Annotated in this window: 230 protein-coding genes, 6 tRNA genes and 4 pseudogenes (2 of these 240 cut by a window edge); 104 read left to right on the forward strand and 136 right to left on the reverse strand. The window is 68.4% G+C overall.

From position 1 onward, the window contains the following. Window positions 1–462, forward strand: partial view of an SAM-dependent methyltransferase gene (locus OG876_RS42495; RefSeq protein WP_442914208.1) — the 3' portion only. It extends 276 nt beyond the left edge of the window; the window shows 462 of its 738 coding nt (coding positions 277–738); its start codon lies off the left edge, out of view; the stop codon is at window positions 460–462. Window positions 463–617: 155 nt separating this feature from the next. Here OG876_RS42495 and OG876_RS42500 read toward each other — a convergent pair whose 3' ends face one another. Then, on the reverse strand, window positions 618–1,097 hold the full coding sequence (locus OG876_RS42500) for a VOC family protein (RefSeq protein ID WP_328522415.1): 480 nt from the start codon (window positions 1,095–1,097) through the stop codon (window positions 618–620). A 438-nt stretch (window positions 1,098–1,535) separates the two neighbouring features. On the opposite strand from OG876_RS42500, the gene OG876_RS42505 reads away from it, so the two are divergent. Further along, a complete protein-coding gene (locus OG876_RS42505) occupies window positions 1,536–2,462 on the forward strand; it encodes a patatin-like phospholipase family protein (protein WP_328522416.1) in 927 nt (308 codons plus the stop codon). Between the two features lie 79 nt (window positions 2,463–2,541). On the opposite strand, the gene OG876_RS42510 is transcribed toward OG876_RS42505, so the two are convergent. The 3 genes from OG876_RS42510 to OG876_RS42520 form a co-directional block, all read right to left on the reverse strand. Further along, complete coding sequence (locus tag OG876_RS42510; RefSeq protein WP_328522417.1) at window positions 2,542–3,495, reverse strand: cyclase family protein; 954 nt, start codon at window positions 3,493–3,495, stop codon at window positions 2,542–2,544. Between the two features lie 159 nt (window positions 3,496–3,654). Continuing rightward, on the reverse strand, window positions 3,655–4,326 hold the full coding sequence (locus tag OG876_RS42515) for a DUF998 domain-containing protein (protein WP_328522418.1): 672 nt from the start codon (window positions 4,324–4,326) through the stop codon (window positions 3,655–3,657). A 155-nt stretch (window positions 4,327–4,481) separates the two neighbouring features. Further along, window positions 4,482–4,865 carry a VOC family protein gene (locus OG876_RS42520; RefSeq protein WP_328522419.1) on the reverse strand — a complete coding sequence of 128 codons (384 nt, stop codon included), beginning with the start codon at window positions 4,863–4,865 and terminating at the stop codon, window positions 4,482–4,484. 288 nt (window positions 4,866–5,153) lie between these two features. On the opposite strand from OG876_RS42520, the gene OG876_RS42525 reads away from it, so the two are divergent. The 3 genes from OG876_RS42525 to OG876_RS42535 all read left to right on the forward strand — a co-directional run bounded on the left by OG876_RS42525 (window position 5,154) and on the right by OG876_RS42535 (window position 6,751). Continuing rightward, window positions 5,154–6,110 carry an NAD(P)-dependent alcohol dehydrogenase gene (locus OG876_RS42525; RefSeq protein ID WP_328522420.1) on the forward strand — a complete coding sequence of 319 codons (957 nt, stop codon included), beginning with the start codon at window positions 5,154–5,156 and terminating at the stop codon, window positions 6,108–6,110. A 131-nt stretch (window positions 6,111–6,241) separates the two neighbouring features. Further along, window positions 6,242–6,439 (forward strand): WapI family immunity protein, encoded by a 198-nt coding sequence (locus tag OG876_RS42530; protein ID WP_328522421.1) that lies wholly within the window; start codon window positions 6,242–6,244, stop codon window positions 6,437–6,439. Window positions 6,440–6,448: 9 nt separating this feature from the next. After that, window positions 6,449–6,751 carry a MafI family immunity protein gene (locus OG876_RS42535; protein WP_328522422.1) on the forward strand — a complete coding sequence of 101 codons (303 nt, stop codon included), beginning with the start codon at window positions 6,449–6,451 and terminating at the stop codon, window positions 6,749–6,751. Between the two features lie 466 nt (window positions 6,752–7,217). Here OG876_RS42535 and OG876_RS42540 read toward each other — a convergent pair whose 3' ends face one another. The 3 genes from OG876_RS42540 to OG876_RS42550 form a co-directional block, all read right to left on the reverse strand. Then, window positions 7,218–7,886, reverse strand: a complete 669-nt coding sequence (locus tag OG876_RS42540; RefSeq protein WP_328522423.1) for a Type 1 glutamine amidotransferase-like domain-containing protein — start codon at window positions 7,884–7,886, stop codon at window positions 7,218–7,220. Window positions 7,887–8,285: 399 nt separating this feature from the next. Then, window positions 8,286–8,855 carry a GNAT family N-acetyltransferase gene (locus tag OG876_RS42545; protein WP_328522424.1) on the reverse strand — a complete coding sequence of 190 codons (570 nt, stop codon included), beginning with the start codon at window positions 8,853–8,855 and terminating at the stop codon, window positions 8,286–8,288. Window positions 8,856–9,095: 240 nt separating this feature from the next. Beyond that, the gene (locus OG876_RS42550) at window positions 9,096–9,635 is read right to left on the reverse strand and encodes an AAA family ATPase (protein WP_328522425.1); all 540 of its coding nucleotides are present in this window, start codon (window positions 9,633–9,635) and stop codon (window positions 9,096–9,098) included. A gap of 1,399 nt (window positions 9,636–11,034) precedes the next feature. On the opposite strand from OG876_RS42550, the gene OG876_RS42555 reads away from it, so the two are divergent. Beyond that, window positions 11,035–11,376 (forward strand): hypothetical protein, encoded by a 342-nt coding sequence (locus OG876_RS42555; RefSeq protein WP_328522426.1) that lies wholly within the window; start codon window positions 11,035–11,037, stop codon window positions 11,374–11,376. 693 nt (window positions 11,377–12,069) lie between these two features. On the opposite strand, the gene OG876_RS42560 is transcribed toward OG876_RS42555, so the two are convergent. Continuing rightward, entirely contained in the window at window positions 12,070–12,783 is a 714-nt protein-coding gene (locus OG876_RS42560; RefSeq protein ID WP_328522427.1) for a hypothetical protein, read from the reverse strand. Between the two features lie 625 nt (window positions 12,784–13,408). On the opposite strand from OG876_RS42560, the gene OG876_RS42565 reads away from it, so the two are divergent. Further along, window positions 13,409–15,208 carry an IS481 family transposase gene (locus OG876_RS42565; protein ID WP_328522428.1) on the forward strand — a complete coding sequence of 600 codons (1,800 nt, stop codon included), beginning with the start codon at window positions 13,409–13,411 and terminating at the stop codon, window positions 15,206–15,208. A gap of 109 nt (window positions 15,209–15,317) precedes the next feature. Here the strand turns inward: OG876_RS42565 and OG876_RS42570 are convergent, their stop codons facing one another. The 3 genes and pseudogenes from OG876_RS42570 to OG876_RS42580 all read right to left on the reverse strand — a co-directional run bounded on the left by OG876_RS42570 (window position 15,318) and on the right by OG876_RS42580 (window position 16,844). Beyond that, window positions 15,318–16,022, reverse strand: a complete 705-nt coding sequence (locus tag OG876_RS42570) for a TIGR02391 family protein (protein ID WP_328522429.1) — start codon at window positions 16,020–16,022, stop codon at window positions 15,318–15,320. Between the two features lie 60 nt (window positions 16,023–16,082). Further along, window positions 16,083–16,493 (reverse strand): annotated as a pseudogene (locus OG876_RS42575) (GntR family transcriptional regulator); the annotation flags it as partial. Between the two features lie 87 nt (window positions 16,494–16,580). Continuing rightward, window positions 16,581–16,844, reverse strand: a complete 264-nt coding sequence (locus OG876_RS42580) for a GntR family transcriptional regulator (protein WP_328527028.1) — start codon at window positions 16,842–16,844, stop codon at window positions 16,581–16,583. Between the two features lie 272 nt (window positions 16,845–17,116). On the opposite strand from OG876_RS42580, the pseudogene OG876_RS42585 reads away from it, so the two are divergent. Then, window positions 17,117–17,692: pseudogene (locus OG876_RS42585) on the forward strand (tyrosine-type recombinase/integrase); the annotation flags it as partial. 14 nt (window positions 17,693–17,706) lie between these two features. Here OG876_RS42585 and OG876_RS42590 read toward each other — a convergent pair. The 6 genes from OG876_RS42590 to OG876_RS42615 all read right to left on the reverse strand — a co-directional run bounded on the left by OG876_RS42590 (window position 17,707) and on the right by OG876_RS42615 (window position 20,401). Then, a tRNA-Ala gene (locus OG876_RS42590) sits at window positions 17,707–17,782 on the reverse strand. A gap of 578 nt (window positions 17,783–18,360) precedes the next feature. Continuing rightward, on the reverse strand, window positions 18,361–19,005 hold the full coding sequence (locus OG876_RS42595) for a histidine phosphatase family protein (protein ID WP_328522430.1): 645 nt from the start codon (window positions 19,003–19,005) through the stop codon (window positions 18,361–18,363). Further along, window positions 19,002–19,385, reverse strand: coding sequence for a ribosome silencing factor (gene rsfS, locus OG876_RS42600; RefSeq protein WP_328522431.1), 384 nt, complete (start codon window positions 19,383–19,385; stop codon window positions 19,002–19,004). Before rsfS ends, OG876_RS42595 begins: the two co-directional genes overlap by 4 nt. A gap of 7 nt (window positions 19,386–19,392) precedes the next feature. After that, window positions 19,393–20,004, reverse strand: coding sequence for a nicotinate-nucleotide adenylyltransferase (nadD, locus tag OG876_RS42605; RefSeq protein ID WP_405065322.1), 612 nt, complete (start codon window positions 20,002–20,004; stop codon window positions 19,393–19,395). A gap of 20 nt (window positions 20,005–20,024) precedes the next feature. Continuing rightward, window positions 20,025–20,183, reverse strand: a complete 159-nt coding sequence (locus tag OG876_RS42610) for a hypothetical protein (RefSeq protein ID WP_328522432.1) — start codon at window positions 20,181–20,183, stop codon at window positions 20,025–20,027. Window positions 20,184–20,272: 89 nt separating this feature from the next. Next, on the reverse strand, window positions 20,273–20,401 hold the full coding sequence (locus OG876_RS42615) for a hypothetical protein (RefSeq protein WP_328522433.1): 129 nt from the start codon (window positions 20,399–20,401) through the stop codon (window positions 20,273–20,275). 144 nt (window positions 20,402–20,545) lie between these two features. Between OG876_RS42615 and OG876_RS42620 the strand changes: the two genes are divergently transcribed. Continuing rightward, the gene (locus OG876_RS42620) at window positions 20,546–20,995 is read left to right on the forward strand and encodes an Lrp/AsnC family transcriptional regulator (protein ID WP_328522434.1); all 450 of its coding nucleotides are present in this window, start codon (window positions 20,546–20,548) and stop codon (window positions 20,993–20,995) included. Here the strand turns inward: OG876_RS42620 and OG876_RS42625 are convergent. Then, window positions 20,928–22,127, reverse strand: coding sequence for an MFS transporter (locus OG876_RS42625; RefSeq protein ID WP_328522435.1), 1,200 nt, complete (start codon window positions 22,125–22,127; stop codon window positions 20,928–20,930). The genes OG876_RS42620 and OG876_RS42625 overlap by 68 nt on opposite strands. A gap of 82 nt (window positions 22,128–22,209) precedes the next feature. Between OG876_RS42625 and OG876_RS42630 the strand changes: the two genes are divergently transcribed. Beyond that, window positions 22,210–23,073, forward strand: a complete 864-nt coding sequence (locus tag OG876_RS42630; protein WP_328522436.1) for a winged helix-turn-helix transcriptional regulator — start codon at window positions 22,210–22,212, stop codon at window positions 23,071–23,073. On the opposite strand, the gene OG876_RS42635 is transcribed toward OG876_RS42630, so the two are convergent. Next, complete coding sequence (locus tag OG876_RS42635; protein WP_328522437.1) at window positions 23,060–23,947, reverse strand: alpha/beta fold hydrolase; 888 nt, start codon at window positions 23,945–23,947, stop codon at window positions 23,060–23,062. The genes OG876_RS42630 and OG876_RS42635 overlap by 14 nt on opposite strands. Before the next feature lie 67 nt (window positions 23,948–24,014). On the opposite strand from OG876_RS42635, the gene OG876_RS42640 reads away from it, so the two are divergent. Both OG876_RS42640 and OG876_RS42645 read left to right on the forward strand, forming a co-directional pair. Further along, window positions 24,015–24,587, forward strand: a complete 573-nt coding sequence (locus tag OG876_RS42640) for a PadR family transcriptional regulator (protein ID WP_328522438.1) — start codon at window positions 24,015–24,017, stop codon at window positions 24,585–24,587. Continuing rightward, a complete protein-coding gene (locus tag OG876_RS42645; protein WP_328522439.1) occupies window positions 24,584–25,264 on the forward strand; it encodes a 4'-phosphopantetheinyl transferase family protein in 681 nt (226 codons plus the stop codon). Before OG876_RS42640 ends, OG876_RS42645 begins: the two co-directional genes overlap by 4 nt. Here the strand turns inward: OG876_RS42645 and OG876_RS42650 are convergent. The 12 genes from OG876_RS42650 to OG876_RS42705 form a co-directional block, all read right to left on the reverse strand. After that, window positions 25,249–26,493, reverse strand: coding sequence for a glutamate-5-semialdehyde dehydrogenase (locus OG876_RS42650; protein ID WP_328522440.1), 1,245 nt, complete (start codon window positions 26,491–26,493; stop codon window positions 25,249–25,251). The genes OG876_RS42645 and OG876_RS42650 overlap by 16 nt on opposite strands. Next, window positions 26,490–26,930, reverse strand: coding sequence for a spore germination protein GerW family protein (locus tag OG876_RS42655; RefSeq protein ID WP_328522441.1), 441 nt, complete (start codon window positions 26,928–26,930; stop codon window positions 26,490–26,492). Before OG876_RS42655 ends, OG876_RS42650 begins: the two co-directional genes overlap by 4 nt. A gap of 29 nt (window positions 26,931–26,959) precedes the next feature. Beyond that, window positions 26,960–27,145 (reverse strand): hypothetical protein, encoded by a 186-nt coding sequence (locus OG876_RS42660; protein ID WP_328522442.1) that lies wholly within the window; start codon window positions 27,143–27,145, stop codon window positions 26,960–26,962. A gap of 71 nt (window positions 27,146–27,216) precedes the next feature. Beyond that, complete coding sequence (proB, locus tag OG876_RS42665) at window positions 27,217–28,329, reverse strand: glutamate 5-kinase (protein ID WP_328522443.1); 1,113 nt, start codon at window positions 28,327–28,329, stop codon at window positions 27,217–27,219. Further along, window positions 28,329–29,900, reverse strand: a complete 1,572-nt coding sequence (gene obgE, locus OG876_RS42670; protein WP_328522444.1) for a GTPase ObgE — start codon at window positions 29,898–29,900, stop codon at window positions 28,329–28,331. Before obgE ends, proB begins: the two co-directional genes overlap by 1 nt. A gap of 108 nt (window positions 29,901–30,008) precedes the next feature. Further along, the gene (gene rpmA, locus OG876_RS42675) at window positions 30,009–30,269 is read right to left on the reverse strand and encodes a 50S ribosomal protein L27 (RefSeq protein WP_328522445.1); all 261 of its coding nucleotides are present in this window, start codon (window positions 30,267–30,269) and stop codon (window positions 30,009–30,011) included. 11 nt (window positions 30,270–30,280) lie between these two features. Continuing rightward, window positions 30,281–30,598: a 50S ribosomal protein L21 gene (gene rplU / locus OG876_RS42680; protein WP_328527031.1), complete on the reverse strand. Its 318-nt coding sequence runs from the start codon at window positions 30,596–30,598 to the stop codon at window positions 30,281–30,283. A 174-nt stretch (window positions 30,599–30,772) separates the two neighbouring features. Further along, window positions 30,773–34,312, reverse strand: a complete 3,540-nt coding sequence (locus OG876_RS42685) for an Rne/Rng family ribonuclease (RefSeq protein WP_328522446.1) — start codon at window positions 34,310–34,312, stop codon at window positions 30,773–30,775. 148 nt (window positions 34,313–34,460) lie between these two features. Further along, window positions 34,461–35,288 (reverse strand): TIGR03936 family radical SAM-associated protein, encoded by an 828-nt coding sequence (locus tag OG876_RS42690; RefSeq protein WP_328522447.1) that lies wholly within the window; start codon window positions 35,286–35,288, stop codon window positions 34,461–34,463. Between the two features lie 12 nt (window positions 35,289–35,300). After that, complete coding sequence (locus tag OG876_RS42695) at window positions 35,301–35,795, reverse strand: anthrone oxygenase family protein (protein ID WP_328522448.1); 495 nt, start codon at window positions 35,793–35,795, stop codon at window positions 35,301–35,303. Window positions 35,796–35,896: 101 nt separating this feature from the next. Next, window positions 35,897–36,307 carry a hypothetical protein gene (locus tag OG876_RS42700; protein ID WP_328522449.1) on the reverse strand — a complete coding sequence of 137 codons (411 nt, stop codon included), beginning with the start codon at window positions 36,305–36,307 and terminating at the stop codon, window positions 35,897–35,899. Then, entirely contained in the window at window positions 36,304–38,037 is a 1,734-nt protein-coding gene (locus OG876_RS42705; RefSeq protein ID WP_328522450.1) for a M64 family metallopeptidase, read from the reverse strand. Before OG876_RS42705 ends, OG876_RS42700 begins: the two co-directional genes overlap by 4 nt. Before the next feature lie 147 nt (window positions 38,038–38,184). Between OG876_RS42705 and OG876_RS42710 the strand changes: the two genes are divergently transcribed. The 7 genes from OG876_RS42710 (at window position 38,185) to OG876_RS42740 (ending at window position 46,654) form a co-directional block, all read left to right on the forward strand. Further along, window positions 38,185–38,988: a lysophospholipid acyltransferase family protein gene (locus OG876_RS42710; RefSeq protein ID WP_328522451.1), complete on the forward strand. Its 804-nt coding sequence runs from the start codon at window positions 38,185–38,187 to the stop codon at window positions 38,986–38,988. Between the two features lie 38 nt (window positions 38,989–39,026). Beyond that, window positions 39,027–39,905: a prephenate dehydratase gene (locus tag OG876_RS42715; protein ID WP_328522452.1), complete on the forward strand. Its 879-nt coding sequence runs from the start codon at window positions 39,027–39,029 to the stop codon at window positions 39,903–39,905. A gap of 57 nt (window positions 39,906–39,962) precedes the next feature. Next, complete coding sequence (locus OG876_RS42720; protein ID WP_328522453.1) at window positions 39,963–41,303, forward strand: GNAT family N-acetyltransferase; 1,341 nt, start codon at window positions 39,963–39,965, stop codon at window positions 41,301–41,303. Continuing rightward, window positions 41,260–43,581 (forward strand): M43 family zinc metalloprotease, encoded by a 2,322-nt coding sequence (locus OG876_RS42725; protein ID WP_328522454.1) that lies wholly within the window; start codon window positions 41,260–41,262, stop codon window positions 43,579–43,581. Before OG876_RS42720 ends, OG876_RS42725 begins: the two co-directional genes overlap by 44 nt. Window positions 43,582–43,691: 110 nt before the next feature. Beyond that, on the forward strand, window positions 43,692–43,868 hold the full coding sequence (locus OG876_RS42730; RefSeq protein WP_328522455.1) for a hypothetical protein: 177 nt from the start codon (window positions 43,692–43,694) through the stop codon (window positions 43,866–43,868). A 123-nt stretch (window positions 43,869–43,991) separates the two neighbouring features. Further along, a complete protein-coding gene (locus tag OG876_RS42735; protein WP_328522456.1) occupies window positions 43,992–45,314 on the forward strand; it encodes a M28 family metallopeptidase in 1,323 nt (440 codons plus the stop codon). A gap of 5 nt (window positions 45,315–45,319) precedes the next feature. After that, window positions 45,320–46,654, forward strand: coding sequence for an HAD-IA family hydrolase (locus OG876_RS42740; protein WP_328522457.1), 1,335 nt, complete (start codon window positions 45,320–45,322; stop codon window positions 46,652–46,654). Window positions 46,655–46,796: 142 nt separating this feature from the next. On the opposite strand, the gene OG876_RS42745 is transcribed toward OG876_RS42740, so the two are convergent. Next, a complete protein-coding gene (locus OG876_RS42745) occupies window positions 46,797–48,728 on the reverse strand; it encodes a TIGR03960 family B12-binding radical SAM protein (protein ID WP_328522458.1) in 1,932 nt (643 codons plus the stop codon). 73 nt (window positions 48,729–48,801) lie between these two features. Next, entirely contained in the window at window positions 48,802–49,545 is a 744-nt protein-coding gene (gene pcaD / locus OG876_RS42750; protein WP_328522459.1) for a 3-oxoadipate enol-lactonase, read from the reverse strand. Window positions 49,546–49,628: 83 nt separating this feature from the next. Between pcaD and OG876_RS42755 the strand changes: the two genes are divergently transcribed. Then, the gene (locus OG876_RS42755; RefSeq protein WP_328522460.1) at window positions 49,629–50,567 is read left to right on the forward strand and encodes an LLM class F420-dependent oxidoreductase; all 939 of its coding nucleotides are present in this window, start codon (window positions 49,629–49,631) and stop codon (window positions 50,565–50,567) included. Window positions 50,568–50,581: 14 nt separating this feature from the next. On the opposite strand, the gene OG876_RS42760 is transcribed toward OG876_RS42755, so the two are convergent. Next, window positions 50,582–50,992 (reverse strand): DUF2000 domain-containing protein, encoded by a 411-nt coding sequence (locus tag OG876_RS42760; RefSeq protein WP_328522461.1) that lies wholly within the window; start codon window positions 50,990–50,992, stop codon window positions 50,582–50,584. Between the two features lie 79 nt (window positions 50,993–51,071). Here OG876_RS42760 and OG876_RS42765 point away from each other — a divergent pair, with 79 nt between their 5' ends. Next, window positions 51,072–51,530, forward strand: coding sequence for an Lrp/AsnC family transcriptional regulator (locus OG876_RS42765; protein ID WP_328522462.1), 459 nt, complete (start codon window positions 51,072–51,074; stop codon window positions 51,528–51,530). Between the two features lie 34 nt (window positions 51,531–51,564). Here OG876_RS42765 and OG876_RS42770 read toward each other — a convergent pair whose 3' ends face one another. From OG876_RS42770 to OG876_RS42810, 9 genes are all read right to left on the reverse strand, one after another. Further along, window positions 51,565–52,305, reverse strand: coding sequence for a hypothetical protein (locus OG876_RS42770; RefSeq protein WP_328522463.1), 741 nt, complete (start codon window positions 52,303–52,305; stop codon window positions 51,565–51,567). Window positions 52,306–52,399: 94 nt separating this feature from the next. Continuing rightward, window positions 52,400–53,566 (reverse strand): rod shape-determining protein RodA, encoded by a 1,167-nt coding sequence (rodA, locus tag OG876_RS42775; protein ID WP_328522464.1) that lies wholly within the window; start codon window positions 53,564–53,566, stop codon window positions 52,400–52,402. Window positions 53,567–53,575: 9 nt separating this feature from the next. Beyond that, window positions 53,576–55,630, reverse strand: coding sequence for a penicillin-binding protein 2 (gene mrdA, locus OG876_RS42780; RefSeq protein WP_328522465.1), 2,055 nt, complete (start codon window positions 55,628–55,630; stop codon window positions 53,576–53,578). Then, window positions 55,627–56,163, reverse strand: a complete 537-nt coding sequence (gene mreD, locus OG876_RS42785; protein ID WP_328522466.1) for a rod shape-determining protein MreD — start codon at window positions 56,161–56,163, stop codon at window positions 55,627–55,629. The genes mrdA and mreD overlap by 4 nt, the downstream gene beginning before the upstream one ends. Window position 56,164: 1 nt before the next feature. After that, entirely contained in the window at window positions 56,165–57,112 is a 948-nt protein-coding gene (mreC, locus tag OG876_RS42790; RefSeq protein ID WP_328522467.1) for a rod shape-determining protein MreC, read from the reverse strand. A gap of 10 nt (window positions 57,113–57,122) precedes the next feature. After that, on the reverse strand, window positions 57,123–58,151 hold the full coding sequence (locus OG876_RS42795; RefSeq protein ID WP_442914065.1) for a rod shape-determining protein: 1,029 nt from the start codon (window positions 58,149–58,151) through the stop codon (window positions 57,123–57,125). Between the two features lie 140 nt (window positions 58,152–58,291). Continuing rightward, complete coding sequence (ndk, locus tag OG876_RS42800) at window positions 58,292–58,702, reverse strand: nucleoside-diphosphate kinase (RefSeq protein ID WP_328522468.1); 411 nt, start codon at window positions 58,700–58,702, stop codon at window positions 58,292–58,294. Between the two features lie 38 nt (window positions 58,703–58,740). Next, entirely contained in the window at window positions 58,741–59,076 is a 336-nt protein-coding gene (locus OG876_RS42805; protein WP_328522469.1) for a DUF4233 domain-containing protein, read from the reverse strand. After that, entirely contained in the window at window positions 59,073–60,434 is a 1,362-nt protein-coding gene (locus OG876_RS42810; RefSeq protein WP_328522470.1) for a bifunctional folylpolyglutamate synthase/dihydrofolate synthase, read from the reverse strand. The genes OG876_RS42805 and OG876_RS42810 overlap by 4 nt, the downstream gene beginning before the upstream one ends. Before the next feature lie 74 nt (window positions 60,435–60,508). Here OG876_RS42810 and valS point away from each other — a divergent pair, with 74 nt between their 5' ends. Both valS and OG876_RS42820 read left to right on the forward strand, forming a co-directional pair. Beyond that, window positions 60,509–63,049, forward strand: a complete 2,541-nt coding sequence (gene valS, locus OG876_RS42815; RefSeq protein WP_328522471.1) for a valine--tRNA ligase — start codon at window positions 60,509–60,511, stop codon at window positions 63,047–63,049. A 211-nt stretch (window positions 63,050–63,260) separates the two neighbouring features. Continuing rightward, window positions 63,261–64,121, forward strand: coding sequence for a hypothetical protein (locus OG876_RS42820; protein ID WP_328522472.1), 861 nt, complete (start codon window positions 63,261–63,263; stop codon window positions 64,119–64,121). 1 nt (window position 64,122) lies between these two features. On the opposite strand, the gene OG876_RS42825 is transcribed toward OG876_RS42820, so the two are convergent. After that, window positions 64,123–65,049, reverse strand: a complete 927-nt coding sequence (locus OG876_RS42825) for an AEC family transporter (RefSeq protein WP_328522473.1) — start codon at window positions 65,047–65,049, stop codon at window positions 64,123–64,125. Between the two features lie 85 nt (window positions 65,050–65,134). After that, window positions 65,135–65,662 (reverse strand): MarR family winged helix-turn-helix transcriptional regulator, encoded by a 528-nt coding sequence (locus tag OG876_RS42830; RefSeq protein WP_328522474.1) that lies wholly within the window; start codon window positions 65,660–65,662, stop codon window positions 65,135–65,137. A 72-nt stretch (window positions 65,663–65,734) separates the two neighbouring features. On the opposite strand from OG876_RS42830, the gene OG876_RS42835 reads away from it, so the two are divergent. The 4 genes from OG876_RS42835 to OG876_RS42850 are packed head-to-tail and all read left to right on the forward strand — an operon-like array spanning window position 65,735 to window position 68,553. Continuing rightward, window positions 65,735–66,163 (forward strand): PPOX class F420-dependent oxidoreductase, encoded by a 429-nt coding sequence (locus OG876_RS42835; RefSeq protein WP_328522475.1) that lies wholly within the window; start codon window positions 65,735–65,737, stop codon window positions 66,161–66,163. Beyond that, entirely contained in the window at window positions 66,160–66,618 is a 459-nt protein-coding gene (locus OG876_RS42840) for a nitroreductase/quinone reductase family protein (RefSeq protein ID WP_328522476.1), read from the forward strand. The genes OG876_RS42835 and OG876_RS42840 overlap by 4 nt, the downstream gene beginning before the upstream one ends. A 15-nt stretch (window positions 66,619–66,633) precedes the next feature. Next, window positions 66,634–67,998: a phosphodiester glycosidase family protein gene (locus OG876_RS42845; RefSeq protein ID WP_328522477.1), complete on the forward strand. Its 1,365-nt coding sequence runs from the start codon at window positions 66,634–66,636 to the stop codon at window positions 67,996–67,998. 18 nt (window positions 67,999–68,016) lie between these two features. Then, complete coding sequence (locus tag OG876_RS42850; RefSeq protein WP_328522478.1) at window positions 68,017–68,553, forward strand: YbhB/YbcL family Raf kinase inhibitor-like protein; 537 nt, start codon at window positions 68,017–68,019, stop codon at window positions 68,551–68,553. On the opposite strand, the gene OG876_RS42855 is transcribed toward OG876_RS42850, so the two are convergent. Continuing rightward, the gene (locus tag OG876_RS42855; protein ID WP_328522479.1) at window positions 68,550–69,059 is read right to left on the reverse strand and encodes a hypothetical protein; all 510 of its coding nucleotides are present in this window, start codon (window positions 69,057–69,059) and stop codon (window positions 68,550–68,552) included. The genes OG876_RS42850 and OG876_RS42855 overlap by 4 nt on opposite strands. 90 nt (window positions 69,060–69,149) lie before the next feature. Here OG876_RS42855 and OG876_RS42860 point away from each other — a divergent pair, with 90 nt between their 5' ends. After that, entirely contained in the window at window positions 69,150–69,653 is a 504-nt protein-coding gene (locus tag OG876_RS42860; RefSeq protein ID WP_328522480.1) for a sigma-70 family RNA polymerase sigma factor, read from the forward strand. Then, window positions 69,650–70,255 (forward strand): anti-sigma factor family protein, encoded by a 606-nt coding sequence (locus OG876_RS42865; RefSeq protein WP_328522481.1) that lies wholly within the window; start codon window positions 69,650–69,652, stop codon window positions 70,253–70,255. Before OG876_RS42860 ends, OG876_RS42865 begins: the two co-directional genes overlap by 4 nt. A gap of 1 nt (window position 70,256) precedes the next feature. On the opposite strand, the gene OG876_RS42870 is transcribed toward OG876_RS42865, so the two are convergent. From OG876_RS42870 to OG876_RS42885, 4 genes are all read right to left on the reverse strand, one after another. Continuing rightward, entirely contained in the window at window positions 70,257–71,513 is a 1,257-nt protein-coding gene (locus OG876_RS42870) for a hypothetical protein (RefSeq protein WP_328522482.1), read from the reverse strand. Window positions 71,514–71,517: 4 nt separating this feature from the next. After that, window positions 71,518–73,053 carry an alkaline phosphatase D family protein gene (locus tag OG876_RS42875; protein ID WP_328522483.1) on the reverse strand — a complete coding sequence of 512 codons (1,536 nt, stop codon included), beginning with the start codon at window positions 73,051–73,053 and terminating at the stop codon, window positions 71,518–71,520. Window positions 73,054–73,200: 147 nt separating this feature from the next. Continuing rightward, window positions 73,201–73,575, reverse strand: coding sequence for a DUF1304 family protein (locus OG876_RS42880; RefSeq protein ID WP_328522484.1), 375 nt, complete (start codon window positions 73,573–73,575; stop codon window positions 73,201–73,203). Beyond that, the gene (locus tag OG876_RS42885; RefSeq protein ID WP_328522485.1) at window positions 73,572–73,949 is read right to left on the reverse strand and encodes a cupin domain-containing protein; all 378 of its coding nucleotides are present in this window, start codon (window positions 73,947–73,949) and stop codon (window positions 73,572–73,574) included. Before OG876_RS42885 ends, OG876_RS42880 begins: the two co-directional genes overlap by 4 nt. Window positions 73,950–74,096: 147 nt before the next feature. On the opposite strand from OG876_RS42885, the gene OG876_RS42890 reads away from it, so the two are divergent. Then, window positions 74,097–75,140: a helix-turn-helix transcriptional regulator gene (locus OG876_RS42890; protein WP_328522486.1), complete on the forward strand. Its 1,044-nt coding sequence runs from the start codon at window positions 74,097–74,099 to the stop codon at window positions 75,138–75,140. Here the strand turns inward: OG876_RS42890 and OG876_RS42895 are convergent. Next, window positions 75,133–76,032, reverse strand: a complete 900-nt coding sequence (locus tag OG876_RS42895) for an AraC family transcriptional regulator (RefSeq protein WP_328522487.1) — start codon at window positions 76,030–76,032, stop codon at window positions 75,133–75,135. The two genes, OG876_RS42890 and OG876_RS42895, sit on opposite strands and share 8 nt — an antisense overlap. Window positions 76,033–76,154: 122 nt before the next feature. On the opposite strand from OG876_RS42895, the gene OG876_RS42900 reads away from it, so the two are divergent. Then, on the forward strand, window positions 76,155–77,006 hold the full coding sequence (locus tag OG876_RS42900) for an SDR family oxidoreductase (RefSeq protein ID WP_328522488.1): 852 nt from the start codon (window positions 76,155–76,157) through the stop codon (window positions 77,004–77,006). 4 nt (window positions 77,007–77,010) lie between these two features. On the opposite strand, the gene OG876_RS42905 is transcribed toward OG876_RS42900, so the two are convergent. The 8 genes from OG876_RS42905 to OG876_RS42940 all read right to left on the reverse strand — a co-directional run bounded on the left by OG876_RS42905 (window position 77,011) and on the right by OG876_RS42940 (window position 84,444). Continuing rightward, the gene (locus tag OG876_RS42905) at window positions 77,011–78,165 is read right to left on the reverse strand and encodes an N-acetylglucosamine-6-phosphate deacetylase (RefSeq protein WP_328522489.1); all 1,155 of its coding nucleotides are present in this window, start codon (window positions 78,163–78,165) and stop codon (window positions 77,011–77,013) included. A 48-nt stretch (window positions 78,166–78,213) separates the two neighbouring features. After that, window positions 78,214–78,954: a 6-phosphogluconolactonase gene (locus OG876_RS42910; RefSeq protein WP_328522490.1), complete on the reverse strand. Its 741-nt coding sequence runs from the start codon at window positions 78,952–78,954 to the stop codon at window positions 78,214–78,216. Further along, window positions 78,954–79,775 (reverse strand): fumarylacetoacetate hydrolase family protein, encoded by an 822-nt coding sequence (locus tag OG876_RS42915; RefSeq protein WP_328522491.1) that lies wholly within the window; start codon window positions 79,773–79,775, stop codon window positions 78,954–78,956. Before OG876_RS42915 ends, OG876_RS42910 begins: the two co-directional genes overlap by 1 nt. Window positions 79,776–79,882: 107 nt before the next feature. After that, window positions 79,883–81,178: an ATP-dependent Clp protease ATP-binding subunit ClpX gene (clpX, locus tag OG876_RS42920; RefSeq protein WP_328522492.1), complete on the reverse strand. Its 1,296-nt coding sequence runs from the start codon at window positions 81,176–81,178 to the stop codon at window positions 79,883–79,885. 225 nt (window positions 81,179–81,403) lie between these two features. After that, entirely contained in the window at window positions 81,404–82,015 is a 612-nt protein-coding gene (locus tag OG876_RS42925) for an ATP-dependent Clp protease proteolytic subunit (protein ID WP_328522493.1), read from the reverse strand. Window positions 82,016–82,046: 31 nt separating this feature from the next. Next, a complete protein-coding gene (locus OG876_RS42930) occupies window positions 82,047–82,670 on the reverse strand; it encodes a ClpP family protease (protein WP_131349683.1) in 624 nt (207 codons plus the stop codon). A gap of 235 nt (window positions 82,671–82,905) precedes the next feature. Then, a complete protein-coding gene (gene tig / locus OG876_RS42935; protein WP_328522494.1) occupies window positions 82,906–84,294 on the reverse strand; it encodes a trigger factor in 1,389 nt (462 codons plus the stop codon). A 77-nt stretch (window positions 84,295–84,371) separates the two neighbouring features. Further along, window positions 84,372–84,444 (reverse strand) — tRNA-Pro (locus OG876_RS42940). Window positions 84,445–84,551: 107 nt separating this feature from the next. On the opposite strand from OG876_RS42940, the gene OG876_RS42945 reads away from it, so the two are divergent. The 3 genes from OG876_RS42945 (at window position 84,552) to OG876_RS42955 (ending at window position 86,055) form a co-directional block, all read left to right on the forward strand. After that, window positions 84,552–84,622: transfer RNA gene (locus OG876_RS42945), tRNA-Gly, on the forward strand. Between the two features lie 174 nt (window positions 84,623–84,796). After that, window positions 84,797–85,204 (forward strand): helix-turn-helix domain-containing protein, encoded by a 408-nt coding sequence (locus OG876_RS42950; protein WP_328522495.1) that lies wholly within the window; start codon window positions 84,797–84,799, stop codon window positions 85,202–85,204. Continuing rightward, window positions 85,201–86,055, forward strand: a complete 855-nt coding sequence (locus tag OG876_RS42955; RefSeq protein ID WP_328522496.1) for an IS3 family transposase — start codon at window positions 85,201–85,203, stop codon at window positions 86,053–86,055. The genes OG876_RS42950 and OG876_RS42955 overlap by 4 nt, the downstream gene beginning before the upstream one ends. Window positions 86,056–86,172: 117 nt before the next feature. On the opposite strand, the gene OG876_RS42960 is transcribed toward OG876_RS42955, so the two are convergent. The 4 genes from OG876_RS42960 to OG876_RS42975 form a co-directional block, all read right to left on the reverse strand. Next, a complete protein-coding gene (locus tag OG876_RS42960) occupies window positions 86,173–86,547 on the reverse strand; it encodes a YciI family protein (RefSeq protein WP_328522497.1) in 375 nt (124 codons plus the stop codon). A gap of 105 nt (window positions 86,548–86,652) precedes the next feature. After that, window positions 86,653–87,246 (reverse strand): nucleotidyltransferase domain-containing protein, encoded by a 594-nt coding sequence (locus OG876_RS42965; protein WP_328522498.1) that lies wholly within the window; start codon window positions 87,244–87,246, stop codon window positions 86,653–86,655. Between the two features lie 166 nt (window positions 87,247–87,412). Next, a complete protein-coding gene (locus tag OG876_RS42970; protein WP_328522499.1) occupies window positions 87,413–87,694 on the reverse strand; it encodes a hypothetical protein in 282 nt (93 codons plus the stop codon). A 12-nt stretch (window positions 87,695–87,706) separates the two neighbouring features. Next, window positions 87,707–89,584: a hypothetical protein gene (locus OG876_RS42975; RefSeq protein ID WP_328522500.1), complete on the reverse strand. Its 1,878-nt coding sequence runs from the start codon at window positions 89,582–89,584 to the stop codon at window positions 87,707–87,709. A gap of 141 nt (window positions 89,585–89,725) precedes the next feature. Here OG876_RS42975 and OG876_RS42980 point away from each other — a divergent pair, with 141 nt between their 5' ends. The 6 genes from OG876_RS42980 (at window position 89,726) to OG876_RS43005 (ending at window position 99,098) form a co-directional block, all read left to right on the forward strand. Beyond that, the gene (locus OG876_RS42980) at window positions 89,726–90,787 is read left to right on the forward strand and encodes an ATP-binding protein (protein WP_328522501.1); all 1,062 of its coding nucleotides are present in this window, start codon (window positions 89,726–89,728) and stop codon (window positions 90,785–90,787) included. Continuing rightward, window positions 90,780–92,564, forward strand: a complete 1,785-nt coding sequence (locus OG876_RS42985) for a vWA domain-containing protein (protein WP_328522502.1) — start codon at window positions 90,780–90,782, stop codon at window positions 92,562–92,564. The genes OG876_RS42980 and OG876_RS42985 overlap by 8 nt, the downstream gene beginning before the upstream one ends. A 64-nt stretch (window positions 92,565–92,628) precedes the next feature. After that, window positions 92,629–93,858 (forward strand): MFS transporter, encoded by a 1,230-nt coding sequence (locus OG876_RS42990; protein WP_328522503.1) that lies wholly within the window; start codon window positions 92,629–92,631, stop codon window positions 93,856–93,858. Window positions 93,859–94,177: 319 nt separating this feature from the next. Continuing rightward, window positions 94,178–95,842: an ABC transporter ATP-binding protein gene (locus OG876_RS42995; RefSeq protein WP_328522504.1), complete on the forward strand. Its 1,665-nt coding sequence runs from the start codon at window positions 94,178–94,180 to the stop codon at window positions 95,840–95,842. Between the two features lie 124 nt (window positions 95,843–95,966). Continuing rightward, entirely contained in the window at window positions 95,967–97,844 is a 1,878-nt protein-coding gene (locus OG876_RS43000) for an ABC transporter ATP-binding protein (protein ID WP_328522505.1), read from the forward strand. An 84-nt stretch (window positions 97,845–97,928) separates the two neighbouring features. Further along, the gene (locus tag OG876_RS43005) at window positions 97,929–99,098 is read left to right on the forward strand and encodes an AAA family ATPase (protein WP_328522506.1); all 1,170 of its coding nucleotides are present in this window, start codon (window positions 97,929–97,931) and stop codon (window positions 99,096–99,098) included. A gap of 2 nt (window positions 99,099–99,100) precedes the next feature. On the opposite strand, the gene OG876_RS43010 is transcribed toward OG876_RS43005, so the two are convergent. The 8 genes from OG876_RS43010 to OG876_RS43045 all read right to left on the reverse strand — a co-directional run bounded on the left by OG876_RS43010 (window position 99,101) and on the right by OG876_RS43045 (window position 104,691). Continuing rightward, window positions 99,101–99,949, reverse strand: coding sequence for a hypothetical protein (locus OG876_RS43010; RefSeq protein ID WP_328522507.1), 849 nt, complete (start codon window positions 99,947–99,949; stop codon window positions 99,101–99,103). Further along, complete coding sequence (locus OG876_RS43015) at window positions 99,950–100,678, reverse strand: CDP-alcohol phosphatidyltransferase family protein (RefSeq protein WP_328522508.1); 729 nt, start codon at window positions 100,676–100,678, stop codon at window positions 99,950–99,952. Window positions 100,679–100,858: 180 nt separating this feature from the next. Next, window positions 100,859–101,299 carry a nitroreductase family deazaflavin-dependent oxidoreductase gene (locus OG876_RS43020; protein WP_328522509.1) on the reverse strand — a complete coding sequence of 147 codons (441 nt, stop codon included), beginning with the start codon at window positions 101,297–101,299 and terminating at the stop codon, window positions 100,859–100,861. Window positions 101,300–101,337: 38 nt separating this feature from the next. Next, complete coding sequence (locus OG876_RS43025; RefSeq protein WP_328522510.1) at window positions 101,338–101,706, reverse strand: ArsR/SmtB family transcription factor; 369 nt, start codon at window positions 101,704–101,706, stop codon at window positions 101,338–101,340. Beyond that, a complete protein-coding gene (locus OG876_RS43030) occupies window positions 101,703–102,137 on the reverse strand; it encodes an SRPBCC domain-containing protein (RefSeq protein ID WP_328522511.1) in 435 nt (144 codons plus the stop codon). Before OG876_RS43030 ends, OG876_RS43025 begins: the two co-directional genes overlap by 4 nt. Before the next feature lie 51 nt (window positions 102,138–102,188). Continuing rightward, entirely contained in the window at window positions 102,189–102,668 is a 480-nt protein-coding gene (locus OG876_RS43035; RefSeq protein ID WP_328522512.1) for a hypothetical protein, read from the reverse strand. Between the two features lie 37 nt (window positions 102,669–102,705). Beyond that, window positions 102,706–103,800: a PP2C family protein-serine/threonine phosphatase gene (locus OG876_RS43040; protein ID WP_328522513.1), complete on the reverse strand. Its 1,095-nt coding sequence runs from the start codon at window positions 103,798–103,800 to the stop codon at window positions 102,706–102,708. 63 nt (window positions 103,801–103,863) lie between these two features. Continuing rightward, window positions 103,864–104,691: an Fpg/Nei family DNA glycosylase gene (locus OG876_RS43045; protein WP_328522514.1), complete on the reverse strand. Its 828-nt coding sequence runs from the start codon at window positions 104,689–104,691 to the stop codon at window positions 103,864–103,866. 10 nt (window positions 104,692–104,701) lie between these two features. Between OG876_RS43045 and OG876_RS43050 the strand changes: the two genes are divergently transcribed. Beyond that, on the forward strand, window positions 104,702–104,902 hold the full coding sequence (locus OG876_RS43050) for a hypothetical protein (RefSeq protein ID WP_328522515.1): 201 nt from the start codon (window positions 104,702–104,704) through the stop codon (window positions 104,900–104,902). Here the strand turns inward: OG876_RS43050 and OG876_RS43055 are convergent. Genes OG876_RS43055 through OG876_RS43065 form a run of 3 tightly spaced genes read right to left on the reverse strand, consistent with a single transcriptional unit; the run spans window position 104,866 to window position 106,788 of the window. Next, window positions 104,866–105,333, reverse strand: coding sequence for a ribose-5-phosphate isomerase (locus OG876_RS43055; RefSeq protein WP_328522516.1), 468 nt, complete (start codon window positions 105,331–105,333; stop codon window positions 104,866–104,868). The genes OG876_RS43050 and OG876_RS43055 overlap by 37 nt on opposite strands. Window positions 105,334–105,353: 20 nt before the next feature. Then, window positions 105,354–106,154 (reverse strand): hypothetical protein, encoded by an 801-nt coding sequence (locus OG876_RS43060; protein WP_328522517.1) that lies wholly within the window; start codon window positions 106,152–106,154, stop codon window positions 105,354–105,356. Window positions 106,155–106,173: 19 nt separating this feature from the next. Then, entirely contained in the window at window positions 106,174–106,788 is a 615-nt protein-coding gene (locus OG876_RS43065) for a mycothiol-dependent nitroreductase Rv2466c family protein (RefSeq protein WP_328522518.1), read from the reverse strand. A gap of 111 nt (window positions 106,789–106,899) precedes the next feature. Between OG876_RS43065 and pepN the strand changes: the two genes are divergently transcribed. Both pepN and OG876_RS43075 read left to right on the forward strand, forming a co-directional pair. Continuing rightward, window positions 106,900–109,473, forward strand: coding sequence for an aminopeptidase N (pepN, locus tag OG876_RS43070; RefSeq protein WP_328522519.1), 2,574 nt, complete (start codon window positions 106,900–106,902; stop codon window positions 109,471–109,473). An 81-nt stretch (window positions 109,474–109,554) separates the two neighbouring features. Continuing rightward, complete coding sequence (locus tag OG876_RS43075; protein ID WP_328522520.1) at window positions 109,555–110,085, forward strand: hypothetical protein; 531 nt, start codon at window positions 109,555–109,557, stop codon at window positions 110,083–110,085. Here OG876_RS43075 and OG876_RS43080 read toward each other — a convergent pair. Next, window positions 110,082–111,077: an aldo/keto reductase gene (locus OG876_RS43080; RefSeq protein WP_328522521.1), complete on the reverse strand. Its 996-nt coding sequence runs from the start codon at window positions 111,075–111,077 to the stop codon at window positions 110,082–110,084. The genes OG876_RS43075 and OG876_RS43080 overlap by 4 nt on opposite strands. A gap of 252 nt (window positions 111,078–111,329) precedes the next feature. Between OG876_RS43080 and OG876_RS43085 the strand changes: the two genes are divergently transcribed. Beyond that, window positions 111,330–112,034 (forward strand): hypothetical protein, encoded by a 705-nt coding sequence (locus OG876_RS43085; RefSeq protein WP_328522522.1) that lies wholly within the window; start codon window positions 111,330–111,332, stop codon window positions 112,032–112,034. On the opposite strand, the gene OG876_RS43090 is transcribed toward OG876_RS43085, so the two are convergent. From OG876_RS43090 to OG876_RS43105, 4 genes are all read right to left on the reverse strand, one after another. Next, entirely contained in the window at window positions 112,007–112,600 is a 594-nt protein-coding gene (locus OG876_RS43090; RefSeq protein ID WP_328522523.1) for a GNAT family N-acetyltransferase, read from the reverse strand. The genes OG876_RS43085 and OG876_RS43090 overlap by 28 nt on opposite strands. Next, window positions 112,597–112,995 carry a DUF5130 family protein gene (locus OG876_RS43095; protein ID WP_328522524.1) on the reverse strand — a complete coding sequence of 133 codons (399 nt, stop codon included), beginning with the start codon at window positions 112,993–112,995 and terminating at the stop codon, window positions 112,597–112,599. The genes OG876_RS43090 and OG876_RS43095 overlap by 4 nt, the downstream gene beginning before the upstream one ends. Then, window positions 112,982–113,263 carry an aa3-type cytochrome oxidase subunit CtaJ gene (ctaJ, locus tag OG876_RS43100; RefSeq protein WP_328522525.1) on the reverse strand — a complete coding sequence of 94 codons (282 nt, stop codon included), beginning with the start codon at window positions 113,261–113,263 and terminating at the stop codon, window positions 112,982–112,984. Before ctaJ ends, OG876_RS43095 begins: the two co-directional genes overlap by 14 nt. A gap of 75 nt (window positions 113,264–113,338) precedes the next feature. Further along, a complete protein-coding gene (locus tag OG876_RS43105) occupies window positions 113,339–113,842 on the reverse strand; it encodes a hypothetical protein (RefSeq protein WP_328522526.1) in 504 nt (167 codons plus the stop codon). A 236-nt stretch (window positions 113,843–114,078) separates the two neighbouring features. On the opposite strand from OG876_RS43105, the pseudogene OG876_RS43110 reads away from it, so the two are divergent. Continuing rightward, window positions 114,079–115,049 (forward strand): annotated as a pseudogene (locus OG876_RS43110) (IS481 family transposase). Here the strand turns inward: OG876_RS43110 and malQ are convergent. Further along, complete coding sequence (gene malQ, locus OG876_RS43115; RefSeq protein WP_328522527.1) at window positions 115,046–117,163, reverse strand: 4-alpha-glucanotransferase; 2,118 nt, start codon at window positions 117,161–117,163, stop codon at window positions 115,046–115,048. The pseudogene OG876_RS43110 and the gene malQ overlap by 4 nt on opposite strands. A 52-nt stretch (window positions 117,164–117,215) precedes the next feature. Beyond that, complete coding sequence (locus OG876_RS43120; RefSeq protein ID WP_328522528.1) at window positions 117,216–118,217, reverse strand: hypothetical protein; 1,002 nt, start codon at window positions 118,215–118,217, stop codon at window positions 117,216–117,218. 128 nt (window positions 118,218–118,345) lie between these two features. Here OG876_RS43120 and OG876_RS43125 point away from each other — a divergent pair, with 128 nt between their 5' ends. Further along, window positions 118,346–119,038, forward strand: coding sequence for a mechanosensitive ion channel family protein (locus tag OG876_RS43125; protein WP_328522529.1), 693 nt, complete (start codon window positions 118,346–118,348; stop codon window positions 119,036–119,038). Here the strand turns inward: OG876_RS43125 and OG876_RS43130 are convergent. The 5 genes from OG876_RS43130 to OG876_RS43150 form a co-directional block, all read right to left on the reverse strand. Further along, window positions 118,986–119,720 (reverse strand): GNAT family N-acetyltransferase, encoded by a 735-nt coding sequence (locus OG876_RS43130; RefSeq protein ID WP_328522530.1) that lies wholly within the window; start codon window positions 119,718–119,720, stop codon window positions 118,986–118,988. The genes OG876_RS43125 and OG876_RS43130 overlap by 53 nt on opposite strands. A gap of 88 nt (window positions 119,721–119,808) precedes the next feature. Then, entirely contained in the window at window positions 119,809–120,237 is a 429-nt protein-coding gene (locus OG876_RS43135) for an OsmC family protein (protein WP_328522531.1), read from the reverse strand. A 27-nt stretch (window positions 120,238–120,264) separates the two neighbouring features. After that, window positions 120,265–120,684, reverse strand: a complete 420-nt coding sequence (locus tag OG876_RS43140) for a globin (RefSeq protein ID WP_328522532.1) — start codon at window positions 120,682–120,684, stop codon at window positions 120,265–120,267. Between the two features lie 15 nt (window positions 120,685–120,699). Further along, a complete protein-coding gene (locus OG876_RS43145) occupies window positions 120,700–121,119 on the reverse strand; it encodes an acyl-CoA thioesterase (protein WP_328522533.1) in 420 nt (139 codons plus the stop codon). After that, window positions 121,116–121,541, reverse strand: coding sequence for an acyl-CoA thioesterase (locus OG876_RS43150; protein ID WP_328522534.1), 426 nt, complete (start codon window positions 121,539–121,541; stop codon window positions 121,116–121,118). The genes OG876_RS43145 and OG876_RS43150 overlap by 4 nt, the downstream gene beginning before the upstream one ends. Window positions 121,542–121,712: 171 nt before the next feature. Between OG876_RS43150 and fabG the strand changes: the two genes are divergently transcribed. Beyond that, window positions 121,713–122,468 carry a 3-oxoacyl-ACP reductase FabG gene (gene fabG / locus OG876_RS43155; protein ID WP_328522535.1) on the forward strand — a complete coding sequence of 252 codons (756 nt, stop codon included), beginning with the start codon at window positions 121,713–121,715 and terminating at the stop codon, window positions 122,466–122,468. A gap of 10 nt (window positions 122,469–122,478) precedes the next feature. Further along, complete coding sequence (locus OG876_RS43160) at window positions 122,479–122,934, forward strand: MaoC family dehydratase (RefSeq protein ID WP_328522536.1); 456 nt, start codon at window positions 122,479–122,481, stop codon at window positions 122,932–122,934. Here OG876_RS43160 and OG876_RS43165 read toward each other — a convergent pair. From OG876_RS43165 to OG876_RS43175, 3 genes are all read right to left on the reverse strand, one after another. Beyond that, on the reverse strand, window positions 122,931–123,815 hold the full coding sequence (locus OG876_RS43165; protein ID WP_328522537.1) for a GNAT family N-acetyltransferase: 885 nt from the start codon (window positions 123,813–123,815) through the stop codon (window positions 122,931–122,933). The two genes, OG876_RS43160 and OG876_RS43165, sit on opposite strands and share 4 nt — an antisense overlap. Before the next feature lie 99 nt (window positions 123,816–123,914). Then, the gene (locus tag OG876_RS43170; RefSeq protein WP_328522538.1) at window positions 123,915–124,673 is read right to left on the reverse strand and encodes a retropepsin-like aspartic protease; all 759 of its coding nucleotides are present in this window, start codon (window positions 124,671–124,673) and stop codon (window positions 123,915–123,917) included. Next, complete coding sequence (locus tag OG876_RS43175) at window positions 124,674–125,582, reverse strand: GNAT family N-acetyltransferase (RefSeq protein WP_328522539.1); 909 nt, start codon at window positions 125,580–125,582, stop codon at window positions 124,674–124,676. A 244-nt stretch (window positions 125,583–125,826) separates the two neighbouring features. Between OG876_RS43175 and OG876_RS43180 the strand changes: the two genes are divergently transcribed. Then, window positions 125,827–126,357 carry a hypothetical protein gene (locus OG876_RS43180; RefSeq protein WP_328522540.1) on the forward strand — a complete coding sequence of 177 codons (531 nt, stop codon included), beginning with the start codon at window positions 125,827–125,829 and terminating at the stop codon, window positions 126,355–126,357. Here OG876_RS43180 and OG876_RS43185 read toward each other — a convergent pair. Further along, window positions 126,348–127,319, reverse strand: coding sequence for a helix-turn-helix transcriptional regulator (locus tag OG876_RS43185; protein ID WP_328522541.1), 972 nt, complete (start codon window positions 127,317–127,319; stop codon window positions 126,348–126,350). The two genes, OG876_RS43180 and OG876_RS43185, sit on opposite strands and share 10 nt — an antisense overlap. Before the next feature lie 54 nt (window positions 127,320–127,373). Between OG876_RS43185 and OG876_RS43190 the strand changes: the two genes are divergently transcribed. Next, on the forward strand, window positions 127,374–127,949 hold the full coding sequence (locus OG876_RS43190) for a TIGR03086 family metal-binding protein (RefSeq protein WP_328522542.1): 576 nt from the start codon (window positions 127,374–127,376) through the stop codon (window positions 127,947–127,949). Here OG876_RS43190 and OG876_RS43195 read toward each other — a convergent pair. From OG876_RS43195 to OG876_RS43205, 3 genes are read right to left on the reverse strand one after another with little or no spacing between them, the layout of a single operon-like run. Further along, window positions 127,946–128,698, reverse strand: a complete 753-nt coding sequence (locus OG876_RS43195; RefSeq protein WP_328522543.1) for an SDR family oxidoreductase — start codon at window positions 128,696–128,698, stop codon at window positions 127,946–127,948. The two genes, OG876_RS43190 and OG876_RS43195, sit on opposite strands and share 4 nt — an antisense overlap. Then, complete coding sequence (locus OG876_RS43200) at window positions 128,698–129,918, reverse strand: acetyl-CoA C-acetyltransferase (protein ID WP_328522544.1); 1,221 nt, start codon at window positions 129,916–129,918, stop codon at window positions 128,698–128,700. Before OG876_RS43200 ends, OG876_RS43195 begins: the two co-directional genes overlap by 1 nt. A 13-nt stretch (window positions 129,919–129,931) precedes the next feature. Beyond that, window positions 129,932–131,077, reverse strand: coding sequence for an acyl-CoA dehydrogenase family protein (locus tag OG876_RS43205; protein ID WP_328522545.1), 1,146 nt, complete (start codon window positions 131,075–131,077; stop codon window positions 129,932–129,934). 96 nt (window positions 131,078–131,173) lie between these two features. On the opposite strand from OG876_RS43205, the gene OG876_RS43210 reads away from it, so the two are divergent. Next, window positions 131,174–131,773, forward strand: a complete 600-nt coding sequence (locus OG876_RS43210; protein ID WP_328522546.1) for a TetR/AcrR family transcriptional regulator — start codon at window positions 131,174–131,176, stop codon at window positions 131,771–131,773. A gap of 45 nt (window positions 131,774–131,818) precedes the next feature. Here the strand turns inward: OG876_RS43210 and OG876_RS43215 are convergent, their stop codons facing one another. Beyond that, entirely contained in the window at window positions 131,819–132,394 is a 576-nt protein-coding gene (locus OG876_RS43215; RefSeq protein ID WP_328522547.1) for a YceI family protein, read from the reverse strand. A 143-nt stretch (window positions 132,395–132,537) separates the two neighbouring features. Between OG876_RS43215 and OG876_RS43220 the strand changes: the two genes are divergently transcribed. Next, window positions 132,538–132,996, forward strand: a complete 459-nt coding sequence (locus OG876_RS43220; protein WP_328527033.1) for a MarR family winged helix-turn-helix transcriptional regulator — start codon at window positions 132,538–132,540, stop codon at window positions 132,994–132,996. A 33-nt stretch (window positions 132,997–133,029) separates the two neighbouring features. On the opposite strand, the gene OG876_RS43225 is transcribed toward OG876_RS43220, so the two are convergent. Beyond that, the gene (locus OG876_RS43225; protein WP_328522548.1) at window positions 133,030–134,397 is read right to left on the reverse strand and encodes an FAD-dependent oxidoreductase; all 1,368 of its coding nucleotides are present in this window, start codon (window positions 134,395–134,397) and stop codon (window positions 133,030–133,032) included. Window positions 134,398–134,490: 93 nt separating this feature from the next. Here OG876_RS43225 and OG876_RS43230 point away from each other — a divergent pair, with 93 nt between their 5' ends. From OG876_RS43230 to OG876_RS43270, 9 genes are all read left to right on the forward strand, one after another. Then, entirely contained in the window at window positions 134,491–134,937 is a 447-nt protein-coding gene (locus OG876_RS43230) for a MarR family winged helix-turn-helix transcriptional regulator (RefSeq protein WP_328522549.1), read from the forward strand. 124 nt (window positions 134,938–135,061) lie between these two features. Beyond that, complete coding sequence (locus OG876_RS43235) at window positions 135,062–135,991, forward strand: ABC transporter ATP-binding protein (RefSeq protein ID WP_328522550.1); 930 nt, start codon at window positions 135,062–135,064, stop codon at window positions 135,989–135,991. Then, on the forward strand, window positions 135,988–136,833 hold the full coding sequence (locus OG876_RS43240; RefSeq protein ID WP_328522551.1) for an ABC transporter permease: 846 nt from the start codon (window positions 135,988–135,990) through the stop codon (window positions 136,831–136,833). Before OG876_RS43235 ends, OG876_RS43240 begins: the two co-directional genes overlap by 4 nt. A gap of 70 nt (window positions 136,834–136,903) precedes the next feature. Then, window positions 136,904–138,211: a sensor histidine kinase gene (locus OG876_RS43245; RefSeq protein ID WP_328522552.1), complete on the forward strand. Its 1,308-nt coding sequence runs from the start codon at window positions 136,904–136,906 to the stop codon at window positions 138,209–138,211. After that, complete coding sequence (locus tag OG876_RS43250) at window positions 138,208–138,882, forward strand: response regulator transcription factor (protein ID WP_328522553.1); 675 nt, start codon at window positions 138,208–138,210, stop codon at window positions 138,880–138,882. The genes OG876_RS43245 and OG876_RS43250 overlap by 4 nt, the downstream gene beginning before the upstream one ends. Before the next feature lie 52 nt (window positions 138,883–138,934). Further along, on the forward strand, window positions 138,935–139,804 hold the full coding sequence (locus tag OG876_RS43255; RefSeq protein WP_328522554.1) for an aminoglycoside phosphotransferase family protein: 870 nt from the start codon (window positions 138,935–138,937) through the stop codon (window positions 139,802–139,804). 99 nt (window positions 139,805–139,903) lie between these two features. Then, a complete protein-coding gene (locus OG876_RS43260) occupies window positions 139,904–140,143 on the forward strand; it encodes a hypothetical protein (protein WP_328522555.1) in 240 nt (79 codons plus the stop codon). A 3-nt stretch (window positions 140,144–140,146) separates the two neighbouring features. Continuing rightward, a complete protein-coding gene (locus OG876_RS43265; protein WP_442914209.1) occupies window positions 140,147–140,416 on the forward strand; it encodes a sodium-independent anion transporter in 270 nt (89 codons plus the stop codon). Window positions 140,417–140,657: 241 nt separating this feature from the next. Continuing rightward, window positions 140,658–141,119 carry a DUF7144 family membrane protein gene (locus OG876_RS43270; protein WP_328522557.1) on the forward strand — a complete coding sequence of 154 codons (462 nt, stop codon included), beginning with the start codon at window positions 140,658–140,660 and terminating at the stop codon, window positions 141,117–141,119. A gap of 90 nt (window positions 141,120–141,209) precedes the next feature. On the opposite strand, the gene OG876_RS43275 is transcribed toward OG876_RS43270, so the two are convergent. Together OG876_RS43275 and ettA are read right to left on the reverse strand one after the other, a co-directional pair. After that, on the reverse strand, window positions 141,210–141,704 hold the full coding sequence (locus OG876_RS43275; protein ID WP_328522558.1) for a DUF1269 domain-containing protein: 495 nt from the start codon (window positions 141,702–141,704) through the stop codon (window positions 141,210–141,212). 192 nt (window positions 141,705–141,896) lie between these two features. Next, window positions 141,897–143,579, reverse strand: coding sequence for an energy-dependent translational throttle protein EttA (gene ettA / locus OG876_RS43280; protein WP_328522559.1), 1,683 nt, complete (start codon window positions 143,577–143,579; stop codon window positions 141,897–141,899). A 146-nt stretch (window positions 143,580–143,725) separates the two neighbouring features. On the opposite strand from ettA, the gene OG876_RS43285 reads away from it, so the two are divergent. Beyond that, window positions 143,726–144,244 carry a single-stranded DNA-binding protein gene (locus tag OG876_RS43285; protein WP_328522560.1) on the forward strand — a complete coding sequence of 173 codons (519 nt, stop codon included), beginning with the start codon at window positions 143,726–143,728 and terminating at the stop codon, window positions 144,242–144,244. Window positions 144,245–144,325: 81 nt separating this feature from the next. Further along, window positions 144,326–144,943, forward strand: a complete 618-nt coding sequence (locus OG876_RS43290) for an SRPBCC family protein (RefSeq protein WP_328522561.1) — start codon at window positions 144,326–144,328, stop codon at window positions 144,941–144,943. Window positions 144,944–145,008: 65 nt separating this feature from the next. On the opposite strand, the gene OG876_RS43295 is transcribed toward OG876_RS43290, so the two are convergent. From OG876_RS43295 to OG876_RS43305, 3 genes are all read right to left on the reverse strand, one after another. Continuing rightward, window positions 145,009–146,688: a GTPase gene (locus OG876_RS43295; protein ID WP_328522562.1), complete on the reverse strand. Its 1,680-nt coding sequence runs from the start codon at window positions 146,686–146,688 to the stop codon at window positions 145,009–145,011. Continuing rightward, window positions 146,685–150,794: an AAA family ATPase gene (locus OG876_RS43300; RefSeq protein ID WP_328522563.1), complete on the reverse strand. Its 4,110-nt coding sequence runs from the start codon at window positions 150,792–150,794 to the stop codon at window positions 146,685–146,687. The genes OG876_RS43295 and OG876_RS43300 overlap by 4 nt, the downstream gene beginning before the upstream one ends. 89 nt (window positions 150,795–150,883) lie before the next feature. Next, window positions 150,884–152,389 carry a PrsW family intramembrane metalloprotease gene (locus OG876_RS43305; protein WP_328522564.1) on the reverse strand — a complete coding sequence of 502 codons (1,506 nt, stop codon included), beginning with the start codon at window positions 152,387–152,389 and terminating at the stop codon, window positions 150,884–150,886. 172 nt (window positions 152,390–152,561) lie between these two features. Here OG876_RS43305 and OG876_RS43310 point away from each other — a divergent pair. Together OG876_RS43310 and OG876_RS43315 are read left to right on the forward strand one after the other, a co-directional pair. Further along, a tRNA-Arg gene (locus tag OG876_RS43310) sits at window positions 152,562–152,635 on the forward strand. A gap of 62 nt (window positions 152,636–152,697) precedes the next feature. Beyond that, entirely contained in the window at window positions 152,698–153,102 is a 405-nt protein-coding gene (locus tag OG876_RS43315; protein ID WP_328522565.1) for a nitroreductase family deazaflavin-dependent oxidoreductase, read from the forward strand. Between the two features lie 22 nt (window positions 153,103–153,124). Here OG876_RS43315 and OG876_RS43320 read toward each other — a convergent pair whose 3' ends face one another. The 9 genes and pseudogenes from OG876_RS43320 to OG876_RS43345 form a co-directional block, all read right to left on the reverse strand. Then, complete coding sequence (locus OG876_RS43320) at window positions 153,125–154,036, reverse strand: cyclase family protein (RefSeq protein WP_328522566.1); 912 nt, start codon at window positions 154,034–154,036, stop codon at window positions 153,125–153,127. Window positions 154,037–154,153: 117 nt separating this feature from the next. After that, window positions 154,154–154,246 (reverse strand): Lsr2 family DNA-binding protein, encoded by a 93-nt coding sequence (locus OG876_RS44205; protein ID WP_442914066.1) that lies wholly within the window; start codon window positions 154,244–154,246, stop codon window positions 154,154–154,156. Between the two features lie 48 nt (window positions 154,247–154,294). After that, a complete protein-coding gene (locus tag OG876_RS43325) occupies window positions 154,295–155,185 on the reverse strand; it encodes a methyltransferase domain-containing protein (RefSeq protein ID WP_328522567.1) in 891 nt (296 codons plus the stop codon). A gap of 528 nt (window positions 155,186–155,713) precedes the next feature. Further along, window positions 155,714–156,343 (reverse strand): hypothetical protein, encoded by a 630-nt coding sequence (locus tag OG876_RS43330; RefSeq protein WP_328522568.1) that lies wholly within the window; start codon window positions 156,341–156,343, stop codon window positions 155,714–155,716. A 7-nt stretch (window positions 156,344–156,350) separates the two neighbouring features. Next, window positions 156,351–156,698, reverse strand: a pseudogene (locus tag OG876_RS44210) (class I SAM-dependent methyltransferase); the annotation flags it as partial. 6 nt (window positions 156,699–156,704) lie between these two features. Then, window positions 156,705–156,890 carry a VOC family protein gene (locus tag OG876_RS44215; protein ID WP_442914067.1) on the reverse strand — a complete coding sequence of 62 codons (186 nt, stop codon included), beginning with the start codon at window positions 156,888–156,890 and terminating at the stop codon, window positions 156,705–156,707. Further along, the gene (locus tag OG876_RS44220; RefSeq protein ID WP_442914068.1) at window positions 156,835–157,122 is read right to left on the reverse strand and encodes a VOC family protein; all 288 of its coding nucleotides are present in this window, start codon (window positions 157,120–157,122) and stop codon (window positions 156,835–156,837) included. The genes OG876_RS44215 and OG876_RS44220 overlap by 56 nt, the downstream gene beginning before the upstream one ends. A 98-nt stretch (window positions 157,123–157,220) precedes the next feature. Next, a complete protein-coding gene (locus OG876_RS43340) occupies window positions 157,221–157,787 on the reverse strand; it encodes a GNAT family N-acetyltransferase (RefSeq protein ID WP_328522570.1) in 567 nt (188 codons plus the stop codon). 83 nt (window positions 157,788–157,870) lie between these two features. Further along, complete coding sequence (locus OG876_RS43345; protein WP_328522571.1) at window positions 157,871–158,701, reverse strand: alpha/beta hydrolase; 831 nt, start codon at window positions 158,699–158,701, stop codon at window positions 157,871–157,873. Between the two features lie 798 nt (window positions 158,702–159,499). Here OG876_RS43345 and OG876_RS43350 point away from each other — a divergent pair. Continuing rightward, window positions 159,500–160,699, forward strand: a complete 1,200-nt coding sequence (locus OG876_RS43350; protein WP_328522572.1) for a M28 family metallopeptidase — start codon at window positions 159,500–159,502, stop codon at window positions 160,697–160,699. Window positions 160,700–160,887: 188 nt separating this feature from the next. Here the strand turns inward: OG876_RS43350 and OG876_RS43355 are convergent, their stop codons facing one another. Beyond that, window positions 160,888–161,337: a MarR family winged helix-turn-helix transcriptional regulator gene (locus tag OG876_RS43355; RefSeq protein ID WP_328522573.1), complete on the reverse strand. Its 450-nt coding sequence runs from the start codon at window positions 161,335–161,337 to the stop codon at window positions 160,888–160,890. A gap of 68 nt (window positions 161,338–161,405) precedes the next feature. On the opposite strand from OG876_RS43355, the gene OG876_RS43360 reads away from it, so the two are divergent. Continuing rightward, window positions 161,406–161,843 carry a MarR family winged helix-turn-helix transcriptional regulator gene (locus OG876_RS43360; RefSeq protein WP_328522574.1) on the forward strand — a complete coding sequence of 146 codons (438 nt, stop codon included), beginning with the start codon at window positions 161,406–161,408 and terminating at the stop codon, window positions 161,841–161,843. Window positions 161,844–162,178: 335 nt separating this feature from the next. Beyond that, window positions 162,179–163,087 carry an NADP-dependent oxidoreductase gene (locus OG876_RS43365; protein ID WP_328522575.1) on the forward strand — a complete coding sequence of 303 codons (909 nt, stop codon included), beginning with the start codon at window positions 162,179–162,181 and terminating at the stop codon, window positions 163,085–163,087. Between the two features lie 581 nt (window positions 163,088–163,668). Here the strand turns inward: OG876_RS43365 and OG876_RS43370 are convergent. Beyond that, the gene (locus OG876_RS43370) at window positions 163,669–164,925 is read right to left on the reverse strand and encodes a hypothetical protein (protein WP_328522576.1); all 1,257 of its coding nucleotides are present in this window, start codon (window positions 164,923–164,925) and stop codon (window positions 163,669–163,671) included. 300 nt (window positions 164,926–165,225) lie between these two features. On the opposite strand from OG876_RS43370, the gene OG876_RS43375 reads away from it, so the two are divergent. The 9 genes from OG876_RS43375 (at window position 165,226) to OG876_RS43415 (ending at window position 172,553) form a co-directional block, all read left to right on the forward strand. After that, window positions 165,226–165,735, forward strand: a complete 510-nt coding sequence (locus OG876_RS43375) for an RNA polymerase sigma factor (protein WP_328522577.1) — start codon at window positions 165,226–165,228, stop codon at window positions 165,733–165,735. Continuing rightward, complete coding sequence (locus OG876_RS43380) at window positions 165,728–166,903, forward strand: WD40/YVTN/BNR-like repeat-containing protein (protein ID WP_328522578.1); 1,176 nt, start codon at window positions 165,728–165,730, stop codon at window positions 166,901–166,903. The genes OG876_RS43375 and OG876_RS43380 overlap by 8 nt, the downstream gene beginning before the upstream one ends. Window positions 166,904–167,064: 161 nt before the next feature. Continuing rightward, window positions 167,065–167,499 carry an ester cyclase gene (locus tag OG876_RS43385; protein WP_328522579.1) on the forward strand — a complete coding sequence of 145 codons (435 nt, stop codon included), beginning with the start codon at window positions 167,065–167,067 and terminating at the stop codon, window positions 167,497–167,499. Continuing rightward, entirely contained in the window at window positions 167,496–168,167 is a 672-nt protein-coding gene (locus OG876_RS43390) for a TetR/AcrR family transcriptional regulator (protein WP_328522580.1), read from the forward strand. Before OG876_RS43385 ends, OG876_RS43390 begins: the two co-directional genes overlap by 4 nt. Before the next feature lie 2 nt (window positions 168,168–168,169). Beyond that, complete coding sequence (locus tag OG876_RS43395) at window positions 168,170–168,634, forward strand: hypothetical protein (protein ID WP_328522581.1); 465 nt, start codon at window positions 168,170–168,172, stop codon at window positions 168,632–168,634. A 190-nt stretch (window positions 168,635–168,824) separates the two neighbouring features. Further along, window positions 168,825–169,409, forward strand: coding sequence for a dihydrofolate reductase family protein (locus tag OG876_RS43400; RefSeq protein WP_442914069.1), 585 nt, complete (start codon window positions 168,825–168,827; stop codon window positions 169,407–169,409). Window positions 169,410–169,482: 73 nt separating this feature from the next. Beyond that, complete coding sequence (locus tag OG876_RS43405) at window positions 169,483–170,157, forward strand: HAD family hydrolase (RefSeq protein ID WP_328522583.1); 675 nt, start codon at window positions 169,483–169,485, stop codon at window positions 170,155–170,157. A gap of 147 nt (window positions 170,158–170,304) precedes the next feature. Next, window positions 170,305–171,810 carry a CHAD domain-containing protein gene (locus tag OG876_RS43410; protein ID WP_328522584.1) on the forward strand — a complete coding sequence of 502 codons (1,506 nt, stop codon included), beginning with the start codon at window positions 170,305–170,307 and terminating at the stop codon, window positions 171,808–171,810. Then, the gene (locus OG876_RS43415; RefSeq protein ID WP_328522585.1) at window positions 171,807–172,553 is read left to right on the forward strand and encodes a ParA family protein; all 747 of its coding nucleotides are present in this window, start codon (window positions 171,807–171,809) and stop codon (window positions 172,551–172,553) included. Before OG876_RS43410 ends, OG876_RS43415 begins: the two co-directional genes overlap by 4 nt. Window positions 172,554–172,636: 83 nt before the next feature. Here the strand turns inward: OG876_RS43415 and OG876_RS43420 are convergent, their stop codons facing one another. The 4 genes from OG876_RS43420 to OG876_RS43435 are packed head-to-tail and all read right to left on the reverse strand — an operon-like array spanning window position 172,637 to window position 175,131. Next, complete coding sequence (locus tag OG876_RS43420; RefSeq protein ID WP_328522586.1) at window positions 172,637–173,350, reverse strand: phosphatase PAP2 family protein; 714 nt, start codon at window positions 173,348–173,350, stop codon at window positions 172,637–172,639. Further along, a complete protein-coding gene (locus tag OG876_RS43425) occupies window positions 173,287–173,994 on the reverse strand; it encodes a phosphatase PAP2 family protein (protein WP_328522587.1) in 708 nt (235 codons plus the stop codon). Before OG876_RS43425 ends, OG876_RS43420 begins: the two co-directional genes overlap by 64 nt. A 45-nt stretch (window positions 173,995–174,039) precedes the next feature. Further along, the gene (locus tag OG876_RS43430; protein WP_328522588.1) at window positions 174,040–174,474 is read right to left on the reverse strand and encodes a VOC family protein; all 435 of its coding nucleotides are present in this window, start codon (window positions 174,472–174,474) and stop codon (window positions 174,040–174,042) included. A 54-nt stretch (window positions 174,475–174,528) separates the two neighbouring features. After that, the gene (locus OG876_RS43435; RefSeq protein ID WP_328522589.1) at window positions 174,529–175,131 is read right to left on the reverse strand and encodes a muconolactone Delta-isomerase family protein; all 603 of its coding nucleotides are present in this window, start codon (window positions 175,129–175,131) and stop codon (window positions 174,529–174,531) included. Between the two features lie 144 nt (window positions 175,132–175,275). Between OG876_RS43435 and OG876_RS43440 the strand changes: the two genes are divergently transcribed. The 3 genes from OG876_RS43440 (at window position 175,276) to dnaN (ending at window position 178,108) form a co-directional block, all read left to right on the forward strand. After that, window positions 175,276–175,884, forward strand: a complete 609-nt coding sequence (locus OG876_RS43440; RefSeq protein ID WP_328522590.1) for an AAA family ATPase — start codon at window positions 175,276–175,278, stop codon at window positions 175,882–175,884. A 125-nt stretch (window positions 175,885–176,009) separates the two neighbouring features. Next, window positions 176,010–176,867, forward strand: a complete 858-nt coding sequence (locus OG876_RS43445; protein WP_328522591.1) for a S1 family peptidase — start codon at window positions 176,010–176,012, stop codon at window positions 176,865–176,867. A 107-nt stretch (window positions 176,868–176,974) separates the two neighbouring features. Further along, window positions 176,975–178,108, forward strand: coding sequence for a DNA polymerase III subunit beta (gene dnaN / locus OG876_RS43450; RefSeq protein ID WP_328522592.1), 1,134 nt, complete (start codon window positions 176,975–176,977; stop codon window positions 178,106–178,108). A 29-nt stretch (window positions 178,109–178,137) separates the two neighbouring features. Here the strand turns inward: dnaN and OG876_RS43455 are convergent, their stop codons facing one another. Beyond that, complete coding sequence (locus OG876_RS43455; protein ID WP_328522593.1) at window positions 178,138–178,905, reverse strand: alpha/beta fold hydrolase; 768 nt, start codon at window positions 178,903–178,905, stop codon at window positions 178,138–178,140. Between the two features lie 262 nt (window positions 178,906–179,167). On the opposite strand from OG876_RS43455, the gene OG876_RS43460 reads away from it, so the two are divergent. From OG876_RS43460 to OG876_RS43470, 3 genes are all read left to right on the forward strand, one after another. Continuing rightward, window positions 179,168–179,923 carry a GntR family transcriptional regulator gene (locus OG876_RS43460; RefSeq protein WP_328522594.1) on the forward strand — a complete coding sequence of 252 codons (756 nt, stop codon included), beginning with the start codon at window positions 179,168–179,170 and terminating at the stop codon, window positions 179,921–179,923. A gap of 160 nt (window positions 179,924–180,083) precedes the next feature. Then, window positions 180,084–181,493 carry a glucose-6-phosphate dehydrogenase gene (gene zwf, locus OG876_RS43465; protein ID WP_328522595.1) on the forward strand — a complete coding sequence of 470 codons (1,410 nt, stop codon included), beginning with the start codon at window positions 180,084–180,086 and terminating at the stop codon, window positions 181,491–181,493. A 202-nt stretch (window positions 181,494–181,695) separates the two neighbouring features. After that, entirely contained in the window at window positions 181,696–183,810 is a 2,115-nt protein-coding gene (locus OG876_RS43470) for a LuxR C-terminal-related transcriptional regulator (protein ID WP_328522596.1), read from the forward strand. 3 nt (window positions 183,811–183,813) lie between these two features. On the opposite strand, the gene OG876_RS43475 is transcribed toward OG876_RS43470, so the two are convergent. The 9 genes from OG876_RS43475 to OG876_RS43515 all read right to left on the reverse strand — a co-directional run bounded on the left by OG876_RS43475 (window position 183,814) and on the right by OG876_RS43515 (window position 196,598). Beyond that, a complete protein-coding gene (locus OG876_RS43475) occupies window positions 183,814–185,367 on the reverse strand; it encodes a GMC family oxidoreductase (protein WP_328522597.1) in 1,554 nt (517 codons plus the stop codon). 10 nt (window positions 185,368–185,377) lie between these two features. Continuing rightward, on the reverse strand, window positions 185,378–186,712 hold the full coding sequence (locus OG876_RS43480) for an NAD(P)/FAD-dependent oxidoreductase (RefSeq protein ID WP_328522598.1): 1,335 nt from the start codon (window positions 186,710–186,712) through the stop codon (window positions 185,378–185,380). Further along, on the reverse strand, window positions 186,709–188,568 hold the full coding sequence (locus OG876_RS43485) for a glycoside hydrolase family 15 protein (RefSeq protein ID WP_328522599.1): 1,860 nt from the start codon (window positions 188,566–188,568) through the stop codon (window positions 186,709–186,711). The genes OG876_RS43480 and OG876_RS43485 overlap by 4 nt, the downstream gene beginning before the upstream one ends. A gap of 61 nt (window positions 188,569–188,629) precedes the next feature. Then, the gene (locus OG876_RS43490) at window positions 188,630–189,670 is read right to left on the reverse strand and encodes a cytochrome d ubiquinol oxidase subunit II (RefSeq protein WP_328522600.1); all 1,041 of its coding nucleotides are present in this window, start codon (window positions 189,668–189,670) and stop codon (window positions 188,630–188,632) included. Next, entirely contained in the window at window positions 189,667–191,124 is a 1,458-nt protein-coding gene (locus tag OG876_RS43495; protein WP_328522601.1) for a cytochrome ubiquinol oxidase subunit I, read from the reverse strand. Before OG876_RS43495 ends, OG876_RS43490 begins: the two co-directional genes overlap by 4 nt. A gap of 9 nt (window positions 191,125–191,133) precedes the next feature. After that, entirely contained in the window at window positions 191,134–193,479 is a 2,346-nt protein-coding gene (locus tag OG876_RS43500; protein WP_328522602.1) for a LuxR C-terminal-related transcriptional regulator, read from the reverse strand. Between the two features lie 230 nt (window positions 193,480–193,709). Further along, the gene (locus tag OG876_RS43505; RefSeq protein ID WP_328522603.1) at window positions 193,710–194,555 is read right to left on the reverse strand and encodes a Gfo/Idh/MocA family protein; all 846 of its coding nucleotides are present in this window, start codon (window positions 194,553–194,555) and stop codon (window positions 193,710–193,712) included. Window position 194,556: 1 nt separating this feature from the next. Further along, window positions 194,557–195,603 (reverse strand): Gfo/Idh/MocA family protein, encoded by a 1,047-nt coding sequence (locus OG876_RS43510; protein WP_328522604.1) that lies wholly within the window; start codon window positions 195,601–195,603, stop codon window positions 194,557–194,559. Then, the gene (locus OG876_RS43515) at window positions 195,600–196,598 is read right to left on the reverse strand and encodes a Gfo/Idh/MocA family protein (RefSeq protein ID WP_328522605.1); all 999 of its coding nucleotides are present in this window, start codon (window positions 196,596–196,598) and stop codon (window positions 195,600–195,602) included. The genes OG876_RS43510 and OG876_RS43515 overlap by 4 nt, the downstream gene beginning before the upstream one ends. Here OG876_RS43515 and OG876_RS43520 point away from each other — a divergent pair. Continuing rightward, complete coding sequence (locus tag OG876_RS43520) at window positions 196,597–196,767, forward strand: hypothetical protein (RefSeq protein WP_328527040.1); 171 nt, start codon at window positions 196,597–196,599, stop codon at window positions 196,765–196,767. The genes OG876_RS43515 and OG876_RS43520 overlap by 2 nt on opposite strands. On the opposite strand, the gene OG876_RS43525 is transcribed toward OG876_RS43520, so the two are convergent. Continuing rightward, a complete protein-coding gene (locus OG876_RS43525) occupies window positions 196,764–197,792 on the reverse strand; it encodes a LacI family DNA-binding transcriptional regulator (RefSeq protein ID WP_328522606.1) in 1,029 nt (342 codons plus the stop codon). The two genes, OG876_RS43520 and OG876_RS43525, sit on opposite strands and share 4 nt — an antisense overlap. 140 nt (window positions 197,793–197,932) lie before the next feature. Between OG876_RS43525 and OG876_RS43530 the strand changes: the two genes are divergently transcribed. The 4 genes from OG876_RS43530 to OG876_RS43545 are packed head-to-tail and all read left to right on the forward strand — an operon-like array spanning window position 197,933 to window position 202,901. After that, entirely contained in the window at window positions 197,933–198,865 is a 933-nt protein-coding gene (locus tag OG876_RS43530; protein WP_328522607.1) for a carbohydrate ABC transporter permease, read from the forward strand. Continuing rightward, complete coding sequence (locus OG876_RS43535; protein ID WP_328522608.1) at window positions 198,862–199,776, forward strand: carbohydrate ABC transporter permease; 915 nt, start codon at window positions 198,862–198,864, stop codon at window positions 199,774–199,776. The genes OG876_RS43530 and OG876_RS43535 overlap by 4 nt, the downstream gene beginning before the upstream one ends. Before the next feature lie 11 nt (window positions 199,777–199,787). After that, a complete protein-coding gene (locus OG876_RS43540; protein ID WP_328522609.1) occupies window positions 199,788–201,137 on the forward strand; it encodes an ABC transporter substrate-binding protein in 1,350 nt (449 codons plus the stop codon). Window positions 201,138–201,140: 3 nt separating this feature from the next. After that, window positions 201,141–202,901, forward strand: a complete 1,761-nt coding sequence (locus tag OG876_RS43545) for a glycoside hydrolase family 35 protein (protein ID WP_328522610.1) — start codon at window positions 201,141–201,143, stop codon at window positions 202,899–202,901. A gap of 45 nt (window positions 202,902–202,946) precedes the next feature. On the opposite strand, the gene OG876_RS43550 is transcribed toward OG876_RS43545, so the two are convergent. Next, window positions 202,947–203,963: a 2-dehydropantoate 2-reductase gene (locus OG876_RS43550; protein ID WP_328522611.1), complete on the reverse strand. Its 1,017-nt coding sequence runs from the start codon at window positions 203,961–203,963 to the stop codon at window positions 202,947–202,949. 205 nt (window positions 203,964–204,168) lie between these two features. Between OG876_RS43550 and OG876_RS43555 the strand changes: the two genes are divergently transcribed. Continuing rightward, window positions 204,169–204,741 (forward strand): dihydrofolate reductase family protein, encoded by a 573-nt coding sequence (locus OG876_RS43555; RefSeq protein WP_328522612.1) that lies wholly within the window; start codon window positions 204,169–204,171, stop codon window positions 204,739–204,741. Here the strand turns inward: OG876_RS43555 and OG876_RS43560 are convergent. Further along, a complete protein-coding gene (locus OG876_RS43560) occupies window positions 204,724–204,900 on the reverse strand; it encodes a hypothetical protein (RefSeq protein WP_328522613.1) in 177 nt (58 codons plus the stop codon). The two genes, OG876_RS43555 and OG876_RS43560, sit on opposite strands and share 18 nt — an antisense overlap. A gap of 117 nt (window positions 204,901–205,017) precedes the next feature. Here OG876_RS43560 and OG876_RS43565 point away from each other — a divergent pair, with 117 nt between their 5' ends. Both OG876_RS43565 and OG876_RS43570 read left to right on the forward strand, forming a co-directional pair. Then, window positions 205,018–205,806, forward strand: coding sequence for a hypothetical protein (locus OG876_RS43565; RefSeq protein ID WP_328522614.1), 789 nt, complete (start codon window positions 205,018–205,020; stop codon window positions 205,804–205,806). Between the two features lie 181 nt (window positions 205,807–205,987). Continuing rightward, on the forward strand, window positions 205,988–206,191 hold the full coding sequence (locus OG876_RS43570; RefSeq protein ID WP_132152442.1) for a cold-shock protein: 204 nt from the start codon (window positions 205,988–205,990) through the stop codon (window positions 206,189–206,191). A gap of 45 nt (window positions 206,192–206,236) precedes the next feature. Here OG876_RS43570 and OG876_RS43575 read toward each other — a convergent pair whose 3' ends face one another. Both OG876_RS43575 and OG876_RS43580 read right to left on the reverse strand, forming a co-directional pair. Next, window positions 206,237–206,746 (reverse strand): GNAT family N-acetyltransferase, encoded by a 510-nt coding sequence (locus OG876_RS43575; RefSeq protein WP_328522615.1) that lies wholly within the window; start codon window positions 206,744–206,746, stop codon window positions 206,237–206,239. Continuing rightward, window positions 206,740–208,011: a BTAD domain-containing putative transcriptional regulator gene (locus OG876_RS43580; protein WP_328522616.1), complete on the reverse strand. Its 1,272-nt coding sequence runs from the start codon at window positions 208,009–208,011 to the stop codon at window positions 206,740–206,742. Before OG876_RS43580 ends, OG876_RS43575 begins: the two co-directional genes overlap by 7 nt. A 291-nt stretch (window positions 208,012–208,302) precedes the next feature. Here OG876_RS43580 and OG876_RS43585 point away from each other — a divergent pair, with 291 nt between their 5' ends. The 5 genes from OG876_RS43585 to OG876_RS43605 all read left to right on the forward strand — a co-directional run bounded on the left by OG876_RS43585 (window position 208,303) and on the right by OG876_RS43605 (window position 211,889). Further along, window positions 208,303–209,208, forward strand: a complete 906-nt coding sequence (locus OG876_RS43585; protein ID WP_328522617.1) for a class I SAM-dependent methyltransferase — start codon at window positions 208,303–208,305, stop codon at window positions 209,206–209,208. Window positions 209,209–209,312: 104 nt separating this feature from the next. Next, window positions 209,313–209,927: an oligoribonuclease gene (gene orn / locus OG876_RS43590; protein WP_328522618.1), complete on the forward strand. Its 615-nt coding sequence runs from the start codon at window positions 209,313–209,315 to the stop codon at window positions 209,925–209,927. A gap of 81 nt (window positions 209,928–210,008) precedes the next feature. Continuing rightward, window positions 210,009–210,081 (forward strand) — tRNA-His (locus OG876_RS43595). A 515-nt stretch (window positions 210,082–210,596) separates the two neighbouring features. Continuing rightward, a complete protein-coding gene (locus tag OG876_RS43600) occupies window positions 210,597–211,085 on the forward strand; it encodes a SigE family RNA polymerase sigma factor (RefSeq protein WP_328522619.1) in 489 nt (162 codons plus the stop codon). Between the two features lie 15 nt (window positions 211,086–211,100). Further along, window positions 211,101–211,889 carry a hypothetical protein gene (locus tag OG876_RS43605; protein WP_328522620.1) on the forward strand — a complete coding sequence of 263 codons (789 nt, stop codon included), beginning with the start codon at window positions 211,101–211,103 and terminating at the stop codon, window positions 211,887–211,889. A gap of 68 nt (window positions 211,890–211,957) precedes the next feature. Here OG876_RS43605 and OG876_RS43610 read toward each other — a convergent pair whose 3' ends face one another. From OG876_RS43610 to OG876_RS43625, 4 genes are all read right to left on the reverse strand, one after another. Next, window positions 211,958–212,944: a cation diffusion facilitator family transporter gene (locus tag OG876_RS43610; RefSeq protein ID WP_328522621.1), complete on the reverse strand. Its 987-nt coding sequence runs from the start codon at window positions 212,942–212,944 to the stop codon at window positions 211,958–211,960. A gap of 46 nt (window positions 212,945–212,990) precedes the next feature. Next, window positions 212,991–214,070, reverse strand: a complete 1,080-nt coding sequence (locus OG876_RS43615; protein WP_328522622.1) for a hypothetical protein — start codon at window positions 214,068–214,070, stop codon at window positions 212,991–212,993. 141 nt (window positions 214,071–214,211) lie between these two features. Continuing rightward, window positions 214,212–214,832 carry a response regulator transcription factor gene (locus tag OG876_RS43620; protein WP_328522623.1) on the reverse strand — a complete coding sequence of 207 codons (621 nt, stop codon included), beginning with the start codon at window positions 214,830–214,832 and terminating at the stop codon, window positions 214,212–214,214. Then, entirely contained in the window at window positions 214,829–216,013 is a 1,185-nt protein-coding gene (locus tag OG876_RS43625) for a sensor histidine kinase (RefSeq protein WP_328522624.1), read from the reverse strand. Before OG876_RS43625 ends, OG876_RS43620 begins: the two co-directional genes overlap by 4 nt. A gap of 144 nt (window positions 216,014–216,157) precedes the next feature. Between OG876_RS43625 and OG876_RS43630 the strand changes: the two genes are divergently transcribed. Both OG876_RS43630 and OG876_RS43635 read left to right on the forward strand, forming a co-directional pair. After that, window positions 216,158–217,111 (forward strand): SMP-30/gluconolactonase/LRE family protein, encoded by a 954-nt coding sequence (locus OG876_RS43630; RefSeq protein ID WP_328522625.1) that lies wholly within the window; start codon window positions 216,158–216,160, stop codon window positions 217,109–217,111. A 95-nt stretch (window positions 217,112–217,206) separates the two neighbouring features. After that, window positions 217,207–218,304 carry an ankyrin repeat domain-containing protein gene (locus OG876_RS43635; protein WP_328522626.1) on the forward strand — a complete coding sequence of 366 codons (1,098 nt, stop codon included), beginning with the start codon at window positions 217,207–217,209 and terminating at the stop codon, window positions 218,302–218,304. Here the strand turns inward: OG876_RS43635 and OG876_RS43640 are convergent. Then, complete coding sequence (locus OG876_RS43640; RefSeq protein WP_328522627.1) at window positions 218,301–218,993, reverse strand: DUF429 domain-containing protein; 693 nt, start codon at window positions 218,991–218,993, stop codon at window positions 218,301–218,303. The genes OG876_RS43635 and OG876_RS43640 overlap by 4 nt on opposite strands. 56 nt (window positions 218,994–219,049) lie before the next feature. Between OG876_RS43640 and OG876_RS43645 the strand changes: the two genes are divergently transcribed. After that, entirely contained in the window at window positions 219,050–219,781 is a 732-nt protein-coding gene (locus OG876_RS43645; protein ID WP_328522628.1) for a lipoate--protein ligase family protein, read from the forward strand. 1 nt (window position 219,782) lies between these two features. Here the strand turns inward: OG876_RS43645 and OG876_RS43650 are convergent, their stop codons facing one another. Beyond that, window positions 219,783–221,495, reverse strand: a complete 1,713-nt coding sequence (locus OG876_RS43650; protein ID WP_328522629.1) for an aminotransferase class V-fold PLP-dependent enzyme — start codon at window positions 221,493–221,495, stop codon at window positions 219,783–219,785. 92 nt (window positions 221,496–221,587) lie between these two features. Between OG876_RS43650 and tenA the strand changes: the two genes are divergently transcribed. The 5 genes from tenA to OG876_RS43675 all read left to right on the forward strand — a co-directional run. After that, entirely contained in the window at window positions 221,588–222,250 is a 663-nt protein-coding gene (gene tenA, locus OG876_RS43655) for a thiaminase II (RefSeq protein WP_328522630.1), read from the forward strand. After that, window positions 222,247–223,794, forward strand: a complete 1,548-nt coding sequence (locus OG876_RS43660) for a phytoene desaturase family protein (RefSeq protein WP_328522631.1) — start codon at window positions 222,247–222,249, stop codon at window positions 223,792–223,794. Before tenA ends, OG876_RS43660 begins: the two co-directional genes overlap by 4 nt. Before the next feature lie 59 nt (window positions 223,795–223,853). Next, window positions 223,854–223,926, forward strand: a tRNA-Lys gene (locus OG876_RS43665). Between the two features lie 244 nt (window positions 223,927–224,170). Further along, window positions 224,171–225,601, forward strand: a complete 1,431-nt coding sequence (locus tag OG876_RS43670) for a helix-turn-helix domain-containing protein (RefSeq protein ID WP_328522632.1) — start codon at window positions 224,171–224,173, stop codon at window positions 225,599–225,601. 29 nt (window positions 225,602–225,630) lie between these two features. Then, on the forward strand, window positions 225,631–226,417 hold the 5' portion of the coding sequence (locus OG876_RS43675) for a hypothetical protein (RefSeq protein ID WP_328522633.1). 350 nt of this gene lie beyond the right edge of the window; only the first 787 of its 1,137 coding nucleotides appear in the window; it begins with the start codon at window positions 225,631–225,633; its stop codon lies off the right edge, out of view.

Raw genomic sequence — 226,417 nt, forward strand, 5'->3', positions numbered from 1 at the left:
CAAGTTCACCCGATTCATGCCGAAGCCCATGCCCTGCCCTTCGCCGAGGACTTCTTCGACGCGCTCATCAGCATCGGCGCGTACCACTACTTCGGCACCGACGACCTCTATCTCGGCTACTACTCACGCTTCGTGAAACGCGGCGGCCAGATCGGCATCGTCCAACCCGGCCTCGCCGAGGAGCACGAGACGCTTCCCCCACCACACCTAGAGCCCTACTGGGAATGGGACTTCTGCGCCTGGCACAGCCCCGCCTGGTGGCAGCGGCACTGGGAGAAGACCGGCCTGGTCACCGTCGAGGTCGCTGATCGGCTACCCGACGGGTGGCGAGACTGGTTGCAGTGGAACGACGCTTGCGACCACGACAGTGGTACGCCGGGACGAGAAGAAGCGCAGATGCTTCGCACCGACGGCGGCCGAACGCTCGGCCTCTCCCGAGTCATTGCCCGCCGCAACATCTAGGCTCCGCGGGCTGCCTCACGACCTCACCGGGCGCCTTTCGATATCCCCAAGCCAGACCCCACAGCGCAGAACTTCACGCCAGCCGAGACGAGAAACTCACCGTCCGCGGCCGCTGAGGAGGATCGCCGTACGACGCCGTGTGGGGTGAGACCAGGTCAGCCCGGGAGATCCTCGGGTCGTTTTGCGGCGAGCTCGCCGTGCAGTAGTCCAGTGGACTGACCGACCTCGATCAGGTATCCGTCCGGGTCCCGCATGTAGCAGCGGATCTCTGCTCCGCGGTCGATCGGTGGCGTGACAAACTCTGCGCCCTTGGCCTTCCACTCCTCGTAGCGGGCCTGGATATCTGCGACCCGCAGGTTGAGGAAGATCGAGGTCGTATCGCCGGGCTCGTAGTCGACCACCGAGATACCTGGCTTGTCGGGGGTGGGCGGTCCGCCGGGGTTCATGATGATCCACGAGTTGGCCAGCTTGACCATGCACGGATTCTCCTCCAGGACGACGGTGCCGCCGAGGACCCGCGAGTAGAAGTCCCGGGACCGCGCGACCTTGCGGACCGTGATGAACAACGTCATCACGATGCCCTCGTCTGGCGCGGGGAGATTGGCGAAGTCGATCCGGTCCGCGGGGTCCGTCATGATTCCTCCATTCCGGCGCCATTGAGTTGCCGAACGCCGGTCCTGATCACAACCCTCCCCTTGATGATCGCTGAGGCTGCCGGGTTTCGGTATCTCCCCGCCCTTCCCAGGTTCTAGCCGACATGCTCCCCTCGCGCGGTGTAGCCTTCGACAGACACGTGGCAACCGGCTTGATGTCGATTGCCCGCCGCGCCGCGATCATCCCGGTGATCGTGCTCGAACGGCAGGAGGTGGGACCCATGTACGCAGTACCCGTAATGGGTGCTCCCCTGCGAGGCACGATCGCGCGACTGCGGTAGTCGCAGTTGGGAGCGCCCGCCAGGCAACCGGCGAAAGGCGACTTCCATGAACACAACACCCTCTTCGACTCAGCGCAGTACGACGACCACGTCCGATGGCATCGTGGTGACGCGGACGCCACTGCAGGGGAATTGGCCCATGCCCGACCAGCAGGTCGACGCCACAAGACGGGCGGGCAACTCGGACAAGCGAGCCTTGGTTCTCGCCGGCGGCGGAGCGGCAGGCAATGCGTGGGAGCTCGGTCTCATCGCGGGCCTGTCCGATGCCGGTGTCGATGTCACCTCGGCCGATCTCATCATCGGTACGTCGGCAGGATCGACGGTGGCTGCCCAGATCACCAGCGGGACACGGCCGGCCGAACTCTATGCCGCCATCCTCTCCGAGGTGCCTCAGCCACACGCTGGATCGGACCGGGGACGTGCTCCGAATCTGTCGGCGCTGAACTACCTGGAGTGGTCGAACGGAATCATCGCTTCTGCCGAGGATGCCTCCGACATGCGCCGCAGGATGGGCGCCTCCGCGCTCGAAATGGACACTTCCGACGGCTCCACCCAGACGCGCTGGCGCGACATCGTCGCGGCTCGGCTTCCCAGCCGGCACTGGCCGCAGCAGCTTGTGATCATCGCGGCTGTCGATGCGCATACCGGCGAACCAGTCGTGTTCGACCGCCACAGCGGGATCGATCTGATCGACGCCGTCGCCGCCAGCACCAGCAACGGCTTCGGTGCCGTCCCTCCCTATCGCATCGGCGAGAACCGATACATCAACGGCGGCTATCGACGTAGTGAGAACGCCGACCTCGCGGCTGGATACGGGCGGGTGCTCGTGCTGTCACCATTCGGCGGCAGGTCGCGGATGCCGCTGGAGTGGGGCATGGATCTCGCAACCCAAGTCGACGAACTGCGCGCAGGCGGCAGCAGGGTCGAGACCGTCTTTCCGGATGGCGGCGCGGGTGACGTGTTCGACGCCAAGGCGATGGATCCGTCGACGCGCCCGCAAGCCGCACGAGGAGGCTACGCCCAAGGCCAAGCCCTCGCCGAGCAGCTCTCTGAGCTCTGGCGCTGACAGTCGACTCGGTCGTGCAAGAGGCCGCGTTGGTGGACCGCGACCCTCTACGTGGTGCGCTCGGGTGCCAGGGCCACGGTCAGAAGGTGGCGATCGGGTTGACCGGGCTGCCGGACGTACCGGCGAAGCGGACCGGCGCGACTGCGAGCTGGAAGTCCCACTGGCCGAGCTCGGCGGCTGTCGTCGCGCACACCTCCAGGTCACAGTTGTCGAGCAGCCATAGACCCATCGCGACGAGGCTCACGGCGTGAACCGGCATCAACACGTCGTCGTACCCCGACGGCTGAAGGTCCTGGGGGGTGTCAGCGCCGATCAGCGCGACTCCTCGTTCATGCAGCCACGGCAGGCAGGACGCATGCCAGCCGGCCTGCGTGAAACCGCCGGCCACACCAGCCTCATGCCGAGCGCGGCCATAGCCGGTCCGCAGCAGTACCGCATCGCCGGATCGCACCTGCACACCCTGGCGACGCTCGGCCTCCTCGAGATCCTCGGGGAACACACCCTCACCCGGTTCCAGCCACGGCACGTCGCGGACCCTCGCAATGTCCAGCAGGACGCCCCGCGTGAGGATCCCGTTCGCCGCCGCCGTGACGGCCGCCCATGCCGATCCGGTCGCGGCGTCGACCAACGTGTGCGACCGCCCGTTGTACATCTTGCCGTCCCAGAAGAGGTGGCACGGCGAGTCGATGTGGGTGATCGTGTTGCCGTGGAAGAAGATGCCGAGCCGCTCGTTCGAAAAGCCCCAGCGCCGGTCGTTGTGGAAGGGCGCCGGCATGTTCTCGGCACCCGGCATGTCGGCGGCGCACGGGCACGCCGTCGTCGACCGCTCCATTTCTTCCGGTACGGCGACCTCCCATCCGCACGACACACTCCTGCCGTGGCGCACGGCCCGCGCCGCTGCCAGCCGGACGTCGTCGGTGATGTGGTTCAGAGTGCCGAGCTCGTCGTCGTCGCCCCACCGTCCCCAGTTCGACAGCGTGTCGAAGTACCCGAGCACGTCGTCCTGTGTGGGCATCGGTCGCCCTGCCGTCATCCCAGCATCGACTCCTCCGGTCACGCGGTTCAAGGCACCGCGGGCTGGGCATCCCGCCCTCCCCCTTGACATGCCACGGCCTGCTGAACGGGCATGACACTACTTCAGTGAGCCAGCAGTCGGCAGCGGACCGGGCCGACATCGCGCTTCTTCGGGGGATCAGGTTGCGGGCTCGGCTGACTGGGTCCGGGAGAGTCGGATCAGGCGGGCGCCGAGAACTGCGATCCAGAGGAACAGCACCGTCACGAACACCCGCTGCAGCAGTCCGTTCCACGAGCCGGCGACACCGGTGATGAACAGAACCAGCAACACGAGACCCAGTACCCCGGTGATGAGGGAGTAGGCACGCAGGTCGCGCCACGACTGGTCGCCGCGGAAGGCACGGGCGAACACCAGTGCTGCGGACACAAGGGCGAGGAACACCACGAGGCTGACCAGGTCGTGGGTGACGTGATGCCAAGACACTTCGCCGGCGTCGACGCGGTCGGCGCACGCCTCTAGCTGGCTGCTGCAATCGTTGCGGGCCAGGCCGGCGACGATGATGCCGACGCCGGCGACGGCAACGAGGATCGAGCCGACCGTCGCGGGCCTGCCGTTCAACGCTCCTGCAAGTCCGGCCGCCAGCGCGACGATCCCGACGCCGAGCAGCAGAAAACCCGTGACCATGATCCATGCGTTCTGGGCGTCGAAAGCCGCTAGCGCGCTGATGTCCTCCCGCCGGAGGCTGTATTCGTCCTGCACTACAGCGCCAACTATCCACGCGATGGTGAAAGCGATCGGGCCTATCACGGCAAGCCGCCCCAACAACAGACGCGTACCCGCACTCCTCATGCACCGAACGCTACGCGCCTGGCATCCCCCGTCGCCCTATTGTCCGTGGCAGATCCGGCTAACCGCGGGGGGCGCATCGGACGGAATGTCGCAGGTGATCCAGGCCGTGCCGCGGTATCCGTGTGGTTGGCCGAGGGGTACGCGGCGGCTCGGGATCAGCCGTTGCCGCCGTACGGACGGGTGATGATCTCCAGCCAGTGCCCGTCGGGGCCTTCCCAGTAGAGGCCGCGGCCACCGTCGCCGTGATTGATTTCTTGCGGTTGGCGCTTGAAGGGGTCGGCCCACCACTGGCGGCCGTCGTCCCGCAAGCGACCGAGGATGAGGTCGAACTCCTCCTCACTGACAAGGAAGGCGTAGTGCTGGCCGTGGATCTCGCCCTCGGTGTCCATGAAGTCCAGGCTGGCCCCGTTGTCCAACTTCAGCTCGGCGAACGGGCCGTACGCTCCTGCCTCCGGCAGACCGAGTACCTCGCCGACATCGCGAGCAGCAGCCCATCGGTCCTTCACGTGCACGATCGTGTGGTTCAGCTCGATACTCATCGGGCTCTCCTGGGGTACCTGTCCTCAGCTGGCGCGTGCTCACCACTCTGCACCCCGAAACCAGTTCTCGTGAAGACCTCCGCGTTCCACGCCTCGGCAGGAGCCTTGGCCCTGCCACATCGAGCGAAACTCCCCAGGACGTGTGGGGCGACAATGGTCTGCGGAGAACGGTAGGTGATCCGGGGCTCCGTCACTGGCTGGAATCCGAGATCCGGGCGACAGGTCGTGTCGGTCGAGCGTCCGGGCTTGCTACGTTGCCGCCATGACCAGGTGGGCCGCGGGGCAGGCGTGAAGGCGGTCGTCTACGACCGGTACGGGTCCCCCGACGTGCTGCGGGTCGAGGACGTCCCGGTACCCTCGCCCATCGCTGGCCAGGTGCGGGTGAAGATCGCCGCGACCTCGGTCAACCTCAGCGACTGGGAGTGCCTGCGCGGCTCGCCCGCGTACGCACGGATCGGCGGGCTGCGTTCCCCGGCTCGCCGTACGCTCGGATCGGACATCGCCGGCCTGGTCGACGACGTCGGTGAAGGAGTGACTCGGTTCCGACCCGGAGACGAGGTGTACGGCGATAACCTCGGGCTGAAGGGTGGCTTCGCGGAGTACGCGCTCGCGCCGGAGTCCGCGCTCGCCCACAAGCCGGCCCAGCTCACGTTCGCTGAGGCGTCGACCATCCCGCAGGCGGGCGCGATCGCCCTGCAGGGCACGGTTAGGGCCGCGCCGGGTCGCCGGGTGCTGATCAACGGCGCCGGCGGAGGGTCAGGATCCTTCGCGATCCAGCTCGCCAAGCGGCTCGGTGCCCACGTCACCGGGGTCGACAACGCCGCCAAGCTGGACTTCATGCGGGCGGTCGGCGCGGACGACGTGATCGACTACCACCGCGACGACTTCACCCGGACCACCCAGCCGTACGACCTGATCCTCGACCTGGTCGCGCACCGGTCGGTGTTCGCCTACCGGCGTGCGCTGGCACCCGGCGGCACCTATCGGTGCGTGGGCGGGTCGGTGCCGACGCTGCTACGCGTGCTCACCGCCGGCTGGCTGGTGGGGCGGCTCACCAGGCGCGCAATCGGGATCCTCGCCGTCAAGGAGGGTCCGGCCCATTTCGAGCCGCTGGCCGCCCTCTGCGCCACCGGGGACATAAGGATCCACATCCACCGCACCTTCACGCTCGAAGAGGTTCCCGCAGCGCTTGCTCACGTCGGCGAGGGACGCGCCCTCGGCAAAGTGGTCGTCGCCCTCTCCTGACGCAATTCGACGCGTCCGTGCCCCGGCGCCTCGCCCGCTCACCCGGCATGGTCGCGATTCACCGGCAGCGGCAAATGAGTGCGTCGCAATCGACGACCCAGCGACGCTCGTTCTGACCTAACATCGACCACTTGAGACTCGAATCCCTGAACGGCCACTACGTCGACCTGGCTGTGACCGGCTACCAGTTCGCTCGCGGCCAGTCGAGGTCGGAGCAGGCCAACTGGGACGCCAATTGGCTGATGATCCGCGGCGAGGTCTGGGACGGTGACCAATCGTGGGAGTTCCACGACCCGTGCATGAGCGGACGTTGGACGCGACCGCGATAGCCTCCACTCGTGGACGGCGACACCGTGCAACGCCTGAGGATGCTGGCGCACTCGCTATGGGGGCGGGCCACTCATGACAGCGAGGCTGCAATGGGTGACTCCTTCGACGTGCGACTCGCAGACTCTCTCGATCTGGCGACCAACGGCGAACCCGGAGTTGCTTTCGAGAACCTGGCCCAGAACGTGTACGAGTTCGACGTGCCACTCACGGAGTCGGAGTATCGGGCGTTCGCGGAGGTTGGATGGTCGCTCAGGCTCAACCCAAATGCGTGGGCGTTCCTTCGCGACCTGGTGACCCAGGTCGATCGCTGACGTCGGCGGTGTGTCGTCAACATCCGGCACATCGCATAACCGCGCGATCAGCGGCAGATGAGTGCATTGATCACGTCTCGAGGCGGCGCTCGAACTGCACGGGCGGCGTGACGATGAGCACTCCTTGGGATCACGTCCTCGACGGCGTCACCGAGCCGTCCGTATTCATCGTCGAACCCACCCCAGAATCGTCCGGCTTCATCAACCAAGATGGTCATGTGCGAGTGGCCACCGACCGGCACCAGGGGCAGGCCAAGTTCACCGGAGTAGGCCATGCACCAAGCAACGTCCGACTCGGCCGCGGCTCCTTGTGCCGCTGATCCACAGGCTCCTGTCGCCTGAGGCCGAGACCACAACGAGATCCGCGTACCTCCGGCGAGCTGCGAGCGCTGGAACAGGCCGGACACCCGCCCCCTCCGCGCTGCCCGCGGAGGTTCTCACCGAGTACTCCGATAGCAGTCGGCGGCTATGCGGGGAAAACCTTCCAGTGCCCTTCGGAGATGACCTCGACAGTGCCGTCGGTCACCTTGATAGCGGTCTGATCGTCGATGGCGTACGCCGGACCTGCGATGTCGGCAGCCCATCTCTCCGCGTCGACCAGGGTGTTCTCCGGCATCTGCTCGTGGTCCAGGTGCGGGAAGATCGAGAAGTCGACGACCCCGAGCGTGCGGTCGTCCGGCGCAGAAGGCCAGTTGACGAAGTCGTCGCCGATCCGCGGTGTCATCACCATGCTGCCGGCGCTCAGCCCCACCCAGACCGTCTCGGGCAGCGACGACATGACCTCCAACAGCCCCGACTGCCGCATCCAATGGCACAGGTACGACGCGTCGCCACCATCCACCAGCAGCACGTCGGCCTCTCGGACCCACGGCACCCACCGCTCCTCGCCGATGCTGGGCAGCGCGGTGAGCTCGAGCACGCCCAAGGACGCCCAGCCCAGGCTGGTCATCATGTGCCACGGAGGCTCGCCGGCGACGAAGCTTCGCACCGAGGCGGGCCCGAGCATCGGGTGGCCCCACTGCGCCGTGGGGATGCAGAGCGCACGGGACTCGGAGATCGGCTTGCCCAGCAGATCGACCAGCGCATCGCGGATGCTCTCGTTCGTAACGCCTCCGGATGTGAGAAGGAGCTTCACAACACCTCCGACGGATTCATGTGGCCTACAAACCGCAGACGCGTCATCGCCTGACTCCTTGTCTCGCCCGGTCTTGGCGCCTCGAGTGTTCGCCATTCACCTGTTCCACGAACGCTGCGCTCCGGATCCGACACCCTACTGCCGGATAGGTGTCGCGAATCTGTCGGCAGATCACAGGAGCCACAGACTGGACCCACACCTCGGCCCGTTAACCGGCACCGCTGAACTGGCAAGGCGCTGGCCCGGGCAGCCGTCCTGGGCAGAGCCCACCGAGGCTCCCGTCCGGGCTGTGGTGACGAGTCGCGGAACCTTATGGCCCTCCGGTCTCCGCGACCCGATGCAGGACACCGGCCAAAGCCTCACGGTCCTTCACGGTGACCGTCCGGTCCGGGCTCAGACCTACCACTCCTCTGCGATCCACAAGGGTGACCGGAGGAAACTCTCTCGGCCGCGCTGTCCCTTGTCAGTGACGAAACGCATCAGCATCACGTCCGTCGACTCTGCTGCCTTCGTCGGCTCGGGCCCGACCACTGTGCGTGCTCCAGGCATGGACGTCCATCCGCAGCTTGCGTAGAAGCCTTCGAGGTCGGGGTTGCAATAGACAATTCCGAGATCGGCGTCGCTTGCGTCAATGCGGCGGACAGCCTCGGTCACGAGCTTCTTGGCCCAGCCTTCCCCCCGGAATGATGGGTAGGTCAGCACAGTGGTTGGGCTGCGGACCTCGTAGGAGACGCCCTCATGTTCGACGGTCACGCGGACGAGTTCCAGATGACTGACGACCAGGCCATGCGCCACATACAGAAGGTGGTACGGCGTCAGGTCCGATCTCGTGATCCAATCTCGATAGCGGAGTTCCCCGGTGAAGCCCTCTGGCCACTGCAAACGGAGGAACGACAGAACCTGGCACCTCAGCAGTTCCGGAAGTGCGGCGTCATCGAACTCAACGAACTCGATCTCTCGGGTGTCCATGTCCCCAGCCTCAGGCAGGTCCCGGCGGCGGCGCCAATCAGTTTTGCACGAGCCCGGTCTTGTGTGCCCCTGACGAGCCCCAAAACTGCCCTCCATGACCACACTCACCTGCGCACAAGAACCCCACTCGTAATGCGTCGCTCCTCGCTAACGCAATTGCTAACAGGAGCGCTGGACAACCATGGACGCCACCCGACCAGTCCGGGCCGACCGAGGCCGACCGGCCGGGACGGCGCGTGTTCACACCCAGCCAGTCGCGGTGGCCACGGCCTTTGCTACGTCGGCCACCGGGCGATCGGTGGTCACCGTGAAGTCCTCCACCCCGGCCAGGTCGAGGATCTGCTCGAGTTCCCGCGAGCGCCGCAGGTGCCATCGGAGGCCGTCGTCGTCCGCACTCCCGTGCCGCTGGATGAGCCGCTGCCGGATGACCGCCAGATCCGCGCTCAACCTGCACACGGCGAGATCAACGCCGATCGCTTCGGCATACCGCTCCCGACCAGCTCGGTTCTCGACAACGCCGGCCAGCACCAGGCAGTCCGCGCCCGCGTCGAGGTAGTTGCGTGCCAAACTCCGAAGGTTGCGCAACTCCAAGGCGAAGTTGAACGGGTCATCCGTCGGGCTGGGCCAGTAACAGGCCAGCCAGTCGAGGTCGATGACAGCGTGCGGAATCGCGGCTCCAGCAAGCAAATCCCCCACAGCCTCAGCCACCGAGGTCTTGCCCACCCCCACAGGGCCGGTGATGAGCAATGCCCGATGCGAACGATCCCCGTCAGCGCCCATAGGACGATCCTTGTTCATCGTTTTGTAGACGACAAGTCACGCCCGCATCGGCGTCGCATCGGCCAGTCACATCGCATCTGAGGTCGGCACTCAGCTTGACGCGGCCAACGTACGGCGGCCGTTCCGCAAGGTCGCAAAGGCGGCCGGACTGGCTGCTGAGGACTAGACGCCCCGAGAGCTGCGACACAGCTTCGTATCGCTGCTGTCGAGCAGCCGCGTGCCGATCGAGGACATCGCTGCGCTGGCTGGCCACATGAGCACGGTCGTAACGGAGAAGGTCTACCGGCACGAGCTGCCGCCGGTGCTCCGAACTGGGGCCAAGAAGATGGACGAGATCTCCCCCGATCTGCAGCTCACGGAGACTTAGCCTTCCGTTTGCCTCCCAGGTCATGCAAGAGGCCGGTCTCCCGAGCGGGAAACCGGCCTGTGACCTGCGGTGGAGCTTAGGGGATTCGAACCCCTGACCTCTTCCATGCCATGGGCGGGGGTCGCATCTCCTTCGGCGGCGGTTCGAGCCGGATCCTCCATAGCTACAAGGATTCAAGCCTGTCGGATTGATGCGCGTTCCAACCCGTTCGCGGGCGTTGATTCGCGCCCTTGGCTCCCAATTCTCTCCCAGCCGGTCAGCCTAGAGTCGCCCATGCCGACCGCGGCCGCCTCGCAGATACAGCCGCCACAAGACAGTCAGCGGCACTGTCAGAGTAACGACGATGCCGGCCCCGGCCAGCCACCAAATCCATGTGACTGCCGCACCGTCGGCAGCGCCGGCGATGAGCGCTCCGACCACGATCGCGCCGCCGCCCACCACCAAGTACCTGGGCCCATCACGCCAATCCCCCAAGCTGACATGGCATTCATGGTGTCATCCCTCAGCAGCAGGGCGCTGGAGGTTTACGTTCGCCCATCCCCCATCGGCTGGTGTCCGTGCTGGTTCGCCTCAGACTCCTGCTCCGGGTGTCACACCGCGGCGTACCCGGCGAATCCGGATGAACTGCGCCTACGCTGCAACTACCTGCGCCTCGTTGCGAAATCGAGTCATGCCGACCGGACAAGCCCAGTCAGGCGTACTGGGTGTGGCAAGTGCCTCGCGGTCGATGCAGGATGGTCCTCGTTGCTGTGCCTCGTTGCTGACCTGACGGCTCTGGATGTGCCGTGTGGATGGTCCGGTGGACTTCCGACGCGGGGCCTGGTGCACCCGCTCGCCCCAGTTCTGCTCTGGTTCCCTCGGCCCGGCGCGAGTAACGTGACAACCGCTCGGCGCACATAGCACCGCAGGCAAGGGGGGTATGGAGTGTCGCAGCCGGTGATCACGATGCCTGGCACGTGGAACTTCGCGACCACCACGAAGCCGTCCTCGATGGTCTGGTATGCGAGCTAGATTGCCTGAGAGGAAGCAAACATGAATCGCATTGTATCTGGGCTGATCACCTGGCTGATCAACGTGCCGGTGCTGCTGCTCGCGATGCACGAAGCACATCTGGCGAACGAGGAGTACAGAGCTGATCCGCCGGCCTTTCATCCTCACTCGTTATACGCGCTCGGCAGCTGGGCGCTAGTCCTCATCCTGGCCGTACTCGGCGCAGCCCTGATCTGCATCGGGATATACGAGATATTTGAGCGACGCCTGCGCAAATCCTCGTCGGGGAAAGGCAGCTACTACGGCATCCACGGCCACTCCTTCGGAGCTCCGCACGACACCGGATGCAACGGAGGCGACGCGGGACCAGGAGGTATGGTCTAATCGCGGCGACGGCTTGTCACGGGTCCAGGGCCCTCTGATGCTCCGGCGGTACGCGAGCCCTACGTAGACGATCGAGCTGATCGAGAGCCTCGCAGGCCTTCTGCACCTGAGGCGCTGCCCCACCTACGCTGTGTGCGTGCTAGCCACCGACGCGACCATAGTCCGTGCCGCCTGCGCGGGCACGCTTCTTGCGAACCGTTCGCCTTGGCCATACAACCGATTCCATGCGCTCTTGTGTCCACGAAGCGTGTCATGACACTAGATCCATGCACACCCGAGCCGGTCTGATGATCCCCCTCTGACCTGTTTCCACAGGTTAGAGGCCACTATCAGGTAGTCCCTCTGGTAGGCCCGTGGGACGCGAACCCACAACCCGCGGATTGGGGATCCACGCTTGTCGTCGACTCTCACGAGTCGCCGAAATGGGCGCCTGACCTGGGAAGTCTCACTAAGCGTAGTCGCCGAACGTTGCCATCGTTTTGCGGCGCTTCGCGCTCAAAGAGGTGGGGAAAGGGGTGGCTCCAGGACATCAACCATGTCATGGGCGGGGGCGTGTCGATGGTTGATGTGTCGCCAGGCTCAATCCCTTTACTGCAAAGGATTCTCGCACTCCTGGTTGATCTGGAGGGTTGTAGATGGCGCTGTGCCGGCCATTGCGCGGGGCGCAGTTGTGGGATGCGGAAGCGAAATGCGCTAAGGTCGTCGCCACAAGACCCTCGCCGCGTCTTTGCTGGCCATCAGTATCTCTCTGAATGGTTCGGCAAAGATTACGGCGATTTGCTTAATCATGATCACAAGCACTGCGGCGATTTCCGGGATGATCCCTTTTGCGGGTCCCTTCTGGACAGCGAGCGCAGCCTTTGCGGCCTCTTGGAGGATCTCGAATGGTTGGCTGGCCATCAGGACCGTACTGCCCGTCGGGGCCTTGACGATACCGAGTTCAACTCGCATCTCGTCGAGCAGTCGTATCCGTCCATCTCGAACGACGTTGCGTTGTTCCTGCTGAAGCTGAACAGCCTCAACGTCAGCATCAGCCATCATCTCCGTGTTTGCCCAGAGCGCCATCGCGTCGTAGTACAGGTCTGCTACAAGTTGAACCGTCTTTCCGGCGCCCAGGAGCTCAATCTCGTTGTAGCTTTTCTCGCAGGTTCCGAGCAAATCGGCATGCTCCTTTCGATCAATGAATTGTGGAGCAGACGCAGCAACTTCGATTTCACGAACCGCACCGAGAAAGTCCGCGTAGAGGCGCCGTCGGTCATCATGCCAACGTCGCTGATCGGACATGCGCTCCGCGCGCCTAGCACTGTAGAGTCCAACACCCTGAGCCAGAAGGACGCCGACAAACGCGAAGACGCCAGCGACGATTGGACTGCCCCACCAGGGCGCATCTGTAGCTAACGAAGTCATCCGAGCCCCACCCCAATCTGAGAGCAACATCTTGCCGGACGCGTGACACGTAGGTGTCAAGACGCGCGGCAGCCCTCCCGCATCGCCCCGATAGCTGCCGACCTTAGGTTCGGTGCGGTGCGGGTCAAGGGTCGAAGATCCCGGAGGGACGCCGCAGGCGCCCTTGAAGCGTGCCGTGCCGGACCGCACTCCCCGATGATTGCTAGCGGGGCGATGCGGGAAGCCCACCGACATATGGACGTACAGAACGGCCGAGGACGGCGGCTGGCCGGCCGGTTGGCGAGGGACCACATAGCAGGGTGTCCATCGTGGATGGCGAGTTCTGCTGTCTTCGACTCGGCACCCTGTTGGCACGTGCGCGCCAAGCCAAGGGCCGCGCCCAGAGCGGAGCGCTAGCGGAGTGGCGGGCAGGCGGCCCGTCCTGTGGTGGCGGCGCGCTTTCGGGCCCTGGAGGGGCCCGTCTTGAAGACGTAGAGAAACTTGTCAGGAGGGGATGGAGTCATCGGCTGTCCTGTGCCGGGTGATGCTTGACAGTCGTGTGCCACCTGATGGTTGACGCTCGCCTTTGTTCGGTCAGTCTGTGTTCGACGTTTCCGTGGGGCGTCGGTGACTCAGGAGGCCGGGATTGGCGCTGGTTGCGTTGTCGGTGGTCGAGCAGCGGTTGGACGTGGTGCGGGCGGTTCTGGCGGGTGCGCGGGTGACGGAGGTGGCGGCCTCGGTGGGGGTGTCGCGGCAGACGGTGCACTCCTGGATGACCCGGTATCTGGTCGAGGGTGTGGCCGGGTTGGCGGATCGGTCGCATCGTCCGGTGTCGTGTCCGCATCAGGCGCCGGTTGAGGTTGAGGTGCGGGTCGCGGAGATGCGCCGGACGCATCCGAGGTGGGGCGCGAAGCGGATTCGGCTGGAGCTGCTGCGCAACCGCTCTGAGCTGGCGGTGCCCTCGGAGCGGACGATCAACCGGATCCTTGCCCGGCAGGGGTTGCTGGTCGAGCGACCACGGAAGAGGAGCCGGGACGCGTATCGGCGCTGGGAACGGCCTGGTCCGATGCAGCTGTGGGGGATCGACATCGTCGGTGGGGTGATGATCGTGAACCCGGTGACTGGTGAGGTCCGGGAGGCCAAGGTGGTGACCGGCGTGGACGATCACTCCCGGTTTTGTGTGATCGCGGCGGTGGTGGAGCGGGCAACCGGTCGGGCGGTGTGTTTGGCGTTCGCCCAGTCCCTGCAGCGTTTCGGGGTTCCCGACGAGGTGCTGACCGATAACGGCAAGCAGTTCACCGGCCGGTTCGGCAAGGGCGGTGAGGTGTTGTTCGACAAGATCTGCCGCAAGAACGCGATCACGCACCGACTGACCGCGCCGGCCTCACCGAATCAGAACGGCAAGGTGGAGAGGTTCCACCTGACGCTGCGCCGCGAACTGCTCGACGATCACCAGCCCTATCTGTCGGTGGCGGCCGCACAGGCCGCGGTGGATGGGTTCGTTGCCCGATACAACACCGACCGGCCGCACCAGGCCCTCGACGAGCGAGCGCCGGTGATGCCGGCCGACCGATTCCGCCCGGCTCCGCAGGATCAACGCGAGCTGCTGGAGCTGTGGCTCCCACCGCACCTCGCACCGGCAGAGCCCAGCGATCACGAGGTCGTCACCGACGATGCCGAGGTGCTGCCGGTGAGGCAGTCGTGGGCCGGTGGCCCGATCGAGTTCGACCGGATCGTGCCACCAAGTGGGAACCTGCAGGTCGCCGGGAAACAGTTCTGGCTCGGGCCACAGCGGGCCGGGCAGACGCTGCGGTTCTGGGTCGACGTGAACCTGATCCACCTGCTCGTGGGCGGTGCCCGGATCAAGACCGTCCGCTCACACCTGACCGTGAACGACCTGGCGAGACTGGTCGCCGACGGCGCCACCAACGCCGGGCCATCGCCGCTGCCGCAGATCGAGGGCAGCGACGCGATCGAGGTGGAGCGGATCGTCGCCCGCGGCGGCACCGTGTCCCTGGCCGGACACGTCCTGGTCGCGGCAGAACTCCTGGGCGGTCGCCGAGTCGGGATCCGCATCGAACCATCAACGCTGATGTTCTACGACCTCGACACCCGCGAACTACTCCGGGTCCGACCCAACCCGCTGACCATGGACCAGGCCCGCCGACTGCGCGGCAGCCGGCCCGCCGGACCACCCCCACGCCCATCGGTCGAACCCGTCCGGGTCCAGCGCCGCGCATCCAACTCCGGCGTGATCATGGTCTGCGGCCAAAAGGTCTCCCTCGGCCGCGCCCACAAGCATCAGACCCTGACCATCTGGGTCTCCGACACCACCCTGGCGATCGAGCTCGACGACGAAGAACCCCGCGTGGTCCGCCGCACCACCACCCTGCCGATCCGTAACATCAAGGCAGACCGGCCCCGGACGGTCCCCTCAATTTCCTAGGCGAGGCGTCAACCATCAACTGGCACGAAATCGTCAGGCATCAGGTGGCACACGACAGATCAGCCCACGACAGATCAGCCCGCGACAGCTGGACGCACGAAGGCCTGACCTACGAGGGGTTAAGGACTTCGGTCTCTTCCGTCCAGCGAGCTACGACTGAGAGCACGGCTAGGTACTCCAAGGCTTGCTGTTCGGACCAGTTCGGCGCAGGCGAGTGCGCGGCCACGTTTCGAATCCCCGCGTAGGCACCGATCGAGAGGTTGTAGAGGCCATCCTGTCTCGACCTCCACATCTTAGTCTCGCGATCGCCAGGTAACCACAGCCGCGTCCGGCCGTTGTTCGGCTTGGATGGAAACACATCGGTGACAAGTTCACGGTCGACCAAGTTCGACTGAGCCTTCTGCTGGATCTCAAATGTTAGCCACTTCGCAGCGGACTCAACTGCGGCCACAAGATGACTGGTCGCCCACAATTGTGCAGCAGCCTCCCAGATCAACGGATGGAAGCGATCGCCAGCAAGCGTTGGAGGCTCGGGAGCGAGTCTGGTAGCCCATTCATCGCGGTCACGAAGTATCCCAAGCCCTTGTTTGACCCAGCGAGGAGTCTCATTCGATCCGCGATACGAAGGAGGGCGAAGGTCGGCATCAGGCATGGCGTCGAGCGCCGTCAATATCCGCTCGACTGTTGGCAATAGCGTCGTCGCCTCGTCATTGAGCGCCTGCGCCTCGCTCGACACCGATTCATAGGCTGCCTCGTGCAACGCGGCGTCGTACGCGTCAGCCAGGCGCAGATACTCTGTCAGCTTCCCTTGCATCCATGCACCGTCCACAATTCGAACGGTACACGCCAACGATGCGTCGGCCCCCTGCGATGTTTAGCGTCCCGGAATCGGCAAGCGATATGAGAGGACGTAACGCTCGGACGAGACGACGATGTCCGCTGTCTCCACAGGGCGGTCGCGCTCGTAGTAGGTCCGTTCGATGACGAGCACTGGCACCCCAGCTGGAACGACCAGGGTCTCTGCCTCGTACGGGCGTGCAGCGCGGCCCGTGACGTCCTCTCCGACGTGGGTGATGTCGACTCCAATGCTGTCCATTCTGGGGATGACGCCTGTGATCGAGCCACCCTCTGGGTTCTCGATCGGCGTGCCTCGTGTGAGCGCCAAAGGCTCGAAAGAGGTGGAGAGCATCACCGGCTCGCCGTCAGCCAGGAAGCGGTAGCTCGTGCGCATCACTGGGTCGCCTTGCGCGATGTTTAGTCGGTCAGCGATCGCTTTGGACGCGGTCGTGCGGCGACTCTGGAAGTCCCACTCTGGGACCTGGCCGCCGGCCGACGCAGCAGCCGCGAAAGGGGACGATGTTGGGCGCTCAGACTAGAGGCTGCCTAACACTCGACGCTTCGGGGGTTGCAGCGCCCGCACGAACGAGCCTCTCCCCTGCTGCTTGACGATCAGACCTTCAGAACGCAGTACATCTAGTGCTTGCCGGACCACAATTCGAGAGACACCGTAGTCGGCCATAAATCCTGGCTCGCTCGGCAGTTGGTCTCCAGCCTGGAGAGTGCCCTCGAGGATCTGGCTGCGGATGTCGTCTGCGATCTGCAGGTGCTTCGAGCGAGCATGCGGCTCTACGAGAATGAGCTTGGACTGAGCGGCCTCCTACTTGGGTTGCTCGACGGCTATACAGGTGGACGCTGGGGAGAGATAGCCGGCCAAACGCTTCCCGAGTACGACGAGGTCAGGCAGGCGATTGCGGTCTTCGAACCGCTCAAAGAGATTGATGGCAGACTGTTCAAGAGCGGAGCCGATGTCACCGAGCAAACTGATCTGCAGCCGCTCGGCAATGGCCGTCGCTCGCGGCGGACGAGGCGGAACGCCGGACGAAGTCACCGGCCAGCGAACGTTGGGTTCAGCTTCCTGCGAGCATTGCGGCGATCTACGAACTCTTCCTGGCGACCCGGCCCGCAGGGCACTCGTTCGTGTTCACGTCACTCCAGGGCATGCCCTGGTATCGGTCGAACTTCCGGCAGCGGTTCTGGCGCCCTGCGTGGGATGGCGTTGACTCTGACAAGCCGCTCTCGACCAGGCACACGCCAGCCATCTTGTCCGGCTTCCGGTTCCACGAGGGGCGGCACACTCACGCGACGTGGCTGACTGAGGACGGCATCTCGGAAGTCGCTCGCCGCGCTCGGCTCGGACACAAGATGAAGGGCATGGGGCGTGTCTACGACCACGTGACGCCGGAGTTGGAGCGCCAGGTCCTGAGGGCTCTGGAGGAGCGCTGGGTTGCCTCGGTGCTCGCACTGGAAGAGGACGAGCGACAGAAGCTCCTTGCCTGGGTGCCCGTGATCACAGACACCATCGAGAAGGCCCAGCAAGAGGCCGAGGTGCTTGCTGCCAAGCTGGTGGGAGGCGAGCGGTTCTCCCAAATCTCTCCCACTGACCGCTCTAGCGAAAGCAGGTCAGGGGGCAGAAGTGCCTCCTGACCTGCGGTTACTGCTGGTGGAGCTTAGGGGATTCGAACCCCTGACCTCTTCCATGCCATGGAAGCGCGCTACCAACTGCGCCAAAGCCCCGCGGTGTCTTGCGACTCCGGAAGTTTAGCGGATGAGTGGCATCGAAGAAAAATCGGGTGGGGTACGTCGGTAGCAGCCGCCGAGGAGGCCTGGTAGGCGGCTGGACACGCCTGCAGTCACCGTCGTCCAGCCTGCCCATCCCGCCCCAACGCACACTCCCATCCCAAGCACTTCAACCACAGCAAAGCCGGACAGCGATCCGCGGCAGGCGCCGAAGAATGCCGAGAGGACAGCCATCGCGGAGCGGTGTCGTTTGCGCACCCGACCACTCTCCATCCCGCGCCGCCCACAGCACACCGGACGAGGCTCCGCGGCAACCGCCGAAGGCGGCCAACACGCAGCCGCCGCGAAGCGGTGACCTTCGGTCCCACCACACCGCTCCGCGCCAAACACAGCACGCCCGACAGCGGTCCGCGGCAACCGCGGGAGGCGGCCAACAGACAGCCACCGCGAAGCGGTGACCTTTCATCCCAACCACACGTCTCCGCGCCAAGCACAGGACGCCCGATAGCCCCTGCAGCCGCCGGAGGCGGCCGACAAGGCAGCCGCCGCGAAGCGGTGTCCATTGGGGTGTCCGCTCAGCGTTGGGGGTCGTCGCTCATTACTGGTTCGGGGAGGGAGCCGGCGTTCCATTCTTCGATTCGCCAGCCGCGGCGGCCGGGGAGCAGGGAGACCCAGTTGCAGTTGGCGAGGCCGCCGAAGGCGGGCCAGTGGGCTTGGGGGATGCCGAGGAAGAGGCAGATGCCCACGCGGGCGGCGAGGCCGTGGGTGGCGATGACGATGGTGTCTTCCGCGGTGCCTTCGGCGGCGACCCGGCCCAGGGCGTCGGAGAAGCGTTGGGCGACTTCTTCGACGGTTTCGCCGGCGGTGCCGCGGCGTTGGGGTTCGCCGGAGCGGATGCGGGCGGCCGCTTCGGGGTTGATGGCGGCGAGTTCGGCCATGGTGAGGCCGGCCCAGTCGTCGACGTCGATCTCGCGGAGGGCTTCGTCGTACTCGATCTTCAGGCCGGTCAGCAGAGACAGTTCGCCGGCGGTGGCGGCGGCGCGCTGGAGGTCGCTGGCGAACAGCCGGGTCGGCGCCAGCGACGCCAACCGCAAGGCCGCTTCACGGGCCTGCGTCAGGCCGACGTCATCCAGAGGAATGTCGGCTTGGCCCTGGATCTTGTCCTGCAGGTTCCACTCGGTCCGGCCGTGCCGCCAGACGATCAGCCGTCCCGCCGTCATTCTGAGGCAGCCCCCGGTACCGGCGACGGCAGCGGGATCACGGGGCAGTCGCGCCAGAGGCGCTCGAGGGAGTAGAAGCTGCGCTCCTCGTCGTGCTGGACGTGGATGACGATCTCCAGGTAGTCGAGCAGCACCCAGCGGCCTTCCCGGGCGCCTTCGCGGCGGACCGGCTTGGCGTCGAAGTCGACCCGGAGTTTCTCCTCGACGGCGTCGACGATCGCGCGGACCTGGCGGTCGTTGGAGGCGGACGCGACCAGGAACGCGTCGGTGATGGCGAGTTGCTCGGACACGTCGAAGGCGAGGACGTTCTCCGCCTTCTTGTCGTGGGCCGCCTCCGCGGCCGCGGTGAGCAGCTCGATGGCGCGTTCGCTGGCTGGCATGTGGTTCCTAACGGTTGGTGTAGAGCTCACGCTTGGCGATGTACTGGACGATGCCGTCCGGGACGAGGTACCAGGTCGGGTTCCCCTTGGCGACCCGCGCGCGGCACTCGGTCGACGAGATCGCCAGCGCCGGCACTTCGAGCAGGGTGATCCGATCCATCGGCAGCTGGTCCAGCGGCAGCTCGAGACCCTCGGTCCCGGGTCTGGTGCAGCCGACGAACTGGGCCAGTTTGAACATCTCGTCCACGTCGCGCCAGGTGAGAATCTGGGCGAGCGCGTCGGCGCCGGTGATGAAGAACAGTTCGGCGTCCGGATACAGCTCGGACAGGTCGCGCAAGGTGTCGATCGTGTACGTCGGACCCGGCCGGTCGATGTCGACCCGGCTGACCGAGAACCGCGGGTTGGACGCGGTCGCGATCACGGTCATCAGATACCGGTCCTCGGCCGCGGACACCACCCGGTCGGATTTCTGCCACGGCTGGCCGGTCGGGACGAAGATCACCTCGTCCAGATCGAAGTACGCCTGCACCTCGCTGGCAGCGACCAGGTGACCATGATGGATCGGGTCGAACGTGCCACCCATCACGCCCAGGCGCCGGACCCGCTCGACAGAAGCCATGTCAGCCAGTATTCAGCCGCTCAGCTGTGCGGCCGGCCCTTGCCCATGATGACGGTGACGAGCAGCAGCAGGACGAGCACGAACAGAGCGAACCCGCCGTACCACCATGGCGAGATGTGCGAAGCCTCGACGCTGGCTTCTTGGAGGGCCGCCACCTGCGGCACGAGGAGCGAGAGCATGAGGCAGAGCCTATCTCGTGACCACCTGCACACCAGCGACCGGTGGCCCCAGGAATGACACTGGAGGCACACCGGCCGCATCGTTGAGGTCAGCTGTGGCGGATGTGACGGCTCAGCAGCCGGCGCCAGGCGGACGGTACGGCGTGGGCGCGCCGGGACTGCGCAGCGACACGGTGCAGCTCGTCGATGTGGGCACGGGCAACTTCGGGGGTGATCATGATTCCTTCACTGGGTTGGTACGTCGAGGTCGGGGCGGGCTGTCCCCGACACTGGAAATTATACGGTTTGTCCTACGCTCTCACAAACGAATTAAAGGTCCACAAGATTTCCAGCCTTCGAATCTGTGGCAAACGGGAGGATTCATGGACGCGATCGATCGGCAGCTGATCGAGGCACTCCGGCTGAACGGACGCTCGAGCTGGGCCGAGCTCGGCCGGGTGGTCGGACTGTCCGGGCCGAGCGTCCAGGAACGGGTGAGACGGCTGGAGGAGCGCGGCGTACTGCTCGGCTACCGCGCGGTGGTCGCGCCGGCGCAGGTCGGGCTCGGCACCAGTGCGCTGATCGGGCTGTTCCAGCGTGACGATGTGGAGACCGACGACATCGTCGAGCAGGTGCGGGACATCGAGGCGGTCGAGGACTGCTGGTTCGTCGCCGGCGACCAGGAACTCGTGGTGAAGGTCCGCGTCGCCGACGTCACCCAGCTCGAGGCGGTGGTCGGCTCGCTGCGCCGGGTGAACGGCGTGGTCAGGACGCGGACGACTGTCGTGCTGTCGACTCGCTGGGAAGGCCGGCCCGCTCCCCTGCCGGACTGACCACGAGTACGGCGCCTGCCGCGAGGGCGAGCGCGGCCGCCACGGGGAAGAGCAACCCCGGGGTGTGCTCATACGCGGCGCCACCCAGCGCCGGAGCGAGGAACATCCCGCTGATCGACGCGGCGGCGTACAGGCTGGAGTAGCGCCCGACCATCCCGGCCGGGGCAGCGTCGGCGACGTGGGCGGTGGCCGTTGGCTTGTAGAGCATCTCCCCCGCCGTGATGACCACGATCGCGAGCGTCGCCCCGACGAGCGCCGGCCAGACCCCGAGGACGGCCAGCCCCACGCCCACCAGCGCGAACCCGACCGCGATCACCCGGGTCGAGCGGTGACCTCGCAAGCGGACGGCCAGCGGCGCCTCACAGCACACGATGACCACGGAGCTCAGTCCGATCAGTACGCCGTACGCGACCGCCGGCGAACCGGCGTCCCGCAGGAGCAGCGGCATGGTCGCGAACACCTGGCGGTACACGGTGTCGACGACCACGATCGTTGCCAGCAACACCAGCACGGTCCGATCCCGGAGCAGCACACGCCAGAGGCCGACGCCCGCGGGTGACGACGTACGGCGAACGCCCGGCACCCACCGCCAGATCACGGCCGCGAGGACCAGGCTGGAGACCGCGTCCACCACGAAGACGAGCGAGAAGTCGTACGCCGCGAGCAGTCCACCGAGCGGCGGCCCGATGGTGAAGCCGGCGTTGCTCGCAGTTCGCGACAGCGCGATCCCCTCGCGGCGGCGCTCGGCCGGGAGGGCGGTGGCGACGAGGGCGCTCAGGTTCGGGCGGCTCGCACCACCGCAGAGTCCGGCGAGTGCAGCGACCACACCGATCCATCCAGCGGGGACGAGCGGCAGAGTCAGACAGGTCACCGCCCAGGCCAGTTGGCTCGCGACGGCGGCCGTACGCAGGCCGAAGCGGTCGCCGAACCACCCACCGCCCAGATTGCCGCCCAGCAGACCCACGCCGTACGCCGCTGCCGCGAAGCCGGCGTGTTGCGCCGACATCCCGCGATCCTCGACCAGGTACAGCGTGAGGTAGATCCACGCCAGCGCACCGGCCGAGCTGACCACCTGGCCGACCATCACCGCCTTGAGCCACCCGGGGAGTTCGGCGATGCGGCGCCAGTACATATCTCAGCCCCCAGGTAGAGTGAGTTCCTATTAGGAACTTACAAGCCCGGTTAGCGTGGTGGCAACCGGATTGGGGGGCGATGTGCGGCGGAGCAGCTTCTCACCCGAGCCGGACTGTGCGATCGCGCAGTCCCTCGGCGTCATCGGCGACGGCTGGGAACTCCTGATCGTCCGCGACCTGGCCCGCGGTCTTGATCGGTTCGATCAGCTGGCCGACTCGTTGCACATCTCCCGCAAGGTCCTGACCGAGCGGCTGACCGGCCTGGTCGACAGCGGGATCGTCGAGCGATCGGCGTACCAGGAACGCCCGACCCGCTACTCCTACAGCCTTACCCCGCGCGGCCGGGCGCTGCTGCCGGTCCTCGTCGCGCTCCAGGACTGGGGCGACCGCTGGCTGCTCGGCGACGGCTCACTCACCGGCACGAACGACGCCGACGAGCCACCCGCCCACCGGATCCACGAGCTCGTCGGACAGCGCGTCCCCCAGATCAGCCTGCCTTCGATCGCGGGTACGGCGCTCGACGTGATCGACCCGGATTCCCGCGCGACCGTCCTGTTCGCGTACCCGGCGACCGGCAGGCCGACCCCGCTGCCGGACGGTTGGAGCGAGATCGCCGGCGCCAGCGGCTGCACCCTGGAGAACCGCCTCTTCGCCGCCCGGTACGACGAGTTCGCTGCCAACGGAGTCGCAGTCCGCGGGGTCAGCACGCAGCGCACCGACGAACAGCGGGCGTTCGCCAACGCCGAGGAGATCCCACATCCGCTGCTGTCCGACCTCGAACTGGAACTGACCGCCGCGCTGCGGCTGCCCACCTTCCGCGCCGGTGGGTACGAACGACTCAAGCGAGTCGTACTCGTGATCGGCGACGACCGCGTCGTCAAAGCCGTGCGGTATCCGGTCACGGACATCGCGGACGCGGTCGACTGGGCACTCAAGACTGCGTGAAGAACGCCTTGACCTCCGAGGCCACCCGCTCGACCGCCTTGGCACTGCCACTCGGATTGATTCCGCCCGGGTCGCTGGACGAGCCGTGGTCGAGGCCGTCGAACTCGATCCGCCGGCAGTGCGGAAGCACCTGCTCCAGGGTGTCCCGCCCCGGCTTCAACGCGGGCAGCCCTTTGCTCCCGCCCATCAACAACACGTCCGCGGACACCGCGCGGAAATCCTCGAAGGTCCCGGCGAGCTCGGCGATCAGCGTGCCCTCGTAGTGGATCGTCGGCGCGAGCTTGCGCATCGTGATGGCATTCGCACCGGCCTGGCGCTCGTCCTTCACCAGCATCTTCTCGGTGATCCGCGTCATCAGCGGCCGCGGGATCACCTTCAGGAACGCCGGCGCCAGCTGCAGCCCGTACATGCTCGTCACCATCGCCCCGGCAAGGTTGCCCTCGGCAACCTCGCGGTCGAACCGGGCGAGCCACTCGCGATGCGGCGTCGGATTGTCGACAATCGCAGGCTCATACACTGCGATCTTCTGCGGGCTCGGCAGCGTCCGAGCCGCTTCCAGGACGACCGCGCCGCCCGCGCTCACGCCGAACGCCAGCTCGGCGCCCGCCGCAGTCAGCACGGCCTCGAGGTCTTCCACCTCGGTCCGCACGGTGTGACCCGGCCGATGCGGGCCGGACAGACCGCGGCCGCGCCGATCCGGGAGGTAGACGGTGAAGTCGTCGGCCAGCGCCTCCGCGAGCAGCGTGTGGCTGCGCGCCGACTCCATGCTGCCGTGCAGTACGACGACCGCCGGCCCCTGCCCCGTCTTCCAGTAGCCGATCTCGGTGCCGTCGCGGGACTCCACCGCACCCTGGCTCAGTTCTGCTGTTCTCATGAGATCGATAGTCACACATCATCTAGTTTCATTGCAACTAGTATCTGGGAACCCGTATGCTGACGCCATGACCATCCGACGCTCACCACTCGCCCTCGCGATCCTCGGACTGCTCGAGAACGGCCCGATGCATCCCTATGGGATCCAGCGGTTGATCAAGCAGTGGGGCAAGGACGAGGTGGTCAACGTCGGCCAGCGGACCAGCCTGTACCGGATGATCGTGCGCCTCGAGGAGGAAGGCATGATCACCGCCGGCGCGACCGAGCGGGACGAACGCTACCCAGAGCGCACCGTCTACCACCTGACCGAGGACGGGCGGGCGACCTGCCGGGAGTGGCTGGCGGAGATCCTCACCACCCCGCGCAACGAGTTCCCCGAGTTCCCGGCGGCGCTGTCGTTCGTGATGCTGGTGACGCCGGAGACGGCCGGTGAACTGCTCGGCGAGCGCCGCGATCACCTGTCTGAGCGCATCGCCGTGCTCGACGCCGAGCTGGTCCTGGAGGGCGAGCCCATCCCCCGGTTCGCCCTGCTCGAGACCGAGTACCAGCGGGCGATCGCGGTGGCCGAGGCGGAGTGGATCGATCGGATTGTCGACGATCTGACCACCGGAACGTTGACCTGGAAGCCCGGACCGGTGTGACCGTCGAGGTGTGGTGGGCCCGGATCGATCAGGCCCGCGACGAGTTCGCCGTTGATCTCGACGCGGACGAGCAGCGGCGGCTGGCGGCGTACCGGCGGGACGAGGACAAGGCGCGCTTCCTGCTCGGGTGCACGATGGTCCGGCGGTTGCTGGCGGCACGGTTTTCGTTGCCTGCGGCAAAGGTACGGTTGGATCGGAGCTGCCCGGACTGCGGGAAGCCGCACGGCAAGGTCCGCGCGGACGGGGTCGAGCTGTCGGTGACGCACTCCGGCGAGCTAATAGGCGTCGCGATCGGCGATCACCCGGTCGGGCTCGATGTAGAGAAGGTCGACCCCGGCGTCGACATCGACGCGGTGAGTCGCCTATGCCTGGCTCCTGAGGAAGTGCGGGGGCTGGCCCAGTACGACGGGATCGCGCGAGCGAAGGCGTTCACGCAGGTGTGGACGCGGAAAGAGGCTGTGATCAAGACGACCGGGGTCGGGGTCCGGGCGGACCTACGGACGGTGGTCGTCAGTGCGCCGGACCAGCGGGCAGAGGTGCGGGCATGGGCGGCGTACGCCGGGCCAACGCAGCTGACCGACCTCGAGGTCGGCGCCGACCACGCCGCGGCACTGGCGGTACTTCACGCCGAGCCGCTCGTCGTCCGGGTGAACGACGAGACTCAGGTCCTGATCTGACCTTCGCCGGTGACGACGTACTTGGTCGACGTCATCTCCGGGAGGCCCATCGGGCCGCGGGCGTGGAGCTTCTGGGTCGAGATGCCGATCTCGGCGCCGAAGCCGAATTCGCCGCCGTCGGTGAAACGCGTGCTGGCGTTGACCACGACCGCGGCCGAGTCCACCGCCTGCACGAACCGGCGGGCGGCGGCCTGCGATCGGGTGATGATCGCGTCGGTGTGACCCGAGCTGTAGCGGCGGATGTGCTGCACCGCGGCTTCCAGTGAGTCGACGACGGCCGCGGACAGGTCCAGCGAGTTGTACTCCAGGCCGAAGTCGTCCTCCGTCGCGGCGACCACATCCTTGCCAGCGGCAACTACAGCCGGATCGCCGTGCACGGTCACGCCGGCCGCGGTCAGCGCCGGCAACGCGGTGGCCAGGAACTCGTCGGCCACCGACGCATGCACCAGGAGGGATTCGGCCGCGTTGCAGACACTCGGGCGCTGGGTCTTGGAGTTCAGCAAGATCTCCAGCGCGAGCCCCAGATCCGCGTCGGAATCCACATAGACATGGCAGTTGCCCACGCCGGTCTCGATCACCGGCACGGTCGACTCGGTGACCACGGTCTGGATCAGCCCGGCACCACCGCGCGGAATCAGTACGTCGACCAGCCCGCGCGCCTGCATGAGCTCCTTCACCGCGGCCCGATCCGTCGGCACGCCCTGAATCACATCGGCCGGCAAACCAGCTTCGGTCGCAGCGTCCCGCAGTACGGCGACGATCGCCTCGTTGGACGCGGCGGCGGAGGACGAACCGCGGAGCAGGACCGCGTTGCCGGACTTCAGGCAGATGCCGGCCGCGTCGGCGGTCACGTTCGGGCGGGCCTCGTAGATGATGCCGATCACGCCGAACGGGACGCGGACCTGGCGGAGCTCCAGACCGTTCGGCAGGGTGTAGCCGCGGACGACCTCACCGACCGGGTCGGTCAGCCCGGCCAGCTGCTCGAGTCCGGCGGCCATCCCGTCGACCCTGGCCGGGTCCAGCGCCAGGCGGTCCACCGTGGACTCCGGCGTACCCGCTTCCCGGGCCGCCGCGACGTCCTTCGCGTTCGCCGCGACGATCGTGTCGGTGTTCGCTCGCAGGGCTGCCGCCATCGCGTGCAGCGCCGCGTCCTTGGTCGCCCGCGAAGCGTCCGCCAACGCGTACGACGCCTCCCGCGCCCGCCGGGCCAGCTCGATGATTTCACTCACGCCCTCATCGTAAAGCGCGCCCCGGCCTGCCCACCCCGCCGTCTCAGCCGCGTCTCGTCTTGCGGCGGTCGCCCCCGAGGGTGGCGGGCCCTGATGACCGCGCGGATCGTCAGCAGCGCCGCCGCCGCGACCAGTTGGGCGCCCAGGATGATCTTGGTCGCGTCGACGGCCGGGGTCCAGGTCACCTTGCCGTCGCGAAGGACGTATACCCCGACCGGCCTGGCCATCAGGCCGAGCCCACCGCCGGACCCACTGCGCTCCGGTTCCCCGCTGTCCCGGCCGGTACCACCGCCTCCGCCGCCGCTGATGCGCGCTACGGGCAGCACCGTCACCCCGTCCTTCTCGATCGGCTCGCCGAAGACCGTTCCGGCTTTGACGCCGTCGATCACCCCTTGCAGGATGTCCATGACATCCGCGTTCTCTGCCAGTTTGGCCATGCCCTCCACCTCCAACCGGGACAGCTGCTTCAACGGTGCAAGAACTTCAGTAGGTCGTAGGTGACGAACACCGGCCAGACCAGGGCCTGGAGGATGCCGACGACGACTCCCCAGAAGCTGTCGGCTTGCTGGATGTAGTACACGAGGGCACCGATCAGGCCGAGCCCGTACACCGCGTCCCCGCCGCCGGCGCCCCGGCTGCCCTTTCCGCTCATACCACCGAGCTTTGGGAACATCCGCCCGGTCGGCAAGGGCTCACCGTCACGAACAGCCAGGACCTTTGGGGCTACAGCAGGACCAGGTCGTCTCGGTGGACGACCTCGCGTTCGTAGGCGGCGCCCAGTTCGCGGGCCAGGTCTCGGGTGGAGCGGCCGAGGAGGTCGGGGAGTTCGGTCGCGTCGTAGTTGACCAGGCCGCGGGCGATGACGGTGCCGGACGGGGAGACCAGGTCGACCGGGTCGCCGGCGGAGAAGGTGCCTTCGACGGCGGAGATTCCGGCCGGGAGGAGCGACGAACGGCGCTCTGTCACGGCCCGGACCGCGCCTTCGTCCAGGCGCAGTACGCCCTGGCCGGAGGTGGCGTGGGCCAGCCAGAGCAGGCGGGTCTTGCGGCGGCGGCCGGTGGGGTGGAACAAGGTGCCGACGGGCTCGCCCCGCAAGGCCTCGCCGACGCGAGCGGCCGACGTCAGGACGACCGGAATGCCTGCCTCGGTGGCGATCGCGGCCGCCTCGACCTTCGTCTGCATGCCGCCGGTGCCCACGCCGGACGACCCGTTCCGGCCGATCCGCAGCGGGGCGAGATCCGCGGGACCACGGACCTCGGCGACCATCGACGTACCGGGCTTGCGCGGATCCCCGTCGTACAGCCCGTCGACATCCGACAGCAGCAGCAACAGATCGGCGTGGACGAGATGACTCGTGAGCGCCGCCAGCCGGTCGTTGTCGCCGAAGCGGATCTCGGTGGTGGCGACCGTGTCGTTCTCGTTGACGATCGGTACGACGCCAAGCTCGAGCAACCGGGCGAACGTCCGATAGGCGTTGCGGTAGTGGCTCCGCCGGGTCACGTCATCGACCGTCAGCAGCACCTGACCGACACGTAACCCGTGCGCGGCGAAGGCATCGCTGTAACGGGCCATCAGCAGCCCCTGCCCGACAGAAGCGGCCGCCTGCTGGGTCGCCAGGTCACGCGGTCGCGACCGCAGGCCCATCGGGGCGAGGCCGGCCGCGATCGCGCCGGACGAGACGAGCACGACCTCGGTCCCCTCCACCCGCCGCGCCGCGATGGCGTCGACGAGCAGGCGGAGCCGTTCGAGGTCGATCCTGCCGCGCTGGGTCAGCGACGACGAGCCGACCTTCACGACGATCCGCGTGGCCTTCACGGCCTCCGCGCGAGGTTTCATCAGGCGTCCTGATCTATGTCCCTGGCTTCGAGCTCGCGTGCTTCCTTGCGCGCCAGCTTCGCCGCCTTCTCCGCTGCTCGCTTCGCCTCGGCCGGGGACAGGTCCACTTCGTCCTCGACCCAGCCCTGCTTGTACTCGGACCGATCGCCCGACGCCCGGTGGGCGTGGTACTCGGTGTCCTTCGTCCGCCGCCGCTGCACCGCGGGACGGGGCTCCTCCAGCCGGTGGTCCTCACCGCGGCGGGCCAGGATCTCGGCCCCGGCCTGGACCTCGGGCGCGAAGTCGAACACGATCGCGTTCGGTCCGTCGCCGATGACGACCGCGTCACCCTCCATCGCGCCGAGCTCGAGCAGTTCCTTCTCCACGCCGAGCCGGTTCAGCCGGTCGGCCAGGTAGCCGGTCGCCTCCGCGTTCGCGAAGTCGGTCTGCCGGACCCAGCGCTCGGGCTTCTCGCCCTGCACCAGCCAGCCGCCGTCCTCCGGCAGCTTCTTCACCTTGAACTCGGGTCCGCCCTGCACCTGCGGCCGGATCACGATCCGCGTGGTGTCCGGCTTCTCCTCCTCCGCACGACGCCGTACGACGATCTCCGCCATCGCGAACTTCAACGCCTCGAGACCTTCGTGCGAAGCAGTCGAGATCGGGAACACCCGCAGCCCGCGCTGCTCCAGCTCGGCCTGCACCATCTCGGCGATGTCCCGCGCGTCGGGTACGTCGATCTTGTTCAGGGCAACGAGTCGCGGCCGGTCCTCGAGCCCGCCGTGCGCCTGCAGCTCGGCCTCGATCGTGTCCAGGTCGCTGAGCGGGTCGCGGCCCGGCTCGTACGTCGCGCAGTCGATGACGTGCACGAGCGCCGCACACCGCTCCACGTGCCGCAGGAAGTCGTACCCGAGCCCGCGTCCCTCGCTCGCCCCTTCGATCAGGCCGGGTACGTCGGCCACCGTGAAGGTGACGTCACCCGCGACCACGACGCCGAGGTTCGGGATGAGGGTGGTGAACGGGTAGTCGGCGATCTTCGGCCGGGCCCGGCTGATCGACGCGACCAGCGAGGACTTGCCGGCACTCGGGAACCCGACCAGGCCGATGTCGGCGACCACCTTGAGCTCGAGGACGAGCGTGCGCTCCTCGCCGTCCTCACCGAGCAGGGCGAAACCGGGGGCCTTCCGGGCGCTGCTGGCCAGGGCCGCGTTACCGAGGCCGCCCTTGCCGCCCTGCGCCGCGACGAACTCCGCGCCGGGTCCGACGAGGTCCGCGAGTACGACGCCGTCCGCCGTACCGATGACCGTGCCGTCGGGGACGCCGAGTACGACGTCGCCGCCGTTGCTGCCGGCCTGGTGATCACCCTTGCCCTGGGCACCGTTCGTGGCGGCGCGGTGGCTGGAGCGGTGGTAGTCGACGAGCGTGGTGACGTCGGGGTCGACGCGCAGGATCACGCTGCCGCCGTCACCGCCGTTGCCGCCGTCCGGACCGCCCAGGGGCTTGAACTTCTCCCGGTGCACCGAGGCGCAGCCGTTTCCGCCGCGGCCCGCGGTGACGTGCACCGTGACCCGGTCGACAAAGCTGGGAATCGCCATCGGTGTTCTCTACTTCCTCTTGGGTATTACCAACACAGCAGAAGGGCGGGTCCGCGGTATTCCGCGACCCGCCCTTCTCAGAGCTTCGACTACGTCCGGGTGGCGGTGTTACTCCGCCGGGGCCGGGACGATGTTGACGACGCGACGACCGCGCCGGGTGCCGAACTCCACCCGGCCCTCGGCGAGCGCGAACAGCGTGTCGTCGCCGCCACGGCCGACCAGGTCGCCCGGGTGGAAGTGCGTGCCGCGCTGACGGACGATGATCTCGCCGGCGTTCACCAGCTGGCCGCCGTACCGCTTGACGCCGAGCCGCTGCGCGTTGGAGTCGCGCCCGTTACGGGTGGACGCGGCGCCCTTCTTGTGTGCCATTTCTGATCAGCTCACTTCTTCTTCGCGTCGATCGCGGTGACCTTGACCTGGGTGTAGTGCTGACGGTGACCCTGGCGCTTGCGGTAACCGGTCTTGTTCTTGTACTTGAGGATGTGGATCTTGGGACCCTTGGTACGGCCCAGGACCTCGGCCGACACGGCCACCTCGGACAGCGCCGCGGCGTCGGTCGTCACGGTGTCGCCATCGACGACCAGGACCGCCGGCAGGGACACGGTGTCGCCCACCGCGTCCGTCAGGCTGTCGATCTCGATGACATCGCCGACGGCGACCTTCTGCTGGGTGCCGCCACTGCGCACGATCGCGTACACCGTGGATCTCACTCTCTGCTGGTTCGGAAGTTCTTACGGGGGCCTGCACAGACCTGCTCGCGGCCCACACAAACATGGCACGCGGAACGCGCGCCGAAGCTCAAGTTTACGGGTCCCCTCACAGGCGGGTCAAACCGGGTCATCCGCCTGCGGGGGGACTCGTGTCACATCTGCTCAGGTGCTGGTCGATACGAGTTCCGGAGCGTCGGCTCCGGGGGTGCCGGCGTCAGCCTCGCCGGCGGACTCGCCACCGGCGGCCTGGGCGCCCTTGCCCCGGCCGCGGCTGCTGCGCCGCCGCCGTGTGCTGCCGGACTTGGCGGACCCGTTCTGGGTCGCCTCGGCCGGCTCTGCCGCGTCGGTTTGGATGGTCGCGGCCGTGTCGGCGGGCGCCGGGAAGCCGGTTGCCTCCGGGCTGACCTGCTCGTCGGCGCTGGCGGACACCGGGTAGCCGGTCGGCTCCGGCGTACCTGCTCCGGCTTCGGCCACCGCGCCCTCGCCGGTCTCGGTCGCTTCCTCGTCCTTCTTGGCGGAGGCGGCAGCGATCTGGGCGAGGCGGTGGGCGGCGTCGCCGTTGTGCTGCGACGCCTCCTCGGTGTGCTCGTCCTCGGCGCGGCCCTTGCCACGGCCGCGGCGGCGGGACGACTTGCGGGGCTCCTCGGCCTGCGCGGCGGGCTTGTTGTTGTCCTGGCCGTTGCGGCTGTCGCGGCGGCGGGACTCCTTCGGCTCGTCGTGCAGGATCAGGCCGCGGCCACCACAGTGGTCGCAGTTCTCGCTGAACGCCTCGAGCAGACCGGTGCCGATCCGCTTCCGGGTCATCTGGACCAGGCCGAGCGAGGTGACCTCGGCCACCTGGTGCTTGGTCCGGTCGCGGCCCAGGCACTCGACCAGCCGGCGCAGCACCAGATCGCGGTTCGACTCCAGCACCATGTCGATGAAGTCGATCACGATGATGCCGCCGATGTCGCGGAGCCGGAGCTGGCGGACGATCTCCTCGGCCGCTTCCAGGTTGTTCTTGGTGACGGTCTCCTCGAGGTTGCCGCCGGAGCCGGTGAACTTGCCGGTGTTCACGTCGACGACCGTCATCGCCTCGGTCCGGTCGATGATCAGCGAACCACCCGACGGCAGCCAGACCTTGCGGTCGAGCGCCTTCTTGATCTGCTCGTCGATCCGGAAGTTCGCGAAGACGTCGCCGTCGCTCGTCCACTTCTCGACCCGGTCGGCCAGGTGCGGCGCGACGTCCGAGACGTACTCGCGCACCTGGTCGTACGCGTCGTCACCGGAGATCACCAGCTTGGTGAAGTCCTCGGTGAACAGGTCGCGGACCACCCGGATCAGCAGGTCCGGCTCACCGTGCAGCAGCTGCGGGGCCTGGCCGCTCTTCGACTTCTTGTCGATGTCGTTCCAGTACTTCTGCAGCCGGCTGACGTCGGCGGTCAGCTCTTCCTCCGACGCGCCCTCGGCCGCGGTCCGGACGATCACGCCCGCCTCGTCGGGGACGATGTCCTTGAGGATGCCCTTCAAGCGGCTCCGCTCGGTGTCGGGCAGCTTGCGGCTGATGCCGCCGTTGCCGCCGCGCGGCACATAGACGACGTACCGGCCGGGCAGGCTGATCTGGTTGGTCAGCCGGGCGCCCTTGTGGCCGATCGGGTCCTTGGTCACCTGGACCAGCACGGCCTGGCCGGACTTCAGCACCTGCTCGATCTTGCGCGGCCCGTTGGCCCCGCCGAGCGTGGCCCAGTCGACCTCACCGGCGTACAGGACCGCGTTGCGGCCCTTGCCGATATCGATGAACGCGGCCTCCATGCTGGGAAGCACGTTCTGCACCCGGCCGAGGTACACGTTGCCGATCAGCGAGACCTGCTCCTCCTGGGCGACGTAGTGCTCGACCAGGACGTTGTCCTCGGAGACGGCGATCTGGGTCAGGTCGCCACGGGCGCGGATCACCATGGTCCGCTCGACCGACTCGCGCCGGGCCAGGAACTCGGCCTCGGTGACGATCGGCGCCCGGCGGCGTCCGGCGGCGCGACCCTCGCGGCGGCGCTGCTTCTTCGCCTCCAGGCGGGTCGAGCCCTCGACCGCGGTGATCTCGTTGACAGTGTTCTTGCTGCGCGGCTCGCGGACCCGTACGACGGTCTCGTCGGGGTCGTCCGCGGCTCCGGCGCCTTCTTCGCCCTTGCGGCGACGACGACGGCGGCGGCGCCGGGACGAGCTGCCGCTGGCGTCGCCGTCCTCGTCGGAGTCGGCGGAGCCGTCGTGCTCGTCGTCCGAGCCGGCCTCGGCCTCGGGCTCATCCTGGTCGTCCTCGTCGGACTGCTCGTCGGCGGTGTCCTCGGCGTCGGCGTCACCGGACTTGCGACGGCGGCGGCCGCCACGGCGCCGGCGACGACGACGCGTGCCCTCGCCACCGTCCTCGCCGTCCTCGGACTGCGCGTCGGCGTGCTCGTCGGCCTGACCCGCCTCGGCGCTCTCGTCCTCGTCGGTGACCTCGACCGGCCGCTGACCCGTGGTCGCGCTGCCGCCGCGGGTACGGCGGGTCGTCGGCTCGGCGGAAGGCTGGTCGCCGTCGCGGGCCTCGCCATCCTGTGCTTCGACGCCACGGGCCTCGGTGTCGCGAGCCTCCGTGTCCCGGGCCTCGGTGTCGCGGGCCTCGGTGTCGCGGCCACGGCGGCTGCGGCGACGGCGCGTGGTCGTCGGCTGCTCGTCGGCGGCAGGCTCGGTGCCGATGGTCTCCACGGCGGCCGGCGTCGCCTCGACCGGGCTGGTCGCGGCGGCCTGGGCGGGAGCCTGCTTCGGCACCTCGACCGGCGCTTGGAACAGCACCGGAGCGGCGGCCGGCGCTCGGCGGCGCGTACGGCGGGTGGTCGGCTCGTCGGCCTGGTTGGTGTCCTGGTCGGCGGTGTTGTCGGTGGACGGGTTGCTCTGGACCTCGTCGGTGGAGGCGGACGGGGCGTTCGAGCCACGGCGCCTGGAGCCGGACCGCGTGGCGGCGGGCGCCGCGCCGGACTCGGCGTTGGTGTCAGCGTGCGCAGTCTCGGTGCCAGCGGTCGCGTCGGCGGCAGAGCCGGCGCCTGTGCCAGCCTGACCGTCGGCCGTACGCGCCTGACCGTCGGCCGTGCCGGGCTGACCGGAGCCTGTGGTGTCGGTGGAACGTCCGCGGGAACGGGTGCGCCGGGAGGAGCGGGACTCGGTCGGCGCGGAGGCGGCGGCCGGGGTTTCCGCATCGGCGACCGGGCCGTCGGTGACAGGGCTGTTCTCGGTGCGGAGATCGGCCTGCGCGGCCTTCTTCGCGGTGCGCTTGCGGGTGGCCTTCTGCGCGGTCGCCGGGGCGTTCTCGACGACCGGGCCGCCGTCGGCCAGGGTGGTCTCCGGCGCGTCGTTCTCGATCAACTCCGGGAACGCGTCCTGCGCGGCGGCCTTCTTGGCCGGACGCTTCGTGGCGGTCTTCTTGGCGGCGGTCTTCGCCGCGGCCTTCTTGACCGTGGTCGTCTTCGCGGCAGCCTTCTTGGCAGCCGTCTTCCTGGCCGTGGCCGGCACCGGATCGGCGACCTCGCCGTCGGACTGGGTGGGGACCTCCGCGGCGGCGGTCTTCTTGACGGTGCGCTTCGCGGTGGTCTTCTTCGCAGCGGCCTTCTTCGCGGTCTTGCGCGCTCCTGGCTGCTCCTGGGCGGTGGCAGCCGTATCGGCTGCTTCGGTAGTCGGCTCGTTGTCGAGCATGTAGTGCGGGTCTCCTCAAGCCCTCCGGCGCATCCTGCGACCCCTGTCACGGGTCCGGCGCGGCCACAGAGCGGTCACGGTTCGCCGTCCGGCACAGTTTTCTTGGTGCCGGCGCGGCGGAAGCCTGCTGGATCCGCTCCGCCCGTGCTCAGGGCTCGGAGGGAGCGGCGGCGTCGCCCTCCGCTGTGTGCGTCTGGTGGTCTTCCGCCTGGCCGGTCGCGGTCGCCTGGGTGGCGTCGCGGTCTCGAGCGAGCGGGTCGTCCACCGTGCCGGAGGCCGCGATGAGCGGGCCCTGGGCGAGCCTGGTCAAAAGAGCCGGGCCCGTCACCGGGAGCGTCGCTACGTCGAGCACGCCGGCGAGAACGTCGTCGGGTCTCACGGCCGGGGTTCCGTGCCGTAACACCACTTGCAGTATCGCACACGTCGCAACCGACCCCGGTTCGTGCGCGACGGTGAGTCGCAGAACGGCGTCCCGACAGTCGAACGAGCGAAGCCCGCGTTTGGTCATGCGCTCGACCAGAATTTCCTCCCGGGCCAGGAACGCCGCCACCGCCTCTTTCGCCGCCTCCGGATCCACACCGGGCAACGCGATCAGCCACTCGCTCGCCTCGAGCCGGTCGGCCAGCGACCCGGGGCCGGCGACAACCACCTCGAGGACGTCGAGACCCGGTGGCAGCGCCTCGTCCAGGGCGGCCCGGACCTGCTCGGCGTCCCGCTCCTGTGTGAGCGAGATCTCCAGATACTCGGCTTCGGACGCGGCTCCGGTCGGCGCGGCACCGGCGTACGAGATCTTCGGGTGCGGGCTGAAGCCGTGCGAGAACGCCACCGGCAGCTCCGCCCGGCGGACGGCGCGCTCGAACGCCCGCTGGAAGTCGCGGTGTGAGGTGAATCGCAGCCGTCCGCGCTTGGCGAACCGGACCCGCAGTTTCTGGACCGCGGGAAGCTGTTGCGACGGCGGAGCTTGAACAGGTGGCACCCGGGCATTGTCTCAGGCGGCGGACTGGCCGGTGAGGTAGAGGGCCCAGCCGAGGAGCCCGAAGGACAAGGTGGCGAGGATGGTGCGGATCAGGTTGAAGGTGCGCCACTTGGCCTCGTCGAAGGCGGCCCGGGCGGCGGCCACGTCGATGGTGTTCGGGTCACCGGCCGCCTTGAGCGCGTCGTTGAGCGGGACGTTGACCGCGATCGTCAGGATCACCGTGATCAGGTAGAGGACGAAGGCGACCGCGATCCACGGCAGCGCCTTCTCCTTCAGGCTGAGCAGGCCGGCCAGCAGCGTGAACAGCAACGCGCCGGCGAACCCGAGCCCGAGGAACAGCGGATTGAGGATGGCCCGGTCAACCGCCTGGAACGCCCCGACGAAGGTCTTGTCATCGGTCTTCGCCAGCCCTGGCATGAAGGCGTTCGCGTAGATCGCGTACACCCCGGCCACCAGCCCGGTCGTCATCGTGGCCACCAGCAGGGACGCCACCCGCAGTCCGTTCATCTCGCTCCTTCCAGTACGGCGGGACCTCCCCGCACCGGAAACCTATGGGACCGAAACGTGCACGGACATGTCAGCGAAACTCACGCCCATGTCCGCGCAACTCACAACCTCGCACATTGACCGGACCGCGGTCCGGATACCTGGTTCTGCGCCTGCAAATTGACCGGCGCAGGCGTGTTGCCAGAGCAACCCAGCGGTCCGGTCACCGCGTTCCCCGCCAGTACGGCGGCCTCCGTCGTACTGGACCTGGTCACGGACACCGGGCCCTGGACCGTGGTCCCGACGACCACGACGCTCCGGGTCACCCCGTCGATGCTGATCGGTCCCCCGATCGTGCTCCGCAACAACTGGAGGTCGGTCGCCTGGTCCGCCTGAACCGGGCCGACGATACGAGAGTCGGTGGCGACCACCGACGCGCCGGCGCCGACCAGGACCGGGCCGTTGATCGTGGCAGCGGCCAGGCAGGTGACCCCGGATCGCACGGACAGCAGCCCGTTCCGGACCCCCGTCACGATCGTCGTGCACCTAGGGGCCGGGCGCAACAACGTGACCGCGAACCGGCGCGGTGTCCCGATGTTGCCGGAGGCATCGATCGCCCGATACTCGACCTGATGCCGGCAGTATCCGGGCGGTACGTCGTCCCACGGCACCACCCGCGGTACGCCGAGCTTGCCGTAGACAAGCTGGTCGATCTCGGTCCCCTCGGCGGTGAACCGGAACGGCGCGGAGGCGTCGGTCGGCCAGCCGTAGTAGTTGTACCAACCGTCCCCGTCCACCCGGAACTCCGGAACGACGTACCCCGGGCTTCGTCCGTCGCGGCCAGGCCCATGGTGAACGCGTCGTTGTAGATGGACTCCGGGCCGGTCGCCTTCTGCACAGTCAGCAGCGGTTTGGACATCGTCGACTGCACCACCGGCTCGACCCCGTCAACTTGCCACGTCAGGGTCTCCGCACCCACCTGGGCCGTGAGCGTGTGGCGGCCGGTCAGCTTCAACGGCTCGAGATCGAGGTCCCGGTCATTGCCGGCGCTGGCCAGCTCGACCCCGTCCAGCCGCCACACGATCCCGGGCTGCGCGGTGTCCGACTGCGTCGTCTCGGCGTACACGACCTCGTTGGCGCTGACCGGATGCTCGGTCGAGGTCGACCCGGTGAACCGCACCGGCTCGGTGGACGGCTGGGCGGACAGCGTCGTGTTGACGGTCCACGAGCGAGCGGCGGTCGGGCGTACGGCGGGATCTCGTATGAACGTCGTATTGTCGACAATCGACGCCGTCAGCGTGTGCAGGCCCGGTGCGAGCTCCAGGGTCGAGAGGTCGACGGCACGACGGTTCGCGGTCGGGAGCGCCGTACCGTCCAAGGTCCAGGTCACGGCGAGCTCGTGGTCCACTGGATGCAGGGTCTGCAGCCAGACGACTTGGTCGGCGGCGACCTGGCCGACTGGCGTGCTGCTTTGGAAGAGCGCCGCACGAGCCGAGATCCGCTGCGTCATCCGCTCGCGGGAGACCTGGTCGAAGTAGTAACCGAGCGCCTTCATCATCGAGTGCGGGCTGGGTCGCCACACCCCGGAGCCGGCGTACATGCCGCCCTCGTAGCGACCGATCGTGCCGCCGGACTCGGACGGCTCACCGAGCCACCGGAACCACTTCTGCTGCTGGTCCCGCATCTGCTGCTCGGTCAGCAAAGTGTGATGGATCGAGGCAGGCTCAGGTCCCTCGTACGGCGCTCCGCGCTCACCGCGGGCGTAGTAGTCGTACTCGTCCTGCAGGCCGCCGAGCGAGTGGCCGAGCTCGTGCGGCGTGATCAGAGCGGACAGCGCGTTGCCGCCGGACGCCGTGGCATACGTTCCGCCGGCACCGCCGTACGTGTTGCTGTTGCCGATAGCAAGGATCTGCCGGTTGGCGGACGTGGTGCCGGGGACGAGATCGGCATACTGCGTCGCCGCGGCCGAGCTGACCGTGAGCAGTCGCTGGACGCTGGCCGGGTTGCAACCGCCCCAGAAGCCCATCTGCAAGGGCGTGTCGACCTTCGGCGAGGTGAGGTCGGGATCGCAGTCGACGCCGCTCTCCGGAGAGGCGATCTCGACGGCGAACCTGGACGCCGCCGGGCCGGTCACCTGGATCGGGACCACGGTGGCCGCCGGGGCGTCCGCCGTACCGGATCCTTGCGCGGCTGCCGTCGTGCCGGCGCCGGCGAACACCGCCGCCAGCACCCCGAGCATCGCTGTCAAAGCCTTGGTTCGCACAAGTCCTCCCCAGCCGGGCGACGCTGCCGTCAGCAGCTTACGAAGGCCGGCCGCCGGGTGTGAGGAGTTCCCGCGTGGCGACTTGCGAGCCAACCGGGCTGTCGTGCGGCATCATGAGGGTCGGGGAACTGTGAGGAGAGGACATCGATGACGGAACCGGCGCAGTCGCCGCGGCCCGAGCCGGGCCGGGTACACCCGGTGGACGACTCCGGTGAGGGCGACGGCAAGGGCATCTACTTCCTGCTGAAGAACGTGCTGATCGGCCCGCCGGTCAGGCGCATCTTCCGGCCGATCGTGGTCGGCGCCGCGAACGTCCCGGAGACCGGCCCGGCGATCATCGCCAGCAACCACCTCTCGTACTCCGACTGGATCTTCATGCCGCTGGTGGTCCGGCGCCGGGTCACGTTCGTGGCGAAGTCCGACTACTTCACCGGCGCCGGGATCAAGGGCCGGTTCCAGCGCGGATTCTTCAAGGGCACCGGCCAGGTGCCGATCGACCGGTCCGGCGGGTCCGCGTCCGAGGGCGCGATGCGGGCCGGGATGAAGGTGCTGGAGCGCGGCGAGCTGTTCGGCATCTACCCCGAGGGCACCCGGTCGCACGACGGCCGCCTCTACAAGGGACGTACGGGCGTCGCCCGGCTCGCGCTCGAGGCCAAGGTGCCGGTGATCCCGTGCGGGGTGATCGGCACCGACGTGGTCGCACCACCCGGCAAGGTGGTCGCCTCGTTCGCCTCCCCCACGATCAAGTTCGGCGAGCCGCTGGACTTCTCGCGCTATGAGGGGATGGAGAGCGACCGGCTGATTCTGCGGGCCGTCACCGACGAGATCATGTACAAGATCATGGAGCTGTCCGGCCAGGAGTACATCGACATGTACGCCACCAAGGCCAAGTTGCTGGAGGGCCGGGCGGTCACCGGAGCGCCGAAGAAGGTCCGTAAGACGGACACCTGATCCGTCTGCTGAGATGTTGGGGTCTAGGCTGGTAGACCGTGGACGGACCGATCGCATATCAGGGTGAGCCAGGCGCCAACTCGGCGATGGCGTGCACCGAGATGTTCCCCGACCGCGAGCAGCTGCCGTGTACGACGTTCGAGGACGCGCTCGAGGCGGTCAGCAGCGGTCGCGCCAGGCTCGCGATGATCCCGGTGGACAACTCCATCGCCGGCCGGGTGGCGGACATCCACCACCTGCTGCCGGAGTCCGGGCTGCACATCGTCGGCGAGCACTTCCTGCCGATCCACTTCCAGCTCCTGGCGGTCCCGGGTACGTCGCTCGACCAGGTCCGGACCGTCCGCAGCCACGTGCACGCGCTCGGCCAGTGCCGCAAGATCATCCGCGAACACGGCTGGTCCACAGTGGTCGCCGACGACACCGCCGGCGCCGCCCGCGAGGTCGCCGAACTGGCCGACCCGACCGTCGCGTCGCTGTCGCCCCGTGCTGCCGCGGAGCTGTACGGCCTCGAGACGCTGGCCTCCGACGTGGAGGACGAGCACCACAACACCACGCGATTCCTGGTGCTGTCCCGAGAGCCCGAGATTCCGCCGGTCGGCTCCGGCCCGATCATCACCAGCTTCGTCTACCGCGTCCGCAACGTGTCGGCCGCGCTGTACAAGGCGCTCGGCGGCTTCGCCACCAACGGCGTCAACATGACCAAGCTGGAGTCTTACCAGCTCGGCGGCATGTTCTTCGCGACGCAGTTCTACGCCGACATCGAAGGGCACCCCGAAGAGCCGAACGTGGCTCTCGCGCTGGAGGAACTCGCGTTCTTCTCGGTCGAGGTCCGCATCCTCGGCGTCTACCCCTCCCACCCCTTCCGCGCCCAAATCGCCGAACCCGCCGCCAACCGCGCCCTCCGCCCCCACCACTAGCCTGCTGGGTTCCTTCCCACCTGCGCGGCGGCCGGGAGCGCGGCATAGGGTGCGCGGGTGCGGATTGTCAGCGTGGATGGGCGTGATTCTGAGGTTTTCCGGCGGTTCTTCGAGGTGCGGTATGCCGTGCGGCGGGAGGAGCTCGAGTTTCCGGTGGGGCTCGGGCTGCAGGAGGCCCGGGTGCTCTTCACCGGTGTTCACACGGCCGGGCGGTCGGACGGGTTGGGGCTGGTCGACGGTGACACGTGGGCCGGGATCGCATGGCTCGACTGGTGGTTGCTCGACAACACCGACACCGTCGACGTGGAGCTCGCGGTCGTTCCAGCGTACCGGCGGCGTGGTGTCGCGACCCGGCTGCTGGACGCGGTGATCGAACGAGCCCGGGCCGACGGTCGGCGGGTGCTCTCCGGGATGAACTCCGCGGGCGATCCGGTGACGGGTGAGAGTGCTGGTACGGCGTTTGCCGCCGCGCGGGGGTTTGTCCGGAAGCACGCGGAACTGCAGCAGGTGCTCGAGCTTCCGCTGCCTTCCGAGCAGTTGGCGGCGTTGGACCGTCCGGTGCCGGGGTACGAGCTGGTGCAGTGGCGTGAGCACATGCCTGACGAATGGCTGGAGCAGTTTGCCGTCCTGCTGACAGGGATGACGGAAGACGTGCCGACCGGCGACCGGACGATCGAGTCGACCCGATGGACTCCGGCGCTCATCCGCGAGGCCGAGGCCCGGCGCGTTGCCCAAGGCCGCTTCACCTACACGACCGCCGCCGTCCACACCGCGTCCGGCGCGCTGGCGGCGTACACGCAGATGGGTGGTTCGCCGGAGACGCCGGACCGGCTGAGCCAGTACGACACCTACGTCCACCCCACTCACCGCGGCCGCCGCCTAGGCATCGCGGTCAAGATCCCCAACCTCAGCGCCCTCCAGTCCGGCCTGGACCACACCGCCGTACTCCACACCTTCAACGCCCCCGAGAACACCCCGATGATCGCCGTCAACGAAAAGCTCGGCTTCCCGCCCCGCCGCCCAACGCACAACCTGGGAACGCACGCTCTGACTCCACGACAACCTGTCGGCGCGGCCACCGTGTCAGTCCTCGTGCTCCTCTTGAGGATTCAAGCAAATCGTCAACGCTCACAGGGTTTTCGACGGATTTCACTGTCTGCGGTGCGAAGGGCTTGTGCGCAGGCGGTGAGGGGAGCAATGTTGACGGTGAGCAGTGACTTGGGGGCCTACTGCTCGTGGGGGAAGGCGGGACGTACCGCCTTCGATCGAAGGGCGGGCTGGGGGAAGAACCTCTTCGGTCCGGGACCGTGCGCGGTTCCGACCTGCTCGTGCGCCCCCGCTGGAAGGGGGAGAGATGCCGAGGAAGGCCAACGGGCGAGCGGACAAGCACCGCGATGACGACTATCGGATGCCGGGTGAGGTACCGGCCGCCGAGCCAGTCGCCAACGGACAGCCCGCGGCGAACGGCATGCCGATGTCCGGAATGACCGGAGCACCGGCCTCGGGTGGCGCCGACATGAGCGGCGGCCAACCCAGTGGAGCAGGAATGTCGGGCGGCGGCCAACCGGCCGGCGACGGCATGAGTGGCGGCGGCAAGGCCGGTGGTGCCGGCATGAGTGGCGGCGGCCAGGCCGGTGGTGCCGGTATGAGCGGCGCGGACGGGCGCACCGAGTTCCCGACCCGGCGGCAGTGCGGTGTGATGGACGTGCACCGGCGGCTGCTGTCGACGTCACCGGAGTACGCCGCGGCGCGGTCGGCCATCGAGACCGCGACGATCGCCTACGTCTCCGGACCGGACCGTTTCAGCGGGATCGCCCGCATCCCGTGTGTCGTGCACGTGGTCTGGAACACCGCGGCCCAGAACATCTCGCAAGCCCAGATCGACAGCCAGATCGACGTCCTGAACCGCGACTACCGGGCCACCAACCCCGACACGAGCATCGTGCCGCCGGTCTTCAGCGGCCTGATCGCGGACACCCGGGTCGAGTTCTTCCTGGCGACCGAGGACCCGAACGGGAACCCGACCACCGGTGTCACCCGGACCCAGACCAGTACGGCCAGCTTCGGCACCGACGACAAGGTGAAGTCGTCGGCGACCGGCGGTATCGACCCGTGGCCGGCCGACCGGTACCTGAACCTGTGGGTGTGCCAGCTCGGCGGCGGCCTGCTCGGGTACGCCCAGTTCCCGGGCGGTCCGGCGAACACCGACGGCGTGGTCATCCTGCACAGCGGGTTCGGCACCAACGGTACGGCGGCGGCGCCGTTCGACCTGGGCCGGACCGCAACCCACGAGGTCGGCCACTACCTGAATCTGCTCCACCAATGGGGCGACGACGGCACGGGCTGCAGCGGCAGCGACGAGTGCGCCGACACCCCGAACCAGGCCGGCCCGAACTTCGGCGTACCGACGTTCCCGCACGTGACGTGCAGCAACGGGCCGAACGGCGACCTGTTCTACGACTACATGGACTACACCGACGACCGCGGCATGGTGATGTTCACCAACGACCAGGTGGCCCGGATGCAGGCCTGCCTGGACACCGTGCGCAAGGGTCTGCCGATCTTCGGCAGTGGCTCCAGTACGCCGGAGCCGGCCGGCTCGGTGGTGGCGTGGGGCGCGAACCGGCTCGACGCGTTCGTCCTCGGCACCGACCTGGCGATGTATCACAAGTGGTGGAACGGATCGGCCTGGGGACCGTCCGTCGCCGGTTACGAGTACATGGGTGGTGTCTGTATGAGTGCTCCTGAAGTCGCGTCCTGGGCGCCGAACCGGCTGGACGCCTTCGTCCTCGGCACCGATCACGCGCTGTACCACAAGTGGTGGGACGGGGCGAACTGGGGACCGTCGGTCACCGGCTACGAGTACCTCGGCGGCGTCTGCATGAGCCCGCCGCGGCTGGCCACCTGGGGCCCGAACCGGCTGGACGCGTTCGTCCTCGGCACCGACCGCGCGCTGTACCACAAGTGGTGGGACGGCTCGAACTGGGGACCGAGCGTCACCGGCTACGAATACATGGGCGGCATCTGCATGAGCCCGCCAGAAGTCGTTGCCTGGGGCAAAGACAGGCTGGACGTCTTCGTGCTCGGCACCGACAACGCGGTCTATCACAAGTGGTGGGACGGGGCGAACTGGGGACCGTCGGTCACCGGCTACGAGTACCTCGGTGGCGTCTGCGCTTCGCCACCGCGGGTCGTCGCCTGGGGCCAGAACCGGCTCGACATGTTCGTCATCGGCACCGATTCCGCGCTGTACCACAAGTGGTGGGACGGCTCGGCCTGGTCGGGCTGGGAGTACATGGGCGGCGTGTGTACGACGGCGCCGACGGTCGTCTCGTGGGGTTCGGACCGGCTGGACGTGTTCGTGCTCGGCACCGACTCCGCGCTGTACCACAAGTGGTGGGACGGCTCGAACTGGGGACCGTCGGTCACCGGCTACGAGTACATGGGCGGTGTCTGCACCGACGAGCCACGCGTGGTCTCGTGGGACACGAACCGGCTGGACGTCTTCGTCACCGGCACCGACAAGCAGCTCTGGCACAAGTGGTGGGACGGCTCGAACTGGGGACCGTCGGTCACCGGGTACGAACCGCTCGGCGGCGTCATCAGCGACTTCAGGGTGACCATCCCCGAGTCGATGCCGGCGACGACCCCCAGCGGACAGGCGGTGGGAGTCTGAGCACGCAACCGGTCGGGCGGTGGACGCACTCGTTCGAGGAGGACCACGACGGGATCAGCGTCTATCGCCGCGACGACTTCGCCTTCCCGCCGGCCCGTGGCCGGCGGGGGGTGGAGTTCGGCCCCGACGGCACGCTGATCGAGTACGCGATCGGCCGGGGCGACGCCCCCGAAGCCCGCCCGGCCGGCCGCTGGGACGCCAGCGGCCGGCTGGACCGAAGCTCCGGGGGCACCGGCCAAATCGTCAAAGCCGAACCCGACCGCCTAGAGATCAACTGGCAGACCTGAAATGACAGTACTTTTGGCCGGGCCTTCGGCGCCGGCGGGGTCATGGGGCCTTGGTTCCCGGCCTTCCCTCGTCGCTCCAGTCGCTTCGCTCCCTGCGCTCCTCAGTCCAGGCCGGGAGGCCTCATGACCACAGCACCTGTGCGCTATCTCGTCGTACCGACTGCCGATGCCGCCGATGGGGCGCAGTCGGCGCGGTTCGGCGACAAGACCCTCCTCTGGGTCCCGGCCGACCAACACCTCGGCCGGGCCTCCCGGACCGCACCCGGCCTGCTGCTCGTCACGCAGGTGGGCCGGAGCTTCCAGGACGACTACCCCGATGTCACGCCGCTGCTCGACCGCGGCCGGCACCTGGTGATCTCGTCCGCCGACAAGCCCCGCCGCCGGTCGAACAACTGCTGGCGGGTCGAACACCTCCGCGCCGGTACGACGATTGTCGACACTCCGATCGTCTCCGCGGCCAGGGCCGATCCGGCCGTCGCGGCGCTCGTCGGTGAACTGTCGCCCGCGTCGTACCAGTCGGATCTGACCTGGCTGGCGAGTCTGCCGACCCGGCACTCGCTGAGTACGACGTTCACGCAGGCGATGGACTTCGCGGCGGACCGGATGGTTGCCCTCGGCTACACCGTGAGCCGGATGCCGATCACCGTGGGCGCGGGCCATTCGGCGAACCTGATCGGCGATCGGGCCGGGACCGGATCCACCCGTGGACTCGTGATCGTCACGGCCCACCTGGACTCGATCAACATCGCCGGCGGTCCGGCGGCGGCGGCCCCCGGCGCGGACGACAACGGGAGCGGCTCGGCCGGCGTGCTCGAGCTCGGCCGGCTGTTGTCGACGCGGTCGTGGCAGCACGACGTACGGCTGATCCTCTTCGGTGGCGAGGAGGAGGGACTCTTCGGCAGCAAGCAGTACGTCGCCGCGCTGCCGCCGGCCGAGCGATCCCGCGTCCGGGCCGTGCTGAACATGGACATGATCGCGACCAAGAACACTGCGATGCCGACCGTGCTGCTCGAAGGTGCGCCGGTGTCGTCGAGTCAGATGACGGCCCTGGCGACGGCGGCCTCGACGTACACCGGGCTCAAGGTGGAGACGTCGCTCAACCCGTTCGCGAGCGACCATGTGCCGTTCATCAACGCCGGGGTCCCTGCCGTGCTGACGATCGAAGGCGCGGACAGCGCGAACGGCCACATCCACTCGGCGAACGACACCCTGAACTTCATCGACTGGTCGCTGGCCGCCGAGATCCTCCGGATGAACATCGCCGCGCTGGCCGGCTGGCTCGAACTGGCGGCCGCGGTTCGGCCCAGACCAGCCGGCTCAGTGGTCTCCTGGGGCCCGGACCGGCTCGACGTCTTCGCGGTCGGGATGGACTCGGCCCTGTACCACAAGGCCTTCGACGGCAGCTGGCACGACTACGAGTCGCTCGGAGGTGTTGTCCTAAGCTGACATGTGTGTGGAGCCCGAATGCGCGTGGACTTGGCGGCCTTCCGACCCGGTACGGCGTAGCGACGCGTGAGCGGGCGCTGTTCCGCTCGGAATCGCTCGACGACCTGGAGGCCGACGGTCGGGCCGCCTTCGATGCCGTAGGTGCCGGACTGGTTCTCGATCTGCGCTCCGATGGGGAGATCAGGCAACCACATCTGCTCGACGGCTCCGCGTCGTACCAGCGCATTCCCTGGATAGATCCGGTCGCCGACGCGGCCCGCGACGCGTCCACCGAGGCGGGCATCGCGGACATCTACCGCGGCAGCCTCACGCGCAACAAGGAGCACATCGCACGGGCCTTCCGGGCCGTTGCGGACGCACCGGCCGACAGCCCGGTCGTGGTGCATTGCCGCGCGGGCAAGGACCGCACCGGCCTGATGATCGCCATCCTGCTCGACCTGGTCGGTGTGCCGCGGGCCGTCATCGCCGAGGACTACGCGCTCAGTGAAGCCAGGCTCAGCCTGCAGGACGCCCCGGAGATCTCCCGCTCCCGGCCGGAGACCATCCTCGCCTCGCTCGACCACCTCGATCGCGAGTACGGCGGCGTCCGCGGATATCTGACCTGGTGCGGGCTGACCCGGGCCGAGATCCACCGGCTCGCGACCCGCCTGGTGCCGGTCGACGTTCGGGCCGTGGTGTTCGACTTCGACGGGCTGCTGATGGACACCGAGACGACGATGGTGGAGAGCTGGCGGGCCGAGTGGGCGCATCACGGGCTCGAGCTGGAGCTCGAGGAGTTCTGGCCGGGGCACGGCGGTGACATCACCGAGGATCGGTACGCCGTCCTGGCGGCCGCGGTCGGCTCCGGCTTCGATCGTGCCGCGAGCCACGCCCGCCGTACTGCCCACCGGGACGCGATGCATCAGGACCTCGACTTCCGGCCCGGGATCCGCGAGTGGGTGATGACCGCGCGAGACCTGGGTCTGAAGGTCGCGATCGCGAGCAGCTCACCGCGTCCGTGGGTGCAGGGTCATCTGGAGCGCGTGGACGCAGTCGAGCTCTTCGATCTGGTCGTCACCGGGGACGAGGTCGAGACGCACAAACCCGATCCGGCGATCTATCAGCTGGCCTTGCGTCGTCTCGGCGTACCGGGTGAGGAGGCGATCGCGGTCGAGGACACCGCGCACGGGGTCGCGGCGGCGCAGGCGGCCGGGATGGTGGCGGTCGCGATCCCCAACCCGTTCGTGGATGCGGCCGCCGTCGCGGCGGCCGACCTCGTTCTGGGAAGCGCTGACGAACTCTTGCTCACCGAGCTGCTTCTTTCCACGGGCTCGAAAGGGTCGACCCCGGTAACCGAGTGAGCGCGCCGGCCGTTCCAGGGGTCAACCCCTCAACTGGAGGGTTCGGCCGCCGAAATTCACGGGGCCAACCCGCCGTTCGAGGGGCTGACCCCTGAAACGCCGCGGATTCGAGGGGTTGACCCCTGAAACGGCGCCGGAAGGGTCAGACCACGGACAGCGGGAGGAGCTTCTTGCCGGTGGGGCCGACCTGGATCTCGGTGCCCATCTGCGGGCAGACGCCGCAGTCGAAGCACGGGGTCCAGCGGCAGTCCTCGACCTCGATCGCGCCGTCCTCCTCGAGCGAGTCCTGCCAGTCCTCCCACAGCCAGTCGCGGTCCAGGCCCGAGTCCAGGTGGTCCCAGGGCAGGACTTCGGCGTACTCGCGCTCCCGCGTGGTGTACCAGGACAGGTCGACCGGCTCGTCGGCCAGCGCCTTCTCGGCGGACTCGACCCAGCGCTCGTAGGAGAAGTGCTCGCTCCAGCCGTCGAACCGGCCGCCGTCGCGCCAGACCGCCTCGATGATCCGGCCGACCCGGCGGTCGCCGCGGGACAGCAGGCCCTCGATGATGCCGGGCTTGCCGTCGTGGTACCGGAAGCCGATCGCCTTCGCGTACTTCCGGTCCGACCGGATCGCCGCGCCCAACTTGGCCAGCCGGGCGTCGGTCTCCTCGACGCCGAGCTGCGAGGCCCACTGGAACGGCGTGTGCGGCTTCGGCACGAACCCACCGATCGACACGGTGCAGCGGATGTCGTTGCGGCCGGAGACCTCACGACCGGTGGCGATCACCCGCTTGGCCAGGTCGGCGATCGCCAGTACGTCCTCGTCGGTCTCGGTCGGCAGGCCGCACATGAAGTACAGCTTCACCTGTCGCCAGCCGTGGCTGTACGCCGCCGCGACCGTGCGGATCAGGTCCTCCTCGCTGACCATCTTGTTGATCACCTTGCGCATCCGGTCCGACCCGCCCTCGGGCGCGAAGGTCAGGCCGCTGCGCCGGCCGTTGCGGGAGAACTCGTTCGCCAGCGTGATGTTGAACGCGTCGACCCTTGTCGAAGGCAACGACAAGGAGACGTTGCTGCCCTCGTACCGGTCCCCCAGCCCCTTGGCCACCTCGGCGATCTCGCTGTGGTCGGCCGAGGAGAGGCTGAGCAGGCCGACCTCCTCGAACCCGGACTGCTTCAGCCCGTTCTCGACCATGTCGCCGATCGTGGTGATGCTGCGCTCGCGCACCGGCCGGGTGATCATGCCGGCCTGGCAGAACCGGCAGCCACGGGTGCAGCCACGGAAGATCTCCACCGAGTACCGCTCGTGCACGGTCTCGGCCAGCGGGACCAGCGGCTTCTTCGGGTACGGCCACGCGTCGAGGTCCATCACAGTGTGCTTGGCCGTCCGCCACGGCACGCCGGTCCGGTTCGGTGCGACCCGCTTGATCCGGCCGTCGGTCAGGTATTCGACCGTGAAGAACTTCGGGATGTAGACGCCACCGGACGCGGCCAGGCGCATCAGCACCCCGTCGCGGCCGCCCGGGCGACCCTCGTCCTTCCACTCCCGGATCACGTCCGAGATGGCCAGGACGATCTCCTCGCCGTCGCCCAGCACGGCGGCGTCGATGAAGTCGGCGATCGGCTCTGGATTGAACGCGGCGTGCCCACCGGCCAGCACGATCGGGTCTTCGTCGGTCCGGTCGACGGCGTACAGCGGGATCCCGGCCAGGTCGAGCGCGGTCAGCATGTTCGTGTAGCCGAGCTCGGTCGAGAACGACAGCCCGAACACGTCGAACGCCCGGACCGGCCGGTGGCTGTCCAGCGTGAACTGCGGGATCTTGTGGTCCCGCATCACCTTCTCCATGTCCGGCCAGACGGAGTACGTCCGCTCGGCCAGGATGTGGTCGCGCTCGTTCAGCACCTCGTAGAGGATCTGGACGCCCTGGTTCGGCAGACCGACCTCGTACGCGTCCGGGTACATCAGCGCCCACCGCACGCTGACCGCGTCCCAGTCCTTGCTGACCGAGTTCAGCTCACCTCCGACGTACTGGATCGGCTTCTGCACGCTAGGCAGTAACGCCTCCAGGCGCGGGAACAGCGATTCGACAGTCATCGGGCACTTCCGGTCGAGGAGCAGAGCGCCTACCAGACTAACGCCGCCCGTCCCGTACGCCGGAATCGCGCGCTCAGCCGAGGTGAGTGAGCAGCAGCGGGTTGATCACGACCGGGTGAGAGTAGGTGACGAGGTGGGCGGCATTCTCGATGATCTCGAGGTGGGCACCGGGGATCTGCGTGGCGAGGGGTACGACGGTCTCCGGCGGGATGGACGTGTCGGAGTCGGTCGTGATCAGGAGGACCGGAGCCGTGATGTCGGCCAGGCCCGGCAGGAGGTTGGTCGACCCCAGTGCCTCGCAGCAGGCGGCGTACCCCTCGTCGGGAGTGTCGAGGAGCATCTGGCGGGCCGGAGCGAGGTCGGCGAACTCGGGCAGGAACCACCGCCCGAGCGTCGCGTCGGTGATCGACTTCGTCCCCTCGGCCCGAACCTGCGCCGCGCGATCGGTCCACATCTGCGCGTCCGCGGCCGGGTTCGCCGGCGGGCACAACAGCGCGAACCGGTGGAACCGCTCGGGCGCGTTCTGCGCGAGCCACAGCCCCACCGCGCCGCCCAGCGAGATCCCGACGTACGACGCCTGCTCGACCTCGAGGCTGTCGAGCAACTCGATCACGTCACCACCGAGATCGTCGATCGTGTACGGCCCATCCGGCACCTCGGACTTGCCGTGCCCGCGGTGGTCGAACGCCACCACCCGGAAACGCTGTGACAGGACGTCGAGCTGCGGCGCCCACATCGCGTTCGTCGCCCCGAGTGACGATCCGAGCAGGACGACCGGTGCGTCGGCGGGGCCTGTCGCCTCGTAGTTGAGTCGCATACCCCCACCTTACGGAGGATCGACCGATTCTTTTCCGCGTTCGGACCGGTCGATACACGCAAACCATTCGCGGAAAGGCTGCCATGACCAGCTTCAGTGTGTTCCTGCCCTCCGGATTCGCCGGCGAGCTCGCCGGCCTCGACCCCGTCGACGCGTTCCGCCGGATCACCGCGGTGGCACAGGCCGCGGACGAGCTCGGGTTCCACGCCGTCTACGTTCCCGACCACCTGCATCCGATCCCGCCTTCGCAGGCACCGCTGTTCGAGGCCTGGACGATGATCACCGCGCTCGCGGCCGCGACCGACCGGATCCGGCTCGGCCCGTTGGTGACCTCGAACAGCTACCGCAATCCCGCGCTGCAGGCGAAGATCGCCTCCACGATCGACATCGTCAGCAACGGACGGGTGATCTTCGGCATCGGCGCAGGCTGGTACGAACCGGACTACCTCGGCTACGGGTACGAGTTCGGCTCGGCCGGCGACCGGTTGCGCCGACTGGACGAGGCGGTGCAGCTGATCCGCCGGTTCTGGACCGAGGAGTCGGTCGACTTCGAGGGCAGGTACTACCGCGCCTCCGGCGGACTCAATCAGCCGAAGGGGATCCAGCAACCGCACATCCCGGTCCTGGTCGCGGGCGCCGGTGAGCAGAAGACCCTGCGGACCGTGGCGCGCTGGGCTGACGCGTCGAACATCATCGACTCCCCCAAGGTCCTGCGGCACAAGTACGACGTACTGCGCAAGCACTGCGCCGACGTCGGACGCCCGTACGACGACATCCGGCGTACCGCGACGACGTCGTACATCCTGGGCGCCTCGGACGCGGAAGCCCGGGCGAGAGTCCCGGCCGGCGCCGAGTTCGCGTTCCCCGGCGATCTCGCCTCGTACGGCCTGATCGGCACCGAGTCGACGATCCGGGAACGGATCGCCGCCTACGAGGACGCCGGGGTCCACGAACTCGTCGTGGGCTTCGAGCACGGCTTGGAGGTGGACGAACTACGGCGCTTCGCCGACCTCTTCTTCTGACTCGGCGGAGGCCGCTAGCGATAGAGAGGCAGCGCGCCCGTGAGGGAGTCGACGACCGGGCGCGCTCCGTACAGGGCGACGCCGAGGTACTCGATGTCTTCGGGTTTGGTGCCGCTGAGGGTGGTGGCCATCTGGTCGTAGGTGCGGGCTTGCTGGGCGATCTGGTGCATGTCGTGCACGGTGACGCCGTCGCGCGCGGCTGCTTGGGTGCGGAGGTCGTGGAGTTGTTCGGCGGAGGCCCGCAGTACGGGGATCGGGTGGGCGCACATCCCGGCGTGCGGCTCGCCGGAGGCGTCCGCGGTGTCCGAGCCGACCACGTTGTCGTGGTGGTGGCCGAGTCCGACCCCGAGCAGGGCGGCGGTGTTGAGGGCGACGCCGACCGGCGCCTCGGCCGCGATCACCACGACCATCTTGTTCGTCAGCACAGCGGCAAAGGTAGCCAGCTGCACGGGCATCCGCTGGCTGATCCGAACATCGTTCGGCAGATCTGGGAAACTTCCCCCCATGGACGAACTTGATACGGCGCTGCTGCGGATGCTGCAGAACGACGCCCGCCGGACCAACCGCGACATGGCGGCCGAGCTCGGGATCGCGCCGTCGACCTGTCTGGAGCGGATCCGCGGCCTGCGCGACCGCGGCGTGATCAGCGGATACCACGCGGAGGTCGATCTGACCGCGATCGACCGGTCCACCCAGGCGATCATCTCGATCAAGCTCCGCCCGCAGGCGATGGCCGTCGCCGTCGCCTTCCAGGACTATGTCAACGAGCTGCCCGAGACGCTGGCGATGTTCATGGTGTCCGGCGCCTCCGACTTCCTCGCCCACGTCGCGGTCAAGGACACCCAGGCTCTGCGCGACCTCGTCCTCGCGCTGGCCAAACGCCAGGAGATCGCCGACATCCGCAGCTCGGTGGTCTTCGAACATCACCGCCGTACGACGATCATGCCGCTGCCCGACCGCTGACAGCTTGTCCGGATGAGCGACGGCGTGGTTGGGGTCAGGCGACCTTGAGGACCTGCTGGGCCTTGGTGACCGCGGCTTCGGTGGCGGCGTCCAGCTCGCCTTGGCCGGCCAGGACGCCGACCGAGACGACGACGTCGTTGACGCCGGTGGTGGCGGCCGTGTACTCGAGGCCGCGCTTCGGGCCGCTGGTGCCGGTCAGGCGGAACGCGAACGGGCCGGTGCCGAACTGGGGCGCGCTGATCTTCTCGACCTTCATCGAGGTACTGCCCACGCCCTCGGTCTTGAGCGTGACCTTCGAGCAGGAGTCCACGGCATCCTCGTAGGTGCCTTGAAGGTCGGCGACCTTGTCCGCGGTGCCCATCGAGTCCAGTCCGAAGTCGATGTACGGGCCTTCCTGGCTGCCGGAGAACGACCTGGTCACGCTGGCCTTCGCCCCAGGGGCCTTGGTGGCGTTCAGGTATTTGACCAGAGTCTTGCAGCGGGTGCTCGGCGACGAGAACGGCTTCGCGTTGTCGTCCGGCTCGTCCTTCCCCTGCCTGAACCCGGTCGGGAGATCGCTCAGCACGAGCAAGGCCTTGGTGAGCTCGGCAGCCGTCCGGGTGACCGACTCGCCGGGCGTACCGCTCGGTGCCGAGGGGGTCACGCTCGGTGCCGGTGTCGTCCCGGCCGGAGTCGAGGCAGCCGACCCGCTCTTCTTGTCATCTCCACCGCAGGCGGTGAGAGACAGGGCGAGGGCGGCAGCCAGAGCAAGCGGAAACGACACAAACCTGGTCATGGACCTTCCAGAACCTTCAGGGCCAGGGACGGCCCACCGGTGGTCGGGCAGGCAGCAGGGTATCTGACATGTCAGCTCTGTCTGGGGAGGCTGGTCAGAAGCGGTGTGAGCGGAGGTGGATGTTCTGCAACAGGCCGACGGCCAGCAGGCAGGCGAACATCGACGAACCGCCGTACGAGACGAACGGCAGCGGCAGACCGGTGACCGGCATGATCCCGAGCGTCATCCCGATGTTCTCGAACGCCTGGAACGCGAACCAGCAGACGATCCCGGTCGCCACCAGCCGGCCGAACGCGTCCCGTGCGTTGATCGCGATCCGCAGCCCGCGGAACAGGATCACCGCGAACAGCACGATGATCGCGCCGGCCCCGATCAGCCCGAGCTCCTCCCCTGCCACCGTGAAGACGAAGTCGGTGTGCTGCTCGGGGACGAACGCGTTCTGCGTCTGGCTGCCGTGGAACAGCCCCTGGCCGAAGACCCCGCCGTTGCCGATCGCGATCCGGGCCTGGTTCACGTTGTACCCGATCCCCTGCGGATCCGAGGACGGGTTCGCGAACGCGATGAACCGGGACAGCTGGTACTGCTTCAGCACCTGCAGCTTGATCGCGATCGCCGCGACCACCACACCCGCGGTGAGCAGGCCGAGCATCCAGCGCTTCGGTACGCCGGACACCGCGACGATCCCGAACACGATCGAGCCGAGCACCATCACCGTGCCGAGGTCGGGCTGCAGCATCACCAGCACTACCGGTACGGCAGCGACGCCGATCGCCTGCGCGACGTCGATCGTCCGGGCGGTCTCGTTGCGGTCGGTCTCGCCTTTCTCCGCGATCAGCAGCGCCATCCCGACGATCACCGCGAGCTTGGCGAACTCGCTCGGCTGGATCGACATCCACGGCAACTGGATCCACGACCGCGATCCGTTGATCACCGCGCCGACCCCGGGCACCAGGACCAGGATCAGCCCGACGACCGAGGCGGCGTACAGAACCGGGGCGAGGATGCGGACGCGGCGGTGGTCGGTGATCGCGGCGCCGATCGCGAGCATCAGGCCGATGGCGAAGTTCATCGCGTGCCGGACCAGGAAGGCGTACTGGTTCCCGTCGGTGAGCGACGTGCGGGCGTGCGTCGCGGACCAGATCAGCATCGCGCCGATGAACGACAGCGCGACGACGCCGAGCACCAGGACCCAGTCCACCTGCCACACGGTCGACCGGCGGTCCATCCGCGGCCGGGTCCGGATCGGGGTCAGCAGCGCCATCTCATGCCCTCACTGCTTCGGCTTGGTCTGGCCGGCGGGCGGCACCGGCTTGATGTTGTAGAGGGTCTCGTAGATCTTGCGAACCGCGTCGCCGCCGGCGCCCGAACCGGTGCCGGCCTGGCTGATCATCATCACCACGGCATAGCGATCCGTGTACGACGCCAGCCACGAGGTGGTCTGCTTGCCGTAGACCTCCGCCGTACCGGTCTTGGCCCGGACCGGCACCTGGTCGACCGGGAACCCGATGAACTTCCACGCCGCCGTACCGGTCTTGACCGTCTGTTGCAGCGCGCGGTCGATGTAGCTCAACGTGCTCTTCGGGACCGGCAGCTTCGTCTTCACCGTCGGCTTGATCTCGTGTGACTTGCCGTTCGCGCCGATCCAGGACTGGACCACGCGCGGCTCGTACACAGTGCCGCCGTTCGAGAGGGCCGCGTAGACCGTCGCGAGTTGCAGCGGGGTGACCGTGGTGTCGCCCTGGCCGATCGCGAAGTTCACCGCGTCACCGGCGCGGTACTTGTAGCCGTCGACGCAGAACTCGCGGGAGAACTGCTTCAGGAACGCCGACGTCCCGGCCGGCGGTTTGCTCGCCAGCTTGCAGTAGTAGTCCTTCTGCGAGTCGTAGTAGGTCTTCTTCCATTTCCGGTCCGCGATCCGGCCGCTCACCTCGCCGGGCAGGTCGACCCCGGTCGGCTTCCCGAGGCCGAACTTCTGCGCCATCTCGACCAGCGGGTCGTGCGTGCTGATGTCGCTCGAGTTGCCGCCCTCTTTGAGCCAGAGCGCGTAGGCGATCCGGTAGAAGAACGTGTCGCACGACAGCGCGAGCGCCTGGTCGAAGCCGATCATCCCGTACGACGCGGACTCGTAGTTCTTGAAGCGGCGGTTGCCGACCTCGAAGTACGGCGAGCAGTCGAGCCGGGTCTTCGGGCTGTACCCGGCGCCGAGCGCGGCTGAGGTGGTGATCGGCTTGAACGTCGACCCCGGGGCGAGCTGAGCCTGCAGTGCGCGGGAGACCAGCGGCGTGCCCGACTTGGTTGAATACAGCGCATCCAGCTCGCGCTGGCTGATGCCGCCGACCCAGACTCCCGGGTCGTAGCTCGGGTAGCTCGCCATCGAGACGATTCGGCCGGTCTTGGTGTCCATCACGACCGCGGCACCGGAGTCGGCGACGTACTTCTTCTTGGTGATCGGGTCGTACTGCTTCCGCGCGGTCATGATCGCGTTCTTCAACTGGGTCTCGACGGACGCCTGGATCCGCGCGTCGATCGTGGTCACCAGGGTCGCGCCCGGCACCGGAGCGGTCTGCTTCTGGATGCCGGTGGTGTATCCGACCGCGTCGACGATGACGTCCTTCACGCCCGGCGTCCCGCGGAGCAGCTGGTCGTACGTGCGCTCGACGCCGGCCCGGCCGACGAGGTCCGAGCGGTGCGGCACCGAGTCCTGGCCGGCCTTGTCCAGGCCCTCGAGCTCTTCGGTCGTGATCGGCGACAGATAGCCGAGGATGTGGGCGGCGTTCACGTGGTACGGCGCCGGGTACGCGCGCAGCGTCTGCGATTCGGCAGCGATCCCGGGGAAGTCCTCGCGGCGCTCCATCACTTCGATCGCGATCTGCTCGCTGACGTCCTTCGCCACCGGGATCGGCTGGTACGGCGTCCCGTTCCAGCAGGCGGGTGGTTTCGACGCGCCGGGCTCGCCGCAGAGCATCGTGCGCGCCTTGAGGTCCTTCGGCTTCTGCCCGAGCACCTTCGCCAGGCGCGTCAGTACGACGTTCTGCTGGCTGTCAGGGAGTTTCGCGAGCACCGAGCGGTCGACGGTGATGACCAGCGACACCCGGTTGCCGACCAGCGTCCGGCCCTGCGAGTCCACGATCGTGCCGCGCGGCGCCGGCACCAGCACCTGGCGGGTGTGGTTCTGCGTCGCCGCCTGGCTGTAGTCCGCGTTGGACATCACCTGCATGTACCAGAGCCGCCCGAGCAGCGTGCACAGCAAGGAGAAAATCAGCACCCCGATCACGAACAACCGCAGCCGTGCCTTGAGCGGAGCCTCGAACCCGTCCCAACTCATGGCACCACTCGTCTGCTGCGTTCGCGCGCTGGAACCACGCGACCCAGGACCCACATGACAAGCGGGATCACCACGATCGCGCCGACCACGTCGTACCCGGCGGCGATGCCGAGGCGGACGCCGAACTCGCCCCAGACGACGGACGGGTCATGCAGCAGCGAACCCGTGGCCGAGTACAGGAACAGGGAGATCGCGGTGCCGAGTACGACGGTCAGCGCGACGGCGAGCGGCCCGACCGGACCGGTGGACGTCTCACGGCGGATCAGGCCCGCGACGTACCCGGCGATCGCGAGGGACAACGCCCAACGCCCCGCCGTGTGATCGGCCGGTGGTACGACGTCCAGCAACAGACCTCCGGCGAAACCGGCGATCGCTCCCCATTCCGGCCCACGCGACAGCGCCAGCGCGATCACCACGATCAGCGTGAGGTCGCAGGTCACTCCCGCGACCGCGATGTTGGACAGCACCGAGGTCTGCACGGTCACGGCCAGCATCAGGAAAAGGGCAGCCAACCCGATACGTACTGCGATCACGTCAGTTCCCCTTCCCTGGTGGAGGTTTCAGTTGGGTGCGCGGTGCCCGGGCCGGCGGTCCGGTCACCACGCCGACCGTGTCGATCCGGGTCGGATCGACGTACGGCTTGATCGTCGCGGTGGACCCCAGAGAGCCCTCGTTCGGCGTGACGGAGGTGACGACACCGATCGGGACCCCCGGCACGTACGGCGCGTTGCCGCTGGAGCCCCAGGTGACGATCCGGTCGCCGACCTTGGGCCGCGCCTTCAGGTCGACCAGCTTGTAGTCGAGGGTGCCCGCCACCTCGCCGCGGCCGGAGACGAAGCCGAGCGCCATCGTCGCGTTCAGCCGGCCGCCCACGGTCGAGTTGCGGTCGCCGATCAGCAGCACGGTCGCGGTCCCCTGGGTGGTCCGCACCACCCGGCCGACCAGACCGGTCCCGTTCAGCACGGTCATGTCGACGTGCACGCCGTCCGCCGTACCAGCGTCGATCGTGACCGTGTGGTTGAAGCTCTGGGCACTACCGATCCCGATCACCCGGGCCGGCGTCATCGCGAACGCCGGCGCGAGCTTGAGCAGCTGGTCGAGCTCCGTGGCCCGGTTGCGGGCGTAGTCGGAGGTGTTCAGCTCCTGGGTGAGGCTCTCGTTGTCCTTCTTCAGTTTTTCGTTCTCTGCTTTCAACCTATCCATTTCCGCGAACCGGTCGCGGAGGTTGTCCACAGGCTGCCGGGCCGAGCTGGCGGTCGATTCGAGCGGGCCGAACACCCCGGCCGCGGCCTCGCGCAGCGGCTCCACCGGCGAACCGGCCGAGCGCCGGGCGTCCAGCACGATCAGCGTGAAACAGGCCAGCACGACCAGGACGAGCACGGTCCGGCGACGCCGGAGCCCGCGCGGCGTGCCGGCCGAGCGGAGGGGGGCGCCGGCCGAGCGGAATGCGCTCCGGGCCGGTGTACCGAGGTCTTTGAGCATCGGTGGAACCTCAGCGCCGGTTGTCAGTTACCAGAATGCGGTTCAGGGTCTCGATGTTGTCGACGCACTTGCCGGCCCCCAGAACGACGGCGTCCAGCGGGTTCTCGGCGACGTGGATCGGGATGCCGGTCTCGTGCCGCAGCCGCTCGTCCATGCCCTTCAGCAGCGCGCCGCCGCCGGTCAGCACAATGCCGCGGTCGACGATGTCGCCGGCCAGCTCCGGCGGGGTCTTGTCCAGGGTGGCCTTGACCGCGTCGACGATCGCGGTGATCGGCTCCTCGATCGCCTGCCGGATGTTCGACGACGAGACCTTCACGGTCCGCGGCAGGCCGGACACCATGTCCCGGCCGCGGATCTCGCTGTCCGGCCCGTCGGTGGTCGGGAACGCCGACCCGATCGTCATCTTGATCTGCTCGGAGGTCGCCTCGCCGAGCATCAGCGAGTACTCCTTCTTGCAGTAGTTCACGACGGCCTTGTCGATGGCGTCGCCGGCCACCCGGATCGACTGACTGGTGACGATGCCGCCGAACGAGATGACCGCGACCTCCGTCGTCCCGCCGCCGATGTCGACCACCATGTTGCCGGTGGCGTCGCGGACCTCGAGGTTGGAGCCGAGCGCCGCGGCCATCGGCTCCTCGATGATGTAGACCTTGCGGGCCCCGGCCATGTATCCGGCGTCGCGGACCGCGCGCTGCTCGACCGCGGTGATCCCGGACGGCACGCAGACCACGATCCGCGGCTTGGCGAAGTACCGGCGCCGGTGCACCCGCTGGATGAAGTAGCGCAGCATCTGCTCGGCGGCGTCGAAGTCGGCGATCACGCCGTCCTTCAGCGGGCGGATCGCGGTGATGTTGCCGGGCGTCCGGCCGATCATCTTCTTCGCCTCGTGCCCGAACGCGACCGCCTCGCGCGGCTCGTCGGTCCGGGTGGCCACCACCGAGGGCTCGTTCAGGACGACGCCCCGACCACGGACGTAGACGAGAGTGTTCGCCGTCCCGAGATCGACCGCCATGTCGCGGCCGAGCATGCTGTTCGCCACCGCGGCACCTCCCACTCGGTCCCCGATCAGGCTAAGCGCCGCCCGCGCCCAGCCACTGGACCGACACGACCCGTCCGCCCAGGCACGTATCGTATCCGCTTCTTCACCACCAGTCCCCAGCGGCGTGCGGACCTCTTAGATCACGGGAGATCGGGGAACCAGATCTTGATCTCGCGGGCGGCGGACTCCTCGGAGTCGGAGCCGTGCACGAGGTTCTCGCGGTTGGACAGCGAGAGGTCGCCGCGGATGGTGCCGGGGGCGGCCTTGCGGCCGTCGGTGGCGCCGTTCAGCGCGCGGACCACCTCGACCGCCTCGTCGCCCTCGAGGACCAGGGCGACCAGCGGGCCGCTGGTGACGAAGTCGCGCAGCGGCGGGTAGAACGCCTTCTCGACGTGCTCCGCGTAGTGCTGGTCGGCCAGCTCGGCGTCGATCGTGCGCTGGTCCATCGCGACGATCCGGAGCCCCTTGGCCTCGAACCGGCCCAGTACCTCACCCACCAGGCCACGGCGGACCGTGTCGGGCTTCAGCAGGACCAGGGTGCGCTGGGACATCTGTCAACTCTTTCTCGAAGTAGGTCGGGGCGCCGAGCCTAACCGCTCTGTGCCTCGTGTGCCCTCTTGGCTTCCTCGATGCGGCGGCCGAGGACGATGGCGGCCACCCAGAAGCCCGCGAAGGCCAGGCCGAGCACGAACATCACCGGTACGACGAACCCGAGGCCGACCGCGCCGACCTGGACCACCGACCCGAGGATGTAGCCCAGCTGGAAGCGCAGCAGACCGGCGGCGATGATCGCCAGTATGGCGAGCCCGATGCAGACCGGCACCGCCACCCCGGGCCGGACGTCGGCGACCGAGATCATCACCGGCGTGACCAACGTGAGCAGCAACGCCTCGAAACCGAGCACGATCGAGGCGAGCGACCTCATTGCTCGCCCTGCTTCTGCTTGCGGACCAGCAGGGTGCGCGCTTCGCCGGCGGTGATGACGGATCCGGTGATCAGTACGCCGCCCGTCCCCATGGCGATTGCGTTCTCCTCGGCCAGCCGGATCGCATCGTCGATCGCGTCGATCAGATGCGGTCGGACCAGCACCCGGTCCTCACCGAAGATCTCCATCGCCAGCTCACCCAGCTCCTCGGCCGGCATCGAGCGTTCGACGAAGCTGTTCCGGGTGCACACGACCGTCTCCATGATCGGCTCGAACGCCTCCAGAACGCCGTACACGTCCTTGTCCTTCATGCAGCCGAGGACGCCGATCAGCGGCTGGAACGCGAACGCCTCGGAGACCGTGGCCGCGGTCGCCTCGGCGCCGTGCGGGTTGTGCGCGGCGTCGACGATGATCGTCGGGCTGGTCCGGACGACCTCCATCCGGCCGGGGCTGGTGACCTGGGCGAAGCCGGCCTGGAGAAGCTCGGTGGTGACGCGGCCTTCGGCCTGCGGGCCGGCGCCCAGCAGCGCTTCCACGGCGGCGACCGCGGTAGCCGCGTTGTGCGCCTGGTACTCACCGTGCAGGGGGACGTAGATCTCGTCGTACTCCCCGCCCAGGCCCTTGATGTCGATCAGCTGGCCGCCGACCGCGACCGAGCGGCTCGTGATGCCGAACTCGATCCCTTCGCGGGCGACCTGCGAACCGACCTCGGCGGCCTTGGCCAGCAGCACCTCGAAGACGTCCAGGCTCTGCTGTGACATCACCGTCGTACCGCCGGGCTTGATGATGCCGGCCTTGTCCCGGGCGATCGTGACCGGATCCGCGCCGAGGATGTGCGCGTGGTCGACCGCGACCGGGGTGATCACCGAGACGGTCCCGTCGGCGACGTTGGTGGAGTCCCAGGTGCCGCCGAGGCCGACCTCGATGACGGCCACGTCGACGGGCGCGTCCGCGAAGACCGCGAACGCCATCGCGGTCATCACCTCGAAGAACGACAGCGGATGTTCCTGCTCGGCGTCGACCACGTCCAGGTACGGCGCGATCTCGGCGTACGCGTCGACGAAGAGTTGCTCGCTGATCGGTTCGCCGTCCAGGGTGATCCGCTCCCGGACCGACTCCAGGTGCGGGCTGGTGAACCGGCCGGTGCGCAGGCCCGCCTCGCGGAGCAGGGTGTCGATCATCCGCGCGGTCGAGGTCTTGCCGTTGGTCCCGGTCAGATGCACCACGGGGTAGGCCTTCTGCGGGTCGCCGAGCAGCTCGACCAGCCGTTGGATCCGGTCCAGCGTGGGCTCGATCTTGTGCTCCGGCCATCTTTGCTGGAGCCGTGCCGATACGTCGGCGTAGGAGAGGTCGCTCATCAGGAGGCCCAGTCTAGGAGGGGGTGTGGATAACCGGTCGGAAGCACCCCTTGACAACCACTACGATTGTGCGCATGACCCAGACGTCCCGTGTTCCAGACAAGCCCAGCCTCGAAGGTCTCGAGGAGAAGTGGGCTGCCGTATGGAAGGAGCAGCAGACCTACGCCTTCGACCGCACCGCGGAGCGCGCCGACGTCTTCTCGATCGACACGCCTCCGCCGACGGTCTCCGGGTCGCTGCACGTCGGGCACATCTTCAGCTACACCCACACCGACCTGATCGCCCGGTTCCAGCGCATGCGCGGGAAGAAGGTCTTCTACCCGATCGGCTGGGACGACAACGGCCTGCCCACCGAGCGCCGGGTCCAGAACTTCTACGGCGTCCGCTGCGACCCGTCGCTGCCGTACGACCCAGACTTCACTCCCCCGGCCAAGCCGGACCCGAAGAAGCAGGTCCCGATCGCCCGGCAGAACTTCGTCGACCTGTGCGGCGAGCTGACGCACATCGACGAGCAGGCGTTCGAGGCGATGTGGCGGAAGGTCGGTCTGAGCGTCGATTGGTCCTACCTCTATACGACGATCTCCGAGGACTCCCGCCGTACGTCCCAGCGCGCCTTCCTGCGCAACTTCGCCCGCGGCGAGGCGTACCTGTCGGAGGCGCCGACGGTCTGGGACGTCACCTTCCAGACGGCGGTCGCGCAGGCCGAGATGGAGCCGCGGAGCTATCCGGGCTTCTTCCACCGGATCGCGTTCCACGCGCCGCACGGACCGGTCTACATCGAGACCACCCGGCCGGAGCTGATCCCGGCGTGCGTCGCCCTGATCGCGCACCCGGACGACGAGCGGTACCAGGGTTTGTTCGGCAAGACGGTCACGTCACCGCTGTTCGGTGTCGACGTGCCGGTTCTCGCGCATGAGGCGGCCGAGCCCGACAAGGGCGCCGGTATCGCGATGTGCTGCACGTTCGGCGACCAGACCGACATCCAGTGGTGGCGCGAGCTGCAGCTCCCGACCCGCACGGTCATCGGTCGCGACGGCCGGCTGCTGCGCGAGACCCCGGAGTGGCTCGCCGGCTCCGAGCTGTACGGCGAGCTCGCCGGCAAGACCGTGTTCAGCGCGCGTGAGCTGATCGTCGAGAAGCTGCGCGAGAGCGGTGACCTCGAAGGCGAGCCGACGCCCACGCAGCGGATGGCCAGCTTCTTCGAGAAGGGCGACAAGCCGCTGGAGATCGTCTCGACCCGGCAGTGGTACATCAAGAACGGCGGCCGGGACGCCGATCTCAAGCAGGAGTTCATCGACCGGGGCAACGAGCTGGCCTGGGTCCCGGAGCACATGCGGCACCGGTACCTGAACTGGGTCGAGGGGCTGAACGGCGACTGGCTGATCTCCCGCCAGCGCTTCTTCGGCGTGCCCTTCCCGGTCTGGTATCCGGTCGACGCCGAGGGCGAGACGGACTACGACCACCCGCTGATGCCGTCGGAGGCGGAGCTCCCGATCGACCCGACCTCGCAGGCTCCGCGGGGGTACGACGAATCCCGGCGCGGCAAGCCGGGTGGGTTCGTGGCGGACCCGGATGTGATGGACACGTGGGCCACGTCGTCGCTGTCGCCGCAGATCGTCTGTGGCTGGGAGCGGGACGAGGACCTGTTCGGCCGTACGTTCCCGATGGACCTGAACACGCACGCGCACGAGATCATCCGGACCTGGTTGTTCTCGCGCATCGTCCGGGCCCACTTCGAGAACGGCACGCTGCCGTGGGCGCGGTCGATGATCTCCGGCTTCGTCGTCGACCCGGATCGCAAGAAGCTCAGCAAGTCCAAGGGCAACGCGATCATCCCGGACGAGATCCTGACCAAGTTCGGCTCGGACGCGGTCCGGTGGCGGGCCGCGATGACCCGGCCGGGGCTGGACTCGCCGTTCGACGAGTCGCAGATGAAGGTCGGGCGCCGGCTGGCGATCAAGGTCCTGAACGCGTCGAAGTTCGTCCTCGGGTTCGGGGCGACGACGGTGGACGCGTCCGCGGTCACCGAGCCGGTCGACCTGGCGATGCTGCAGCGGCTGCGGTCGGTGGTCGCCGACGCGACGGCCGCCTTCGAGCGGTACGACTACACCGGCGCGCTCGAGGTGAGTGAGCGGTTCTTCTGGACCTTCTGCGACGATTACGTCGAGCTGGTGAAGGAGCGCGCGTACGGCGGTCAGGGTGAGGCCGCCGCGGCGTCGGCGAAGGCGGCACTGGCCGTTGCGTTGTCGGTCCAGTTGCGGCTGCTCGCGCCGTACCTGCCGTTCGCGACCGAAGAGGTGTGGTCGTGGTGGCAGGAGGGTTCGATCCACGTGGCGAGCTGGCCGACGCCGGATGCCGATCTCGCCGTCGCGGCGCAGGAGCCGGAGGTCCTGGACGCGGTCTCCGAGGTGCTCGCGGGGATCCGCGGCGCCAAGTCGGAGGCGCAGGTCTCGATGAAGACCGAGGTCAGCAAGGTCGAGGTCACCGGTCCCGCCGCCCGGCTGGCGCTGGCCGAGCGGGCCGAGCCCGACCTGCGGGCGGCCGGCCGGATCACCGGCGAGATCATCTGGCACCCGGACAGCACCGACGCGATCAAGGTCGTCGCCGCCCTCTGAGCGCTCCCATGTCACCCGGTGCCCGCCTCCTTCCGGGGAGGCGGGCACCGGCCTGTCCGCGCCACGAGAGATGCTGGACTAGTCCCCTGCTCCCGAGGAGGAGCCAGGGCCGAAGACCGCGAACCGAACGACTACGCTACGGAGCGGATTTGTCTCGATGTGGAACCATCGGGTCCGAACCGCGCGACCGCACGTCCGAGGAGCCAGCCCCATGAGCGACCCCAACACCCCGGCCCGCCCAACCCCCGAGGCTCCCGCCACCCCCGCCCCCGAACCCGCGGACAAGACCACACCAGACGCGAAGCCGGCGGACGACACCGCGACGGCTGCGGAGACCACGACCGAGCTGGCGCCGGTGAGCGGATCCGGGAAGGCCGCGGACGAGGCGGGACCAGCCGACCCCGCCGCCGGGAAGGTGCCGGCGAGTGCGGCCACGGCGACCACCGGCGCTGCGACCGCGACCGCCACTGCGTCCGTCACCGCGAAGAAGAAGTGGTGGCAGCGGACCGACGCTTCGGATTCCGGCGTGAAGAAGAAGTGGTGGCAGCGGATTCGGCTGCGGGGGCCTTGGTTGACCGTCGGCGTCGCGCTGGTGGCGATCACCGTGCTGGCTCTGCTCGGGTACGTATGGGGCCTGGGGCCGCTCAACCGGCTGAACACGGCGCGTGGAATCACCCCGCCGGCGAAGCTCGCGGGGCTGGACCGGATCACCGATCAGGAGATCCGCGGCCAGTTGCAGCTGGATCAGACCCGGGATGCGTTGAGCCGGATCAACGACGGGAAGCAGGCGACGGTCGAGGCCTACGGGACCATCGACGGCAACCGGATGTTCGTGGTGATCGCGCTCCGCGGCAAGGTCGACATCAACAAGACCGTCGCGGACTCCGGCGCGACCCCGGACAAGGTCAAGAAGGTCGGCAGCTCCACCTGCGTCGAATCCACCGGCAACCTCCCCACCCAGTGCTACCGCGGTTCGAACACCCTGACCGTCATCGCGCAGTCCGCCAACGACGGCGTCGCCGTGGATCAGGTCGCCCCGGTGGCCGAGGAAGCCTTCGACGCAATGAAGTGAGTCAGCCCAGCAGTCCAGCGATGGCGATCATGATCGGGATGGACAGCAGGGTGCTCAACAGGACCACACTGCGTGCGAGCGTGCGGCTGCTGCGGTAGTGAACGGCGTACACATAGACGTTCTGCGCGGTCGGTAACGCGGCGAGCAAGGTCGGCGCCAGCAGGGCCGCGCCGTGGAGATCGAGCACCCAGCGCCCAACGGCGTACGCCGCAAGCGGCTGCACCATGGTCTTCAGAAGCACGGCCAGTACGACGTCCCGCTGCAGTGTGATCGAGTCCTTGGTGCCGGCGCTCAAGCTGAGTCCATAGGCGACGAGAGCCACAGGCACGGCCGCCGCGGCGATCAGGTCGATCGGGCGCATCACGAGGGTCGGGAGGTGCACCCCCAGCGCGGCGCACAGCAGCCCGAGCAGCGACGCAACCGTCAGCGGATTGCGGAACGGACGGGCCACCACGGTCCGCAGCGACACCCGCCGGCCGGTCCCCTGCCGATCACCATCGAGTACGGCGAACGCGATCGGCGCCATCACCAGCAACTGGAACAACAGGATCGGCGCGACCACCGCGCCCACCCCGAGCACGTACGCCGCCACCGGTACGCCGAGGTTGCCCGCGTTCACGTACGACGACGCGAGTACGCCGATCGTGGCCTCGGATCTCGTCCGTCGCCAGATCAGCGCCGCCACCAGCAGGAAGATCACCTGGACCACGAACAGGCTGGCTACGTTCGTCACGAAGACGACCGAGAAGATCGAATGCAGGTCCGCGCGGGCGACGGTCGTGAACAGCAACGCCGGCGTCGCCACGAAGAACGCCAGCCGGGACAGCACCAGCTCGTCCTGAGCCCGCAGTACGCCGGTCAGCCCGACGACGTACCCGAGCACGGCCACCGAGACCAGCGCAACGAAGGCACCGACGACGGCGGACACTTCAGGCGCTCAAGGGCTTCGGCACGGCTGGATCGTATAGGAACGCTTCACCCCGAACCCGGGGCCGGTTTCACCGGTTGGACGCTCAGCACGCACCGTGCGCGGACCGGCACGTGGCGACGATGCCGGCCATGGTCGCGCGGAAGTGTTCACGGTCGGGAGCCCCGAGTGGCTCGAGCAACTGGTTCAGCGCGTCGCTGACGTCGGCATGGAAGGCTGTCGCCGCGCGGTGGCCGGCGTCGGTGAGCGTCACCTGAACGGCCCGCCGGTCGCCGGGAACCCGCGAACGCTCGGCCAGCCCACGCTTCTCGGCCCTGTCCATCAAGCCGGTCAGCGCGGCCTTCTCGACGCCGAAACACTGCGCCAGCTCGGCCATTCCCTTCGGACCACCGAGCAGGACGCAGAGCAACCTGGCCTGGACCGGCGTCAGGTCGTGCCGTTCGGACAGGCTCGCGTAGATGCCCTGCACCACGCCCGTGAGCTGCAGCAGCCCCGCGGCGGCATCCATCCGGTCCACATCCAGGTCGACGGCGTGCAGCAGCGGCGCAGCCGGACGCGAGTCCCCCGCGGCGCGAGCCCGCACCGGATCGGCGGGCATCTCCGTCTCACTCACATCCACTAAGGTACATGGCATGTATAGTTAACATTGCGTACAGTACGTGGCGTTAACTATCGAGGAGAAGCGATGTCTTTCAGCGACGAGGAGCTCGCCTACCTGCGATCCCAGCAGCTGGCGCGGATCGCGACCGTCTCCAGCGACGGCCAGCCGGACGCCGTACCGGTCGGGTTCGAGTACGACGGGACGCACCTGTTCATCGGCGGCATGGACCCCGCCAGGACGCGGAAGTTCCGCAATGTCCGGGACGGGAACACCAAGGTCGCGGTCATCCTGGACGACCTGGCGTCCGTCACCCCATGGGTCCCGCGCTACCTGCGCATCTACGGCAACGCCGAACTCGTCGAACGCGATGGCCGCTTCGGCCCCGGCGCCTATCTGCGCATCACGCCGACCGTGTCGTGGAGCTTCAACCTCGAAGGCAAGCCGTTCACGCACGACAACCGCGTCACCACCACCCGCACCGTCCACGCCGCCGAGGCGGTGAACGGGCGATGAGCTTCGACACCCAACCAGGTACGCGCGGCGCCCGCCAGCCGAAGGGGCGCGTGATGAGCTGGATGAACCGCCTGATGGCCCGGCGTGTCCGGCGCCGCGGGGCCAAGTTCCTGGGCTTCAACGCGATGGCGCTGATCACAGTCGGCCGCAAGAGCGGTCTCGAGCGGACGACGCCGGTCGGCTGGTTCCCCGGGACCGACGGGAGCTGGCTGGTGGTGGCCTCCGCGGCCGGCGCACCAGGCAACCCTGACTGGTACTACAACCTCGCTGCCCACCCCGACCAGGTCCGGATCGACGTCGATGGCAAGACCGTGGACGTCCGCGCGGAACAGTTGCACGGCCCGGAGCGCGTGCAAGCGTGGGAGCAGATCACGACCGCCGCACCGCGGTTCGCGGAGTACCAGGTGAAGACCGATCGCGAACTACCGGTCATCCGGCTCACGCCGAGGCACTGAACCGTAACCTGTCAGATGCTGCCCAGTCAGGGGCTGGAGTGGAAAGATTCCACCACCGGCCCCGACGATGGTCGGCATGACTACTTCCGCTCGAGTATTCCGGCTGCGCTGGGCGCGGCCGCGGTGTTGGGTGTGGTGACGGCCGCGATGGTGCCGTCCGCCGGTGCGGCTCCGATCGATGGGGTTGGTACGGCGGCTGTGCTGGTGCCGGCCGGACAGGGGCTGCCGCTCGGGGACGCGGATCTGGTGGAGACCCGGACCAGCCAGGTGCTGGCTCGCGGGGTCACGCTGACGCGGATCGTGCGTGGGACCGACCCGGCGCCGGCCGATCAGATCAACACCACGCCGCGCGGCCCGTGGGTCGTCAATGTGCTCACCATCGACCCGGCGAAGTCGAAGGGCCACCTGAAGACGACGTACGGTCCCGACCTGGCCCGCGTCGAGAAGACCTCGGACCTGGTGAAGTCGACGGGCGCGCTCGCCGGGGTGAACGCGCCCTTCTTCACCTTCACCGCGGACCCGCTGTACCCGGGCGACCCGGTCGGCCTCGGAATCTCCGACGGCAAACTGCTGAGTGAGCCCCTGACCGACCCGACCGAGGCCAACCTCCTGATCGATGCCAAAAGCAACAAGGTCGTCATGGGCCACCTGAGCTGGTCCGGCACGATCCGGAACCGCTCCACCGGCGCCGAACTCCCGCTCGAGTTCGTCAACCACCCGCCGGTGATCCCGACCGCCTGCGCGACGCTGCCGGACCAGACCACCTGCACGGCGCCGGGTGACGTCGTACTTTTCACCCCCGAGTTCGCCGCGGCCACCCCGGCCGGCGCCGGAGTCGAGGTCGTGCTGGACCGTCGCGGCTGCGTCGTCCGTACGTCGACCACACGCGGCACGACCCTGACCGCGAGCCAGACCTCACTCCAGGCGACCGGCCAGGACACCGTCGCGCTCCTGAAGGTGAAGGGCTGCGTCCGCACCGACCTGAAGGTGTCGAACGAAACCGGCGACAAGGTCCCGCTCCGCAGCGGCCTGTACGGCGTGACCGGTCGCTACCGCTTGACGGCGAACGGCGAGATCGTCGTACCGGGCGGCACCGGAAGCTTCTTCGACCGCAACCCGCGCACGATCGCCGGTACGACGCCGGACGGCAAGATCATGCTTGCGACGATCGACGGCCGCCAGACGATGAGCGTCGGTACGACGATGAACGAGACGGCCGCGGTCGCGAAGGCGCTCGGCCTGCGGAACTCGATCAACCTCGACGGCGGCGGCTCCACTGCGATGGCCTTGCACGACGGCACGGTGGTCAACCACCCGAGCGGCACCGGTGGCGCCGAACGCGCCGTTGGCGACGCGATCGTCTTCGTCCCCGGCCGGTAACACCAGTACGTTGAAGGGGTGCGACTACGGCTCGGCCTGTGGACGACCGTCCTCTTCCTGACGGCCGGGTGCGGTGGTGGCGACGCAAAGGAGCCCGCCACCACCGCCCCGGCCAGCATCACCGTGACCAGTACGGCGTTCACCGACGGCGGCCCGATCCCGCGCAAGTACACGTGCGACGGCGACGGTGTCTCACCACCGCTGGCGTGGACCGGGCTGCCCGCCGGCACCGGCGCGCTGGCGATCGTGGTCGACGATCCGGATGCACCACGTGGCACCTTCACCCATTGGGTCGTGCTCGACCTCGAGCCCACGACCACGTCGATCGCCGAAGGACAGCTGCCACCCGCCGCGAAGCAGGCCGCCAACTCAGCCGGCAAGTCCGCGTACTTCGGTCCCTGCCCACCGAGTGGCACGCATCACTACCGCTTCACGATCTACGCGTTGTCCGAGGCAACCGGCCTGCCCGGTGGCACCAAGCTCGACGAGGCCCTCAAGGCAATCGACTCCAAGTCCATTGCCCGCGGCCGCCTCACCGCGCTGTTCGCCCGCTAGTAGCCGTAGCCCCCACCACCCGTGGATGACGGCGCTTGCGTCGGTGCTGCGGCCGTGGTGGTTGCCGCGTGCCAGGTGAACGCGGTCCCGGCGAAGGCGTCCTGGACGTTGTTTCCCTTGCCTTGTCCGGCCGCGGTGTCCAGCTTGAACGTGTACAGCGGCTTGCCCTGGAACGTGAGCTGATCGTTCCCGGTGTCGGATCGCTTGACCACTCCCAGTCCGGGCATCGCCTTCGCCGCATCAGCGGATCCGGCGACCGGCATCCAGAAGCTCAAGCAGCCCGCCGTGCATTTGACCATGCCGCCGGCCTCCTGGTCGGCGAAGTAGAGCGTCTTGCCCGCCGAGTCGACCAGGGTCTGGCCGACACCGTCCACCTGCTTCACGGAGACGGCTCCGTTCGCGGCGGCCGGTGCGCTCCCCGCCGACTGGTTCGCGCCGCCACCACCGCAGGCGGTCAGCGTCGCGAGTCCGACTATTGCTCCAAGCAACAATTTCCCAGATTTCATCCGAGGTCACTCCTCTCCCGGACAAGTACGCGATCCAGGGCCGGGAGGTTCAGTTGAACCCTTGACCGCTTTTCCGCGTATCTGTCGGGTGTGGATGACGACACGGTGATCCGCGCGCTGTACGACAGGTACCGGCGTCCGTTGTTCGGTTACGTCCTGCGTTCGGTGGGCGGAGATCGCCAGTACGCCGAGGACATCGTGCAGGAGACGATGACGCGGGCGTGGAAGCATTCGGCCGACCTGGATCCCGACCGGGCCGGTCGCTGGCTGTTCACGGTCGCGCGCAACCTGGTCATCTCCGGGCAGCGCAAACGCGTCGCCAGGGTGACCGAGGTACCGATCGAGGACCGCGAGTTCCCGGCGCTCGGCGACGACATCGACCGCGTGCTGCAGGTCTGGCAGGTGGTCGAGGTCCTGCACGGCCTCAGCCACGACCACCGGCAGGTGATCATCGAACTGTTCTACCGGCGGCGCACCGTCGCCGAGGCGGCAGTCGTCCTCGGGGTTCCGCCCGGGACGGTGAAATCGAGGAGCTACTACGCGCTGCACGCGTTGCGCGCCGCCCTGGAGGAGCGAGGAGTGACCGGCCCATGACGTGCCCGGAGACCATCACGATCGGCGCCTACGTCCTGGGTGCACTCGATGCGGCGGAACGGCGTACCACCGAACAGCACCTCGAGACCTGCGCGACCTGCCGCGAGGCCCTCCTCCAGTTCGCCCAGTTGCCCGGACTGCTGCACGTCGTACCTGTCGAGGACATCGAGTCGCACGAGCCGGAGCCGCCACCACTGCAACTGCGGAAGCGGCCGGTCCGTCGCAGGTGGCTGCTGGCGGCCGCGGCCGCGGTGATCGTCGGCGGTGCGCTCGGATGGCAGGTGATCGACCACCCGGACTCGACGACCTGGACGGCGACGAACGGCGTCGGCGGTATCGACACCACGGCCGAGCTGACCAGTCATGGCTGGGGCACCGACATCGAACTCCGGATGACCGACCTCAAGCCCGGCGAACACTGCATGCTGATTGTGCACGGCCGGGACGGGACCGTCGAGACGGCCGGCTGGTGGGCGGCTCCGAGCAACTATCGGGCCGATGTCCCGGCCAGTACGTCGATCCCGCTGCACGACATCGACCGGCTCGAGGTGGTCACGGCCGGGGACGCCGTGCTGAGCACGATGTCCCCGGCGACACGGTGATTCACCAACTGTTGTTGGAGATTCCAGTGCCCAGGATGACCTGGTCGTAGGTGTTGCCGTCGTTGTCGTCGGTGTAGGCGACAGCGACTTCGGCGTACGGCGAGACCGCGACCGTCATCTGCTCCTGGCGGCCGTCAGCTAGGGAACTGAGCTGCTGCGACGACAACCGGCCGGTATCCGTGCCGGTCGTCCCGAAGCCGCGGACCCAGACATCGAGGGTGGCGGCCTGGACTGTCCAGCCCACGACCGACTGCGCCTGGTCGTCGATGCCCACGGACGGCGCCATGCCACCGGCGGCCACCTGGACGTCGGCGTACCGGGCGGTGCCGGTGGAGCCGAACGAGCGCGTCCACACGCCCGCCGTACCGGTGTGGTCCGACTCCCACGCGACCGCGAAGTCGCCATTGAAGTTGGCCGCCACCGCGGCGTGGGTCTGCTGACCGCCAGTGTTGGAGTTCGCGATCCGGCGTGACAGCGTGGCCGCACCGTTGGTCCGGCCCAGCCGGATCAGTCCGACGTTGTAAGCCGCATCGGCGTCGCCGTCCTCGTCCCACACCACGACCGCATCACCGGACGCCGAGACGGCCACGTCCGGGTTGTGATGTTGTCCGGTCGTCTGCGATGCGGTGACTTCCCAAGCCCGGGTCGTCGGCCCGGTGTACCCGGCTGCCTTCACCGTGGCCGGCGTGCCGGTCTGGATGTCTTCCCACACCACGGTGAACGCGACCGCGGCACTGGTCGGCGCACCATCCGGGTCGACAGCGACGCGCGGGTTGATCTGTTGACCATCGGCGCTGGTGTTGGCGTTGCCGGTTGCGGTCACCGTGCCGGCGGTGTTCACGACGCGGTACGGGATGTTGTAGAGGCCGTTGCCGTCCGGGTCGTCCTGCCAGACCACGACCGCGTTGCCCTTGTCATCCAGTCCGACGTCGGGGTGCAAATGACGCCAGTTGGTCACGCCACTACTGCCTCCGGCCGACAGCTTGATCTCGTACAGCGACGTCCCGTTGTGGAACACACGAAGGAAGATCTCGCTGTGCACGTTGTCGGTCGCGTTGTCGGTGTCGCGGTCGTCCTCCCACGCCACGGCCACATAGCCGTTGCGGTTGGTCGCAACCGACGGAGCGTCCTGGTCGCCGGTGGACACGCTGTTGGCGGTCACCCAGGTCGGTGCGGCGATGTGGGCGTCCGCAGTGGTGGCAGTGAACGTGAGCGTGGTTGCAGCCAGCGCAGTGACGGCCAGTGTCTTCTTCATCATCGCCTCACACCGCCTGCAGGCCGGGCTGGCCCTCTTGGATGACGAACGACTTCAGCGTCGACGCCGCGGCATCGTGCTCCGATACCTTCGCCACCGCACGGAAATCGGCGCTCATCTGCGTCGGGCTGACAGTCGCACGGATGTAGCCGCGCCGGTTGCTGTAGAACTTCAGCCACGGGTTCGTCCCCACGTCGGGGATCGTGGTGGTCGCATCGCCGTCGCCGCTCGACGTCACCGAGCTCGTCACCAACTCGCTGCCGATGGTTGCCGAGTTCGCGTTGTTGTAGTCGGCCTTCAGGTCGTTGCCCCAGGCACGGTGTACGTCGCCCGTGAGTACGACGGGGTTGCGGACGGCACGGTCCACCCAGCCCTGCTGGATCCGGGCCCGGGACGCGCGGTAGCCGTCCCAGGAGTCCATGCTCGCGCCGGTCGAGTTGAACCGCCGCGCGAAGAACACCTGCTGGCCGATGATGTCCCACGTGCCGAGGTGCTGCCCGAGACCGTCCAGCAGCCAGGACTCCTGCGAATTGCCCGGCAGACTGCGCGACGCCAGATCCGCGTCGGAGCAGATCTTCCACCCGTCACCACAGGCCTGGTCGTTGCGGTGCTGCCGGGTGTCGAGCATGTGGAACGTCGCGAGACTCCCCCACCGCAGCCGCCGGTAGAGCTGGATGCTGTTGCCGCTGTTCACCTGTGCGGGCCGCAGCGGCATGTTCTCGTAGTACGCCTGGTACGCCGCGGATCGACGGGCAGTCCACTGCGCGGCGGTCAGCGCGGGGGTGTTGTTCTCACGGATCGTGCCGGCGTAGTTGTTCTCCACCTCATGGTCGTCCGGTACGACGATCCACGGCGCGACCGCGTGGGCAGCCTGAAGATCCGGGTCGGTCTTGTACTGCGCGTACCGACGGCGGTAGTCCGCGAGCGCCACGACCTCGTTGCCCAGGTGCAACCGCGGGCGTCCGGTCGTCGGGCCGTATTCGTAGATGTAGTCACCCAGGTGCAGGATGACACCCGGATTCTCCTCGGCCATCCGCCGGTAGACGGTGAAGTACCCCTCCTCGTAGTGGGAGCAGGAGGTGAAGGCCATCACCAGGTTGCGGCCGTTCGTGCCGACCGCGGGGGTGGTGCGGGTGCGGCCGACCGGTGAGAGATGGCCCTGCGCGCGGAAGCGGTAGTAGTAGTCGGAGTCCGGGGTGAGGCCGCCCGCGACGACGTGCACCGAGTGGGCGGCGGCGTACTTGGCGGTGACGGAACCGAACGCGACGAGGGTGCTGAAGGTGTCGGTGGTCGACACCTGCCAGTCGACGACGACGTCGGCGGTCGCCATCCCGCCCTGGCCGTCCGCGTTCAGGGGCGACGGGGCCAGCCGGGTCCAGAGGATGACGCTGTTCGCGTCGGGTTCGCCGGAGGCGATCCCGAGCTGGAACGGGTACGGAACTGCCGCGGTCGCCGCGATCACGGCCGAGCGGACCGGGACGGCGCTGACGCCGGCCGCGGCAAGTCCGCCGAAGACAAGGGTCCTGCGACTGATTGGGCTCATGGGCCTCACCTTCACTGCTACTCAGGGCGGCAGGCACCCGGACCGTGGAAACTGTCGGTGACATTCCGGGAACCTTGAGTGTGCGTGGTGCTCGATGCCCATGGTGGCGCAAAGTGTGTAACTTTCCTACGGTTGGCGCCGTTCTGCTCAGTTGAGGGCGAGGATGAGTAGCACCGCGGCGGGCACGCCTTCCATCAGTGAGTTGAGCCAGAGCTTCGGCTGCGAGATGACCAGCACGACAGCCAAGAACGTGTGCTGAGCGGCGGTGAACACGATCAGCGCCTGACCCTGCGCGAGGTGATCGGTCTGCACCAGGACGACGCCCGCGACCAGAGCGGCCGCGGTGGTCAGGTTGTACCAACCCATGTTGACCGTCCACATCCGGACCGCGTCGAGATCGCCCGGCTTGGTGAGGAACATCGGGTAGAGCCTCGGGTTCCGGTAGAGGATCGCCTCCATCACGAACACCACGGTCAGCACCACCGCGATCAACACGGCCAGCACCTGCGCCGCCGTACTCATGCTGTCGCTCCTGAAGCGAGGTCGGCGAAGAAGGCGCCCATCCGCCCGGTCTGGCTGACGGCGAGGAACTTCGCGGCCGGCGTCAGTACCGAGAACGTGTTCAGCGTGCCCGCTGGGATGCTGATCGAGGCGCCGGGTCCGAGGTCGTAGCCCTGATCGCCTGCCTGGACCAGGATCCGGCCCTGCAGCACGTAGAACGCCTTGCTCCAGGGCTCGCTGTGCGGCGGCGAGGCCGGACCCCGCGGTGCGTCGAGCTCGAAGATCTCGTACTGCTCACCCGTGTGCTCGGCGCCGATCTTCACGGTCACGGTCGCGTCCGGAGCGACGTACTCCGCGCCGGTGCCCGCCGTACTGAGGTGCACTGATTCCGTCATGATGTCCTCCCCTTGCCGGTGGTCCTGGCTGCGACGGTAGGAAGCGGCAGACCGCCTTTGAATCCCGTCGCAGTGGGCTCGGGGAGGGCGTGGAATCCCCACATTTGTGGGATGGGCGGCACCGGTACGGCGGCGCATACTGAGCCCATGTGGGAGGGCCGGGCGCGAGCCGCGCGCCGGGACATCGCGGCACTGGCGACGTCGGGACTGGGCGTCGTGGACCTGCACGCCGCCGCGATCGAGGTGGTCGAGCAGGTCATCGGCAGTGAGCTGACCTGCTGGGCCGGCATGGATCCGGGCACGCTGGTGATCAGCTCGATGACGAGCGGCCGCGACCGCATCCCGTCGGAGTACGAGCCGCGGCTGGCCGAGACGGAGTACGCCGGAACCGACCCGAACTCGTTCGCCGAACTGGCCCGGCACTCACGCCCGGTGGCACGGCTGTCCGATCTGCCCCATCGCGAGGTTGTCGGGCACCGGCGGCTGAACGAGGTGTGGCGGCCGCTCGGCATCGAGCACGAGGTGCGGGCGACGTTCACGGTCGACGGCGACTGCTGGGGTGCGGCCGGGTTCGTCCGCGGCGGCCCTGACTACAGCGATCGGGAAGTGGAGTTCCTGGGCTCGGTGGCGCCGGTCATCGGCGCGGCCACGCGGGTCGCCGTACGGACGGACGCGCACGGGTACCGCGGCGGGGTCGGCCCGTCGATCGTCGTCACCGGGCCGAGCGGCGAGCCACGCGCGATCACCGCGGCCGCCCGGACCTGGCAGGACGAGCTGAACGAGATCGCACCCGGGCGGTTCGAAGTCCTGCTGCGGGCAGTCGTGACCGGCACCCGCGCCGCCGCGGCCGGGACGTTCCAGGCCCGCGTGCAGACCGCATCGGGTGGCTGGGTCGTCTTGCAGGGCAGCCGATTGATCGGGGACGAGGAGGAGGTCGTCGTCACGATCGAGCCGGCCTCGGGCCATCACCTGGTCGGCATGCTGCTGGCGGCGTACGGACTGACCACCCGGGAACGGGAGATCTGCCTCGAGGTCATCTCCGGGCACACCACCACGGAGATCGCCGATCGGCTGTCGATCTCGCCGCACACCGTCCAGGACCATCTGAAGGCCGCGTTCGGCAAGGTCGGCGTACGCAGCCGTGGCGAACTGGTCGCCACGCTCCGACCCGACGACCTGACGGTCAGGTGAGGGTGAGCTGCCGGCGGTAGGTCCCGGGCGGGATGCCGAAGTCCCGCTTGAACGCCTTGGCGAACGCGAACTCGGACGTGTACCCGATCTCCTTCGCCACCGTCGCGAGCGGCCGATCGTGATCCCGCAGCAGCCGGGCCGCCGTCGTCATCCGCCACCGCGACAGATAGGTCAGCGGCGGCTCGCCGACAGCCTCGGTGAATCTCCGGGCGAAGGCAGCCCGCGACAGGCCGACTCTCGACGCGAGATCAGCGACGGTCCAGGACGCGCCAGGCTCGGCGTGGATCAGTTCGAGGGACTGCGCGACGGCGGGATCGGTCAAGGCCCGGGACCAGTCGCTCTCGGTCGGGCAATTGCGATCCTCGAACCAGGCCCGCAGGATCAGCACGAGCAGCGCATCGACAAGCGGCGGTACGACCGCGGCGGCGCCTGGGCGCTGGGCGTCGAGCTCTTCGCCGAGAATGCCGATCGCGGTGTGCAGCGTGCGATGCCGGCCCGGGTCCGCGGGGACGTAGACGACATCGGGCAGCCGGCTCAGCACCGGATGCGGCCGCTCCCGATCGAGCCGGTAGGTGCCGCACAGCAGCAGCGAGCGCGCGCCGTCGCCTTGGACGGGCTTCTCGACGGCTGGATCGAAGTCGACCAACGGCGACTCGGGATGATCCGCGAGCGCGTGCTCGAGGCCGCGGGGCATCAGCACCACGTCACCTGGACCCATGGCAACCGGCGTCCCACCTGGCGGCAGCAGCCACGCCGTGCCCTGCAGGACCAGATGGAAGGTCGCGCCGAGCGAGTGCGCGAAGCGCAGGCCCCACGGCCCGCGGACATCGGTCCGGCCGGACGTGGCCGGCCCGGTCCGGAGCGCGGAGACGACATCGGCAAGAACATCCATGGTTGGAATGATACTCGCGTTGCGCAAGACGATCAGACATAGATTGGCGCTTTATAGACATAGAACCGCTCGCCGTGGCTCCCTACGCTTGGTGATACAAACCTTATCGACAAGGAGTACGGATGAGCATCGTCGTCACCGCCGCCACCGGTCATCTGGGCCAACTCGTCATCGACGAGTTGCTGGAACGCGTTCCGGCCGACCAGGTCGTCGCAGTCGCCCGGAACGCCGCGAAGGCTGCGCCCCTCGCGGCTCGCGGCGTCGAGGTCCGGGTTGCCGACTACAACGACCCGGCCGCGCTGGCCAAGGCGTTCGACGCCGGCGACACGGTCCTGCTGATCTCCGGGCTCGAGGCCAACCGGGTCGCCCAGCACCAGGCCGTGATCGACGCGGCCAAGGCGGCCGGCGTCGAGCGGATCGCGTACACCAGCGTGCTCGGCGGCCCGGAGGCCGACTTCGACCTGGCCGCCGACCACATCACCACCGAGCAGGCGATCCTCGACTCCGGCCTGCCGTACACCTTCCTCCGCAACGGCTGGTACCACGAGGTCTACACCGAGCAGATCGCCGTACAGCTCGAGCACGGTGTGATCGGTAGCGCGGGTGACGGCCGGATCGGATCGGCCAGCCGGCGCGACTACGCCGCCGCGGCCGCCGTCGTACTGACTGGTGCTGGCCACGAGAAGACGGCGTACGAGCTGAACGGCGACACGGCGTGGACGCTGACCGAGTACGCCGCGGAGTTGTCGAAGCAGTCCGGGAAGGACGTTGCCTACAACAACGTTCCGGCCGAGACGCATGTCGGCGTGCTGACCGGTGCTGGGCTCCCCGAGCCGCTGGCCCGGATCTTTGTCGACGTCGACAACGCGATCGAACGCGGCCGCCTGGCCGGCCGCGGCTCCGACCTCACCCGCCTGATCGGCCGCCCAACCACACCCCTACCCGACGCCATCGCCACCGCCCTGCAGAAGTAGCTGCTCAGTGGAACGACAGCGTGCGATCCCCCGGCTGCCAGTCGAAGGTGATCACGTCTGACATCCGAGTCCCCGGCTGAAGCTGCTCGGCAACTGGGATCATCCGCGGGGAGTTGATGATGCGGGCGGGGTTGACGGTCGCCATCGTGAGTGCGTCGGCCAGCGAGAACGCTCCGGCCGCCCACGCGACCCCGTCCGCGAGTGGCGCGGCCGCCCCCGCGAGGTACGGCGTACCCCGCACGAGGAGCCGTCCGTCGTCTGTGAGCTCGACATCTCCGCCGATGGTCGACGAATAGTTGCCCGGCGCCTGCCCCCCAACCGCCACCGAGTCGGATACCAGAAACGACCGCTCGATCCCCTTCGCCCGAACCATCGCGACGAACGTATCCACCGGCAGATGGTGGCCGTCAGCAATGAACCCGGCCTGGAGCCGATCCTCCGCCAACTGCGCCCACAGATAGTTGGGATGCCGCGGCAACTGAGCGTGCGCACCATTCCCGAGATGCGTTGACAAGCTCGCACCAGCATCCACCGCGGCACGCAGCTGAGCCGCGTCAGCATGCGTATGCCCGATCGCCACCCGAGTGCCGGAGGCAACCACCGCCGCAATGAACTCCGCACTCCCGGCCCAATGCGGCGACACCGTGATCAACCCGACCAGCCCACCCGACGCCTGCTGACACAGCTCGAACTCCGCCAGGTCAGGCGCCCGAACCTCAGCCACATCGTGACATCCCCGCGGCCCTTCCTGATCCGAGATGTGCGGCCCCTCAAGATGCACAAACGGAATCGCCGCCGCAACCTCCGCAGACCGCCGCCGAGCCTCAGCCACAACGCCCACGGCCCGCCGCATCCGCTCCCCGCTAGCGGTAATCACCGTCGGCACGAACGTAGTAACCCCAACCCCGCGCAACGCCTCCCGCAACCCCACAACGGTCTCAACCGAGACCCCATCCCCATTCAGGTCAAATCCCCCAAACCCATTGACCTGCAGATCAACAAGCCCCGCACTGATCCACGGCACGCCACCAGCCCCACGTGCGACCACCTCAGAAGGGCCGGGCTCGCGGTGGATGGTGGTGATGCGGCCGTCTGCGTGTTCGAGATGCAGGAGATCGCCCGACCACGGGTCGCGTCCCGTCAGCCTGCTTACAGCCACCGGACTCGCCCCGGGAATCGGCGCAGCACGGTGATCGTTGCGAAGTACTCACTCATCGCCGAACGCCTCCCGATCGACGAACAACCGAGCCCGCGAATGCGTACGGAGCACACTCGCCGGTACGTCCGGATCCACGGGCCCTCGCAGAGTTCGCCGTACGGCGACCCGCTTCGCCATCCCGGACACCATGCAGAAGATCTCCCGCGCCGACAGCAGACAAGGCACGGTCAACGTCCACGCATGCGTAGGTACGTCGTCAAGTCGCGCGAACAGCCCTTCATCCACCTGCTGCCGCCGACTCGTCTGATCCAGTGCGACGACCTGCACGATGTCGGTCGTACCGAAGTCCGCCGGTGGATCGTTGAACGCCAAATGCCCGTTCACTCCGATTCCCGCCAGCACCACATCGATCGGCTCCGCCGAGACCAAACCCGCATACCGAGCAGCCTCGGCCTCCGGATCGGCTCCACCCTCCCGATCGAACACCGTCAACGGTGCCGGCGTCGTGAAGTGCCGGCGCAACCACAGACCAAACCGTTGCTCCGCGTCAACCGGCAGGCCGACGTACTCGTCCATGTGAAACGCCTGGACCTTCGACCAATCGATGCCCTCAGCAACGGACAGTGCGGCAAGGGTCTGCGTCTGGCTCGGTGCGGCGGCCAGGATCAGCCGAGCCGCGCCGCGCTCCTCGATCGTCCGGCGCAGGGACTCCGCCGCCGCGGCCGCAGCCGCAGCACCCAAGGCAACCGGGTCAGAAAGGACCTCGACCGCGAGCTGATCGACGATCATCAGACCAGCCTCGAGTGCTGCTCGCCCAGGCCGTCGGCCCAGACTCGGAGGACGTCGCCCGCGCGAAGGAAGCGCGGCGGCTTCTGCCCGGAGCCGACTCCGGCCGGCGTGCCGGTGCTGATCACGTCGCCCGGATAGAGCGTCATGAACTGGGAGATGTAGTACACCAGATGCGCGACCGAGAAGATCATCTGCGCGGTCGAGCTGTCCTGCACCGCATCCCCGTTCACCTCGAGCCCGAGACTGATCGCCTGCGGATCAGGAACCTCATCGGCGGTCAGCACCCACGGACCGAGCGGGCAGAACGTCGCCGAGTTCTTCCCCTTGTCCCACTGACCGCCGCGCTCGAGCTGGAAATGCCGCTCCGACACGTCGTTGACCAACACATAGCCCGCGACATGCTCCAGTGCATCCGCCTCGCTCTCGAGATAGGCCGCCGTACGCCCGATCACCACCCCGAGCTCGACCTCCCAGTCGGTCTTCTCGCTGCCCCGCGGAATGACGATGTCGTCGCGCGCACCGACCACCGTGTCCGGCGCCTTCAGGAACAGAATCGGCTCGGTCGGCGCCTCGTGACCACCCTCGGCCGCGTGGTCGGCGTAGTTCAGCCCGACACACACGATCTTCCCGGGACTGAGCGGCGCGGCCAGCCGCACGTCCTCGAACGCGGCGGCCGTCTCCACATCCGCGCCGGCGGCACGCTCGCGCCACCGGAGGGGGTCGAACGCCTCGGCCTCCCCCGGCAGCGTCACCACTCGCCCGTCTTCGGCCAGTACGGCGTCGCGGAGCCCGGCGTCAGTGTGGACACGTAGCAATCTCACTTGTTCCTCCAGGGAGCTTGTTTGGCCCAATTCAAGTACGCGTCCACCACGAGGAGGAGGCCGGGATCCGCTGTACAGCGGATCCCGGCCTCCTTCTGTTGACTGCGTCAGGCGGTCTTCTCGCGCCGGTCGCGCTTCCGGTCGATCTGGTCGCGCGGGATCAGCGTGGGGTTGACGTTCTCGAGCACGACCTTGCCGGTGACGACGACCTTGGCGACGTCCTCACGGCTCGGCACCTCGTACATCACGTTGAGGAGGACCTCTTCCATGATCGCCCGCAGGCCGCGGGCGCCGGTGCCGCGCAACAGCGCCTGGTCCGCGATCGCCTCGACCGCGTCGTCGCTGAACTCCAGCTCGACGTTGTCGATCTCGAACAGCCGCCGGTACTGCTTGACCAGCGCGTTCTTCGGCTCGGACAGGATCTTGATCAGCGCGTCACGGTCCAGCGGGGACACCGTCGTGATGACCGGGAGCCGGCCGATGAACTCGGGGATCAGGCCGAACTTGAGCAGATCCTCCGGCATCACATCCGCGTACCCGCCGGCTTCCTTCGGCTTCTCCGGCTCACGCGAGGTGTTGAAGCCGAGCGTCTTCTTGCCGACCCGCTGCTCGACCATGTGGTCCAGGCCGGCGAACGCGCCGCCGACGATGAACAGCACGTTGGTCGTGTCGATCTGGATGAACTCCTGGTGCGGGTGCTTCCGGCCACCCTGCGGCGGCACCGAAGCCGTCGTACCTTCCAGGATCTTCAGCAGGGCCTGCTGCACACCCTCGCCGGAGACATCGCGGGTGATCGACGGGTTCTCGCTCTTGCGGGCGATCTTGTCGACCTCGTCGATGTAGATGATCCCGGTCTCGGCCTTCTTGACGTCGTAGTCGGCCGCCTGGATCAGCTTGAGCAGGATGTTCTCGACGTCCTCACCGACGTACCCGGCCTCGGTCAGCGCGGTGGCGTCGGCGATGGCGAACGGGACGTTCAGCATCCGGGCCAGCGTCTGGGCGAGGTAGGTCTTGCCGCAGCCGGTCGGGCCGATCAGCAGGATGTTCGACTTGGCCAGCTCGACGGCCTCGTCCTTGGCATGCCGACCGGCGGTCGACGCGCCCTGACCGTCCCGGACCCGCTTGTAGTGGTTGTACACCGCCACCGCGAGAGCCTTTTTGGCCACGTCCTGTCCGACGACGTACGCGTTGAGGAAGTCGTAGATCTCCCGCGGCTTCGGCAGCTCGGTGAGTCCGACCTCGGAGCCCTCGTTCAGCTCCTCCTCGATGATCTCGTTGCAGAGATCGATGCATTCGTCGCAGATGTAGACGCCGGGACCGGCGATGAGCTTCTTGACCTGCTTCTGGCTCTTTCCGCAGAACGAGCATTTCAGCAGGTCGCCGCCGTCACCTATGCGTGCCACCGGGACAGATCCCTTCTATGCGAAGTCGAACCAAGGGCCGAGGGGGCGTGGACCGCTCGGGCCGGGGCGCCGAGGCTACCCCGATCCCGATTTCGACGGTACCCCGTCCGGAGCCGAAACACCGCGCCCGCCGCCGGGTTGTGACTACGCCGGTGGCGAACGCGCCTCGCCCTTGACAGCCCCATCTCAGCCACACCGTCACCCCGCCGGAGCGGGGCAGCGACGTCAGACGCCGGCCGGGACCGGGGTCTTGAGCGTCTGCAGGACGTCGTCGATCAGGCCGTACTCGATGGCCTGGTCGGCAGTCAGGAACTTGTCCCGCTCGATGTCACGCGAGACCTCCTCCAGCGACTTGCCGCTGGCGTCGGAGATCATCTTCTCCAGCAGAGCGCGCAGGCGGAGGATCTCGTTCGCCTGGATCTCGATGTCGCTGGACTGCCCGTAGGTGCCTTCGGTGGCCGGCTGGTGAATGATGATCCGGCTGTTCGGCAGCGCCAGCCGCTTGCCCGGCGTACCCGCCGCGAGCAGCACCGCGGCGGCCGAGGCGGCCTGACCGAGGCAGACCGTCTGGACGTCCGGCTTGATGTAGCGCACCGTGTCGTAGATCGCGGTCAGCGCGGTGAACGAGCCGCCCGGGGAGTTGATGTAGATGCTGATGTCGCGGTCGGAGTCCATCGACTGCAGGCACAGCAGCTGGGCCATCACCGCGTTCGCGATCTCGTCGGTGATCGGCGTGCCGAGGAAGATGATCCGGTCCTCGAACAGCTTGGTGTAGGGGTCGATCCGGCGCATGCCGTACGACGTGCGCTCCTCCCACTGCGGGATGAAGTAGTTCATAGGTGCGTCCTTTGACTGACGGAGTGGGAGATCAGGAGTTCGGGCTGCCGGAGGTGAGCTGCGCGGCGCTGGCGACCACGTGGTCGATGAAGCCGTAGTCCTTGGCCGCGTCGGCGGTGAACCAGCGGTCGCGGTCCGCGTCGTTCTCGACCTGCTCGAGCGGCTGGCCGGTGTGCTCGGCGATCAGCTTGAACAGCTGCGCCTTGATGTGCAGCGACTGCTCGGCCTGGATCTTGATGTCGGACGCCGTACCGCCCATACCGCCGGAGGGCTGGTGCATCATGATCCGCGCGTGCGGCAGCGCGAACCGCTTGTCCTTTGCGCCGGCGCAGAGCAGGAACTGGCCCATCGAGGCGGCCAGGCCCATCCCGACGGTGGCCACGTCGTTGGAGATCCACTGCATCGTGTCGTAGATCGCCATGCCGGAGTCCACCGAGCCACCCGGCGAGTTGATGTACAGCCAGATGTCCTTGTTGGGGTCCTCGGCGTTGAGGAGCAGCATCTGCGCGCAGATCGCGTTCGCGTTGTCGTCGCGAACCTCGGACCCCAGGAAGATGATCCGGTTCTGCAGCAGGCGCTGGTAGATGTGGTCGTCGAGTCCGCCGGATCCGTTGCCGCCCGCGGCGGTGGGGCTGGCTGCAAATGTCTCGTTCACGAAGCCGACATTACTGGGCGGCGGCGACAGACCTAAGGCTGGGCCACAGGTGTTCGCTCACGGCGCACCCCACAGCGCATTTCATCTGCTCTGAGCGAATTCCGTGCCTGTGATTCGGACCGCCCGACACAGGCTTCCTGGTCAGGTACTTCGCATCCCGGCCGCGACTCACGACCGGCCGGAAACGCGCGAGCGGCCCGGAACCGCAGTGGTTCCGGGCCGCTCGTCGTACGACTCAAGCCTTGGCGGGCTCCTCGGCCGGCGTCTCCTCGGCGGCAGTCTCCGCCTCGGGGTCGGCGTAGCTGCCGTCCGGCTGCAGGGTCTTCAGCTCGACCTCGTTGCCGGAGGCGTCGGTGACCTTGGCGTTCTCGACCAGGTGGGCGAGCGCCTTGCCGCGAACGACCTCGGAGACCAGGCTCGGGACCAGGTTGTTCTCCACCGCGTGCTGGGCGAACTGGTCCGGGCTGACGCCGGAGCGCTGCGCGTGCCGGACGATGTGCTCGGTCAGCTCCTGGTCGTTGACGCTCAGTTCCTGCTGCTCGGCCACCAGGTCGAGCACGAACTGCGCCTTGATCGCGTCCTCGGAGCGCTTCTTCAGGTCCTCGTCGAACTCTTCCTGGGTCTGCTCCTCGCCCTCCAGGAACTGCTCGAACGTCATCCCGGAGTACCCGAGCTGCTGCTCCAGGTTCTCCTTGCGGGCGGCGAGCTCGTCGGTCAGCAGACCCTCCGGCACCGGTACGTCGACCAGCGTCAGGATCTTCTCGAGTACGGCGTCCCGCGCCTCGCCGGCCTGCTCGAGCCGCTTGCCGCGCTCCAGCCGCCTGGTGACGTCGGCCTTCAGCTCCTCGGCGGTGTCGAACTCCGACGCGGTCTGCGCGAACTCGTCGTCGAACTCCGGCAGCTCCTGCTCCTTGACCGCGGTCACGGTCACCTCGACGTCGACGTCCTCGCCCTTCAGCGCGCCGCCGACCAGCTGGGTGACGAAGGTCTTGCTCTCACCGGCGTTGAGCCCGGTGACGGCCTCGTCCAGGCCGTCCAGGAGCTGGCCGCTGCCGACCTGGTAGGACAGGCCGGTCGCCTGCGCCTCCTCGACCTTCTCGCCGTCCTTGCTGGCCGACAGGTCGAGGGTGATGAAGTCCTTGTCCTGCACCGGGCGCTCGACCGGGTTCAGCGAGCCGAACCGCTGCCGCAGCGCCTCGATCTGTTCGGTCACGTCGTCGTCGCTGACCGCGATGTCCTCGACCTCGGCCTCCAGGCCCTCCAGGTCCGGCAGCGTGATCTCGGGGCGCACCTCGACCTCGGCGGAGAACTGCAGGCTCTCCTTGTCGTTGAACTCGGTCACGTCGACCTCGGGCCGGCCGATCGCCTTGACCTGGTTGTCACTGACCGCCTGCGAGTAGAGCTTCGGGAGGGCGTCGTTGATCGCCTCCTCGAGCACCGGGCCGCGACCGACCCGCTGATCGATCACCTGCGGCGGGACCTTGCCCTTGCGGAACCCCGGAACGGTGATCTGCGAGGCGATGCTCTGGTACGCCGCGTCGAGGCTCGGCTTGAGTTCCTCGAACGGCACCTCGACGATGAGCTTGACCTTGGTCGGGCTCAAGGACTCGACGGTGCTCTTCACGGTGGCGGTTCTCCTTGAATCGATGACATTCACAGCACGGTGACAGCCCGCACTGCACCGGTGCTGCAGGGGGTTTGTCGGGGCGACAGGACTCGAACCTGCGGTCTCCTGCTCCCAAAGCAGGCGCGCTAGCCACTACGCTACGCCCCGCAGTGACCGGACGAGTCTAGTCGACCGGAACCAGTGCTCGCGCCACCACCCCGGTCACCCACCGTTTTGAGTCCAGCCCAGGGAATGTGGAATCATGTCCGAGCACCGCGGGTGTAGCTCAATGGTAGAGCCCCAGTCTTCCAAACTGGCTACGCGAGTTCGATTCTCGTCACCCGCTCAAACGAACAAGGCCCCCAGCCGGTTCCTGCGGTGAACCGCTCCCCGGTAGTTGGACCGAGAAATCAGTTCCGACTCCTGGGGAGTGTTCGTTTTGGATCGACGTAGTTCTTTGTCCGTGGAGCAGCGTGAACGGGCGGTAGCGTGGTTCGAGGGGGGCCGGGGGTATCGCTCGGTGGCGAGGCTGCTGGGTGTGGCGCTCTGGCCGGTGAAGCTGTTGTATCGGCGCTGGCAGATCTGGGGCAGAGGAGCGTTGGTGAGCAGGCCGACGAAGCGGTCGTACTCGTTCGAGTTCAAGCTGGCCGTGGTGGAGCGGTTCGTGGCTGGTGAGCCGGCGACGGAGTTGGCGGCCGAGCTCGAGCTGTCATCGCCGCAGTTGGTGCAGACGTGGGTGCGGACGTATCGGCGTGAGGGTGCTGGTGGGTTGCGGCCCAAGCCGAAGGGCAGGCGGCCCAGGGATCCGGACGCGGCGGCGGGCCCGGAGTCGGAGTTGGAGCAGCTTCGCCGGGAGAACGAGCGGTTGCGGGCAGAGAACGCCTACCTGGGAAAATTGCGGGCCTTGAGGGAACAACCACGGCAATGAAGGTCGAGGCCGTCATCTCCCTCAAGGCAGAACACCGTCTCGACGCGCTGCTGCAAGCCGCGGGTCTGGCCCGGTCCACGTTCTTCTACCACCGCGCCCGCCTGGCTCGACCGGACCCACAGGCTGACTTGAAGACCGCGATCACGACCGCGTTCCACACAGCTCAGCGCCGCTACGGGCACCGGCGCGTCCACGCCGTACTGGCCGGGCAAGGATGGCGGGTGGCCAAGAAGACCGTCCTGAAGCTGATGCGCCAACTCGGGCTCGAATGCCCGGTACGGCGGCGCCGCCGGTACAACGCCTACCGAGGCGAGGCCGGCAAGACCGCCCCGAACCTGCTGGCCCGCGACTTCACCGCGACCGCCCCGAACCAGAAATGGGTCACCGACGTCACCGAGTTCAGCATCAGCAACCACAAGATCTACCTGTCGCCGGTAATGGACCTGTTCGACCGGCAGATCATCGCCTACGCGATCGACCACTCACCGAACCTGGCCCTGACCAACAACTCACTGCGCGACGCCCTCGCCACTCTCAAACCCGGCCAGGCGCCCCTGGTTCACTCCGATCAAGGATTCCAGTACCAGCACGCCTCCTGGCGAGCACAGCTAGCCACCGCCGGCGCGATCCAGTCGATGTCCCGCAAAGGCAACTGCCTCGACAACGCAGTCATCGAGAACTTCTTCGGACACCTCAAAGAAGAACTCTTCCACCACACCATCTACACCGACACCACAGCACTCGTCACCGCGCTCCACGACTACATCACCTGGTACAACAACCACCGCGTCTCCACACGACTCGAGGGCCTGAGCCCGGTGCAATACCGGGCCCAAGCCCTCGTTGCCTAGAAACCCCTCAACCTCTTACTTAACCAGTCCAACTTTCGGGGACCAGTTCAGTTCCTGCGGCCGGGGGCCTTCGTCATGCCGGGACCGGTTACGGCGTCATCGCTAGGCGTACCCCGTTCAGGCGGTCTCGGGGGTCGGCTCGGGTGCGGTTGCGTATTGGAAACGTCGTACCTCCTGCGGCCAGCCGCAGGCCACCGCGATCTTTCCCGCCCAGAGCCGGGCAGCCTCCTCGTCGGCCACGTCGACGACGGCGAAGCCGCCGAGATACTCCTTGGACTCGACGTACGGGCCGTCCGTGAACACCGGACGGCCGCTCGACGCATCGACACTGAACACGGGGGCAGTGTCGTCCAGGCCGCCGGTGAAGATGAGGACCCCGGCCGCCTCCATCTCAGCCCTCAGCGCTCTGACCGCCTTGGACGCATTGCGTAGATCCTCGTCCGTGAGATCCGGCACCCACTCGTCATTGAATGCGATGAGGTACTCGGCCATGTCTCCTCCTCTGCGGGGTGCCCCCTGCGGCCACCCTCCACCATCTCCACGAACAGCAGCACCCCAATCCGACACCACACCAGAATCGGGGGTGGTGGGTCGCGGTCAGTGGAGGGTTGGGAGCCAGGGGTGGTCGGGGTAGCGCGGGGCGATGCGGTCGTGGAGCCAGCGGCGGCGGCCTGGGTCGAGTAGGTGTGCGACGTCGTTGAAGTCGGCGTGGTCCTTCGGGCGGCCGCCGCGTGACTTGAAGAGGAGGACGACCTCCGGTGCGAGGTACGGGATGCCGTCGGGCGACCTGAGCGTGATCTCGGCGAGTGGCTTCCGGATCGTGCCTCGGCCGCGGTGGTAGACCCATTCGCCGGCGTCGGACGCGGCGAACAGGATCTGGATCGGGGACGGATGCGGGTCGTCGGGAAAGACCAGAGCATTCGGACCTGGCGTCAGTACCTCGCCGGGCGCCCACGAACGACGTACGCCCGTCTCAGGAAGCTCGACCATGGGTCGCGGGCTGGTGAACGTCTTGGCGACCTCGTCGAGATCACGGGCGAGCACAACGACATCCACGTCGCTATGGGGTCGCCTGAGGCGATCGGCGAACAGGTCGAGCGCCCAGCCGCCGGCCACCCAGTACGGACACGGATAGGCGTGGAACAGAGTGCGAACTGCGGTCAGAGCCGGGGATCGATCGATCGGACTCAAAGGGACTCCTCGCAAGGGTTCGATGCGGTGAGCCCCGTGAAGGGTCAGAGCGGCTGGAAGAACCAGCGAGGCGGCACCACGCGGAAACGACACATGTGAACCACCTCCCTTGAGCTCTGACGCAAACCGCACCCTAACAAGCCGAGGGAGCAGGCGGGGCTGCTCCCTAAGAGTCGCTTGGAGGGACGACGGCCAGGGTGGATCGTCGTCTCGGCGGTACGTCGTCATCGTCATCCGCCTCTGCGAAGACGATGGTGAAGTGGCCGCGGTGGATGGCGTCTGATTCGACTTCGCTTTCGAAGGTGACCGCTATGACCTTGTCCATGCTGAGGGGAGCGTCCTCGGCGAGGGTGTTGGCGACGTGTTGGAAGAGCGCCGTGAGCGACTGGTCTTCGGCGGCGGTAGGGAGGCCGATCGAGAAGTGCTTGCAGTCCCAGCCTGTAGACATTGGCCAGTCCTCTCAGTTCACGCGGAGGAAGGCTATGCCGTCGATCGTGGCGGGGGCGGTGCTGGTGGAGACGATCTTGACGGCGCCGGTGCGGAAGGGCGTGACGGGGAGGTAGGTGACGACGCGGGAGGTGGTGGCGGCGGCGAGGTTGACGGTGCCGATCTTGATGTTGGCGTGGTAGATGTCCACGCGGCCTTGGCCGGGGCCGTGGATGGCTACCAGAGCGATGCGAGCGGCGGCCTCCGTGGCCTTGGTGAGGTAGGCGCCGTTGGCCTTGAGGATCGTGGTGGTCCCCTGGAACGCCAGAGTGCTCGTCGAGCGGGTGACGGTGCCGGCTGAGGTCAGGGCACGGTCGTCCTGCGGCGCTACGGAGCAGAGCTGGGCCGACCATGCGGACAGGTTGCCGAGGTAGTCGCGGGACCGGACCATGAAGCACTCGTCCCAGCCGAGCCGTGGCGCCCAGGAGATCGAGGTGATCTTGGTGTTCTGCCAGGTGGCCGGATAGATCCACTTGCCCAGGGCAACACCCGGTGCGGCGACCTTGTAGACGACGTCGTACGACGCGATGTCCGTGTCGTCCTTGTACGCCCACCGCACGGTCGCCGGTGACCCCAGCTGTACCCGGTCCCCGATCCGCCAGGTCACGAGCGACGGCGCCGTACCGTCGACCTCACTGCAGTACGACGCTGTCCACGCACTCACGTTCGCCGCATAGTCGCGAGCCCGCACCTGCCAGCACGTATCCGTGCCGATCGGAGCGTCCAGACTCGCACCGGTCGTCTTGAGCCCTTGCCAAGCCGCCGGCTGGATCCACGCACCGTACGCCGCAGTCCGGTTGGGCCTCTGCTGATAGCGCAGGTCGTAGCTGTTGACGCCGGTCGCGGGCGAGTTCGGGTCCTGTGGGTCGGTGAAGGCCCACTCGAACGACAGGCTCGTGTTGTCCCGGATCCGGGCGCCCGCGGACGCACTGGTCAGCACCGGAGCCACGGTGTCGGGATGCTGCTGCGGATCGGCGGTGAGCCAGTTCAGGCTGATCACGCGCGGCTTGCTGTCCGGATCGGCGTACACGATCTTCGCAGCGCCAGACCCGTCGGCACGGAAGCTGCCAGGCAAGCCGCTCGGTCCGTAGCGGCGCTGGCCGAGCGACTGGTCGTTGAGGTCGGTGACGAGCAGATCGGAGCCAGACGCCTGAACGGTGAAGCCGTTGCCGAGCTCGGCGTCCGCGGCCACAGTCAGGTTCCGCGGAGCCTCTGGGCCTTTCACGTCGACCACCTGGTTGCAGCCGCTCAGCAGCGCCCAACGGCCGTTCACGCGATCCGGACCGACCGAGCACGCGCCGGCGACCAGGACTGTCTTCACAACACCTGTGGTCAGGTCCTTGCCGTCCAGATGGCCGGGCTCGGTCACCTTCCACACCGTGCTGTCGGCCATGGCGAACGGCGGTGCGTAGTCAACCAGCTTGGTCTTCGTCGCGACGTCGTACACCTCGGCGGTGGCCGCGCTAGACGCGCGGTGGGACACCAGCTTGCCGCCCTTGCCCAGGACGACCTCATCCGCCGCGGGGAACGTCAGCCCGCCGACCTTCGCCGTTCCGCCCGAGAAGGTGAGCAGCGAGGGCCCCTCGACCTGCAGCGGTTTGGTGTCGTTGGTCCCACCGGACGCCGTCCAGGTGGTGCCGTTGGTGCTCGTCTCGTAGACGGTGTGATCCTGCGGGTCCGACACGACCACCCGAGCCCCGGACATCCCCACGTCGGCCGCGGCGTGACCCGGTACCAGCGCGCCCTCCCCCAGATGCACAGGCGGGTCGGCCGCCATCACCTGACTCGCCGCGAGCGGCACCAGTACGACGGCGCACGCAACCGCGGCCACCTTGACCCGAAGACCCAGCACAAGAACCCCCCATTACGCCCTTACGACACCGGCCGCACCCTAGCCAGTAACCACCAGTAACGGAAGCCGCCCCCGAAAACCACATGACACGCCCGGCGGCCGAAGAGGACCCTGAAGGGCTGGCCACGACGGAAGGAACAGATGCAGGCGGGGATCACGGTATCGGCGGCAGAGCTGCCCGAAGTGCTGCTGCACGTGGCTGTCGTACGCCCGGTCTTCCTCTGGGGTGCACCAGGGATCGGCAAGAGCAGTCTGGTACGCGCGTTCGCCGACTCGCTCGGTCTGGAGTGTGTGACCCTGCTCGGGACCCAGCTCGCGCCGGAGGACCTGATCGGCGTACCGCAGATCGTGGACGGGCGCAGCCGCTTCGCACCGCCGGTAGCGATCGCAAGGGACGAGCCGTACTGCCTGTTCCTGGACGAGCTGAACGCATCGTCCGCAGAAGTGCAGAAGGCGTTCTACTCACTCATCCTGGACCGCCGGATCGGTGAGTACGAGCTCCCCGAGGGGTCCGTCGTCATCGGCGCCGGCAACCGGGCGACCGACAACGCACTGGCCCGCCCGATGGCCAGCGCACTGATCAACCGGCTCGTGCACGTCCACCTGCGGGCCTCCGCGACCGACTGGCTGCGCTGGGCCGGTACGGCGGGGATCCACCCGTGGGTGCTCGACTACCTGCGCAACCGCCCGGATCACCTATGGACCGCGCCGCCGAAGACCGAGGAGCCGTTCTCGACGCCGCGGAGCTGGCACATGCTGTCCGACGCGCTGCACTCGTACGGCGACGACGTCTCCGACGAGACCCTGCGAGTACTTGCCTTCGGCACCTTGTCCCCTGCACACGCATCCGCGTTCCGCGCGTTCGTGAAGACGGTCCGGAACGCCTTCGGGCTGGACGCCGTGCTGAAGGGCGAGACCGGCTGGCCGGCTGCTCCGGAGGACCGCGACCTGCTGTACTTCCTGGCCGAGACCTTTCGCGCCCGCCTGGTGAAGGAGCTGGCCGCCGACAAGGCGTCCGCGAGCCCGGCGGCGCGGCAGCTCGCGCACCGCGGCAAGGCGCTCCTGGTCGAGCTGGCCGAGATCTCCCTCGAGATGGCGCAGCTGGTGATCGCCGCCGACGACGACGGCCGCCCGGTGCTGCCGACCTGGTTCCTGGTCGAGGTCAGCCGCGATCTGCCGCGGTTGGTAGCGGCACGTGCCTAAGCGGAAGAAGGCCCGCAAGGACCCGGCGCTGGAGGCGATCCAGCTCGGCTGGAGGACGGTCGCCAGCCACCCGCTGTTCGCACCGATGGCCACGTGGCGCACCTCGGTCCACCGAAGCGAGGAGTGCCCGCCGGACGGCTGGGCCACGATCGACTCGAACGGCGAGATCGTGGCTCACCCCACGCGGCGGGCGACTCCAGAGGAGTGGGCCTGGGTCTTCGCGCACCTGCTCATCCACCTCGGCCTCGGCCACGCCGACCGCAACCGTCCACCACCCGACCCGGCCGCCTGCGCCGCGAACGACGTAGCGGTCAACCGCTACCTCAACTCTCTCAAGCTCGGCAGACCGGTCGTACAGCTGCCGCCGACCTTCCCCGCCACGGACGAGGAGGCACTCGCCCGTCTGTGGCGACGCCAAGGCATCCCGCCCGAGTACGGCGCTCTCGGAGTGGCCGGCGCGCACCCCGACGTACTCCAGAAGCGCTGGAACCGGCTGGACGATCCGCCGAAGTGGGGTGAGCTGTTCGCGGCCGGCCTGTCCGCGGCCGCAGCTGCTGCGGTGGACGTCGCCGGTGGAGCGCGTACGACGTTGGCCGACTCACACCGCAGTCGCGACGAGTGGGACCTCGCCCTCGGCTGGTTCGTCTCGTCGTACCCGCTGCTCGGCGCCATCGCGTCGAGCATGACGCTCGTGGCCGAGGTGGAGCTCGCCCGTGGCTGGGACATCCAGGTGGCCGCCGTGAATGCCGCCGTTGGCGAGATCTACATCAACCCGCTGGTCGTGATGACGCAGAACGAGTGGCGGTTCGTGATGGCCCACGAGATGCTGCACGCCGCTCTCCGCCACGGTGACCGCGTCGGCGGCCGCGATCCATACCTGTGGAACGTCGCGGCCGACCTGGTGATCAACGGCTGGCTGCTGGAGATGGGTGTCGGCTGCATGCCGGACGGCGCACTGCACGATCCGATGCTGAAGGGGCTCTCCGTCGAGACGGTGTACGACCGGATCGCCACAGACCTCCGCCGCTACCGCAAGCTGGCCACACTGCGCGGCGTCGGCCTCGGCGATGTGCTCGGGCAGCCTCTACCGAGAGTCGGCGAGTCGCACCGCGCAACAGGCCTCGACGACATCTACCGACGCGCACTGAACACCGGCCTGGCGTACCACGACCCTGCTCGCGGGACCATTCCAGCCGGACTGGTCGAAGAGATCCGGGCACTGGACCACCCGCCCCTCGGCTGGGACGCACAACTGGCCCGCTGGTTCGAGGAGCACGTGCCGGCCGTCACCAAGACCCGCACCTACGCGAGAGCATCACGACGCCAGTCCGGTACGCCGGACATCCCGCGGCCGGGCTGGATCCGACCACTCGAGCTGGAACGACTTCCGACGTACGGCGTGGTCCTCGACACCTCGGGTTCGATGGACCGGGAGCTCCTGGGCAAGGCACTCGGCGCAATCGCGTCGTACTCGCGGGCTCGCGACGTACCGGCTGCCCGTGTCGTGTACTGCGACGCCTCCGCGTACGACGCGGGTTACGTGCCGGTCGACGACATCGCGGGCCGTGTGCAGGTGCGCGGCCGCGGTGGGACCATGCTGCAGCCCGGTGTGGATCTGCTCGAGCGCGCGGACGACTTCCCCGCGGACGGACCGATCCTGCTCATCACGGACGGGCAGTGCGACGTGGTCCGCGTGCGACGGGAGCACGCGTGGCTGATCCCGAGTGGTGCGTCACTGCCCTTCACCGCAAGGGGTCCGGTGTTTCGCGTGCAGTGAACACGCTCCGCTGCGGGCGAAAAGCCGTAGTCGAGTGACTCTGGTGAGTGACAGGTTCCTAGGCATGGCATGGGTCGTGAGAGGCGAGTTCCGCAAGCTATGGCTCGGACAGCTGGTATCAGCGTCCGGCAGCGCCATCACTACGGTCGCCCTGCCACTCGTAGCCGTCGTCACCTTGCAGGCATCGCCGGTGGAGATGGGAGCGCTGGCCGCGTTGACCATCGCGCCGCATCTGGTCTTCGGACTGCTGGCCGGCGTCTGGGTGGACAGGTGGTCGCTGCGTCGTGTGCTGATCTGGACGGACATCGGACGGCTGGTGTTGCTCGGCTCTGTCCCGGTGGCCGCGGCTCTCGACTCGTTGCGGATCGAGCAGCTCTACGTGGTCGCCGTACTGGCCGGAGTGCTCACGTTGCTCTTCGACACGGCGTCGCAGACGCTCATCCCGGCGCTGGTGCCGCGGGAGGACCTTATGCGCGCGAACAGCGCGGCCTTGCTGAACCTCAACCTCGCCTCCACGGTCGGTCCGTCCATGGCCGGGTTCCTGGTGCAGGTGCTGAGTGCGCCGTTCGCGATCCTCGTCGACGCGGCGTCGTACGTGGTGTCCGCGATGGCGTCGTACCTGATCCGTGAGCCGGCCCGAGCGCCGGTGCCCGCGCGGTCCGAGTTTCGGCTGTCGGCCGGGCTGCGGGTGATCCTCGGTGATCGAGTGCTCACGCCACTCTCCATCTCAGCCGCTGTCGCGGCGACGGCCGGGGCGATGCAGGGGCCGTTGATCGTGCTCTACCTGCTCCGAGGGCTGCACCGGTCGGCGACGTTCGTCGGGGTCACGCTCACCGCCTTCGGCGTGGCTGCGGTGCTCGGGACGTTCGTCGCCCCTGCGTGGTGCCGCCGAGTGGGCATCGGGCGCGCATACGTCTCGGGGGTATTCCTGGCCTCCCTGACCGGCGCCGCGCTGTTCACCGGGCTCACCTCGCTGATCCTGCTCGGCCAGGCCCTCGCCGGCCTCGGCATGTCGCTGTTCGGTATCCCCCAACGCACCCTGCGCCAGTACCTCGCCCCACCCCACCTGATCGGTCAGGTCACCGCCACCTGGCGCACCCTGGTCATCGGCGGCCAGGCCCTCGGCGCCGCCGCCTCCGGCCTCCTCGCCACCGCGATCGGCATCCGCCCGACCCTCCTGGTGGCCACCGCCGGCATGCTCCTCGGCGTCCTGATCGCCCTCCTCTCCCCGCTCCGCAGCTTCCACACCCTGCCGGCCGATCCATCGAGCCGGCGATCGATGGCGCGGGATTGATTGCGGAACGCAATGACTGTGACGCCGGTCGCCGCGTGGGGCTCGAGTTGGTCATTGCAACAAGTGGTAATTCATCGGCGGGGAATGGAATTCGGAGGACAAGCGCTTACCTAGTGAGCGATACTGGAAAGTGCGCCGTTTTCAGGTCGCGAGCCCCCTTGAACCGAGCATGATGGGAAGTGCGCCCGTCCAGATGCCCTCAGAGCACCCTGCCCACGCGCCGTCGATCGCTGCCCCTACCACCCGAGCCCCCGAACGCAGCCGCAATCTGTGGCGGCTCCGTCCCTATCTCCGGCCACACCGTTGGCGCCTCGCGGTGATGTTCTCCACCGCCATGCTGGGCGTCGCGGTCAGCCTCACCGTTCCCCTTGTCACCCGGGCCATCATCGACGGTCCGGTCACCCGCCACGAGCTGAGCCTGCTGGTCCCGCTCGCCCTGCTGGCCCTCGGGCTGAGCATCGCCGAGGTCCTGCTGGTCTGGGCTCGCCGGTGGGCCCAGTCCCGTGCCGTCAGCGACCTCGAGGCGGCCCTCCGGCAAGACCTGTACGTCCGGCTGCAGTCGCTGCCGATGGAGTTCCACACCCGCTGGCAGAGCGGTCAGCTGCTGTCCCGGGTCACCACGGACCTGTCCATCATCCGGCGCTTCATGGGCTTCGGCCTGCTGTTCCTGGTGATGAACATCCTCCAACTGATCGTGGTGACGATCCTGCTGCTGCGGTTGTACTGGCCGCTCGGCGTGGTCGTCCTGCTGGCCGCGGCGCCGATCATCCTGGTCTCACTGAAGTTCGAGCGGAAGTACCTGCTGATCTCCCGCAAGGTCCAGGATCAGCAAGGTGACCTCGCCACCCGGATCGAGGAGTCGGCGCTCGGCTTCCGGGTGATCAAGGCGTTCGGCCGGCGGGCGCACGTCCAGGGTCAGTTCGACGACGAGGCGATCAATCTCTACGACACCTCCGTGGACAAGGTCCGGCTGTCATCCCGGTTCTGGAGCTTCCTCGGCGTGATCCCGAACCTGACCCTGGTGATCGTGCTGCTACTCGGTGCGCTCGCGGTCGGCCGGGAGGCGATCACGCTCGGCACGCTGGTCGCGTTCATCACCCTGATGCTGTCGCTGATCTGGCCGGTCACGTCACTCGGCGGGATCCTCGCGATGGCCCAGGAGGCGATGACGGCGGCCGACCGGATCAGCGAGATCCTCGACACCCACTCGATCATCCAGTCCGGCTCCGAGGAACTGGTGAACTCCCGCGGCCACCTGCGCTTCGAGCACGTCGGCTTCCGGTTCTCACCCCACTCCCCGGAGATCCTGCACGACATCAACCTCGACCTCACCCCGGGTACGACGCTCGCCCTGGTCGGCGCGACCGGATCCGGCAAGACCACCCTCACCGCTCTGGTCCCCCGCCTGTACGACGTGACCGCCGGGCGGATCACGATCGACGGGCACGACCTCCGGGACCTGAGCCTGACCTCGTTGCGGACCGCGGTCGCGTCCGCGTTCGACGACCCGACACTGTTCTCGATGAGTGTCCGGGAGAACCTGACCCTCGGTCGGCCGGACGCCAGCGAGGCCGACGTCCAGCAAGCCCTTCAGGTGGCTCAGGCCGAGTTCGCCAACGATCTGCCCTGGGGTCTGGAGACCCGGGTCGGTGAGCAGGGCATGTCACTGTCCGGTGGTCAACGGCAGCGGCTCGCACTCGCCCGGGCAGTACTCGCCAAGCCGGCCGTCCTCGTGCTCGACGACACGCTCTCCGCGCTCGACGTGCACACCGAGGCACTGGTCGAGGAGGCGCTGCGCAACGTGCTCGCCGACACCACCGGCATCGTGGTCGCGCACCGCGCGTCGACCGTGATGCTGGCCGACCAGGTGGCCCTGCTGCAGAACGGCACGGTCACCCACGTCGGTACCCATCAGGAGTTGCTCGCGGAAGTTCCGGCGTACCGGCAACTGCTCGCGGCCGAAGAAGAGGAGGTGCACGCATGACTGTGTCATGGCCACGCCTCCGGCGCGGCAGGTCATCGGGCTTTGACTCCCGGGCTTCCCTCGTCGCTCCAGTCGCTCCAGTCGCTGCGCTCCCTGCGCTCCTCAGTCCAGTCCGGGAGGCCCGATGACCACGACCCAGCAAACACCTCCTCAGGACGAGACGCGAAAGAACGAGCAGGAGACCCCGGAGCAGTCGTGGCGGGGAGTCTTCGAGGACGACCCCGACCGGGAGTTGTCGAGGGCAACGACCGTTCGGCTCAAGGAGGACTCCCGCAAGCTGCTCGGTGAGCTGCTCCGGCCGCACCAGAAGATGATCTGGCTGCTGGTGGTGATCGTCGTGGTCGAGAACGGCGCCCGCCTCGCGATCCCCTACCTGGTCCACCTCGGCATCGACAACGGCATTCCGCCGATCCTGGCCGGCGAGGGGTCGCGGCAACTGATCACGGTCGTCGCTGTCGTCCTGGCGATGGCCCTGCTGCAGGCGTGGGCACGGCAGCTGTTCCTGATGCGGTCCGGCAAGCTCGGCCAGACCATCCTGCTCGGTCTGCGCCGCCGGGTGTTCGACCACTTCCAGCGGCTCAGCCCGTCGTTCCACGACAAGTTCACGTCCGGCCGGGTGATCTCGCGGCTGACGTCCGACGTCGGCGTGATCGACGAGATGCTGGCGACCGGCTTCGACGGTCTGGTCACGGCTCTGCTGACCCTGATCGGTACGTCGATCCTGCTGCTCACACTGGACGTCAAGCTCGGTCTGCTCGCGCTGCTGTCGTTCCCCGCGCTGCTTGTGCTGACCGCCTGGTTCCGGAAGCGGTCGGCCGTCGTGTACCGGCAGACCCGCGAGGCCGTCGTACTCGTGATCGTGCACTTCGTCGAGTCGATGACCGGGATCCGCGCGGTGCAGGCCTTCCGCCGCGAGCCGCGCAACGAGGAGATCTTCCACGGCGTCAACGACAAGTACCGGAAGGCGAACCTGGAGTCGTTCCGGCTGAACGCGATCTTCATGCCGTCGATCAAGGGCGTCGGCAACATCACCATCGTCGCGATCCTGGCGTACGGCGGTTACCAGGCGTACCACGGTCACGTCACGGTCGGCGTACTGACCGCGTTCCTGCTCTACCTGCGGCAGTTCTTCGAGCCGCTGCAGGACATCACGCAGTTCTACAACACCTTCCTGTCCGCGAGTGCGGCGCTGGAGAAGCTGTCCGGCGTCCTCAACGAGACGCCCGACGTACCGGAGCCCCTCGAGCCGGCCAAGCCGGGCCGCGCTCGAGGTCACCTGGAACTGCGGAACGTCGAGTTCCAGTACGTCGACGGCGTCAAGGTACTGCCCGGCCTCCAGCTCGACGTCCCGGCCGGTCAGACCCTCGCTCTCGTCGGTACGACGGGAGCCGGCAAGACCACGATCGCCAAGCTGGTGGCGCGGTTCTACGACCCGACCGGCGGCCACGTGCTGCTTGACGGCGTGGACCTGCGGGACCTCACCGAGGACGACCTGCGCGAGCGGGTCGTGATGGTGACGCAGGAGAACTTCCTGTTCACCGGGTCGGTCGCCGACAACATCCGGTTCGGCAAGCCGGACGCGACGCTGGAGGAGGTGGTCGAGGCGGCCAAGGTGATCGGCGCGCACGACTTCATCATGGCGCTGCCGAACGGGTACGAGACCGCGGTGGAGAAGCGCGGCAGCCGGTTGTCCGCGGGTCAGCGGCAGCTGGTCGCGTTCGCCCGGGCGTTCCTCGCGGATCCCGCCGTACTGATCCTGGACGAGGCGACGTCGAGCCTGGACATCCCCAGCGAGCGGCTGATCCAGCGCGCGCTGCGGACCATCCTGGCCGACCGTACGGCGATCGTCATCGCGCACCGGTTGTCCACGGTCGAGACGGCCGACCGGGTCATCGTCCTCGAGTACGGCCGCATCATCGAGGACGGCGCCCCTGACAGCCTCGTCACCACCAACGGCCACTACGCCGGCCTGCACCAAGCCTGGGAAGACTCCCTGGCCTGACCCCATCGTGGCTGCGGGCGCGTGGGTTTCCCCACGCGCCCGCTCCACTCGGTTCTGTCCGAGCAGGTCGGTAGCGTGGCCGTCATGCTGACCACGCTGGCGGTGGAGAACTACCGGTCGTTGCGACGGGTCGTGATGCCGCTGCGCGGGCTGAACGTGGTGACCGGAGCGAACGGGACCGGCAAATCCAGCCTGTATCGGGCGCTCCGGCTGCTCGCGGATGCCTCGCGGAACGGCGCGGTCGCCGCCCTGGCTCGCGAAGGCGGCCTGCAGTCGACGCTGTGGGCCGGCCCGGAACATGTCCGCAAAGACCGCCCGATCCAAGGCACTGTGCGGACCGGGCCGGTGGCACTGCGGATGGGGTTCGCGTCCGACGACTACGGCTACGCGGTGGACTTCGGGATGCCGGTGCCGACGCTCGGCGTGCGTGGTGAGCCCTCGGCGTTCAACCTCGACCCCGAGATCAAGCGGGAGTCCCTCTGGGCCGGGCCGTTCCTGCGACCTGCCGCTCTGTTGATGGAGCGAGGAGGCGGTGGGGCGCGCATCCGGGACGACGGCGGCCGGTGGCAGGACGGCGGGCATGTGCTGCAGCCGTTCGACAGCATGCTCAGCGAGTTCGCCGATCCGCAGCGCGCGCCCGAGTTGCTCGCGCTGCGCGAGCGGATGCGGGCCTGGCGGTTCTACGACCACCTACGCACCGACGCGGACGCTCCGGCTCGCCGAGCACAGATTGGCACCCGGACGCCCATCCTCGGCCCGGAGGGTGGCGATCTCGCCGCCGCACTCCAGACGATCTGGGAGATCGGCTCGAAGGGCGCCCTCGACGACGCCATCGAGCTCGCGTTCCCGGGTAGCAGGGTGGAGATCGTCAACGCCGGCGGCCGATTCGAGCTCGCCTTCCGGCAGCACGGTCTGCTCCGGCCGTTGTCGGGCGCCGAGTTGTCGGACGGGACGCTCCGATACCTGCTCTGGGTGGCGGCGCTGCTGACCCCGCGACCGCCGGAGCTCCTGGTGCTCAACGAGCCCGAGACGAGCCTGCACCCGGATCTCCTGCCGGCGTTGGCCAATCTCGTCATCACCGCCGCCAAGGAGGCTCAAGTCATCGTCGTCACCCACTCCCGCCCGTTCGTCGCAGCCCTCGAAGCACTCGCCGACGACGTCCACACCATCGAGCTGATCAAAGACCACGGCGCCACGACGATCGCCGACCAGCGCCCCCTCGACGAACCGCCGTGGAAGTGGGCCACCCGCTAGTGCTAGCTGGGCTGGGGGTCTTTGACTGATTCGAAGCGGACGAGGATCAGGGAGCCGACGGCTGAGAGGGCGAAGCCGGCTATTGCACCGGGCCACCAGCCGGCGCGGACGGCGTCGTCGAGGACGAAGACGCCGACGACCGCGGGGGTGATGGTTTGGAGGGCGATCATCGGCGTGGTTGCCAGCGTCACCGAACCGCGTTGCAGCGCCAGCGAGTACAAAAGAAAGGCCAGTGCGCCACTGATCGGCAGGGTGTACGTCGTAGGGCTGCGCAGCAACTCGCCGATCGAGCCGTCCTGCAGGAGCCGCGCCGAGATCGCGACGCCGGCGTACCCGAGTCCGGCGAGCATCCCGAGCAGAGCCGTGGAGACGCCGTGCTGGGAGCGGCTCGCGAGGGCGCCGAGGACGGCGATGGTGATGAGGCCGATGATCAGGCCGACCGTCAGCCCGTGATGCTGGGCGCTGTCCCCCGCCGAACCCGCCGATACCGCCAGCAGCCCGAGGCCGACGCAGACTGCGATCACGGCCGACCATTCGAGCGCACTGAGCTGATCCGACATCAAGCGGGTGGCGAGCAGCGCGGTCACGACCAGACTGGCCGCGATGCCGGCCTGGGCGAGGTAGAGCGGAAGGAGGCGCAGGGCAACGAAGTGCAGTCCGAAACCCGCCAGGTTCAGCACCAGGGCGCCGACGAAGGCGGGCTGTCTGAGCAGCGCCGCCACGAACCCACCGAGTCGCCGCGGATCCAGCTCGGACTCGGTCGGGACCCTGCGCGAGCCGACCGCCTGCAGAATCGAGGCGACACCGAACAGCACCGCGGCACCGAGCGCCGCGCCGAGACCTAGGACCACTCAGGCGACCTTGCGCCGAGGCACCCAGAACGTCAGGTACAAGCTGAGGACTCCGTAGTACAGGAGGTAGGCCAGCGAGACCGCGACCACGATCGCGTTCGGATCCGGCATCTGCGCGAGGAGTACGGCGTACGACGCGAGCCAGACCGCGGTCGTGAGCAGGTTCATCGTCCGGAACGCCTTGGTCCGCGAGGGGTAGACGTACTTCACCGGGATGAAGACCAGCACCGAGCAGACGACCAGGATCACGCCGGTGGTGAACGGGCTGAGGCCGAGGACCACGACGTAGAAGGCGACCACGTTCCAGTAGCTGGGGAAGCCCAGGAAGAAGTGGTCGTCGGTCTTCGCGTCGACCCGGCAGAACTGGTAGCTGGAGGCAAGCAACGGCAACGCCGCCAGCACCGCGCCCCAGCCGCCGTTGGGTAGGTAGTCCCCGGTCCAGAGCAGCACGATCGGGGCGAACGCGTAGGTCAGGTAGTCGACGATGTTGTCCAGCATCGCGCCGTCGAACCACGGGATGGTCTCCTTCACCCGCAGCCGGCGGGCGAGCATCCCGTCCGTCCCGTCGATCACCAGGGCCGCCAGGCCGAGCCAGAGTGCGCGGACGGCGTCGCCGTCGATGGCGGCGATGACGATCAGCAGCGCGAGCACCGTTCCGCTCGCGGTATAGGCATGCAGTGCCAGTCCGGCCAGACGCAACCGCGTCGACCCGACGAACGGTTCCTGCACCGCGTCGTGTGTGGTCAGGACGACTCCCAGAACTCCGTCGACGCAGCGCGCCGGGCCGGATCCATTCGACCCCGCCGTCGCCAGCGTCTCACAGGCCCGGGCCCGACCCCGTGACCGGTCGTGCTACCACGCCGGATCTGTGCGCGGTCTTAACGCCGACCGCGCACACCGATCGATCGTTTACTTGACCGGGTCCAGCAGGAACTGCGGGATCTTCCGGCTGGTCTTGGTCTGGTAGTCCGCGTACGGCGGGTAGGCGGCGACGGACCGCTCCCACCACTCGTCGTACTCCGCGCCCTCGATCTCGCGGGCGACGTACTCCCTGGTCACGTCACCGTCCTGGAGAGTGAGCTTCGGGTCGGCCTTCAGGTTGTAGTACCAGACCGGGTGCTTCGGCGCACCGCCGAGCGACGCGACCGCGGCGTACACACCGTGGTGCTCGACCCGCATCAGCGGGACCTTCCGGATCTTGCCGGACCTGGCACCACGCATCGTCAGCAGCACCACAGGCAGTCCGATGATGTCTGCGACGTCGGTGGTCCCGGCGTCCTCGATCTTCTCGACCATGGTGCGAACCCAGTCGGTCGGGCTCGGGGCGTACTCGTCAGCGTTCGGTGTCATACCGTCAAGTGTAATGATGACATGTCAACATCAACAATTCATGGCGTGTCGGGAGTCGTCGCGATCTCCTGGATGATCTTGAGGCGGTGGTCCCAGGCGGCAGCGACGTCCGCCATCCAGGCCGCGGTCGCCGTCAGTGCTGTCGGCCGGAGCTCGAAGCGGACCTCGCGGCCCTCGCGGCGACTGTCAACCAGGCCGGCGTCGCGCAGTACGGCGAGATGCTGCACGACGGCCTGTCTCGTGACCGGGAGCTCGCCCGCGAGCGAGGTCGCAGTCCGCCCACCGCCGGCGGCCAGCAACTCGACCACGATCCGGCGGGTGGGATCACCCAGCGCCTCGAGCACGCCGTCGACACGAACGACGGCGCCCCCGGCATCGGCAGACGAAGGATCCCTGCCGATTGTCACAGCGTCGGCGCCAACTCCGTCAGCGCCGCGAGCGCACCGTCCCACCCCTGCTCGGACTCCTCGGCCCGCCTGACCTGCTCGTCCGGCGACACTTCCAGCCGCTCGAACCCGGACTCCACCACCCGCAACCGAGTCCCCTCGCCCTCGGGTGTCAATGTGAACTCCACGAGGTTCGAGTTCCCCGGCGCGGGCTCGACGCCCGGCTCGACGGCGTACCGATAGGCGAACCGCCGCCCCGGCTCGACCTTCTCGACGAAGCCGAGGTACTCCCCGTGCTCGTCCCACCGCATCACCAGCCGCCCACCCGGCCGCAGATCGATCTCCGCCCCACCGAACGCGTACCACCGGGCAAAGCCCTCTGGCTGAGCCACCGCCGCCCACACGACCTCCGGCCGCGCCTCGACGTACACCTCACGCTCCACGCTCTCCATGCCCACCACCCTGCCAACTCCGGAGGTGATGTGCAAGTCACCGCTTGCGCCTCAGGGAGCGCAGGACCGGAGCTGGGTGGCCGTGGCGATGGTGGCCTCGATCCAGCGGCGACGGAGGAAATGGGCCTTGAGGAGCCGATGGACGCCGTCGAGGACGACGAGGCGGCCGCGGTAGGCGACCAGGTTGATCGGGTGGTCGAGATCGGCATCCATCACCCGCTGGTAGTGGGCGCGGAAGTTCATCGGGGTCGCGGCGACCTGGTTCGGGGTGACCTTGAAGCGTTCGCCGTCCAGCTGCCACAGCGGCAGGTCGAACATCCAGACCAGATCCGCGATCTCGACCGGTTCGACCTTCAGGTCGAGCGCCCACAGCTTCTCCAGCTGCCACCGGGCCGGCGGGAACACTTCGCGGATCGCGTCCGGCATCAGCGCGACCAGTTCCTCGAACGACACCTCCGGCGCCGCTCGGTCCCCGTCCGCGGCCGTGGACACCGCCTGGTCGAGGGAGTCGCCCAACCGATCGATCGTCACGACCGAGCAGGCTACGCCATCGCGGGGACAAGCTCTGCTAGCCGTGCGCCATGCGGTGGATGATGACGATCGCGGAGTCGTCGCCGGGTCCGCCGGCGGATGCGACGAGCTCGGCCGCACCGCCCTGGAAGCCCTGTGCCACAAGGCGTTCCGCGTGCCCGACGAGACGGTCGGTGCCGCGGCCGATGTCGCGTCGCGGGGTCTCGACCATGCCGTCGCTGTACAGGAAGAGCGCGTCGCCCAACTTCAGCTGCCCGTGGTTCGCCGGGAACTCCGGCGCCTCCATCAGCCCGAGCAACGGCCCGTCGGCGTCCCGCGTCTGCCACCGCCCCGACCACGCGTCGAACTGGATCGCCGGCGGATGTCCGGCCGTGCGTACGTCGAACTCGCCGGTCTGCACGTCGATCACGACATGGACGACCGTGGCGAAGTCGTCGTCCCAGTTCTGCCGGCGGATGTAGCGGTTCGCCGACGGTAGGAACTCCTCGACCGGGACGACGCCGAGCAGTCCACCGAAGGCACCCGACAACAACAGTGCCCGCGTCCCGGCGTCGATTCCCTTGCCCGAGACATCGACCAGCGCGACCTCGAGCAGATCACCGCGGGTCGTCGACACCACGAAGTCGCCGGAGAACGTCGACCCACCGGCGGACTGGATCGCCACGTCGACGAGCCAGCCGGCCGGCAGGTCCGGCAACACGCCTTGCGCGGTGAGGATGTCGCGCAGCTCCATCAGCATCGACTCGCCACGGGTGCCGGGCACCCCGAGCCGGCTGCGTACCTTCGCGCTGGTGAGCATGATCCAGCCGACGATCGCGAGGACCAGGACGAAGCCGACCCGGGGCATCGTCGGTCCGCGTGACAACACGACGAACGCACCGAACGTCACCGTGACCATGGTGAGCGCCACCAACTCACGGAACCTCAGCAGCAGGCCGCCGACCACCAGCGGGATGATCAGCAAGGAGGTAGGCACGGAGGTCTGCCAAACGAAACCGGAGACGGCGATGGCGATCGACGTCAGCGTCAGCACGACGAAAGCGAGCCGGTGGGACCGGCGGGCGCGCCGTCCCAGCGACTCGACCCGGCGGCCGATTCGTCGTACCTCAGCGAGACCGCCGCTCGTCCTCATGGTGTGAAGAAGATAACGGCACTACCTGGTCCGCGCATAAAGTCGTAACCCAACTGATGAAAGTCAGCTCTTGCGCGTGAGACCGGTGCGCTGGCATTTGGGGCACCAGAACAAGTTGCGCCCGGCCAGGATCTCGGTCCGGATCACCGACTGGCAGACGTAGCACCGCTGTCCCTGCCGCCGGTACACGTAGACCTCACCGCCATGATCGTCGCGGCGCGGGTCACGGCCCATGGCCTCTGGGGTGTGGTCGTCCGTCACGGTGTCGATCCGGCCGGTCTCGACGCCGTACTTCATCAGCTGGAGCAGGTCGTCCCACATGCCCTGCCACTCGCGTTTCTTGACCAGGTGCCCCGGCGTCATCGGGTGCAGCTTCGCCCGGAACAGCACTTCGGCCCGGTAGACGTTGCCGACGCCGCTCAGCACCTCCTGGTCCATCAACAGCCGGCCGATCGGCAGCTTGCTGCGATGGATCCGCTTCCACGCCAGCTCGGGGTCCGCGTCGTCGCGCAGCGGGTCCGGACCGAGCCGGGCGATCAGGCTCTCGCGTTCACCGTCGGTCAGCACCTCGACCACGGTCGCTCCGCGCAGATCGGCGTACGACGTGGCGTTCTGCAGGCGGAGGCGGACCTGGCCGACAGGTTCGGGCACCGGCGCCGGAAAGATGTCCATCTTGCCGATCAGGCCGAGGTGGATGTGCAGCCAGCCGGCGCCCTCGAAGTCGGCGAGGAAGTGCTTGCCGTGCGCCTCGGTCTGCCGCAGCACGTGTCCGTTCAGCAGGGCGGCGCCTTCGACGAACCGGCCCTGCGGGCTGGTCGCCAGGACCGGACGGCCGCCGAACGCGTCCCAGACGTCGTTCGCCAGCCGGTGCAGGGTGTGACCTTCAGGCATGATTCCTCATATGGGGATAACTGGTGGAGCCAAGGGCCGGAGTGGTCCGCCCACTCCGGCGGTGGTCGGCACCGCCCGGTCGATGCGGGCCCGGGACGTCTCCCGCCCGCGCCAGCCGGTCAACCGCCGGCCGGTGCAACCGAAGAAGGACGCGGACACCGACAAGCCGGAGGGTCAGGAGACCGGCGGGAGCTCGCCGGTCGACTCGTAGGCCGACAGCATGTCGATCCGGCGGGTGTGCCGCTCCTCGCCGGAGTACTCGGTGGCCAGGAACGTGTCGACGAAGCCCGTCGCCTCCTCCGCGGAGTGCATCCGCGCCCCGACACTGATCACGTTGGCATTGTTGTGCTCGCGGCCGAGCCGTGCGGTGTCGGTGCTCCAGGCCAGGATCGCCCGGATCCCCTCCACCTTGTTGGCGGCGATCTGCTCGCCGTTCCCCGAGCCGCCGATCACGACGCCGAGGCTGCCCGGCTCCTGGATCACCGCCTCACCGGTCCGCAGGCAGTACGGCGGATAGTCGTCGACGGCGTCGTACACGGCCGGGCCGTGGTCCTCGACGTCGTGCCCGGCAGCTGTGAGGTGCTGGACCAGGTGGTTCTTCAGTTCGAAGCCGGCGTGGTCGGAGCCGATGTGCACTCGCATGGCCAGAAGTGTTGCACCTCCTACCGACGGTCCGGCACGCCGGGCACAGTCAGCGCTGCGGCCAGCCGCGTGACCTCCGCGTAGGCCTTCTCGTACTCCGTTCCCGCCGGATGCAGCGTGAACACGGCCACGATGGTCCGGTCGTCCGGCCCGACGGTCCCAGTGGTGTGCAGTGCCTCGCTGACCAGGTCCACCGGCACGTCCGTCGGCTTGGCCTTGTCGGAGCGATAGCCACTCGAGCCTTGGAAACCGGACCAGCCCTGTTTGATGCTGAAGTCCGGTTCGAAGACCGAGGCGATCCCGAAGTACTGATCGAAGCCGTCGGTGCCGTGACGGGTCGGCCGGTGCAGCAGGTCCATCACGTACTCGCGCACCGGCGCCGGAGCCTGGTCGAGGATGTATCGATAGATCCGGACCGTGTCGGCGGCCGTGATGGCGACATACCCCCAGAAGCCCGGATGGGTGGCCGGCGGCCCGGCCGTGTGGGTCAGGCCGAGCCGGGCCACCATCCGGTCGACGATCGCCGCGCCGCCGAGGTGGTCCCAGTAGTAGCTCGCGGCGTCGTCGTCACTGCTGCGCAGCATCGCCTCGAGCCGGGTCCGGTCCGCGGGCGGCACGGCGTACGCCGGACCCCGGTCCCAGAGGAAGTCGAGCACGATCAGCAGCTTCACCACGGACGCCGACCGGAACCGATGATCGGCGTTCAACTGCTGTGCGAACTGCCCGCTCCGGCGGTCGAAGACGGCGATGCCGGCCGTCACTCCCGCAGGTACGGCGACATCGTCCGCACCGAGTGCGGGCAGTTCATCACGCAGGGTCATCTCTGGACCACACACCGAATCAGTCGAAGATCGGTCCGCGGTCTCGAGTGCGCTTGATCTCGAAGAAGCCCTCGGTGCCGGCGACCAGGCGGACGCCGTCCCAGAGCTTGCCGGCCGCCTCGCCCTTCGGTGCGGGCGTCACGACCGGACCGAAGAACGCCGTGCCCTCGACCGAGATGACCGGCGTGCCGACCTCCATCCCGACCAGGTCGATGCCGGCGTGGTGCGACTTCTTCAGCGCGTCGTCGTACTTGTCGGAGTCGGCGGCCTCGATCAGCGACGCCGGCAGACCGACCTCCTCGAGGGCCTCCTTGACCACGTCACCCTTGCCGTCGCCGATGCCGCGGCCGGCGACATGGATCCGCTGACCGAGGGCGGTGTAGAGCGGCAGCAGCACCTCGTTGCCGTGCGCCTGCTCGGCAGCGATCAGCACCCGGACCGGACCCCACAGGTTGCGCAGGTTCTGCTTGTACTTCTCGTCCAGGTCGTCGCGTCCATCATTCAGGACGGCCAGGCTCATCACGTGCCAGGTCGTCGTCACATCCCTCACTTGCTCGACCTCGAGCATCCAGCGAGAGGTCATCCAGGCCCAGGGGCAGGCCGGGTCGAACCAGAAATCGGCAGAGGCAGTCATGTTCCCAATCATACAAAGTTGAAGAACCCTAGATACCGGCTTGGTATCCAATACCCAATGTTGCGGGGAAACCCTCAGCCAAGCCGACAGCCAGGTGCATAGGATGCCGACATGCCTGGAACCAACCTGACGCGCGACGAGGCGCGTACCCGTGCCGGCGTGGTCAGCGACGTCAGCTACACGATCGAGCTGGACCTGACCGCTGCCCCGAGCGGCGCGCCCACCTTCCCGTCCGTGACCACCGTCACGTTCGCGGCCGAGGCCGGCGCGAGCACCTTCGCCGACCTGATCGCGGACAAGATCCGCGAGGTGACGCTGAACGGTAGGGCGCTGGATCCGGACACGGTGTACGACGGCGCCCGCATCCAGCTGGACGGGCTGGCGGAGCGCAACGAGCTCCGCGTGGTCGCCGACTGCCTGTACTCGCGCACCGGCGAGGGACTGCACCGCTCGGTCGACCCGGCCGACAAGGAGACCTACCTCTACACCCAGTTCGAGGTGCCGGACGCCCGCCGGGTGTTCACCACCTTCGAGCAGCCGAACCTCAAGGCCCCTTTCACCTTCACCGTGTCCGCGCCGGCCCGCTGGGTCGTCATCTCGAACGCACCGACTCCCGAGCCCACGCCGTACGCCGGTGAGAACGGTGAGGAGCTGGCCCGGTGGGAGTTCCCGCCGACCGAGCGGATCTCGACGTACATCACCGCTGTGGTGGCCGGGCCGTACCACGTGGTCACGGACACCTACGAAGGCGCGCACGGGTCGTACCCGCTGTCGCTGCTGTGCCGTCCGTCGCTGAAGGAGGCGCTGGACGTCGACGACCTGTTCGAGGTGACCAAGCAGGGCTTCGAGCTGTTCGAGAGCGCGTTCGGTACGCCGTACCCGTTCCACAAGTACGACCAGGCCTTCGTGCCCGAGTACAACATGGGCGCGATGGAGAACGCGGGCTGCGTGACGCTCCGGGACGAGTACCTGTTCCGCAGCCGAACCACGCACGCGGAGATGGAAGCCCGCGCCAACACGGTGCTGCACGAGCTGGCGCACATGTGGTTCGGCGACCTGGTCACGATGACCTGGTGGGACGACCTGTGGCTGAACGAGTCGTTCGCCGAGTGGGCCAGCCACTGGGCGCAGGCGGTCGCCACGACCAAGTACGCCGGGGCCTGGACGACCTTCTGCAACGCCCGGAAGAACTGGGCCTACCGGCAGGACCAGCTGCCCTCGACGCACCCGATCGCGGCGGACATGGTCGACTTTCACGCGGTCGAGGTGAACTTCGACGGCATCACCTACGCCAAGGGCGCCTCCACGCTGCGGCAGCTGGTCGCGTTCGTCGGTGAGGACACCTTCATCACCGCCTTGAAGGAGTACTTCGCCGACCACGCGTTCGGCAACACCGAGCTGACCGACCTGCTCAAGCCGCTGGAGAAGGCGTCCGGTCGCGACCTGGACGACTGGACCGAGCGGTGGCTGCGGACGGCTGGCGTCAACACGCTGCGGGCCGACTTCGCCGTCGACTCCTCCGGTGCCTTCACGTCGTTCGCAATCGAGCAGACCGCGACCGAGAAGTTCCCGGTTCTGCGACCGCACCGGCTCGCCGTCGGTCTGTACCGCCGTACCGGCGAGGGCCTGGTCCGGACCGAGCGGTTCGAGGTGGACATCGACGGGCCGCGCACCGAGCTGCCCGAGCTCACCGGCGCCTCCCAGCCGGACCTGGTGCTGCTGAACGACGACGACCTCACCTACGCCAAGATCCGGCTCGACGAGCGCTCCCGGGCGACCCTGGTCGAGTCGATCGACCAGCTGACGGAATCGTTGCCCAGGGCATTGGCCTGGGGCGCGGCCTGGGACATGACCCGGGACGCGGAGATGCCGGCCAGCCAGTACGTCGGCATCGTGCTGCGCGGGATCCGGGCCGAGACCGACCTGACCGGCGTACGGTCCCTGCTCGGGCAGGCGACCAGCGCGATCAACCTGTACTCCGCGCCCGCCAATCGGCCGGCCCTGCGGGCACAGTTCGAGGAGGCGGTGGCGGGCCTGCTCGCCGACGCCGAGCCGGGCAGTGACCACCAGCTCGCGTTCGCCCGCGCGTACAGCTCGGCGGTCTTCTCCGCGGCCGGCGCCGACCGGCTCGTCGCCTGGCTGGACGACCGCGAGCTGCCACCGGGTCTGGTCGTCGACACCGATCTGCGCTGGACGCTGATCGTGGCGCTCTCCCGGCTCGGCCGGATCGACGCCGCCGAGATCGACGACGAGCTCACCCTGGACACCACGATCACCGGACAGGAGCGGGCCGCCCAGGCGCGCGCCGCCCGGCCGACCGCCGAGGCCAAGGAAGAGGCCTGGCGGATCGCGGTGGAGTCCGAGGACACCCCGAACGAGACGCAGTTCCGGACCATCCTCGGCTTCCAGCAGCCGGGCCAGGAGGACCTGCTGCGGCCGTACGTCGGGAAGTACCTGAACGCGGCCAAGGACGTCTACACGCGCCTCGGCTCGTCGATGGGTGAGAACGTGCTGGTCTACCTGTCGCCGCGCAACCTCGCGGACCAGGCTGCACTGGACGCCCTGACCGAGTGGCTCGCCACAGAGTCCTCGTCGGTGGACGCACCGACCCTGCGCTACGTCACCGAGGCGCAGGCCGACCTCGCCCGGGCGCTCGCCGCGCAGGCGCAGGACACCGTCTCCTAAGTCAATCCATTCACTGCCGGTCTCAGCTGTGGCTGAGACCGGCAGTGTCGCGTTGAGCCTCAGTGCGGTAAGACTGGGTCGGTGCCTGCCTCTGATCCCGCCTTGGCCGGTGCGGCAGCTGTTGCGCTGACCGGACTGGCAGAGGCGTACCGACCCCGCCCTGTCACTCCGCTGATGCCGTGGCGCGATCCGCACCGTCTGGTGAAGCCCTACATCATCACTGCCCGCGGACGGCACTGGGACGACCAGATGGTCGAGGTCGCGCGCGCCACCGCGACCCGGCAGCTCGAGTTCGACGACGCGATGGGTGCCGTCGGGCTGGCCGTCGTCGTACTGCATCTCGGCGACGACGGCATCTATCTGGTCGTGCAGAGCTGGGCGAAGGACTTCCAGTCCCGCCTCAGCATCTTCAGCGGGATGGACGTCGACGACCTGCGCCCGGCCCCGATCGGAGCGGCCCCCTGCGTGTGGGAGCTCGAGGTGCTCAGCCACGAGCGGATGGCATATGTCGGGCACATCCTCGGCGCGGGTGTCGACGTCGACGCCTGGCTGGACGATGCCCTCGACACCCGACCGCACCCCAAGTACGACGGCATCCCCTCCGGGACCTAGTCGTTGTGTCCGGCTGCGTCGAGCCGCTGCCGCTGATCCTCGCTGAGCTCGAGCTCGGCCGCCGCCAGGCTCTCGTCGAGCTGGGCCACCGACGACGCACCGACCAGCGGGATGATCGGTAGCTCGCCGCCCATCAGCCACGCGAGCACCACCTGGTTCGCCGTGGCGCCCGTCTCCCGGACGACCTGATCCAGCACGACCCGGCGAGCCCGGGTGCCGGCGTGATCGTAGAGAGCGTCGAGGGGTTTGTCGGCGCGGACATAGCCACCACTGAGCAACGGTGTGTACGCGACCAGGGTCAGGCCGGGCTCCGCACGCAGGTAGCTCAGCAGTTGCCCGTCCACGACACCGATGCTCCCGTCGCGCGAACGGAGTCCGCCCTCGTCGGTCCGTGCCCGGAAGTACGTGTGGTGATGCTGGAGCACCTCACACCCCGGCAAGCCGGCCGCGGCGGCCATCGTCCGGGCGCGCTCGATCTGCCAGGACCAGAAGTTGCTCAGGCCGACCATCCCGACCGTTCCTTCGGCCACCAGCGTGCCGAACGCCTCGACCTGTTCCTCAAGGGGTACGGCGGGATCCGGGACGTGGGCGTAGTACACGTCGATGCGGTCGCGGCCCAGTTGGTCCAGACTCCGGGCCACGGATTCCTTGATGATGCGGGGCGAGAGACCTTCGAGGTCCTCGGTGAGATGGGTTGCCGGACGCGGCGGCCGTCCGCCGACCTTGGTCGCGATCGTGAGCTCGTCGCCGATCCCCCGGCTGCGGAGCCAGCGGCCGAGTAGCTGCTCGCTCTCCCCACCCTGGGTGCCGTTGATCCAGAACGCGTAGTTGTTGGACGTGTCGATGAAGGTCCCGCCCGATTCGACGTACCGATCGAGGATCGCGTACGACGTCGACTCGTCGGTGACCGTGCCCATCAGCATCGCGCCGAGGGCGATCTGGCTCACCCGGCGGCGACGAACGGGGTCTGTTCCGATTGTCAGATAGCGCATGCGGCCAGCGAACCAACTAGAGCGCTGTCTAGGTCAAGGACATTATCGCCCGCATCGGACAGTGGTAGCGCGAATGCTGCCGGTGAGGGTCAAACGATTGCTCGTCTGCGCATGGTGATGGGGCGATCGCGGGCCGCGATTCCCTTGCTGGGAAGAGATTCTCACCACCTGAAAAGGACTCACTTATTCGTTCGTTCGGTTTAAGCTGCACGCGAACCATCCGCACACGGAGTCTTGGGAGGGGCCCTTGCCGTGACACCTGTGGATCACCGAAGGCCGCACGCCCGGGTCGCTCGGAGACAACAGAAGGCTGCCGCCCGCCGTGACGATGCCCCGCCGCGGCGCCCGCGGAAGGTTCAGCGCTCGCACAGCGCGGTCGGTGCGGCGATCGTGGCCGCCGCCGCGCTGGTGGCGGTGTTCGGGTTCATCCTGACCAACGGATCCCCGTCGGCGCCCACGGACGACGGCTTGCGGCTGGGCGACGTACCCGCGGGTGGAGCGGCGGCCCCGGCCGCACCCGCGGCGGGTGACGACGCGAGCACCACGAAGGCGGACCGCAAACCGCCGGCCACGTCCACGGCGCCGAAGGCCGTCCCGAAGACGAGCGCACCGCCGGTGAACACCGGCGCGGAGTCGCCGGCGTTCAAGCGTGGCCAATGGATCGTCCAGATCGACAAGTACCCGACCGACGCCGGCATGGACGCGGACCAGGTCGCGAAGGCTCTCGCGGTCAGGCTGATCAAGGCGGGCGTACCGGCCAAGGCGATGCTGGTCAACGGGCAGTACCCGGGGATCGCGAACAGCGCCATGGAGCCGGTCACCAACACCTGGCTGGTCTACCTCGGTCCCGGCACGTCATCGGAGCAGATGCTCAACCTGTGCTCGGCGCCGAAGACACAGCGCGCCTACCAGAACTCGGCCTGCCCGACCTACGAGCCGGCGGCTGCTCCAGGCTGACCCGCTGGGTCTGTCGCCAGCCGCGAGTGCAGGTGCGAGTCGTGCCGCTCCCCGGTCGGCTCGACGTAGTAGTCGCGCATGGTGCCCTCGAGCTGGAAGCCGGCCCGTACGGCGACGTGGCAGGAGCCCTCGTTGATCAGTGCGTGGTCCAGCGACAACCTGTGCAGTCTGAGACCATCCGGCGCGAAGGCCCACTGGGCGGCCGCGTCGAGTGCGCGGGCTGCGAGCCTGCGACCGCGGGCGGCCGGGCTGACCCAGTACGCAACAACAGCCTGATCCGGGACTCGGTTCACGTCCCGGACCGACACTGTGGCGAGCACGTAGTCGGTCGCGGCGTCGGCGACGGCGAAGACGGCGCTACCGCGAGCCCAGCCGTCGATGCGCGGCTCCAGCCACTTCCGGGCTCGCTGATCCGCGGGCGTGCGGATGACCGCCGTACCCGCGGTCCAGCGGAGGATGTCCGGATCCCGCAGCGCCTCGGCGACCGCAGCCTCGTCGGTGGCCACGAAGGGGCGCAGTACGACGTCGTCCAGCTCGATGCGGTGTGGCTGCAGGAGCTGGGTCACTGCTGGTGTGGCTCGTTGGCGTGCAGCAGCGGCGCCTGGCGCGCGTGCTCGCCCAGCTGCTGAACGCCGGTGACCAGACCGCCGGTGAGGTCACCGGTCGCGAACGAGGTCTGCATGGTCAACGCGGCCAGTCCGGCCGAGCTGTCCGAGAGCTGCCGCCGCGCCAGGGGGCCGGTGACGATCTCCAGCCGGCGTCCGGCTGGGTCGACGTACACCAGGACGCTGTGGTCGGGGTCGGCGAGCTCGTTCAGCAGCTCGATCGCGAACGGACGGGTCTCCTCGTCGGCACCACCGACATACACCGAGAAGTGCAGGCCGGAGACCTCCTCGGCGTGCCGGACCGCACGCTCGAGGTCGTAGAGCTGGTCCGGTGTGAATGCGTCACCAGCTGGCACTTGCGCCTCCGGTCGTGCGGGCGACGCCGGTGCCGGCGGTCGCGGTGGTCCCCGGCGCGCCGGGCAGCTCGGGCAGGTTGGCCGGGTCGGGCTTGGTCGCGACCGGACCGTTGATCCAGACCGGCGGAGCCCACCAGGACAGACCCGGACGGTAACGCGGCCCGTGCGCGATCGACGGCGCGAACACCAGCAGCGCCACCACCGCGACGACCAGTACGGGGATACCGACGAACACCAGCACGGTGTGGCCGGACAACTCAGCAATCACACCGCGCAGCCTAGTACTTCGTGCCTGCGCCCACTCCAGTGCCTCACCCAGAGCGGACGCAGGCGTAGCTGCGCCCTAGCAGCCGCCGCAGTTGTAGTAGGTGATGTCCCAGTGGCTGCCTTCGTCGGCGTAGATGTTGCCGGAGCCGGAGCGCCACTGCGGATAGCCGTCACCACGGTCCGCGATCCGGGTGAAGTAGGTGTGGATGTAGTTGCCGACACAGGTGTACTTCGAGATGTCGATCTTGTAGCCGTTCCAGTGGCTGTAGGTGCCGCTGGCGTGGCCGGTCTCGGTTCCACCGGTGATGTTGATCGCACAACCGCTGGCGGTCTTCAGCGTGCGAGCGCCGTACACGGTGGTGTCGTTGATCTGCGCGAAGGACGTGCAGGTGGGGTTGTTTCGGTTGGTGCAGCCACCACTGGACGACCACGTGATGCCGACCGCACGGAACAAGGATTCGGCCTGGGCCTGGCTCAGCTTGGTCACTGCGGAGGCCTGGTCGACCATCACCACGCCGGGCAACAGGCCGGCCAGGACGGCGACGACGGGGATGAGGACACGTCGGAGGACGGATTTCATGGGGACACTCCTCGAAATACGGGCGGATATTTCAAGGAGTGCACTTCCCACGAAAGATATTTCCGAAACCTCAGGTTGAATCAGCAATTAACATCCGAACACTGATAGAAGGCCCGGCAGCGAGCAGCTAGATGTAGTGACCATGAGGGTTGTTGACGGCGTGGCTGCTTGAGATGTGGAGGGACCTCCGGCTGGGTGTGAGTTGCTGACGCCCACACCGCACAACCGGAGGTCTCGTGTTCCACCGTAATGCCCGGCTGACTTTGTATGGCCGCAGGTTGCTGATCGAGCGTGTTGTGGTCCAGGGCCGTCCGGTGGCTCATGTGGTAAAGGAGCTCGGGTGTTCGCGGGCCACCGGTTACAAGTGGCTGACCCGGTGGCGAACCGAGGGTGATGCAGGTCTGCGAGACCGGCCCAGCACGGCGTACCGGTTGCCCCACAAGACACCGCACGAGGTGGAGCAGCGAATCTGCCGGCTACGCGTCGAACGCAAACTCGGACCCCGCCGGCTGGCGCCCTTGCTCGGCGTCCCAGCCTCGACCGTGCACGCGGTCTTGACCAGGCACGGCCTGCACCGGCTCGCCTGGCTGGACCGGCCCACCGGCGAACGCATTCGCCGCTACGAACGCGACACTCCCGGCGAACTCCTGCATGTGGATGTGAAGAAGCTTGGCCGACTCCGCGACGGCGGCGGCTGGCGGGTCCTGGGCCACGACAGTCCCGAACACCGCCGGGCCCGCAACGCCCCACGGGTCGGGTTCGACTACGTGCACTGCGCCGTCGACGACCACACCCGCATCGCCTACGCCGAAATCCACCCAGACGAGAAGACCACCACCTGCGCCGGCTTCCTGCACCGCGCCGCAGAATACTTCGCCGACCTCGGCATCACCCGGATCGAACGCGTGATGACCGACAACGCCCTGGCCTACCGCCGCGGCCGCGCCTGGCAGCAAGCCCTGGCCGACCTCGGCGCCCAGGCCCGCTTCACCCGCCGCTACCGACCCCAAACCAATGGCAAAGCAGAACGCTTCAACCGCACCCTGCTCGACGAATGGGCCTACGCCAGCCCTACATCAGCAACCAGCACCGCGCCGAGGCCCTACCCACCTGGCTCCACACCTACAACCACCACCGCAACCACACCTCACTCGGCGGCCAACCACCCATCACCCGCGTCAACAACCCTGCTGGTCATTACAGCTAGATGTTGAGTGCGCCGATCAGCCGGCGTAGGCGGTGGTTGTTCGGCAGGTCCTCGATCAGCACCGGCTGGCCGTCCGGTCCGCCGAGCGGGATCCGCCAGTTCGGATACTCGTCGGTGGTCCCCGGCTGGTTCTGCGTACGACGCTCCCCCACGGCATCCGTGAGTGCCACACCGACCAGCTTCGCGGGCGTGTGAGCGACGTACTGATGCAGGGACTCGACGATGCGCTCCACGTCGCCGTCGGTGTTGCTGAGCAGGTGCCGCTCCCGCAACGCGTTGAGCCACGAGTCGCGCTCGGCCTCGTCCACCGCGAGTTCCTCGGCGACCGGCCGGGTGAGCAGGCCGAGCTGGTTGCGTAGCTCGACGTGGTCGCCCGCGAGGTAGCCGGCGGTCGGCGGCAGGTCGTGCGTGGTGACGGTGGCCAGGCAGAGTTCGCGCCAGCGCTCCGGCGCCAGCGGACGGCTCTGCGCATCGCGCTCGAACCACAGCACCGACGTGCCGAGGATGCCGCGCTCGGTCAGGTAGTCCCGCACCCATGGCTCGACCGTGCCCAGGTCCTCACCCACTACTGTCACGCCGGCCCGCGTGGCCTCGAGCACGAGGATGCCAACGAGCGCCTCGTGGTCGTAACGGACGTAGGTACCCTCGGTCGGCCGCTCCGGCGACGTCACCCACCAGAGCCGGAACATGCCGAGGATGTGGTCGATCCGGAGCCCACCGCCGTGCCGCATGACTGCCTGGACCAGATCCCGCCAAGCGGCGTACCCGGTCTCGGCCAGCGCATTCGGCCGCCATGGCGGCTGCGACCAGTCCTGACCCTGCTGGTTGAACGCGTCCGGCGGCGCACCGACGTGGATTCCGGGCGCCAGCACGTTCTGCAAGGCCCATGCGTCCGCACCGTCCGGGTGGACGCCGACCGCGAGGTCGTGGACGACGCCGAGCGACATGCCGGCCGCCTTCGCCCGGGCCTGGGTGCGGGCGAGCTGTTCGTCCAGCTGCCACTGCAGCCAGCAGTGGAACTCCACCGCGTCCGGATTCTCGTTGCGGAAGGCAACAACCGCGGAGGACATCGGATCCCGCAGTTCCTCGGGCCACTTGCTCCACTCCGGGCCGTGGACGTCGGAGATCGCGGCCCAAGTGGCGAAGTCGATCAGCCCCTGGCCCTCGCGGTCGCAGTAGGCGCCGTACTCCGCAATCCGGCCGATCGACGGTCGCACCCCGAACAGCAACTGCAGTGCCTCGCGCTTGGCGGCCCAGACGGTGTCCCGGTCCAGTGCGGTCCAGTCCTCGCTCAGTGCGCGCGCCTGCAGGCTGAGGGCCCGGACCCGATCCCGCTCCGCCGGCGCGAGGTCGCCGTACTCGTCGATGTCCTCGATGCGCAGGTAGATGGGGTTGCTGAAGCGCCGTGAGGCCGGGAGGTACGGCGAGGGCTCCATCCGGCCCGCGGTCTCCGCAGCATGCAGTGGGTTCACCAGGACGAAGCCGGCGCCAAGATCATGGGCAGACCAGGCAGCCAGGTCGGCGAGGTCGTGCAGATCGCCGATGCCCCACGACCGGCGGGAGCGGACCGAGTAGAGCTGCAGCACCCACCCCCAGGTGCGGTGCAGCTTCTCAGGGTGCAGCTTGCGCGGCGTCACGATCAGCGTGCTGACCGAGATCTCCGGACTGCTGCCTATCCGCGCGCACAACCGGTGATAGCCGAGCGGCAGGTCGCCCGGCAGCTGGAACGTCGCCTCACCGACCTGTACGCCGTCGACCCACTCCGGCTCGACCCAGTGCTCCTGCTGCGGGATGTCACGCCGCTGCCCGCCGTCCTCCAGATCCACCCAGACCTCGGCGGTGGACCCGTGCGGCAGGTGTACGGCGAACCACGGCGTCCAGCCCTCGCGCATCACCACAGTGGCAGGCAACGTACGGCGCCAGCGGGTCTGCTGGTGCTCCGCCAGCGCATCGGCGGCCTTGTCCGGTGTGGACGCGTCCACACCGAGCGCCGCGAGTACTGCGGACACCACCTCGCTGGAGACGACCACATGCTCGCCCCGCCAGTTCCAGTACTCCGTCGCCACGCCATGGGCAACCGCTAGCTCGACAAGGGCCGGAGTAGGAGCAGTCACCCCAGCGAGTCTGCCGTATCAACAGCGCCAACGCGTAACGCAGCGCGCCGTATTACTCGTTCGAGCGGCGTCGACTCAGCATCAGTACGGCGAGCAGCAGCACGCCACTGGCGACGACCAGGCCGATGGCCACGCCGGCCATGTCGTCGGTCAGCTGGTAGAGCGCCGTCGGCCAGATGACCAGCAGGATCGAGCACGCGACCACCGCGTACGCCGAATGGCGCCGGCGACCGTACGCGACCAGGAGGGCCGCGGGTCCCGCCGTACCGACGGCCAGGGCCATGATCTCGCCGCGCTCCTGGATCAGCCAGCAGATCGACGAGCTGAACATCGCGGCGCCGGCCAGCGACCACGCGGTCACCTGGTCCCGGACCAGGCCGAGCATCGCGAGCACGAACGCCACCAGGATGAAACCGGTCCCGGCGATGCCCGCGCTGTTGACCGCCGAGCCCGCGTCCGGAGAGAGGACGTCCGACGTGATTACCAGCACACCCACTCCGAGGATGCCGAAAGTTGCCACCAGCAACGAAGAGCCGGACAGCCACCACAGCCCGACCCCGGCCAGCGCGAGCGCGACCGCCACCCCGGCGACGCGCCCGGTCTCTCCTTCGATCGCGACGTACGTGGCGAAGCCGGCCACACAGCAACCCAGGGACGCAAGCGCCGAGCTCACCTGCTCACGGCGCCGCAGCAGCGCGAGGACGACGGCTGCCCCGAGCAGGATGACGGCGGCACTGGTGCCGGTGGAAATCCGCGCGGCACGCCCCATCTCGCCCCAGTTGGCGAGGGTGAGCAGCGCGACCGCGCCGAGGAGCAGCGCACCGCCGATGTAGCCGAGCACCTCGATCAGGGCGTTCGAGTGCGTCGCCGTCGGTGGTGTCCGCGGCTTGGCCGGCGGCTCACTGGGCGTGGGCTGCGGCCGCGGCCGCCCGGGGTCCGACAGCGCTGCGTCGATCTCCGCGTCAGCGGCGTCGCGGAGCGAGTCGGCCTGGTACTGGCGGAGCACGCCCGCGCTCACGAGCCTGGACAGCTCGTCATCCAGCCGGCTGGGCATGCGATCGTCTCCCTTGCCTTCCTTCACTAAGATCGGGCGGCGAGATGCCTTATTTGACCAGCTACCTTACGTCCGCAGTCAGTCACCCCCTGTTTTCACTGCCCGCGACCTTTCCGACGTTCTTCCGGATGGGTAACGACGGCAAGCTGGAGGTGACCGACCAGATCATCGTCGTCCCGGCCCGGATCGCCGGGCTGATCATCGGCTTCCTCGTGCTCCGGTGGGTCCTGCACAAGGTGATCCGCAAGTTCGCCCGCCGGACCGGGAACGGCGCCGTTGCCGGCGTGCTGTCCAAGTCCAAGATCGGCCAGGGGTTCGTCGAGAACACGCTGGCCAACGAGCGCAGAACCCAGCGGGCCGAGACGATCGCCTCGCTGCTCTGCAGCACCGTGACGATCGTGCTGTCCGCCGTCCTGGTGGTGATGGTGCTGGCCGAGCTCGGCTTCAACGTCGTGCCGGTGGTCGCGTCGGCGAGCATCATCGGCGTGGTGCTCGGCTTCGGCGCGCAGACGCTGGTGAAGGACTTCCTGGCCGGCGTGTTCATGATCTTCGAGGACCAGTACGGCGTCGGCGACCTGATCGACATGGAGAAGGCGACCGGGGTCGTGGTGGAGGTCGGCCTGCGGATCACGACGCTCCGCGGCGAGGACGGCACCACCTGGTACGTCCGCAACGGCGAGGTCGTCCGGGTCGGCAACCTCGCCACCCGCGACCCGGACAGCAGCGCGTCCTCGGGCGTCGGCAGCGCCACCGAGAAGGCCGAGGAGATCAGGGACGACGAAAGTGCGGCGACCGGAACGCCGCACGAAACCCAAGCTTGAGATAGAGCCGCTCGGCGTCCGACCCCTCCACCACCTGCAACGTGAGCCGCGGCGCGCCTTCGCTACCTGCGGCTCGAGTGGCATCCCGCCTCGCTTGCGCGAGCAGCGCTGAGGCAAGCCCGCGCCCTCGGTACGCCGGCTTCGTCGCGACCGCGTAGACCCCGAAGACGTCGCCGGTCCGCAGCACCAGCGTCACCGAGGCCGGGTCCCCGTCGACCCGGAGCAGGTAGAGCGACTGATCCGGCGCCGGGTAGTTCCGCACCGCCAACTCCAGGAACTTCTTCCGCCACCAGTCGTAGTCCGGCTCGTCCTCGTCGAGAAACGCCGCACTCTGCACCTCGGCAAACCCCGCCGCGTCCTCGTCCGTCACGATCGCCGCCACCACCTGCGCGGCAAGTGACGCGTCAGCGGTCGGCTCCACGGGCGCTTTCATGTGCACGAGCACCTCGGCCGGCTCGAAGCCCGCCGCGGTCAGCCGCTCCTCCCAGCCCTCGCCGCTCCACGGCACCAACCGGACCGTCGCCGTACCGGCCGGGAGCTCCGCTGACGGGGAGAGCGGGATCCACGCCGAGAACTCGGCCGACTCCCCGACCACCTCGATCCCGGCGGCAGAGCGGCGTACCTCACCGCGATGGGCGGCCAGGAACGCGAGGTGGTTGTCGAGCAAGGCGGCGTCGGGCATGGGAGCAGTCTGACCGGCTCCACCGACAGGAACGACAGCGTCCGGCGAACCCACTGGGCTCGCCGGACGCGGTGTGAAGCGGTCAGGTTCAGGCGGTGAAGGTGACGTCCAGGGTGATCGGGACGGCGGCCAGCGCCTGGGAGACCGGGCAGTTCTTCTTCGCGCCCTCGGCGAACTCGGCGAACTCGTCGGCCGTGATTCCGGGGACCTTGCCGTTGACGGACAGCTTGATGCCGGTGATGCCCTCACCCGGCTGGAAGGTCACGTCGGCCTGGGTGTCGATCGCCTCCGGCGCGTTGCCGGCACCGGCGAGCGCGTGCGACAGCGCCATCGAGAAGCAGGTCGAGTGCGCGGCGGCGATCAGCTCTTCCGGGCTGGTCTTGCCGTTCGCGTCGTTCGCCCGGGAGGCCCAGGTCACGTCGTAGGTGCCGACGCCGGACGACTCCAGGGCGACCTGGCCGGCGCCCTCCATCAGCGAGCCTTCCCAGTGGGCCTTGGCCGTACGCGTGGTTGCCATGCTCGTGTTGTCTCCTTCGCGAGAGGTTCAGCGGCCGGACACGTCGATCGCGCCCGGGTACTGCGGTTCGTCGGTGTTCACCATGCTGTGCGCCGCCATCACCATGTACTTCCAGATCTGTTCGTCCTGATCCGGCGTGAGGGCGATCTCGTCCAGCGCGGCACGCATGTGGCCGAGCCAGCGGTCCCGGGCGCTCGGCGTGACGGCGAACGGGGCGTGCCGCATCCGCAGCCGGGGGTGTCCGCGCTGCTCGGAGTACGTTTTGGGGCCGCCCCAGTACTGCTCCAGGAACATCCGGAAGCGCACTTCGGCCGGACCGAGGTCCTCCTCCGGGTACAGCGCGCGCAGTTCCGGGTCGTCGGCCACGCCGCGGTAGAAAGCCGCCACCAGTTTGTGGAACGTCTCGGCCCCACCGACGGCGTCGTAGAAGCTCAGTTGCTCACTCATGTCGGTACCAGTCTCTCAAGTGCTGGCAACGTGCTTGAGGAGGGCTGCCCGTTCGGTGTCCGCGAGCGGTCGCTTGGCGCGCGTCTCGGCGTCCACGGTGACGATGACCGACACCGCCTTGGCATAGATGTCCTCGGTCTCACCACCGCGGTCCACGATCCGGGAGCCGAGCGTGTACGACGTCGTACCGACGGAGTCGATCCACACGTCCACGTCGTACGGCGGATGCCTCAGCAGGATCGGGCGCAGATAGTCCACTGTCTGGCTGGCCAGCACACACGGGTGCTCGGCGAACAGGTCCCCCGTGGTCTCGAGGACCTCGGACAGGAACGCGATCCGGGCCTCCTGCAGATAGTCGAAGTACCGGACGTTGTTGACGTGGTCATAGGAGTCGATGTCCGACCACCGAACCAGCACCGGGTGCGTGAACATCATGCGCCCACCAGCTTCGACAGGGCCTCGCGTTCGACCGGGCTGATCCGGCGGAGGCGGTTGGCGGCGAAGTCGAAGGGAACCAGCTTGGTCCGCGCCTCGACATAGGTACGACGATCGGGGTCGGCGTCGAGGATCTCGTAGTCCACGGTGAACGACGCGGCCCTGATCTCGCTGATCCACAGCTCGATCCGGACCGGCTCCGGCCGGAAGTACAGCGGCGTCCGGTACTGCACCTCGTGCCGGGCCACCAGCAGACCCGTCTCCAGGTCGTCCGCGCCGAGCTCCTTGGCAGTCCGGAACAGGAAGTCGACCCGCGCGTCCTGCAGGTAGTCGACGAACCGGCCGTTGTTCACGTGGCCGAGCGCGTCCTGGTCACCCCACCGCAATGGGCAGTAATAGACATGGCGGTTGTGATGATCCACACGGCGATCATCGCATCCTGGGTACTCCCGGCGTGACGGAGCGTGGGTAATGTCATCCCCGGCAGCAGCACTGACCGAAGGAGCGGGGCACGTGAGCGAGCGCAGCGAGCGAACAATCAGGAGAGCCGAGCCGCTCGGTCATACCGGAGCCGAGCGAAGCGAGGTGGAGGTATGAGCGAGCAGCGGGTGGCGATCGTGACCGGGGCGGCCCGGGGAATCGGCGCTGCCGTGGCGCAGCGGCTCGCTCAGGACGGGAACGCGGTTGCCGTGCTGGACCTCGACGAGGGCGCCTGCGCCGGGACCGTGAAGGCGATCACCGAGGCCGGCGGCCAGGCCATCGCGGTCGGCTGCGACGTCAGCAAGTCCGACCAGGTCAGCGCCGCGGTCGACCGGGTGGTCGCCGAGCTGGGCGCGCCGACGATCCTGGTCAACAACGCCGGCGTGCTGCGCGACAACCTGCTGTTCAAGATGTCCGAGGACGACTGGGACACGGTCATGTCCGTACACCTGCGCGGCAGCTTCCTGATGTCGAAGGCCTGCCAGGCGCACATGGTCGAGGCGGGCTACGGCCGGATGGTCTTCCTGTCCTCGACCTCGGCGCTCGGCAACCGCGGCCAGGCGAACTACGCGTCCGCGAAGGCCGGATTGCAAGGGCTGGCCAAGACGCTGGCGATCGAGCTGGGCAAGTTCGGCGTCACCGCGAACGCGATCGCCCCCGGCTTCATCGAGACCGACATGACCGCGGCCACCGCGGCCCGGGTCGGGGTCGACTTCGAGGAGTTCAAGAAGGCCACCGCCGCCACCATCCCGGTGAACCGGACCGGCAAGCCGGAGGATATCGCCGCGGCGGCGTCGTTCTTCTGCAGCGAAGAGGCCGGCTTCGTCTCCGGTCAGGTCCTGTACGTCGCCGGCGGACCCCGGAACTGAGGGCAGACGGATGGCGCAGTCGTTCAACGGCATCGACGAGGTCGTGCACGCGGTCGGCACCCACCTGGGTGAGACCGAGTGGCTGGAGATCACCCAGGAGCAGGTGAACACGTTCGCCGACGCGACCGGTGACCACCAGTGGATCCACGTCGACGTCGAGCGCGCGTCGGAGGGCCCGTACGGCGGGACGATCGCGCACGGTTACCTCACGCTGAGCCTGATCGCGCGCTTCGGTGACGAACTGTTCTCCATCGACGGCGTCACCGCCAAGCTCAACTACGGCGTCAACAAGGTCCGCTTCCCGGCTCCCGTCCCGGTCGGCACCCGGGTCCGCGCCGGCGCCTCGATCGCCAACGCCGTCGAGACGCCCGCCGGCGTCCAGGTCTCGCTCAACTGGGTGATCGAGCTCGAGAACTCCACCAAACCCGCCTGCGTCGCGGAGACCGTCGTACTGCTCGTCCCTTAGAGGAGGCAGATCAGGACGGCGTGGGTGGTGACGCGGTCGTAGCCGAGCCACTCGTTGACGGCGATCATCGGCGCGTTGCCGTCGTAGTTGGCCGTGTAGGCGCCTCGCACTCCCGCGGCGGCGGCGCGGTGCAGGGCGGCGGACTTGACCAGCTTGGCCAGACCGCGGCCGCGGTACGGCGGCATCGTCGCGGTCATCTTGGACCAGATCCGGGTCCGATCGCCGTGGCCGAGCGTGAACGCGACCAACTGGTCCTGGTACAGCGCGGCCACGCTCAGGTCGAGCACCATGTCCGGCGACCGCCAGATCGCGGCGAGCCAGTCGTCGTACGGGCGTGAGGTGATGTTCGCGTCGCCGGGTTTGGTGCGCTGGGCAACTTGATCGGCCTCGTACAACTGCCGCGGATCGACGTCGGTCAGCGGGATCAGTTCCACGCCGGTCGGGAGCCCGGGCACGTCCGGCGCCTTGCGGGGGTCGATGCCCGCGTAGTGCACCTGCCGGGTCTGGCGGTAGCCGCGCCGCGCCGCCCACTCCACCGCGGCCGGATCGGCGAACACCCGCGCGCTGGTCGCGCCGGCCGACCGCAGATCCTCGTGCGTTGCCTCCAGCAACTTCGCACCGATGCCCCGGCCCCGGTGGTCCGGCCGGACCAGCAACCGCAACTGTCCGTCCAGCGGGTCCGACCCGGCGATCAGTTCGGTCGTCGCCCACCCGACCACTTCACCGGCATCCACCGCGGCGAACGTTCCGTTGCCCGCGACGGCGGGCGACGCCAGCCTGCGCGTCACCGCGCCCCGCGTGACCACCAGGTACGGCGCCAACGCGTCGTGCAACGCGATCGCGCCTTCGACGTCCCCCGTCTCGGCCGCCCTGATCTCCATGCGATCTCCTTGCGAACTCCTTCAACGAGTCCTCCGGAACATAGCGCGCATTCAGGTGCAGACCGATTACAGCTCCGTCTCAGAGCCGCGGCGCGAGGATCATCCGGGCACCGGAGACATCGAAGGACAGGCGGTAGCGCTCAAGGTAGTCCGCGCCCACCAGCCCGTCGTGGATGATGTCCTGGAACTGCACCCGCGGCGCCTGCTGCGCGGTCTCCGGCGCGGCAGCCAGTGCCGGGTCCATACATAGCCGGTCTCGTCCGTACCGGTCCGCGTCGTCACGTCCGGGCTGTCGAGCTCGACCCCGCAGTCGGACGCGTAGCGCGTGTCGAGGATGAGACCGTCCGACCCGGTATCCACCTCGGCGGAGATCTCGCGCCCACTCGGCAACACCAGCTGGACGAAGGGATCCACCGACACCGACTCCCGCCGGATCTCGAGCGGAATCTCGTACCCGTCGACGGCGAAGGCCGCCCGAGGGCCGACGGTCAGGGTCGAGGCAACCGGGTCGGTGGTGACCACGTGCTGCTCGAAGAACGCCGGACCGAGGATCCCCGCGAATCCGTGCGGACCGTCGATGTCGCCAAGGTCGGCGACCCCCGCGACGTGCGCGTCGACGGTGTAGTCGCCGAACGCGAGCGTCGGCAGCCGCACCAACGGTGTCTCGACGGACTGACCGGACATCCGCCGGCCGGTGAACGTCTCGTCGATGGGCCGCGCGCCGGACCGCGCCGCGAGCGCCGACGACACCACGGTGATCCCGATCCCGGTGTCGACCAGGAACCTGTACTCGTCCCCACCCACCGCCACCGGCACGCGGACCAGGTGCTGGACGCGGTCGAACCCGACGGTCGTCATCTAGCCGGCCAGCGTGCGCAGGAGACCGAACTCCGTCTGCACCCGCCGGTAGCCCAACCAGTTGTTGACGGCAAGCATCGGGCCGTTCTCGTCGTCGTTCGACGTGTACGCCGCGGTGATGCCGGCCGCGGCGGCCCGGCGGAGGGCGACGGACTTGACCAGCTTGGCCAGCCCGCGGCCCCGGTACGCCGGGATCGTGCCGGTCATCCCCGACCAGGCCCGGTCGGCGTCGGTCTCGACCACGGTGAAGCACACCACCTCGTCGCCCACCATCGCGGCGACGCTCAGCGCCTTGTCCACCGCGGGACTCTGCCAGACCTCTTCGAGCCATCGCTCGTAGTCGATCGAGTCGATCGGCGAGTCGCTCGGCTCATCCAGCGAGGCGATCGAGTCGGCGGTGTGCGCCTGCCGCGGGTCGACCTGGTCCAGCGTCACGAGCTCGATGCCCTCCGGGGTCGCAGGCTGCTCGGGTAGCGACCGCACGTCGACTCCGGAGTAGTGCATCTGCCGCGTCCCGTCGTACCCGAGCTTGCGGGCGAACTCGAGACCGTCCGGGTGCACGAACGTCCGCACACGGATCGCGCCGACCTCGGTCAGGTGCTGATGCAGCCGGTCGGCGAGCGCGGTGCCGATACCCTGCGTGCGATGGTTGGGATGCACGTAGATGGTCACATAACTCTCGCCCGGTTCGCTGGTCCATACGTTCAGGCCGGCCGATCCCCAGGCGACCACTTCGCCGTCGGACTCCGCGACCAGCGGGAGGAACCGCTCCCCCGGCGCCTCCACAGTGAGCATGTGCCGGGTCGCCGCCGGCGACATCACCTTGTACGAGTAGACCGCCCGGCGTACCGCCGCGATCGCGTCGGCGTCATCGCCGACGGCCGACCGGATCACCACCCCTGTCGTCATGCCGGGACCCTAGCCACGACGCCTGCCACACGCCATGCATTAAGAACAGCAACGTGATCGCAACGGCTGCGCGCGTCTTGTGATTCTGCTGTGCGGTCGACTGGCACTACAGTTACCCGGTGCTGTCGGACTGATCGCCCCGCCCACCGGAAGTGCCATCGTGCTGGGACACGACGGGGTCACCGGTGGCGGGGCGTCCGCATTTCTCTTGACGCGCCGCCGACGTCAGGAGTAAATAGCCAGTATGCAGGTTACCGACGGCGCCTCCGCCGCACGCGTTCTGGCCGATCTGATGGTCTCCGACGGACCTCGTCCCGAGTACGCCGAAGCGTTCCAGCCCTTCGCCCCACTGATCGGCAGCTGGGACCTCGACGTCGCCTGGTACGACGACGACGGCAACGTCACGCGGCAGACCAAGGGTGAGTGGCACTTCGCCTGGGCCCTCGACGGCCGGGCGGTCGCCGACATCTGGATCACCCCGAGCCGCGCCGCCCGTGGCACCGACGGCGACGGAGAGTGGGGCCTGTCGATCCGCATCCACGACCCCGAGCTGAACGCCCTCCGCTCCACCTGGCTGGGCCCGAAGGCCGCGTTCGTCATGCCTTTCATCGCGCAGGCCGACGGCGACTCCATCACCCTCACGTCCCAGACCGCCAACACCCGCTGGGCGTTCGCCGGCATCACCGAGACCAGCTTCCACTGGCGCAACGAGGACCAGGCGGACGACGGCCGCGTCCTCCTCCGCCAGACGTTCGAGGCCAAGCGTCAGCTGTAGACGGCCACAGCGGCCTCGGCAAGCCGCAACATCCTGGACCGTAGGTCGACCGGATCCAGCACTTCAACATCGCCCGCGAAGCCGAGCAATACACCACACGCGGCCTCCTGGACCCGGAAATGCAGGCGGAGATGCGGCCACTCATCATCCGCCGGCACGTCCCGGGCGACAGACCCCTTGGCCAGCATCGGTGTGGCGATCCCCCGTACCTGCTCGACCCGCTCCGGTCGCACCCGGACCAGCACGTCGACCCCGACCGGCATGTTCTGCTCGAGTCCGGACCGCAGCCGGTCCCACTCCGCGCGGACGTCCAGTCCGTCAGGCCGTACGGCGGGCGCCTCCAGCACATCGACCTGCTCTACCCGCGAGACCCGGTACATCCGCGCCGTCCCGCGATGCGCCGCGACGAGATACCACCGGCCGGCCTGCTCGACCAGCCCCCACGGATCGACGGTACGACGCTGTAGCCCCGCACTCGCCGACGCATAACGCAGTCGCACCCGGCGCTGCGCCACCACCGCCTGCCGCAGCACCGGCAGCGCACCGTGATCCTCGGCCTCCGCGAACCACCGCCGCCGATCCACCACGATCGCACCCGACAACGCATCCGCGTCGTCCTGCAGTGCGAGCGGCAACGTCGACGACAGCTTGCCCATCGCGGACTGCAGCGCATCCCGCAGCCCCAACTCCTCCGACAGCGCGGCCCGCCCCGACCACGCGAACAACGCCTGCGCCTCGCGCGGCGTCAGCCCACTCACGTCGGCCCGATACCCCGGCAGCAGCACACAGCCCCCGTTGCGCCCGCGCTCGCTGTAGACCGGTACGCCGGCCGCCGACAGCGCCTCCATGTCGCGCAGGACCGTCCGCGTCGACACCTCCAGCCGCTCGGCCAGTTCCCGCGCACTCAGCCGCGCATGCCGCTGCAGCAACAGGATGATCTGCAACAACCGGTCCGCTCGCACAATCTCCACAATATGCGACAGAAGATGTCGTATATACCCCGCGAGGCTGTCTCCATGAACAACCTCGTGAACGACCCTCGTCCGATGCTCGTCCTCGCCCTGGACCAGACCCAGGCGATGATCGACACCGTCGGCGCCGACGAACTGCATCTGCCGACCCCGTGCCCGGAGTACGACGTACGCACCCTGCTCGGCCACTTGATCACCGTGATCGGCCGGATCGATCTCGGCCTCACCGGCGGAAACCCGTTGGACCTCCCAACGGTCACGACCGGTGTGGACGACGTCCCGGCCGCCTGGAAGGAACGCCGTACGACGCTCGACGCCACGCTGGCGAACGACGCCGTACTGACGCAGATCTGCACACTGCCGTGGGGAACGATGCCCGGAGCCGCCGCGATCGGCGCCTACACCGGCGAGCTCACCACCCATTCCTGGGATCTCGCCAAGGCCACCCACCGCACCGACCTGCTGGACGACTCACTCGCCGTCTACTGCCTGCCGCTGGTCCAACGGGCGATCCCGGCCGAGCCGCGTGGCGGACATGTCCCGTTCGGCTCCGTCGTACCGGTTGCCGACGATGCGTCGCCGTACGACCGGCTGGCCGCCTGGGAGGGACGTCAGCCCTAGACGATCCCGCCGTTCAGGGTGAGGCCGCCGTCGATCGTGATGGTCTGTCCGGTGATCCACGACGCCTCGTCGGACAGCAGGAACCACACCAGCGAGGCGACGTCCTCCGGCCGGCCCAACCGCCGCAGCGGGTACGTCGACGCGACCTTGTCCTCACGCCCTTCGTAGAGCGATCCGGCGAACTTGGTCTTCACCACCGCGGGAGCCACCGCGTTGACCCGGATCTCCGGAGCCAGCTCGACCGCCAGCTCCGCCGTCACCCGGGACAGCATCGCCTTGGTCGCGCCGTACCAGCCGATGCCGGGTGACGGCGCGAGGCCGGCCACCGAAGACAGGTTCACCACGGCGCCACCGTGCTCACGCATCCACGCGTCCCGGCAGGCCTTCACCCACGCGATCGCGGCGAGCACGTTCGTGTCGACCATCTTGGTCGCGACCGTCACGTCGACGTCGAGCAGCTTGCCGTAGATCGGGTTGATGCCGGTGCCGTTCACCAGCAGATCCACCGACCCGTACGTCGCCACCGCCGCGGCCACCACCGCACCACGATGCGTCGGATCGGCGGCGTTGCCGGCCACGCCCAGCGCGTGCTCACGGCCACCGAGGGACTCGACCGCCTGGTCGAGCGTCTCCCGGGTCCGGCCCGTGATGACCACGCGGGCGCCGTCCGCGACCAGGCGCTGCGCGATCGCCAGCCCGATCCCCCGGGACGCTCCGGTGACGATCGCCGTACGGTTCTCCAGACCCATCAGCTCAGGCGCTCGAGCACGATCGCCATACCCTGCCCGCCGCCGACGCACATCGTCTCGAGCCCGAACTGCTTGTCCTCGAACTGCAGCCCGTTCACCAGCGTGGTCATGATCCGCGCGCCGGTCGAACCGAACGGGTGCCCGAGCGCGATCGCGCCGCCGTGCACGTTCAGCTTGTCCTCTTCGATGCCGAGCTCGCGCGCGGACCCGATCACCTGGACTGCGAAGGCCTCGTTGATCTCGACCAGGTCGATGTCGTTCATGCTCATGCCGGCCCGGGCCAAAGCCTGCTTCGACGCCTCGACCGGACCGAGGCCCATGATCTCCGGCGACAGACCACTCACGCCTGTCGACACGATCCGGGCCAGTGGGGTGAGGCCGAGCTCGCGCGCCTTGGTGTCGCTCATGATCACGACCGCCGCGGCACCGTCGTTCAGCGGGCAGCAGTTGCCGGCCGTGACCGTCCCGTCCGGGCGGAACACCGGCTTGAGACCGCTCACACCTTCGAGCGTCGTCCCCGGCCGGGGGCCGTCGTCCTTGCTGATCACAGTGCCGTCCGGCAACGTCACGGGAACGATCTCGCGCTCGAAGAAGCCGTTGCCGATCGCCTTCTCGGCCAGGTTCTGCGAGCGGACGCCGAACACGTCCTGCTCGGCCCGGCTGATGCCCCTCAGCGTGGCCACGTTCTCCGCGGTCTGGCCCATCGCGATGTAGATGTCGGGGATCTGGCCGTCCGCGCGCGGGTCGTGCCAGGTGTCGTTGGTCTCGGCGTACTTCTCGGTCCGCTGCACCGCGTCGGTGAAGACCGGGTTGAACGAAGTCGGGTCGCCGACCCCGGCGGAGCCGAAGTTCTTGTACCGGGACACACACTCGACCCCGGCGCTGACGAAGATGTCACCCTCGCCGGACTTGATCGCGTGGAAGGCCATCCGCGCGGTCTGCGTCGACGACGCGCAGAACCGGTTGACCGTCGTCGCCGGCGTGTTGTCCCAGCCGAGCTGCACCGCGACCCGGCGAGCCATGTTGCCACCGTGCTCGTCGTGCGGCTCCGCGCACCCCAGCGCGAGGTCCTCGATCTGGTCGCCGGTCAGGCCGACCTTGCCGACCGCCGCCTCGATCATCTGTACGGCGAGGTCGTCCGGCCGGATCGTGGTCAGCGACCCCTTGTACGCGCGGCCGATCGGCGAGCGGGCCGTGGACACGATGACTGCTTCAGGCATCTCGAATTCCCTTTCAGAGGCCGAGGTCGCGGCCGATGAGTTCCTTCATGATCTCGTTCGAGCCGGCCCAGATCTTCGTCACCCGGGCGTCCCGCCACGCACGCGCCACCCGGTACTCGTTCATGTACCCGTAGCCGCCGTGCAGCTGGACACACGCGTCCAGGATCTCGTTCTGCACCTGGGCGCTCCACCACTTGGCCTTCGCCGCGTCGACCGCGGTCAGCCGGTCCTCGTCGTGCGCGACGATCGCGTTGTCGACGTACGCCTGGGTGACCTCGGCCTTCGTGACCAGCTCGGCGATCACGAACTTGTTGTACTGGAACGAGCCGACCGCCTGGCCGAACGCCTTGCGCTGCTTCACGTAGTCGATCGTCTCGGCCAGGATCTGGGTCGCCTGCGCGATGTTCGACACCGCGGCGCCGACCCGCTCCTGCGCCAGCCGCTCCATCATGTGGATGAAACCGCGGTCCACCTCGCCGAGCACGTTGTCATCACTGACGAACACGTCCTCGAAGAACAGTTCCGACGTACCCGACTCGCTCTGGCCGACCTTGTCCAGCTTGCGGCCGCGGGCGAAGCCCTCCATGCCTTCCTCGATCACGAACAGTGTGATGCCCTTCGCGCCCTTGGCGGGATCGGTGCGCGCGGCGACGATGACGAGGTCGGCCATGTCGCCGTTGGTGATGAAGGTCTTGGACCCGTTCAGCACCCAGCCGCCCTCGGTCTTCTTCGCACTCGTCTTCAGCGCGGCCAGGTCCGACCCGCCGGAAGGCTCGGTCATCCCGATCGCGGCGACGTACTCACCGGAGCAGAACTTGGGCAGCCAGCGCTGCTTCTGCTCCTCGGTGCCCAGGTCCACCAGGTACGGCGCGGCACAGTCGAAGTGGATGCCGAAGCAACTGGACAGCGACGCGGAGACCTTCGAGACCTCCTCGGCGAACACCGCGTTGAACCGGTAGTCGCCGACGCTCGAACCGCCGTACTCCTCCGGCACGTCGAGGCCGAGGAAGCCCTGCTTGCCGGCCTCCAGCCAGGCGGCCCGGTCAATCGTCTTCTCGTCGAGGAACTGCTCCATCCGCGGCACGAGCGAGCGGTCGCAGTACTCCTTCGCGATGGCCCGGAAAGCGTGGTGGTCCTCGTTGAAGATGACGCGCTCCATGCGGCCTCCCGAGACGTCAGATCACTGGCGCTGTGTTGCATTTATCGCTTCGCTAAGCGCTTGCTTAGCTTCACGCTTTCGGTGCATGGTGTCAACGTGTCCGCAGTCACCAGTCCCCTGGTTTGGGAGCACGTCCAGCCGGCCGCCGCCCGCCGGCTGCTCACCGGCGCCGTCGACGCGTTCGCCGAGCGCGGCTTCCAGGCCACCACCACCCGCGACATCGCGTCCCGCGCGGGGATGAGCCCGGCCGCGCTCTACGTGCACTATTCGTCCAAGGAGCGCCTGCTCTTCGAGATCAGCCTGTACGGCCACAACGCGGCGCTCGACGTACTGCGCTCGGCCAACATCGGTCCGACTCCCGCGGACCGGCTGCGCACTCTCGTCTCGGCGTTCACGGCCTGGCACGCCCGGCACCACACGATCGCGCGAGTCGTGCAGTACGAGCTTGCCGCGCTCACCGCGGAGCATCTGGCCGAGGTGGCGACGATCCGCCGAGCCATCTCCACCCAGATCGAGCAGGTGCTGGCCGACGGCGTACGCAACGGCTCCTTCGCCGTCTCCGACCTGCCCGGCACCACTCTCGCCGTACTCTCGCTCTCGATCGACGTGGCCCGGTGGTACACGCCGCACCGCGGCGACCCGGAGGCCCTGGGCAAGCTGTACGCCGACCTCGCCCACCGGATGGTGCAGGCATAGCAAAGACCCCGCACCACCTGGTGCGGGGTCTTTCGCGTATTGGCGTCAGGCCTGGAGGGCAGCCTGGACGTCGAGGTGGATGTCCACCTTGTCACCGATCAGCAGCTTGCCACCCTCGAGCGGCACGTTGAAGTCGATGCCCCAGTCCTTGCGGCTGATCGAGGTGGAGGCCTCGAAGCCGATGATGGTCTGGCCGTAGGCGTTCTGGTCGACACCGAGGAACTCGACCGCGAGCTCGATGCTCTTGGTCACGTTCTTGATGGTCAGCTCGCCGGCCAGGACGTAGTCGTCGCCCTCCGGCTTGAAGGCGGTGCTGACGAAGGTCATCTTCGGGCTGTTCTCGGCGTCGAAGAAGTCACCGGAGCGCAGGTGCCCGTCGCGCTGCTCGCTGCGCGTGTGGACGGAGGCCAGCTCGACGGCGACGTTCGCGGTCGACTCCTCGAGGGAGTCCTTGACGATGATCTCGCCGGCGTACTCCTGGAAGGTGCCGCGGACCTTGGTCATCAGGTGACGTACGGTGAAGCCGATCTCGCTGTGCGCGGTGTCGATCACATATGTACCGGCGACCAGGCCGGGGATGGTGCTGGTCGGGGTCGTGCCGGTGATGGCGGTCTCGCTCATGGGTTCCTCTCGGGAAAAGTGTTCCTACTGGTCGGGGGCGACGCAGCCGGGGACTGAAAGTTCAATTTTCAACCTCTGACCACGACAGTAGGCTTCAACGGTTTAAAAGTCAACTACATTCCCGGTACACTGTTCCCGTGACGATGACGACTCAGACCCGGTGGTTGGACGCCGAACAGCAGGTGGCGTGGCGTGCGTACCTGCTCGGAACCGCACGCCTGATGGCCAAGCTGGACGACGACCTGCGCCGGTTCGGCATCGGTATCAATGACTACGAGATCCTGGTCCGGCTCTCCGAGGCGCCCGACCGGCGGCTCCGGATGGCCGATCTGGCCGACCGGCTGCACCAGAGCCGCTCGCGGCTGACCCACACCGTCGGCCGGCTCGAGGCCGCCGACCTGGTCCGCCGTACGTCGTGCACGAGCGACAAGCGGGGTGTGTGGGCCGAGCTGACCGAGTCCGGACTCGAGCTGCTCGAGCAAGCGGCGCCGTACCACGTCGAAGGCGTTCGGGAGAACCTCGTCGACCTCGCCACCCCAGAGGACTTCGCCGCCGTGGGCCGCGTGTTCGACTCCGTGTCGGAGCACATCGGCCAGCGCTGACCGACGGCCTGCCATCCGGCCCCGGCCGGATGGTCACTGCCCTGACCCCGCCGGGGTAATCTCCAGCGTCAACTCGTCCCGGTCGGCGCCGCGGTAGGCCATCATCGAGTCGCGCATCCGCCGCTTGACCGGTGGCAGGTGGTTGACCGTGCGCATAGCGGTCCGCATCCCGGCCAGCGCCAGCCGCCCGATCACGGGCTTGTGGACCGGGTCGTCGGACGTCATCTGAGCCCGCGACTTGAGCACCGCGTCGAAGCCGTACTCGATCATCTTCGCCTCGTACTCGTGCACGGCCGGGATCAGTTCCTGCCGCCCGTCGCGCACCTCGATCAGCGTCCGGCACAGGTTCACCGCGTCGCGCAGCGCGGTGTTGGCCCCGACGCCACGACCCGGCGTCATGGTGTGGATCGCGTCACCGAGCAGGGTCACAGTCGTCGACTCCCAGGGCTCGACCGGGACCGACGTCCAGATGTTCACGGGGAAGCAGGTGCCGGGATCGGTCAGCGCGAACAGGCGGCGCAGGTTCGGGTGCCAGCCCGGCGTGACCTTGAGAGCGGTGTCGATCAGATCCTGGCCGCGCATGTTCATGATGTTCGCCGGCAGCTTGTCTCTCGTTGCCGACAGCCCCCAGTTGATGTAGTCGCGGGTGTTGTCGAACTGCAGTCCCGGCCACTGCCGGATCAGCTCCTCGGTGTTGCCGCCGATCCCGTGCTTGGGGTTGCCATCGCGGTCCCACTGGAACTCCATCACGTGCAGGATGCAGGCGAGCCCACGCGGTGCGGTGACGATCGAGATCCCCTCGAACACCTTGGGCGACACGAGCTTCGCGCTCTCCTCCGTGATCGGGAGCTTCCCGGCGATCGCGATGATGCCGGTCTCCTCGGTCTTCGCCTGCGGCAGATACTGACGCCGAACCCGGGAACCCGAGCCGTCGGCGGCGACCAGCAGATCGCCGGTGGCGTGCGTACCGTCGGCGAAGTACGCCGTGACCTGGTCGCCGTGCTGCTCGAAGCGGGTGAACTCCTTGCCGAACTCGACCACGTCGTCGAGACCGGTCAGCAGTACCTGGCGCAGCGTCATCCGGCTGATCGACTTCTCACTCTCGACCGGGTCCGTCGACTCCGGAAGGTCCATCGAGAGAACCTCCTTGAGGTCCTCGGTGAGCATGTTGAAGTACTTCGGGTCGCGAGCCTTCGTCGCCACGAACGTGTCGTAGAGCTCCGTCGGCAGCAGCGCATGCAGCGCCCGGCTGCCATCGGGGTCGATGCCGACCCGGTAGCCGTGCAGGCCGTCCGTGCGCAGCGCGTCCCGTTCGAACACGGTCACGCCGATCCCGGCCCGCTTCAGGCCGTGCGCCAACGCCAGTCCGCCGGTCCCGCCACCGATCACCAGTACCTTCATCGCCGTCCCCTTTATCTCGGATCTTCAAATATCTCGGTGATCCGAGTATCTTGGAGATCCGAGATAAATGCAAGCCCTATGCTGAGGTGGACCATGACCAGTTCCCGAGACGAGCTCGCCGGCGAGATCCAGCAGCGGATGATCCGGTTCATCGCCGGCGTGATCCTCTACAACCACGCGGTCTCCGCGAAGGTGGGACTGGGCGCCAGCGACTCACAGTTCATGACGCTGCTGCAGACCTACGGCCCGCTCACGCCGCGACAGCTCGCCGAGCACACCGGCCTCACCTCCGGCACGATCACCGGCGTGATCGACCGCCTGGAATCCCACGGCTTCGTCACCCGCGAACCCGACCCGGCCGACCGCCGCAAGGTCGTCGTCACGCCGTCGGTGCAGGCGATCCAGGACAAGCTGGTCCCCCTGTACGCCGAGCAGGGCGAGCGCATGCAGTCCGTCCTGGCCTCCCGCTCCGTGGCCGAGCTCCGCGTCATCTCGGACTTCCTCGCCGACTCGGTCAGCTCCAGCGAGGCCCGCTCGTAGTACCGCGGTACGACGGCCGTCCGGCAAATCAGTCCGCGGTACCACGGATCGGGCGTCGGGCGTTCCTAGCGTGGTCAGCGAGGCGCCGGGAGAACCGGCTCCCGTGATCGAGGGAACAACGCGAATGATCGAGGCACACCAACTGACGAAGCGGTACGGCGAGACGACCGCGGTCGACCGGCTGGACTTCACGGTCAAGCCGGGCACCGTGACCGGATTCCTCGGCCCGAACGGTGCGGGCAAGTCCACCACCATGCGGATGATCATCGGGCTCGACGCACCGACCAGCGGCACGGTCGTCGTGAACGGCCGCCGGTACGCCGAGCACACTGCCCCACTCCAGGAAGTCGGAGCGTTGCTGGAGGCGAAGTCGATCCACCCGGGCCGGTCAGCGTTCGACCACCTGATGGCACAGGCCTACACCCATGGCATTCCGCGCGGCCGGGTGGACGAGGTGATCGAGCTGACCGGCCTGCAGTCGGTGGCCAAGAAGCGCGCCGGTGCGTTCTCCCTCGGTATGGCTCAGCGCCTGGGGATCGCGGCCGCGCTGCTGGGCGACCCGGCCACGGTGATGCTGGACGAGCCGGTCAACGGCCTGGATCCCGAGGGTGTGCTGTGGATCCGGAACCTGCTCACCGGGCTGGCCGCCGAAGGCCGGACCGTCTTCGTCTCGTCGCATCTGATGAGTGAGATGGCCCTCGTCGCCGACCACCTGATCGTCGTCGGACGCGGCCGGCTGCTGGCCGACACGAGTGTGCACGAACTGGTTCGCCAGACCGCTGGGGAGACCGTCACTGTCGCGAGCGCCGATCCGGGCCGGCTGCGCGAGGTGCTGGCCGGACCGGGCATCGAGATCACCGGGCGGGCCGGCTCCGAGCAACTACAGGTCACCGGCCTGGCGGCGCGGGCGATCGGGCTCAAGGCGGCAGAGGCGGGGATCGCGTTGTTCGAGCTCACCGCCAAGGCGATCTCGCTCGAGGAAGCGTTCATGGAACTGACCAAGGACTCCGTCGATTACCACGGCACCACCGAGGTCTCCGGGAGGGCCGCATGAGCGTCGTCACCTCACCCAGAACCCCTGACAGCGGTACTCCGGTCGCGCGGCCGGCGTACCGGGTGACCGGCCGGCGCGTACTGCGTTCGGAGTGGGCCAAGCTGTGGTCACTGCGCTCGACCTGGATCACTCTGGGACTCGGTCTGCTGTTCCTGGTGGGCTTCGGTGTGATCGCTGCCGCGCGGTACAAGTCCAGCGTCACGTCGGGCCGGCAACTGGATCCGGACTTCGCCGACGCCACCGCGGTCAGCCTGTCGCTGTTTGGTGTCGTTCTGGCGCAGTTGGCGTTGGGCGTGCTGGGGGTGCTGGTCACCGCCGGTGAGTACTCCACGGGGATGATCCGGTCGACCTTGGCCGCCGTACCGCGGCGTCTGCCCGTCCTCTGGTCCAAGGCTGCTGTGTTCGGGGTGGTAGCGCTGGTCTTGGGTGCGGTCGGCGCGTTCGTCACCTTCCTGATCGACGGTGGCATCCTGTCCGGCACCCAGGCAGCGCTGACGATGTCGGATGGCGGGGTCGTGCGCAGTCTGCTCGGTGCCGCGCTCTATCTGGGCCTGGTGGGCGTCATCGGCGCCGCTCTGGGGTCACTACTGCGCTCCGTGGCGGGCGGCATCTCGGTGCTGGTAGCCGCGCTCATGATCCTGCCGGGGCTGATTTCGCTGCTGCCGACTTCTTGGCACAACGCCGTTCAGCCCTACCTGCCGAGCGTTGCCGGCGAGTCGATGTTCAGCCTGCACCATGGCGCCCACACGCTCTCCCCCGGCGCAGGTCTCCTGGTGTTCCTCGCCTGGACGGCACTGGCTCTGGCCGGCGCCGCCTGGCGCCTGGTTCGAAGCGACGCCTGACAGGGGCGGCCCGCGGGCCCACTCCGACGGACGGCTCAGGGTCGGCGGCAACAATGGACAGGTGGCGACGATGAGCACGATCCGGATGGGACCTGCCGGCCGGCCGGTGGAATCCGATCCGCTGTGGCGACACCCGCTGGTCGTCCGGTTCAGCCGGATCGGCCAGCGGCTCCGGCAGGTGGATGTGAAACGACCGTGGGTGCTGGACACCTTCGTGGTGGCCGGCGCCTTCCTGGTCCTCTGCCTACCCGACCTGATCCACCAGGGCGACCGCCGCGAGTTGGCTGACGTGTTCCCCGTTCTGCCGACCGGCGCGATGCTGGCTCTGCAGGCCGGGCTGATCCTGCCGCTGATCCTGCGCCGTCGGGCGCCGTTCGCCGCGTTCGTCGCCATCGCGGCGGTCTTCTGCTTGCAGTGGTCACAGAGCCACTTCCTGCGCGCCGACGCCGCGATCCTCGTCGCGCTCTACAGCCTGACGCTGCACGGCCGGCTGCGACAGTTGCTCTGGGCCTGCGGAATCATGGCCGGCGCCATCGCGCTGGTCGCCGTCCAGGTTTCCGCCGTCACGTCGTTGCCGGAAGCGCTGTTCTTCCTCATCTGCGCTGTCACCGCGGCGATTGCCCTGGGGCTCGTCGTACGCATCAGAAGGTCGCAGTTGGCGGGCCTGCGCGAACGCACCGCTCAACTGGAGATCGAACGCGACCAACGCAGCATGCTCGCGGCTGCGGCCGAACGGACGCGGGTCGCGCGGGAGATGCACGACATCGTCGGCCACAACTTGTCGGTCATGATCACCCTCGCGGACGGCGGAGCGTACGCCGCCGGCGTGACGCCCGATCGAGGCGCCGAGGCACTGCGGCTGATCGGCGAAACCGGCCGTGAGGCCATGGGCGAGCTGCGCCGCATGCTCGGCGCGCTGCGCGAACACACGGACGCTCCCCAGCTCAGCCCGCAGCCAGGCATCGCGGACATCGACGCCCTCTGCGGTCGTATCCGGGCCGCCGGGCCGCAGGTCGTCTACCGCACGGCGGGCAACGTCGACACCCTCGACCGGGGCGTCCAGCTGGCGGCGTACCGCATCGTCCAGGAGGCCCTGACCAACTCCCTCAAGCACGCGGGAGCCGAGACCGAGGCGCTGGTCTCGCTGGGCATCGCGGACCACCGGCTGCGGATCCGGGTGCAGGACAGCGGACCGTCGATCGGGGCCGGCCACTCGGTCGAGCCGGCCGGGGACGGTCACGGGCTGATCGGCATGACCGAACGCGCGGCCTTGTACGGCGGCACCGTGAGCGCGGGACCCGGCCCGGGCGGCGGCTGGATCGTCCGGACCGAACTCGACCTGACCGCACCCACCGACCATCTCGAGACCGCCTCATGACGACCGTACTGATCGTGGACGACCAGCCTCTCCAGCGGTTCGGGTTCCGGATGCTGCTGGAGTCCGTTCCGGAAACCCAGGTGGCCGGTGAGGCCGCGAGCGGCTCCGATGCCGTTCGCCAGGCCGCCGAGCTCCGGCCGGACGTGGTCCTGATGGACGTCCGGATGCCCGGCATGGACGGCATCGAGGCGACCCGGCAGATCGTCGCCAACGGCGGCCGGTCCCGGGTGCTGGTGCTGACCACGTTCGACCTCGACGAGTACGCCCATGCCGCATTGCGCGCCGGAGCGAGTGGCTTCCTGCTGAAGGACGCCCGGCCGGAGGAGCTCCTCGCCGGGATCCGCGCCGTCGCCGCCGGTGACGCCATCATCGCCCCGGCCCTCACCCGGCGGCTGCTCGACGCGTACGTGCATCATCTGCCCACCCGCACCGTGGCGCCGGAGGACAGCCCGAAACTCCGCGCGCTGACCGACCGCGAACGCGAGATCCTGGTCGCGGTCGGCCGCGGCTGGACCAATGCCGAGATCGCCGAACGGCTCTCGCTCTCCGAATCCACCGTCAAGACCCATGTCGGCCGGGTCCTGGCCAAGATCGGCGCCCGCGACCGGATCCAGGCAGTGATCCTCGCGTACGACCTGCAGCTGACCTATCCGAACTCGGCGTCGATGTAGCGATCAGCTAAAGCCTTTGAGTCCGTCGCCCCGTTTCGGGGAACCTTGCGGCGTGACGGATTCTCACCAGGACGGCCGGGCCGGTATCGACGCGGCACTCGTACGGCGATTGATCGGGCAGCAGTTCCCGCAGTGGGCCGACCTGCCGGTGACGCCGGTCAAGATCGATGGTTGGGACAATCGCACGTACCGGCTGGGCACCGAGCTGACAGCACGGCTGCCGACGCACGAGAGCTACACGGCTGCCATCGACAAGGAACACGAGTGGCTGCCGGTCCTCGCGCCGTACCTGCCGGTGGCGATCCCTCAGGCGGTGGCGAAGGGTTCACCGGGTGAGGGGTATCCGTTTCACTGGGCGATCCGGCGCTGGATCGACGGCGAGACAGCCACGGTGGACAACATCGCCGACCTGGACGAATTCGCCCGGTCGATCGCCGAGTTCATCCTCGCCCTGCAGAGTGTCGACGCCAGTGGCGGCCCGGTCGCCGGCGCGCACAGCTTCTACCGCGGCGGGCCGCCGGAGTACTACCACGACGAGACCGTCGAGGCACTCGCCGTACTGAAGGGGCGGATCGATGCCGACCTGGCCCGCGAGGTCTGGGACGCCGCACTCGCGACCTCGTGGGATCGGCCGCCGGTGTGGTTCCACGGCGATATTGCCTCCGGCAACCTCCTGGTCCGCGAAGGCCGACTCTCGGCAGTCATCGACTTCGGCACCTCCGGCGTCGGCGACCCGGCGTGCGATCTGGTGATCGCGTACACGTTCTTCGCCGGCGACTCCCGCGAGACCTTCCGCGCGGCGGTCGGCCAGGATCGCGGCACGTGGGCCCGCGCCCGCGGCTGGGCCCTCTGGAAGGCCCTGATCACCACGGACCTTCCCGTCGTCGAACGCGTCCTCGCCGACCACAAGCTCCACAGCTGAGTTAATGGCCGGTGGTGAGCACCGCCTCGAGTTTCTCCATCGCCTGGTCGATCGTGAAGCTGGCCGCCTTCTGCCGCGGCGGGAAGTCCTTGAACCACCATGCTCGGCGTACTGATCTTCGACGCCCTGCCAGGGCTGTTCGTGGGCATCGGGATCTCGATGCTGCTCCTGCTTACCGCTCGTCCAGCCCCGAATGTGGCGGTGCTCGGCCGCACGCCCGGCGCGGCCACGGTCTGGGTGGACCGGGCCCGGCATCCGGGGAGCATCGCCGAACCCGGCGTACTGGTGGTCCGGGTGGAGAGCGGTCTGTACTTCGCCAACGCCGACCACGTCCGGTAACGGATCCGGGCCCTCGTCCGCTCCGAATCCCTGCGGGCGGTCGTGCTGGACGCCCAGACCGTACCGTTCGTCGACATCACCGCGGCCCAGATGCTGATCGACCTGACTCAGGACCTGGCCCGTGAGAGCGTCGATCTCCTCGTAGCTCGCGACATCGGCCAAGTCCGCGACCTACTGCAGAGCGCCGGCGCAGAGGGCACCTTGACCGATGTCCACCAGACCGTCGAACTGGCGGTCGACGCGGCCCGCGACCGCGGGAACCACTCAGCGTAGCGCCGGGTCAGTGGCAAAGCTCGGGACCTCCGGCCGCAGTGCGACCGCGCGGCGCGCCCGCGACTCAACCTCATCGACACCGGCCGTCCGGACCCGCGGCAACTACCTGCCGACCTCCCGTGATCACGCTGCGTCCTCACCCCTGCGGGGTGAGGCGCTCCGCTCCGTGACGAGGTGAGATCAGTTGCGTACGCCGCTGCCGGCCCGGTGGCGGCTTACGCAGCGAGAAAGGGAGTAGCAGATGGCTGCAAAGGGAAGTGGGGCTTGGGCAGGCTGGGTCCTGTTCGCCGGCACGTTGCTTCTGGTCACCGGTCTGATCAACGTCTTCCAGGGGATCGTCGCGCTGGTCGACGACGAACGGCTGGCGCTGACGCCGTCCAGGCTGGTCATCGTCGACGTGACCGGGTTGGGCTGGACGCTTCTGATCGCCGGCCTGCTGATGATCGGCGCCGGTGCCGGACTGCTGGTGGCGCAGACCTGGGCCCGGATCGTCTCGATCATCCTGGTCTCGCTGCACCTCATCATCCAGATCGCGTGGCTGGGCGCGTACCCCGTCTGGTCGTTGCTGATGATCACGCTGGACACCGTCATCCTCTTCGCGCTCACCGCGCGCTGGAGCGACGCACAAGAGAACCTCGGCCTGGACGAGGTACCGATGAGTGCCCCGAAGGCAGCCGGGCACCGAGCCACCTCGGCGAACTGAGCGAGTAGGAACGCCGCCTTCAACCTCGACCGGCAGCTCGGCCTCACCCGTCAGGGGTGAGGCCGGCTGCCGGAGTCGAGTCCTGGAGTCTCAGTTGGCGATCATCTCGCGGAGCGCCGCCTCCTGCTCGTTCGACAGGTTGGACTGAATGAGTTCAGGCTTGAACTCGCCACCCTCCTCGAACGCCGCCTTCACCTTGTCGGTCACCGCATCGCTAGACATCAGGAACAGCGCCGACGTGCCTGGCGTGATCTTGTCGCGGGCGGACTTGATGAAGCTGTCGTCGATCCCGACGTCGGTCAGCGATCCCGCGATCGCACCGGTCGCGGCCCCGATGGCGGCACCGAGCAGCGGCACCAGGAAGATCAGCCCGAAGAGCATGCCCCAGAACATGCCACCCATCGCACCTGCACCCGTCAGGCTGTTCAGCTGCCTGGTCTTGGGCTTCTTCGCGTCCGGCTGCCACGACACCGTCGCGGCGTCGTGGATGTTGATCAGCTTCTGCTTGGCCAGCGACTCCAACGTGGAGATGGCCTGGTCTGCCCCCGTAGGGGTTTCGAACTTCCAAACGGTCAGTGTCGCCATCGCGCTGCTCCCATCGACTGCCGGGTGGTCAGTGGCAGCGTGCCCCGACCGCAGAGCGATTTCCTCACCCCGGGTGGGTGAGAGTCGGCCGGGTGAGAGCGGGTTCGGTGAGTGTCAGCTGAGTGCGTCCCGGCAGGATGCGTGAGCCCACGCCGGCTGATGCCTGCGTGGGCTCACGTTGCGTCTTCGAGGTCAGTCGCGGGTGAGCTTGCGGTAGGTGACCCGGTGCGGACGAGCCGCCTCCGGCCCCAGCCGCTCGACCTTGTTCGCCTCGTACGACGCGAAGTTGCCCTCGAACCAGAACCACTTGGCCGGGTCCTGCTCGGTGCCCTCCCAGGCCAGGATGTGTGTCGCCACGCGGTCCAGGAACCACCGGTCGTGGGACACGACCACCGCACAGCCGGGGAACTCCAGCAGCGCGTCCTCCAGCGACTGCAGGGTCTCCACGTCCAGGTCGTTGGTCGGCTCGTCGAGGAGCAGCAGGTTGCCGCCCATCTTCAGCGTCAGCGCCAGGTTCAGCCGGTTGCGCTCACCGCCGGACAGTACGCCCGTCGGTTTCTGCTGGTCCGGGCCCTTGAAACCGAACGAGGCGACGTACGCCCGGCTCGGCATCTCGAAGTTCGCGACCTTGATGTAGTCGAGCTCGTCGGAGACCTGCTGCCACACCGTCTTCTTCGGGTCCAGGCCGCCACGCGACTGGTCGACGTACGAGACCTTGACGGTGTCGCCGAGTCGCAGCGTGCCCGCGTCCGGCGTCTCTTCGCCGACGATCATCCGGAACAGCGTCGACTTGCCGACGCCGTTCGGGCCGACGACGCCGACGATGCCCGCCCGCGGCAGCGAGAAGCTCAGGCCGTCGATCAGCTTGCGGTCACCGAAACCCTTCACCAGCTTGCTGACCTCGAGCACCGTGCTGCCCAGGCGCGGACCCGGCGGGATGTTGATCTCGTCGATGTCCAGCTTCTTGGCGCGCTCCGCCTCCGCCGCCAGCTCCTCGTAGCGCTGCAACCGCGCCTTGCTCTTGGACTGCCGGCCCTTCGCGTTCGACCGGACCCACTCGAGCTCGCGCTCCAGGATCTTCTGCCGCTTGGCGTCCTTGCGGCCTTCGACGACGAGCCGCTCCTGCTTGGTCTCCAGGTACTTGGAATAGTTCCCCTCGTACCCGTAGGTCTTGCCGCGGTCCATCTCCAGGATCCACTCGGCGACGTTGTCCAGGAAGTACCGGTCGTGGGTGATCGCGAGGACGGCGCCCGGGTACTTCTGCAGGTGCTGCTCGAGCCACAGCACGGACTCGGCGTCCAGGTGGTTGGTGGGCTCGTCGAGCAGCAGCAGGTCGGGCTGCTGCAGCAGCAGCTTGCACAGCGCGACCCGGCGGCGCTCACCACCGGACAGCTTGTCGACGAGCGCGTCGGCCGGCGGGCACCGCAGCGCGTCCATCGCCTGCTCCAGCTGAGCGTCGACGTCCCAGGCGTTGCGGTGGTCGAGCACGACCTGCAGGTCACCCATCTCGGCCAGCAGCGTGTCGTAGTCAGCGTCCGGGTCGGCCAGCTCGGCGGAGATCTCGTTGAATCGGTTCAGCTTCTGCTTGGTGTCGCCGACGCCTTCCTCGACGTTCTCCAGGACCGTCTTGCCCTCGGTCAGCGGCGGCTCCTGCAGCAGGATCCCGACCGTCGCGTCCTCCGCCAGCCGGGCCTCACCGTTGGAGGGCTGATCGAGCCCCGCCATGATCTTGAACAGCGAGGACTTACCGGTGCCGTTCGGCCCGACGACGCCGATCTTCGCGCCGGTCAGGAAGTTCAAGGTGACGTTGTCGAGAACGACCTTGTCGCCGTGCGCCTTCCGGACGTTGCGAAGCGTGTAGATGAATTCCGCCATACCTAGAGCCTATGTGCTCGGACCCACCTGTCCCAATCGGCCCTCTCGGTTGTCCACAGATCAGGAATCGATCCGGCGGAAGGGCTCTCCAGGCGTGCATCTTCTCCGGTGACAGCGGATTCGCGACCAACGGAAAGGCGACGATCATGAGCCTCAGCGAGACCTACGTGACGGTGCAGGGCTGGGTCGGCAGTGACCCGGACTTCAAGGAGCTCGGTGGGCAGGTGCCGCACGCGACGTTCCGGATCGGTTCCACGCCACGACAGTTCGACCGCGCCCTCAATACGTACGTCGACAAACCGACGACCTGGTTCAGCGTCGAGTGCTGGCGCAACCTGGCCCAGAACGCCTTCGAATCGGTGCGTGTCGGGCAGCCTGTCATCGTCACCGGCCGGCTGCGCACGCACGAATGGACCGACGATGCCGGCGAGCCACGCAGCCGGGTCGTCCTCGAGGCGTTCTCCCTCGGCCACGATCTGAGCCGAGGCACGACCACGTTCACCAAGAGCGCACCTCGCTCCGGCTCGGCTCCCGGCGAGCTCACGGCTGTCCCGTCCGCCGGCGCGGCCGAAGCATCCGCCTCGCCGTACCCGCCCGATGAGTACTCCGCGACCGCGCTGCCCCTCACCGCCGATACCGAGGCATCGGAAGCGGCGGCGGCATGACTATCTCAGTATTGACTTATATAAGCCCTGCCCGGCAGTCTGGGCTCCAGCCGACCAGCCCACGACGAGAGGGAACCACCCGTGATCGACATCCTCGAGCACATCAACGCCGTCCAGCGCGAGGTCAGCCGCACCGGGGAGACGGTGACCGTGCGGATGCGCCGCTCGTACCAGGCCGAGCCGGAGGAGCTGTGGGACGCGCTCACGGATCCCGAGCGGATGCGCCGCTGGTTCTGGCCGGTCACCGGCGACTTCAAGGTCGGCGGCACCTTCCAGCTCCAGGACAACGCCGGCGGCGAGGTCCTGGAGTGCGAGCCGCCCAAGCGTTTCAAAGTGACCTTCGGCGGTCCCACGAGTCTCCTGGAGCTGCGGTTGCTGCCAGGCTCGGGGGCTTCGACCGAGCTGGAGCTCGAGCACTCGATGGGCGAGCCACCGGCTCCCGGCGGTTCCGGCGCACTCTGGGTCGGGCCCGGGTGGGACGGCGGCTTCCTCGCCCTCGCGCTGTACGTCTCCGGCGACCTCCCGGAGGGCACCAACCCGGTCGAGATGGCCGACTCCCCCGAGGTCGTCAGGTTCAACGAGCAGTCGGTCCGCGCCTGGATCGAAGCCGTCCGCTCCTCGGGCACCACTTCCGAGGAAGACCTCGCCGAAGCCGCCAAGATCTCCATGGCCCAGTTCTCCCCGGGCACCGAGGTCTGACCTACACGCTTGATCTCCCGAGCGCGCGCCCGGGCAGTCCGGGGCGCGCGCTTGGCATCGGGCGGCTACTGACGAGCGGTTGCGAGGTTGTCGCGGCAGGTGGTGTAGGCGTCCAGCTCCTCGCGGGCCGGCGCTACAACGTGGCTCTCGGCAACTTTCTCGAGCTCCGTGCGCAGCGCCTTACCCACCAGGCGAGAGCGGCGGACGGCTCCACTGGCCGCGAAGAGGCGGCAGACGAAGGAGAGCGCGAGTCCGAGGACAGCACCGCCGACGAGCATGATCCAGGCGTACGGGATCCCGTTCCATTCCGGCAGCGGCGGGTCGTCCAAGCCTGCGATCCGGGCCACGAGCAGCGCGGCAAGCCACAGGCCGCCGCCCAACGTGATCAGGAAGAGCAGCCACTGGACGAAGCGAGCAGCGCCCCACCAACCGGGGTTGTTCGTCGCACCGAGATCGGTCCGCGCGACCGCCTGGTCGAGCTCGTCGCCGAGCGACTCCTCCCGGCGGCGGATCGCCGTCCGCACCGAGTCGGCCCACGGACGCGACAGCCCTTCCGCGGCCTTCGTGGTGATCGTGCGTACGGCGGTGTCCATCCGGGCCCGCTGCACGGGAGTTGCTGCAGGCAACGAAGAGCGAGCGATCGCGACCTCGTTGGACGCGGACTTGCGCAACGCCTTGCCCTGCTGGCGCGAGACCTGGTCGACGTGCAGCCGACGCAACGGATCCGGCCGGAATCGTCCGAGCCACTTGGTGACCGGCCATCCCGTCGCCGCCCGGGCACGCTGCAGGTACGAACGTCGTACGGCGTCGACCACGACCGGGAGACCACTCGCGTCGGACAACGCTTCGACAAGCTCGGTGATGTCGCTCTGGGCGATCTCCGGGGTCTTGGCGTTACCGCACTGGCTCGCCATTCGGTCCGCGACCCGGTCGACGTCGGCGGAGAGGCGTTCGCGGGCGGAGCGTTTGTTGCTGACCCGCTTCACCAGCAGTGCCCGCACCTCGTCCAGCCCGTCACCGCTGACAGCGGAGGTCGCAACGACCGTCGGCGCCTTGAGGCCGTCCGACTTGAGCAGCCGCTCGAGGTCGTTGAGGCAGCTCTTCTGCTGGTCCGGTGTCAGCTTGTCGATGTGGTTCAGCGCGAACACCATCACCCCGGAATGCGAGGCGAACGGCTTGATGTACCGGTTGTGCAGCGCGGCATCGGCGTACTTCTGCGGATCCACCACCCACACGAGCAGGTCGACCAGCTCCACGAGCCGGTCGACGATCAGGCGGTGCTCGACCTCGGTCGAGTCATGGTCGGGAAGATCCAGCAGGACCAGCCCGTCCAGGTCCTCGGACTGTGCGTCCTCCAAGGAGCTGCGATGCTGCACCTGGTGCCGGCGCGGGATGCCCAGCCAGTTCAGCACTTCGCCGGCCGGCTCCTCGCCCCACACACAGGCGAGCGGCATCGAGCTGGTCGGCCGGCGCGTGCCGATCGCGGCCAGGTCAAGCCCGGTCAACGCGTTGAACAGCGACGACTTGCCGGAGCCGGTCGCACCGGCCAGCGCGACCACCGTCAGCTCGCCGGACATCCGCAGGCGCTGCCCGGACCGGTCCACGATCTGCGTGGCCTCGGTGAGCACCACCGGATCCAGCCGGCCCTGTCCGGCCTTCGCTGCCGCCTCGATGGCGTCGATCTTCTTCAGGACATCGGTCGCACCCCGCAGCGGCGCCTCGACCGTATCCACTGTTTCCGTCACGTGCAGTCCTCCACCGCGCGCGCGGCCTCCGTCAGTTGCCTGGCCGTCTCGGGGTCGACCGGATGCTGGTCAAGGACAGCCAGATAGCGGGCGAATTCGGCATCCATCAGGGCATGAACCTTACCGTCAAGGTCTTCACGCGCCTTGTCGACCAGGGTACGCACGGACGTGTCGCCGAAGACAGCCTCCAGCAACTTCTGCCCGACGACCGCACTTCCGGCACCGGCGCTCGCCTCGGCCGCCTTCGGGATGCCCGTACCGCTGGCGAAGATCACCACCATCAGCGAGAGTCCCAGCCCGTTCACGCCGTACTCCAGGATCCGGGCGGTCGAGCGCTTGTCGGCGCCTTCCTTGCGGATCAGGTCGAGCACGTAGGCCTGCCACTCGCGGACCGTGCGGTCGGCGGCGGCCGGGAAGTCCTCGGACAGCGCGCGGAGCTCGGGGCCTCCGGCGGCGAGCAGCTGGCGTCCGGCTGCACTCGCCTGCCAGGCCTTCTCGGCCCGTTCGGCAGCGGCCGCTGCGTGCTCGCGCAGCAGCGACTCCAAGCCGGACTCGATCGCGTCGCTGACGTCGCGGGTCTGCGCCGGCTGGTTGACGAGCGACTTCTTCACCTTGTCGCGCATCCGGCCGACGTTGGTCTGCAAGCCCTTCAGCAGTTCGCCCGTGCCGACGAACTCCTGCCACCGGGCGAGCACCTCGCCGCGCAACAGCGTCCCGTCCTGCGTGGCCTTGGCGATGTCCTTGACCGCCTGGTCGTACGCCGACTCGGCCGTCGACCGCAGTTCGATCGCGGTGTCGGCCTGAGCCCGGACCGCGGCCGCGAACGGTGGTGTCGTTTTCACCATCGCGCTGACCGCGCCCTGCAGGGTACGGCGGACAACGGCTGCCCGGGCCTCCGCGTCGGCGGCCAGGTCGATCAGCCAATCCTTGATCGAGGCAACGGTCTCGGCCGGCAGCATCCCGTTGCCGTCGACAACTGTCTCCTGGATCGAGAACAGCGGCGAGTCGCCGAGCCCGCGCTCGAGCAGCATCTGCGCGAGGTGCCCGGTGATGTCGTCGATGGTCTCCCCGGGAGCCCGGTCGAGGACGACAGCGATCGCCGTACTGCGGTCCGACGCACTCTGGAGGAAGTCCCACGGGACAGCGTCGGAGTATCGGGCGGCCGTGGTGACGAACAGCCAGAGGTCGGCCGCCGCGAGCAACTGGGTCGCCAGATCACGGTTCGCCTCGACGACCGAGTCGATGTCAGGCGCATCCAGGATCGCCAACCCCCGCGGAACGGTGTCAGCGGCAACCAACCGCAACTGGCCCGCATCCTCGGTCCCACCCGGACTCTCCGAACTCGTCCGCGCCATCCCCGGCAGCACCCGGTCACCCACGAACCAGTCCGCGTCCGCCGGGTGATGAATCAACACCGGCGACCGCGTAGTAGGCCGCAACACCCCCGGCTCGCTGACAACCTTCCCAATGACAGTGTTGACCAGCGTCGACTTTCCCGCTCCGGTCGAGCCACCAACCACCGCCAGCACCGGTGCTTCCAACTGCACCAGCCGAGGCAGCAGATAGTCATCCAGCTGATCCAACATCGCCTTCTGCTGCTGCCGAGCCTCGTCAGCCCCCACCACATCCAACGGCAACTGACTACCGGCCAGCGCCCCCCGCAACTTCATCAACGCCGTAATCAAAGCCATAGCAGCCTGCTCAGCCGCCAACCGCTCAGCCAACTCCTCCGCAGTCAGCTCCCGAACTTCCTCAGCCTCCTGCCCGGCATCGCCCGGCGCGGCGCCTTCTTGCCCAGCGTCCTTCTGCTCGGCGTTGTCGTCCTCGGAGGCTTCCTGCCCAGCGTCCTTCTGCTCGGCGTTGTCGTCCTCGGAGGCTTCCTGCCCAGCGTCCTTCTGCTCGGCGTTGTCGTCCTCGGAGGCTTCCTGCCCAGCGTCCTTCTGCTCGGCGTTGTCGTCCTCGGAGGCTTCCTGCCCAGCGTCCTTCTGCTCGGCGTTGTCGTCCTCGGAGGCTTCCTGCCCAGCGTCGTCGTGCGCGGTGGCTTCCTGCCCACCGTCCTTCTGCTCGGCGCCGTCGCGCGCGGCGTCGCTCTGCGCACCATCGTCCTGCTCTGCCGCAGGCTCATCAGAGCTGTCACCTGTGGCATCCGCAGCAACGCCTTCCGCCGCAGGCTCTTCAGACTCCTCCACGCCGTCGTCCGCCTGAGCCTGGCCACCGTCCGCAGCCTCGTCAGCGCCCTCAGCCGCCGCATCGCCTTCCGCCGCAGATCCTCCAGGCTCCTCGGCGCTGTCGCTGGCCTTGCCCTGGCCACGCTCCGCGGCCTCGCCCGCGCCCTCAACCGCAGCAGCGTCCTCCGGCGCAGATCCTCCAGGCTCCTCGGCGCTGTCGCCGGCCTTACCCTGGCCACGCTCCGCAGCCTCGTCAGCGCTCTCAACGGCAGCCGCTACCTCCGAGGCACCCTCGGCGTCCTCAGCCGCCGACGAGCTCTCCGCCTCCCCCGGAGACGCAGCCTCGTCAGCTTCAGCCCGCCCAGCAGGCGAACCCTCAGCCTGCTCGCCACCGGAGCCTTCACCAGCGTCCTCACCCGCAGCGTGACCAGCCCCGCCCGAGCCCTCAGCTGCAGCAACCCCGCCGGAGCCCTCAGCCGCAGCAGCCCCGGCCGAGCTCTCAGCCGCCGCAGCCCCGCCCGAGCCTTCAGCCCCGGCGCCCACAGCCTCACTCGAACCCTCTGCCACAGCATCGGCAGCCTCGCTCGAGCCCTCGGGCCCGGCTGCGACAGCCTCGGCAGCCGCCCGACCTGCCGCAGCAGACGCGCCGGCAGCAGTCCCGGCGGACTCCTTCTCAGCCGCCGCACCGGCCTTTGCCGCGTCGGCCTCTGCCGCCGCACGCTTCTTGTTCTTCTTCGGTGCGGACTTGACGCCCTCAGCCTGAGCACCATCGGCCACGCCGGAGCCCTCAGCGTCAGCCGCGTCCGCGTCGCCGGCACCCTCGCCTGCGTGGTCGCCAGTCCCGTTGGAGGCCTCAGCAGCATCGCCGGCGGCGGAAACTCCATCGCCTGCCTCGGGCGCCTCCGCCGGGGTTCCGGTGGACTCCTCCGCGGCATCCGCGCCGGCCTCACCGTCCGCGCCGGCCTCACCGTCCGCGCCGGCCTCACCGTCCGCGCCGGCCTCACCGTCCGCGCCGGCCTCAGCGTCCGCGTCGGCCTCGGCAGTGGGCGCGCTCTCGGAAGACTCCTCGGCGAACTGTTCGCTCTCGTGTGCCTGCCCCGCGGCTGGGGTGTCTTCTGTGGACGGCTCCGAGGAGGTGCCGTCCGAGTCGGCAGCCGCGCCGTCTCCCGCTTTGGGGAGGCCGACGATGATGTTGCCGTACTCGAGGGGGAAGCCGTCCGGGGACTCTTCCGGCTCGTAGATGACGCCCACAGTGGGCCGTGCAGGTACGACGGGTGAGTTTCCGGCGGTGCTGGCGACAGGTGCAGCGGCTGCCTCGGCACGCGTCGAGTCGGCCCCATCCGGCGCCGGCTCGTCAGCGGCCTGCTGCTCCTTGGCCGCCTCAGAACCCGCCTTGTCGGCCGCTTCGGACGCCTGCCCGTCAGCTCCCCTGGATGCCGCCTTGTCAGCCGCCTCGGACGACTGGCCGTCGGCTCCCTCGGATGCCGCCTGGTTGGCTGCCTCCGACGTCTGACCGTTGGCTGCCTCGGACGACTGGTCGTCGGCTGGGTCGGGTGCCGGCTTGTCGGTGGCTGAGGCTTGCGCGTCGCCGGCTGACGTCGGCTCGTCGGTGTTTGGGGCGGGCGTCTCGTCGGTGGCGGGCTTCTCGGCTTCCGGCGTACTGGCCTTGGCGGCGGGCTCAAACCGTGTCCCGGGCTGCTCGCGGGCAGCGTCGGGCGTGGGGTCGGCCGCCGTCGGCTCGGCTGTGGAGTCCGGCGTACTCGGGGATTCGGGTGTGGTGGCGGACTTGCGGCGCCGGCGGCGCCAGAAGCCTTTGCCTTTGGCATCGGACTGCGCGCTCGACTGGGCGATCAGGTTGGCCAGCTCCTGGGCAGGCTGATCCTGGTTCGGAACCCGCGGCTCCGAACCTTCACCAGCTGCTGACCTGATGTCAGCCACGGCGTCCGCCCACGAGCACAGAGTGCCCGGTCGGACAGCGCAGAAGCAAAGTCATCGTGTTCCCGTTTGGCGGCGTGGACGGGTGGCAGTCACTGCGATGGTGGATACGGACCGTATCCTCCCGGCGGTCCTTGCTGACCAGTGGGTCCCGGTGGGTAACCAGGTTGGCCCGCTGGGTAGCCGGGTTGCCCCGAGGGATACCCCGGCTGAGCCGGAGGATACCCACCCTGCGGAGCCGGCTGCCCAGCACCGGGATACGGTCCCGGCCCACCAGGCTGACCCCCGTACACAGGCCCGCCTGGCATGGGTCCACCCGGTCCCCCGGGCGGGCCCTGGAACTGCGGCGCCGCCTGGGCGAACGCCGGCATCGGCGGGAACGGCACGCTCGGGCGCCGTTCGCGCAGTTCGTCGAGCAGCTGCTTCTCGGTCTCCAGCGCGTCCGGCCCGATCACCTGCCGGACGATCTTGTCCCGCAGGTACGCCAGCTCGGTCGCGTTCTGCTGGAACGCCTTCGCGGCCGCTTCGGCCTGCGGACCGTACCGTTTCGCGTTCTGCCGGAGTGCCTTGCGCCCGCGCAGCGTCGCGATCAGCGGTACGTCCTGTGGAACCAGCCAGCCGAACCGCACATAGTCGTACAGCCGGGACGCGATCATCTGTCCCTCCCGGGATCGCATCACCAGGGCGAACACGACCATGCCGATGAAGATCGGCACCATCAGGAACAGGTAGACGGTGATGAAGCCGCCGCCCCCGGCCCAGCTGGCGCCACCGTTCCAGAGTCCGTGGGCCAGCACTGCGGCCAGGTACCCGACAATCGGCGCGAGGAAACGGACCGCCGTACTTCGACTGCGTATCGCGACGCCGATCCCGATCGCTGTGAATGACGTGAACAGCGGATGGGCGAACGGCGAGATCAGACCGCGGATCACGAACAGTACGAACGCGCCGCGCAGACCGGCGTCGCTACCGGACTCCTCGGACAGCGTGTTGAAGATGCGCCCGTAGTAAAGGATGTTCTCGGTGAAGGCGAACCCGACGCCCACCATCCCGGCGTACACGAGGCCGTCGATGATGCCGTCGAACTCCTTGCGCCGTACGAGCGCCAGCAGCAGGATCACGGATCCCTTGGCGAACTCCTCCACCGGTGGCGCGACGAACACGGCCGATCGGTCGCCTCCGACGCCGGTCTCGGCCAGCCGGTGCGACACCTCGGTGTTGATGAAGATCGCGACCAGCGTGGCGATGAAGGCACCCCAGCACAGCGCGAACAGGATGTACTTGGTCGGTTCCGGCTCGTAACGGTCCAGCCACAGATACAGCGCGATCACCGGGACGACGGGGACGAACGCGAACACCAGCCCCCAGGTGAAGCCGCCCGCGCCGGTCGACTTGGCCACGATGCCGAAGATCACCAGGCCCGCGATCGCGAACACCACCGCGACCACGATGCCGATCAGGATGCCCTGGTTCCGCCGCTGACCCGGGATCGGGTGGGTGCCCCGCACGTTCGGCTGCGGGTAGGGACCGCCGGGCGAGTACGCCGACCCCGCCGCGGGTTGCGGCGAGCCGGCCGGGCCTGGTGAGGGGTAACTCATGCCCGAAGCCTAGTTGGGGAGCCCATCCCGTGGCAGAACCACCCACTCAGCGTTACCTGGATGGAACGACAACCCTGTATTTTTCGCCCCGTACGGCGCTCGTCCCCGCGACATACCCAGGAACCCAGAGGCGCGATCACCCGCCCATCTGAGAGACTCTTCCGTGCCGTGTGCCCCCGTAGCTCAGCTGGATAGAGCGTCGGACTTCTAATCCGTTGGTCGCAGGTTCGAGTCCTGCCGGGGGCGCCTCCCAAACTCGCTGGTCGGAGGCCGGTCCACCCCAGAAGCGCCGCACGTAGCGTGGTGGCATGAGCGCAGATGGGCGGACGCGGGCGTGGCGGTTCCGGCATATCGCCACGCGGTACGTGAATCCTGTGTCGCGACATGTCGCGGGGTGGCTGCCGGGGTTCGGGATCGTGACTTACAGCGGACGGCGCAGCGGGCGGATCTACAGCACACCGCTGAACGTGTTCCGGCGGGACGACAGGTACTTCTTCTTTCTGACGTACGGGTCCGAGGCGCAGTGGGTGAAGAACATCCTCGCGGCCGGTTCGTGCTCGCTGAAGACCCGTGGTCAGGTCGTGCAGCTGGTTGACCCCGAGCTGGTCACCGACCCCGAACTCCGCCCGGCACCGTTCCCGGTCCGGCTCATCGAACGCCATCTCGCCGGAGTCACGCAGTACCTGACGATGCGGCAGGCGCCGAGCAGCTGAGTGTGTCCTGCCGCGTGAGTGGTCACAGTACGGCGATCGGGTTGATCGGCGACCCGGTCGCGGTCGGCAGCCGGAGCGGCGCGATGACGCACAGGAAGGTCCAGCGCGCCGCTTCCCCGCATATCCGCACGAGGTCATCGAACTGGAGGTAGTCCAGCAGCATCACGCCGAGCGCGTTGATGGCAAGGACGTGGATGGGGAAGGCCACCCCGTCCGTCAGGCTCGGCGCGGTGTCGTTGTTTCCATCACTGCCCAGAACCGCGATCTGCCGCTCGGCCAGCAGCGGCATCACCTCCGGGTGCAGCCCGGCCCGGAGCGCGGCAGCATCCCACGGCCCGCGCACCTCCCGCCGCTGCCGGTGACCCACCCGCACCAGCAGAATGTCGCCACGGCCGACGTGGACGCCTTGGTCCCGCTCCGCGGCCAGCAGGTCGCCGATGGTCACGTGGTCGCCGGGGTCCAGCCAGGCCACCCCGCGAGACCGAGGTACGTCGAGCAGCACCCCGCGGCCGACGATCCCGTCGGCGGCCACTCCGACGGACAGCTCGGTCGCGCCGCTCTCGGTGATGGTGTCTGCGGGCACCCCGTTGTACAGCTCGCCGTCGAAGATCACGTGGCACAGGGCGTCGAGGTGGCTGTCGGCGTTGCCGTGAATGTTCATCTCGATCCGGTCCATGCCGAACGCAACGCCTCGGCCGGCCTCCGCGGCCGGTGGCCCTTTCATCTGGTGCCGGGCGGGTTCGGGGTCGTCAGGTGTCACCCGTCCCTCCACCGGTGCGGCCAGCGACACCGCGCGCCCCAGCCTGACTTCACCTGCGCCGGCCACGGTTCCGGCGGAAGTGAGGTAGTTCAACGCCCCTCGCCGGTCGTCAAGCCCCCAAGGCCGCTGGTTGCGCAGCTGCTCGTACAGCAAGCGGAACTCTGCCTCGGTCATCCGACCCGGCGGGAGTATGGCCTCCCCGGTGCCCGTAGGTCCCCCACTGGTCATGTCGTCAGCCTCCCCGCTTTGCGCGCCTGTGGATAGCCCGTCGCTCTCTGACTGGCTATCGAGTCAATTGGCAGCGTCGAAGTCCGCTTTGATGTCGCCCGCGACTCGTCCGCGGTCGTTCACCTCGTAGCCGTTGGCGCGAGCCCACTCCTTCACGTGCGGGCATCCGCTCCACTTGCCTCGATCCGGCGCGCTGGAGCCGCCCTAACCGAGTGCCGGCGCGTGCTCGGCTGGACGGCGTCCCCAGGCCGAGATCAGCGGCGCGAGTGTCAAGTCGAGTTCGCCGGCGTGGATGGCGGCCAGGTGCGCGTCGATCTCGGCGTCGTCGGCCAGTCCGGCCGCGAGCAGCTCGCCGCGCACGTGCCGGATGGTCGACGCCTCCAGCCGGTCGCAGGCCAGTCCACCGACCGGGAAAGAGCCCGCCGCGGCGACATCTACCAAGCCGGCCTCACGCAATGCCCGCGGCAGTGTCCGGCCGTAGCGCAGGTCCGCGCCGCGGCGCGACAACAGCTCCCGGACCGCGTCGCGCAGCCGGTTGGCCCGCCGCTGCGCAGGGCCGCTGTCGTCCAGGCATGCCAGTGGCTGCAGAGCGGTATCGGCGTCCTCGACCAACAGCCAGCCGCCGGGCCGTAGCGCCGCCACCATCGTTGCCAACGCCCGAGCCCGGTCGGGTACATGGACCAGCACGAGCCGGGCGTGCACCAGATCGAACGTCCCCGGCTCCGGGGGCGGGTCAGCGGCGACGTCGTGCTTGCGTACCTCGTACCCGTCGCCTGCCTTCAGCCACGACGGATCGATGTCCGTGGCCAGCACATGCCCGGTCGGACCGACGGCCGCCGCGAGCGCCTCCGGGATACCGGTGCCACCGGCCCCCACTTCCCAGCAGCGCGAGCCAGCCCTGACCCCCAGCCGATCGAAGTGCCCGCGCGTCACACCGTCGAACAGCTCGCCCAGCCAAACGAACCGCTCACCCGCCTCGGCGCGCGCGTTGTCCAGCAGGTACCCGCGGGCGGACGCGGAATCTCCACCGAGCGCGGTACCACCTATCGGATCCGGTCGGCCACCGACGTGCGGCGGGCGGGGCGAGGAAGTCACCACCACATCGTCAACCTCCCCAGCCCACCAGCGCCACGACGACAGGAGAGGGACATCTCACACAGCCAGCGAACCCCACACCTGCTACCGCACGGTCCTGCACCGCGACGAGGCTTCCTAAACCGTGCCGCGAATCACCCGGGATCCCCGTCACCCACAACGGGCGGGCTCTTCTTTGTGCCGAAAGGCGGCTCCGGGGCGACCAGCAACCCTCGCTTCGTCCGGCTGCGCGGCGGCGGTTTCGTCAAGCCGTTCTTCAATTTAGGTCAGCAACCCGACGACACTCAGACCAAGGCTTTCGCGCCGGGGAATCGGTCAGGGTGATCATCGACCTATCCAACACCGGACTCGCCAAGCTGAACCTTTTCGGATTGTTATTCGAATCGAGCAGGGACGACGGAGAACGCACCCCTCGAATCTGACGTCACCATTGGCGCACCCGGCCACGGGCACTCGGCCTCGCCGACTGGTCGATCCGTCCCAACAGTCGACCAGCCCGGCGGAGGCGGGCCGACATGCCAACACGGGTTAGGCGGCGGCTAGGCTCCGCCGCGAACGCGCAGACATAGACGATGGGCGGTCACCGTGGGCCAGCGGCGCCTCGAGTCTCCGTGCCAACCAGGTGTAGGTGCCGCACTGGCTCCGGACTACTCCGCCCGACTGGTCGATTGCCGCCCGCACAGCCAACTGGAGGTCCCTGAGTCGACCCGTCCCGAGGCGGGCGTGGTCGCTGAAGGTCGCGAGCATCGATGTCCACTCGCCGGCATCCATCGGGGTGCGCGGCCATCGGTAGGTCCGGCTACCGAGAGAGCTGAAGTCGCTGTTGCTCTCGAAGGGATCGTTGTCCTGAGCATCGCTGGTGCTCGGGTCCCGTCCCACGATGGTCAACTCCGGGGCGTGGGCCCGGTAGGCGTCCTCAACGGCCGCGAGCAGCGCCTCCTCCAGGACGTGGTAATTCCAGAACAGCGCGAGCATCCCTCCGGGAACCAGGATCGACGCCGCCTTGCGAAGCCCGATCACCGGATCGCCCCAGTGCCACGAGTGTCCCGCGGTCAGCAGGTCGTAGGTGCGGCCCGCAGACTCCCATGACTCGAACGACGCGACCTCCCGGCACGTCGTGGCCTCGGGCAACCTCGGCCATACGGACGTCAGGCTCAACACCGAGCACGCGCAGTCCGCGCGCCATCAGCAGGACAGCGACCTTGCCGGTCCCGCATCCGATATCCAGGGCTGTCGACGGGCTACCAGACAGCAGCTCATCGATCAACGCAGGCGGATAGTCAGGTCGATAACGGTCGTACTGTTCGGCGGCAGTCCCGAACGACTCCGCACGATCCCTTTCGCCGTGCAATCCATCCAAGGGCACCCCACGATTGTGGCACTCGGCCGTCCGCTCGTGCCGCGTTCTGCGCGACCCTGCAGAGGTCCGCGCGCGATGGGTGTTCCCTCGTCGACGGTCGTCGTACTCGGCAGTCTCCCCGGATGTCGAAGCGCACCCCCAATCCGCGGGCATTCTTGGTCAGTGCAGGCAGAACTCGTTGCCCTCCGGGTCGCGCATGACATACGTGAGCGGCCCGCGATCGCTGTGCGTCTCGGTCAACTGCGCGCCAAGTCCGACGAGGCGATCGACCTCGGCCGCCTTGCGATCTTCATCGACATGGATGTCCAGATGCATCCGGTTCTTCGCCGTCTTGCCTTCGGGCACGCGCTGGAAGAAGAGCCGGGGCTCGACACCCCGCCGAGTCCTGACACGCCGCCACGTCCCTGAACGCGGACCGTCCGTTGACCACGATCCTGTCCTCCGCTGGCATGTGGCCGTCGGCAACCAACTGATCGACCAACCGCGAGTGGTCTTCGACGACGGAGCCGAAAACCTCGGCCCAGAACGCAGCCTGGGCGTGCGGATCAGCACAGTCGAAGGTCACCTGGGTTCTCATAGGCAGCAATCCTGCCCGATGGGGAGTCTGTCGGTACCGGTGGCGGCTGGTACGGGCGCGGTGTGCGACGGGATGGGATGCGCCCACTCGTGCAACGGCTACCTGCGGAGCATTGTCCAGAGTGTTGGACCGCCTTCCGGGAGTGAGATCTCCTGGATCACGGCGAACCCGAATCGCTGGTAGAGCGGCACGTTCCTCAGATTGCTGCTCTCCGTATAGGCCGGCCCGTCGATGCTTGCCAGGCGCCGCTCCAGCAACGCCGACCCGACGCCTCTTCCCGGCGTCGACGCGCCGAGCTGCGCGAGGTACCAGAACTGTCCGGCCGGCCTCGCTCGTGTGAACGCGCGCTCCAGCACAACGCCACGGCGGAAACCCGACCCCATCCCAAGAAGCAACCTCGACAACCCCATCAGCCCCTGTCGAAGTGACACGCTATGGCCCGGTGGATCCCACAAGGCAGCCCCCACCGGTTGACCGTCGTCCAACGCGATGTCGGCGCAACCGGGAGCGGCATGCAGGTGAACGGCCAAGGCTCGAAACATCTGAACCTCGCCGCCTGCCTTCGGCATCAGCCAGCGGACCACGGGATCGGCCACGAACGCAGCGGCCAAGACCTTGCTGATGGCAATCCGATCCTGCGCCGTGGCTCCGCGGACCTCCAGCATGGCTAGGAGTCTATGGCGCGCAGCCTCGCCAAGCGAGGCGCGGGTTTCAGGGTCCTCAGTACCCGGAGATGGCGGCGAGTATGTCAGCCGTCGTGAAGCCCGTTGCTGAGCAGCGGCCACGCCTTGTGGAGTTCTCGCTGCCAGTAGACCCAGTTGTGGGTGCCGGGCGAATATAGGTCAATCTGGGCGTCGAGGTGGAGTGCACGCACGCGCTTGACGAACAGTTCGTTCTCGGCGCGGAGAGCGATCTCGGTCTGGTCGGATGTCGCGTCAGCCGGGTCGAGGGGGCCGGGTTGGCCCGATCCGGCCGAGATGTACAGCCGGGTGCGTGCAAGACTCGCCGCGAGGTCGTAGGGGTTGTGCGCCCGCCAGACGTCCACGTCGGCGTCCGGGTCGCCCCACAGCCCGTACGGATCCTCACCTTGTGACTGCAGGAGCCCCAGATACGCCTGCGACTCATCCGGGTCGAGGCGGGTGTTGACGATGCCGCTGAAGGAGGCCGCCACGGTGAACATTCCCGGGCGGCGAGCAGCGTAATCCAGCGCCCCGAGCCCGCCCATCGAGACTCCGGCGACAACGCGCCGGTCATTGGCCCGGAAATGCTCCTTGAGCAGCCTTGGCAGCTCCTGAAGGTGGAAGGTCTCCCAGTGCGGTCCGGATATCCAGTCGGAGTAGAACCCTGCCTTTCCGCCATCCGGCATCACGACTAGGGCGTCCAGGTCTCTCGAGAGCCGCTCGATGTCGGTGGACCTCGTCCAGCTGACGTAACTGTCACAGCACCCGTGGAGCAGGTACAGCGCTGGCCATCGTCGATCCGGAGCGCTGGTGAATCGGCGGGGCAGTAGCAACCGCACGCGGACATCCGTGCCGACCGACGGCGACCGCACCGTGATGTCCCAGGTGCGGCCCTTCACCTGATGGGTGCTGACGATCTGCGCAGTGCCTGTTGCCGGTGGCGTGCTCGGCTGCGGCTTCGACGCGGAGGCGGTTGACGTGGGCTCAGCCGCAGAGCCTGACCCGGACGGCGCCGTGCCTCCGCATCCGACTCCGTACAACGTCATCAGCACGACAAGCCCAGCGACCAGCCCGCGGCGGTATCGAACCATGGACGGGCCCCCTCTTGGTCGGGAGTGGTGGCGCGCCGCCCAGGCCGGTCCCATCAGTACGACGCTCGCATGCATGGCGGCCGTGGACAAGTGTCCGTAGCGGTTGTAGGTGCGGTGTCGAGACCCGTTGCTCAGCGTGCCCAACCAGCAGTCCCTCGACATCGCGGTGAACTGCCGGAGGCCCCAGGCGCACATCCGGGCCGCGCGCCTCGATCTACCTCGGGCAAGTTCGGCAGTCTGTCGACGCAAGCCCGGCCGCGCCGGCCGCAGGAGGGCTCCGCCCTTGTTCTGACTATGTCGTGGCCTACAGCAAAGTCACCGTCACCCGCCGTGGACAATGGCGGGCAAGGAGACGTACAAACGCAGCATGGATACCGTGCCGAGCGCCGGTCCGAGCCGACGCACCCTTCTGTCCACCGCAATCCTTGCAGCATCCGCCGGGGCGGCGGCACCGCTGATCGGCGCCGCTGTGGCGTTGCCCGCCCACGCGGAAGTAAACCACCGGCCCTTCCTCCCCCGCCGACGGCGCAGCCGCCGGACGCGGAGCTCAAGTCACTGCTCGCGCAGGTCGACCCAGCCAGGCTCGAGGCGACCATCCAGAAACTGGTGTCGTTCGGGACGCGGCACACGCTCTCCTCGCAGGACGACCCCAATCGCGGCATCGGGGCCGCGCGGGACTGGCTGTTCGCCACACTGCAGGGGTACGCCGCCGCCTCGGGCGGTCGGCTCACCGTCGAGAAGCAGTCGTTCGTCCAGGCGGCCGGCCCCCGAATCCCGGTGCCGACCGTCATCACCAATGTCATCGCCACACTGCGGGGCGCCAGCGAGCCGAACCGCACGTACGTCGTGACCGGGCACTATGACTCACGTGTCACAGACGTTCTGAACTCCACCAGCGACGCGCCAGGGGCCGACGACGACGGGTCAGGAGTCGCCGTGGTCCTGGAGCTGGCCCGCATCCTGTCTGCTGCCCGCCAGCCGGAAGCGACGATCGTCTTCGCGACCGTTGCCGGCGAGGAGCAGGGACTCTTCGGGTCGGCGTTCATGGCGGCGCAGATGAAGGCCGCCGGCACCGACGTCCAGGGCATGATCAGCAACGACATCGTCGGCAGTAGCACGGCAGACGACGGCACCCGCTACAAGCACCTCGTGCGGCTTTTCGCTGAGGGCGTCCCGACCTCGGAGACGGCGTCGCAGACGTCGATCCGTCAGTCCATCGGAGGCGAGAACGACGGGCCGTCGAGACAACTGGCCAGGTTCATCCGCGAGGTCTCCGACAACGGCGTCACGGGCATGGACGTCCGGACGATCTACCGGCGCGACAGGTACCTACGTTCGAGCGATCACGTCTCCTTCCTGCAACAGGGCTACCCCGCCGTGCGGCTGACCGAGGAGGCCGAGAACTTCGCGCACGAACACCAGGACGTCCGCGTCGAGAACGGCGTGCAATTCGGCGACCTGATCCAGTTCTGCGATTTCGACTACATCGCCGGAGTGGCACGGGTCAATCTGGCGACGTTCTGGTCCTTGGCCAATGCACCCGGCACGCCCAAGGACGTGCGCATCGACACAACCCAGCTCACAAACGACTCGACGTTGCACTGGGTCGCTGACACTGCTGCCGACCTTTCCGGCTACCACGTGGTGTGGCGGGAGAGCACGGCGCCGGAATGGGAGCGCGCGATCCCGGTCGGCAACGCCACCGAGGTGACACTCGACATCTCCAAGGACAACGTGCAGTTCGGGGTACGTGCCGTCGACAAGAAGGGCCATCACAGCCCGGCCGGCTTCCCCGCGCCGGGCTAGCGACATCGGCCGTCGGCGCATGCACAGTGGCTTGCCAGGACCGCACAGCGCGCATCTGAAAGTTGCGGACGCTGAGCGCTTGCGCTGCAATCAGCGGTGGCCAGCATCCGCCGGTCGATCTCGGGCTCACCGGCGGCTGGAGGACGAATCGGTGACCTGGGGCGTCAGGGGCGCGGTGCGCGGGCTTCTCACGCCGGGGCCTGGTCGAAGGCGATCGCGGCGATCGTCGCCGGGTCGGTCTCGGCGATCTGTTGCAGAACGGCGCGGGCCGTCTCGACCTGTGCCGCGTCGAAGAGGCTGAACACCCGCCGGGTCGCCGTGCCGATCCGGTCACTGACAGACGCGTAGCGCTCGACCCCCGCTGCGGTGAGGCGGAGTAGCTCGTCACCGTCCTCGATGAGTCCACCGGCGGCGAGGCGCGCGAGCAGAGCATCGACGCTCGCGTCGTCGTACCCGTTGGTGGAGAGCAGCGCTTTGACGGTCGTCGTTGGGGTAGCCCCTCGCAGGCCGAGGGCGTTGAGTGTGAACCACGCGCCGGGCTCGAGGTCCTCCTCGGTCAGGATCTGGATCAGCGGACCGCGCAGGTTGCGCTCAGCGAGCGCCATCGCGGTGCCGAAGGGGAGTGTCGGTGCGTTCACAGTCGTCCTTCCTAAGATAGACAGGTAGCTGTCTATCTACCGTAAGCGAAAGACAGGAGGCTGTCTATATGCCCGGGCATCCCCAACCACTCATCGGGTTGCTGCTGCGCCTGGCGAACCAGCGCTGGTCCACGGAGATGGACTCCGAGCTCGAGAAGCTCGGTGTCCGCGGCCTCACCGCCGCTCACGCGCGAGTGATCCCGTTCGTGCCGCCTCAGGGCGTCAGTGTCCAGGCGCTCGCCGCCAAGGCCAACGTGCGCAAGCAGACCATGGCCCGGAGCGTCGAGCAGCTGATCGCCGCCGGCCTGGTCGAGCGCCGTCCGGACCCGAACGACCGGCGCGCGTCGCTCGTCGTACTCACCGAGGCCGGGCTTGCGATCCGACCGATGTCCCGCAAGGCCGGAGGCAGTGTCGAGCGCACCTGGGCCGACCAGCTCGGCGAGGACCGACTGGAGGCTCTCCGGGCGGCGCTGATCGAATTGGTCGGGTACGACGCAGAGATCTAACTAGGTAGGCCGCGAGGAAACGACCTGGCCCAGCAGGCATCTCGCCCAACGCGACCTATCCAGTTCGCCGCACCCTCGACTCGATGCCGGCGCTGACCGGGCCAGGTGCCCGAGGCCGTCGTACATCAGGTGCCCAGCAGAAATCGTGGAACGTCGTGGCTCGACCGTACGGCGCGGCAGGCCCGCGCCGCTTGCCCGCTCCCCGCCCCACCATCGTGGTCCAATCACCCGGCCAGGTGGCCCATCGGAACCGTCTCCGAATGGCCTACCGATCGCCGGTCACCGCTGCCTAGGGTCGAATCGAACCAGCTTAACGACCACAGCAAAGGATCGTCATGCGTGCCATCACTGTCCGGGACCGCGAGGCCGACGGCTACGGGCTGTCCCTGACCGAGCTGCCCTACCCCCGCGCCGCCGAGAACGACGTCATCGTGCAGGTCCACGCCGCAGGCTTCCTCCGGGGCGAGCCGGAGTGGCCCGGGACCTGGATCGACCGCGCCGGCCGCGACCGCACGCCAAGTGTCCTTGGCCACGAAGTGTCCGGTGTAGTCGTCGAGCTCGGCTACGGCACCACCGGTCTCACGATCGGTCAGCGGGTCTTCGGGCTGACCGACTGGGCGCGCAACGGTTCGCTCGCCGAGTACGCCGCCGTCGAGGCCCGCAACCTGGCTCCGCTCCCCGCCGATGTCGACCACGTTGCCGCTGCCGCTCTGCCGATGCCCGGTCTGACGGCCTGGCAAGCGCTGTTCGACCACGCTCACCTGCAAGCAGGCCAAACCGTCCTCATCCACGGCGCCGGCGGCTCCGTCGGCTCGGTCGCCATACAACTGGCCCGCGAGGCCGGAGCCCACATCATCGGCACCGGCCGGGCCTCCGACCGGGACCTGGCCGGCGCCCTGGGCGCCCACGACTTCCTCGACCTGGACAGCGACCAACTCGAGGACGCCGGCGAGGTCGACGTGGTGTTCGACGTGATCGGTGGCGAGATCCGCGACCGCTCCACCGCGCTGGTGCGCACCGGCGGCAGCCTGGTCACTGTCGCCGATCCGCCGACCATCCAGCCCCTCGGCGGCCGGGCAATCTTCTTCGTTGTCGAGCCGAACCGCGAACAGTCGGCCCAGCTGGCCGCTCGCCTCCGCGATGGGAGGCTCACACCGCTTGTCACGACCGTCCGCGACCTGGCTGCCGCGCCCGCCGCCTTCGTAGAGCACACCCGCGGCAGGATCATCATCACGGTGAAATGACGCGGTCTGTCGAGACGCCGGGATATGGGACAGCGCCCCGATCCGGCACCCTGCAACGCTGAGCACTCCGCAGGTGGTCTTTGGGACGCAGTTGAGGCGTGCCGATCGCGCCAGCGCCCTCATGGCCGACAGCAGGCCATCGTCCAGGATCGTTTCGCCCCCACCAGCACCGCCGAGCTGGTGCTGTTTCCGGCCCGACCACAAACCTGATGCGCACCCGGCCGAGCCGCAGGAGTGGCTCGACGTACTCCCAAAGGGATGGTGATCGAGGGGCGGACGCGGTTGCGGCTGGCGCGCCTGGTCGTCGAGCAGGTAACAGGAAGTCCTGCGAAGGATTCCGGCGGAGGTGTCGGATCCGGCCGGAGGTGTTCGTAGAAGGGGTGAGGGCCGCCACGAGGGCGCCACAATCACAGGAGATGAAACCATGCTCGGGACACCGTTGTCGCCAGAGTTGATCAAGGCGGAGACGGCGTACAGGCTGGAGCGGACCAGGCGTGCGTTCTGGTCCGCGCGCCGCCGGGAGCGCCCGGAGCAGGCCGGCCCGGCCCGGCCCCAGCCGCGACTGTCAGTTGTGGGCGGCGCTAAAGGGTGGCCAGCACGCTTCTTGCCTCGTTGACACGGTCCAATTCGCGCTGCAGGAGAACGCGGCGATCACCGGCCGTCTCCCGTTGCTCGGTCACCGCCCGCGCGGCCTGGACAGCCAGTTCCAGCGTCATCCAGTCGGCGCAGGCGTCGAGGACCGCCTGGCCGTCTCGCCGCCATACGTCGGCTTCGGCCTCGAGTTCGGCCAGGTCGGACCGGCTGGTGGCCAGGTTGCTCCGGTATTCAGCCGACAGGATGGCGTAGACCCGATCGGCGACGTCGCCGGCGTTGTGGGCGCCATCGAGTCGATCCAGGTACGTCTGGTGGGCGAGCGCGCGCTGCCGGGCGGTGGCAATCCGCCGGCCGAGTTCCGGCAGGGTCACACCGGCCGCCACCCTCAGGCCGACGATCCTGACCTCGGTGGGCGGGATCTCGCCGAGGCAGGCGCGGATCTCGGCGACCTCGAGGTCGAGCAGGACTTCCAGCAACGCGACCTCCTGGGCGAGCCGCTCGGTCTGGCTGGGCAGCCGCTTGACGCTGTCGCGGATGTCGACGAAGGGCTGGAGCACCCACTCTCGCAGATCACTCGACTTCTCGACTGTCCGGCTCTGCACGTCCTTGATCCGCTTCTGCAGGGAACCGGACAGACTGGACGACCTGTCCGAACGGTCGGCGTCAGGTAGTCCTGGCTCGCCGGTCAGGCTCACCTTGAGGATCGTGTCCACGAGCCGGCCCAGCTGCGCCACACGGCCCAGGACCTGCTTCCAGGCCTGCGTCCGCCAGCGGGTCTCGCGGAGGATCTTCTGGTCCTCGCGGGCTTCGTCCGGATCCAGCTGGCTCGCCGCTGCGGTGTGGTACCGCTGCGAGAGCGCGGCGACGGTCTCCAGCTGGGACAGGTAAGCCTCGAACTGCGCTGACGAGCTGGCGACGAGATCGGTCCAGGTGGTGAGCGAGACTCCGGTTTGCTGTTTGACGTACTGACTGGTGATGCCCTGGGCGGCACGCATCGCGCCGACGATGGGCAAGCCAATCATGCCGAATCCACCCCACTGCTGGGACATTCCGCCGCTCTGCGTGACCACTTGGAGTGCGGTGCCCAAGGCGTCCAGGGTCTGGGAGATGCTCCGGCACTCCGCGCCGACCGAGGCGACCGTGCGATCCAGCGCGGTGAAGGTCGTGCGGACATCCTGGAGCGTTGGTGCGGTGAGGGCTTCGATGCGCTCTATGCCCTCGGCGAGCTCGTGGTCGTCGATCATTGTCGTTCCCCCTGAGGCCGCTACCACGTGTAGCTGCCCCATCTATCGGAGCAGCACAGGAGGTCCGCTGATACACAACCGCCTGCAAGGGCCCAGGGGTGTGGCGACTCAGGAATCGCGCTGGTCGGATCGTCGGGAGTGAGGTCGGGTCGCAAGCGGACGAATGGCGGACCTGACCAGCCTGCAACGTGTCAATGAACCACAACACGTCCGATCATCTCGGACATCATGCTTTGGTAATGCAACCGGATCGTTCCGCCAGGACTCGTGCAGGGAAAGGGTCCGATCTGGGGAGTGGTGATGGCTGACGGCGACACGGTGCGCGAGCTGTACGAGGGGTGTTACCGGCGGCTGGTCGGGCAACTGTTCGCGATCTGCGGGAACCTGGGCGAGGCCGAGGACGCCGTCCAGGAGGCGTTCGTCCGGGCGGTCGAGAAACCCCGGCGGTTCGCCCAGCTCGACGCCCCGGAGGCGTGGCTGCGCACGGTCGCGCTGAACGCCGTACGACGGCGCTACCGCCGCGCGACCCGATTCCACGGGTTGCTCTCCCGCGCAGGTGTCCCCGAGACAACGATGACCGAGCTGTCCGCCGACCGGGTCGCGCTGGTCGAGGCCCTGCGGCAGCTCCCCTACGAACAGCGCGAGGCGATCGTGCTGCACCACATCGTCGATCTGCCGGTGGGTGAGATCGCCGTACAGCTGGGTGTTCCGGAGGGGACGGTCAAGGCTCGACTCTCCCGGGGCAGGGCCCGCCTGGCCCCGCTGGTCCACGAGTTCGCCGACGACGCCGAGGAGGTCAACCATGTCTGAGCTGAAAGAACTGTCCTGGGACGTCCAGGAGACCGTCCAGCCGTTGCCCTTCGAGGCTCTGGAGCGCCGTGGCATCCGCCGCCGTCACCGTCGGCAAGCCCTGACCTGCGCGGGAGTCGTTGCGGCGGTGACGATCGCAGTACTGGCTGCCGTTCTGCCGCTCGGGAACATCACCGGTACCGAGAAGCCGCCGACCGCCGGCACCCAGGCGTCGATCCCGGTCGACCAGGCGGCCGAGAAGCTGGTCCACGACAAGAAGTCGGGCTTTGCCGGCATCGCGTTCGCCACACCGACCCGATGGGCCTCGGTCTGGATGTCACCGCAGCCGGGATACACCGAGAATTACGCCGCGGTGCTGAGCCGTGACGGGGTGCGGACCACCGCGCCGGTGCGCAAGAACCAGTACTTCGTGCTGCGGGTCGGTGACGAGGTGCTGGCACTGTCGATGCCGACGAGCATGAAGGGCAGCGATCCGAGCTGGGCCCAGGCCGTGATGGTCGGCCTGACGGATCAGGGCCGGGTCGAGAAGAAGCTGCACTGGGCTCCGCCGACCAGCGAGTTCGCCGACGGCGACGTACTGCTGGCGTCCGGCACCCTACGGGCGCTGAATCCGGAGACCGGGACTCTGCGGAAGGTGAAGATCCCCGGGATCGACAACGCGTACCAGCCCCAACGCGACACCACTGGACGGTGGTGGCTGGTCGGCGCCAAGAACAGCGGCGTCGGCAACATCTACTGGACCGATGACCGCGGCAAGACCTGGGACCGCTCCGTCATCAGCCCGGGCCGGATGGGCGGCCGGCTGGGAGTCAGCCCGAACGGCCGGACGATCGTGGCGATCCCGGGCAGCAACCCCCGTACGACGGATGACCTGGTGCCGCTGCGGTTGTCCACCGACCGGGGCGAACACTGGACAACGGTGGCCACTCCGGACTCCACGTTCCTGTCGTCTCCCGTTGCTTTCGACAACGGCACCGGGCTCGCGCTCTATCAGGGCAAGGAGCGCGAACTCCTCCGGCCCGGCGCAGGTGCGGCGCTCACACCGCCGGCCGACCTCGGCGAGATGGAAGGAGTCGGCGAGTTCGTCTACGGGATGCAGTACAACGGCAACCAAGCCATCACCAGCACCGATCACGGCAAGACCTGGAAGTACTTCGAGCCTCGCTAGGCGTGAATGCGGTCAGGTCGAGGGCGCGTTGGTGAGACGTCGGCATGACTCCTTGCGCCTTCGAAGAGCAGAACCGGTTGGGTGGACTCTACAGCGCGCCGGTCGTTTTGGTTACGCCGTACACTGTGGTTACGATGTAACCACGCGACCGAGGGAGAGTCATGAACACGAGCACCACCCACCGCCGATTCGCAACAGTCGCCCACGCTTTCGCGGACCTGATGAACGGCCACGACCCGGATGCGGTCGACGGCTTTGTCGCGGATGACTACATCAACCACAACGCGTTCGTCGACGACGGACGCGACGCGAACCGGGCGTTCTGGAGGCTGTGGTTCGCGGCATTCCCGGACACGGAGGTCAGCCTCGACGATGTACTGGTCGACGGGGACCGCGTTGCCGCTCGATTCACCTACGAAGCCACGTTCCAGGGGTCCTTCATGGGGATAGCACCGACCGGCCGCCGTGTGGTGATGCACTCCATCGACATCTGGCGGGTCGTCGACGGTATGGCGGTGGAGCACTGGGACCAGCTGGACGGACAGGCATTCTTCGCCCAACTCAGCGGCACTGCCGACATGGCCGGCCTCCAGTGACGGAGTCCGGTGATCCCGCGCCGACGCGGGCGCGCCAGCGCCGCGAGCGGGAACGCGCCGCAGCCCGCGAGTCGATCCTGTCCGCCGCCCGCGAGCTGGCACGGCGCGAGGGCTGGGACGCCGTCACCATGCGACGCCTCGCCGAGGAGATCGAGTACTCGGCGAACTTCGCCTACCGCTACTTCACTGGCCGCGACGACATCCTGCTCGCCCTGGTCCGCGACGGATTCGTTCGTCTGCGCGACGCAATGGCCACCGCGGGCCGGCCGCCGACGTCCGCGTCGCCGGACCGCGCATCCGACCCGCAGGCGTCCGCTGTTCGGCAGGCCGGCCATGCCTACCTCGACTTCGCCCTGACCGAACCCGACTTGTACCAGCTCATGTACGGGCTGGGCGGCGTACGGGTGCCCGTCACCGACACGTGGACCGACGGACAGGCCGTCGGCGATGTCCTGACCGGACTGCTCGCCGCCGCCGAAGACCCGCAGCCCGAGCGGCACGTCCTGCAGCTGTGGGCAACAGCCCACGGGCTGATCGCGCTGCGGGTCGTCGGCCGCGTCGACGTCGACGCCGATGCACTACACGCCCTGCTCGACGACGCGCTGACCGACTGCCTCGCCCGCGCCCTCCCCGTACCACCGCCACGTCGATCGACCAGAAAGAACTAGCCGTGAGCACCCTAGCCACCGCCGCCGCGCTAGTCGCCATCGCGACCACCGGCATCATCTACGGCACGGACATCTTCGCCGCGCTCGTCCTGCGCCCCGCTGCCGTCGGCGCCGCCGACGCCTCCGTGGCCGACCTGCTCGGCCGGGTCCACGAGTACGGCGACCGCCGACTGCCGGCCCCCGGCGTGATCGCACTCATCGCCACCGCACTCGTCACCGCAACCAGCAGCCACAACGCCGCACGCATAGGCGGCGCGGTCGCACTGGCCGCACTGCTGGCCTGGCTCGCGATCTACAGCCGCATCAGCGCGCCGATCAACAAGCAACTTCGCGCGGCCGCAGCGAACCACACCGTTCCCCCGGACACCCGAGCCCTGCAACAACGCTGGGACAGCGTCATCTGGCCCCGAGCCGCCCTGCAATCCCTCGCCCTCGCCGGACTGCTCACGGCCGTCCTCACCCGATAGCCGTACACCACAACTGCTGGACGCGACTGACTCGTCCAGTGAAGGTAGCCGTCCCACTTCACCCACGGGCGAGTTGGAGGGCAGGCATAGTGGCACGTGGATGGGTACGCGGGATCCGCGCGGTGTGTGTTGTCGAGGGTCAGGTCTTCTGGCGTGCTTGCGGTCGGAATCTCGAGAGATGGGACCAGTGATGGGGATCGTGAGGTGCGATGTCACCGTGTCTCTTGACGGGTGCATGGCGGCTGCTGGGCAGAGTCTGGAGAATCCGATGGGTGAGGGCGGGATGCGGACGATGGCCTGGCATGCCTCCGAACCGGACGCGTCTCCCTTCACCGGCAATCCGACGGGAGCGTTCGTGATGGGGAGGAACATGTTCGGCCCGGACAGGGGTGAGTGGGACCTGTCCTGGTACGGGTGGTGGGGTGAGGAGCCGCCGTACCACGCACCGGTGTACGTGCTCAGTCACTACGCGCGCGAGCCATTGCCGATGAAGGGCGGTACGACGTTTCACTTCGTCACGGACGGCATTGAGGCGGCACTCGAACAGGCGCGCAAGGCGGCCGACGCCGGCGACGTGCAGATCGCCGGCGGCGCTAGTACCGTGCGGCAATATCTCAGGGCCGGGCTGCTGGACGAGCTGGTGCTGCACGTCGCGCCAGTAACCGTGGGCGGCGGCGAACGGCCGTTGGACCAGGTTGGTGCCCTGGACTTCGATCTCGTCGACGTGGCCTCGGGACCGGCAGTGACGCACCTGAAGTACCGGCCCACGCGATAGACGGCACGTTGCAGGTTCGAGTCGTGTCGGGGAACCGTTGATGTCCATGTGACCTGCTTCGGATGGGAGGGCAATGACGGAGCGCGAAGTGCAGGCAGTCGTGTTTGACCTTGATGGGGTTCTGGTCGACTCCGAGCAGCAGTGGGACGAGGTCCGGCGCGGGGTTGCCGTCGAAGCCGGCCGGCCTTGGCCCGATGGCGCGACCCGGGCATTGCAGGGGATGAGCACGCCTGAGTGGGCGGCCTACCTGACGGACGTGATCGGAGTGCCTGGCCAGCCGCAAGACGTGGCCGCCCAAGTCATCGATCGCATGGCGAGCCGATACCGGTCACGGCTGCCGCTGCTGCCTGGCGCCGTCGAGGTTGTGCAGCGACTGGCGCTCCACTGGCCGTTAGGACTGGCGTCGTCGTCACCGCGGCAGCTGATCGACGCGGTCCTCGAGTCCGCGAACCTGGCCAGCAAATTCCGTGTCACCGTGTCCACCGAGGAGGTCCGGGCCGGCAAGCCGTCGCCTGCGGTCTACGAGGAAGTGGTACGGCGCTTGGGCGTGGACGCACAGCAGACGGTCGCAATCGAGGACTCGAGCAACGGACTGCGGTCGGCTGCCAGGGCCGGGTTGCGCGTCATCGCAGTTCCCACCGAGGCCTTTCCGCCCGACGAGGATGCCCTCAGCCTCGCATCCGTGGTCGCGCACTCGCTTGACGACATCACCCCGCCACTGGTGACGTCGCTGGCCGACCGAAGCTAGCTGCCCCGCCACTGCGAGGTCGTGCCGGCCGAATATCGGCACCGGTAGTCCGCGCGCCCGCAGCGCGACAAGGGCATGCCGTAGTTCACTGGAGTGACACAAATCTGTGTTCATTCATCGTTCACGTCGCGTTTCCGGGAGCCGAGGGTGGCGGCTGAGTTCGTGGTCGACGAGTCGGTCGGCCCGTCGTGCGTCGAAGTGCTGATCGACGCGTTGCCGGTGCGCGTCGACGCCCACCACACCGAGCGCAGAGTCTGGTTCGACACGCATGACTGGCGGCTGTTCCGGGCAGGGCTGCTGCTCGAGCACCACGTGCGGAAGAGCGAGTCATGGCTCGTGCTGAGCGACCTCGAAGGGCAGCGGATCTCCCGACAGCCGACCGGCCGTACGGCGGTCACCGCGCACTCCCTTCCGGACGGTTCGACGCGAGACCGCGTCCTCGAACTGATCGGTGTGCGGGCGCTGCTGCCGCGCGTAGTCGCGAGCGGTCCTGTTCAGGTGCTCTCGGTGCTCGGCCCCGAGGAGAAGACCGTCGCCCGGATCGTCGTCGAAGGTCCCACCACAGTCCGGGACGGCGCGCCCGTCGGCGTGCGGGCCACGATCGAGTCTCTCCGCGGCTACGACAAGGACGCGGCCAAGGTGTGCCGGACGCTGGACGCCATCCCCGGGTTCAGCCCGGCCAAGGAGCCGCTCCTCGAGTCCGTCCTCCGGGCCGCCGGTCTCCATCCGCGCAGCTTCCGGTCGAAGCCCGACCTGGAGTTCACCGCGCGGATCCCGGCCACCCAGGCGTTCGCCGGCACGCTCACGCAACTCCGAGAGATCGTCCTCGACAACGTCGAGGGCACGCTTCGCCAGCTGGACACCGAGTTCCTCCACAATCTGCGGGTCACGGTGCGCCGTGCCCGAGCCGTGCTGAAGTTCGCGCACGGAACGATCGACGAGGACATCCGGGCGAGGTACGCCGTCGAGCTCAAGTGGCTCGCCGATCAGACCTCGTTGAGCCGTGATCTCGACGTGTACCTGCTCGGCTTCGACGACCTGGTCAGCCACGTGTCCGCATCGAGCGAGCTCGAACCATTGCGTGAGCAGCTCACGCGGCACTGCACCAGGACGCACGCCGTACTCAACCGCGCACTGCGGTCCGAACGATTCGCCGCGCTGCTCGACGGATGGCGACGTGAGCTGACGGTCCCGGGGCCTGTCGAGCGCCCGGTGATCGAGGTCGCCGACGAACTGCTGAGCCACGCCTGGAAGCGCGTCGCCAAGCGCGGCGACGCCATCACCGACGCCTCTCCGGCCGAAGCCGTGCACGACCTGCGCAAGCGCTGCAAGGAGTTGCGCTACCTGCTCGAGTTCTTCGGCAGCTTGTACGGCGCCGATGCCCGAAGCGAGGCCGTGAGTGAGCTCAAGCTCCTGCAGGACATCCTCGGCGAGTTCCAGGACGCCGAGGCCCAGCGCATCAGCGTCCACCAGTACGGCGTCGAACTCGCCCAGGCCGGGACGCCTCCGGCGACGCTGATGGCGATGGGTCGCCTCGAACACCATCTGCACCTTCGTCAGGACGCCGCGCGTGCCGAGGTGGCGGACAGCTGGCATCGGTTCAACCGGAAACACAACCAGCGTCTCTACGCAAGGATGGTGACCAGCCGATGAGGATCGTCGCGTCGTACAGCATCAAGGGCGGTGTCGGGAAGACGACCGCGGCGGCGAACGTTGCCTGGCTGGCGGCCGAGAGCGGACACCGGGTCCTGTTGTGGGATCTGGATCCGCAGGGCGGTGCGACGTACCTGTTCCGGATCCGGCCCAAGGTCAAGGGCGGCGGCGAGGCGCTCGTCTCCGGCAAGCGTGACCTCCGCGACGCCGTCAAAGCGAGTGACTTCGACAACCTCGACCTGCTGCCGTCCGACTTCTCCTACCGCAACCTCGACCTGCTGCTGGACGCGCAGAAGAAGCCGACCCGCCGCCTCGGCCGGCTCCTCGACAGCATGGCCGACGAGTACGACGTCGTCGTACTCGACTGTGCGCCGAGCGTGTCGCTCGTGTCCGAGGGGATCGTGCGCGCCGCGGACTTGGTCCTCGCTCCGCTGGTGCCCGCTCCCCTGTCGGTGCGCACGCTCGACCAGCTGCGATCGTTCATCGCCGAGGCCAAGGGGCCTGCGCCGGACCTGCTCGCGTTCCTGTCCATGGTCGACCGCCGTCGCCGGTTGCACCGCGACCTGTCCGAGCAACTCCCGAAGGAAAACCAAGACGTCGCGGGCACCGTGATCCCAATGGCCTCGGTCGTCGAGCAGATGGGCGTACGCCGTGCCCCGGTGGTCGCCTGGGCCCGCACCTCCCCGGCGTCCGTCGCCTACCGCAGCCTGTGGGACGAAGCCCGACTACAGGCGAAGCTATGAGCCCTGCTGAAGTCCAGATCGTCCATCCGCGCACGCTGGCAGAGGGTCAACCGGTTAACGGGAACGCTTACGTCGAGGCTTGACTACGCGGCTCCGCGGGGGCGGTGGGTGGCGGCCGCGGGCTGCGGGGCAGCGCTACGTCGCCGACTGGCGCAGTGGCGGTACCAGCCGTACGCGAGCAGGGCGCAGATGGCGCCGTTGATCATCCCCGCGCCGACGTCCGTGACGTGGTGCATCCCGCGGTAGAGCCGCGAGAACGCCACGAGCAGGGGCATCGCGAGGCAGAGGATCACCGTCGTCCACCGCAGCCATGCGCGTTCGATGCGCAGCGCGAGCAGCGCGAACGCGAAGTACAGGCCGGTCGACGCGCCGACGTGCCCACTGGGGTAACTCGCGGTGGGTGGTGACGCGTCGAGCTTGTCCACTTGCGGGCGGTCGCGGTCCACGACGCGTGCCGCGATCAGGAAGTTCAGCCCCTGCAAGGCGATCGCCACCGGTGCGACGAGCGCCAGGGGCAGGTCCCGGGTCCGCCACAGCAGCAGGGACGAGACGATGATGCAGACCGCGATCACGCCTGCGGTGTTGCCGATCTGCGACCACACCGCGGTGATCGTGTTCCAGGTTCCGGTCCGGTCGGCGGCAAGATCCTTGTTGACCGCCTCCTCGGCGTGGGAGATCCCGTGGAGTGGTCCCTTGAGTGCGAGCCCGATGCCGATGATGAGACCACCGAGGGCTACGCCGGGTGCGACGGTCCTGGTGAGGAGGTCGACGCCGTCTTGCCGATGAATCCGATCCATGAAGCGAACATAATGCCCAGACCGAGTACGTGCCCGGCGAAAATGTCGGACGGGAAATGCGCGCCGATGAAGAGCCGGTCCAGACCGACGATCACAGGCACCACGATCGCGAGCGCGACGGCGATGCGGCGTTGGGTGGCGGAGAGCAGCGGCCAGAGCAGGAAGACCAGGACGCCGGCCGCCAAGGTGATGTTCAGGGCATGGCCGGAGGGGAACGAGTAGCCCTCCGCATGCGGCACCGAATCGCTGACGACCGGCCGCGCGCGCTGGGCGATGGGCTTGGCGATCCCGCCGATTCCCCAGCCGACCATCATCGTCACGAAGGCCCACAACGCCCGGCCCTTGAGCTTCTTGGACCTCCAGGCCCAGACCACCACCACGGTCGCCGCGAGGTACACGAAGATCGGCTGGCTGACGGTCTGGATCACGGTCAGCGCCGGTATCAGCCCGTGACGAACGCTGAATCCGGTGGCCGCCCGGATGGCCCACTCGTCGGCCCTGATCAGCGGATCGAACTGCTGTCGCACCGCCAGCCCGAGGAGCACCACAGGCAGCGCGAACACCAGCATCGCCAGGACACCACGGAGCAACCGCCAACTCCGCGTCCGGACGACCGCAATCGCACCTGTCCGCCGCATCGTCATAACCGACCTGTACCCACCAAGTTCGGACTCTGACTGCCAGGCGACTCAGTCGAGACAGAACTCGTTGCCCTCGATGTCCTGCATGTTCTGGCAAGACTCGTTGACACCATCGGCCCGCAGGAGTAGCCCGCGTACCGCGCCGAGCGCCTCCAGTCGTACGCATTCGGCCTCGAGAACGGCCAGGCGCTCCTCACCCACGAGCCCGGTGCCGACCCGCACGTCGAGATGCACCCGGTTCTTGACGACCTTGCCTTCGGGAACGCGCTGGAAGAACAGTCGCGGGCCCACACCTGTGGGATCGATGCAGGCGAACGCGGAACCCTGACGCTCAGGCGGCTGCGTGCGATCGAAATCGTCCCACGTCGCAAACCCCTGCGGTGGCGGCGGCACGACGTACCCCAACACGTCGCACCAGAAACGCGCGACCCGCTCAGGTTCTGCACAGTCGAACGTGACTTGGAACTGCTTGACCGACGCCATCGGTCCACCATAGAGGCGGGATGGTTCGTCGCCTCCCCGGACCCGCCTCCTTGGTCAGGCTGGGGTGGCGTGGGCTGGGTCGCTGGGGTGGGTGGTGAGCGGGATCGTCTCGGTCCGGAGCCACTCGGCCAGCGGGAGGGCCGCGAGGATCGCCGGGAGTTCGTCGGCGGCGTCGGTCTGCCAGAGGCCGAGGGCTCGGTTCTCGCCGGTGCTCCACAGGCGGAGCAGGTTGCCTTTGGCGGCCAGGTCGCGGGTGGCGGTTGCCTCGGCCGCGTGCCGGGCGTCGACGTCGTTCGGGTCGGCGTCGTCCGGGATGGTCACGGTGAAGGTGGTGAAGTACTCCGTCGCGTCGAGACGGAGCGGGGTGGGCGAGGTGGGGTCGTTCGGGTGCGGCAGGAGTGGCATGACCTCGTCGTGGCGCCAGATCCGCAGCGGCATCGACGCGAGTACCTCCTCGAGCTGAGCCGCGTCGTCGGCCTCGAAGAGTCCCAACGTGCGCCACTCGCCTGGTTCGAGCGGTGGACGCCAGAGGCGGAGCAGGTGGCCGCCGGCGACGAGTTCGCGGGACCTGGCGGCCTCACGGCCGCGGACCTCGTCGACCGTCGCTTCCGACACGTCGGCGGGAACCTGAGTCGTCATCGTGACGAGGTATTGCATGTCAGCCTCCTGAGCAGGTCTGCGTCGATTCTCCGCTCTCAGCCAATTCCCAGGGACTTCTCAGCCGTTCTGCGACTCGTTCGCGGAACCGGCTGCGTCTCATCGACGTTGACGAACGAAAGTCCCGGACGAGAGGACGAGACGATGACGGGCCTGTGGACCGCTGGGAGAACACGACCCGAACTGCGCGAGCCGACCGAGCTGCGGTACCCGGCGGACTCCGTCGTCGTGCTGGCTGGGATCCCCGGAGCCGGCAAGACCACGCTGCTCCGCCGGCTGTATCCCGTGGGTCGCGGGTACGGCGGCGTACGCGTGTACGACTCCGAACGGCTCCGGGCGCAGTGGATGCCTGTGCTCGGAGCCGTGCCTTATGCCTGGTGGCGACCACTCCTCCATCTCACGTACTACGTGCTCGCGCTGAAGGCGATGAGTCGAGGCAAGGGGCCAATGGTGCTGCACGACTGCGCTACCCGACCCTGGGTGCGCCAACTGATCGGATGGCGGGCCAAACGAGCCGGACTGCCGCTACACCTGATCCTCCTCGACGTACCGGGCGACGTGGCCCGCGACGGCCAATGGGTGCGCGGCCGGGTCGTGCGCGCGGGCAGTATGGCCACCCACTGCCGTCGGTGGCCGGAGCTCCTCGCCAAAGCGGTCGACGACCCGAGTCACGTCGTACCGGGCGCCGCCTCGGCGGTCGTGCTCACGCGCCGCCAGGCGAACCATCTGACTGAGATCGCCTTCGACGACTGACCAGCGGTTGCTCGTAACTCTGCCCAGGCAAATACTCCTGAGTGTCGGCCGGTGGCGGAGTGTCGCCAGGCTGACGGTTCGAGGGACCCCGCCCAAAGGTCCCGTGCACTCCTCAGGAGGAACCAGTGAGGATCGAACGCACGTCCGTCCGCCGCCGCCTGGCCCGGACCGCCCAGCTCTTGACCGCCGTCGGCGTGGTCGCCGCGTCGCTGTACGCCGTACCGGCCGCCGACGCGAAGCAGCCCTTTCCGGCCGCCAAGCTCGCCGCCGCGAGCGCCGCAGTGGAGCGATCGACCGTGAAAGGCATTGCCTGGTACACCGACTCGGCGTCCGGCAAAGTCGTGGTCACTGCGGACAGCACCGTCTCCGCATCGGACGTCGCTGCCCTGAAACACGATGCCGTTCAGGTCAACCGCACGAGCGGCGTCTTCAGGCCGCTGCTCGCAGCGGGTGACGCGATCTACGGCGGTCAGTACCGCTGCTCGCTCGGCTTCAACGTGTCGAAGGGCGGTACCTACTACTTCCTCACCGCCGGCCACTGCGGGAAGGTTGCGAACACCTGGTACACCAACTCCAACCACTCCACGCTGATCGGCCCGACGATCAACTACAGCTTCCCCGGCAACGACTATGCGCTGGTGCGGTACGACAACGCGTCGCTGAGCCACCCGGGCGGCTACACCGCGGCCAACGCGGTCGTCGGTGAGACCGTCACTCGCAAGGGGTCGACCACTGGGACCCACAGCGGCAAGGTCACCGCGCTCAACGTCACCGTCCGGTACTCCGGCGGCGGCGGCAGGGTCGGCGGACTGATCCAGACGACCGTCTGCGCGGAGCCCGGCGATTCCGGCGGCCCGCTGTACGACGGCACGAAGGCGCTCGGCCTCACGTCCGGCGGCAGTGGCGACTGCCGCAGCGGAGGTACGACGTTCTTCCAGCCCGTGACCGAAGCAGCGAGCGCGTACGGCGTGACCGTCTACTGATCCGGCTCACCGAAGTCCGGACTCACTTCCGTCATCGCTGCACCGAGCCGGCGAAAACTGTCGGTGGTGGCTGATTGAGTCGGAGGACGAGATGGGGAGGAGTGCGGATGAAGGTTCGGGTTGGGCGTGAGGTGCTGGCCGACGCGGTGGGATGGGTGGCCAAGGGGCTGCCGAGCCGACCGAGTGTGCCGATCCTGGCCGGGATGGTCGTCGAGGCGGCCGACGGTCAGGTGACGTTGTCCGGGTTCGATTACGAGAGCTCCGGGCAGGTCAGTGTGCCGGCGGAGGTGGCCGACGAGGGGCGGGTCCTGGTGTCCGGCCGGCTGCTGTCGGACATCTGCCGGAGCATGCCCAGGGACACGGTGGATCTGAGCGGCGAAGCGGCTCAGGTCCAGGTCAGCAGCGGGACGTCCCGGTTCGTGCTGCACACCTTGCCGCTGGACGAGTATCCGGCGCTGCCAGAGCTGCCCGCGGCGAGCGGCGTGGTCGACGGGGACGTGTTCGCCCGTGCCGTCGCGCAGGTGGTGAGTGCGGCCGGCCGGGATGACACGCTGCCGGTGTTCACCGGGATACGGCTGGAGATCCGCGGCACGACCATCTCTCTGCTCGCGACCGACCGCTACCGCCTCGCCGTACGGACGTTCCCGTGGGAGCCGGTCGATCCGGGCCGCGAGGCCAACGCGCTGGTCCCGGCGAAGCTGCTCTCCGACGTGGCCAAGGCGATGGCCGGTCACGACCTCACGCTCGCGCTCGGTTCGACCCGCACAGGGGACGGGTTGATCGGGTTCGCGGGCGGCGGCCGGCGGGCGACGAGCCGGCTGATCGACGGCGACTTCCCGAAGGTCCGCAGTCTGATCCCCGCGGAGGGTGCGATCGCCAGCGCGGTGACCGTGGACACGGCGGCGCTGCTCGAAGCCGTCAAACGGGTCGCCCTAGTGGCCGAACGGACAGCGCCGGTGCGGATCACGTTCGCGGATGGCATGGCGGCGCTGGACGCGGGCAACGGCGAGGAGGCGCAGGCCTCGGAGTCGGTCGAGGCGACGCTCATCGGTGAGCCGGTGGTGGCCGGATTCAACGCGGGCTACCTGCTCGACGGGCTCGCGTCGCTTGGTGCGCCGATCGCGCACTTCGCCTTCACCCAGCCGACCAAACCGGCGAACCTCACTGGTCTCCGCTCACCCGACGAGACTCCGTCGACGGACTCGGCGTACATCCTGATGCCCATGCGACTACCAAGCTGACGTCAGACTGCCCCGGGCTCCGACCGAGGTCACGTAGTCAGGAAGTAGTCCGTCAGGGCCCTCGCGATCGTTTCCGGCGGGAGTGTGTGGAAGGTTCCGTCGTACCCCTCCGCCTTTCCATGCGGCAGCGCAGCCGCGGTCTGCTTGGCCGCCTCCTGCATCCACGCCGGGCTGGCGTTGCTGTACAGCGCCAGCGTCGGCGCGTCGATCGACGCCAGCAGCTCGAGCGGTACGGCGCTGTCCCGCAACTGCAGGGCGTCGTACACGAGCGTGTGCGCGATGGCCTCCATCCCGGCCCACATCGGCGTCTCCCGGATCTGGTCGACCACCTGCTTCGGCTGTCCGACCGCCTCGACCATGAACAGCTCGGCCGCGCCACCCGGGTTCCCAGCCGCGACGAACTCCTGCAAGCGCTCGACGTACCGCTCCGGCGGTTCCGGTGCTCCTTCGACCCGGAACGGCGGCTCCATCACCGCCAGCTTCTCGAACGGCAGTCCGGCCTGGAACAGCACCATCGATCCGGACGAGTACGCCGAGGCGAACCGAGCCCCGGTCGCCGAGCGCACCGCATCGAGGTCCTCCCACTCACGCTCGACCGCGTACGGCAGCGTGTCGCCGGAGTCGCCGCGACCACGCCTGTCGTAGTTGACCACGGTGAACGCCGACGCCAGCGCCTCGGCGTCGGCCGCGTACCGCGAGCGTTCGGTGAAACCGCCGGCCACGAGCACGAGACCCGGCCCACCCCCATAGGTGTCGTACGCGATCTCGGTGCCGTCCTTCGAGGTGACCTTCTCCATCACCACACCCTTCTCTCGGGATTCCCTGCCTATCCGTCGAACGGGATCCGCGGGAAACAGACATCCTGTGATCCACATCACACGACACTACCGACACAGCCGAGCCCTATCGTCATCCCGTCCGCCTCACTACAGCCGTATACAGACGACTGCACACCGCCCCGGAGTCGCTGACGCTGCTCCGCCAGCGGGGCACACCTGGTACTTGGTAGACTGTCTACCAAGTGCCGTGCTGTTCTCCAGTTGTGTCGGGAAGGACCTCATGACCACCATCGGCGCAGGCCCGGGGGCGCGGCCGGAACCGGCCGGTGTGCGGCACGTCAAGCGGCCGACGCCGTTGCGCGAGTCCGTGTACGAGGCGCTGACCGAGATGATCATCGACGGTACGCTCGAGCGCGGCCGGCACCTCGTCGAGGTCGAGCTGGCCGGCATGCTGGGCGTCTCCCGGCAGCCGGTGCGCGAGGCCCTGCAGCGGCTCAACAACGAGGGCTGGGTGGATCTGCGGCCGGGCTTCGGCGCGATGGTGCATGTGCCCGCCGAGGACGAGGTCGACCAGCTGCTCGCGGCCCGCGCGGCGCTGGAGTCGGAGTCGGCGCGGCTCGCCGCCCGGCATGCGACCAAGGACGACGTCGCGAAGCTCCGCGAGCTCTGCAAGGTCGGCACGGCGTACCAGGAGGCCGGCGACATCGACGCCACGGTGCGGACGAACGGCGAGCTGCACAGCCTGATCACGCAGATGTCCGGCAACCGGTTCCTGGTCGACTTCGCGGCCCAGGTCGATCGCCGCGTCCGCTGGTACTACACCCCGGTCGCACCGGTCCGCGGCGCCGCCTCCTGGCGCGAGCACAACCGCCTGGTGAAGGCGATCAGCGAGGGCGACGAGGACAAGTCGGCCCAGATCATGCGCGAGCACACCGAACAGACCCGCAAGGCGTACCACGACCTCCAGACGGGGTCCGAGCCGAGCGAAACACCCGACCAGGCCGCTCCCCGCAGACGCCGCCGTACGGCGAACTGACCCACCTGACGCCGTACCCACGCCACCTTCACGACAGCCGTTGACCCGGGACCGGCCGCAGGCGCCGAATCACCCGTCCGGGAGGATGCCGCTCGCCCGGACTGCGGATGAGGATGACCTGTGACCGCAGGTTGATCTCCCGGGCATCGAAGGAGGCGGCATGACACTGACGCCGACGGGTTCGCAGGCGCCGGCCGCGGACGTGCTGGTGATCTTCGGGATCACCGGTGATCTGGCCAAGGTGATGACGTTCCGCTCGCTGTACCAACTGGAGGCGCGCGGCCTGCTCGACTGCCCGATCGTCGGAGTGGCGGCCGACGACTGGACCCTCGACCAACTGGTCGACCGGGCCAGGACGTCGATCGAGGGCACCGGGGTCACCGTCGACAAGGCCATCTTCGACCGCTTCGCGGACCGGCTGTCGTACGTCGGTGGCGACTTCACCGACGCGTCCGTCTACGAGCGTGTCGGCCAGGCGATCAAGGGTGCCCGGACACCGGTCTTCTATCTCGAGATCCCGCCCTTCCTGTTCGGCCGGGTGGTGCAGGGACTGTCCGAGGCCGGGCTGACAACGGGAGCCCGGGTGGTGGTCGAGAAACCGTTCGGCCACGACCAGCAGTCGGCGCACGACCTGGCCGACCAGCTGCACCACTACCTCGACGAGTCGCAGCTGTACCGGATCGACCACTACCTCGGGAAGATGGGGCTGGAGGAGATCCTGTACCTGCGGTTCGCGAACGCCGTGCTCGAGCCGCTGTGGAGCCGCAACTACCTGGACTGTGTCCAGATCACGATGGCGGAGAGCTTCGGTGTCGAGGATCGCGGCCACTTCTACGACCCGGTCGGGGCGGTGCGCGACGTGGTCGTCAATCACTTGATGCAGGTGGTCGCAGCGGCCGCGATGGAACCACCGTCGCGCGGCGATCCGACCACCCTGAAGGACTCGCAGGTCGCCTTGTTCCGCGCGGTCGAGGAGGCCGATCCGGCCAACTACATCCGCGGCCAGTACGACGGCTACCTCGCCATCGACGGGGTCGCGAAGGGTTCCACCACCGAGACGTACGCCGCGCTCCGGCTCAACATCGAGAACTGGCGCTGGGCCGGTGTGCCGTTCTTCATCCGCACCGGAAAACGGCTGCCGGTGACTCAGACCGAACTCCGGCTGGTCTTCAAACGGCCGCCGCGGCTGGGCTTCGGCCCCCGCGGGCACATCGCCGAGCCGAACCAGCTGGTGATCAAGCTCGACCCGACGACCGGGGTCCGGATCCGGGTGGACGCCCACCGGGCGGACACGAGCCGGATCGCGCCGATCGAGCTGGACATGGAGTTCGCGCAGGAGGGTGGCGAGGGCCCCACGCCGTACGAGGTGCTGCTGCATGCGGCGATGACCGGGCAGAGCACCCGGTTCACGCGCCAGGACGCCGTCGAGGAACAGTGGCGGGTGATGCAACCGCTGGCCGACGCACCGCCGCCGATCCACACCTATCAGCCCGGGACCTGGGGGCCGGCCGCGGCCGACGAAGTACCGGCCGGGTTCGGCGGTTGGCGGAAGCCCTGGATACCGAGCTGACGCGGGGGTCCGAGCGGGACACCTCGCGCGTTCAACCGGCTGGCGTATTGTCGGCCATGTGCAGGGGCCGGACACTGGTTCGGGTGCAGCCTCCGTTCCCGTTGCACCACCGACAGTGACCCCTGGGGTTCACGGCGTGGGGTCAGGAGTCCGTGGTGGGCGTGAGCGCCTGGTTGCGCGGACCGCAGTTATCAGTCGCTTGATGGAATCGCACGAGCCGGTGGTCGCCGTGGTGGCGCCACCCGGCTACGGCAAGACGACCGTGCTGGCCCAATGGATCGAGCGGTTCGGGCCGCGGGTGGCCCGGGTGTCATGCGAACGCTCCGACAACGACCCGGTCGCTTTGTGGACGGGCGTCCTCGACGCTCTCGACCAGATCGAGCCGGTCGGCGAGGAAGCGCGCACCGTGCTGGCTGCATCCGGTGGCGGCGTCGATGTCGTCCCCCGGCTGGTCGAGGCAATCAGCGCGTTGCGCCCGCCGGTGCTGGTCGTGCTCGACCACGTCGAGGAGATCACCAGCCCCGACTGCGCGACGTCGATCGCCGAGTTCGCGTTCCGGGTCCCGGCCGGCTGGCGGCTCGCCGTCGCGTCGCGGGATGCCGTGCCACTGCCCCTGCCGCGGTTGCGGGTCGGCCGCCGGATCGTCGAGATCGGCGTCGACGACCTCGCGATGGACGACGCCGAAGCGGCCGCGCTCCTGCGCCTGGCCGGCGCCGAGGTGTCCGCCGCCGAGATCGACGAGCTGGTACGGCGTACCGAGGGCTGGCCGGCCGGTCTGTACCTGGCCGCACTGGCGATCCAGTCCGGCTCGCCGGCGACCGGCTTCAGCTTCAGCGGCGACGACCGCCTGGTCGACGACTACCTGCGGTCCGAACTGCTGGCGCGGCTCTCCCCCGCCCAGGCGGACTTCCTCGTCCGTACGTCGATTCTCGACCGGATGAGCGGGCCGCTGTGCGACGCCGTCATCGGCGGGAAGCAGTCGGCCCGGATGCTCGAGGATCTCGAACGCCACAACCTGCTGGTCGTCCCCCTCGACCGGCGCGGCGAGTGGTACCGGTATCACCATCTGCTGCGCGAGTTCCTGCAGGCAGAGCTCCGGCGCGGCGATCCCGACCTCGGCAGTGAGCTCCATGGCCGCGCGGCCGACTGGTACGAGGCGAACGGGATGGCCGACGCCGCCGTCGATCACGCCGACGCGGCCGGTGACACCGAACGGGTCGCGCGGCTCGTCCTCGAGATCATGCAACCGGTCTGGAGCAGCGGCCGGGTCGACACCGTGCGGGGCTGGATGGAACTCCTCGACGGCCGCCCGCGCGTACCGCACCACGCCGCGATCGCAGCGCACGGCGCGTTGATCTTCGCCCTGCTCGGCAGGCCGCGCGAGGCCGAGCGCTGGGTCGGTGTCGCCGAGAGTCTCCCCGCCGGCGGCACGTTGCCGGACGGCACCACCGTCGAGGCGACCCTGGCGTACCTACGGGCCAACCTCTGCCGGCAAGGACCCGCGGCGATGCGGGCGGACAGCATCCTCGCCCTCGACGGACTCAGTCCGGCCAGCCCGTTCCGCGCGACGATGCTGCAGTCGGAAGCGATGTCCTGGTTGCTCGAGGGAGACCTCGAGCGCGCCGACGCCGGGTTCAATCACGCGTACGACGTGGCGACCGGCTTCGGCATCACCCCGCTGGCGGCTCTCGTCCTGGCCGAGCAATCCCTGATCGCGGCCGAGCGGGGCGAGCCGGCCGCTGCCGACGCGATGATCAAACGCGCCGTCGAGCTCGTCGACACCGGACACTTCGAGGCGTACTGGACCAGCGCCTTGGTCTACGCGGTCGCCGGGCACGCTGCCGCCCGCCGCGGGGAGATGCGCGAGTCCCGCCAGTTCGTCCGCCGTGCCGCCGAGCTGCGACCGCTGCTGACCTACGCCCTCCCGAGCGTGTCGGTCCAGACCCTGCTCGAACTCGCCCAGACGTACATGGCTCTCGTCGACCCGTCCGGCGCTCGCGCCGTCCTCGAACAGGCCCACAACATCCTGCGCCGCCGGCCCGACCTCGGCACTCTGCCGGCGGCCGTCGGGCAACTGCGCGCCCGCGTCGACCAGATCACCGTGGCCGTGGCGGCCGGGATCTCCTCGCTGACGACGGCCGAACTGCGACTGGTCCGGTTGCTGCCGACCCACCTGTCGTTCCCGCAGATCGCCGAGCGGCTGTACGTCTCCCGGCACACCGTCAAGTCGCAGGTGCAGTCGGTCTATCGCAAGCTCGGCGCCTCCTCTCGTGGACAGGCGGTCGAGATCATGGCCGAGATCGGCATGCCACGCTGAGGTCTAGCCAAGGCGCTCCAGCAGGTGGTCACCGACCCGCAGCGCGTTCGCCATCGCGGTCAGCGCCGGGTTCACCGCGCCGATGCTCGGGAAGAAGCTGGTGTCGACGACGTAGAGGTTGTCGAGCTCGTGCGCCTTGCAGTCGCTGTCCAGCACCGAGGTCGCCGCATCGTGTCCGAACCGGACGGTGCCGGACTGGTGCGCGCACCCCGCGACGGGGATGTCGTTCTTCATGTAGATGTTGCGCGGGATCAGGTGATGCGGGTGCATGCCGAGCTTGCCCAGGTTCTTCTTCACCCGCTTGTACAACTGCTCCATCGGCTCGCCGTTGTTCGGCGTGTGCGCCAGCACCACGTTGCCGTCGCGGTCGAGCGTCACCCGGTTCTCCGGATCCGGCAGGTCCTCGACCGACAACCAGAAGTCGACGGCATGCTCGGCGACGTCGCGCAGGGCGAACGTCGGTGCCAGCAGGGTCTCGACCGGCTTCTCACCGCGGTACATCGGTGCCGACGACTTGCCCACCATCTGCAGGTTGCCCATGGGGTAATCGAAGTCGGCGTCGCCGAAGTAGTAGTCGTTCATCCCGAGCGTCTTCTGGAACCGGGTGTCGTTCTTCTCGGTCGAGATCGCCAGGAAGGCCCGGCTGTTGTGGAAGATGAAGTTGCGCCCGACCTGGTCGGACCCGTTCGCAAGCCCCCGCGGATGCCGGTCGCCGGCACTCGCGAGCAGGATCTTGGCCGAGTTCACCGCACCGGCCGACAGGACGACGATGTCGCCGGCGAACCGTTGCTCCTCGCCGTCCACCTCGGCGACGACCGCCGTCACAGTACGGCCGGTCGCGTCGGTCTCGAGGCGCCGTACGAGCGCATTCCGCAGCAGCGTCACGTTGTCGTGCTCGATCGCGGGCCGGACGGCGATGACGTCCGCGTCCGCCTTCGCGTGGACCAGGCACGGGAACCCGTCGCAGGTCGCGCACCGGATGCACGCGCTGAACGCGGGCCGGCTCTCGTCGAGCATCACCCCGCACGGCGCGTGGAAGGGGTGCAGCCCGACCGCGGCCATGTCGTCGAACAGCTTCTGGATCCGCGGCTCGTGCGAGACCGGTGGATACGGGTACGGCGCCGACGCGGGCGGGTCCGTCGGATCCTCACCCCGGGCACCGTGGACCTGGTAGAGCTGTTCGGCCTGGGTGTAGTACGGCTCCAGCACGTCGTACGCGATCGGCCAGGCCGGCGAGATTCCCCCGTGGTGCTTGAGCTCGCCGAAGTCGCGCTCGCGCAGCCGGTACAGCGCGGCGCCGTAGAACTTGGTCGCGCCACCGACGAAGTAATGCACCTGCGGCTGGAACGGTTTGCCGTCGCCGTCGTACCACTGCTCCGGCGAGACGTAACGGTCGTCGACGAACACGGCCTCGGCGTCCCAGTTCTCGGCCTCGCGCGGGAGCCAGTCACCCCGCTCCAGCATCAGGATCCGCCGTCCGGACGGCGCGAGCCTGTGCAGGAGGGTGCCGCCACCCGCTCCCGATCCGACGATCACGACGTCGTACTGCTCGGCCATGCTGTCCTCCTCAGTTGCCGTCGCCCGGCCTCGCCGAGTCGACGCGGATGTGCGGGACGTCGGCGGACTCGTCACCCCAGGCGATCCGATGCGCCGTCGCGGACCACTCGACGGTTGCCGCGTGGTCGCGGTCGAAGTAGTCCCAGCCCCAGGCCAGGAACGCGTCGGTCTTGCTGTGCGCACCGCTGAGGAGTAGCGCGTGCACCCCGAGCCAGGCCGCGAAGGCGACCGGGCCCTCCACCTGGTGCCGATGCCGGCCGACCTCGGCGACGGCCGCGTTCCGGCCGATCATCGCCATGATCCCCTTGTCCTTGTAGCGGAACGGCTCGGCCTTCTCGCCGTGCAGCTCACGCAGGATGTTGGCGGCGGCCCACGCACCGGACTGCTGCGCGACCGAGCCCAGCTGCGGCAGGATCGTGCCGTCCTTCGCCGGGATGTTCGCAACGTCGCCGACCGAGTAGACGTGCGGCTGCCCGTCCACCGTCAGGTCCGGCAGTACGTCGATCCGGCCGCCACGACCGGTGGTCAGCCCCGCCACGTTCCCCACCACCGAGGCGGCTGACTCTCCACCGCCCCAGATGACGGTCCGCGTCGGGATCGACGAACCGTCGTCGAGCTCGACCCGATCCGCGTGCACAGCGGCGACTCCCGTCCCCAGTCGCGGCTCGGCGCCCTGTTTGGTGAGGCGCTTGTGCGCGTACTTGTGCGACTTGCGGGAGAACGGTGCGAGCAGGGCGCTGCCGCGGTCGACCAGAGTGATCGTCCCAGGCTTGGCGATCCGTTCCGTGGCGACCAGCGCGGTCATCAGCTCGGTGAGCGCGCCGGCGATTTCGACCCCGGTCGGACCGCCGCCGACCACGACGACATCGAGGGCGCCTTCGTCCTCCGGCTCCGTTGCGGAACCGGCGTGGAGCGTGGACTGCAAGTGCCGCCGCAACCGCTCCGCGTCGACGACGGAGTACAGGGGGAACGCGTGCTCGGCCGCGCCCGGTACCCCGAAGTACTCCGGTCGCGCGCCGGCCGCGACCACCAGGTGCGTGCCCGAGATCCGATCGCCGTCGGACAGCGTCACGGCGAGGTTCCCGACGTCGATCTCCACGACATCCGCGGTGCGGATCTCGACCGTCGGGTACTCGCGGAAGATGGTCCGGTGCGGCCGGGCGATGTCCTCGGCCGGCAGTTGCGACGTGGCGACCTGGTAGAGCAACGGCTGGAACTGGTGGTAGTCGTTGCGGTCGACCAGCGTGACCCGGACCCCTTCGTCCCCGAGGGCGTGTGCACAAGCGACCCCGGCCAGGCCGCCACCGAGTACGACGACGTGCGGGCTCTCCGTCTGCGTGGTCACAGCGACAACTCCTCCCGGATGTCGGCCAGGATGATGCGGCCGGCCGCCCCGATCAGGGCGAGGTGCGAGAACGCCTGCGGGAAGTTGCCCAGGTGCCGGGCCCGGTCCACCTCGTACTCCTCGGCGTACAGCCCGAGCTTCGACTCGATCCGCAGTAGCCGCTCCAACTGGCTCCGGGCGCGGTCGAGCTCGCCGATCATCGCCAGCGCGGAGACCAGCCAGAACGAACAGATCAGGAAGGTGCCCTCCTTGCCGGACAGACCGTCGTCGGTCTCGTCGGTCTTGTAGCGCAGCACGAACCCGTTCTCGGTCAGCTCCTTGTCGATCGCCTCGACGGTCGCCCGAATCCGTTCGTCGCTGCCCGGCAGGAAGCCGAACTGCGGAGCCAGCAGGAGCGACGCGTCCAGCGCGTCGGTCTCGTAGTGCTGCCGCAGGACGCCGCGGTCGCTCACCCCGTGCTCGAGGATGTCCTCGCGGATCTCCTCGGCCGTCTTCGTCCACGTCTCGGCCAGGTCGTCCTCGTTGCGGATCCGGGCCAGCTTGGCCGCGCGGTCCAGGGCCACCCAGCCCATCAGCTTCGAGGAGACGTAGTGCTGCGGTTTGCCGCGGGCCTCCCAGATGCCCTGGTCAGGATCGCGCCAGGTCGCGATGGCGCACTCCGCCTGCGACTGGACCAGCGGCCACAGCCGGCGCGGCAGCCGCTTGCTCCGGACGGTGTGTAGCAGTACCGAGTCCAGCACCGCGCCGTACACGTCGTTCTGTCGTTGGTTGTAGGCGCCGTTGCCGATCCGGACGGGATTGGCGCCTTCGTACCCGGTGAGGTCGTCGCGGGTCGACTCGGCCAGGTCGCGGCGGCCGTCGACGCCGTACATGATCTGCAGCGCACCGTCGGGGTTCGGCTCCAGGTCGGCGACGAACTGCATGAACTCGTTGGCCTCCCAGTCCAGGTTCAGGTAGTGCAGCGCCTGCAGGGTGAACGTGCTGTCCCGGATCCAGGTGTAGCGGTAGTCCCAGTTGCGTTCGCCACCCGGCGTCTCCGGCAACGACGTGGTGAGCGCGGCGATCGTCGCTCCGGTCGGCATGTACGTCAGACCCTTGATGGTCAGCGCCGAGCGTTCCAGCGGATGCCGGAACCGATGGTCGGGGATCCGGGCCCTGGCCAGCCAGTTGCGCCAGAACCGGATCGTTGCGTTGACGCGTGTCTCCGCGTCGGCCAGGTCCGCCGGTGACGCCAGTCCGTCGGCCCACGAGAGCGCGCAGTACGCCTTCTCTCCCTTGGAGAGAACGTGCCGGGCGCGGGCGGAGCCACCCTCGATACCGATCAGCATGTCGGTGCTCAGCCGGAAGGTCTGGCCGGCCCCGGTCGCGTCTGCCGCGTGCGCGTCCTCGCCGACCACCGTCCACTCGGCCGGGGCCCGGCCGTAGTCGAAGGCGGGCTCACAGACGAGTTCGACCTCGACCGAGCCCTCGAGGCACTCGATGGTCCGGATCAGCATGTGGTCGGCGTCGTCGTCGGCCGGCGGCCGGGTGTGCGGGGTGACGGTGTCGGGGCCTTTCGACGGACCCATCGTCAGCGCGTCGTGGACGAGCAGCCAGCCGGCCGGCGTGTGCCAGGTGGTCGTCATGACGTTGGTGCCCGGAACGTACGTCCGGGCGGTCGGCTGGTTGATCCCGTACGGCCCGAACCGGAACGACCCGGCACCGCGGTCCAGCAGGTTCCCGAACGCGCTCGGCGCGTCGAACGCAGGTATGCAGAGCCAGTCGATCGATCCGTCCGGGGCGACCAGGGCACCGGTGTGGCAGTTCGACAGGAACGCATAGTCCGCGATCGGCGGGAACGGTGAGGTCGAGGTCATGGCGGGCTCCTTCACAGTGGCGGGCCTACCTCCACCATCGGCCGGTCGCCCCGAACGGCAATCACCCGCCAGTGATGATTGTGCGGTCACCGGCGTCCTCGGTCTCGTCCTCGCGGAGCAGCGCACGCTGCTCGAGCACATAGAGCAGCACGAAACCAGGCACCACGATCACCAGTGCCAGCCCGACCGCCACGAGCAAGGTCACCAGGGTGCCCTCAGGTGCGGCGGCCGCCGAGACGGTCAAGCTCTCCGGCAGGATGTACGGCCACTGGGCGATGCCCCAACTGACGATGATCAAGGCAACCGCCAGGACGGCGAGAATCCGCGCACCGCGAGCGGCGTACCGCATCAACAGCACCAGGGCACCGAATCCGCAGACCACACTGAGGATCGCGGTCGGAAGTGCTCTCGACGTCAGGCCGTCGAAGACGTGCGGCGCATCGGCGTTCAGGACGAACAGGCCGACCACCGCGACCACTGCCGCGGCGACGGCGCTCGCCACGGCCCGGCGGCGGAAGTACTCGGCCATCGAGAACTGGCCGAAGTGCCTCGCGTCCCACACGAGGTACACCGCCGCCAGGTACGCCGCCACCACGACCCCGAGCACCCCGGTCACCACCGACGTCGGATTCAGCCAGCTGTCCACCGGGTCGCCGGCCTTGCCACCCGACGGCACGTGCCCCGATGCGATGCCGCCGGCGATCGCACCCATGCAGAACGGGACGACGACCGACGACAACGCGAACGCCGCGCCGAAGACCCGCCGGAACCGAAGCGTCACCACCACCTTGCGGAAAGCGAAACTCGCACCGCGCAGGACGATCCCGAGCGCGGCCAGGGTGAGCGGGACGAACAAGGTCAGCGCGATCGACTCGTACGCTGCCGGGAAGGCGGTCCAGGTGACGACGAAGATGAAGATCAGCCAGACGTGGTTCGCCTCCCACACCGGACCGATCGACCGCTCGATCACCGCGCGCGGTTCCGCGCCGCGCTCGGGTCCGCCCGCGGTCAGGTCCCAGAACCCGGCGCCGAAGTCCGCTCCGCCGAACACGGCGTACGCCGCCAGGGCGAGCATCAGCACGACTGCGATCGCCGTACTCACGGTGCTCGCTCCTCGACAGCCTCGGTCTCGACCTGCTCCCGGCCCTCCTCCACGGCAGCCGCCGGCGTGGGTCCGTAGGGCGTGTCGCTGTCGATGAAACCGCCCGACCGGCGGAAACGCCGGCTCATCCCCCGCAGCACCAGGATCGTCGTGACGCCGAGCGCCGCGTAGAGCACGAATACGGCGATGAACGTGATCCAGACGCCGGTGTTGGCGGTGGCCGCTTCCTCCACCTTCATCTGGTTGTAGACGATCCACGGTTGCCGGCCGACCTCGGTGACGATCCAGCCCGCCTCCATCGTGATCACCGAGAGCACGCCGGTGCAGGCAGCGGCGCGCAGGAACCACCTGCTCTTGGGCATCCGCCGGCGGAAGAGCCACGTCACGCCGTACCACACCGACAGGAGGAACAGAGCTGTGCCCAGCCCGACCATGACGTCCCACGCCAAGTGGACGACGTCCGTGTCCGAGATCGTCGGCCGATCCCCGACCGGGACGCTGTCCAGGCCCTGTACGACGGTTGCCGTGCCGGTGCTCGGATCGGACAGCCAGGACGCCAGTCCCGGGATCGGGATCCCACCGGAGATCGTGCCGTCAGCGTTCAGCTTGCCCAGCAAGATCTCGGGTACGTCGGAAGCCGTCGTCGGCACGAGCTCGATCGCGGCGAACTTCTCCGGCTGGTTGTTGTACACCCACCGGGCCAGCGCATCGCCGACTCCCATCTGGATCGGCGTCATGATCGCGGCGACCGTGAAGGCGATGGTGAACCCGATCCGGTGGTAGCGGTCGGTCCGTCCGCGCAGCATCCCGGTCGCGTAGACCGACGCGACCAGGAACCCGCCGACCAGGTACGCCGCGATGACCATGTGCGCGGCCTGCAACGGCATCGCGTCGTTGAAGATCACCTCGAGCGGTTCGACCTTGGTGATCTCACCGTTCGCGTTCATCGTGAAGCCGGCCGGCGCGTTCATCCACGCGTTCGCCGCGACCACCGAGATCGAGCCGAAGACGCCCGCGATCACGATCGGTACGCCGGTCCAGAAGTGCGTCCACGGTTTCAGCCGGCGCCAGCCGAAGATGTAGATCGCGACGAAGATCGCCTCGGTGAAGAAGAACAGCCCCTCGAACGCGAACGGGATACCGAACGCGTCGCCGTAGATGCCCATGAACCGGGGCCAGAGCAGGCCGAACTCGAAGCTCAGCACGGTCCCGGTCACCGCACCGACGGCGAACGTCACGGCCATGTACTTCGACCACCTCTGCGCGAGCACCAGCGCGTCGTGGTCGTCCCGCTTGATCCCGCGGTACTTGGCGATCAGCGTCATGAACGCCCACGACACCCCGAGCGGCACCAGGATGATGTGGAAGGCGAGTGTGAACGCCATCTGCGCCCGCGCCCACGGGACCGGGTTCACAGCAGCCGCGACGACCAGACTGGTGACGGTCTCCCTCATGATCATTGGTCAGACCAGGTCGAGGTCCCACGCCCGGCGGACGGCCTCGTTGCGGCTCGACACCGAGAGTTTGCGCAGGATGTTCCGAACATGCGACTTCACGGTGTTGGCCGAGATGAACAGCTCGGCGGCGATCTCGCTGGTGGTGCGCAGTTGCGCGAGCAATCGCAGGACGTCGAGCTCCCGCTCCGACAGGTCCTCGACGATCAGTGCCGGGTCGTCCGCCGGACCCGCGGCCGAGGTCAGCTCCGGGCGCAGCCAGCCGGCCATCGAGCGCAACGCCGAATCCTCGCGGATGATCGCCCGGAGCCGCGCGGGCGTGTGCGTGAACGGGCGGCGGATCCGCTCGCCGCGAGCGAGCAACAGCGCCTCGGCGATCCCGGACCGGCCACTACCGGCCTTGCCGTCGAGCCATTCGGCCCGCGCGAGATCCAGGAGGTCCTGCACCCGCTGCGATGCGGTCATCGTCCGGCGGTGCGTCACGTCGTCCCGCCCGGCCTGGTCCAGACCGACTCCCGCTGCCTCGGCCTCGACGTACCCGCGCAGCCAGCCGTCCGGCGGTGCCGAGCTCCTCAGCGCACACCGGGCACCGACCCGGTCGCCCCGGTCCCGCATCAGCCGTACGCGCAACAGCGAGGACACCGAACTCAGCAAGCTGTCGTCCTGCGTCTCGCGGAGCCGGCGAGCACGGTCGAGGGAGTGCTGGGCCCGGGTGAGCTCCTGACGTTCGAGCGCCACCCAGGCGTGGGCCAGATGTGTTGCGGCGGGACGCTCCGCCGCGGCGACGGACTCCCCGGCGAGTCGCTCGGCCGTGTCCGCGAGCACTTGTCCGCGGGACAGATGCCCACGGCAGGCCTCGGCGAGCGCCAGCGTGGCGAGGCATCGCAACCGGAGATCCTCGCACTCACCGGCAGCAGCCGTCCGGACCGCGTCGGCGAGCACAGTGCACGCACTGTCGAGGTCGCCGCCGCGGAGGTACGCCGTACCCTCCGCACTCAGAACCAGCGCCTTCAGTACTGCGTTCCCGTGCGCGGCCAGTTCGTCCCGCCCCGCGCGAGCGGCGACCAAGGTCTCGTCGATGCTGCCTGACTTGTCGTGCAGCAACGTGGTCACGACGGCCGACGACACGGCCCAACCGCTGCTGACAGGCGGGTTCACCGCGCAGTGCGCAAGGCTTTCCCTGGCCGCGGCGACATCGTCGTCGGCGACGGCGATCGCGGCGCGGACGAGCTGAACGTCAGCGGAGTCCATTTCTGGCATGGCCGACAGACAGCGGGCCAGTTCCGAGCCCACCCGGGTCGGCAGCAGCAGGTCACCGACGCCCAGCCCGTTGACGACGAAGCCGGCGGCGCGTGCCCAGTCGCCCCTCTCGCCGGCATGCCTGACGGCCTCCAGCATTCGTCCGTTCGCGGCGTACCAGTCCGCGGCCCGTCGCTGCAGGTCGCCGATCGCCGAGGGCAGCGTGCGGTCCAGCTTGGCGCGGAGGAATGCACGGAAGAGCGGGTGGATCCGGTAGTGATCGGCGCGACCGTGCACCGGTTGGACGAAGGTGTTGCCGATCGCCATCCGTTGCAGCACCTCGTCGGCGTCCGGGCGGTCCGCGAGCGCGGCCCCGAGCTCCGGGGGGACGTCGTCGACCAGGCTCATCCTGAGCAGGAAGTCTCGATCGTTCCCGGCGAGATCACCGAACACCTCCGCGGCCAGGTAGTCGGTCGCGAACCCCACCGGCAGGGTCTGGTGGTCGCCGGCGCGGAGTGCGAGCGCTGCCAGCCGTACGCCGGCCGCCCAGCCCTCGGTCCGGTCGAGCACGTCCCGGGTCGCTGCCTCCGGCTCCGTGATGTCATGGGCGCCGAGCAACGCCTCGACTTCCGCGCCCGTGAAGGCAAGGTCGTCGTACCGGATCTCTGCGAGCGTCCCGTCCAGTCTGTAGCGGTGCAACGGCAGCGGCGGATCCACCCGGGTCGTCATCACTACCCGGAGCCGGTCCCCGGTCGTGTCGAGCAGCCGGACCAACTGGTCCAAGACCGACTGGCGCCAGACCCGTTCGGCGCCGTCGAGAACGAGGACGATCGGTTCGGCCTCCGCGGTCCCGGCGGCGATCGCGCTGCGCACATCCGGGATGAACGTGTCGTCACAGCCGGCCAGTGAGAGCCACGCCACCGGTGTCTCTGGGTGACTCCTCGCCCACGCTGCGATGAGTACCGTCTTGCCGGACCCGGCAGGTGCGCTCACCAGTGTGAGCGGAACCTCCTGGACGGCCTGCGAGACGCGGTCGAGCAGCCGCGGCCGCTGGATGACGCGGAAGGGCGGCGCCGGCGGCTCGATCCAGCTGGGCGGGATGGCCGGTTCGATCACAGATCTCAGGGCAGGTCTGACCGGAGTGTGCTGTCCGATGCGCTCCGCCCGCGAATCCACCCTCATGCCCCCGGCCCCCTCCGCACAGCCTGCTTCGCACCGTCCGGCCAGGCCGGACGGTGCGACCGGTCCCTTCTTTCCGACTCTGGGCTCGCGGCCGACAGCCGGCATCGCCCCGATGGGGTGAAACGGGGACCGTCAGGCGACGCGTGTCTTGCGGTCCCAGGAGGTCAGATCGCCTCGACGACGGCGTCGAGGAACTGCATCGGGCGCACCAGATCGTCGTACTCGATCGGTGGCCAGCGGGTCTCGACCATCTCCAGGAACGCACGCAGGCCGGGTTCGACGTACGACTTGCCGAGGGTCAGCTCGCGGGCCGCGAGACCGTGCCGGCCGACGACCATGCCGTGGAACGGGACCTGGCCGTCCGGTCCCGGCCGCACCAACTGGATCACGACCCGGACCCCACCGACGTCGGCGGTGGCGATGATCGTGTCGGCGACCTGCTCCACGCGTACGTCGCCGACGGCACCGGGCGCGAGCCTGAGAGCGACGTCGACCGGGTGGATGCCGTAGAAGTAGATGCCGCCGTACTGACTGGCCGGATCCGCCGGGCCAGTGGTGATCACCGTCTGCGGAGCGCCGAGCGTCGCCGCCTGCTCGGCGAGCGCGTCCGTGTCCGGCACCCAGCGGACGGCAGACGACGAGGTCAACGGCGCGTCGTGTTCGCGCGCCACGGCAACGATCGCCCGGGCGTCGGCCTCGGTGCAGGCAAGCGGCTTGTCCACGAACACCGGCAGACCTTCGGCCAGGAACGGTACGGCGTGCTCCCGGTGCAGACCGCCGTGCCGGTCGGTGATGATCACTGCGTCGACCAGGCCGAGCAGTTCCGTGGGCGCGTCGACGAGCCGCTCGAGCTGCCCGGTGGCGCGGAGCTTCTCGTTGCGTTCGCTCGCACCGCCGCTGACGGCAACGACGCGGGTGTCCCCGGCTCGGCGTTCGACGTTCAGGTACTCGATGATGTGGTCGACGTGGGAGTTCTCGGTACCGATGATGCCGATGCGCACGTCCGGCATGTCACTGTCTCCCGGTGAGCTGGACCGGGCCACCGGTCCGGGCGGATTCGTAGATGCCGAGCACCAGTTCGAGCGCACGCCGGGCGTCCCGGGTGCCGATTGCCGGCGGCCGGCCGTCGCGCACCGCCGCGATGAAATCGAGGTATTGGTCGCGGTGAGCGTCGGCGACGGATCGCGAGACGCTCGCCTCGCCCGCCGGCTCGTCGTCGGGGTCCGGCTGGTCCCCAGTCGCCTGGTCCGTGGGTTCACCGTCGGCGGTGTCGAAGGCGACGAGGTCGTCCTGCTCGATGACGGCGCTGCCGCGGTCGCCGTACACGGACAGCCGGACCGGCCGGCCCGGGTACGCCGCAGTCGTCGCCAGGATCGATCCGATCGCTCCACTGCGGAATCGCACGGTCGCGGCCACGGTGTCCTCGACATCGATCCGCTCATGCGCGAGCAGCTCGCTGTACGCCTGCACCTCGACGGGCTCGCCCAGCATCCACAACAACAGGTCGACCACGTGGATGCCCTGATTCATCAGGGCTCCGCCACCGTCGAGCTCGACCGTGCCGCGCCAGCCGCCGGAGTCGTAGTACTCCTGCGAGCGCCAGAAGGGCGACTCGGCGATGCCCGCGGTGATCCGGCCCAGCCGGCCCGCGGCGACCGCCTGGTGGACGAAGGCCGGCGCGGGCTGGAACCGGCGCTGGCTGATCACCGCCACGGTCAGCCCGGTCCGCTGCTCCACGTCGATCAGCCGGTCGGCCGCTGCCAGCGTCACGTCGATCGGCTTCTCCACGATGACGTGTTTGCCCGACTCGAGCGCGGTGATGGCGGCATCGGCGTGCAGCCCGCTGGGCAAGCAGATGCTGACCGCGTCGATGTCCGGCCGGGCGCAGGCCTCCTTGAGGTCGCTCAGCGGCTCCCCGCCGTACTTCGCGCTCAGCGCGGCAGCGCGGTCCGCCTCCACGTCGACCACCGCGACCAGTTCCGCTTCGTCGGGCAGGGACGTGATCAGACGGGCATGGGTCTCACCGATGACTCCGGCACCCACCAGTGCGAACTTCATTCGGACATTCCTCTCAGTTGCCACGGCACGACGACTCCGCCCGCGTCGGCGCTCTCCTGGGCGAGCAGCGCGACCCGCGTCGCGGCGAAGCCGGCCGCCGTACTGATCTCGGGCTCGAGGCCCGCCGCGAACGCATCGAACGCGTCGGCCGCCGGCCGCCGGCGGGGCGGCAGTTCCACCTGCCAGGGCGGACGTTCAGTGGTTGCCGCGATCAACTTGTTCTGCGCCCAGAACAACTCGGCCGTGCCCTCGGTGCCGGTCAACCGCATCCGGTAATCACCGTGGTACGGCGATGCCGCCGGCGTCAGCCAGTTGACTTCGATGGTCGCGGCAACCGGGCCGGCTCTGAGCAGCAGGGATCCGGACAGCGCGAACTCGCTGCCGTCCACCAGCCCGGTAACCGTGCCTTCGGTCGCTTCCGACAGCAGCAGGACGAGGTCGATGTCGTGGACCGCGAGATCGCCGAGGATCCCGCCGTACCCCTTCCTGGTGAGGAACCAGTCCGGCCGGGTGGGCCGGTTGAGCTTGTGCGGCCCGGTCGATGCGACTTGGACGAGCTCTCCCAGCGAACCGTCGGCCAGCAGCGCCCGAGCCGCGAGGGTTTCCGGATAGTTCCGCTTCTCCAGCAGCAAGGTGACGATGCGCCCGGTCTCACGCTGAGCGGCCTCGATCGCGTCGAGTTCGGCGAGCGTCGTACAGAGTGGTTTGTCCGCGAGCACATGGGCTCCGGCGCGGAGTGCGTCGACGATCGCCTCGGCGCGGTCGGCGTAGACCCCGGCGATCATGACGACGTCGGGCTGCCGCTCGGCGAGCAGCCGGCGGTGGTCGTCGTACGCCGGTACGTCGAACTCCGCGGCGTACCGGCCTGCCGTGGCCGGATCCGGATCCGCGACGGCGACCAGGTCCAGGTCCGCGCGCAGCGGCACCTCGTCCAGCGCGTACCTGACATGGGCGTGGGCGGCGCCGATCACGGCCAGCCGGAGGGACGCGGGCATGGATCGAGTCAACCCTGCAACCGGACCGCCAGCAACTCGAACGCCAGCCGGCACCGCGGCCCCGAAGCACGAGGCCCTCGAGGCCGTCGGCGTCAAGGTCGGCAAGACCCCAACCGAAACCGCGGACCTGATGCGCGCGATCCTGGCCGTGGACGAGCTGGCGGTCTAGCTCTTCCGTGGTGGGGCGGTGCTGCGGCGGACGATGAGTTCGGTGGGTACGGCGACCGGGGCGTGGTGATGTTCGCCGGCCCGGATCTCGGCGATCAAGGCATCCACGCTTTGGCGGCCGACCTCCGCGAAGGTCTGGCGGACGGTGGTGAGCGGCGGCCAGAAGTGGGCCGCCTCTTCCATGTCGTCGAAGCCGACCACGCTGACGTCGTCCGGCACTGTGCGACCGCGCTCGTGCAGCGCTCGCAGTAGGCCGAGCGCCATCTGGTCGTTGGCCACGAAGACCGCCGTCACCTTGTCGTTGGCGGCGAGCCGGCGGCCGGCCTCATACCCGGAGCTGGACGTCCAGTCACCATCGAGCACCGGTGGCACATCCCGGCCGTGGTCGATCAGAGTCTGCTCCCAGGACCGGCGACGTCGATCGGCCGCGAACGACGTGGGTGGTCCACCGAGGTGCCAAACCGTCTCGTGACCCAACTCCAGCAGATGCTCGGTGGCCAGCCGTGCGCCTTGGGCCTGGTCGGTGTCGACGATCGGGTAGTCGTAGTGCGCGCTGGAGTCGACGACCACGACGGGCAACCCGTCGGGTAGCAGTACGCCGGCCTCGTCCAGGGTGTGCGCCTCGATCAGGATGATCACGCCGTCCACCGCCTGCTCGTCGAGCCGGCTGAACGCGTTCGTCACCGCGTTCTGGGTGACGTCCAGCACCGGCAGCAGGTTGATCGCGTACCCGCTGATGGTGGCCGCGGTCGCGATCGCGTCGAGGGTGCGCGTCGTACCGAAGCTGGACAGCTCGAAGACGATCACGCCGATACTGCGGAACTCGCCGTTGCGCAGCGCGCGGGCGGCACTGTTCGGCCGGTAGCCGAGCTCGCGCATCGCGGCCCGGACCCGGTCCCGGGTGGTCGCGTCGACGTTGTGCCGGTCGTTCGCGACCCGGGACACCGTCTGCCCGGACACGCCGGCCAGCTGGGCCACGTCCGCCATCGACGCCCGCCGCCGTACCGATGATTCATCCCCTGACATCGGTGCCCTCCCTCAGTTCTGCCCGCAGTGTAGACATGTTGACGTAAACACGTTACCTTCACGCCATCGATGTTGACGTAAACATTGCGCGCGTCGCAGTGACAGTCACCGGCGCGGAAAGCGAGAGGAGGTCGACGGACATGGCGGAGTCCGTGGCCCCGGACCACATCAGGCCGGTGCGCGCGGCCGGCCGGCGGCGCCGGAAGGCGGCCCAGGACGGCAAGGGGTGGCTGTTCGTCGGCCCGTTCCTGGCCGTCTTCGCGCTCACCTTCCTGGCCCCGATCGGGTACGCGATCTACCTGAGTCTGTACCGCGACCAGGCGTTCTTCGGCGGCACCGTGTTCGTCGGGCTGGACAACTACACCGAGGCGCTGCGGGACCCGAAGTTCTGGGAGGCGTTCGGCCGGGTCGCGGTGTTCCTGGTCGTCCAGGTGCCGGTGATGCTGATCCTAGCCCTGCTCGCCGCGCTCGCGATCGACAGCGCCCGGCTGCACGCGGCCGGCTTCTTCCGGATCGTGGTCTTCCTGCCGTACGCCGTGCCCGGTGTGGTCGCCGTGCTCATGTGGGGCTACATCTACGGCGACAACTTCGGCCTGGCCGCGAACCTCAACGACCTGTTCGGCACCACGGCGATCCAGCCACTCAGCGGTAGCTGGATGCTGCCGTCGATCGCCAACATCGTCACCTGGGAGTTCGTCGGCTACAACATGCTGATCTTCTACTCGGCGCTGCGCACGGTGCCCGGCGAGCTCTACGAGGCGGCCGCGATCGACGGCGCCGGGACGTTCCGGACGATCCGGGCGGTCAAGCTGCCGGCGCTGCGCGGGGCGATCGTGATCGCGACGATCTTCTCGATCATCGGCAGCTTCCAGCTCTTCAACGAGCCGAACATCCTCCGCACGCTGGCGCCGAACGTGATCACCACGTACTACACGCCCAACATGTATGCCTACAACCTGTCCTTCGCCGGGCAGCAGTTCAACTACTCCGCCACGATCGCGATCGTGATGGGCGTCATCACCGCGATCATCGCGTACGTCGTCCAACTCCGCGGATCCCGGGAGGCATTGTGACGACCACCGTGGACACGCCGCGCGTCGCGAGTACGGCGCGGGTCGCGAAGAAGACCGGGGCGTCGCCGCTGCGGCCGAAGCGGTCGCCGCTGCTGACCGGCGTGATGGTGCTGTATCTGCTCTACACGCTCGTCCCGCTCGTCTGGTTGTTGCTTAGCGCAACCAAGACCCAGGACGATCTGTTATCCACGCCCGGCCTGTGGTTCGGGAAGAGCTTCGCGTTCTTCAGCAACATCAAGGACACTCTCACCTACAACGACGGCATCTTCCTGCGCTGGCTCGGCAACACGGTGCTCTACGTCGTCGTCGGCGCAGGCGGCGCGACGCTGCTCGCGACCGCGGCCGGCTACGGGTTGGCGAAGTACAAGTTCGCCGGGCGGCGAGCCGTGTTCGCGATCCTGCTCGGTGCGGTCGCCGTACCCGGGACGGCGCTGGCGGTGCCGACGTTCCTGATGTTCTCGAACCTCGGGCTGACCAACACCGTGTGGGCGATCATCATTCCGTCGCTGGTCAGCCCGTTCGGGCTGTACCTGATGTGGGTCTACGCGACCGACGCCGTACCGCCGGAGCTGCTCGAGGCGGCCCGGATCGACGGCGCCGGGGAGGTCCGGACGTTCTTCACGGTGGCCCTGCGGTTGCTTGCCCCCGGCATCGTCACGACGCTGCTGTTCGCGGTGGTGTCGACCTGGAACAACTACTTCCTCCCGCTGATCATGCTCAGCAAACCCAACCTCTACCCGCTCACGGTCGGGCTCACCCAGTGGAGCAACCAAGCGACCGGCGTGGGTGCCCGACCCATCTACAACCTGGTGATCACGGGGTCCTTGCTGACCATCGTGCCCCTCGTGGTCGCCTTCCTCCTTCTCCAGCGGTTCTGGCAGTCCGGCCTGAGCGCAGGGAGCGTCAAGTGAAAGGGAACACCATGAAGTCACACTGGCGTGGCATCCGGCAGCTGGTGGTTGCCGGAGCCGCCCTCACGGCCCTCGCGGTCGTGGCCGCCTGCGGCGGCTCCAAGTCCGACAGCAGCAGCGGCAGCCAGACCACCGGCTCTCCCGATGCCGTCAACGCCGCACTGCAGAAGGGCGGCACGATCACCTACTGGAGCTGGACGCCGTCGGCGGAGGCCCAGGTCAAGGCGTTCATGGCGCAGTACCCGAACGTCAAGGTGAACTACGTCAACGCCGGGACCGGCAATGACCACTACACCAAGCTGCAGAACGCGATCAAGGCCGGCTCGGGTGCACCGGACGTGGCCCAGATCGAGTACCAGGCCCTCCCCCAGTTCGCGCTGCCCGGCTCGCTCGTCGACCTGAACCAGTACGGCTTCAGCCAGTACGAGTCGGCGTACACGGCCTCGACCTGGGCGGCCGTCCACGCCGGCAGCGGCCTCTACGGCCTGCCGCAGGACTCGGGCCCGATGGCGCTGTTCTACAACAAGCAGGTCTTCGACAAGTACGGCATCGCCGTGCCGAAGACCTGGGACGAGTACGTCGCGGCCGCCAAGAAGCTGCACGCGGCCAACCCGAAGAGCTACATCACCAACGACTCCGGTGACGCGGGCTTCACCACCAGCATGATCTGGCAGGCGGGCGGTACGCCGTTCAAGTCCGACGGCAAGAACATCACCATCAACCTGCAGGACGACGGCTCGAAGAAGTGGACGAATACCTGGAACCAGCTCGTCACCGGCGGCCTGGTGTCGAACATCCCGGGCTGGACCGACGAGTGGTTCAAGGCCCTCGGCGACGGCACGATCGCGACCCTGCCGACCGGCGCGTGGATGCCCGGCGTGATGGAGGCGTCGGTCAAGGCCGGCGCGGGCAAGTGGGCAGTCGCCCCGATGCCGACGTACGACGGCCGGCCGGCTACCGCGGAGAACGGTGGCAGCACCGAGTCCGTGCTGAAGCAGAGCGCCAACCCGGCGCTGGCGGCCGCGTTCGTCAAGTGGCTGAACCACGACGAGGGTGTCAAGCCGTTCCTCGCCAGCGGTGGCTTCCCGGCGACCACGGCCGACCTCAAGGACCCGGCGTTCGTCGACAAGGCGAGCACGTACTTCGGCGGCCAGAAGATCAACCAGGTCCTGACCGGCGCGGCCGACTCGGTCGTCAAGGGCTGGAGCTACCTGCCGTACGAGCTGTACGCCAACAGCATCTACGGTGACACCGTCGGCAAGGCGTACCAGTCGAAGTCGGACCTGAACACAGGTCTGACGGCCTGGCAGGACGCGCTTGTTGCTTACGGCAACCAGCAGGGCTTCCAGGTCAACGGCTGACATATGACCCACTTCGCGATCGGTGAGTCCGACTTCCTGCTCGATGGGCGGCCCTTTCGGATCCTGTCCGGTGCACTGCACTACTTCCGCGTGCACCCGGACAGCTGGGCCGACCGGATCGAGAAGGCCCGCCAGATGGGACTCAACACCATCGAGACGTACGTGCCGTGGAACGCGCACAGCCCGCGGCCGGGCACCTTCAACACCTCAGGGATGCTCGACCTCGAGCGGTTCCTGCGGGAGGTGGCCGCCGCCGGCCTGTACGCGATCGTCCGCCCCGGGCCTTACATCTGCGCGGAGTGGGACAACGGCGGACTCCCCGCCTGGCTCTTCCGGGAGCCGGACATGGGAGTCCGCCGGTACGAACCGCGGTTCATGGCGGCTGTGCAGGAGTATCTGTTCGATGTCCTGCGGATCGTGCAACCGCTGCAGGTCGACCGGGGCGGACCGGTGCTGCTGGTCCAGGTCGAGAACGAGTACGGCGCGTTCGGCGACGACCAGACGTATCTGAAGGGGGTCGCCGAGATCATCCGGGCGGCCGGGATCACGGTGCCGTTGGTGACCGTGGACCAGCCCGTCGACGCGATGCTCGCGGCCGGCGGACTGGACGGCGTACTGCGGACCGGGTCGTTCGGGTCGCGGGCCGGGGAACGGCTCGCGACCTTGCGGAAGCATCAGCACACCGGGCCGTTGATGTGCATGGAGTTCTGGGACGGCTGGTTCGACTACTGGGGTGGACCGCACCACACGACCAGCGTGGCCGACGCCGCGGCCGAGTTGGACGCGCTGCTGGCCGCCGGTGCTTCGGTCAACATCTACATGCTCCACGGCGGCACGAACTTCGGGCTGACGAGTGGCGCCAACGACAAGGGCGTCTACCGACCGACGATCACGTCGTACGACTATGACGCGCCGCTGGACGAGGCGGGGAACCCGACGGAGAAGTTCCACGCCTTCCGGGAGGTGATCTCCCGGTATGCGCCCGTCCCCGACGTTGTCCCGGCGTCAGGGCCGGGCGCGCCGGAGACCTCCGCTGCGCTGGGGTCGCCGGTCCGGTTGCTGTCCGCTCCCGACCCCTGGGGCGCGTGGAGCGAACACGCGGAGCTGCCGACGCTGGACGAGTTGGACAGTCGGTTGGCGCTGTTCCGCAAGGAGGTGCCGACGGACGGGCCGGCTCTTCTCACCGTTGGCGAGGTGCGGGATCGCGCGTATGTGTTCCTGGATGGCGCGCCGGTTGGGGTGCTCGACCGCGAGCGGCATGACGCGGCGCTGGTGCTGCCGCATGGCGGGCAGTTGGAGATAGTGGTCGAGGACCAGGGCCGAGTGAACTATGGCCGACGGATCGGCGAGGTCAAGGGCTTGATCGGCCCGATCCGGCTCGGCGCCGACGAGCTCCTCGACTGGTCGGCCTGTGCGATCGACCTGGACAGCGTGCCGAACCTGTGGTCCCAGCAGCCCGCCCCGGACACCCCCCAGCCGGCGGACGGGGTTGGCGTCGGTCCGACCGCCTGGCGTGGCTCGTTCGACGTCGCCGCTCCGGTGGACCGCTTCCTGTCGACTGTTGCTTGGGGCAAGGGGATTGCCTGGGTGAACGGGTTCTGCCTGGGGCGGTACTGGCGCCGGGGGCCGCAGGAGACGCTTTACGTGCCGGGCCCGGTACTACGGTCGGGCCGCAACAAGCTCGTCGTACTCGAGCTGGACGTGATGGCCGATCCGGTCGCGCACTTCGTCGCCGGACCATCGCTGGGTCCGCTGGAGTTGTAGGTGGAACAGGTGGGTCCGACGTTGCTGTGGCCGGACCCACCTGGCTCAGGAGCCTGCGGTGGCTGGACTGCGGGCTGCTGTCGTCGCGGGGGTAACGCCGACTTTGGTCGCGAGCAGGTCCGCGACGGCGTGGACTGCGCGCAAGGTCGGGGCCGTGGTGCCGGTGAGGTCGGCGAGCTCGACGACCGCGGCGAGGATGACGTCGAGCTCGAGCGGCTTGTCCTTCTCCAGGTCCTGGAGCATCGAGGTCTTGTGCCCGCCGACGCGTTCGGCGCCGTTGATCCGCTTGTCGACCGAGATGTCCGGATGACAGCCGACCGCCGCGGCGATCTCCAGGGATTCCTCCATCATCAGCCGGACCATCGCGCGCGTCCCCTGGTGCGTGGCGATCTCGACCATCGTGGCCCGCGCGAGCGCGCTGATCGGGTTGAAGGCCGCATTGCCGAGCAGCTTGATCCGGATGTCCGTCCGGATGTCCGCCTCGACCGGACACTTCAACCCACCGGCGACCATCGCCGCACTGAACGTCTCGCATCGCTCGGACCGCCCGCCCACAGGTTCACCGATCGAGAAACGGGTCCCCTCCAGATGGCGTACGACGCCTGGCCCCTCGAGCTCCGTCGAGCAATAGACGACACAACCCACGGCCGGCTCGAGTGACAGCACCTGTGTCACCGAGCCGTCTGGATCGACCGTTTCGATCCGGCGACCCTCGTACGGACCTTTCAGACCATGGAAGTACCACCACGGGATGCCGTTCTGCGCGGCCACGACGACGGTGCGGTCGTGCAGGAGCGGCTCGATCAACGGGTCGGCGCTCGCGTACGAGTTCGCCTTCAGCCCGAGGAAGACATAGTCGACCGGCCCGATCTCGGCCGGGTCGTCGGTGGCCGGCGTACGGGCCTCGAAGTCACCGCGTGGACTGAGGACCTTTACACCGTTCGACCGGATCGCTTCCAGATGGGCGCCGCGGGCGATCAGGTGCACCTCGGTTCCACCGCGGTGCAGCGCGGCGCCGACGCACGCGCCGATCGCTCCGGAGCCGAGCACGGCAACCCTCATCGGTCCCTCCTCGATCCAGGCATGGTCGGGTCCACCTTTCGAGAGGCTTGGTATACGGGATGCAGTAGGCGGAGCCTGAATGCGGTCAAGATCACACTTCCCGGGAAGCGCTCGCCAAAAAGGGGTCCGCGGAGCAGCGATGAATCGGCGCCGGACCGGCGGTATGTATCCGTGACAGTTCGTTCGGACAGAGCAGGAGCGCATCATGGGCCGCGTCATCGTCAGCCAGTTCATCAGCCTCGACGGCATCGTCACCGACCCGGACGGGTCGGACCGCACTTCGGCCGGCGGCTGGGCCTTCCGGCATGGTCGGGGCCCGGTCGAGGGCGACAAGTTCCGGCTCGGTTCGATCCTGGACACCGGCGTCACGGTGTTCGGCCGGACCACCTGGGAACTCCTCGGCCGGTTGCTGTCGCCCCGCACCGACGACTTCTCGGTCCGGATGACCAAGATGGCCAAGCTCGTCGCCTCGCACTCACTGACCGACGTCTCGGGCTGGGCCAACTCGGCCCTGATCGACGGAGACGTGGTCGACGCGGTCCGGGCCGAGCGGGAGTCCCGCGATGTCAGCGTGGTCGGCAGCCTCAGCGTCGTCCGGGTCCTGCAGGCCGCCGACCTGATCGACGAGTACCGGCTGATGACCTTCCCGACCGTCCTCGGCACGGGCGAGCGGCTGTTCCCGGCCGCGGACGCCCCGATCCACCTGCAGTTGGCGTCGACGGTCCAGAACGGCCCCGCCGTACTGACGACGTACGAGCGGTCAGCGGGTCAGGGATAGCCCGAATGCGGCGAAGATCGCGTCGTCCTGGAAGGTGCGGTTGTGGGTGATGCCGGCCGCGGTGATGGTGAACACGTGCAGGGTGTGCAACCGGTGCACGTCGCCGTCACCGCGGTAGACCGCGATCCCGGCCTGCCCGTTCGCCGCGATCGGCACCACCCGCCAGTCGGTGCCGCGCAGCGCGAAGACCCGTAGCAGTGCTGGAGAAGCTCCCGCCGGTACGGCGCTGTCCTCGTCTCGGAGGTCACGCCCGATTGTGTTGGCAAGATGGGGCAGATGAGCTGGCCTGCGATGGTGTGGATCGGTGGAGCTCCGGGTGCGGGCAAGTCGACGATCGCGCGCGACCTCGCGCGGCGGAGCGATCTGCCGCTGCACCCGATCGACCTGTGGACCTACGACCACGTCGGGCGGATGCCACCGCTGCGGCCGCTGGCCGAGAACCTCGCCGAGGGACCGGAGTTCGCCGCTGAGGCCTTCGTGAAGATCGCGTGGGCGCGGCTGCAGCTGGTGACCGCCGATGTCGGGGCACGTGGGCTGGGCGACGTGCCCGCGCTGGTGGAGGGACCGCAGCTGTTCCCGTCGATGGCTGACGAGATCGCGGCGGCGGTGTGGTTGGTGCCGGACGCGGAGCAGACCCGGCGGGCCAGGGAGCAGCGGCTGGCCCGGGCCGAGGACCCGGCGGGGCGGGCTCGGTTGGACGGCCTCCTGGCACGGGACGCCGTGCTGGCTGACCTCGTACGGCGTGAAGCGGCCGAGCGCGGGCGGATCGTCATCGACGTGCCGGCGGATCCGGATTGGGCGGCGATCACGCGTGCTGTCGAGGACACGCTAGGGCCGTTCCCGGGGCTCGAGGCGGGAGCCGAGCTACGCCGGCAGCGGGAGTACGAGAACCAGGCGGCCTGCCGGCAGGGGCGGTTGTGGCAGGCGGACATCGGCCTGGCCGAGCTGCCGCCGCACCCGTTCGCGTGTGAGTGCGGGCAGTCGGGATGCTCCGCGACCTGGCCTGGGACGCCGGACGAGTACGACGTACTGCGCCGAGCCGATGGGGCGGTCACGGTCTGCTGACCATGCTAGGGTTGTCGATGGTTGCAGTTTTGCAGTTCCACGTTCGTTTCGAAGCGCCCGCGGATTTGTGATCCGCCGGGCGTTTTTCTCATTTCAGGCCACTGGTCTGTGTGGGTGGGCTCGTACCGCAACCCGGGAACCGGCACCTGCCGGGTCCCATCCCCCACTGAAGGAGCAGATCATGGCCAGCGGAACAGTGAAGTGGTTCAACGGCGAAAAGGGCTTCGGCTTCATCACCCAGGACGGCGGCGGCGCCGACGTGTTCGTGCACTACTCGGCGATCGCGACGGACGGCTTCCGGTCCCTGGATGAGAACCAGAAGGTCGAGTTCGACGTAGCCCAGGGCCCGAAGGGCCTGCAGGCGGAGAACGTTCGCCCGGTCTGAACCACCGCGCACAGCAGGCCCGGCCGATCACGGCCGGGCCTGCTGTCATGTGGTCCAGAGGTACTCGCCGTCGTCCAGTTGCTCGGTGCGGGTCAGGCCGGCGGCCGCGGTGACCGCGGCTGACGCGGCATGGTCCGGGTGGACGTGGGCGATGATCCGCTGGATGCCCTGGGCATTCAGCCAGGTGACGAGGCCCTGTGCAGCTTCCTTCGCGTAGCCGTGGCCCTGCCAGCCGGTACCGATCACCCAGGCGATCTCCGCCGTACTTCCGGTGACTGTGGTCTGCACGTAGCCGACCAGCTCGTCGTCGTGCCGGATCACCCAGTTGAACCATTGCTCGTCCGTCCGGCCCGGACCGGCGAGCTGACGGCGGTAGCGAGCTTCCAGGACGTCCAAGGTCGGCGGCTCACCGCCGGTGAAGGTATAGAGGTCCGGATCGGACAGGACCTTCGCCATCTCGCCGGCGTGCTCGACCTGCAACGGCTGCATGCTCAGGCGGGCTGTGTCGAAGGGCGTGATCGACCGGGGCGGTGGGGTGGCAGGTGTATTCAACACTGTTCAACGGTAGCGCCGGACGGCTCGGCCGCTCCGTCCTCGACCGGCCCGTCCGGGGCCACCGTCCGCATCCTTGCATTGGTGTGCAGGTCGAACTGCGGACTGCGGTGGTCACCGACCTCGTACGGCGCCACCCGCTCCTCGTAGTGCAGATGTGAACCGCTGGCGACCTCGAGCCGATCCCCTGTCTCCACCGTCTCCCCCTGGCTGACCGCGAGCTCTGACAGGTCGCCGTACAGGTGCCAGATCGCGTTCGACTCGATCACGACCCGTCCGGCCTCGCTCTGCGGCGGCACCTTCAGGAAGTCTTGAAGCCGGGCAGGGACCGCCGGATAGGGCGCCGGCTCGACCTCCAGCTCGGCCATCCGCTGCACATAGGTGCGGTACGCCCGGCGGGCTTCGCCATGTGCACCGCTCGCCTGGAGGGCCGCCACCAGGCCGAGATGCGCGCGTTCGTCGTACTGATCCCGCTGCAGGATCCGCAGCAGGTATCCGGCTGCCGCGTCGGGGTCTCGCCGCCCACGCTCGGCCAGTACGCGCGCCACCCGCACATAGAGCGCCCGCGCCTCTTCACGCATCCCTGCGGCCCAGTCGGCGTACACGTCCTCTTCCAGGAAGTCCCCGGAGTACGCCGCCTCGGCCGCGCGCAGCAACCGGAGATCGGTGGTCTTGAGCCCTTCGCGTGCGTCGTGCAGGGACAGCTCGACGTCCACGGCGGCCTGCTCGCCGTCGAGCCAGATGGTGGCGCGGTCCGCCCCGACGAAGTGGTCCGCCGCGTACTTCTTCTCCATGTCGAGCACCGAGCGCACAGTCGACAGGGCAACCGACAGTCTCGGGGACGCGACCGACTCGTCCTGATCCGGCCAGAGCAGGTCCAGGAGTTGCACGCGGGCGACCGGCCGGCAGCGACGGGAGACCAGGATCTTCAACAGGTCGCGGGCCTTCTTGGACGGCCACTCACCGAGCTGGATCGCCTTGCCGTTCCGTAGTACGCGGAAACCGCCCAAGCACTCGATGCGGACTGGCACCGGGCCGCCGTCTTCAGTGGCAGCGAGTGCTGTTGCGGCGTGCCGGGTCGCGCCAGCGGCCAGGAACTGCTGGTGTGCGCGCAGTGCGGGGTCTCGGCCCTCAGCACCTTGAGTGCGCTGGGCAAGCATCAGCTGGGCGCGCGCCTCGCCGAGCTGATCGCCTAGCTCGCTGCGGATGTTCAGGACCTCATGGAGGACTTCGCCACCCCCTGCCCCCGCCCCGGATGCCACCTCCACCCCAGGTCCCCGATCAGAACAACACCCGGCACAGCCCTCAGGCAACAGTGGTACCCCTGATCTCCCGCTCGATCGTGAAAGTCTCCCGTCCGCCCGGGACCCTCTCCCGACTGTCCAGGGAAGTGGCGTACCGGAGGACAGGAGGTAGTCGCCTTCTTGCCCAGTCCCGCCGCCGGTTCACGCGGGGACTGCCGCGGTGACAGGCACTACCTCCTGTCCTGAGGTACAACCGAATTGCTGGATCAGCAACAAGATGCCGGGCTGGGCCGCGGGCGGACGGAGACTGGCGCCATGATCGAGATCGATTGGGCGGGAGAGGCCGGGCGGCTCCGGACCGCGGCCGAGAGCGCGAGCGACTGGAACAGGACGGTTGCCACCAGCCTGGTCCGCGACGGCGACAAGGTGGCAGTGGACGTCGGCTGTGGCGGCGGCGGGATGGCGAAGGCGCTCGCCGAGGCCCTGCCGGCCGGTACGACGGTGGTCGCGATCGACGCGGATCCCGAAGTACTGGACCAGGCCCGGCAGCACACCGCCGGCGCGGTCCGGTGTGAGCTGGCCTCGATGGACGACGGGGCGGAGCCGTTGCGTAAGGCAATCGATGCACCGGCCGACCTGATCTGGGCGTCGGCCTCGGTGCATCACGCCGGCGACCAGCAGGCCGCTGTCGACGCACTGGCTTCGCTGCTGGCACCAGGTGGTCGGCTGGCTCTCGCCGAGGGCGGTCTGCCGGCCCGGAGCCTGCCGTGGGACCTGGGCGTCGGCGAGCCCGGCCTCGAGTTGCGACTCGACCTGGCCCAGGACCGCTGGTTCAAGGTGATGCGTGACTCGCTCCCCGGCTCGGTGCCGATGCCGTACGGCTGGACCGAGGCGCTCACGCGTGCCGGGCTGAGCGACGTCACCACCCGAAGCATCCTCAGTGAGACCCCACCGCCACTCTCCCCCGACCGCCTGGAGCATCTGGCCTCCGCGTTCCGATTCCGTGTCGACCGTCTGACGGCTGAGCCGGCGCAGGACGGGAACTCACATGGACACGGTCACGGCCATCTGGTGCCGGCCGATGGCGAGTGGTTGAGTGCTGACGACGTTGCGGCGTGGAAGCAACTGCTGGACCCGGACGGCCCGCACTACCTCGGCCACCGGACCGACCTCGCCGTACTGTCCGTGCGCAGCGTCCACGTCGGCCACGCACCCCGCTGACCACGCTCCGGCCCCGGCGTACGGCGTACTGGAGACGAACGCCACGCCGGGGCTTGGGCTGGTGGTGGCCAGGGTGTCGGCGGCTCGCCGTAAGGTGGGTGCCCATGAACGACCGGCTGGTGTGGATCGACTGCGAGATGACCGGCCTCGACCTGGCGGCGGACGCCTTGATCGAGGTCGCGGTGCTGGTCACCGACTATGAGCTGAACGTGCTCGGTGACGGGATCGACCTGGTGATCGCGCCACCACCGGCCGCGCTGGAGCAGATGGGCGACTTCGTCCGCGACATGCACACCGCCTCCGGTCTGCTCGCCGAGCTCGAACACGGGATCCCGCTCGCCGACGCCGAGCAGCAGGTGCTCGAGTTCATCTCCGGATACGTGAAGGAGCCCCGCAAGGCCGCCCTCGCCGGGAACTCGGTCGGCACGGACCGGACCTTCCTGGTCCGCGACATGCCGCGGGTCGAGGCGCACCTGCACTACCGGAACGTCGACGTCAGCTCGATCAAGGAGCTGGTCCGCCGGTGGTATCCGCGGGTGTACTACGCCACCCCTGCGAAGACCGGCAATCACCGTGCGCTGGCCGACATCACCGAGAGCATCGCCGAGCTCCGCTACTACCGCGAGACTGTGTTCGTCCCGCAGCCCGGTCCGGACTCCGACACCGCCCGGGCCGCCGCGACCCTGATCACCACCCCGGACGCCCCGCCGACCCCCTGACCCAGGGCCTGGGTGGGCCGATTTCTGGTCCACGGGGTTCATCGCTATGATTGCTCAGCCGTCGCAGTCAGGGCGGCAATGGTGGGTGTAGCTCAGCTGGTAGAGCACCTGGTTGTGGTCCAGGTGGTCGCGGGTTCGAGTCCCGTCACTCACCCGAAGGCGAGGGCGATCTGTGTCCGCGGAGTGCGCGGACCTGGTCGCCTTCGGCATTTTGTGCGGCTGCGCTTCGCTTGCCGCGGGTGGGGGCTCCGCCACCCACACCCCTGTGCGCCTTCGCTTCGCTCGGCTCCGTGGCTGGGGTTGCCGTTCGGCTTTCGTCTGTGGCTGGGGTCGCCGTTCGGCTTTGTCGGTGGCTGGGGTCGCCTGTCGGCTTTGGTCTGTGGCTGGGGTTGCCGTTCGGCTTTGTCGTGGCTGGGTTGCCTCTCGGGTTTCGTCTGTGGCTGGGGTTGTCCTTCGGCTTTGGTCGCTGGTCGACGTGTCAGGATGCTCGGGTGAAGTCTTCTGGGAGTTTGTGGTTCGGGTATGGCGTGGTGCTGGTGGTCACGTTTGTGGTGGGGTTCTTGGCGTTCGCGGTCTGGGTGCTCTCGCTGGTGTTCTGAAAAGTCGGGTGTGATCTTCCCGGCGGGTGGGTGCGTCTCTTGAGGCAGAGGCATCGACCGAAAGGCTGCGATGAGGGCAACTGAAGACTTCGAGGAGTTTGCGCGGGCGCGGATACCGCAGCTGTACCGCACCGCCTGGCTGCTGACAGGTGATCGGCATCACGCCGAGGATCTGGTCCAGGACACGCTCGCGAACATGCTGCGGACCTGGCACCGGGTCGAGAATCCGGCGGCGTACGCGCGGGCCGCGCTGGCGCGGACGTTCATTTCGCAGCGGCGGCGGAAGAGCTGGACCGAGCGGCCGACCGCGGAGGTGCCGGAGCGCGCCGAGCGGGCCGGGGATCCGGAGCTGCGGATGGCGCTGCAGAGTGCGTTGGCCGAGTTGGCGCCGTTGGATCGCGCCGTGCTGGTGCTGCGGTTCTTCGAAGATCGCAGCGTCGAGCAGGTCGCGCTCGATCTCGGCAAGAACGCCAGTGCGATCACCACCCGCACCGCCCGAGCCCTCGACCGCCTCCGCGCGGTCCTCGGCGACGGCGCCGCCCAGCTGATCGCGCACTGAACCCGAGGAGCACCGATGAACAACCAACTCACCGATCTCATGCAGCGCGCCACCGAGAACCTCGAGCCGGTCACGCCCGACCTGCTCGAACGGAGCGTCCAGCAGGGCCTCCACCTCCGGCGTCGTCGTACGACGGTCCTCAGCCTCACCGGAGCCGGAGCCGTCGTGGCCACCGTGGGCCTGATCGCGGGCGGAGTCCAACTGCTCGGCGGCCCGTCGGAAGCAGCAGTCGCCGGTACGCCGGCCCCCTTGACCGCACCGCCGGCGGCCAAGCCGAGCCACGTGACCCCGCAGCAGACACTGGTCACCCTCCGGTCTCTCGTCGAGGCACCTGGCCGGACCCTCACCAAGCCCGAGACGTGGGGCGAATCCAAGGACGGCTTCGTCGCCGCGGCGTACGTCGTCGACGACGGCAAGGGCGCCTCCCGCGTCGACGTCCTGCTCTCCGGCGGCGGCGAAGAGAACCCCTGCGCCACCGCCTCGACCGGCTGCACCAAGTTCCCCGACGGCTCGTCGCTGTTCGCCATGGCCGAGCAGCCCGAGTACCCGGGCGACCGCAACAAGGACGGCGTCACCAGCAACTACGTCGCGCTGTACCTGCGCGACGGACGCTTCATCAGCATGACCAGCTACAACGCGCCGGCCGAGAAGGGCTCGCGGCACACCCGCCAGAAGCCGTTGTTCACGGTGGCGCAGCTCACCTCGATGGTGAAGAGCAAGGCGTGGAAGTTCCCGCCGGCGAACACGGTCAAGCCCAGCGGTACGGCGGTCAAGCCGTCGTCGAAGGTCCAGCCGAGTAAGTGAACGCAACGGCCCGGCTTCCCAGGTGGATAGCCGGGCCGTTGGCATTCTGGCCGTCAGCGCTCATGAGGTCAGGCGATGGGGTCGACGTACCAGTCCGGGAGGGGGACCGGGCGGAGGTCGGTCTGGTCGCCGGGGCGGCTCAGGGTCAGGACGGCCCGTTCGATCTCGGGGCGGGCGTTCAGCGCCTCCTCGATGTCGTTCAGGCGGATGGCGACGGCGGACTCGGGGTCGTTGCCGATGACGTCGACCGCGGCGACCAGGAAGATCTTGTCGGCGCCGACCCACTCCATGTGCAGGAAGCTGACCCGTTCGATGTCCTTGTGATCGAGCAGCGCCCGCAGTGCCCGGTTGCGGGCCAGCGGCGTGACCGCCTCACCGGTGAGGAAGTCCATGTTCCGGCTGATCAGGAACAGCGCGACCCCGCCGAGCAGCAGGCCGACCACGATCGACCCGAGCGCGTCCCAGACCGCGTTGCCGGTCAACTGATGCAGCAGGATCGCCAGCGTCGCGATCAGGATCCCGATCAGCGCTGAGAGATCCTCGACGAACACCGCCCGCAGCACCGGGTTCGAGGTGATCCGCACGTACCGCAACGGCCGCAGCATCCGCTTGAGCGCACCGGCCTTGGTCTGCCGCAGCGCCTGCGCGAACGAGATCCCTTCGAGCACGAACGAGATCGCGAGGACGGCGTACGCCCAGCCGTACGACGGGTTGCCCTCCTCCCCGTGCTGCAGCGACTGGATCCCGTGCCAGACCGACACCGCCGCGCCGACGGTGAACAGTCCGAACGCGGCGAACATCGACCAGATGTAGCCCTCCCGCCCGTAGCCGAGCGGATGGGTCCGGTCGGCCGGTTTCCGCGCCCGCCGCTCGCCGACGAGCAGGAAGATCTCGTTGCCGGTGTCGGCCCAGGAGTGCGCGGCCTCGGCCGTCATCGAGGCTGAGCCGGTGATCACCGCAACGGCCGTCTTCGCCACCGCGATCAGCAGATTCGCGGTCAGCGCGACGACCACGGTCAGAAAGCTCTCGCCCCCCGCGTTGTCCGAGCTACTCACAGCACGACAGTAATCCCCCGCCCTCGCCGGTCACCGCAACCTCGCCTCAGGAGCCGCGGATCACGAAGCTCTTGCTGTAGCCGGCCTGGAACCGGCCGCAGGTCGGGAAGTACACGCGGTAGATCACGTTGCCGACGTACGGCGGCTGGGCGAGTACCGTGAACCGCCCGCTCTGCCGGACGACGTCCTGGCTCACTCCGCGCCACGCCGTCGCGCCGGTCAGGCGCTGCAGGACCACTGCGCACGTGGAAGGAGCGCCCGCCACCGTGCCGTTGACCGGCACGATCGTGCCGACCGGGACGCTCGTCCTGGAGGGCGTCGCGCCGACGATCCCCGGCCGGCTGACCGACCAGCCGAGCCCCGCGGTGTCGAACGCGCGGCCGCGCAGCCGGACACAGTTCAGGGCGTCCCCGGCAGCGGCCGGATAGACCCGTTCGGCGATCCCGGCGGTGTTGGTGAGATAGCGGTCTCCGTCGTGCTCGACGCAGAGGTTGTCCCAGGTGATCTGGACGCTGATCCGGCTGCCGTACGCCTTGCCTGTCGCGGAGTCGGTGATCGCCACGCGGGCCTTGTACGCCGAACCGAACGGCACCACCTTCGGGATGATCGAGACGCCGATCCTCGGCAGGTGGGAGCCCGTGACAGCGACGCTCGGACCGGCGAACGGAGTCGGGGTCGTCATGCTGCCGTCGGAACCGTCGATGATGGTGCCCTCCATCACCCCGGTGACCTTGAACGTCCCGTTCGCCGTCGACGGCACGTACAGCGAGCCCTTCCAGGTGCCGCTCTGAACGGTCCCGGAGGCCGGTCCGAGGAGCGCCGCGACCATATAGCGCGCCGGCCCGGTACCGCCGGTGCGATCCAGGAACACGTTGAGAAACACGGTGCCCGACTCAGTCGTCTTGTACCCACCGGCCACGGTGACCGGTACGGCCACGGTGTTCAGCCCGGACACGGCGACCGCCGCTCGCCCGAGCGTCACGCTCGTAACCGTCAGGTTCGGATCCGGCGAGCTCAGCTTCTCCGGTACGGCCGACGCGGCCGGCGCGACCACCGCCGCGAACACCAACGAAACCCCCGCGGCCAAAGCCGCCCACCCCTTTGACTTCAATCCCCCTGTGATCATTTCCGCAGAATGTCACGGGAATCCGTCGTTGCCTATCGCCGAACCGCTTTTATTATTACTGAATCCCGAAATGACACCGGCGCACAACAATCCCGGCACAATTCGCCGCCGACCGCAACTTCGGCGCTCGCACGCGCATCGTCAACTAGGTGGGCGGATGATGCGTTGCTCGATGGCGCGGGCAACGGCGGCGGCCCGGGTGTCGACTTCGAGCTTCGTGTAGATGTGCGAGAGATGCGACTTCACCGTCGCTTCGCTGACGAACAGGCTCCTGGCCATGTCCCGATTCGACCGGCCGGTCGCGAGCAACCCGAGGATCTCGACCTCTCGCTCGGTGAGCAACGGCCCCGACCGTCGCACCAACCGCGCGGCGACTGCCGGCGCCAGCACCGTCTCACCGCGCGCGGTCCCGCGGATAGCGCGAAACAAATCCTCCGGCGGCGCGTCCTTCAGCAAATACCCGGACGCCCCGGCATCGATTGCACTCATGATGTCCGCCTCGGTGTCGTACGTCGTCAGCACCAATACGTGCGGCGGCTCCGGCAACGCCCGCAACCGCGCCGTGGTCTCGGCACCACCCGGCCCGGAGCCGAGGTTGAGATCCATCAGCACGACATCCGGCCGAACCGCGGCAACCAACTGCTCGGCACTGTGCGCGTCCGACGCCTCGCCCACCACGGACAGGTCCTCCTGACCTTCCACGAGCGCGCGCATCCCGGCCCGCACCACGGGATGGTCATCCACCAACGCGACCCGGATCATGCGCGGACCAACGGGATCGAGGCGGCCAGCGCCGTACCCTCGCCTGGTTCGCTCTCCAGGACCAGCGTGCCGCCGAGCTGCTTCAGCCGGTCGCGAATGCCGGTCAGTCCCCGCCCGCGATCCGGATCGGTCGATCCACCGTCGGGAAGGCCGCGGCCGTCGTCGCGGACGTCCAGGACAACGGCGTCCGGCTGGTAGGTCAGCGTGACCACGGCGGTCGTGGCAGCCGCGTGTTCGAGCACGTTGGCCAATGCACCACGGGCAGTGCGCAGCAAGGCGGTCTCGACGTCCGACCCGAGTGACACCGGCGTACCGTGCACCTGGACGCGCACGTCCACAGTGCTGTGGGCTGCGAGTCGCCCGCACGTCTGGCGGAGTGCATCCGGCAGCGCGGGCTCACCCGGCACCACGGTCAACTCTGCGGGAGCCAGGTCCCGGACCACCCGCCGTACCTCATCCAACCCATCCCGAGCGGTCGCCGCCGCTTGCGACGCATGCTCGCGTGCCGCGGCCGGTCGGTCGTCCCACTCCCGCTCTGCAGCCTGGAGGAGCAGATTGATGCTGGACAGCCCTTGAGCAACGCTGTCATGGATCTCCCGCGAGAGCCGGGCCCGCTCGGCCAGCGCGCCGGCCTGATGCTGCGCGTCCGCCAGATCCCCTTGCGCTGCATGCAGATCGTCCAACAGCGCCTGCCGCGCCAATGCGTCCCGCTCGAGTGCCCGATACGCACCAACAGCGAGTACGGCGATGCACACCGGCCCCAGCACGATCGTCGGATCGAGCCGGTCAGCCATCCGCGTCCACATGACCACTGTGGTAACCACCATCCCCGCAACGACCGCACAGGCCGGCCAGAACGCCAGCACCCGCAACGCGACAAATGACAGCGGTACGGCGCACCACGCGAACGAAGGCGCCAGCACCACCAGCCCAAACCACACCACCACCAGCAACGCGAGCCAGACGCGACTGGGCAGCGCTCTGTGCGCGGCGTACGTCGCCAGCAGCACCAGCGCGCCCGCAAGCACCCAGGGCGTGCGGTCGCCGAATCCGTGCCCGGTCAGGTACCGGACCGCGGAGGCGAGCACCAGGACGACGAAGGCCGCGTTCAGCGCGACCACCAGCCCGTCGGCGTGGCCCAGGATCCCGGTCGCCCAGCCCGGTGTGCGTGAAGTGGTCATGGTCCTGCCGATGGTAGGCCGAGCCGGCCGGCTTCCGAATCATCCGATCGGCTATCCGACGGTGGCCGAACACCCGTCGTACGGGCGTCCGCGGCGGACCAGGCTGGAGGCAGTCCACCTCAGCCCGAACGACGAGAGGTTCTCATGTCTGTCCGCTCCCTGTCCGCGACGCTGGCACTCTCCGCGGCCCTGGTCGGCGTCGGCGTACCCACGGCGTCTGCCCGGCCCGCTACCTACGAGCTCTCCGGCGACGCCGGTGGGTCCAAGTTCGAGGGCATCGGGTACGACGCTCGCACGCAGCGGTACTACGTCTCGGAGACCACCGGTGGCGAGATCCACCGCGGACAGTTGCGATCCGCGGCCGCGACCGAATGGCTACCGGGAGACGGGACCGACGGCCGCTGGACGGCGCGGGGAGTCACGGTCGACTCGCGCGGCCGGGTGTACGTCGCGGGCGGCCCGAACGGCATCGATCACCCGGGGGCGCCGGACCTGTGGGTCTATGACCGCGATGGCCGGCTCCTCGCGGCACTGCGGACCGGCGTGCCGAACGCGTTCCTGAACGACCTCGTGATCGGACCGGACGGAGCGGCGTACGTCACGAACTCGAACGCGCCGCAGGTGTTCCGCGTCGCCCAGGAGCACGGCCGCTGGACCATCCGGACCTGGGCGGACGCCACTGCGACCATCGCGACCCAGACCGGCTTCAACCTCGGTGGCATCGTCCTGTCCCCGGACCGGCGCGCGCTGGTCGTCCCCCAGGGCAACGTCGGCAAGCTCTGGCGGTTCGCCCTGAGCACTGGCACGGTTTCGGCTGTGGACACCGGCGCGGCTGACCTCGTCAACGCCGACGGTCTCGTGCAGGACGGCCACCGGCTCTGGGTGGTCCGCAACTTCTCTCGCGTCCTGACCACGCTGCAGCTCTCCAGCGACGGCCGTACGGCGCGATTGGCCTCTGCGACTCCTACGGACCCGGACCGGGTGCTCACCACGGCGAAGCTCGCCCAGGGCAGGCTGCTGTTGGTCGACAGCAAGTTCGACGAGCCCACCGCGGTCCCGCCGTACCAGGTCATCACCATGACCCCACCGCGCCGATGAACCGCACCATGGCAGCGGCTGCCGTCATCATGGTGACGGCAGCCTGCACGACCACCGACAGCACTCCACCCCCGTCCCCTCAGAGGACCAGCGCAGTGTCGACAGTCAGCACCCTCGATCAGCAACTGATCGCCGCCGCCTGGAAGAACGACGTCACCGAAGCCCGCCGGCTGATCAACGCCGGCGCGAACGTCAACGCGGTCGACGACACCGTGCAGAGCGCCTTCCTGATCGCCGCGAGCGAGGGGTACGTCGAACTGCTCGACCTCACGCTGCAGCACGGCGCCGACGTCCGCAGCCTCGACAGCTACCGCGGTACGGCGCTGATCCGCGCCGCCGAGCGTGGTCACGCGGCGGTGGTCGGCCGGCTGCTCCAGGCCGGTGTGGCAGTGGACCACGTCAATCGCCTCGGCTGGACCGCGCTGCACGAGGCCGTCCTGCTCGGCAAGGGCACCCCGCAGTACGTCGACACGGTCCGGCTCCTGATCGCCGCCGGAGCCGACCGGAACAAACCGGCGGAGCGCGACGGCATCACACCGGTGCAGGCAGCGCGGAGCCAAACCGAGGTGGCGGCTGTCCTGGCTACCAAGCTCCCGAGCTCCCCCACCGCCGCGCTGCTAGCGGCTGCCGCGGCTGGCGACGCTAACCAGGTCGCTGCCGCCCTGGCCGCCGGTGCGCCACTGGAATCCCGCGACGACAACCTCCGTACCGCTCTCCTCCTGGCCTCCCTGAACGACCGCGTCGAGGTCGCCCGGCTCCTGGTCGCACTGGGCGCCGACCCCGATGCGCAGGACGACCGCCAGGACTCCGCGTGGCTCGTCACCGGTGTTACCGGCAGCGTCGCGATGCTCGAGACCCTCCTGCCCGCGAAGCCGGACCTGACCCTCCGCAATCGCTTCGGCGGCATCTCGGTCATCCCGGCGAGCGAACGCGGCCACGTCGACTACGTCCGCCGCGTGGTCCGGACCGGCATCAACGTCAACCACGTCAACGATCTCGGCTGGACCGCCCTCCTGGAAGCCATCATCCTCGGCCAAGGCACCAAGCCCTGGCAGGACATCGTCCGCATCCTCGTCGCCGCCGGCGCGGACCCGTCGCTCCCCGACGCCGACGGCATCACCCCGCTCCACCACGCCACCAATCGCGGCTACACCGACATTGCCGCCCTCCTCCGGTCCGCCGGCGCCCGCTAGGCCCAGATGGCAGCCAGCGTCCCGTCACCGAGAGCTTCGGGGGGATCGGGGTACGGGACGGCTCGGCCCTCGGCGTACCGCTTGGCCGTCCAAGCCGCGGCGGTGGCATCCAGCACGTCGTCGACAGCCGCGAACTCGCCGGCGGGACCGATGTCGCCGGTGATGCCCAGGCCGGCGGTCGCGAGCAGTTGTCTGCGCTCCTCCCCACCGGCCCAGGTCGACTTCGGATGGGCCAACGGCCGCCCGGCCATCGTGGCGAAGCAGACCTCCGGGTGGACCTCGATCGCCGCGCAGCGAGCGCTCGGCACCCAGGCGTCGACCTCGAGGATCTTCCGCGCCAAGGCGTACGCCTGTTGACTGAGCCCCTTCCCTGCCGCCTGTACGTTCAACGCCGACGCCTCCGCGTGCGTCGCCGCCGTCAGCGCCCGCCTGACCGGCGTCGCGAACACCGACGACGCTCGCCGCCCGACCGTACGCCGCGCCAGCACGTCAGCCTGTCGCGAGCCGGTCAACGGCAGCCCGATCGGAATATCGACGCCCACGACAGCCAACGCCCCATCCAACTCCGCCCGATCCACCAGTTCTTCGATCGTCGTCCCGAAGTAGGCTCGGAGGCCGTCGGAAACGCCCACCCACCCCTTCTTGCACGCGTCGACACCCATGACCCGCATCGCTCCTCCGGTTGTCACGCCAGCAAGGTAGCGCCACAGACCGTCGATACCTCTGGGCGTGACACGATTGCGGGGTGCGGCTCTTCTCTGGCGGCGGTGGCGACAGGGCGAGCGAGCTGGCTGTCGGGCATGCGTTGGTACGGCGGGTGTCGGCCGGCGAGTTGGAGGAGGCGCTGCGGGTCTATCGGCCGTCGGGGCCAGTCGTGGTCTTCGGGCGGCGGGACACGCGGCTGCCGGGCTTCGGGGCGGCGGTGCGTGCGGCTCGGGCGGCCGGGTTCGAGCCGCTGGTGCGGGCAGTGGGCGGACGCCCGGTCGCGTACACGGATCAGGCGTTGGTGGTTGATCACGTCAAGCATGAGCGGCTGGCGCCCGACGGGATGGAGACCCGGTTCAAGCAGTACGGCGCGCTGTACGCCGACGTGCTGCAGACGCTCGGGATCGACGCGCGGGTCGGAGCGGTGCCGGGCGAGTACTGTCCGGGCGCTCACAGCGTCAACGCGCGCGGCGTGGTGAAACTCGTCGGCACCGGGCAGCGCGTCGTACCCAACGGATGGCTGTTCAGTGCCCTGGTCGTAGTGGGCGACGACGCGCGCCTCCAACGACTGTTGGCCGATGTCTATCGACACCTGGAGTTGCCCTTCGACTCGGCGTCCGTCGGCTCGCTCTCGACAGAAGTGCCGGGCTTGACGGTCGAGACCGTGGAGCGCCGTCTGCTCGACGCGTACGGCGCGACAGACCCGCAGCCGCTCGACGACGCGACCCTCGAGCTCGCGAAGTCACTCGCCGACGATCACCGCGTCGCCTGAATCAGTCGTGGATCAGACAGCGCGACGGCAGCTCGAACCACCTCAGGTGATCGAAGTCCGTGTTCACGCGGCCCTCGGAGTCGGTGCTCTGGTCCTGACAGGTCGACAGGAGTTCGCGTGCTTCGCTGAGGTAGTCCTCGAGAGCTGACTCCGGTGCGGTGTGATCGTGGCGTGGGTACCTCAGCTTGCCGTCGGCGTCGTACCCGACCTGCGACAGCCGCATCGGCGGCTCGACCGGACCACGATGGTGCCGCCACAGACCCGTCGCCGGGTCGAAGCGGTAGTCGCCGAGCAGCCGCCATCCGTCACGGGCGACCAGCTTCACCGCCTCCACGACGTACGAGAAGACCGCCTCCGAGATGAAGTAGTTGAAGTTGACCCGCACCCACCCGGGCTTGATCCCCTCGCAGCCGTGCAGGATCTCCTCGGCGAACTCGTGCGACCGCACCAGGTCGATCCCGAGCAGCGTGTGTCCGTACGGACCCGCGCACGAGCACCCGCCTCGCGACTGGATGCCGAACAGGTCGTTCAGCAACGCGACCACGAAGTTGTGGTGCAGGTACCGCCCGGACGGCGCCTTCACCTCGAACGAGACGATCGACAGCCGCTCGGAGTCCAGGTTGCCGAGGATCTGCAGGTGCGGCTCGTCCTTCCACGCCTCGACTGCGCGGCGCAGGTACGCGTCCTCGTGCGCGCGGATGACCTCGATCCCCACCGCCTGCTTCAGTTGGAAGGCCAGTCCGGCCCGGATCGACCCGATGATCGCCGGCGTACCGCCCTCCTCCCGGTGCACCGGGTCGTCGAGATAGCGGTGCTCCAAGGGATTCACGTACGCGACCGTCCCACCACCGGGTACGTCGGGGACCCGGTTGCGGAGCAGCTCACGCCGGGCCACGAGTACGCCGGGAGTCCCCGGACCGCCGATCAGCTTGTGCGGACTGAGAAAGATCGCGTCCTTGTACGACAGCGGGTCGGTGTCGCGGCCGCCGTACATGTCGATCTCGACGTACGGCGCCGCGGCCGCACAGTCCCAGAACGACAGAGCGCCGTACCGATGGAGCAGCGCCGAGACGCGATGGGTGTTGCTGACGATGCCGGTGACGTTGCTGGCCGCGGAGAACGAGCCGATCTTGAGCGGGCGATCGACGTACTCGATCAGGCGCTGCTCGAGCTGCGGGATGTCGATGTGGCCGTCGTGGTCCTGACTGATCAGGACGACGTCGGCGATCGACTCACGCCACGGGAGCTCGTTGGAGTGGTGCTCGTACGGCCCGATGAAGACGACCGGGCGCTGGTCGGGCGGAATCTGGTCGGTCAGGTGATAGGTGTCGTCCAGTTCGGCCGGGATGCGCAGGCCGAGGATGCCGATCAGCTTGTCGATCGCGCCGGTCGCGCCGGAGCCGCAGAAGATCAGCGCGGTCTCGTCGTCACCGCCGACACTCTGGTGGATGATCCGGCGGGCGTCCTCGCGCAGGCGGGTGGTCTGCAGCCCGGTCCCGCTGGACTCGGTGTGTGTGTTCGCGTACCGCGGCAGGACCTCCTCGCGGATGAAGTCCTCCAGGAAGGTGAGCGCGCGACCGGACGCGGTGTAGTCGGCGTACGTGACCCGGCGGGGACCGTACGGCCCCGGCATCACCTGGTCGTCCCCGATCACCGACGCCCGGATCCGCCGCAGCAGCGGCGTGTCCGGCGGCATCTCCCCCTGGCTCTTCATGCCTCAGAGTAAAGCGACCGAGTGACGTTCGTCTCGTGCCGTCGCGGCGAGCTGTGGATAAGGTCGGTCCCAGTCGACGGCGAGGAGTGGGGATGACGTTTTCCGGCGAGCTGTGGGACCGCGGTGGGGCGTCCATATACGACGAGATCGTCCGGCATCCCTTCATCACCGGGCTGACCGACGGGACCCTCGACCACGATGCGTTCCGTTACTTCATCGTCCAGGACAGTCACTACCTGCGGGCGTACTCGCGGGCGCTCAGCCTGGTCGCCGGACGCGCTCCGGACGAGGACGCGGTGAGCATGTTCGCGCTGCACGCCGCCAACGCGATCGCGGTCGAGCGCTCGTTGCACACCTCGTTGCTGGAGTCTCTGGGCTTGACGGTGGCCGATGTCGACGCAGCCGGGTCCGGACCGACGACAACGGCGTACATGTCCTATCTGACCGCTGTCTGCGCCACGGGCACGTACGCCGAGGCTGTCGCCGCCGTACTGCCCTGCTACTGGATCTACCGCGACGTGGGCCGCGAACTGCTGAAGCGGTCGTCGCCGGACCCGCTGTACCGGCAGTGGATCGAGACGTACGGCTCGGACGAGTTCGACGCGGTGGTGGAGTCGGTGCTCGCGGTCACGGACGGACTGGACGTGAGCGCGTCGGAGCGGGAACGTTGTCATCAGCACTTCGCCACGACGTGCCGCTATGAATGGATGTTCTGGGACGCCGCGTACCACAAGCTCGATTGGCCGGTGGGATGAAGGACTTCTACGACGTCGTGATCGTCGGCGGCGGGCACAACGGTCTGGTCGCCGCCACGTATCTGGCCCAGTCCGGGCTGTCAACGCTCGTACTGGAGCAGCAGGCCCACACCGGCGGCGCAGCGGTCAGCCAGCAGGTGTTCCCGGGTGTGGACGCGCGCCTGTCCCGGTACTCGTACCTGGTCAGCCTGCTGCCCGACAAGATCGCCGCCGACCTCGGTCTGTCCCTCGAGCTCCGGTCGCGCGCGGTGGCGTCGTACACGCCGGTACGCCGTTCCGGACGCGATCTGGGCCTGATGGTCGAGCGGCCGGAGGGGGCGGCGACCCGTGCGTCGTTCGAGGCACTCACCGGCAGCGATGCCGACTACGCGGCCTGGACCTCCTTCTACGGCGCCGTCGGCTCCCTTGCCGCCGCCATCGCGCCCACACTGCTCGAACCACTGCAGTCCGGCGCCGTACTGCGCTCACGAGTCGACTCGGCGCTGTGGGACGAGCTCATCGAACGCCCTCTCGGCGAAACCATCGAACGACGCTTCGCCGACGACACCGTGCGCGGCGTGGTCGCGACCGACTCGGTCATCGGCACGTTCGCGTCGCTCCACGACGAGTCACTCATCCAGAACCGGTGCTTCCTGTACCACCTGATCGGCAACGGCACTGGTGAGTGGCGGGTGCCCGTTGGCGGTATGGGCGCTGTCACAGACGCACTGGCTGCTGCAGCCCGCCGCGCCGGCGCCGCACTGGTCACCAACGCCGAGGTGACGTCTGTCGAGGCCGATGGTGTGCGCGGGTCCGTCACCTGGATGGGTGGCGACGGCGAGCGGTCAGTTGACTGCTCCTACATCCTCGCGAACGTCGCACCGGCCACGCTGGATGCTCTCCGTGGTCGCCCGGTCGACGTGCGGCCTGAGGGGTCGCAGCTGAAGATCAACCTGCTGCTGCGCCGGCTACCTCTGTTGAAGTCCGGCGACGATCCGGCGCGGGCGTTCGCCGGGACCTTCCACATCGACGAGGACTACAGCCAGTTGGAGTCTGCCTATTCTGAGGCGGCCGGTGGCGGGCTGCCCGCCGTACCTCCCTCAGAGGTCTACTGCCACTCCCTGACCGATCCGTCGATCCTGTCGCCGGCATTGGTTGCCTCTGGCCACCACACGCTGACCGTCTTCGGTGTCCACTTCCCCGCGCGGCTGTTTGCCGACGACAACGACGCGGCCCGGGACCTGGCGACCCGCCGGGTGCTGGCCGGCCTGGAGTCCTACCTCGCCGAGCCGCTGGAGGACTGCATCGCCCGCGACGCGGACGGCAACCTGTGTGTCGAGGCCAAGACGCCGTACGACATCGAGGAATCCGTCGGCATGCCCGGCGGCCACATCTTCCACGGCGACCTCCAATGGCCCTGGGCCACCGACGACGCCGACGCCGGCCGCTGGGGCACCGAGACCGACGTCGCCAACCTCCTGATCTGCGGCTCCGGAGCCCGCCGCGGCGGCGCCGTCTCGGGCCTCGGCGGCCACAACGCCGCCATGACCATCCTGACCACCTAACCGATTTCGCATCTCCCCCGCCCCCCTGCTACGATCCTCATCGTTCGAAAGCACCACAAGCGCCGCTAGCTCAATTGGCAGAGCAGCTGACTCTTAATCAGCGGGTTCGGGGTTCGAGTCCCTGGCGGCGCACAAAAGCCCAGGTCACGCGAGTGCCCTGGGCTCGTGCATGTCCGTAGGTCATCTAAAACCCATCTCTTTGCGCTGATGCACCGCGCAGCAGACTTCGGGTACGACTGCCCGGGCCGCCGCCTGAGTCCCGATGTGCTGGTAACTGTGTGTCACATCACATCGGTTCGCAGTGTTGCCGACTTCTTCGAATCGGCGTCGCGGTCAGCGTTGAGCTTCCAACCGTCACACAGGTTGGAGGCGTGACATGTCGAGGCCACCGCTACCCATCGGAACCTGGGGAAGCATCTCCACCAAGGTCATCAAGACCGACAAGAACGGCAAGCCCGTCAAGCATCAGTCGCAGACCAAGTTCCGCGACCACGACGGTCGCGTTCGCCAGGTCAGCGCGGTCGGCACGAGCAAGACTGGTGCCGAGAATGCCCTGAAGAAGAAGCTCCAGGACCGCGCCAGGACGAACCAGTCCGGCGAGCTCACCGCGATGCACAAGATCAACCACCTCCTCGACCTCTGGGAGAAGCGATTCGAGGGCCTGGTCTCTGACGGCACACGCTCCCCAACCTCCCTCGACACCTACCGCCGCGCACTCAAGAACCACATCCGCCCGGCCATTGGCGAACTCCGCATCGGCGAAGCCACTACCCCACGGCTCGACACTGTCCTGTCCAAGATCAAGAACACCGCCGGCGCACCAACTGCCAAGACCTGCCGCGCCATCATCTCCGGCGCCATGAAACTCGCCGTCCGCTACGGCGCCATCTCCGTCAACCCAGTCCGCGAGGTCGACGCCATCGAGGCCAAACCCAAGAACCCACCGCGAGCCCTCACCACCGAAGAAGTCACCCTCCTCCGCAAGAGCCTGGCCGCCGACGACCGCGCCGTACAAGCCGACCTCCCCGACCTGGTCACTTTCATGCTCGGCACCGGCGTCCGCATCGGCGAAGCCCTCGCCGTCCTGTGGCACCAGATCAACCTCGAAACCGGCACCGTCAAAATCACGCACACCATCGCTCGGCTGCCAGGTGGAGGCCTGATCCGCAAGACCACCAAGTCCCGAGCCGGCCAACGGGTCCTCAGCCTCCCCGCCTGGGCCACCGCCAGACTCCGCGCCCGCTTCGCTGCGGGCGTCCGCCTCGACAACCCCATCTTCTCCGACACCCGCGGCGGCTTCCGCGACCCCTCGAACACCCGCCGCTCCCTCCGCACCGCCCTGTCTCCCGTCGGAAGCACCGCCCGCCGCGACCTCGGACTTACCCTCCGGACGCAGCGCCGCAAGATGCGCATGTCCCGCAAGCAGCTAGCCGCCACGCTCGGATGGCCTCAAACCAGAGTGGAGCTGGTCGAGACCGGCCGCATCAAGGTCGACGACGCACTTGTTGCCAGCCTCGTCAAGATCTACGGCATCGACCTCAACGACACTCCTGACCTGCTTGCCCAGCTTGAGGCAGCCGTCCAACCCGCCGAGTCAGACAAGCTCGCCTGGATCCGCTCTCACGCCCTCCGCAAGACCACCGCCACCGCCCTTGACGAGGCCGGCCACACCGCCCGCCAAGTCGCCGACCAACTGGGTCAGGCCAAGGTCTCGATCACACAAGATGTGTATATGGGCCGTCGAGCCGCCAACCCAGCCGCCGCCGAAGCCCTTGAAAGTGCCTTCGACGATCCCGAATTGCTCTGAACGTGTGGATCATGTGGCAGCCTGATCAGGTGACGGATCCCGCGCTGATTCAACTCCTCGACGATCTGGCTGATCGCGCCCGCAACCCGTACATCGCCTACCTGGGCTCGCCTGACGACCGCGGGGACTGGGGCGACAACCCACCAAGCGATGCCGACCTACTGATCGAGCGACGTCTCCTGGGCGCCGTCACCCTGGCAGCGATCCACATAGTCGATGAGTGCATTGCTGACATCCAGACCATCAGCGCGGCCGAAATGGATCCGGACGGCGCACCCGATCCCGAGATCTACGCCGACACGTTCGTTTGGAACTATTTCCCACCTCGGTTCCGGCCCTCGTATGATCTGCAGTTCTTCGCCAAGATCCTGGTCTCCGCGGTCAAGGTCAGCCACGACCTGGCCAACCCCAAGAGTGATCGGCCGGCGTGCATAGCCGAAGAGATCATCGTCAATGCGATCTGCAAGTACGCCTATGCCCTGATGGACGAAGCCGGCCTTGATCACGACGTGAGCCTAGAAGACCTGATACTGGACGACACAAACTTCGAGTTGTTGTTCAGCGAGGATATGGACGGCGTCGAGGATGACCCTGCCATGCAACGCTCGCTCGGCATGTGGCTTCCGCCGGTCGAAGGCTGGTTCACACCATTCAACACCGACCGCGTCGTCCATCCCTACGCCGAGACCGACGGGACGACCCCACGCGTGCACGACCTTTACCACCTGCTCGACTCCGACGAACTGCGGGCGATGTCACGGCAGCCGGACGTGGTGGACGCTCCCACCCCGATCACCAGGCAGCATCCAATCAGCG

This window comes from Kribbella sp. NBC_00359 (genome assembly GCF_036097425.1).
In the GTDB taxonomy this organism is placed as follows: Bacteria; Actinomycetota; Actinomycetes; order Propionibacteriales; family Kribbellaceae; genus Kribbella.

Coding starts and splice junctions, on each gene's coding strand:
- OG876_RS42500 (WP_328522415.1), bottom strand. CDS start 1,097: ATGACGGACCCCGCGGACCGGATCGACTTCGCCAATCTCCCCGCGCCA.
- OG876_RS42505 (WP_328522416.1), top strand. CDS start 1,536: ATGCCCGACCAGCAGGTCGACGCCACAAGACGGGCGGGCAACTCGGAC.
- OG876_RS42510 (WP_328522417.1), bottom strand. CDS start 3,495: ATGACGGCAGGGCGACCGATGCCCACACAGGACGACGTGCTCGGGTAC.
- OG876_RS42515 (WP_328522418.1), bottom strand. CDS start 4,326: ATGAGGAGTGCGGGTACGCGTCTGTTGTTGGGGCGGCTTGCCGTGATA.
- OG876_RS42520 (WP_328522419.1), bottom strand. CDS start 4,865: ATGAGTATCGAGCTGAACCACACGATCGTGCACGTGAAGGACCGATGG.
- OG876_RS42545 (WP_328522424.1), bottom strand. CDS start 8,855: ATGGACACCCGAGAGATCGAGTTCGTTGAGTTCGATGACGCCGCACTT.
- OG876_RS42550 (WP_328522425.1), bottom strand. CDS start 9,635: ATGGGCGCTGACGGGGATCGTTCGCATCGGGCATTGCTCATCACCGGC.
- OG876_RS42555 (WP_328522426.1), top strand. CDS start 11,035: ATGAATCGCATTGTATCTGGGCTGATCACCTGGCTGATCAACGTGCCG.
- OG876_RS42560 (WP_328522427.1), bottom strand. CDS start 12,783: ATGACTTCGTTAGCTACAGATGCGCCCTGGTGGGGCAGTCCAATCGTC.
- OG876_RS42570 (WP_328522429.1), bottom strand. CDS start 16,022: ATGCAAGGGAAGCTGACAGAGTATCTGCGCCTGGCTGACGCGTACGAC.
- OG876_RS42595 (WP_328522430.1), bottom strand. CDS start 19,005: ATGACGGCGGGACGGCTGATCGTCTGGCGGCACGGCCGGACCGAGTGG.
- rsfS (WP_328522431.1), bottom strand. CDS start 19,385: ATGCCAGCCAGCGAACGCGCCATCGAGCTGCTCACCGCGGCCGCGGAG.
- nadD (WP_405065322.1), bottom strand. CDS start 20,004: ATGGCTTCTGTCGAGCGGGTCCGGCGCCTGGGCGTGATGGGTGGCACG.
- OG876_RS42610 (WP_328522432.1), bottom strand. CDS start 20,183: ATGCTCTCGCTCCTCGTGCCGCAGGTGGCGGCCCTCCAAGAAGCCAGC.
- OG876_RS42615 (WP_328522433.1), bottom strand. CDS start 20,401: ATGATCACCCCCGAAGTTGCCCGTGCCCACATCGACGAGCTGCACCGT.
- OG876_RS42620 (WP_328522434.1), top strand. CDS start 20,546: ATGGACGCGATCGATCGGCAGCTGATCGAGGCACTCCGGCTGAACGGA.
- OG876_RS42625 (WP_328522435.1), bottom strand. CDS start 22,127: ATGTACTGGCGCCGCATCGCCGAACTCCCCGGGTGGCTCAAGGCGGTG.
- OG876_RS42635 (WP_328522437.1), bottom strand. CDS start 23,947: ATGAGAACAGCAGAACTGAGCCAGGGTGCGGTGGAGTCCCGCGACGGC.
- OG876_RS42640 (WP_328522438.1), top strand. CDS start 24,015: ATGACCATCCGACGCTCACCACTCGCCCTCGCGATCCTCGGACTGCTC.
- OG876_RS42655 (WP_328522441.1), bottom strand. CDS start 26,930: ATGGCCAAACTGGCAGAGAACGCGGATGTCATGGACATCCTGCAAGGG.
- OG876_RS42660 (WP_328522442.1), bottom strand. CDS start 27,145: ATGAGCGGAAAGGGCAGCCGGGGCGCCGGCGGCGGGGACGCGGTGTAC.
- proB (WP_328522443.1), bottom strand. CDS start 28,329: ATGAAACCTCGCGCGGAGGCCGTGAAGGCCACGCGGATCGTCGTGAAG.
- obgE (WP_328522444.1), bottom strand. CDS start 29,900: ATGGCGATTCCCAGCTTTGTCGACCGGGTCACGGTGCACGTCACCGCG.
- rpmA (WP_328522445.1), bottom strand. CDS start 30,269: ATGGCACACAAGAAGGGCGCCGCGTCCACCCGTAACGGGCGCGACTCC.
- OG876_RS42685 (WP_328522446.1), bottom strand. CDS start 34,312: ATGCTCGACAACGAGCCGACTACCGAAGCAGCCGATACGGCTGCCACC.
- OG876_RS42695 (WP_328522448.1), bottom strand. CDS start 35,795: ATGAACGGACTGCGGGTGGCGTCCCTGCTGGTGGCCACGATGACGACC.
- OG876_RS42710 (WP_328522451.1), top strand. CDS start 38,185: ATGACGGAACCGGCGCAGTCGCCGCGGCCCGAGCCGGGCCGGGTACAC.
- OG876_RS42725 (WP_328522454.1), top strand. CDS start 41,260: ATGCCGAGGAAGGCCAACGGGCGAGCGGACAAGCACCGCGATGACGAC.
- OG876_RS42735 (WP_328522456.1), top strand. CDS start 43,992: ATGACCACAGCACCTGTGCGCTATCTCGTCGTACCGACTGCCGATGCC.
- OG876_RS42745 (WP_328522458.1), bottom strand. CDS start 48,728: ATGACTGTCGAATCGCTGTTCCCGCGCCTGGAGGCGTTACTGCCTAGC.
- pcaD (WP_328522459.1), bottom strand. CDS start 49,545: ATGCGACTCAACTACGAGGCGACAGGCCCCGCCGACGCACCGGTCGTC.
- OG876_RS42755 (WP_328522460.1), top strand. CDS start 49,629: ATGACCAGCTTCAGTGTGTTCCTGCCCTCCGGATTCGCCGGCGAGCTC.
- OG876_RS42765 (WP_328522462.1), top strand. CDS start 51,072: ATGGACGAACTTGATACGGCGCTGCTGCGGATGCTGCAGAACGACGCC.
- OG876_RS42770 (WP_328522463.1), bottom strand. CDS start 52,305: ATGACCAGGTTTGTGTCGTTTCCGCTTGCTCTGGCTGCCGCCCTCGCC.
- rodA (WP_328522464.1), bottom strand. CDS start 53,566: ATGGCGCTGCTGACCCCGATCCGGACCCGGCCGCGGATGGACCGCCGG.
- mrdA (WP_328522465.1), bottom strand. CDS start 55,630: ATGAGTTGGGACGGGTTCGAGGCTCCGCTCAAGGCACGGCTGCGGTTG.
- mreC (WP_328522467.1), bottom strand. CDS start 57,112: ATGCTCAAAGACCTCGGTACACCGGCCCGGAGCGCATTCCGCTCGGCC.
- ndk (WP_328522468.1), bottom strand. CDS start 58,702: ATGTCCCAGCGCACCCTGGTCCTGCTGAAGCCCGACACGGTCCGCCGT.
- OG876_RS42805 (WP_328522469.1), bottom strand. CDS start 59,076: ATGAGGTCGCTCGCCTCGATCGTGCTCGGTTTCGAGGCGTTGCTGCTC.
- OG876_RS42810 (WP_328522470.1), bottom strand. CDS start 60,434: ATGAGCGACCTCTCCTACGCCGACGTATCGGCACGGCTCCAGCAAAGA.
- valS (WP_328522471.1), top strand. CDS start 60,509: ATGACCCAGACGTCCCGTGTTCCAGACAAGCCCAGCCTCGAAGGTCTC.
- OG876_RS42820 (WP_328522472.1), top strand. CDS start 63,261: ATGAGCGACCCCAACACCCCGGCCCGCCCAACCCCCGAGGCTCCCGCC.
- OG876_RS42835 (WP_328522475.1), top strand. CDS start 65,735: ATGTCTTTCAGCGACGAGGAGCTCGCCTACCTGCGATCCCAGCAGCTG.
- OG876_RS42840 (WP_328522476.1), top strand. CDS start 66,160: ATGAGCTTCGACACCCAACCAGGTACGCGCGGCGCCCGCCAGCCGAAG.
- OG876_RS42845 (WP_328522477.1), top strand. CDS start 66,634: ATGCTGCCCAGTCAGGGGCTGGAGTGGAAAGATTCCACCACCGGCCCC.
- OG876_RS42855 (WP_328522479.1), bottom strand. CDS start 69,059: ATGAAATCTGGGAAATTGTTGCTTGGAGCAATAGTCGGACTCGCGACG.
- OG876_RS42865 (WP_328522481.1), top strand. CDS start 69,650: ATGACGTGCCCGGAGACCATCACGATCGGCGCCTACGTCCTGGGTGCA.
- OG876_RS42870 (WP_328522482.1), bottom strand. CDS start 71,513: ATGATGAAGAAGACACTGGCCGTCACTGCGCTGGCTGCAACCACGCTC.
- OG876_RS42875 (WP_328522483.1), bottom strand. CDS start 73,053: ATGAGCCCAATCAGTCGCAGGACCCTTGTCTTCGGCGGACTTGCCGCG.
- OG876_RS42880 (WP_328522484.1), bottom strand. CDS start 73,575: ATGAGTACGGCGGCGCAGGTGCTGGCCGTGTTGATCGCGGTGGTGCTG.
- OG876_RS42885 (WP_328522485.1), bottom strand. CDS start 73,949: ATGACGGAATCAGTGCACCTCAGTACGGCGGGCACCGGCGCGGAGTAC.
- OG876_RS42890 (WP_328522486.1), top strand. CDS start 74,097: ATGTGGGAGGGCCGGGCGCGAGCCGCGCGCCGGGACATCGCGGCACTG.
- OG876_RS42895 (WP_328522487.1), bottom strand. CDS start 76,032: ATGGATGTTCTTGCCGATGTCGTCTCCGCGCTCCGGACCGGGCCGGCC.
- OG876_RS42900 (WP_328522488.1), top strand. CDS start 76,155: ATGAGCATCGTCGTCACCGCCGCCACCGGTCATCTGGGCCAACTCGTC.
- OG876_RS42910 (WP_328522490.1), bottom strand. CDS start 78,954: ATGATCGTCGATCAGCTCGCGGTCGAGGTCCTTTCTGACCCGGTTGCC.
- OG876_RS42925 (WP_328522493.1), bottom strand. CDS start 82,015: ATGAACTACTTCATCCCGCAGTGGGAGGAGCGCACGTCGTACGGCATG.
- OG876_RS42955 (WP_328522496.1), top strand. CDS start 85,201: ATGAAGGTCGAGGCCGTCATCTCCCTCAAGGCAGAACACCGTCTCGAC.
- OG876_RS42960 (WP_328522497.1), bottom strand. CDS start 86,547: ATGGCCGAGTACCTCATCGCATTCAATGACGAGTGGGTGCCGGATCTC.
- OG876_RS42970 (WP_328522499.1), bottom strand. CDS start 87,694: ATGTCTACAGGCTGGGACTGCAAGCACTTCTCGATCGGCCTCCCTACC.
- OG876_RS42980 (WP_328522501.1), top strand. CDS start 89,726: ATGCAGGCGGGGATCACGGTATCGGCGGCAGAGCTGCCCGAAGTGCTG.
- OG876_RS42990 (WP_328522503.1), top strand. CDS start 92,629: ATGGCATGGGTCGTGAGAGGCGAGTTCCGCAAGCTATGGCTCGGACAG.
- OG876_RS42995 (WP_328522504.1), top strand. CDS start 94,178: ATGTTCTCCACCGCCATGCTGGGCGTCGCGGTCAGCCTCACCGTTCCC.
- OG876_RS43000 (WP_328522505.1), top strand. CDS start 95,967: ATGACCACGACCCAGCAAACACCTCCTCAGGACGAGACGCGAAAGAAC.
- OG876_RS43005 (WP_328522506.1), top strand. CDS start 97,929: ATGCTGACCACGCTGGCGGTGGAGAACTACCGGTCGTTGCGACGGGTC.
- OG876_RS43020 (WP_328522509.1), bottom strand. CDS start 101,299: ATGACACCGAACGCTGACGAGTACGCCCCGAGCCCGACCGACTGGGTT.
- OG876_RS43030 (WP_328522511.1), bottom strand. CDS start 102,137: ATGGAGAGCGTGGAGCGTGAGGTGTACGTCGAGGCGCGGCCGGAGGTC.
- OG876_RS43040 (WP_328522513.1), bottom strand. CDS start 103,800: ATGAGGACGAGCGGCGGTCTCGCTGAGGTACGACGAATCGGCCGCCGG.
- OG876_RS43045 (WP_328522514.1), bottom strand. CDS start 104,691: ATGCCTGAAGGTCACACCCTGCACCGGCTGGCGAACGACGTCTGGGAC.
- OG876_RS43050 (WP_328522515.1), top strand. CDS start 104,702: ATGGGGATAACTGGTGGAGCCAAGGGCCGGAGTGGTCCGCCCACTCCG.
- OG876_RS43055 (WP_328522516.1), bottom strand. CDS start 105,333: ATGCGAGTGCACATCGGCTCCGACCACGCCGGCTTCGAACTGAAGAAC.
- OG876_RS43060 (WP_328522517.1), bottom strand. CDS start 106,154: ATGACCCTGCGTGATGAACTGCCCGCACTCGGTGCGGACGATGTCGCC.
- OG876_RS43065 (WP_328522518.1), bottom strand. CDS start 106,788: ATGACTGCCTCTGCCGATTTCTGGTTCGACCCGGCCTGCCCCTGGGCC.
- pepN (WP_328522519.1), top strand. CDS start 106,900: ATGCCTGGAACCAACCTGACGCGCGACGAGGCGCGTACCCGTGCCGGC.
- OG876_RS43080 (WP_328522521.1), bottom strand. CDS start 111,077: ATGCGCTATCTGACAATCGGAACAGACCCCGTTCGTCGCCGCCGGGTG.
- OG876_RS43105 (WP_328522526.1), bottom strand. CDS start 113,842: ATGAAATCCGTCCTCCGACGTGTCCTCATCCCCGTCGTCGCCGTCCTG.
- OG876_RS43120 (WP_328522528.1), bottom strand. CDS start 118,217: ATGCCCAGCCGGCTGGATGACGAGCTGTCCAGGCTCGTGAGCGCGGGC.
- OG876_RS43125 (WP_328522529.1), top strand. CDS start 118,346: ATGGGTAACGACGGCAAGCTGGAGGTGACCGACCAGATCATCGTCGTC.
- OG876_RS43130 (WP_328522530.1), bottom strand. CDS start 119,720: ATGCCCGACGCCGCCTTGCTCGACAACCACCTCGCGTTCCTGGCCGCC.
- OG876_RS43135 (WP_328522531.1), bottom strand. CDS start 120,237: ATGGCAACCACGCGTACGGCCAAGGCCCACTGGGAAGGCTCGCTGATG.
- OG876_RS43140 (WP_328522532.1), bottom strand. CDS start 120,684: ATGAGTGAGCAACTGAGCTTCTACGACGCCGTCGGTGGGGCCGAGACG.
- OG876_RS43145 (WP_328522533.1), bottom strand. CDS start 121,119: ATGATGTTCACGCACCCGGTGCTGGTTCGGTGGTCGGACATCGACTCC.
- fabG (WP_328522535.1), top strand. CDS start 121,713: ATGAGCGAGCAGCGGGTGGCGATCGTGACCGGGGCGGCCCGGGGAATC.
- OG876_RS43160 (WP_328522536.1), top strand. CDS start 122,479: ATGGCGCAGTCGTTCAACGGCATCGACGAGGTCGTGCACGCGGTCGGC.
- OG876_RS43165 (WP_328522537.1), bottom strand. CDS start 123,815: ATGGAGATCAGGGCGGCCGAGACGGGGGACGTCGAAGGCGCGATCGCG.
- OG876_RS43170 (WP_328522538.1), bottom strand. CDS start 124,673: ATGACGACCGTCGGGTTCGACCGCGTCCAGCACCTGGTCCGCGTGCCG.
- OG876_RS43175 (WP_328522539.1), bottom strand. CDS start 125,582: ATGACGACAGGGGTGGTGATCCGGTCGGCCGTCGGCGATGACGCCGAC.
- OG876_RS43180 (WP_328522540.1), top strand. CDS start 125,827: ATGCAGGTTACCGACGGCGCCTCCGCCGCACGCGTTCTGGCCGATCTG.
- OG876_RS43190 (WP_328522542.1), top strand. CDS start 127,374: ATGAACAACCTCGTGAACGACCCTCGTCCGATGCTCGTCCTCGCCCTG.
- OG876_RS43195 (WP_328522543.1), bottom strand. CDS start 128,698: ATGGGTCTGGAGAACCGTACGGCGATCGTCACCGGAGCGTCCCGGGGG.
- OG876_RS43200 (WP_328522544.1), bottom strand. CDS start 129,918: ATGCCTGAAGCAGTCATCGTGTCCACGGCCCGCTCGCCGATCGGCCGC.
- OG876_RS43205 (WP_328522545.1), bottom strand. CDS start 131,077: ATGGAGCGCGTCATCTTCAACGAGGACCACCACGCTTTCCGGGCCATC.
- OG876_RS43215 (WP_328522547.1), bottom strand. CDS start 132,394: ATGAGCGAGACCGCCATCACCGGCACGACCCCGACCAGCACCATCCCC.
- OG876_RS43220 (WP_328527033.1), top strand. CDS start 132,538: ATGACGACTCAGACCCGGTGGTTGGACGCCGAACAGCAGGTGGCGTGG.
- OG876_RS43225 (WP_328522548.1), bottom strand. CDS start 134,397: ATGAAGGTACTGGTGATCGGTGGCGGGACCGGCGGACTGGCGTTGGCG.
- OG876_RS43230 (WP_328522549.1), top strand. CDS start 134,491: ATGACCAGTTCCCGAGACGAGCTCGCCGGCGAGATCCAGCAGCGGATG.
- OG876_RS43235 (WP_328522550.1), top strand. CDS start 135,062: ATGATCGAGGCACACCAACTGACGAAGCGGTACGGCGAGACGACCGCG.
- OG876_RS43240 (WP_328522551.1), top strand. CDS start 135,988: ATGAGCGTCGTCACCTCACCCAGAACCCCTGACAGCGGTACTCCGGTC.
- OG876_RS43245 (WP_328522552.1), top strand. CDS start 136,904: ATGAGCACGATCCGGATGGGACCTGCCGGCCGGCCGGTGGAATCCGAT.
- OG876_RS43250 (WP_328522553.1), top strand. CDS start 138,208: ATGACGACCGTACTGATCGTGGACGACCAGCCTCTCCAGCGGTTCGGG.
- OG876_RS43260 (WP_328522555.1), top strand. CDS start 139,904: ATGCTCGGCGTACTGATCTTCGACGCCCTGCCAGGGCTGTTCGTGGGC.
- OG876_RS43270 (WP_328522557.1), top strand. CDS start 140,658: ATGGCTGCAAAGGGAAGTGGGGCTTGGGCAGGCTGGGTCCTGTTCGCC.
- OG876_RS43275 (WP_328522558.1), bottom strand. CDS start 141,704: ATGGCGACACTGACCGTTTGGAAGTTCGAAACCCCTACGGGGGCAGAC.
- ettA (WP_328522559.1), bottom strand. CDS start 143,579: ATGGCGGAATTCATCTACACGCTTCGCAACGTCCGGAAGGCGCACGGC.
- OG876_RS43285 (WP_328522560.1), top strand. CDS start 143,726: ATGAGCCTCAGCGAGACCTACGTGACGGTGCAGGGCTGGGTCGGCAGT.
- OG876_RS43305 (WP_328522564.1), bottom strand. CDS start 152,389: ATGAGTTACCCCTCACCAGGCCCGGCCGGCTCGCCGCAACCCGCGGCG.
- OG876_RS43315 (WP_328522565.1), top strand. CDS start 152,698: ATGAGCGCAGATGGGCGGACGCGGGCGTGGCGGTTCCGGCATATCGCC.
- OG876_RS43320 (WP_328522566.1), bottom strand. CDS start 154,036: ATGACCGAGGCAGAGTTCCGCTTGCTGTACGAGCAGCTGCGCAACCAG.
- OG876_RS44220 (WP_442914068.1), bottom strand. CDS start 157,122: ATGAGAACCCAGGTGACCTTCGACTGTGCTGATCCGCACGCCCAGGCT.
- OG876_RS43340 (WP_328522570.1), bottom strand. CDS start 157,787: ATGCTGGAGGTCCGCGGAGCCACGGCGCAGGATCGGATTGCCATCAGC.
- OG876_RS43360 (WP_328522574.1), top strand. CDS start 161,406: ATGCCCGGGCATCCCCAACCACTCATCGGGTTGCTGCTGCGCCTGGCG.
- OG876_RS43365 (WP_328522575.1), top strand. CDS start 162,179: ATGCGTGCCATCACTGTCCGGGACCGCGAGGCCGACGGCTACGGGCTG.
- OG876_RS43370 (WP_328522576.1), bottom strand. CDS start 164,925: ATGATCGACGACCACGAGCTCGCCGAGGGCATAGAGCGCATCGAAGCC.
- OG876_RS43375 (WP_328522577.1), top strand. CDS start 165,226: ATGGCTGACGGCGACACGGTGCGCGAGCTGTACGAGGGGTGTTACCGG.
- OG876_RS43380 (WP_328522578.1), top strand. CDS start 165,728: ATGTCTGAGCTGAAAGAACTGTCCTGGGACGTCCAGGAGACCGTCCAG.
- OG876_RS43385 (WP_328522579.1), top strand. CDS start 167,065: ATGAACACGAGCACCACCCACCGCCGATTCGCAACAGTCGCCCACGCT.
- OG876_RS43400 (WP_442914069.1), top strand. CDS start 168,825: ATGGGGATCGTGAGGTGCGATGTCACCGTGTCTCTTGACGGGTGCATG.
- OG876_RS43405 (WP_328522583.1), top strand. CDS start 169,483: ATGACGGAGCGCGAAGTGCAGGCAGTCGTGTTTGACCTTGATGGGGTT.
- OG876_RS43415 (WP_328522585.1), top strand. CDS start 171,807: ATGAGGATCGTCGCGTCGTACAGCATCAAGGGCGGTGTCGGGAAGACG.
- OG876_RS43420 (WP_328522586.1), bottom strand. CDS start 173,350: ATGGATCGGATTCATCGGCAAGACGGCGTCGACCTCCTCACCAGGACC.
- OG876_RS43425 (WP_328522587.1), bottom strand. CDS start 173,994: ATGACGATGCGGCGGACAGGTGCGATTGCGGTCGTCCGGACGCGGAGT.
- OG876_RS43430 (WP_328522588.1), bottom strand. CDS start 174,474: ATGGCGTCGGTCAAGCAGTTCCAAGTCACGTTCGACTGTGCAGAACCT.
- OG876_RS43435 (WP_328522589.1), bottom strand. CDS start 175,131: ATGCAATACCTCGTCACGATGACGACTCAGGTTCCCGCCGACGTGTCG.
- OG876_RS43440 (WP_328522590.1), top strand. CDS start 175,276: ATGACGGGCCTGTGGACCGCTGGGAGAACACGACCCGAACTGCGCGAG.
- dnaN (WP_328522592.1), top strand. CDS start 176,975: ATGAAGGTTCGGGTTGGGCGTGAGGTGCTGGCCGACGCGGTGGGATGG.
- OG876_RS43455 (WP_328522593.1), bottom strand. CDS start 178,905: ATGGAGAAGGTCACCTCGAAGGACGGCACCGAGATCGCGTACGACACC.
- OG876_RS43460 (WP_328522594.1), top strand. CDS start 179,168: ATGACCACCATCGGCGCAGGCCCGGGGGCGCGGCCGGAACCGGCCGGT.
- zwf (WP_328522595.1), top strand. CDS start 180,084: ATGACACTGACGCCGACGGGTTCGCAGGCGCCGGCCGCGGACGTGCTG.
- OG876_RS43470 (WP_328522596.1), top strand. CDS start 181,696: ATGGAATCGCACGAGCCGGTGGTCGCCGTGGTGGCGCCACCCGGCTAC.
- OG876_RS43475 (WP_328522597.1), bottom strand. CDS start 185,367: ATGGCCGAGCAGTACGACGTCGTGATCGTCGGATCGGGAGCGGGTGGC.
- OG876_RS43485 (WP_328522599.1), bottom strand. CDS start 188,568: ATGACCTCGACCTCACCGTTCCCGCCGATCGCGGACTATGCGTTCCTG.
- OG876_RS43495 (WP_328522601.1), bottom strand. CDS start 191,124: ATGAGGGAGACCGTCACCAGTCTGGTCGTCGCGGCTGCTGTGAACCCG.
- OG876_RS43505 (WP_328522603.1), bottom strand. CDS start 194,555: ATGCCGGACGTGCGCATCGGCATCATCGGTACCGAGAACTCCCACGTC.
- OG876_RS43510 (WP_328522604.1), bottom strand. CDS start 195,603: ATGAAGTTCGCACTGGTGGGTGCCGGAGTCATCGGTGAGACCCATGCC.
- OG876_RS43520 (WP_328527040.1), top strand. CDS start 196,597: ATGGATCGAGTCAACCCTGCAACCGGACCGCCAGCAACTCGAACGCCA.
- OG876_RS43515 (WP_328522605.1), bottom strand. CDS start 196,598: ATGCCCGCGTCCCTCCGGCTGGCCGTGATCGGCGCCGCCCACGCCCAT.
- OG876_RS43525 (WP_328522606.1), bottom strand. CDS start 197,792: ATGTCAGGGGATGAATCATCGGTACGGCGGCGGGCGTCGATGGCGGAC.
- OG876_RS43530 (WP_328522607.1), top strand. CDS start 197,933: ATGGCGGAGTCCGTGGCCCCGGACCACATCAGGCCGGTGCGCGCGGCC.
- OG876_RS43540 (WP_328522609.1), top strand. CDS start 199,788: ATGAAGTCACACTGGCGTGGCATCCGGCAGCTGGTGGTTGCCGGAGCC.
- OG876_RS43545 (WP_328522610.1), top strand. CDS start 201,141: ATGACCCACTTCGCGATCGGTGAGTCCGACTTCCTGCTCGATGGGCGG.
- OG876_RS43550 (WP_328522611.1), bottom strand. CDS start 203,963: ATGAGGGTTGCCGTGCTCGGCTCCGGAGCGATCGGCGCGTGCGTCGGC.
- OG876_RS43555 (WP_328522612.1), top strand. CDS start 204,169: ATGGGCCGCGTCATCGTCAGCCAGTTCATCAGCCTCGACGGCATCGTC.
- OG876_RS43565 (WP_328522614.1), top strand. CDS start 205,018: ATGAGCTGGCCTGCGATGGTGTGGATCGGTGGAGCTCCGGGTGCGGGC.
- OG876_RS43570 (WP_132152442.1), top strand. CDS start 205,988: ATGGCCAGCGGAACAGTGAAGTGGTTCAACGGCGAAAAGGGCTTCGGC.
- OG876_RS43585 (WP_328522617.1), top strand. CDS start 208,303: ATGATCGAGATCGATTGGGCGGGAGAGGCCGGGCGGCTCCGGACCGCG.
- orn (WP_328522618.1), top strand. CDS start 209,313: ATGAACGACCGGCTGGTGTGGATCGACTGCGAGATGACCGGCCTCGAC.
- OG876_RS43600 (WP_328522619.1), top strand. CDS start 210,597: ATGAGGGCAACTGAAGACTTCGAGGAGTTTGCGCGGGCGCGGATACCG.
- OG876_RS43605 (WP_328522620.1), top strand. CDS start 211,101: ATGAACAACCAACTCACCGATCTCATGCAGCGCGCCACCGAGAACCTC.
- OG876_RS43615 (WP_328522622.1), bottom strand. CDS start 214,070: ATGATCACAGGGGGATTGAAGTCAAAGGGGTGGGCGGCTTTGGCCGCG.
- OG876_RS43620 (WP_328522623.1), bottom strand. CDS start 214,832: ATGATCCGGGTCGCGTTGGTGGATGACCATCCCGTGGTGCGGGCCGGG.
- OG876_RS43625 (WP_328522624.1), bottom strand. CDS start 216,013: ATGACCACTTCACGCACACCGGGCTGGGCGACCGGGATCCTGGGCCAC.
- OG876_RS43630 (WP_328522625.1), top strand. CDS start 216,158: ATGTCTGTCCGCTCCCTGTCCGCGACGCTGGCACTCTCCGCGGCCCTG.
- OG876_RS43650 (WP_328522629.1), bottom strand. CDS start 221,495: ATGAAGAGCCAGGGGGAGATGCCGCCGGACACGCCGCTGCTGCGGCGG.
- tenA (WP_328522630.1), top strand. CDS start 221,588: ATGACGTTTTCCGGCGAGCTGTGGGACCGCGGTGGGGCGTCCATATAC.
- OG876_RS43660 (WP_328522631.1), top strand. CDS start 222,247: ATGAAGGACTTCTACGACGTCGTGATCGTCGGCGGCGGGCACAACGGT.
- OG876_RS43670 (WP_328522632.1), top strand. CDS start 224,171: ATGTCGAGGCCACCGCTACCCATCGGAACCTGGGGAAGCATCTCCACC.